The sequence below is a fragment of the Nocardia nepalensis genome, from assembly GCF_048910785.1.
GTDB classification, from domain to species: Bacteria; Actinomycetota; Actinomycetes; order Mycobacteriales; family Mycobacteriaceae; genus Nocardia; species Nocardia nepalensis.
On record NZ_JBKBET010000028.1, the window covers coordinates 407,263 to 637,948 of the forward strand.

At 66.7% G+C, this 230,686-nt stretch carries 212 protein-coding genes, 1 pseudogene and 1 riboswitch (2 of these 214 running past the window's edge); of the genes and pseudogenes, 115 read left to right on the forward strand and 98 right to left on the reverse strand.

The window, feature by feature from the left end; translation table 11 throughout:
• Positions 1 to 770 carry the 3' portion of a DUF2332 domain-containing protein gene (locus tag ACHQ4I_RS22630; protein ID WP_420773794.1) on the forward strand. It extends 208 nt beyond the left edge of the window, so 770 of the gene's 978 nt are visible here — the last part of the coding sequence; the start codon falls outside the window, past its left edge; it ends in the stop codon at positions 768 to 770.
• A gap of 8 nt (positions 771 to 778) precedes the next feature.
• Here ACHQ4I_RS22630 and ACHQ4I_RS22635 read toward each other — a convergent pair whose 3' ends face one another.
• The 4 genes from ACHQ4I_RS22635 to arc form a co-directional block, all read right to left on the reverse strand.
• A complete protein-coding gene (locus tag ACHQ4I_RS22635; protein WP_420773795.1) occupies positions 779 to 1,216 on the reverse strand; it encodes a VOC family protein in 438 nt (145 codons plus the stop codon).
• 113 nt (positions 1,217 to 1,329) lie between these two features.
• Positions 1,330 to 2,850: an ArnT family glycosyltransferase gene (locus ACHQ4I_RS22640; RefSeq protein WP_420773796.1), complete on the reverse strand. Its 1,521-nt coding sequence runs from the start codon at positions 2,848 to 2,850 to the stop codon at positions 1,330 to 1,332.
• Positions 2,843 to 3,478: a TetR/AcrR family transcriptional regulator gene (locus ACHQ4I_RS22645; protein ID WP_420773797.1), complete on the reverse strand. Its 636-nt coding sequence runs from the start codon at positions 3,476 to 3,478 to the stop codon at positions 2,843 to 2,845. The genes ACHQ4I_RS22640 and ACHQ4I_RS22645 overlap by 8 nt, the downstream gene beginning before the upstream one ends.
• A gap of 210 nt (positions 3,479 to 3,688) precedes the next feature.
• Entirely contained in the window at positions 3,689 to 5,449 is a 1,761-nt protein-coding gene (arc, locus tag ACHQ4I_RS22650; protein WP_420773798.1) for a proteasome ATPase, read from the reverse strand.
• 207 nt (positions 5,450 to 5,656) lie between these two features.
• Between arc and ACHQ4I_RS22655 the strand changes: the two genes are divergently transcribed.
• A complete protein-coding gene (locus ACHQ4I_RS22655; protein WP_420773799.1) occupies positions 5,657 to 6,151 on the forward strand; it encodes a WKL family lipoprotein in 495 nt (164 codons plus the stop codon).
• Here the strand turns inward: ACHQ4I_RS22655 and ACHQ4I_RS22660 are convergent.
• Entirely contained in the window at positions 6,148 to 6,981 is an 834-nt protein-coding gene (locus tag ACHQ4I_RS22660) for a tRNA (adenine-N1)-methyltransferase (protein WP_040691664.1), read from the reverse strand. The two genes, ACHQ4I_RS22655 and ACHQ4I_RS22660, sit on opposite strands and share 4 nt — an antisense overlap.
• 80 nt (positions 6,982 to 7,061) lie before the next feature.
• On the opposite strand from ACHQ4I_RS22660, the gene ACHQ4I_RS22665 reads away from it, so the two are divergent.
• Positions 7,062 to 7,961 (forward strand): RecB family exonuclease, encoded by a 900-nt coding sequence (locus ACHQ4I_RS22665; protein WP_420773800.1) that lies wholly within the window; start codon positions 7,062 to 7,064, stop codon positions 7,959 to 7,961.
• Between the two features lie 13 nt (positions 7,962 to 7,974).
• On the opposite strand, the gene ACHQ4I_RS22670 is transcribed toward ACHQ4I_RS22665, so the two are convergent.
• The 11 genes from ACHQ4I_RS22670 to metH all read right to left on the reverse strand — a co-directional run bounded on the left by ACHQ4I_RS22670 (position 7,975) and on the right by metH (position 21,535).
• Complete coding sequence (locus ACHQ4I_RS22670; protein ID WP_420773801.1) at positions 7,975 to 8,124, reverse strand: hypothetical protein; 150 nt, start codon at positions 8,122 to 8,124, stop codon at positions 7,975 to 7,977.
• A gap of 215 nt (positions 8,125 to 8,339) precedes the next feature.
• Entirely contained in the window at positions 8,340 to 9,566 is a 1,227-nt protein-coding gene (locus ACHQ4I_RS22675; protein WP_420773802.1) for a YeiH family protein, read from the reverse strand.
• A complete protein-coding gene (locus tag ACHQ4I_RS22680; RefSeq protein WP_420773803.1) occupies positions 9,566 to 9,700 on the reverse strand; it encodes a hypothetical protein in 135 nt (44 codons plus the stop codon). The genes ACHQ4I_RS22675 and ACHQ4I_RS22680 overlap by 1 nt, the downstream gene beginning before the upstream one ends.
• A 146-nt stretch (positions 9,701 to 9,846) precedes the next feature.
• Positions 9,847 to 10,698: an ATP phosphoribosyltransferase gene (hisG, locus tag ACHQ4I_RS22685; protein ID WP_420773804.1), complete on the reverse strand. Its 852-nt coding sequence runs from the start codon at positions 10,696 to 10,698 to the stop codon at positions 9,847 to 9,849.
• A 153-nt stretch (positions 10,699 to 10,851) separates the two neighbouring features.
• Positions 10,852 to 11,133, reverse strand: a complete 282-nt coding sequence (locus ACHQ4I_RS22690) for a phosphoribosyl-ATP diphosphatase (RefSeq protein ID WP_174415078.1) — start codon at positions 11,131 to 11,133, stop codon at positions 10,852 to 10,854.
• A 90-nt stretch (positions 11,134 to 11,223) separates the two neighbouring features.
• Complete coding sequence (locus tag ACHQ4I_RS22695; protein WP_420773805.1) at positions 11,224 to 13,035, reverse strand: choline/carnitine O-acyltransferase; 1,812 nt, start codon at positions 13,033 to 13,035, stop codon at positions 11,224 to 11,226.
• Positions 13,032 to 13,868 (reverse strand): class I SAM-dependent methyltransferase, encoded by an 837-nt coding sequence (locus ACHQ4I_RS22700; RefSeq protein ID WP_420773806.1) that lies wholly within the window; start codon positions 13,866 to 13,868, stop codon positions 13,032 to 13,034. Before ACHQ4I_RS22700 ends, ACHQ4I_RS22695 begins: the two co-directional genes overlap by 4 nt.
• A 10-nt stretch (positions 13,869 to 13,878) precedes the next feature.
• Positions 13,879 to 14,742 carry a HalD/BesD family halogenase gene (locus ACHQ4I_RS22705; protein WP_420773807.1) on the reverse strand — a complete coding sequence of 288 codons (864 nt, stop codon included), beginning with the start codon at positions 14,740 to 14,742 and terminating at the stop codon, positions 13,879 to 13,881.
• Between the two features lie 205 nt (positions 14,743 to 14,947).
• Positions 14,948 to 15,619 carry an HAD family hydrolase gene (locus ACHQ4I_RS22710; RefSeq protein ID WP_420773808.1) on the reverse strand — a complete coding sequence of 224 codons (672 nt, stop codon included), beginning with the start codon at positions 15,617 to 15,619 and terminating at the stop codon, positions 14,948 to 14,950.
• A gap of 20 nt (positions 15,620 to 15,639) precedes the next feature.
• A complete protein-coding gene (locus tag ACHQ4I_RS22715; RefSeq protein WP_420773809.1) occupies positions 15,640 to 17,361 on the reverse strand; it encodes a serine/threonine-protein kinase in 1,722 nt (573 codons plus the stop codon).
• 577 nt (positions 17,362 to 17,938) lie between these two features.
• The gene (gene metH, locus ACHQ4I_RS22720; protein ID WP_420773810.1) at positions 17,939 to 21,535 is read right to left on the reverse strand and encodes a methionine synthase; all 3,597 of its coding nucleotides are present in this window, start codon (positions 21,533 to 21,535) and stop codon (positions 17,939 to 17,941) included.
• Positions 21,536 to 21,680: 145 nt separating this feature from the next.
• On the opposite strand from metH, the gene ACHQ4I_RS22725 reads away from it, so the two are divergent.
• From ACHQ4I_RS22725 to ACHQ4I_RS22770, 10 genes are all read left to right on the forward strand, one after another.
• Positions 21,681 to 22,574 (forward strand): PAC2 family protein, encoded by an 894-nt coding sequence (locus ACHQ4I_RS22725; protein WP_420773811.1) that lies wholly within the window; start codon positions 21,681 to 21,683, stop codon positions 22,572 to 22,574.
• Positions 22,575 to 22,673: 99 nt separating this feature from the next.
• On the forward strand, positions 22,674 to 25,277 hold the full coding sequence (locus ACHQ4I_RS22730; protein WP_420773812.1) for an AMP-binding protein: 2,604 nt from the start codon (positions 22,674 to 22,676) through the stop codon (positions 25,275 to 25,277).
• 531 nt (positions 25,278 to 25,808) lie between these two features.
• Positions 25,809 to 26,948: an NsdA family TPR-like regulatory protein gene (locus ACHQ4I_RS22735; RefSeq protein WP_420773813.1), complete on the forward strand. Its 1,140-nt coding sequence runs from the start codon at positions 25,809 to 25,811 to the stop codon at positions 26,946 to 26,948.
• 68 nt (positions 26,949 to 27,016) lie between these two features.
• Positions 27,017 to 30,949 carry a CHAT domain-containing protein gene (locus ACHQ4I_RS22740; protein ID WP_420773814.1) on the forward strand — a complete coding sequence of 1,311 codons (3,933 nt, stop codon included), beginning with the start codon at positions 27,017 to 27,019 and terminating at the stop codon, positions 30,947 to 30,949.
• A gap of 61 nt (positions 30,950 to 31,010) precedes the next feature.
• Complete coding sequence (locus ACHQ4I_RS22745) at positions 31,011 to 31,223, forward strand: hypothetical protein (RefSeq protein WP_420773815.1); 213 nt, start codon at positions 31,011 to 31,013, stop codon at positions 31,221 to 31,223.
• Entirely contained in the window at positions 31,213 to 31,536 is a 324-nt protein-coding gene (locus ACHQ4I_RS22750) for a type II toxin-antitoxin system PemK/MazF family toxin (protein WP_420773816.1), read from the forward strand. Before ACHQ4I_RS22745 ends, ACHQ4I_RS22750 begins: the two co-directional genes overlap by 11 nt.
• A gap of 154 nt (positions 31,537 to 31,690) precedes the next feature.
• Positions 31,691 to 33,178 (forward strand): TIGR02677 family protein, encoded by a 1,488-nt coding sequence (locus tag ACHQ4I_RS22755; protein ID WP_420774180.1) that lies wholly within the window; start codon positions 31,691 to 31,693, stop codon positions 33,176 to 33,178.
• Complete coding sequence (locus ACHQ4I_RS22760; protein ID WP_420774181.1) at positions 33,178 to 34,593, forward strand: TIGR02678 family protein; 1,416 nt, start codon at positions 33,178 to 33,180, stop codon at positions 34,591 to 34,593. Before ACHQ4I_RS22755 ends, ACHQ4I_RS22760 begins: the two co-directional genes overlap by 1 nt.
• A gap of 3 nt (positions 34,594 to 34,596) precedes the next feature.
• Complete coding sequence (locus tag ACHQ4I_RS22765) at positions 34,597 to 38,808, forward strand: TIGR02680 family protein (protein ID WP_420773817.1); 4,212 nt, start codon at positions 34,597 to 34,599, stop codon at positions 38,806 to 38,808.
• Positions 38,809 to 38,825: 17 nt separating this feature from the next.
• Positions 38,826 to 40,145, forward strand: coding sequence for an MFS transporter (locus tag ACHQ4I_RS22770; protein ID WP_420773818.1), 1,320 nt, complete (start codon positions 38,826 to 38,828; stop codon positions 40,143 to 40,145).
• Between the two features lie 144 nt (positions 40,146 to 40,289).
• Here the strand turns inward: ACHQ4I_RS22770 and ACHQ4I_RS22775 are convergent, their stop codons facing one another.
• The 4 genes from ACHQ4I_RS22775 to ACHQ4I_RS22790 form a co-directional block, all read right to left on the reverse strand.
• Positions 40,290 to 40,901: a M15 family metallopeptidase gene (locus ACHQ4I_RS22775; RefSeq protein WP_420773819.1), complete on the reverse strand. Its 612-nt coding sequence runs from the start codon at positions 40,899 to 40,901 to the stop codon at positions 40,290 to 40,292.
• A gap of 293 nt (positions 40,902 to 41,194) precedes the next feature.
• On the reverse strand, positions 41,195 to 41,395 hold the full coding sequence (locus tag ACHQ4I_RS22780; protein WP_420773820.1) for a hypothetical protein: 201 nt from the start codon (positions 41,393 to 41,395) through the stop codon (positions 41,195 to 41,197).
• Between the two features lie 138 nt (positions 41,396 to 41,533).
• Positions 41,534 to 41,893, reverse strand: a complete 360-nt coding sequence (locus ACHQ4I_RS22785; RefSeq protein WP_420773821.1) for a hypothetical protein — start codon at positions 41,891 to 41,893, stop codon at positions 41,534 to 41,536.
• Between the two features lie 191 nt (positions 41,894 to 42,084).
• Positions 42,085 to 43,761, reverse strand: coding sequence for a fumarate hydratase (locus tag ACHQ4I_RS22790; protein WP_420773822.1), 1,677 nt, complete (start codon positions 43,759 to 43,761; stop codon positions 42,085 to 42,087).
• 230 nt (positions 43,762 to 43,991) lie between these two features.
• Here ACHQ4I_RS22790 and ACHQ4I_RS22795 point away from each other — a divergent pair, with 230 nt between their 5' ends.
• On the forward strand, positions 43,992 to 44,462 hold the full coding sequence (locus tag ACHQ4I_RS22795; protein WP_420773823.1) for a MarR family winged helix-turn-helix transcriptional regulator: 471 nt from the start codon (positions 43,992 to 43,994) through the stop codon (positions 44,460 to 44,462).
• A gap of 7 nt (positions 44,463 to 44,469) precedes the next feature.
• Here the strand turns inward: ACHQ4I_RS22795 and mftD are convergent, their stop codons facing one another.
• Both mftD and mftE read right to left on the reverse strand, forming a co-directional pair.
• The gene (gene mftD / locus ACHQ4I_RS22800) at positions 44,470 to 45,663 is read right to left on the reverse strand and encodes a pre-mycofactocin synthase MftD (protein WP_420773824.1); all 1,194 of its coding nucleotides are present in this window, start codon (positions 45,661 to 45,663) and stop codon (positions 44,470 to 44,472) included.
• Positions 45,660 to 46,388, reverse strand: a complete 729-nt coding sequence (gene mftE / locus ACHQ4I_RS22805) for a mycofactocin biosynthesis peptidyl-dipeptidase MftE (RefSeq protein WP_420773825.1) — start codon at positions 46,386 to 46,388, stop codon at positions 45,660 to 45,662. Before mftE ends, mftD begins: the two co-directional genes overlap by 4 nt.
• Before the next feature lie 40 nt (positions 46,389 to 46,428).
• On the opposite strand from mftE, the gene mftR reads away from it, so the two are divergent.
• From mftR to ACHQ4I_RS22840, 7 genes are all read left to right on the forward strand, one after another.
• Complete coding sequence (mftR, locus tag ACHQ4I_RS22810; RefSeq protein WP_420773826.1) at positions 46,429 to 47,013, forward strand: mycofactocin system transcriptional regulator; 585 nt, start codon at positions 46,429 to 46,431, stop codon at positions 47,011 to 47,013.
• A gap of 140 nt (positions 47,014 to 47,153) precedes the next feature.
• Positions 47,154 to 48,062, forward strand: coding sequence for an STAS domain-containing protein (locus ACHQ4I_RS22815; protein WP_364381271.1), 909 nt, complete (start codon positions 47,154 to 47,156; stop codon positions 48,060 to 48,062).
• A gap of 12 nt (positions 48,063 to 48,074) precedes the next feature.
• Complete coding sequence (locus ACHQ4I_RS22820) at positions 48,075 to 48,464, forward strand: STAS domain-containing protein (protein ID WP_420773827.1); 390 nt, start codon at positions 48,075 to 48,077, stop codon at positions 48,462 to 48,464.
• The gene (locus ACHQ4I_RS22825) at positions 48,442 to 48,867 is read left to right on the forward strand and encodes an ATP-binding protein (protein ID WP_420773828.1); all 426 of its coding nucleotides are present in this window, start codon (positions 48,442 to 48,444) and stop codon (positions 48,865 to 48,867) included. The genes ACHQ4I_RS22820 and ACHQ4I_RS22825 overlap by 23 nt, the downstream gene beginning before the upstream one ends.
• Positions 48,860 to 49,516, forward strand: a complete 657-nt coding sequence (locus ACHQ4I_RS22830) for a SpoIIE family protein phosphatase (RefSeq protein WP_420773829.1) — start codon at positions 48,860 to 48,862, stop codon at positions 49,514 to 49,516. Before ACHQ4I_RS22825 ends, ACHQ4I_RS22830 begins: the two co-directional genes overlap by 8 nt.
• Positions 49,513 to 51,855, forward strand: coding sequence for a SpoIIE family protein phosphatase (locus tag ACHQ4I_RS22835; protein WP_420773830.1), 2,343 nt, complete (start codon positions 49,513 to 49,515; stop codon positions 51,853 to 51,855). The genes ACHQ4I_RS22830 and ACHQ4I_RS22835 overlap by 4 nt, the downstream gene beginning before the upstream one ends.
• A 43-nt stretch (positions 51,856 to 51,898) precedes the next feature.
• Positions 51,899 to 52,273 carry an STAS domain-containing protein gene (locus ACHQ4I_RS22840; RefSeq protein WP_420773831.1) on the forward strand — a complete coding sequence of 125 codons (375 nt, stop codon included), beginning with the start codon at positions 51,899 to 51,901 and terminating at the stop codon, positions 52,271 to 52,273.
• A gap of 87 nt (positions 52,274 to 52,360) precedes the next feature.
• Here the strand turns inward: ACHQ4I_RS22840 and ACHQ4I_RS22845 are convergent, their stop codons facing one another.
• Positions 52,361 to 53,398, reverse strand: a complete 1,038-nt coding sequence (locus ACHQ4I_RS22845; protein WP_420773832.1) for an LLM class F420-dependent oxidoreductase — start codon at positions 53,396 to 53,398, stop codon at positions 52,361 to 52,363.
• Between the two features lie 116 nt (positions 53,399 to 53,514).
• Between ACHQ4I_RS22845 and ACHQ4I_RS22850 the strand changes: the two genes are divergently transcribed.
• The 3 genes from ACHQ4I_RS22850 to ACHQ4I_RS22860 all read left to right on the forward strand — a co-directional run bounded on the left by ACHQ4I_RS22850 (position 53,515) and on the right by ACHQ4I_RS22860 (position 57,535).
• A complete protein-coding gene (locus ACHQ4I_RS22850) occupies positions 53,515 to 54,147 on the forward strand; it encodes a cyclodeaminase/cyclohydrolase family protein (RefSeq protein WP_420773833.1) in 633 nt (210 codons plus the stop codon).
• A gap of 167 nt (positions 54,148 to 54,314) precedes the next feature.
• Positions 54,315 to 55,067 (forward strand): L,D-transpeptidase, encoded by a 753-nt coding sequence (locus ACHQ4I_RS22855; protein ID WP_420773834.1) that lies wholly within the window; start codon positions 54,315 to 54,317, stop codon positions 55,065 to 55,067.
• A 1,769-nt stretch (positions 55,068 to 56,836) separates the two neighbouring features.
• Positions 56,837 to 57,535: a DUF8176 domain-containing protein gene (locus tag ACHQ4I_RS22860; protein WP_420773835.1), complete on the forward strand. Its 699-nt coding sequence runs from the start codon at positions 56,837 to 56,839 to the stop codon at positions 57,533 to 57,535.
• On the opposite strand, the gene ACHQ4I_RS22865 is transcribed toward ACHQ4I_RS22860, so the two are convergent.
• Entirely contained in the window at positions 57,536 to 58,444 is a 909-nt protein-coding gene (locus ACHQ4I_RS22865; protein WP_420773836.1) for an NADP-dependent oxidoreductase, read from the reverse strand. It abuts the gene before it with no gap.
• Between the two features lie 67 nt (positions 58,445 to 58,511).
• Between ACHQ4I_RS22865 and ACHQ4I_RS22870 the strand changes: the two genes are divergently transcribed.
• On the forward strand, positions 58,512 to 58,928 hold the full coding sequence (locus ACHQ4I_RS22870; RefSeq protein ID WP_420773837.1) for a winged helix-turn-helix transcriptional regulator: 417 nt from the start codon (positions 58,512 to 58,514) through the stop codon (positions 58,926 to 58,928).
• 5 nt (positions 58,929 to 58,933) lie between these two features.
• On the opposite strand, the gene ACHQ4I_RS22875 is transcribed toward ACHQ4I_RS22870, so the two are convergent.
• A complete protein-coding gene (locus tag ACHQ4I_RS22875) occupies positions 58,934 to 60,694 on the reverse strand; it encodes an ABC transporter ATP-binding protein (protein ID WP_420773838.1) in 1,761 nt (586 codons plus the stop codon).
• 83 nt (positions 60,695 to 60,777) lie between these two features.
• Between ACHQ4I_RS22875 and ACHQ4I_RS22880 the strand changes: the two genes are divergently transcribed.
• Both ACHQ4I_RS22880 and ACHQ4I_RS22885 read left to right on the forward strand, forming a co-directional pair.
• Positions 60,778 to 61,257 (forward strand): MarR family winged helix-turn-helix transcriptional regulator, encoded by a 480-nt coding sequence (locus ACHQ4I_RS22880; RefSeq protein WP_420773839.1) that lies wholly within the window; start codon positions 60,778 to 60,780, stop codon positions 61,255 to 61,257.
• Positions 61,258 to 61,265: 8 nt separating this feature from the next.
• On the forward strand, positions 61,266 to 62,888 hold the full coding sequence (locus ACHQ4I_RS22885; protein ID WP_420773840.1) for a 2OG-Fe(II) oxygenase: 1,623 nt from the start codon (positions 61,266 to 61,268) through the stop codon (positions 62,886 to 62,888).
• Positions 62,889 to 63,118: 230 nt separating this feature from the next.
• Here the strand turns inward: ACHQ4I_RS22885 and ACHQ4I_RS22890 are convergent, their stop codons facing one another.
• A complete protein-coding gene (locus ACHQ4I_RS22890) occupies positions 63,119 to 63,973 on the reverse strand; it encodes a bifunctional 5,10-methylenetetrahydrofolate dehydrogenase/5,10-methenyltetrahydrofolate cyclohydrolase (RefSeq protein WP_420773841.1) in 855 nt (284 codons plus the stop codon).
• Between the two features lie 216 nt (positions 63,974 to 64,189).
• Between ACHQ4I_RS22890 and ACHQ4I_RS22895 the strand changes: the two genes are divergently transcribed.
• From ACHQ4I_RS22895 to ACHQ4I_RS22905, 3 genes are all read left to right on the forward strand, one after another.
• Positions 64,190 to 65,062, forward strand: coding sequence for a YdcF family protein (locus ACHQ4I_RS22895; protein WP_420773842.1), 873 nt, complete (start codon positions 64,190 to 64,192; stop codon positions 65,060 to 65,062).
• Between the two features lie 125 nt (positions 65,063 to 65,187).
• Entirely contained in the window at positions 65,188 to 65,994 is an 807-nt protein-coding gene (locus ACHQ4I_RS22900; RefSeq protein WP_420773843.1) for a putative protein N(5)-glutamine methyltransferase, read from the forward strand.
• 110 nt (positions 65,995 to 66,104) lie between these two features.
• Positions 66,105 to 66,737 carry a maleylpyruvate isomerase family mycothiol-dependent enzyme gene (locus ACHQ4I_RS22905; protein ID WP_420773844.1) on the forward strand — a complete coding sequence of 211 codons (633 nt, stop codon included), beginning with the start codon at positions 66,105 to 66,107 and terminating at the stop codon, positions 66,735 to 66,737.
• A gap of 9 nt (positions 66,738 to 66,746) precedes the next feature.
• Here the strand turns inward: ACHQ4I_RS22905 and ACHQ4I_RS22910 are convergent, their stop codons facing one another.
• Both ACHQ4I_RS22910 and ACHQ4I_RS22915 read right to left on the reverse strand, forming a co-directional pair.
• Positions 66,747 to 67,577 (reverse strand): SDR family oxidoreductase, encoded by an 831-nt coding sequence (locus tag ACHQ4I_RS22910; protein ID WP_420773845.1) that lies wholly within the window; start codon positions 67,575 to 67,577, stop codon positions 66,747 to 66,749.
• 42 nt (positions 67,578 to 67,619) lie between these two features.
• The gene (locus ACHQ4I_RS22915; protein WP_420773846.1) at positions 67,620 to 69,191 is read right to left on the reverse strand and encodes a succinic semialdehyde dehydrogenase; all 1,572 of its coding nucleotides are present in this window, start codon (positions 69,189 to 69,191) and stop codon (positions 67,620 to 67,622) included.
• A gap of 163 nt (positions 69,192 to 69,354) precedes the next feature.
• On the opposite strand from ACHQ4I_RS22915, the gene ACHQ4I_RS22920 reads away from it, so the two are divergent.
• The gene (locus tag ACHQ4I_RS22920; RefSeq protein ID WP_420773847.1) at positions 69,355 to 70,044 is read left to right on the forward strand and encodes a TetR/AcrR family transcriptional regulator; all 690 of its coding nucleotides are present in this window, start codon (positions 69,355 to 69,357) and stop codon (positions 70,042 to 70,044) included.
• A gap of 3 nt (positions 70,045 to 70,047) precedes the next feature.
• Here the strand turns inward: ACHQ4I_RS22920 and ACHQ4I_RS22925 are convergent, their stop codons facing one another.
• A complete protein-coding gene (locus ACHQ4I_RS22925) occupies positions 70,048 to 71,118 on the reverse strand; it encodes a PDR/VanB family oxidoreductase (protein WP_420773848.1) in 1,071 nt (356 codons plus the stop codon).
• Positions 71,115 to 71,984, reverse strand: a complete 870-nt coding sequence (locus ACHQ4I_RS22930) for a metal-dependent hydrolase (protein WP_420773849.1) — start codon at positions 71,982 to 71,984, stop codon at positions 71,115 to 71,117. The genes ACHQ4I_RS22925 and ACHQ4I_RS22930 overlap by 4 nt, the downstream gene beginning before the upstream one ends.
• A 107-nt stretch (positions 71,985 to 72,091) precedes the next feature.
• On the opposite strand from ACHQ4I_RS22930, the gene ACHQ4I_RS22935 reads away from it, so the two are divergent.
• Positions 72,092 to 72,763, forward strand: a complete 672-nt coding sequence (locus tag ACHQ4I_RS22935; protein ID WP_420773850.1) for a TetR/AcrR family transcriptional regulator — start codon at positions 72,092 to 72,094, stop codon at positions 72,761 to 72,763.
• A gap of 8 nt (positions 72,764 to 72,771) precedes the next feature.
• Here the strand turns inward: ACHQ4I_RS22935 and ACHQ4I_RS22940 are convergent, their stop codons facing one another.
• Entirely contained in the window at positions 72,772 to 74,265 is a 1,494-nt protein-coding gene (locus ACHQ4I_RS22940) for a flavin-containing monooxygenase (RefSeq protein WP_420773851.1), read from the reverse strand.
• Positions 74,266 to 74,604: 339 nt separating this feature from the next.
• On the opposite strand from ACHQ4I_RS22940, the gene ACHQ4I_RS22945 reads away from it, so the two are divergent.
• From ACHQ4I_RS22945 to ACHQ4I_RS22985, 9 genes are all read left to right on the forward strand, one after another.
• Positions 74,605 to 75,654 carry a 3-oxoacyl-ACP synthase III family protein gene (locus tag ACHQ4I_RS22945; protein WP_420773852.1) on the forward strand — a complete coding sequence of 350 codons (1,050 nt, stop codon included), beginning with the start codon at positions 74,605 to 74,607 and terminating at the stop codon, positions 75,652 to 75,654.
• Between the two features lie 8 nt (positions 75,655 to 75,662).
• A complete protein-coding gene (locus tag ACHQ4I_RS22950; RefSeq protein ID WP_420773853.1) occupies positions 75,663 to 76,577 on the forward strand; it encodes a hypothetical protein in 915 nt (304 codons plus the stop codon).
• Positions 76,574 to 78,247: a fatty acid CoA ligase family protein gene (locus ACHQ4I_RS22955; RefSeq protein ID WP_420773854.1), complete on the forward strand. Its 1,674-nt coding sequence runs from the start codon at positions 76,574 to 76,576 to the stop codon at positions 78,245 to 78,247. Before ACHQ4I_RS22950 ends, ACHQ4I_RS22955 begins: the two co-directional genes overlap by 4 nt.
• Complete coding sequence (locus ACHQ4I_RS22960) at positions 78,244 to 78,540, forward strand: hypothetical protein (protein WP_420773855.1); 297 nt, start codon at positions 78,244 to 78,246, stop codon at positions 78,538 to 78,540. Before ACHQ4I_RS22955 ends, ACHQ4I_RS22960 begins: the two co-directional genes overlap by 4 nt.
• A complete protein-coding gene (locus tag ACHQ4I_RS22965) occupies positions 78,537 to 79,583 on the forward strand; it encodes an NAD-dependent epimerase/dehydratase family protein (RefSeq protein ID WP_420773856.1) in 1,047 nt (348 codons plus the stop codon). The genes ACHQ4I_RS22960 and ACHQ4I_RS22965 overlap by 4 nt, the downstream gene beginning before the upstream one ends.
• A gap of 14 nt (positions 79,584 to 79,597) precedes the next feature.
• Complete coding sequence (locus ACHQ4I_RS22970; RefSeq protein ID WP_420773857.1) at positions 79,598 to 80,788, forward strand: peptide synthetase; 1,191 nt, start codon at positions 79,598 to 79,600, stop codon at positions 80,786 to 80,788.
• A complete protein-coding gene (locus ACHQ4I_RS22975) occupies positions 80,785 to 82,905 on the forward strand; it encodes an MMPL family transporter (RefSeq protein ID WP_420773858.1) in 2,121 nt (706 codons plus the stop codon). The genes ACHQ4I_RS22970 and ACHQ4I_RS22975 overlap by 4 nt, the downstream gene beginning before the upstream one ends.
• 114 nt (positions 82,906 to 83,019) lie before the next feature.
• The gene (locus tag ACHQ4I_RS22980; protein WP_420773859.1) at positions 83,020 to 83,409 is read left to right on the forward strand and encodes a hypothetical protein; all 390 of its coding nucleotides are present in this window, start codon (positions 83,020 to 83,022) and stop codon (positions 83,407 to 83,409) included.
• Positions 83,406 to 83,984, forward strand: coding sequence for a DUF3558 domain-containing protein (locus ACHQ4I_RS22985; RefSeq protein WP_420773860.1), 579 nt, complete (start codon positions 83,406 to 83,408; stop codon positions 83,982 to 83,984). Before ACHQ4I_RS22980 ends, ACHQ4I_RS22985 begins: the two co-directional genes overlap by 4 nt.
• Positions 83,985 to 84,269: 285 nt before the next feature.
• On the opposite strand, the gene ACHQ4I_RS22990 is transcribed toward ACHQ4I_RS22985, so the two are convergent.
• Together ACHQ4I_RS22990 and ACHQ4I_RS22995 are read right to left on the reverse strand one after the other, a co-directional pair.
• Positions 84,270 to 84,863 (reverse strand): DUF2867 domain-containing protein, encoded by a 594-nt coding sequence (locus tag ACHQ4I_RS22990; protein WP_420773861.1) that lies wholly within the window; start codon positions 84,861 to 84,863, stop codon positions 84,270 to 84,272.
• A gap of 33 nt (positions 84,864 to 84,896) precedes the next feature.
• Positions 84,897 to 85,184, reverse strand: a complete 288-nt coding sequence (locus ACHQ4I_RS22995; RefSeq protein ID WP_420773862.1) for an antibiotic biosynthesis monooxygenase — start codon at positions 85,182 to 85,184, stop codon at positions 84,897 to 84,899.
• Positions 85,185 to 85,324: 140 nt separating this feature from the next.
• Here ACHQ4I_RS22995 and ACHQ4I_RS23000 point away from each other — a divergent pair, with 140 nt between their 5' ends.
• A complete protein-coding gene (locus ACHQ4I_RS23000) occupies positions 85,325 to 85,891 on the forward strand; it encodes a TetR/AcrR family transcriptional regulator (protein ID WP_420773863.1) in 567 nt (188 codons plus the stop codon).
• A 2-nt stretch (positions 85,892 to 85,893) separates the two neighbouring features.
• Here ACHQ4I_RS23000 and ACHQ4I_RS23005 read toward each other — a convergent pair whose 3' ends face one another.
• The 9 genes from ACHQ4I_RS23005 to recC form a co-directional block, all read right to left on the reverse strand.
• Positions 85,894 to 86,406 (reverse strand): mycothiol transferase, encoded by a 513-nt coding sequence (locus ACHQ4I_RS23005; protein ID WP_420773864.1) that lies wholly within the window; start codon positions 86,404 to 86,406, stop codon positions 85,894 to 85,896.
• 54 nt (positions 86,407 to 86,460) lie between these two features.
• A complete protein-coding gene (locus ACHQ4I_RS23010; RefSeq protein WP_420773865.1) occupies positions 86,461 to 86,970 on the reverse strand; it encodes a methylated-DNA--[protein]-cysteine S-methyltransferase in 510 nt (169 codons plus the stop codon).
• 62 nt (positions 86,971 to 87,032) lie between these two features.
• A complete protein-coding gene (locus ACHQ4I_RS23015; RefSeq protein WP_420773866.1) occupies positions 87,033 to 87,287 on the reverse strand; it encodes an Ada metal-binding domain-containing protein in 255 nt (84 codons plus the stop codon).
• Position 87,288: 1 nt separating this feature from the next.
• The gene (locus ACHQ4I_RS23020; RefSeq protein WP_420774182.1) at positions 87,289 to 88,008 is read right to left on the reverse strand and encodes a 2OG-Fe(II) oxygenase; all 720 of its coding nucleotides are present in this window, start codon (positions 88,006 to 88,008) and stop codon (positions 87,289 to 87,291) included.
• Between the two features lie 11 nt (positions 88,009 to 88,019).
• On the reverse strand, positions 88,020 to 88,634 hold the full coding sequence (locus ACHQ4I_RS23025; protein ID WP_420773867.1) for a methylated-DNA--[protein]-cysteine S-methyltransferase: 615 nt from the start codon (positions 88,632 to 88,634) through the stop codon (positions 88,020 to 88,022).
• Entirely contained in the window at positions 88,634 to 89,113 is a 480-nt protein-coding gene (locus ACHQ4I_RS23030; RefSeq protein ID WP_420773868.1) for an RNA polymerase sigma factor, read from the reverse strand. The genes ACHQ4I_RS23025 and ACHQ4I_RS23030 overlap by 1 nt, the downstream gene beginning before the upstream one ends.
• A 136-nt stretch (positions 89,114 to 89,249) precedes the next feature.
• Positions 89,250 to 91,145: an exodeoxyribonuclease V subunit alpha gene (gene recD / locus ACHQ4I_RS23035; RefSeq protein ID WP_420773869.1), complete on the reverse strand. Its 1,896-nt coding sequence runs from the start codon at positions 91,143 to 91,145 to the stop codon at positions 89,250 to 89,252.
• Entirely contained in the window at positions 91,142 to 94,489 is a 3,348-nt protein-coding gene (locus ACHQ4I_RS23040; protein WP_420773870.1) for a UvrD-helicase domain-containing protein, read from the reverse strand. Before ACHQ4I_RS23040 ends, recD begins: the two co-directional genes overlap by 4 nt.
• Positions 94,490 to 94,805: 316 nt before the next feature.
• A complete protein-coding gene (gene recC / locus ACHQ4I_RS23045; RefSeq protein WP_420773871.1) occupies positions 94,806 to 98,306 on the reverse strand; it encodes an exodeoxyribonuclease V subunit gamma in 3,501 nt (1,166 codons plus the stop codon).
• Between the two features lie 265 nt (positions 98,307 to 98,571).
• On the opposite strand from recC, the gene ACHQ4I_RS23050 reads away from it, so the two are divergent.
• The gene (locus tag ACHQ4I_RS23050; protein WP_420773872.1) at positions 98,572 to 98,769 is read left to right on the forward strand and encodes a hypothetical protein; all 198 of its coding nucleotides are present in this window, start codon (positions 98,572 to 98,574) and stop codon (positions 98,767 to 98,769) included.
• 243 nt (positions 98,770 to 99,012) lie between these two features.
• Complete coding sequence (locus ACHQ4I_RS23055) at positions 99,013 to 99,729, forward strand: serine hydrolase (protein WP_420773873.1); 717 nt, start codon at positions 99,013 to 99,015, stop codon at positions 99,727 to 99,729.
• Here the strand turns inward: ACHQ4I_RS23055 and ACHQ4I_RS23060 are convergent.
• Positions 99,716 to 101,239, reverse strand: a complete 1,524-nt coding sequence (locus ACHQ4I_RS23060) for a cytochrome P450 (RefSeq protein ID WP_420773874.1) — start codon at positions 101,237 to 101,239, stop codon at positions 99,716 to 99,718. The two genes, ACHQ4I_RS23055 and ACHQ4I_RS23060, sit on opposite strands and share 14 nt — an antisense overlap.
• A gap of 177 nt (positions 101,240 to 101,416) precedes the next feature.
• Here ACHQ4I_RS23060 and ACHQ4I_RS23065 point away from each other — a divergent pair, with 177 nt between their 5' ends.
• Positions 101,417 to 102,856 carry an NAD(P)/FAD-dependent oxidoreductase gene (locus tag ACHQ4I_RS23065; protein WP_420773875.1) on the forward strand — a complete coding sequence of 480 codons (1,440 nt, stop codon included), beginning with the start codon at positions 101,417 to 101,419 and terminating at the stop codon, positions 102,854 to 102,856.
• A 150-nt stretch (positions 102,857 to 103,006) separates the two neighbouring features.
• The gene (locus ACHQ4I_RS23070) at positions 103,007 to 103,741 is read left to right on the forward strand and encodes a hypothetical protein (protein ID WP_420773876.1); all 735 of its coding nucleotides are present in this window, start codon (positions 103,007 to 103,009) and stop codon (positions 103,739 to 103,741) included.
• A 148-nt stretch (positions 103,742 to 103,889) separates the two neighbouring features.
• Here ACHQ4I_RS23070 and ACHQ4I_RS23075 read toward each other — a convergent pair whose 3' ends face one another.
• The 3 genes from ACHQ4I_RS23075 to ACHQ4I_RS23085 are packed head-to-tail and all read right to left on the reverse strand — an operon-like array spanning position 103,890 to position 105,938.
• On the reverse strand, positions 103,890 to 104,540 hold the full coding sequence (locus tag ACHQ4I_RS23075; protein WP_420773877.1) for an urease accessory protein UreD: 651 nt from the start codon (positions 104,538 to 104,540) through the stop codon (positions 103,890 to 103,892).
• Positions 104,530 to 105,246 (reverse strand): urease accessory protein UreG, encoded by a 717-nt coding sequence (gene ureG / locus ACHQ4I_RS23080; protein ID WP_420773878.1) that lies wholly within the window; start codon positions 105,244 to 105,246, stop codon positions 104,530 to 104,532. Before ureG ends, ACHQ4I_RS23075 begins: the two co-directional genes overlap by 11 nt.
• Before the next feature lie 41 nt (positions 105,247 to 105,287).
• Positions 105,288 to 105,938, reverse strand: a complete 651-nt coding sequence (locus tag ACHQ4I_RS23085; RefSeq protein WP_420773879.1) for an urease accessory protein UreF — start codon at positions 105,936 to 105,938, stop codon at positions 105,288 to 105,290.
• A gap of 205 nt (positions 105,939 to 106,143) precedes the next feature.
• On the opposite strand from ACHQ4I_RS23085, the gene ACHQ4I_RS23090 reads away from it, so the two are divergent.
• Positions 106,144 to 107,250 (forward strand): epoxyqueuosine reductase, encoded by a 1,107-nt coding sequence (locus tag ACHQ4I_RS23090; RefSeq protein WP_420773880.1) that lies wholly within the window; start codon positions 106,144 to 106,146, stop codon positions 107,248 to 107,250.
• A 10-nt stretch (positions 107,251 to 107,260) separates the two neighbouring features.
• Here ACHQ4I_RS23090 and ACHQ4I_RS23095 read toward each other — a convergent pair whose 3' ends face one another.
• From ACHQ4I_RS23095 to ACHQ4I_RS23105, 3 genes are all read right to left on the reverse strand, one after another.
• Positions 107,261 to 108,130: an SDR family NAD(P)-dependent oxidoreductase gene (locus ACHQ4I_RS23095; protein WP_420773881.1), complete on the reverse strand. Its 870-nt coding sequence runs from the start codon at positions 108,128 to 108,130 to the stop codon at positions 107,261 to 107,263.
• A gap of 39 nt (positions 108,131 to 108,169) precedes the next feature.
• Positions 108,170 to 108,421, reverse strand: coding sequence for a hypothetical protein (locus ACHQ4I_RS23100; protein WP_420773882.1), 252 nt, complete (start codon positions 108,419 to 108,421; stop codon positions 108,170 to 108,172).
• Positions 108,422 to 108,525: 104 nt separating this feature from the next.
• On the reverse strand, positions 108,526 to 109,992 hold the full coding sequence (locus ACHQ4I_RS23105; protein WP_420773883.1) for an MFS transporter: 1,467 nt from the start codon (positions 109,990 to 109,992) through the stop codon (positions 108,526 to 108,528).
• A 92-nt stretch (positions 109,993 to 110,084) separates the two neighbouring features.
• Here ACHQ4I_RS23105 and ACHQ4I_RS23110 point away from each other — a divergent pair, with 92 nt between their 5' ends.
• Together ACHQ4I_RS23110 and ACHQ4I_RS23115 are read left to right on the forward strand one after the other, a co-directional pair.
• The gene (locus tag ACHQ4I_RS23110) at positions 110,085 to 110,762 is read left to right on the forward strand and encodes a TetR/AcrR family transcriptional regulator (RefSeq protein ID WP_420773884.1); all 678 of its coding nucleotides are present in this window, start codon (positions 110,085 to 110,087) and stop codon (positions 110,760 to 110,762) included.
• A gap of 58 nt (positions 110,763 to 110,820) precedes the next feature.
• Positions 110,821 to 111,831, forward strand: coding sequence for a zinc-binding dehydrogenase (locus tag ACHQ4I_RS23115; protein WP_420773885.1), 1,011 nt, complete (start codon positions 110,821 to 110,823; stop codon positions 111,829 to 111,831).
• On the opposite strand, the gene ACHQ4I_RS23120 is transcribed toward ACHQ4I_RS23115, so the two are convergent.
• The 5 genes from ACHQ4I_RS23120 to ACHQ4I_RS23140 form a co-directional block, all read right to left on the reverse strand.
• The gene (locus ACHQ4I_RS23120) at positions 111,821 to 112,501 is read right to left on the reverse strand and encodes an O-methyltransferase (RefSeq protein WP_420773886.1); all 681 of its coding nucleotides are present in this window, start codon (positions 112,499 to 112,501) and stop codon (positions 111,821 to 111,823) included. The two genes, ACHQ4I_RS23115 and ACHQ4I_RS23120, sit on opposite strands and share 11 nt — an antisense overlap.
• A 135-nt stretch (positions 112,502 to 112,636) precedes the next feature.
• On the reverse strand, positions 112,637 to 114,358 hold the full coding sequence (locus ACHQ4I_RS23125; RefSeq protein ID WP_420773887.1) for an urease subunit alpha: 1,722 nt from the start codon (positions 114,356 to 114,358) through the stop codon (positions 112,637 to 112,639).
• Between the two features lie 30 nt (positions 114,359 to 114,388).
• A complete protein-coding gene (locus ACHQ4I_RS23130) occupies positions 114,389 to 114,700 on the reverse strand; it encodes an urease subunit beta (protein ID WP_420773888.1) in 312 nt (103 codons plus the stop codon).
• 8 nt (positions 114,701 to 114,708) lie between these two features.
• A complete protein-coding gene (locus ACHQ4I_RS23135) occupies positions 114,709 to 115,011 on the reverse strand; it encodes an urease subunit gamma (RefSeq protein ID WP_040689950.1) in 303 nt (100 codons plus the stop codon).
• Positions 115,012 to 115,078: 67 nt separating this feature from the next.
• The gene (locus tag ACHQ4I_RS23140; protein ID WP_420774183.1) at positions 115,079 to 115,477 is read right to left on the reverse strand and encodes a PaaI family thioesterase; all 399 of its coding nucleotides are present in this window, start codon (positions 115,475 to 115,477) and stop codon (positions 115,079 to 115,081) included.
• A 301-nt stretch (positions 115,478 to 115,778) separates the two neighbouring features.
• Here ACHQ4I_RS23140 and ACHQ4I_RS23145 point away from each other — a divergent pair, with 301 nt between their 5' ends.
• A complete protein-coding gene (locus ACHQ4I_RS23145) occupies positions 115,779 to 116,282 on the forward strand; it encodes a nitroreductase family protein (RefSeq protein WP_420773889.1) in 504 nt (167 codons plus the stop codon).
• Positions 116,283 to 116,288: 6 nt separating this feature from the next.
• Here ACHQ4I_RS23145 and ACHQ4I_RS23150 read toward each other — a convergent pair whose 3' ends face one another.
• Positions 116,289 to 116,993, reverse strand: coding sequence for a hypothetical protein (locus ACHQ4I_RS23150; RefSeq protein WP_420773890.1), 705 nt, complete (start codon positions 116,991 to 116,993; stop codon positions 116,289 to 116,291).
• Positions 116,994 to 117,101: 108 nt separating this feature from the next.
• Between ACHQ4I_RS23150 and ACHQ4I_RS23155 the strand changes: the two genes are divergently transcribed.
• The 14 genes and pseudogenes from ACHQ4I_RS23155 to ACHQ4I_RS23220 all read left to right on the forward strand — a co-directional run bounded on the left by ACHQ4I_RS23155 (position 117,102) and on the right by ACHQ4I_RS23220 (position 132,737).
• Entirely contained in the window at positions 117,102 to 118,175 is a 1,074-nt protein-coding gene (locus ACHQ4I_RS23155; protein ID WP_420773891.1) for a FecCD family ABC transporter permease, read from the forward strand.
• A 131-nt stretch (positions 118,176 to 118,306) separates the two neighbouring features.
• Entirely contained in the window at positions 118,307 to 119,320 is a 1,014-nt protein-coding gene (locus tag ACHQ4I_RS23160) for a FecCD family ABC transporter permease (RefSeq protein WP_420774184.1), read from the forward strand.
• Entirely contained in the window at positions 119,317 to 120,132 is an 816-nt protein-coding gene (locus ACHQ4I_RS23165) for an ABC transporter ATP-binding protein (RefSeq protein WP_420773892.1), read from the forward strand. The genes ACHQ4I_RS23160 and ACHQ4I_RS23165 overlap by 4 nt, the downstream gene beginning before the upstream one ends.
• A 71-nt stretch (positions 120,133 to 120,203) precedes the next feature.
• Positions 120,204 to 120,596, forward strand: coding sequence for a BlaI/MecI/CopY family transcriptional regulator (locus tag ACHQ4I_RS23170; protein WP_420773893.1), 393 nt, complete (start codon positions 120,204 to 120,206; stop codon positions 120,594 to 120,596).
• A gap of 64 nt (positions 120,597 to 120,660) precedes the next feature.
• Complete coding sequence (locus ACHQ4I_RS23175) at positions 120,661 to 121,599, forward strand: M56 family metallopeptidase (protein WP_420773894.1); 939 nt, start codon at positions 120,661 to 120,663, stop codon at positions 121,597 to 121,599.
• Between the two features lie 124 nt (positions 121,600 to 121,723).
• Positions 121,724 to 122,897 (forward strand): annotated as a pseudogene (locus ACHQ4I_RS23180) (DEAD/DEAH box helicase); the annotation flags it as partial.
• A gap of 630 nt (positions 122,898 to 123,527) precedes the next feature.
• Positions 123,528 to 124,388 carry a DMT family transporter gene (locus tag ACHQ4I_RS23185; protein ID WP_420773895.1) on the forward strand — a complete coding sequence of 287 codons (861 nt, stop codon included), beginning with the start codon at positions 123,528 to 123,530 and terminating at the stop codon, positions 124,386 to 124,388.
• A gap of 130 nt (positions 124,389 to 124,518) precedes the next feature.
• Positions 124,519 to 125,955, forward strand: a complete 1,437-nt coding sequence (locus ACHQ4I_RS23190; RefSeq protein WP_420773896.1) for a GuaB1 family IMP dehydrogenase-related protein — start codon at positions 124,519 to 124,521, stop codon at positions 125,953 to 125,955.
• 232 nt (positions 125,956 to 126,187) lie between these two features.
• Complete coding sequence (locus tag ACHQ4I_RS23195; protein ID WP_420773897.1) at positions 126,188 to 127,594, forward strand: hemolysin family protein; 1,407 nt, start codon at positions 126,188 to 126,190, stop codon at positions 127,592 to 127,594.
• The gene (locus ACHQ4I_RS23200; RefSeq protein WP_420773898.1) at positions 127,587 to 128,651 is read left to right on the forward strand and encodes a hemolysin family protein; all 1,065 of its coding nucleotides are present in this window, start codon (positions 127,587 to 127,589) and stop codon (positions 128,649 to 128,651) included. The genes ACHQ4I_RS23195 and ACHQ4I_RS23200 overlap by 8 nt, the downstream gene beginning before the upstream one ends.
• The gene (locus tag ACHQ4I_RS23205) at positions 128,648 to 129,571 is read left to right on the forward strand and encodes a 3-methyladenine DNA glycosylase (RefSeq protein WP_420773899.1); all 924 of its coding nucleotides are present in this window, start codon (positions 128,648 to 128,650) and stop codon (positions 129,569 to 129,571) included. The genes ACHQ4I_RS23200 and ACHQ4I_RS23205 overlap by 4 nt, the downstream gene beginning before the upstream one ends.
• Positions 129,572 to 129,715: 144 nt before the next feature.
• On the forward strand, positions 129,716 to 131,290 hold the full coding sequence (locus ACHQ4I_RS23210) for an LVIVD repeat-containing protein (protein ID WP_420773900.1): 1,575 nt from the start codon (positions 129,716 to 129,718) through the stop codon (positions 131,288 to 131,290).
• On the forward strand, positions 131,287 to 131,937 hold the full coding sequence (locus ACHQ4I_RS23215) for a DUF305 domain-containing protein (RefSeq protein WP_420773901.1): 651 nt from the start codon (positions 131,287 to 131,289) through the stop codon (positions 131,935 to 131,937). The genes ACHQ4I_RS23210 and ACHQ4I_RS23215 overlap by 4 nt, the downstream gene beginning before the upstream one ends.
• A gap of 83 nt (positions 131,938 to 132,020) precedes the next feature.
• Positions 132,021 to 132,737, forward strand: a complete 717-nt coding sequence (locus ACHQ4I_RS23220; RefSeq protein WP_420773902.1) for a PaaI family thioesterase — start codon at positions 132,021 to 132,023, stop codon at positions 132,735 to 132,737.
• A gap of 43 nt (positions 132,738 to 132,780) precedes the next feature.
• Here ACHQ4I_RS23220 and ACHQ4I_RS23225 read toward each other — a convergent pair whose 3' ends face one another.
• The 3 genes from ACHQ4I_RS23225 to ACHQ4I_RS23235 are packed head-to-tail and all read right to left on the reverse strand — an operon-like array spanning position 132,781 to position 135,689.
• The gene (locus ACHQ4I_RS23225; RefSeq protein WP_420773903.1) at positions 132,781 to 133,794 is read right to left on the reverse strand and encodes a hypothetical protein; all 1,014 of its coding nucleotides are present in this window, start codon (positions 133,792 to 133,794) and stop codon (positions 132,781 to 132,783) included.
• The gene (locus tag ACHQ4I_RS23230; protein ID WP_420773904.1) at positions 133,791 to 135,125 is read right to left on the reverse strand and encodes a Dyp-type peroxidase; all 1,335 of its coding nucleotides are present in this window, start codon (positions 135,123 to 135,125) and stop codon (positions 133,791 to 133,793) included. The genes ACHQ4I_RS23225 and ACHQ4I_RS23230 overlap by 4 nt, the downstream gene beginning before the upstream one ends.
• A 3-nt stretch (positions 135,126 to 135,128) precedes the next feature.
• Complete coding sequence (locus ACHQ4I_RS23235) at positions 135,129 to 135,689, reverse strand: hypothetical protein (protein WP_420773905.1); 561 nt, start codon at positions 135,687 to 135,689, stop codon at positions 135,129 to 135,131.
• Positions 135,690 to 135,982: 293 nt separating this feature from the next.
• Here ACHQ4I_RS23235 and ACHQ4I_RS23240 point away from each other — a divergent pair, with 293 nt between their 5' ends.
• Positions 135,983 to 136,468 carry a hypothetical protein gene (locus ACHQ4I_RS23240; protein WP_420773906.1) on the forward strand — a complete coding sequence of 162 codons (486 nt, stop codon included), beginning with the start codon at positions 135,983 to 135,985 and terminating at the stop codon, positions 136,466 to 136,468.
• Between the two features lie 95 nt (positions 136,469 to 136,563).
• Here ACHQ4I_RS23240 and ACHQ4I_RS23245 read toward each other — a convergent pair whose 3' ends face one another.
• Together ACHQ4I_RS23245 and ACHQ4I_RS23250 are read right to left on the reverse strand one after the other, a co-directional pair.
• A complete protein-coding gene (locus ACHQ4I_RS23245; RefSeq protein WP_420773907.1) occupies positions 136,564 to 137,121 on the reverse strand; it encodes a hypothetical protein in 558 nt (185 codons plus the stop codon).
• Between the two features lie 404 nt (positions 137,122 to 137,525).
• Positions 137,526 to 139,709: a malate synthase G gene (locus ACHQ4I_RS23250; protein ID WP_420773908.1), complete on the reverse strand. Its 2,184-nt coding sequence runs from the start codon at positions 139,707 to 139,709 to the stop codon at positions 137,526 to 137,528.
• Between the two features lie 267 nt (positions 139,710 to 139,976).
• Here ACHQ4I_RS23250 and ACHQ4I_RS23255 point away from each other — a divergent pair, with 267 nt between their 5' ends.
• The 11 genes from ACHQ4I_RS23255 (at position 139,977) to ACHQ4I_RS23305 (ending at position 149,172) form a co-directional block, all read left to right on the forward strand.
• Positions 139,977 to 140,732, forward strand: a complete 756-nt coding sequence (locus tag ACHQ4I_RS23255; protein WP_476445402.1) for a glucose 1-dehydrogenase — start codon at positions 139,977 to 139,979, stop codon at positions 140,730 to 140,732.
• Positions 140,729 to 141,778 (forward strand): alcohol dehydrogenase catalytic domain-containing protein, encoded by a 1,050-nt coding sequence (locus ACHQ4I_RS23260; protein ID WP_420773909.1) that lies wholly within the window; start codon positions 140,729 to 140,731, stop codon positions 141,776 to 141,778. The genes ACHQ4I_RS23255 and ACHQ4I_RS23260 overlap by 4 nt, the downstream gene beginning before the upstream one ends.
• Complete coding sequence (locus ACHQ4I_RS23265; RefSeq protein WP_420773910.1) at positions 141,775 to 142,464, forward strand: TetR/AcrR family transcriptional regulator; 690 nt, start codon at positions 141,775 to 141,777, stop codon at positions 142,462 to 142,464. The genes ACHQ4I_RS23260 and ACHQ4I_RS23265 overlap by 4 nt, the downstream gene beginning before the upstream one ends.
• 2 nt (positions 142,465 to 142,466) lie before the next feature.
• Positions 142,467 to 143,756, forward strand: coding sequence for an acyl-CoA dehydrogenase family protein (locus ACHQ4I_RS23270; protein WP_420773911.1), 1,290 nt, complete (start codon positions 142,467 to 142,469; stop codon positions 143,754 to 143,756).
• Positions 143,757 to 143,814: 58 nt separating this feature from the next.
• Positions 143,815 to 144,045, forward strand: a complete 231-nt coding sequence (locus tag ACHQ4I_RS23275; protein ID WP_420773912.1) for a hypothetical protein — start codon at positions 143,815 to 143,817, stop codon at positions 144,043 to 144,045.
• Positions 144,046 to 144,303: 258 nt separating this feature from the next.
• On the forward strand, positions 144,304 to 144,429 hold the full coding sequence (locus ACHQ4I_RS23280) for a hypothetical protein (protein WP_420773913.1): 126 nt from the start codon (positions 144,304 to 144,306) through the stop codon (positions 144,427 to 144,429).
• 166 nt (positions 144,430 to 144,595) lie between these two features.
• A complete protein-coding gene (locus ACHQ4I_RS23285) occupies positions 144,596 to 145,498 on the forward strand; it encodes a cutinase family protein (protein ID WP_420773914.1) in 903 nt (300 codons plus the stop codon).
• A 237-nt stretch (positions 145,499 to 145,735) separates the two neighbouring features.
• Positions 145,736 to 146,281, forward strand: coding sequence for an HNH endonuclease (locus tag ACHQ4I_RS23290; RefSeq protein ID WP_420773915.1), 546 nt, complete (start codon positions 145,736 to 145,738; stop codon positions 146,279 to 146,281).
• 27 nt (positions 146,282 to 146,308) lie between these two features.
• Entirely contained in the window at positions 146,309 to 146,578 is a 270-nt protein-coding gene (locus ACHQ4I_RS23295; RefSeq protein ID WP_420773916.1) for a WhiB family transcriptional regulator, read from the forward strand.
• Positions 146,579 to 146,722: 144 nt separating this feature from the next.
• Entirely contained in the window at positions 146,723 to 148,327 is a 1,605-nt protein-coding gene (locus ACHQ4I_RS23300; protein WP_420773917.1) for a VWA domain-containing protein, read from the forward strand.
• Between the two features lie 191 nt (positions 148,328 to 148,518).
• The gene (locus ACHQ4I_RS23305) at positions 148,519 to 149,172 is read left to right on the forward strand and encodes a hypothetical protein (RefSeq protein WP_420773918.1); all 654 of its coding nucleotides are present in this window, start codon (positions 148,519 to 148,521) and stop codon (positions 149,170 to 149,172) included.
• Between the two features lie 227 nt (positions 149,173 to 149,399).
• Here the strand turns inward: ACHQ4I_RS23305 and gcvP are convergent, their stop codons facing one another.
• The 7 genes from gcvP to ACHQ4I_RS23340 all read right to left on the reverse strand — a co-directional run bounded on the left by gcvP (position 149,400) and on the right by ACHQ4I_RS23340 (position 156,833).
• On the reverse strand, positions 149,400 to 152,204 hold the full coding sequence (gene gcvP, locus ACHQ4I_RS23310; protein ID WP_420773919.1) for an aminomethyl-transferring glycine dehydrogenase: 2,805 nt from the start codon (positions 152,202 to 152,204) through the stop codon (positions 149,400 to 149,402).
• Positions 152,205 to 152,377: 173 nt separating this feature from the next.
• A riboswitch (glycine riboswitch) is annotated at positions 152,378 to 152,478 on the reverse strand.
• A gap of 301 nt (positions 152,479 to 152,779) precedes the next feature.
• On the reverse strand, positions 152,780 to 153,343 hold the full coding sequence (locus tag ACHQ4I_RS23315) for a MerR family transcriptional regulator (RefSeq protein ID WP_364381510.1): 564 nt from the start codon (positions 153,341 to 153,343) through the stop codon (positions 152,780 to 152,782).
• Between the two features lie 232 nt (positions 153,344 to 153,575).
• The gene (locus tag ACHQ4I_RS23320; protein ID WP_420773920.1) at positions 153,576 to 154,049 is read right to left on the reverse strand and encodes a bifunctional nuclease family protein; all 474 of its coding nucleotides are present in this window, start codon (positions 154,047 to 154,049) and stop codon (positions 153,576 to 153,578) included.
• A 159-nt stretch (positions 154,050 to 154,208) separates the two neighbouring features.
• On the reverse strand, positions 154,209 to 155,045 hold the full coding sequence (ftsR, locus tag ACHQ4I_RS23325; RefSeq protein WP_420773921.1) for a transcriptional regulator FtsR: 837 nt from the start codon (positions 155,043 to 155,045) through the stop codon (positions 154,209 to 154,211).
• A 73-nt stretch (positions 155,046 to 155,118) separates the two neighbouring features.
• Positions 155,119 to 155,604, reverse strand: a complete 486-nt coding sequence (gene odhI / locus ACHQ4I_RS23330) for an oxoglutarate dehydrogenase inhibitor Odhl (protein ID WP_420773922.1) — start codon at positions 155,602 to 155,604, stop codon at positions 155,119 to 155,121.
• 170 nt (positions 155,605 to 155,774) lie between these two features.
• Positions 155,775 to 156,173 carry a glycine cleavage system protein GcvH gene (gene gcvH, locus ACHQ4I_RS23335; RefSeq protein WP_420773923.1) on the reverse strand — a complete coding sequence of 133 codons (399 nt, stop codon included), beginning with the start codon at positions 156,171 to 156,173 and terminating at the stop codon, positions 155,775 to 155,777.
• A gap of 75 nt (positions 156,174 to 156,248) precedes the next feature.
• A complete protein-coding gene (locus ACHQ4I_RS23340; RefSeq protein ID WP_420774186.1) occupies positions 156,249 to 156,833 on the reverse strand; it encodes a CDP-alcohol phosphatidyltransferase family protein in 585 nt (194 codons plus the stop codon).
• Positions 156,834 to 157,092: 259 nt separating this feature from the next.
• Here ACHQ4I_RS23340 and ACHQ4I_RS23345 point away from each other — a divergent pair, with 259 nt between their 5' ends.
• The 4 genes from ACHQ4I_RS23345 (at position 157,093) to ACHQ4I_RS23360 (ending at position 162,007) form a co-directional block, all read left to right on the forward strand.
• Entirely contained in the window at positions 157,093 to 158,787 is a 1,695-nt protein-coding gene (locus tag ACHQ4I_RS23345) for a GMC oxidoreductase (protein WP_420773924.1), read from the forward strand.
• Positions 158,788 to 158,836: 49 nt separating this feature from the next.
• The gene (locus tag ACHQ4I_RS23350; RefSeq protein ID WP_420773925.1) at positions 158,837 to 160,228 is read left to right on the forward strand and encodes a DUF2252 domain-containing protein; all 1,392 of its coding nucleotides are present in this window, start codon (positions 158,837 to 158,839) and stop codon (positions 160,226 to 160,228) included.
• Positions 160,229 to 160,318: 90 nt separating this feature from the next.
• Positions 160,319 to 161,218, forward strand: coding sequence for a nuclease-related domain-containing protein (locus ACHQ4I_RS23355; protein ID WP_420773926.1), 900 nt, complete (start codon positions 160,319 to 160,321; stop codon positions 161,216 to 161,218).
• A 132-nt stretch (positions 161,219 to 161,350) separates the two neighbouring features.
• Positions 161,351 to 162,007, forward strand: a complete 657-nt coding sequence (locus tag ACHQ4I_RS23360; RefSeq protein WP_420773927.1) for a phosphatase PAP2 family protein — start codon at positions 161,351 to 161,353, stop codon at positions 162,005 to 162,007.
• Positions 162,008 to 162,032: 25 nt separating this feature from the next.
• On the opposite strand, the gene ACHQ4I_RS23365 is transcribed toward ACHQ4I_RS23360, so the two are convergent.
• On the reverse strand, positions 162,033 to 163,985 hold the full coding sequence (locus ACHQ4I_RS23365) for an acyl-CoA dehydrogenase family protein (RefSeq protein ID WP_420773928.1): 1,953 nt from the start codon (positions 163,983 to 163,985) through the stop codon (positions 162,033 to 162,035).
• A 241-nt stretch (positions 163,986 to 164,226) separates the two neighbouring features.
• On the opposite strand from ACHQ4I_RS23365, the gene ACHQ4I_RS23370 reads away from it, so the two are divergent.
• From ACHQ4I_RS23370 to ACHQ4I_RS23380, 3 genes are read left to right on the forward strand one after another with little or no spacing between them, the layout of a single operon-like run.
• On the forward strand, positions 164,227 to 164,862 hold the full coding sequence (locus tag ACHQ4I_RS23370) for a TetR/AcrR family transcriptional regulator (RefSeq protein ID WP_420773929.1): 636 nt from the start codon (positions 164,227 to 164,229) through the stop codon (positions 164,860 to 164,862).
• A complete protein-coding gene (locus ACHQ4I_RS23375) occupies positions 164,862 to 165,794 on the forward strand; it encodes an ABC transporter ATP-binding protein (RefSeq protein WP_420773930.1) in 933 nt (310 codons plus the stop codon). Before ACHQ4I_RS23370 ends, ACHQ4I_RS23375 begins: the two co-directional genes overlap by 1 nt.
• Positions 165,791 to 167,428, forward strand: a complete 1,638-nt coding sequence (locus ACHQ4I_RS23380; protein ID WP_420773931.1) for an ABC transporter permease — start codon at positions 165,791 to 165,793, stop codon at positions 167,426 to 167,428. The genes ACHQ4I_RS23375 and ACHQ4I_RS23380 overlap by 4 nt, the downstream gene beginning before the upstream one ends.
• 54 nt (positions 167,429 to 167,482) lie before the next feature.
• Here ACHQ4I_RS23380 and ACHQ4I_RS23385 read toward each other — a convergent pair whose 3' ends face one another.
• Positions 167,483 to 168,334 (reverse strand): TIGR03619 family F420-dependent LLM class oxidoreductase, encoded by an 852-nt coding sequence (locus ACHQ4I_RS23385; RefSeq protein ID WP_420773932.1) that lies wholly within the window; start codon positions 168,332 to 168,334, stop codon positions 167,483 to 167,485.
• A 262-nt stretch (positions 168,335 to 168,596) separates the two neighbouring features.
• Between ACHQ4I_RS23385 and ACHQ4I_RS23390 the strand changes: the two genes are divergently transcribed.
• On the forward strand, positions 168,597 to 170,063 hold the full coding sequence (locus ACHQ4I_RS23390) for a threonine/serine exporter family protein (RefSeq protein ID WP_420774187.1): 1,467 nt from the start codon (positions 168,597 to 168,599) through the stop codon (positions 170,061 to 170,063).
• 65 nt (positions 170,064 to 170,128) lie between these two features.
• Positions 170,129 to 170,791, forward strand: coding sequence for a biliverdin-producing heme oxygenase (locus ACHQ4I_RS23395; protein ID WP_420773933.1), 663 nt, complete (start codon positions 170,129 to 170,131; stop codon positions 170,789 to 170,791).
• A gap of 49 nt (positions 170,792 to 170,840) precedes the next feature.
• On the opposite strand, the gene ACHQ4I_RS23400 is transcribed toward ACHQ4I_RS23395, so the two are convergent.
• Together ACHQ4I_RS23400 and ACHQ4I_RS23405 are read right to left on the reverse strand one after the other, a co-directional pair.
• The gene (locus tag ACHQ4I_RS23400; RefSeq protein ID WP_420773934.1) at positions 170,841 to 172,190 is read right to left on the reverse strand and encodes a polysaccharide pyruvyl transferase family protein; all 1,350 of its coding nucleotides are present in this window, start codon (positions 172,188 to 172,190) and stop codon (positions 170,841 to 170,843) included.
• Positions 172,191 to 172,305: 115 nt separating this feature from the next.
• On the reverse strand, positions 172,306 to 172,965 hold the full coding sequence (locus tag ACHQ4I_RS23405; protein ID WP_420773935.1) for a TetR/AcrR family transcriptional regulator: 660 nt from the start codon (positions 172,963 to 172,965) through the stop codon (positions 172,306 to 172,308).
• Positions 172,966 to 173,041: 76 nt separating this feature from the next.
• Between ACHQ4I_RS23405 and ACHQ4I_RS23410 the strand changes: the two genes are divergently transcribed.
• Complete coding sequence (locus tag ACHQ4I_RS23410) at positions 173,042 to 174,850, forward strand: hydroxysqualene dehydroxylase (RefSeq protein WP_420773936.1); 1,809 nt, start codon at positions 173,042 to 173,044, stop codon at positions 174,848 to 174,850.
• Between the two features lie 75 nt (positions 174,851 to 174,925).
• Here the strand turns inward: ACHQ4I_RS23410 and ACHQ4I_RS23415 are convergent, their stop codons facing one another.
• Positions 174,926 to 175,600, reverse strand: a complete 675-nt coding sequence (locus ACHQ4I_RS23415; protein WP_420773937.1) for a sigma-70 family RNA polymerase sigma factor — start codon at positions 175,598 to 175,600, stop codon at positions 174,926 to 174,928.
• A gap of 194 nt (positions 175,601 to 175,794) precedes the next feature.
• Positions 175,795 to 176,508, reverse strand: coding sequence for a GAF and ANTAR domain-containing protein (locus ACHQ4I_RS23420; RefSeq protein ID WP_420773938.1), 714 nt, complete (start codon positions 176,506 to 176,508; stop codon positions 175,795 to 175,797).
• Positions 176,509 to 176,846: 338 nt separating this feature from the next.
• Between ACHQ4I_RS23420 and ACHQ4I_RS23425 the strand changes: the two genes are divergently transcribed.
• Complete coding sequence (locus ACHQ4I_RS23425; protein WP_420773939.1) at positions 176,847 to 177,608, forward strand: GAF and ANTAR domain-containing protein; 762 nt, start codon at positions 176,847 to 176,849, stop codon at positions 177,606 to 177,608.
• A 1-nt stretch (position 177,609) separates the two neighbouring features.
• Here the strand turns inward: ACHQ4I_RS23425 and ACHQ4I_RS23430 are convergent, their stop codons facing one another.
• From ACHQ4I_RS23430 to ACHQ4I_RS23450, 5 genes are all read right to left on the reverse strand, one after another.
• Positions 177,610 to 178,317 (reverse strand): GAF and ANTAR domain-containing protein, encoded by a 708-nt coding sequence (locus ACHQ4I_RS23430; protein WP_420773940.1) that lies wholly within the window; start codon positions 178,315 to 178,317, stop codon positions 177,610 to 177,612.
• 403 nt (positions 178,318 to 178,720) lie between these two features.
• The gene (locus tag ACHQ4I_RS23435; RefSeq protein ID WP_420773941.1) at positions 178,721 to 180,754 is read right to left on the reverse strand and encodes an SDR family oxidoreductase; all 2,034 of its coding nucleotides are present in this window, start codon (positions 180,752 to 180,754) and stop codon (positions 178,721 to 178,723) included.
• Positions 180,755 to 181,434: 680 nt separating this feature from the next.
• Positions 181,435 to 183,138 carry a bifunctional metallophosphatase/5'-nucleotidase gene (locus tag ACHQ4I_RS23440; protein ID WP_420773942.1) on the reverse strand — a complete coding sequence of 568 codons (1,704 nt, stop codon included), beginning with the start codon at positions 183,136 to 183,138 and terminating at the stop codon, positions 181,435 to 181,437.
• A 99-nt stretch (positions 183,139 to 183,237) separates the two neighbouring features.
• A complete protein-coding gene (locus ACHQ4I_RS23445) occupies positions 183,238 to 183,897 on the reverse strand; it encodes a cutinase family protein (RefSeq protein WP_420773943.1) in 660 nt (219 codons plus the stop codon).
• A gap of 184 nt (positions 183,898 to 184,081) precedes the next feature.
• Positions 184,082 to 185,080, reverse strand: coding sequence for a zinc-binding alcohol dehydrogenase family protein (locus tag ACHQ4I_RS23450; RefSeq protein WP_420774188.1), 999 nt, complete (start codon positions 185,078 to 185,080; stop codon positions 184,082 to 184,084).
• 186 nt (positions 185,081 to 185,266) lie between these two features.
• Between ACHQ4I_RS23450 and ACHQ4I_RS23455 the strand changes: the two genes are divergently transcribed.
• Positions 185,267 to 185,908, forward strand: coding sequence for a TetR/AcrR family transcriptional regulator (locus ACHQ4I_RS23455; protein WP_420773944.1), 642 nt, complete (start codon positions 185,267 to 185,269; stop codon positions 185,906 to 185,908).
• A complete protein-coding gene (locus ACHQ4I_RS23460) occupies positions 185,905 to 187,596 on the forward strand; it encodes an FAD-binding dehydrogenase (RefSeq protein ID WP_420773945.1) in 1,692 nt (563 codons plus the stop codon). The genes ACHQ4I_RS23455 and ACHQ4I_RS23460 overlap by 4 nt, the downstream gene beginning before the upstream one ends.
• A 3-nt stretch (positions 187,597 to 187,599) precedes the next feature.
• On the opposite strand, the gene ACHQ4I_RS23465 is transcribed toward ACHQ4I_RS23460, so the two are convergent.
• The 3 genes from ACHQ4I_RS23465 to ACHQ4I_RS23475 form a co-directional block, all read right to left on the reverse strand.
• Entirely contained in the window at positions 187,600 to 188,445 is an 846-nt protein-coding gene (locus tag ACHQ4I_RS23465; protein WP_420773946.1) for an expansin EXLX1 family cellulose-binding protein, read from the reverse strand.
• A gap of 261 nt (positions 188,446 to 188,706) precedes the next feature.
• Positions 188,707 to 189,975: a bifunctional 3,4-dihydroxy-2-butanone-4-phosphate synthase/GTP cyclohydrolase II gene (locus tag ACHQ4I_RS23470; RefSeq protein ID WP_420773947.1), complete on the reverse strand. Its 1,269-nt coding sequence runs from the start codon at positions 189,973 to 189,975 to the stop codon at positions 188,707 to 188,709.
• Between the two features lie 76 nt (positions 189,976 to 190,051).
• A complete protein-coding gene (locus ACHQ4I_RS23475; RefSeq protein WP_420773948.1) occupies positions 190,052 to 190,684 on the reverse strand; it encodes a PadR family transcriptional regulator in 633 nt (210 codons plus the stop codon).
• 149 nt (positions 190,685 to 190,833) lie between these two features.
• Here ACHQ4I_RS23475 and ACHQ4I_RS23480 point away from each other — a divergent pair, with 149 nt between their 5' ends.
• The gene (locus ACHQ4I_RS23480; protein ID WP_420773949.1) at positions 190,834 to 192,465 is read left to right on the forward strand and encodes an MFS transporter; all 1,632 of its coding nucleotides are present in this window, start codon (positions 190,834 to 190,836) and stop codon (positions 192,463 to 192,465) included.
• A 58-nt stretch (positions 192,466 to 192,523) separates the two neighbouring features.
• Here the strand turns inward: ACHQ4I_RS23480 and ACHQ4I_RS23485 are convergent, their stop codons facing one another.
• Both ACHQ4I_RS23485 and ACHQ4I_RS23490 read right to left on the reverse strand, forming a co-directional pair.
• The gene (locus ACHQ4I_RS23485; protein ID WP_420773950.1) at positions 192,524 to 193,669 is read right to left on the reverse strand and encodes an acyl-CoA dehydrogenase family protein; all 1,146 of its coding nucleotides are present in this window, start codon (positions 193,667 to 193,669) and stop codon (positions 192,524 to 192,526) included.
• A 202-nt stretch (positions 193,670 to 193,871) separates the two neighbouring features.
• Positions 193,872 to 194,714 carry an IclR family transcriptional regulator gene (locus tag ACHQ4I_RS23490; RefSeq protein WP_420773951.1) on the reverse strand — a complete coding sequence of 281 codons (843 nt, stop codon included), beginning with the start codon at positions 194,712 to 194,714 and terminating at the stop codon, positions 193,872 to 193,874.
• A gap of 243 nt (positions 194,715 to 194,957) precedes the next feature.
• Here ACHQ4I_RS23490 and ACHQ4I_RS23495 point away from each other — a divergent pair, with 243 nt between their 5' ends.
• From ACHQ4I_RS23495 to ACHQ4I_RS23530, 8 genes are all read left to right on the forward strand, one after another.
• Positions 194,958 to 195,434, forward strand: coding sequence for a flavin reductase family protein (locus tag ACHQ4I_RS23495; protein WP_420773952.1), 477 nt, complete (start codon positions 194,958 to 194,960; stop codon positions 195,432 to 195,434).
• A gap of 178 nt (positions 195,435 to 195,612) precedes the next feature.
• Positions 195,613 to 196,758: a 3-ketosteroid-9-alpha-monooxygenase, oxygenase component gene (locus ACHQ4I_RS23500; RefSeq protein ID WP_420773953.1), complete on the forward strand. Its 1,146-nt coding sequence runs from the start codon at positions 195,613 to 195,615 to the stop codon at positions 196,756 to 196,758.
• Positions 196,759 to 196,769: 11 nt separating this feature from the next.
• Positions 196,770 to 196,997 (forward strand): hypothetical protein, encoded by a 228-nt coding sequence (locus tag ACHQ4I_RS23505; RefSeq protein WP_420773954.1) that lies wholly within the window; start codon positions 196,770 to 196,772, stop codon positions 196,995 to 196,997.
• A gap of 91 nt (positions 196,998 to 197,088) precedes the next feature.
• Positions 197,089 to 198,081: a 2Fe-2S iron-sulfur cluster-binding protein gene (locus ACHQ4I_RS23510; RefSeq protein WP_420774189.1), complete on the forward strand. Its 993-nt coding sequence runs from the start codon at positions 197,089 to 197,091 to the stop codon at positions 198,079 to 198,081.
• A 13-nt stretch (positions 198,082 to 198,094) separates the two neighbouring features.
• The gene (locus ACHQ4I_RS23515) at positions 198,095 to 198,982 is read left to right on the forward strand and encodes a VOC family protein (RefSeq protein ID WP_420773955.1); all 888 of its coding nucleotides are present in this window, start codon (positions 198,095 to 198,097) and stop codon (positions 198,980 to 198,982) included.
• Positions 198,983 to 199,009: 27 nt separating this feature from the next.
• The gene (locus ACHQ4I_RS23520; RefSeq protein WP_420773956.1) at positions 199,010 to 200,215 is read left to right on the forward strand and encodes an LLM class flavin-dependent oxidoreductase; all 1,206 of its coding nucleotides are present in this window, start codon (positions 199,010 to 199,012) and stop codon (positions 200,213 to 200,215) included.
• A complete protein-coding gene (locus tag ACHQ4I_RS23525; protein WP_420773957.1) occupies positions 200,215 to 201,246 on the forward strand; it encodes a zinc-binding dehydrogenase in 1,032 nt (343 codons plus the stop codon). Before ACHQ4I_RS23520 ends, ACHQ4I_RS23525 begins: the two co-directional genes overlap by 1 nt.
• A 64-nt stretch (positions 201,247 to 201,310) precedes the next feature.
• A complete protein-coding gene (locus tag ACHQ4I_RS23530; RefSeq protein WP_420773958.1) occupies positions 201,311 to 202,273 on the forward strand; it encodes an NAD(P)H-dependent flavin oxidoreductase in 963 nt (320 codons plus the stop codon).
• Positions 202,274 to 202,319: 46 nt separating this feature from the next.
• Here the strand turns inward: ACHQ4I_RS23530 and ACHQ4I_RS23535 are convergent, their stop codons facing one another.
• On the reverse strand, positions 202,320 to 203,135 hold the full coding sequence (locus ACHQ4I_RS23535; protein WP_420773959.1) for a class I SAM-dependent methyltransferase: 816 nt from the start codon (positions 203,133 to 203,135) through the stop codon (positions 202,320 to 202,322).
• 30 nt (positions 203,136 to 203,165) lie between these two features.
• On the reverse strand, positions 203,166 to 203,399 hold the full coding sequence (locus ACHQ4I_RS23540; RefSeq protein ID WP_420773960.1) for an NmrA family NAD(P)-binding protein: 234 nt from the start codon (positions 203,397 to 203,399) through the stop codon (positions 203,166 to 203,168).
• A gap of 111 nt (positions 203,400 to 203,510) precedes the next feature.
• On the opposite strand from ACHQ4I_RS23540, the gene ACHQ4I_RS23545 reads away from it, so the two are divergent.
• The 5 genes from ACHQ4I_RS23545 to ACHQ4I_RS23565 all read left to right on the forward strand — a co-directional run bounded on the left by ACHQ4I_RS23545 (position 203,511) and on the right by ACHQ4I_RS23565 (position 206,767).
• A complete protein-coding gene (locus ACHQ4I_RS23545) occupies positions 203,511 to 204,194 on the forward strand; it encodes a TetR/AcrR family transcriptional regulator (protein WP_420773961.1) in 684 nt (227 codons plus the stop codon).
• Positions 204,195 to 204,311: 117 nt separating this feature from the next.
• Positions 204,312 to 204,659 carry a hypothetical protein gene (locus ACHQ4I_RS23550; RefSeq protein WP_420773962.1) on the forward strand — a complete coding sequence of 116 codons (348 nt, stop codon included), beginning with the start codon at positions 204,312 to 204,314 and terminating at the stop codon, positions 204,657 to 204,659.
• A 44-nt stretch (positions 204,660 to 204,703) separates the two neighbouring features.
• Complete coding sequence (locus ACHQ4I_RS23555; RefSeq protein ID WP_420773963.1) at positions 204,704 to 205,186, forward strand: nuclear transport factor 2 family protein; 483 nt, start codon at positions 204,704 to 204,706, stop codon at positions 205,184 to 205,186.
• Between the two features lie 25 nt (positions 205,187 to 205,211).
• A complete protein-coding gene (locus ACHQ4I_RS23560; RefSeq protein ID WP_420773964.1) occupies positions 205,212 to 205,625 on the forward strand; it encodes an SRPBCC family protein in 414 nt (137 codons plus the stop codon).
• 92 nt (positions 205,626 to 205,717) lie between these two features.
• Positions 205,718 to 206,767: an aminotransferase class V-fold PLP-dependent enzyme gene (locus ACHQ4I_RS23565; RefSeq protein ID WP_420773965.1), complete on the forward strand. Its 1,050-nt coding sequence runs from the start codon at positions 205,718 to 205,720 to the stop codon at positions 206,765 to 206,767.
• A gap of 254 nt (positions 206,768 to 207,021) precedes the next feature.
• On the opposite strand, the gene ACHQ4I_RS23570 is transcribed toward ACHQ4I_RS23565, so the two are convergent.
• From ACHQ4I_RS23570 to ACHQ4I_RS23585, 4 genes are all read right to left on the reverse strand, one after another.
• Complete coding sequence (locus tag ACHQ4I_RS23570) at positions 207,022 to 207,306, reverse strand: hypothetical protein (protein ID WP_420773966.1); 285 nt, start codon at positions 207,304 to 207,306, stop codon at positions 207,022 to 207,024.
• Positions 207,307 to 207,317: 11 nt separating this feature from the next.
• Entirely contained in the window at positions 207,318 to 207,539 is a 222-nt protein-coding gene (locus ACHQ4I_RS23575) for a hypothetical protein (RefSeq protein WP_420773967.1), read from the reverse strand.
• 137 nt (positions 207,540 to 207,676) lie between these two features.
• Positions 207,677 to 208,753, reverse strand: coding sequence for an NAD(P)H-dependent amine dehydrogenase family protein (locus tag ACHQ4I_RS23580; RefSeq protein WP_420773968.1), 1,077 nt, complete (start codon positions 208,751 to 208,753; stop codon positions 207,677 to 207,679).
• On the reverse strand, positions 208,750 to 209,544 hold the full coding sequence (locus tag ACHQ4I_RS23585) for an SDR family oxidoreductase (RefSeq protein ID WP_420773969.1): 795 nt from the start codon (positions 209,542 to 209,544) through the stop codon (positions 208,750 to 208,752). The genes ACHQ4I_RS23580 and ACHQ4I_RS23585 overlap by 4 nt, the downstream gene beginning before the upstream one ends.
• 87 nt (positions 209,545 to 209,631) lie before the next feature.
• Between ACHQ4I_RS23585 and ACHQ4I_RS23590 the strand changes: the two genes are divergently transcribed.
• A complete protein-coding gene (locus ACHQ4I_RS23590; protein ID WP_420773970.1) occupies positions 209,632 to 210,498 on the forward strand; it encodes a helix-turn-helix domain-containing protein in 867 nt (288 codons plus the stop codon).
• A 27-nt stretch (positions 210,499 to 210,525) separates the two neighbouring features.
• Here ACHQ4I_RS23590 and ACHQ4I_RS23595 read toward each other — a convergent pair whose 3' ends face one another.
• The 3 genes from ACHQ4I_RS23595 to ACHQ4I_RS23605 form a co-directional block, all read right to left on the reverse strand.
• Positions 210,526 to 211,521, reverse strand: coding sequence for a TAXI family TRAP transporter solute-binding subunit (locus ACHQ4I_RS23595; protein WP_420773971.1), 996 nt, complete (start codon positions 211,519 to 211,521; stop codon positions 210,526 to 210,528).
• Complete coding sequence (locus ACHQ4I_RS23600; RefSeq protein WP_420773972.1) at positions 211,518 to 213,599, reverse strand: TRAP transporter permease; 2,082 nt, start codon at positions 213,597 to 213,599, stop codon at positions 211,518 to 211,520. Before ACHQ4I_RS23600 ends, ACHQ4I_RS23595 begins: the two co-directional genes overlap by 4 nt.
• Before the next feature lie 85 nt (positions 213,600 to 213,684).
• On the reverse strand, positions 213,685 to 214,101 hold the full coding sequence (locus tag ACHQ4I_RS23605; protein ID WP_420773973.1) for a nuclear transport factor 2 family protein: 417 nt from the start codon (positions 214,099 to 214,101) through the stop codon (positions 213,685 to 213,687).
• Between the two features lie 129 nt (positions 214,102 to 214,230).
• Between ACHQ4I_RS23605 and ACHQ4I_RS23610 the strand changes: the two genes are divergently transcribed.
• Positions 214,231 to 214,797: a TetR/AcrR family transcriptional regulator gene (locus ACHQ4I_RS23610; RefSeq protein WP_420773974.1), complete on the forward strand. Its 567-nt coding sequence runs from the start codon at positions 214,231 to 214,233 to the stop codon at positions 214,795 to 214,797.
• Positions 214,798 to 214,944: 147 nt separating this feature from the next.
• Here ACHQ4I_RS23610 and ACHQ4I_RS23615 read toward each other — a convergent pair whose 3' ends face one another.
• The 4 genes from ACHQ4I_RS23615 to ACHQ4I_RS23630 are packed head-to-tail and all read right to left on the reverse strand — an operon-like array spanning position 214,945 to position 218,257.
• Positions 214,945 to 215,358 (reverse strand): VOC family protein, encoded by a 414-nt coding sequence (locus ACHQ4I_RS23615; RefSeq protein WP_420773975.1) that lies wholly within the window; start codon positions 215,356 to 215,358, stop codon positions 214,945 to 214,947.
• Positions 215,355 to 216,308: an alpha/beta hydrolase gene (locus ACHQ4I_RS23620; protein WP_420773976.1), complete on the reverse strand. Its 954-nt coding sequence runs from the start codon at positions 216,306 to 216,308 to the stop codon at positions 215,355 to 215,357. The genes ACHQ4I_RS23615 and ACHQ4I_RS23620 overlap by 4 nt, the downstream gene beginning before the upstream one ends.
• Before the next feature lie 10 nt (positions 216,309 to 216,318).
• Positions 216,319 to 217,092, reverse strand: a complete 774-nt coding sequence (locus ACHQ4I_RS23625) for a glucose 1-dehydrogenase (protein ID WP_420773977.1) — start codon at positions 217,090 to 217,092, stop codon at positions 216,319 to 216,321.
• Between the two features lies 1 nt (position 217,093).
• Positions 217,094 to 218,257 (reverse strand): LLM class flavin-dependent oxidoreductase, encoded by a 1,164-nt coding sequence (locus ACHQ4I_RS23630; protein ID WP_420773978.1) that lies wholly within the window; start codon positions 218,255 to 218,257, stop codon positions 217,094 to 217,096.
• A 171-nt stretch (positions 218,258 to 218,428) separates the two neighbouring features.
• Here ACHQ4I_RS23630 and ACHQ4I_RS23635 point away from each other — a divergent pair, with 171 nt between their 5' ends.
• From ACHQ4I_RS23635 to ACHQ4I_RS23665, 7 genes are all read left to right on the forward strand, one after another.
• On the forward strand, positions 218,429 to 219,166 hold the full coding sequence (locus tag ACHQ4I_RS23635; RefSeq protein ID WP_420773979.1) for a glucose 1-dehydrogenase: 738 nt from the start codon (positions 218,429 to 218,431) through the stop codon (positions 219,164 to 219,166).
• A 14-nt stretch (positions 219,167 to 219,180) separates the two neighbouring features.
• Entirely contained in the window at positions 219,181 to 220,851 is a 1,671-nt protein-coding gene (kstD, locus tag ACHQ4I_RS23640; protein WP_420773980.1) for a 3-oxosteroid 1-dehydrogenase, read from the forward strand.
• Positions 220,852 to 220,861: 10 nt separating this feature from the next.
• Positions 220,862 to 221,593: a glucose 1-dehydrogenase gene (locus ACHQ4I_RS23645; RefSeq protein ID WP_420773981.1), complete on the forward strand. Its 732-nt coding sequence runs from the start codon at positions 220,862 to 220,864 to the stop codon at positions 221,591 to 221,593.
• Positions 221,594 to 221,608: 15 nt separating this feature from the next.
• Positions 221,609 to 222,424 (forward strand): SDR family NAD(P)-dependent oxidoreductase, encoded by an 816-nt coding sequence (locus ACHQ4I_RS23650; RefSeq protein WP_420773982.1) that lies wholly within the window; start codon positions 221,609 to 221,611, stop codon positions 222,422 to 222,424.
• 186 nt (positions 222,425 to 222,610) lie between these two features.
• Positions 222,611 to 222,868, forward strand: coding sequence for a hypothetical protein (locus ACHQ4I_RS23655; protein ID WP_420773983.1), 258 nt, complete (start codon positions 222,611 to 222,613; stop codon positions 222,866 to 222,868).
• A 128-nt stretch (positions 222,869 to 222,996) separates the two neighbouring features.
• Positions 222,997 to 223,848 (forward strand): hypothetical protein, encoded by an 852-nt coding sequence (locus tag ACHQ4I_RS23660; protein WP_420773984.1) that lies wholly within the window; start codon positions 222,997 to 222,999, stop codon positions 223,846 to 223,848.
• Positions 223,849 to 223,877: 29 nt separating this feature from the next.
• Positions 223,878 to 224,282, forward strand: a complete 405-nt coding sequence (locus tag ACHQ4I_RS23665) for a hypothetical protein (protein ID WP_420773985.1) — start codon at positions 223,878 to 223,880, stop codon at positions 224,280 to 224,282.
• A 65-nt stretch (positions 224,283 to 224,347) separates the two neighbouring features.
• Here ACHQ4I_RS23665 and ACHQ4I_RS23670 read toward each other — a convergent pair whose 3' ends face one another.
• The gene (locus ACHQ4I_RS23670) at positions 224,348 to 225,328 is read right to left on the reverse strand and encodes a helix-turn-helix transcriptional regulator (RefSeq protein WP_420773986.1); all 981 of its coding nucleotides are present in this window, start codon (positions 225,326 to 225,328) and stop codon (positions 224,348 to 224,350) included.
• A 63-nt stretch (positions 225,329 to 225,391) separates the two neighbouring features.
• On the opposite strand from ACHQ4I_RS23670, the gene ACHQ4I_RS23675 reads away from it, so the two are divergent.
• Positions 225,392 to 227,668: an ATP-binding cassette domain-containing protein gene (locus ACHQ4I_RS23675; RefSeq protein ID WP_420773987.1), complete on the forward strand. Its 2,277-nt coding sequence runs from the start codon at positions 225,392 to 225,394 to the stop codon at positions 227,666 to 227,668.
• A gap of 48 nt (positions 227,669 to 227,716) precedes the next feature.
• Here the strand turns inward: ACHQ4I_RS23675 and ACHQ4I_RS23680 are convergent, their stop codons facing one another.
• Entirely contained in the window at positions 227,717 to 228,358 is a 642-nt protein-coding gene (locus ACHQ4I_RS23680) for a maleylpyruvate isomerase family mycothiol-dependent enzyme (RefSeq protein ID WP_420773988.1), read from the reverse strand.
• 119 nt (positions 228,359 to 228,477) lie between these two features.
• Here ACHQ4I_RS23680 and ACHQ4I_RS23685 point away from each other — a divergent pair, with 119 nt between their 5' ends.
• A complete protein-coding gene (locus ACHQ4I_RS23685) occupies positions 228,478 to 228,882 on the forward strand; it encodes a MarR family winged helix-turn-helix transcriptional regulator (RefSeq protein ID WP_420774190.1) in 405 nt (134 codons plus the stop codon).
• 260 nt (positions 228,883 to 229,142) lie between these two features.
• A protein-coding gene (locus ACHQ4I_RS23690) for a pyruvate, phosphate dikinase (protein WP_420773989.1) crosses the window boundary here: on the forward strand, positions 229,143 to 230,686 show its 5' portion. The gene runs 706 nt beyond the window's last position; the window shows 1,544 of its 2,250 coding nt (coding positions 1–1,544); the start codon lies at positions 229,143 to 229,145; its stop codon lies beyond the right edge, outside the window.

Genomic DNA, 230,686 nt, shown 5'->3' on the forward strand with positions numbered 1-230,686 from the left:
AGCGGTGGCTCATCGCGCATTGGGATACCGTGCGCGAGGTCGCGTCGGCGCGGAACACGCAGACGAACGAGGCGGGTCGGACGGCGGTGTTGCTGCCCGTTCTTGCACAGCTACCGGGGCCATTGTCGCTGATCGAGGTCGGTGCGTCGGCTGGGCTGTGCCTGTATCCGGATCGGTACAGCTATCACTACGACGACCGACCGGCGCTAGATCCGCAGGACGGCCCGTCTCCCGTGGCGCTGACGTGCACGACCTCGGGCAATCCACTTGTGCCCGAACAACTTCCGTCAGTTTTGCACAGGGCGGGAGTCGACCTGAATCCGCTCGATGTCACCGATTCCGAGGCCATGCATTGGCTCGAATGTCTGGTTTGGCCAGGACGACCCGAGCGACTGGATCGACTGCGCGCGGCCATCGACATTGCCCAGCAGGATCCGCCCCGGCTGGTCGCGGGTGATATCAATGCGGAAATCACGGATCTCGTGCAGGCCGCGCCGCGCGATACGACTGTCGTCGTCTTCGGCAGTGCCGTGCTGGCATATCTGGACGCCGAGGCGCGCGCAGCATTCGAGGAGACCGTGCGCGGCTTGCCATGCCATTGGATCAGCAACGAAGGCGCTCACGTTATCCGGACCGTCGCCGATCAACTACCCGAACCGCTGACCGACAGGCGTGGGCAGTTCGTTGTCGCCCTCGATGGCAGGCCGTTGGCCTACGCCGGGCCGCATGGTCAGACGCTGGACTGGTTCGCCGCCGATATTCCGGCGTAAAGGGGGGATCAGCCGGGCGTGTTGTTCATGAAGTACACCGCTTCCCACAGGTGGCCGTCTGGATCGGCGAAGTAACCCGCGTAGATGCCCCAGGGGCGGGTCAGGGGTGGGCGGACGATGGTGCCGCCTGCTTGTTCGGCCCGGTGCAGGATCAGGTCGATGTCTTCTCGGCTGTCGAGGAAAAGGCCCAGGCTGATCGGGGATCCCGCGACGCGTTCGAGCGGGATCCCGGCGTCCAGCGCCAGGTCGGTGCGGGCGTACAGGGACAGGATGAGGCCGTTGTCCAGGGTGAACATGGCTACCGAGCCGCCCGGGTGCTGGTCGTCGCGGACGAATTCCGTGCCGATGATGCCCGGTGAGGACAGGCCGAGGCCGTCCCGGTAGAAGTGCAGGGACCGTTCCAGGTCGCTCACGGCCAAGGTGATCGCGTTGATATTCGCCTTCATACCGCTCCTCCTGATGCTCGAACAGTGGCCGGGGCAATCGCCCCGGCCACTGTTCAGTCAATGCGAGCGGTATCCGGAAGTCTTGAACGATCGGACGCGCCCGGCCCAGCGGTTCAGTCGAGGCGAAGCATATCCGGCCAGACCCGCGACCAGGCCTGGCGTGGGGTACAGCGCCAGATGGTTACGTTGCGGGTGACATCCGGATAGCCCAGGCGTGCGTCGACGCGTCCGACCGGAGTCAATTCGCCACAGGCCGTGTGCATTTCGTCCTCGGCATTGCCGACCCACAGCACTGTTGTGGCCGAATCCGGCGGGGTGCCGAAGTATCCGAAGCCACGGTTGGGGCTGTAGATGACGGGTAGTCCGTAGCGCTGCCTATCGACATCCAAGGCGCTTGCCTGCCAATAGGAATCGGCAATGATGACGGCATCGGGCCGTTGCGCTTCCGGCAGAGCCAGATAAGCATCGGCGGTCGCCTCGCGTAGTTCCGGCCAGCCGAACTTGCCGTACAAGCCGATTTCGAGGCCGGCCTCGGCCTGGCTGTCGACCGGATCGATGGACGACTCGGGCCGCCATGGCATCGAGAACACCGCGATCGCCACCGAAACCGCGACGAGCGCAACGGTCACGTACGTGCGCCACCGTGCCGTATTCGCGGTCCAGCGCACCGCGCCCGCCGCCATCACGGCCGCATAGCATCCGGCCGCATAGTAGGGGCGACCGTTCGTGGCGATGAACGCCACCGTCAGCAGCAGCGGGACCACCGCGAGGAATCGATACGGCCGCAACGATTCCCAACGCAACAGTGCCCAGATTCCGGTGATCAGCAGTACCCCACCGAATAATCCGGCCGCGACCAGCGCCAGCGGCAGCCAGGTGTACCGCCCGCCGATCGTCGACTGCTCCGCCGCGACCACCGCACCCAATCGCAGCTGCGGCCAGTCGTGCTCGGCCTGCCAGATCAGCGTCGGAACCGTCACCAGCACAACGAAACCCGCGCCGACCCACAGCGCGGGCCGCCGCAACAACTCCCGCGGACCATAGATCGCCACTCCGATGGCGACCGCTACCCAGAAGAACGGAATCAGCCATTTCACCTGGATATCGAGCGCGGTGACCAGCGCGGCCCACAGCAACAGACCGTCCCGACGCGTGCGCACCCACCGGATCAGCAGCCAGCTGATCAACACCCACAGCGCGGTATCAATCGTATTGGTGGCCAACTGAGTTCCCTGCACGAGCAGGAACGGCGAGGTCGCATACGCCGTCGCGCTCAACACCTGCGCGGTCTGCGACCCGCCGAACTCCCGCGCGATCTGCGCACTGATCAGCACCGCGACCACCGTCACCAGTGCGGCCGGAATGCGCAGTGCCACTAGTGATCCCGGCGATATCACATCCACCAGCCGGGCTATCGCGGGCAGCAGCGGACCCTGATCGGCATATCCGAACGCGAGTCTGCGCCCGGCCGACAGGAAGTACAGTTCGTCACCGAAGAACCCGTAGCGCCCGAGCGAGGCGAACAACATGATCGCCGCCACCAGCGCGATCGCCCCCACGCCGAGCCACGCGAACGGCGGCGTCGCCTCGGCGCGATCCTCCTGCCGCACTTCGCTTTCCATCACATCAGTCATCGTCTCCCCCCTTACGGGTCGCCAAATCGAATAACCGGCACACATGGGCCGAATAGGTCGTCATATCGAAGTCTTTCTCCCGAATGGCCCGTCCGGCCGCACCGTCGATCGCATCGCGGATCGACTTGGCCATCACCAGCGGATCGAATTCGCCGAACTCTCCGGATCGCTGCCCCTCCCGCATGATCTCGACGAGCGGCCGAATGATCTCGTGCTCGCCCTCCGCCGAGGCGAACCGCGGCTTACCGTCCGCATCACGCAGATTCAGCACCACATCGGTCAGCGCCGCGACGTACTTCTTGTTCGCGTCGATGAACCCCAGATTCGACCCGATATAGGCGAGCAACTGATTCCGCGCCCCCTCCGCCGCCATCACCGCGGGCGCGATGTGCTCGCCACCGGACACATACAGCTGGATCACCAGCTGCTCCATCAACTCGTCCTTCCCCGCGAAGTGATACGAGATGACGCCCTTGGAGATCCCCGCATGCTTGGCGATCCGCGCCAGCGAAGCACTCCCGTACCCCACCTCGGAGATCACCTCCACCGCCGAGGCGATGATCTGCCGCCGCCGCGCCTCCTCGATGAACGACCGTTGCCGACCGCTCGTCTCATTTTCTGGCCGCATGGCCAAATTTTAACCCGCCCGCCCAAATCCCCACATCAACCACAAGAATGACCCCACCTACCCCACAAGGATGAACCGCAATCACCGGGCGACGCCGCCAGTAGGGCGTGACCGGTGGACCGGCTGATCCACGACCACGCAGCGCAGAGCCGACCCGGAAACGCCGAAGGGCCGCGCTCCCAACGGAAGCGCGGCCCCTCGACTCGAAACCTACAGGTACTGACCCGTATTCGACTCGGTGTCGATGGCGCGGCTGGCCGAGGCGTTCTTGCCGGTGACCAGGGTACGGATGTAGACGATCCGCTCGCCCTTCTTACCCGAAATGCGAGCCCAGTCATCGGGATTCGTGGTGTTGGGCAGGTCCTCGTTCTCGGAGAACTCGTCCACGATCGAATCGTAGAGATGCTGGATGCGCAGGCCCGGGTTGCCGGTGTCGAGTACCGCCTTGATGGCGTACTTCTTGGAGCGGTCCACGATGTTCTGGATCATGGCGCCGGAGTTGAAGTCCTTGAAGTACAGGACTTCCTTGTCACCGTTGGCGTAGGTGACCTCCAGGAAGCGGTTGTCCTCGCTCTCGGCGTACATCCGGTCGACGACCCGTTCGATCATCGCGCGAATGCACAGACCCTTGTCGCCGCCGAACTCCTCGAGATCGTCGGCGTGCAGCGGCAGCTCCTCGGTCAGGTACTTCGAGAAGATGTCCTGTGCCGATTCGGCGTCCGGACGCTCGATCTTGATCTTCACATCGAGACGTCCCGGCCGCAGGATCGCGGGGTCGATCATGTCCTCGCGGTTGGACGCGCCGATCACGATGACATTCTCGAGGCCTTCGACGCCATCGATCTCGGAGAGCAACTGCGGCACGACGGTGGTCTCCACATCGGAGGACACGCCCGATCCGCGGGTGCGGAAGATCGAATCCATCTCGTCGAAGAACACGATCACCGGTGTACCTTCGGAGGCCTTCTCGCGCGCCCGCTGGAAGATGATCCGGATGTGGCGCTCGGTCTCACCCACGAACTTGTTCAACAGCTCGGGGCCCTTGATGTTCAGGAAGAACGACTTGGCTTCCTTGGCATCCTCACCGCGCGCCTCGGCGATCTTCTTCGCCAGCGAATTGGCAACGGCCTTGGCGATCAACGTCTTACCGCAACCGGGCGGACCATAGAGCAGCACACCCTTGGGCGGGCGCAGCGCGTACTCGCGGAACAGATCCTTGTGCAGGAACGGCAATTCCACCGCGTCGCGGATCTGCTCGATCTGCCGACCGAGACCACCGATATCGCTGTAGTCGACATCGGGCACTTCCTCGAGCACGAGATCCTCGACCTCGGCCTTGGGGATGCGCTCGAAGGCAAAGCCCGCCTTGGTATCCACCAGCAGCGAATCGCCCGGGCGCAGTTTGCGGATCGGCGAATCGGGATCGTCGAGATCGTCGACCTCGGCGACCTTGGCCAGCGGACCCGCCAGCCACACCACGCGCTCCTCGTCGGCATGTCCGACGACCAGTGCCCGGCGTCCATCGTCGAGTATCTCGCGCAAGGTGCCGATCTCACCGACGGCGTCGAAGATTCCGGCCTCGACGACCGTGAGCGCCTCGTTGAGGCGGACGGTCTGGCCGTATTCGAGGGTCGAGGTGTCGATATTGGGTGAACACGTCAGGCGCATCTTGCGGCCCGAAGTGAACACGTCGACCGTCTGATCCTCGTACACACCGATCAGGATCCCGTATCCGCTGGGTGGCTGACCCAGCCGATCGACCTCCTCGCGCAACGCGACCAGCTGCTGACGCGCTTCCTTGAGGGTGTCCATCAGCTTGGTGTTGCGAATGGTCAGCGAATCGATGCGGGCTTCCAATTCCCGTGCGCGATCCGGCGAATCGGCTAGTTGCCTCCGGAGTGCAGCCGCTTCGGCGCGTACCGCCTCGAGCTCTCTCCAGGCCGCCGAATCCGAATTCTCGATGGGGCTCATGTGCTGCTCCTCCCAGTCCCGGTCTATCAACGCTACCGGGCGCGAACCGTTCTCGCTTTCCGACATGGTTTCGTCGTGATCACATCTGGGCTGCGATCGGCGGCGGATCCACCATGTTAGCCTGCCCTAACCAGTCCCGCGGCGACCTGCTTCGCCGACCGAACCGAAAGGTTGCTGACGATGCTCCTTCCCGCCAGGACCCTGCGTATGTCCATGGCTATCGCTGCGGCGGCAATGGCCGCTACCGTCGGTATCGCCGCCTGTGGCTCCGACGATAAGTCCGATGCCAAGGCCACGAGTACCACTTCGGCCGTTGCGACGACCAGCGCCGCAGGTCACGGCGATCACGGCAGCGCCGCCGCGCCCACCGCCGAAACGCTCACCGGCGTTCTGGACGCCCTTTCCGACCCGGCAAAACCCACCGCCGAGAAGTCCAAGCTAATCGTCGGCGGCGAAAAGCGCACTGCCAATATCGACCAGATGAACAAGGCGCTGGGCGGCTACGGCAAGCTCACCTACGCGATCGCCGATATCACCGCCAACGGCAATACCGCGACCGCCCAGGTGACCATCACCTCACCGCACGGCACCGCCCCCGCCATGCCCATGACCTGGGAATATGTCGACGGAACCTGGAAGCTGTCGGATGCCAGCGGCTGTTTGATGCTCGGCTTCGCGCAGGCGCCCTGCGTGCCCGCCTAACCCTTCGACGGGCGGCGCTGCGGTTTCGGGGTGACCGTACCCTCGGCCAGCCGCCGCGCGCTGACCAGGAAGGCGGTGTGTCCCTGCATGCGATGTTCGGGACGCACCGCCAGACCGACCACATGCCAGCCGCGCACCATCGACTCCCAGGATCGCGGCTCGGTCCAGCACTCCTGCTCGCGCAGCGCCTCGACCACTTTCGACAATTGTGTGACGGTCGCCACATAGACGATGAGCACGCCGCCGGGGACCAGCGCCTTCGACACCGCGGGCAGCGCATCCCAGGGCGCGAGCATGTCCAGGACCACCCGATCGACCGGCGGGCCGTCATAGGCGGCGACATCGGCGACGGTGATCGACCAGTTGTCGGGGCGCTCGCCGAAGAAGGTCTCCACATTGCGGATCGCGTGCTCGGCGTGATCCTCGCGGATCTCGTAGGAGACCACCTGGCCCTGCGGGCCGACCGCGCGCAATAGCGAGCACGTCAACGCGCCGGAACCGGCACCTGCCTCCAGCACGCGCGCGCCAGGGAACATATCGCCCTCGTGCACGATCTGCGCGGCGTCCTTGGGGTAGATGACCGCCGCACCGCGCGGCATGGACAGCACGTAATCGATCAGCAACGGGCGCAGCGCCAAATACGGTGTGCCATTGGTGGACTGCACGACACTGCCCTCGTCGGCGCCGATGAGGTTGTCGTGTTTGATACCGCCGCGATGCGTGTGGAACTCCTTACCGGGTTCCAGCACCACGGTGTAGAGGCGCCCCTTGGCATCGGTCAGCTGTACCCGGTCCCCAATGGTGAATGGCCCGGTCCGTCTGGCCGTCATGTATCTCCGTTCGCTGGTCGGTCGGTGCTGTCTGGCTGTACGGCACTGGCGTGTCGGTGCCGCGGGATAGCCTGCCAGGTATGCATTCGCCGGTATCCACGCCCCCTGCCGACACCGCGCGGGGGCTAGCACCCGATCGCTCGCGCCCGGCGCTGTCGCCTTCTCGGGCAATGGATTTCAAGCAGTGCCCGCTGAAGTACCGTTACCGCGCGATCGATCGGATTCCGGAACCGCCGACGCGGATCGCGGTGCGGGGCACGGTGGTGCACGCGGTGCTGGAGGATCTGTACGGAATGCCCGCCGCGGACCGGGGGCTAGAGCGCGCGGCCACGCTCGTCGAGCCCGCCTGGGCACGGGTGCTGGCCGATCGGCCGGAGATCGCCGAGTTGGTCGCGCAGGACGGTCTGAACGGGTTTCTCGGCGAGGTGCGCGCCCTCGTCGAGACGTACTACCGGCTGGAGGATCCGACCCGCTTCGATCCGGAGTCGTGTGAGTCGCGGGTCGAGGTCGAACTCGACGACGGCGTGCCGTTGCGCGGATTCGTCGATCGCATCGATGTCGCGCCGACCGGCCAGCTGCGGGTGGTGGACTACAAGACCGGTCGCGCGCCCGGACTGGCCCAGGAGACCAAGGCGCTGTTCCAGCTGAAGTTCTACGCGCTGGTCGTGCTGCGCACCCGCGGCATCCTGCCCGCCCAACTGCGGCTGATCTACCTGGCCGACGAGCAGATCCTCACCTACGCCCCCGACGAGGACGAACTGCTGCGCTTCGAACGGACCCTCTCGGCGCTGTGGCAGGCCATTCTCGAGGCGGGTCGCACCGGTGAGTTCCAACCCAGCACCAGCTGGCTGTGCGGCCATTGCAGCTACAAGAATCTGTGCCCCGAATTCGGCGGCACCCCACCGGCCTATCCGGGCTGGCCGGACGGCGGTACCGGGGAATCGCCGGACGAAACCTTCGCCGACGCGGTCGCCGACTGAGCGGAATCCACACTCACTTGATGAACAGATCCAGATCGAAGCCGTGCGAGCCGACTACGGCGATCACGCCGATCAGGACGAGGACTCCGACGACATCACCTATCACGATGAGGGCATTGCGAATCCGCCACCACGAGCCGACCGGCTCGACACTCGGTTTCACTGGGTCCTCCGCTGTCGTTCGTCCCCCGAACGGCACGGCCGTCGGAGGTGTTCCATTGTTTATTTCGCCCAACACGCCCCAAGTGTTGACGGCGAATCATTAAGTTTTCGTGAGTTTCGTCCCGAACTAAATGCACACCGGAGCCCGAGGCACGCCGCTGCGATGCTCGCCGGGGTGACCGGCGAACATCGGAACGGCGGGTTACCGCTGCGGATCTACACGGTGAAGTTGTGGAACAACAGCACCGAAAGGCCCAAACCGACGGCCAGATTCACCACGGCCGCGGAGCCGAAGACCACCACCGGACGCCAGCCCGCCTCGCGCAGGCCACGCACGGAGAATTCCAGGCCGATCGAGACGAAGGCGAAGATCAGGAACCAGGTGCGCAGATCGTTGACGATCGCGATATGCGCCGCACCGGATTTCTTATCCGCCGACTGCAGGTAGAGGGTGCCGATCACGGAGGCGGCGACGAAGCCGATCACGAACTTCGGGAACCGCTCCCAGAACTGGCGCGCCGAGGGCCGGGCCGCACCGGGGACGCGTTCCACTCGGAGCGTGAAATAGGCGGTCAGTGCGATCGCGACGATACCGATCAGTGCGTTCTGCGTGGTCTTGACGATGGTGGCGATCTGCAGCGCCTTCTCCCCGGCGATCGCACCCGAGGCCGCGACGGCCGCGGTGGTGTCGATATTGCCGCCGATCCAGGCGCCGGCGACCGCATCGGAAAGGCCGAAAACATCGGCGAGCCAAGGCAATACGAAGATCGACGGCAGCGCGAAGATGATCACCAGTGACGCCGCGTACGCGATCTGCTCACGCTTGGCCTGCACCGCGCCCGCGGCCGCGATGGCGGCGCTGACACCGCAGATCGAGACGGCCGAGGCGAGCAGGGCGCGCAGCTTATCGTCGAGACCGAGTCGGCCGCCGAGCCACCAGGTGAAGCCGAAGACCGTGGTGATCAGCAGCAGTGCCTGCACGATCGACGGTCCCGCGGCGGTCACCAGGATCTTCAGGTTGATCGATGCGCCCAGCAGCACGACGCCGGTCTTGATGAAGAATTCGGTGCGGAAGCCGGCCGAAAGGCGTTCGCGCAGATCGAGTTTCGCGAGCACGACATTGCCGATCAGGCCGATCGCGATGGCGTATACCGGGAATTCGATCGATTTGGCGACCCGTCGGAACGGGGTGTCGACGGCCCAGCGCGGCACGTGGGTGTCGAAGTAGCGGGTCAGCGCGCCGAGCAGGATGACGACCGCGACCCCGGCCGCGATCTCCGCTCCGGTAGGACGCGAGATTGCTTGCAGTGCAGCGGTTTCGGATCGGACCGGGTCCTGCTCGACTGCCTCGGCACTGACATCGGCGGTATCCGACGTCGATGCCGCGTCCTCGGGCCCGGCGTCGACACTCACGGCGTCCGTCTCGGCTTCGGTCTCCGACATCACGGCACCAGCCAATCCGGGATCGCGCCGACCAGGACCAGGGCGATGAGAACCAGGCCGACGATTGCGGCCAACCAGTCCTCATTCCATGCGAATGTGCTGCCCGAACGTTCGGCGGGCGGTGTCTGTGACACGGCGGTACTCCTTGCGTTTCCTCATCGAGGCCGCAACGTACCAATCAATCGCAGGTCAGCACACCGATTGCAATCGCAGTGAATCGATCACGCGCACAAAGCGACTCGGCCCCGCCGATCGACGGGGCCGAGCGTCCGCGGACGTGTCAGAAGGCGCGGCAGGACCGAATATCGAAGGCCAGAATCGCCTTCGCGCCGAGCTCGGCGAGCTGGTCCATAACCTCGTTGCCCTGCTTGCGCGGCACCATGGCGCGGATGGCGACCCAGCCCGGATCGGCGAGCGGGGACACCGTCGGCGACTCGAGGCCGGGGGTGATCTTGACCGCCTCGTCCAGCAGTTCCTTCGGGCAATCGTAGTCCAGCATGATGTACTGCTGACCGAAGACGACACCCTGGATGCGGGCGATGAGCTGGTTGCGGGCCCGTTCCTTCTGGTCCGAGCCGGCGCGCTCGATCAGGACGCCCTCCGAATCACACAGCGTCTCACCGAAGGCGACCAGGTTGTGCTGGCGCAGGGTGCGGCCCGAGCCGACCACATCGGCGATGGCATCGGCGACACCGAGTTGGATGGAGATCTCGACCGCGCCGTCGAGGCGGATCACCTCGGCCTCGATGCCACGGCGCTGCAGGTCTGCCAGCACCAGGTTCGGGTAGGAGGTGGCGATGCGCTTGTCGTAGAGATCCTCGACCTTCCATTCGCGCCCGGCCGGTGCGGCGTAGCGGAAGGTGGAGCGGCCGAAGCCGAGCGCGAGCCGTTCCTGCACCGGCGCGCCGGAATCCAGCGCCAGATCGCGGCCGGTGATGCCGAGGTCGAGCTCGCCGGAGCCGACATAGATGGCGATGTCCTTGGGCCGCAGGAAGAAGAACTCGACCTGGTTGGCCGGATCCAGGACGGTCAGATCGCGGGCATCGGTGCGCTTGCGGTAACCGGCCTCGGCCAGGATCGAGGTGGCCGATTCGGAGAGTGCGCCTTTATTGGGGACTGCGACGCGCAGCATGGGGTGGGTCCTTTCGAGAAGAGAAACTACGGATCGACGCGGCGGCACGAGCGACGGCCCCGGAGGCACGCGGTGCGGGCCGTCAGAGCGGTCCCCCGCAAGGTGTACGCGCGCACGCAGGGGCCTTCGAGTGCCGCAAATTCAACACCGCCGTCACAGATGTCGGTACACGTCTTCCAGCTTCAGCCCGCGGCCCACCATCAGCACCTGGACCCAGTAGAGCAGTTGCGAAATCTCCTCGGCGAGCGCTTCGTCGCCCTCGTGCTCGGCGGCCAGCCAGATCTCCCCGGCCTCCTCGAGCACCTTCTTACCCTGGAAATGCACGCCCGCGTCCAATGCCGCCACGGTCCCGGACCCCTCAGGGCGGGTGACCGCACGATCTTGCAGCTCGGCGAACAGGGTTTCGAAGTTCTTCACGGTGAGCCATTGTTTCAGACCCGTGTGCGGGGCTGTTGCTCCGGCCCATAACGCCAGGCATCCCCGTCGGCCCGGGGGTCCGGAGCGACGGGGATGCGGTGTAGCGGGTCAGGCTCGGGCGAGCAGGGCCTCCAGGTCGGCGACGGCGGTGCGCAGGTGGTCGGCGAAGGCGTACATCTCGTCGGCCACGGCCTTCGGGGTGGCCAGGTAGAGGTTCCACCGGTCCGGCAGCAGCACGTAGGCGATGCCGATGCACTTCGGGCTGGTCGAGCCGAAGCCGAAGTAGCGGATATTGACCGACGGGGCCGAGCTGGTGCTCAGGTAGTCGTCGCGCATGATCGTCCAGCCGGGACTGGAGTACAGCGGGATCGGATCGGTGACGCCGAGTTCGGCACCGCGGCGCCGTTGGATCCACTCGAGTTCCCACAGATGCTGTTCGGGCGCGTCACCTGCTTGGCACTGTTTGGCGCGTTCCACGTGCGCGCTCGCGGCGGTCAGCGCGGCGCCGAGCCGGTCGGCCGGGGCGAGGGCCGGATCCTGCATCGCGTCGACGAAGGCCACCATCTCCGGCGTCACCACCCGCATGGCCTCGGTACGGCCGTTGCGGTACTGCCGGGTGGCGATCGATTCGTAGGTGGCCCCGGTCAGACCCTTGCTGCGTCGGTGCGCCAGTTGATAACTCAGCTGCGCGAAGGCATCCGGTGAGATGCCCAGTTGCTTGGCCCGCGTCGTGCCGAAATCGAAAGATACTGTCGCGGTGGCATTCTCGGCCGCGTAGCGGGCGAACGCCGCGCCCGCCGCCGCGATATCGGCGCGCTGGGTCGCGTCGAGGACGAATTCGATCGGCTCGACCGGGGGCAACCCCTGCGGCTGCGCCCCGGACCGGGTGGCGTGTTCGGCGGCGGGGGTCTGCAGGAGGGTGTCCACGAAGGACAGGATCGTGGTGCCGTCGAGCCCGCAGTGCTCGATGTTGATGCCCGCCTGCCCGTCTCCGAAGACGATGAACGATACCGACTTGTCGAACCAGCGGTTGGCGCTGTCACCGTGCAACAGCTGGTCACAGGCTTGCAGTTCGTCGCGTGGGCTGAAGTCCTCCAGGCACAGGCAGAACAGTGCGGTCTCGATGGTGTCCAGCGCCGCCAGATTGGCCGGTTGGGTGCGCAAAACCTCTCTGCTGGCGGCCCATTCGGCCCGCGCCTTGGTGGTCAGATGTCCCACGGCGGTATCGGTGCGGGCCGAGCGCGCACCGGCCTTGAGCACCGCGCGCAGCCCGTCGGCGAGATCGTCGAGCGAATACGGCGCGCCGTCCGGGCCGATCACATCCAGCCGGAACATGCTGCCGTGGAAGAACACCACGATATGCCGGGCATCGGAGGGGCCGGGCCACTCGTCGCTGTAGGGCACCCGCACGGAGTCCTGCGTCTCCCCCGGAATCCGGGTCTCGGAGAACAGGTACTTGTTCTGCCACATCGATAGCTGCTGCCCGCGCTGGGTGACCGGCGGGACGGCCTCGACATCGAGCGCCAACTTGTAATCCACCGCGGCCGCGATGATTCCGGCCGCCCGCTCCACCTGCGTCGCGCCGGTGGAGGCGGCCAGCGGGGTGTCGTCGCGGAAGAGGAAGAAGAAGTTGGCGTTCAACGCGATGCGATCGCGACGGCCCAGGTAGCGGGATGGCCAGAACAGATCCAGCCAGCTGCCGACGCCGGGCGTCGCGTCGTATTCGGCCAGTGCGGCGTGCAGTTTCCGGCCTGGTCCGTCGGCGCGCAGCAGGTCGGCGACCGCGGCCTCGGTGGTGGCGAATTCGTCGGCGGTCAGCAGTGGAGCACACCACTGCAGAAACCGCTCGCCGCTGTCCTCCAGCGTCGGCAGGGGCACCCGGGGTAGGGCGTCGTCGGCGGCGAAGGTGCGTTCGGTCAATGGGGGTCCTCGGGGTCGGCGTATTTCGGGAGCGGTCGCGAGATGTACAGGTTGGCCAGCAGCCAGCCTGTGCTTTCCTGGCCAGTGGTATCGATACCGTTGGCGGCCAAGGTATTCAACACCTGGGTGCGTTCACTATCGGAGGCGAACTTGCGTTGTTCGAACACCCCGGGGGCCTGCTCGGTGCGGTAGCCGAGCGCGGCCAGTTCCGCGGCGATCGGTTCGAAACTGAACATGCGTAACACGAAGTGTGCCATCCACGGCCGCCGACGCGGGTGTGCCATCGCGACACGCGCCAGCGTCTTCTCGGTGACATATCCGACACAGCCGGTCGAGATGACGATATCCGCGGCCGCCAGCGTACGGCGTTGCTCGTCGGTCGGGTCGGCGGACTCGAGATCGGCGTGCACCGTGTCGTGCAGGAATCCGGCGGCGTGCGCATAGGACAGCGCCGGGCGGGCGGCGTCCATACCGATGAAGCGGACGTCGGGGAGTTGGTCGCGGCTGCCCAGGCGGGCACGGTCGCGAGCGATGAGCGCGGCCTGATCGGCATCCTCGACGCCGCGGTAATGGTCGGCCAGATCGCTCATGGTGGTGTCGAAGCGCAGCAGGGCCGCGTTGACACCGTAGGAACAACCGATATCGAGCACGGTCGGGGAATCGACGCGCGCGGAGGCGCGGTATTCCCTGATCTGCTGCTGGAAGAACGGTTTCGCCAGTTCCGGTATGCGGTAATCCAATTCGGACATCCGTGCGTAGTACTCGCGCGGATCGGGACGGTCGTAGATGTCGTCGAAGGAAGCTTTCCCGGTCGTATGCAACGGCACTGGCATGTCGTCCCTCTCAGTCGAGCAACCGATCGCCACGGACGGCGTCGGCCGCGGCGGCTAGGTGATCGGGCAGCACCCGCCCGAACAGCTGGCGGGTGCGTTCCACGGTGCCGATGACACCGGGCCGATCGGTATAGGCGAAGATCGCCGAATGCCTTGCCGTGCCGCCCTCGACCGGTGATACGCGGTGCAGTGAGAAGCGGCCCTGGAACAGTTGCAGGTCGCCGGGTCGCAACTCGAGGCGCCGGACGAGTCGCGCACCGGAACCGGTGAGCACGTCACGCACGTCGTCGAGCTGCTCGGCGTGGGGTGAGCGAATATTCGGGCAGTATTCGAAGACGCCACCGGTCTCGGCGGGCTGGGTCAACATGCTGACGGTGAATTCGTTGGTGTCGAAATGCCACGGATGCGACATTCCGGGCGCCACCACATTGAGACACAATCCGGCCAGCGGATCAGCGAATTCGTGCAGTTCGGCCAGTCCGAAACAGTCCGCGACGAAGCGTTGGAACAGCTCACTGGTATAGAGCCGGTGGATCAGCGCCTCGGCCGGAATGCGGTCGCGCGGGACGAACGCATTGCCGCGTTCGAGCACGATGCGACCGGGATGATCTTCTGGCAGTTCGGTATCCAGCGGAATGTTGTAGGCGTTGACCCGCTCGACCCGATAGTGCGCATCCGGGGCCATTGCCTCGCCCTCGGCGCGCAAGGTCTCGATCAGCTCCGGACGGATGAACTCCCGAAGTACTGTGCAGCCGCCATCGGCCAGTTCCGCGCGCGCCCGCGCCACGGCCGCCTGCCGGGCTGCGCCATTCGGATCCGCCAGCGGATACCGTGCCGTATCGACGATCTCGTCCAGGACACCCGTCGCAGCCATGGCGTAATTTTGGTGCAGGGAACGACGACACGCCCGGGATTCGATAAAGTTGCCGGTGACTACGGTCACACCTACCATCAGCGCGCACTTGCGTTGCGGCACAGTAACTCTCGCTATGGCGAGCTCGGGAATGTCGGCCCACGATCGGCGGGCCGAACGATCATGATCGGCCCCGAACACGGCCCCGCCATCCAGATCCGGTCGTTCAACCCCGAACGCGCAGAGCGTCTTCCAGATGGTCGATGGTCAACCCCACCAACGAATCACGGAATACCCGCCCCGGCGCATCCGAAACCGGTATCTCGCACGGAATCACGATGACCGCACAGCCCGCCGCAGCGGCCGCGGCCGCGCCGGTCGGCGAATCCTCCAGTGCCACACAGTCTCGCGGACGCACACCGAGGAGTTCGGCGGCGCGCAGATAGATCTCGGGTGCGGGCTTGCCGTGCTCGACCTCGTCACCGCAGACCGATACGTCGAAGAAGTCGCGACCGAGAGTATCCAGGCCGAATTCGGTAAGCGACCGCTTGGTATTGGTGACCAGTGCGGTCGCCAGCCCCGCGGTGCGCACGAGCGAGAGCGCATCCTTCGCGCCCGGACGCCACGGAATCGGACCGGCCATCAGCTCGGTCACCCGTCGATCGATGAATTCACCGGCGGCGCGAACCGTCTCGGGCGTCGGCTCGATGCCGAGGCCGTCGAAGATCAGCCGCAGCGCGTTCGGCCCCGATGCGCCGATCAGCGAATGCCGCAGTTCCTCGCTCATCTCGTGGCCGTGGGCGCGCGCCAGTTCCCGCACGCCGATATCCCACAGCTTCTCCGAATCGAGCAGCGTGCCGTCCATATCCCACAGCACACCGGCAAGCCGTGCCGTCACCCGATCCGTCTCCCTTATGTCTACAAACCCGAAGCGGCGATCAGCAATCGCCCGTTATCCGACGTGACCTGGATCCACCGGTTCTCCGATGAGGTCGAGCCGTTCTTCAGGCTATAGGTCAGCGAAACGACCGCCCGGTTCTCACCGTTCGGCGTGACGCCACCCACACTCACCGAGCGGACGGTGGACCAGAACTGCGAGTAGGACCCGAAGCCACCGGTCTGGGCCTGATAGGAGGGCGTGAGCTGGGACCACGCGCCCTGCACATTGCCGGGCAGCATCCCGTAATAGCCGTAGATGAATTGGGAGATCCGGTCCGCGGTGGCCGGGCCGAACGGTGTGGTGGTGATGGCCGTCGGCGGCACGGTGGTCGACGGCTTGACCGATGGGGTGGGCGTCGGCTGGCCGGTTGTGCTCGGCTGGGTGGTCGGCGGCGCGGTGCTCGGCTGGTTCTGCGGTTCGGGCTGACCCGGTTGGATCGCGTTCGGCGACTCCGGCGCGGACTCCGGATTGCTCAGCGCGGGCGCGGACGTCGAGGAACCGACCGCGGTGCCGCCGCCCTGATCGTCGTTCTTCAGCGAGGACATGATCACCGCGACCAGCACCAGCACCGCGACCGCGGCGGCGGCCGCCACCGCGATCAGCCTGCCGCGACTCTGCTCCGCGCCACCGCCGCCCCCGCCGGGAACGGTGCCGCCGGATCTCGGTGGCGGGGGCGGCGGCGCGACGGTGACCGCCGGTGCGGCGGGTCCGGCCAGCGCCGCAGCGGCGACCATCTCCGCATCCGACGACTTGCCCGCACCCGACTTGCTCGCCCCTTGCTTGCTCAGCACCGTGGTCGCGCCCGCGTCGGAGTCGGTCACGGCGGCACCGGGCGCGGGCATGACCTTCGTCGCCGCGTGCGTGGTCGCCAGCGCGGGGGTGCGGCCCGCCGCTACGGCTTCCAGCGCCTCCTTGGCCTCGCGCATATTGGGCCTGGCATCTATCGAGGCGGCCAGCAATCGCATCAGCACCGGACCGAGTTCCCCGGCGTGCCGCGGCGGGGGCACCTGCGCCCTGGCCGCCGCGTGCAGCACGGCGAGCGCGTTATCGCCCTCGCCGAAGGGCGGGCTGCCCTCGACGGCCGCGTAGAGCGTGGAGCCGAGCGCGAAGACGTCGGAGGCCGGTTCCGGATTCTCGCCCCGCGCCACCTCCGGTGCGAGGTACGCCGGCGTGCCCGCCAGGAATCCGGTCGCGGTGACGGTCACGTCACCGACGGCGCGGGAGATGCCGAAATCGGTGATCTTCACCGTGCCGTCGTCGCCGACGAGCAGATTCGCCGGCTTCACATCCCGGTGCATGATGCCCGCGGCGTGCGCGGCGGCCAGCGCGCCCGCGGCCTGGGCGCCGATGCGCGCCACCTCGGTCGGCGCCAGCGTGCGCTTGCCCGACAGCTTCGCGGCCAGACTCGGCGCGTCCATGTACTCCATGACCAGCCAGGGCTGGCCGTCCTCCTCGGCGACATCGAAGACGGTGATCGCGTTGGGATGGTGTAGCCGCGCGGCGATGCGGCCCTCCCGCATGGCCCGCAGCTTGGCCTCCAGCGCCTGAGATCGGGACAGACCGGGTCCGAGCAGCAGCTGCTTCACCGCGACCGTGCGGCGCAGCCGGACGTCCGTGGCCCGCCACACGACACCCATGGCACCTGTGCCGATCGGATCCGTCAGCCGATACCGTCCAGCGATCAACCGGTCCGCTGTCATGGTGTTGAGCCCCTCCTGCTTGCCCGCCGAGCCATCTCGCACTCCGCGCGTAAGCGGAAATCGTCGAAAATGCTACGCGCCGAAGTACATTGCACCCGAATTGCAGCAGGACGTTCGCATCCGCCGACTGCCCCGGATGCAGTACCAACAGTTCCGACTTTGTCATACCGAACCGACATCTATCCACCGCCACGCCGACCCGAAGCCGATACCCCAGGTCAGGCGGTCGCGACCGCCCGAACACGCCCGCGCGTCGCGGCCCCACGTGTCGTTCCACGACCCCCTCCGCCGCAATCGATCTCACATATCACGAGGTAATCAAGGCCCTGGAAGCACCGAACGCGGCACCGGCGGGCAGGTTTCGATGCGGTGAGAATCACAACGCCGCGTCCGGTCGGATAATAAATTCAGCTCGAAAACAGACCGATCGGTATCACACGGCCGCGCCTCTCGGCGTCTACGGCGGCCACCCGTACTCGCGCACCCCCTCGGACCGAGCCGCGTGGGATCCACCGAAGCCTGTCGAGGGGCGCACTCCCACGACACTTGTATCGCCCACCCGGCCCGGCCGAATTCGTCAGGCGTTGAAGTACTTCGCCTCCGGATGCAGTAGTACGAAGGCGTCCGTCGACTGTTCCGGGTGCAGCTGCAGCTCTTCGGAGAGTACGACGCCGATTCGGTCGGCCTCCAGCAGCTCCACCAGCTTCGCGCGGTCCTCCAGGTCCGGGCAGGCGCCGTAGCCGAAGGAGTAGCGGGCGCCGCGGTAGCCGAGTTTGAAGTACTCGAGCACATCCGCGGGATCGGAGTCGGCGACCGCATGTCCTTCCAGCACCAGCTCCTCGCGGATGCGGCGGTGCCAGTATTCGGCAAGTGCCTCGGTGAGCTGGACGCCGATGCCGTGTACCTCGAGATAGTCGCGGTAGTTATCGGCCGCGAACAGCTCGTTGGCGAAGTCGGCGATCGGCTGGCCCATGGTGACCAGCTGGAACGGCAGCACATCGACCTGACCGGTTTCGCGGGCGTGTTCGCGAGACCGGATGAAGTCGGCGACGCACAGGAACCGATCGCGCTGCTGACGCGGGAAGGTGAACCGATACCGTTGCGGCGCATCCGGATTCGGCTCGGTCAGCACGATCACGTCATCGCCCTCGGAGACCGCGGGGAAGTACCCGTACACCAGCGCCGCATGCTGCAGCACGCTCTCGGTGGACAGCCGGTCCAGCCAGTACCGCAACCGCGGCCGCCCCTCGGTCTCCACCAACTCCTCGTAGCTCGGGCCCTCGCCGCCACGCTGCCCGCGCAGACCCCACTGGCCGAGGAATAGCGCACGCTCGTCGAGCAGTCCCGAATACTCCTGCAGCGAAACACCTTTCACCACCCGAGTACCCCAGAACGGCGGCACCGCGACCGGCAGATCGGCGGCCACATCGGAGCGCGCGGGCACCTCGATCGGCACCTCGGCCGCCTTGCGCTGTTCGGCGATCCGCTTGGAACGCTCATGGCGCGCCTTGCGCTCGGCCGCCTTCTCGCGTTCGGCGATCGCCTCCGGGCTGTCCGGGTCGAGGCCGCCGCCGCGCTTGCGGGTCATGATCTCGTCCATCAGCCGCAGACCCTCGAAGGCGTCGCGGGCGTAGTGCACATCGCCGTGGTAGACCTCGGTGAGGTCGTTCTCGACGTAGGCCCTGGTCAGCGCCGCACCGCCGAGGAGCACCGGGAACTGGTCGGCGACGCCCTTGGAATTGAGCTCCGCCAGGTTCTCCTTCATCACCACGGTCGACTTCACCAGCAGACCGGACATGCCGATCACATCGGCCTTCTTGTCCACGGCGGCGTCGAGGATGGTCGCGATCGGCTGTTTGATGCCGAGGTTGACGACTTCGTAGCCGTTATTGGACAGGATGATGTCGACCAGGTTCTTGCCGATATCGTGCACATCGCCCTTGACGGTGGCCAACACGATGCGGCCCTTACCGCTGTCGTCGGTGACCTCCATATGCGGCTCCAGATAGGCGACCGCGGCCTTCATCACCTCGGCCGACTGCAGCACGAACGGCAGCTGCATCTGGCCGGAGCCGAATAGTTCGCCGACCGTCTTCATGCCCGACAGCAGTGTTTCGTTGATGATCTGCAGCGGTGGCACCTCGGTCATGGCGGCATCGAGATCGGCCTCCATGCCCGCCTTCTCACCGTCGACGATCCGCCGTTCCAGCCGCTCGAACAGCGGCAGCGCCGCCAACTCCTCCGCGCGCGAGGCCCGCGACGACGAGGCCGACACACCCTCGAACAGCGACATCAGCTTCTGCAGCGGGTCGTAACCGTCGCTACGGCGGTCGTAGACCAGATCCAGTGCGGTCTCGCGCTGTTCCTCCGGAATGCGGGCGATCGGCAGGATCTTGGAGGCGTGCACGATCGCGGAATCCAGTCCGGCCTGGACGCATTCGTGCATGAACACCGAATTCAGCACCTGGCGCGCGGCGGGATTGAGGCCGAAGGAGATATTCGACAGGCCGAGGGTGGTCTGCACCTCCGGATGCTTCTGTTTCAGCAGCCGGATCGCCTCGATGGTCTCGACGCCGTCGCGCCGCGACTCCTCCTGGCCGGTGCCCAGGGTGAAGGTCAGCGTGTCGATGATGATGGCGCTTTCGCGCAGACCCCAGTTGCCGGTGATATCGGCGATCAGCCGTTCGGCGATCTCCACCTTCTTCTCGGCGGTACGGGCCTGCCCCTCCTCATCGATGGTCAGCGCGACCACCGCGGCGCCGTGCTCGGCGACCAGCTTCATCGTCTGCTGGAACCGGGATTCGGGCCCGTCGCCGTCCTCGTAGTTCACCGAGTTGACCGCGCAGCGACCGCCCAAATGCTCCAAACCGGCCTGCAGGACCGGGGTTTCGGTGGAGTCGAGCATGATCGGCAAGGTCGAGGCCGTCGCGAGCCGCGACGCCAGCGCCTGCATATCCTTGGTGCCGTCGCGCCCGACGTAGTCGACGCACAGGTCGAGCATGTGCGCGCCGTCACGGGTCTGGTCCTTGGCGATATCGAGGCATTTCTGCCAGTCCTCGGCGAGCATGGCCTCACGGAATGCCTTGGAGCCGTTGGCATTCGTGCGCTCGCCGATCATCAGGATCGAGGCGTCCTGTTCGAAGGGCACCGCGGTGTACATGCTCGAAACGCTCGGTTCGTGCACCGGTTCGCGGCGCGCGTCCAACGACGGCAGCGTCGGCTCCACCTCGCGCACCGCCGCGGTGACCTGGCGAATATGCTCCGGCGTCGTACCGCAGCAGCCGCCGACCAGGGCGAGCCCGAACTCGGAGACGAACCCGCGCAACGCGATCGCCAACTCTTCGGGGGTCAGCGGGTACTCCGCGCCGTTCGCGCCGAGCACCGGCAGACCGGCATTCGGCATGACCGAAACCGGAACCGTCGCGTGCCGGGACAGATGGCGCAGGTGCTCGCTCATCTCGTCCGGCCCGGTGGCGCAGTTCAGTCCGATCATGTCGATGCCGAGCGGTTCCAGCGCGGTGAGCGCCGCGCCGATCTCACTGCCGACGAGCATGGTTCCGGTGGTCTCCACGGTGACGTGGGTGATGATCGGAATCCGCCGACCCAGCTTGGCCATGGCGCGCTGACTGCCGGTGACCGCGGCCTTGACCTGCAGCAGGTCCTGGCAGGTTTCGATGAGTATGGCGTCCGCGCCCGCCTCGAGCATGCCGAGGGCGGCCTCGGTGTAGGCATCGCGCAGCGCGGTATAGGGGGCGTGACCCAGCGTCGGCAACTTGGTGCCCGGCCCCATCGAACCGAGCACATAGCGCGGGGTGCCGTCGGCGCTCGGGCCCATCTCGTCGGCGACCTCGCGGGCCAGCCGGGTGCCGCGCTCGGATAGATCGCGAATCCGGTCGGCGATGTCGTAGTCCGCGAGGTTGGGCAGATTGCAGCCGAAGGTATTGGTCTCGACCGCGTCCGCACCGGCCTCGAAGTAGGCGCGATGAATGCTGCGCAGCACGTCCGGGCGGGTGTCGTTGAGGATTTCGTTGCAGCCCTCGAGGCCGCGGAAGTCGTCCAGGGTCAGATCGGCCGCCTGCAACATCGTGCCCATCGCACCGTCGCCGATGACGACGCGCCGACGGAGCGTGTCGAGAAGCGTGGTATCGAACGCGGCGGTGCTGGACGCAGACATGTGATCAAGCGTAATGGGCCGCTACGACATGCCGAACCACCGTGCCGGTGTCGGACACCACACCTACCCAGACAGATGAACGGACAGTGCCGCGCCGACCGCGCAAATTCAACGCCAGCTCCTCACACGCCGTAGGCTGACCGGGGTGAACTCCAGTGAACCTCCGGTATCACCCGAGCCGGAACTGCCGACATTGCGCGATCCTGTGTTGGTCGCTGCCTTCGAAGGCTGGAACGACGCGGGTGATGCGGCAAGTGGCGCCGTCGAGCATCTGGAATTGATCTGGGATGCCGAGCCGCTGGCCGAACTCGACTCCGAGGACTACTACGACTACCAGGTCAATCGGCCGACGGTGCGTCAGGTCGACGGGGTGACCAGGGAAATCCAGTGGCCCGCCACCATGCTCTCGGTCTGCTCGCCTCCCGGCAGCGACCGCGACGTGGTGCTGCTGCGCGGTATCGAACCCAATATGCGCTGGCGCAGCTTCTGCGCGGATCTGCTCGAGTTCATCGAACAGCTGGGTGTGCAGACCGTCGTCATTCTCGGCGCACTGCTCGCCGATACCCCGCACACCCGCCCGGTGCCGGTCACCGGATCGGCCTATAGCAAGGAGGCCGCCGAGCGGTTCGCCCTGGAGCAGACCCGCTACGAGGGACCGACCGGTATCACCGGGGTGCTGCAGGATCAGTGTGTGAAGGCGGGCGTGCCCGCCGTATCGTTCTGGGCGGCCGTGCCGCATTACGTCTCCCAGCCGCCGAATCCGAAGGCGACCATCGCGCTGCTGCATCGCGTCGAGGATGTGCTCGATATCGAGGTGCCGCTCGGCGAGCTGCCCAAGCAGGCCGAGGACTGGGAGACCGCCGTCAACGAGATGACGGTGGGCGATGACGAAATCAGCGAGTACGTGCGCTCGCTCGAGGAACGCGGCGACGCGGCCGTCGATCTGAACGACGCGATGGCCAAGATCGATGGCGACGCGATCGCGGCCGAATTCGAAAAGTACCTGCGCAGGCGCGGTCCGGGCAGCTTCGGGCTGTAATCGATTCGGGCCGTTGCGGTTCGACTCCGGGCAATTCACCGAAAGTTCGCCAGGGGGCCACTGGCCGGTGTGGATAGGCTTACCATCTAGACTTCTCCGGTGACTATTCACCGGATCGTCGCGCACCTTCGCACTTTCGACGACCGGATCGCCGTCCTCTGTCCTCGATCTCCATCGGCGGCCGTCACAGCAGCGGAATCGGTGCCGGATGGTTTGGAGCGGATCACCTATGCGCAGCTGGCGGCGCTCGTCGAGGAGTTCGCACGGCAGCTCGGACCGAACCGGCGGCTCGTCGCGCTCGCGGCGCGCAACGATATCGATTCTCTCGTCGCGTACCTGGGCGCGCTGAGCGCCGGCTGTGTCGTCCTGCTCACCTCGGAGATCACCGGGGAATTGCTGGCCGCCTACGATCCCGATGTCGTGATCGATGGCGACGCCGATATTCGGCGCGAGGTCTCCGCGCACCGCCTGCATCCGGATCTCGCGCTGCTGCTGAGCACTTCGGGTTCGACGGGTTCGCCGAAGCTGGTGCGGCTCTGCGCCGCCAACCTGCTGTCCAATGCGGACGCCATCGCCGAATATCTGTCCATCGCCCCCGATGATCGCGCCGCGACGACTCTTCCGATGTTCTATTGCTACGGACTGTCGGTCGTGCACAGCCATCTGCTGCGCGGTGCGAGCCTGTTGCTCACCGACCGGTCGGTCGTCGACGACCAGTTCTGGGACGACGTCCGCGAGCACCGGGTGACCTCGTTCGCGGCCGTGCCGTACACCATCGATCTGCTCGACCGCATCGGCTTCGACCGCATGCGGCTGCCCGCGCTGCGCTATATCACCCAGGCCGGTGGCCGCCTCGCGCCCGAGCGGGTGCGCGCGTACGCCCGGCTCGGCAAGCGCGCCGGATGGGATTTCGTCGTGATGTACGGCCAGACCGAGGCCACGGCCCGGATGGCCTATCTGCCAGCGGAATTGGCGGGGAAGCATCCGGATTGCATCGGCGTGCCGATTCCCGGCGGCCGGTTCACCCTCGAGCCGGTGCCGGATGCCGAGGAGAAGGAGCTGGTCTATCACGGCCCCAACGTGATGATGGGCTATGCCCGTTGCCCGCGCGATCTCGCTCTCGGACGCACGGTCGAATCCCTGCGCACGGGCGATCTGGCCCGACGCACACCCGACGGCCTGTATCAGGTGGTCGGCAGGCGCAGCCGGTTCGCGAAGATCTTCGGCCTGCGCATCGACCTGCAATGGCTCGAATCCGGTTTGGCCGCCGCCGGTTTCACGGCCTGCTGCACCGATGGTGACGACCAATTGGTCGTCGCCTCCGAAAACCCGGCGGAATCGCTCGCCGCGACCGCCGCCGAACTGTCGGGTTTGCCGGCCACGGCCATCCGTGTCTGCGCGGTCGCGCATATGCCGCGCCTGCCCAACGGAAAGCCCGACTATCCCGCGATCCGACAACTGACCACGCCCGAACCCGACCTGCCGACCCGCGATATCCGCGCGCTCTACGCCGTCGCCCTCGGCATCGACCCCGCGCTGATCCGGCCCGACAGCACCTTCGTCGACCTCGGCGGCAACTCACTGACCTACATCACCACCTCGACCCGCCTCGAGCGGGCACTCGGCCGACTGCCCGCGAACTGGCCGGACCGCACTGTCGCCGAACTCGAACGGGTTCCTCACGGCCACACCGCATTCGGCCGCTCCGTGGACACCCCCACGCTGCTGCGCGCCGCGGGGATCGTGCTGATCGCGGGCTCGCATATCGGCATGTTCGTGCTCTGGGGCGCGGCCCATGTGCTGCTCGGCGTCGCCGGATTCAACTTCGCCCGCTTCGCCGTCACCACGACCCCGCGCGCCGAACGGCTGCGCAATGCGCTGCGCACGGTGGCACTGATCGCGATCCCGACCGCCGCCTGGGTCTCGATCACGCTGCTGTTCACCGACTATTACAGCTGGCAGAACGTGTTGCTGCTCAATAAGTTTCTCGGCCCACGCGATAGCGACACCGCCGGGCACCTGTGGTTCATCGAGGTGCTGGTGCTGTTCATGGTGGTGGCCGCGCTATTGGTGCGCGTGCCGTTCATCGATGCCGTCGCACGCCGCAATCCGTTCTGGTTCGCCATCGGATTGGCGGCGCTGACCATGGTGTTCCGGGTTTGGTCGTTCGGGCTCTACCCGGCCAAGGATGTGCCATTCTCGCCGCTGGCCTGCTGGTTCTTCGCCCTTGGCTGGGCGGCTGCGAAGGCTACCTCGATCTGGCAGCGGCTGCTGGTGAGCGCGGTGCTGCTGGTCTCGGTGCCCGGCTACTTCGGCGTTCCCGATCGGGAGCGGCTCGTGATGGCCGGCCTGCTGTTGTTGATCTGGCTGCCCGCGGTGCGGGTGCCCGCACTGGTGGCCGGGGTGGCCGCGCTACTGGCCGACAGCTCGTTATTCGTGTATCTGCTGCACTGGCAGGTCTATCCGCCATTCGGGCAACACCATGTGGCGGCGCTGCTCGCATCACTCGGGGCCGGTCTGGTCGCGACGTGGCTGGTGGCGAATCTGCGGCGCAGGTCAGTCCTCGTGAAGAACTGCCTCGCGAAGGCCCTCGTCCCGAAGAGCGCAGCTCTCGATGGTCCACACCTGGGCCGCCGCGTCCTGGGCCAGCTTCGCGATCAGAATGTCGCGCGGAATCGTCTGGCCGGCAAGATGATCGAGTGAGGGCACCACGACGTGGTGCGCATCAGCCCGCTTGAGCTCCTGGGTCAGCTCGGCGAATGCCGTGCCGTCACCGGAAGTCGATTCATGGAATGTTGCGGCGAAGCAGAGGCCTTCTTCGCGGGCGAGGCTGCTCATCGCATCCTCTAGCTCTGCACTGCGTCCATCGGCCAGATCGTCACGCAAGTATCCATAGATCAACGCTTCCACCCGAACCTCCGTTGGATTGGGGATCTCGCTGTTCTCTTGTGTGGATCACCCCCGTCGCCGAGGGGCACTGCGCACTTGCAAGAGCAGATGTACTTACATAGGGGCCTTGGCAAATCCTCCGCGCCCATATTCAGCATGTAGGACGCAAAACTGCGAGTGCAGATGTCAACCCAGTGACATCTGTATGCCCTATCCGGGCCACTGAGCGTTAACTGGTGCGATACTACAGATGTGGCCGCTGGAGACGATCGACCCGTCTGGGCTGTCCGAATGCGCTCCGAACGCGATGCGCGGGGGTGGTCACAAGCAGACGCCGTCCGTGTGATGCGCGCGAAGTCTTCGCACAACCTGCCGACGGACAGTACCCTGCTGCGTAACTGGCGCCGCTGGGAATCGGGCGAGTCGCGACCGGATGATTTCTATGCCCCTATCATCGCGGCCGCATTCGACACGGTGACGGCCGCGTTCTTCCCGAAAAATCGTCCCAACCGCGATGACGAACTGCTTTCGGCCACCGGCATGGACACCCTCGAATTCATCGGCAGACTGCGGATGTCCGATGTCTCCACCGCCACGCTGGACGCCATCCGGATCACCGCCGAGCGACTGTGTTGTGAGTATCCGTACACGGATCCGCACGATCTGCACGCCGAGGGCACCTCGTGGCTGCGCCGCATCACCTCACTGCTGGACGGTCGGCTGACCCTTTCGCAGCATCGGGAAATTCTCGTACTGGCCGGTTGGGTCGCACTGCTGGTCGGTTGCGTTGACTACGATCTCGGCCGCCGCACCACCGCCGAAGCCACCCGCCGCGCGGCCCATTCGCTCGGCCAGGAGGCGGAGAACGCCGAAATCACCGGCTGGAGTGCGGAAATGGCCGCTTGGTTCGCGTTGACCCAGGGTAACTATCGTGGCGCGATCGAGGCGGTCGACCCGGCGCTGGTGACCTGCGGAAAACTCGGTGTCGGAGTCCAATTGTCCGCGCAGCGGGCCAAGGCGTGGGCCCGGCTGGGTGATCGGCGCGAGGTCGAGGCGTCACTGGCTCAGGGCCGAGCTATTCTCGAGCGACTCGACCATCCGACGAATCTGGACAATCATTTCGTGGTCGACCCGCAGAAGTACGACTTCTACGCGATGGACTGCTGCCGGGTCGCCGGCGAGAATCCGCGCGCGGAATCCTATGCGCGCGAGGTGATCCGCAACTCGACCCGAGCCGACGGGACGATCCGCAATCCGATGCGGGTGTCCGAGGCACATCTGACCCTCGCGGTGGTCGCCGTGCGCGACCGCGACCTCGAACTCGCGGTGCACGAGGGTATGCGGGCCTTCGCCGGTAAACGCCGATCGCTGCCGTCGCTGATGTGGATCGCGGGCGAGGCCGCGCGCGAAATGGTCGAGCGGTTCCCCGGTGATCCGCGCACCATGGTGTATCTGGACCAGTTGCGGATGCTCTCGCCCGAGTGATCATTTGTCCGTCGGCATCGGCTGATTCGCGGTAGTTTTGGATCATCGCCGGCGGTTAGGGGTGGGCGATGAATCGAGTTCGTGTCATTGTGCGTCGCGATGCGGACGGATCGCTGCGAACCACCGTGCTGGAGGCGGATGCCCCGATCGGGGAAACGATTGCGCCCCTGCCCGATCAGGTGGCCCTCGCCTGGGGTGCGGTGGGCGGTCGACCGGATACCGTGCGCCGGACGGTCGCTCAGATCGGCGCGGCGTTGCGGGATGCGCTGTTCGAGCCGCGGACGATCTGGCATCTCACGCGGCTCGTCGATGGATCCGATACCGAAGTGGTCTTCGATGTCGACGACGACACGATGCTGTTGCCGTACGAGATGCTGATGCTGGCCGACGACGTACCGCTGGCCATGCGGCCGAATGTGGCCGTCTCGCGCCGGTACTCCGGTGCCGGGCAGCCCGCCCCCGTACTCCCGCCGGGACCGTTGAAGATCCTGGCCGCGGTGGCCGCGCCGACCGAAACCCGCACGGCGAATCTCGCATTGGATGTCGAGGCGGAGATGCAGGCGCTCCTCGACGCGGTATCGCAGGTACCGACCGAGGGTGGCGGCGGCGTGCGCATTCTGGAAGTCGCTTCGCTGCAGCAGATCACCGCGGCACTGCGGGCCGAGGAATTCCATGTGCTGCATCTGGGTGCGCACGGGTCGGCGACAGTTCTGGAATTGGAGGATGAGGACGGCGATCCGGACGTGGTCGAGGCCGCGGACCTCATTGCCGCACTGCGGGCGTCGGAACGGGCGCTGCCATTGGTGGTGTTGTCGAGTTGCGGCGGAGTCGATGGTGGGCCCGCGGGGCTGGCGCGCACGTTGATCAGTGGGGGTGTCGAGCGGGTGCTCGTCATGCAGACGCGGGTGTCCGACCGGTATGCCACGCTATTGGCGAAGTCGTTCTACGCGATGCTTTCCGGTGGGTCGGTCGCCTTCGCGCTGGGGCAGGCGCGCTATGCCCTCGAACAAGAACGCCTCGCCGACGGAGGTGTGATTGCGCCCGAGTGGTTCGTGCCGACGCTGCTCACCGGGGTGGCCGATCGGCCGCTGTGGAATCCGGCGGCGCCGCCGCGTCCACTGGGTCGACGCACCCGAGCGCCGAGCGGTGCCACGGTGCGCGAGTTGCCGGTCGGATATCTGATCGGCCGCCGGGGGCCGGTGCGCGATATCGTGCGGCTACTCGACGCCCCGACTGGCGGACCCGGTGCGGTGATCACCGGGATGGGCGGACTCGGCAAGACGGCGGTTGCCGGGCGAGTCGCCGCGCGCATGCGCGAGCGCGGCTGGCATATCGCCGAACATGTGGGGCAATGGAATCCGACGGCGCTGTGCCACGCGGTGCGCGCGGCCATCCAGGACGACGCGGCGTTGGGTGAGGTCGGCGATGCACTCGCCCGCGATGGCGACGGACAGGTGCTGAAGCACGTTCATCGGCTATTGGCCGGTAGCCGATTGCTGTTGTTGTTCGACGATTTCGAGCAGAATCTGACCCGGCCCGGTGGCGCCGAATTCCTCGATCCCGGTTTCGCCGAACAGTTTTCGCAGCTGTGCCGGGTCGCGATGACGGGACGGCTATTGGTCACCTGCCGGTATCCGATTCCCGGTGGTCTCACCGAGGTCGGGCTGACGCCGTTGAGTCCGGCCGAGTTGACGCGAATGTTCTTGCGGCTGCCCCAGATCAGCGGTCTGCGACCGGATGAGCGTCAGCTCGTCGCGCGCACCATCGGCGGTCATCCACGGCTCATCGAATTCGTCGACGCGCTATTGCGCAGTGGGGATGGCACATTGCGTCCGGTCGGTGACAAATTGCGCCGACTCGCCGATGGACACGCGGTCGATCTCGGCCAGGACCGGACGCTGGCCGAAAGTCTGGATACCGCGGTAGTGCTCGGCTCCCGGGATATCCTCGTGAACGCTCTGCTCGAGCTGCTCGATGCCGCCGAACGCGAACTGCTGCTGCAGATTTCGCTATCGCGGACACCACTGCGGGATCTGGATATCTGCCACGCCCGCTTCGGCGCCGACGCTACCCGCACTCAGCGCCGCGAAGTCATGGCGGGGATCGAAACCCTGATCAGGTTGACGCTGCTGACCACCGACGACGACCGATATGTGGTGCACCCGTGGGTCGCACAGGCACTCGACGCGCATCAGGACCCGGATCGCATACGCCGCCACAGTCGGGCCTATTCGATGCGGCTGGCCCGAATCTCGGCCGGTTTCCGGGATTTCGACGACTACAGCGAGGCCTGCGGACATCTGCTCGCCGCGGGGCGATACGCGGAACTCACCGAACTCGCCATCCCCTTCTGCCGGGAGTTGGATCAACTGCAGGTCGCCGCGCTGCTCGGCGAGATCATGCCCACACTGCCCGATGACACTCCCGGATATCTGGAGCTCGGCGACCGCGAGGTGCGCGCGCTACGCCGTACCGGAAACCTCGGTGCCGCAACCGATCGCCAGACCGCGCTGGTGAACGTGCTGCGGGTCCGCGTCCAATCCTCCTCCGGCAGCGCAGATTCCCGGCGTGCGCTCGTCGTCGGCCTGGACACCCTCGGCGAACTGGCCATGCTGGCAGGAGATCTCGGCACCGCCCGCGAGCATTACAGCCGATCCCTGCGCACCGCGAGGCATCTCACCCGCACCGAGCCGCACCACATCGAAATGCAGCAGGTCCTCAGCCGTGCCCTGGAGAGTCTGGGCGATATCGCCGTGCGCACCGGTGACCTCACCGCAGCCCTGGCCCACCACACCGAGGCACTGGCCATTCGCCGCACCCTCGCCGATAACGACCCACCCAGCATCGAACTGCGCCGCGACCTCGCCAATGCCTGCGCCCGACTCGGCGACCTGGCCGTACTGACCGCCGACCTCGACGGCGCACATCACCTCTACACCGAATCCCTCACCCTCCACCGCGATCTCACCGAATCCGGGCCCGACGCCGCCGAATCCCGTCGCGGCCTGGCCATCGCGCACGGCAAACTCGGCGACCTGGCCATGCGCGCGGGCCACGGCGACGCCGCCAGCCGCCACTACCTCGAAAAGCTCCTGATCAGCAACGAACTCTCCCAGGCCGACCCCGGCGATACCGAAATCGCCCGCGATGTCGCCATCGCCATGCAGCAGATCGGCGATACGGCCCTGCTCTTCGAAACCCCTGAGGAAGCGGTCAACTTCTTTACCGAATCCCTCGCCATCCATCGCGAACTCGCCGAAAAGGACCCTGGCAACGCCGAATACCAACGCGACCTCGCCATCGCCCTCAACCGCTGCGGCGATGTGACCCTGCAACTCGGCGAACTCCACACCGCCCGCACCCACTACACCCAATCGCTGGCCATCCACCGCAGATTCGCCGACGCCGATCCGGGTAACGCCCGCAACCAACGCGACCTCAGCATCTCCCACGACAAACTCGGCGACCTGGCCATGCGCACCGGCGACTACCTCTCCGCCGACCACCACTACACCCAATCCCTCACCCTCGCAGAACAACTCGCGGCCGCCGATCCGACCAATACCGAAAAGCAACGCGACCTCAGCATCTCCCACCACCAACTCGCCAAGGTCGCCGCCGCCACCGGCGCCTACACCCTGGCCTTCCGCCACAACACCGCGGCCCTGACCCTCGCCCGCCGCCTCGCCGAGGCCGACCCCGAAAACCTGCAACTGCACCGCGACGTCGGCCTGATCCTGTCCGCCATCGGCGACGCCGCCGAACGAGAGGACGATTACGACACCGCCGCCGAGGTCTACCGCGAGGCCCTCGCGATCGCCAAGGATCTCCTCGAAACCGATCCGGCCAGCCCGCGCGCACTGCGCGATATGGAATTCGCCATGACCAACCTGGGCCGAGTCCTCGATATCGTCGAGCCGAACCGGGCCACCCACACCGGCATCGACACCGTCGTCGAACAGGGCAGGGCCTGGCTCCGGCGACTCCTGCCCCCGGCGTAATTCCGCAGGTAGTGCGCATCTCTGTATCGCCATGTGTCATATCCGCTGTAAAGTTGGCTGTATGGCGGTGCGCATGAATATCTCGATGGATGACGACCTCGCCGCCCGCCTGCGTGCGGCCTCGGACGACAAGTTGAGCGACTACATCTCGAAGGCCGTGCGCCGGCAGTTGCTCGAGGATGAACTCAGGGCGCTGCCCGATAGCACCGGGACCGAATGGGCGAAGGACGCCGAGCAGTCTGCCGAGCACGTATTGTTCGGCCGTGCCAGCTGAACCCACCCGTCAAGGCCAGATTTGGAATCTCGTCAGCCGGATCTCCGGGCGTCGCGCGACCGTGGTGATCGTGGACTCCGATGTGGTGATTCGCCAGCGCCCCATGCTGGTCGCGGCGCCGGTGCGGGAGGCTCGCGAAGTGCCGTCACGCCATCAATTGCTCACCGTCGCGGTGCCCGAGGGCTCGCGGGTGATCGCGTTGTACGACATCGCGATCGTTGCGAAGGACAGCCTCACCGAGCAGGTCGGTGAGCTCGCACCGGAAGTGCTCGAGCAGGTCAAGATCGGGCTTCGGGCTCGATTCGACCTCTGACCCCGCGATGTGGCGAACCGGAGCAAACCGGACACAGCCACGCCGAATGGGGGTCGGTCTCGACGGCCGCGACCGACCCGCTACTACCCTGTTCCCGGTGACCGACTCCGTTGACGGCCTGCCGTACGCCGCACCCGCGCTGTGGGATGAGCGGTTGCGGCTGTTTTCCTTCGCTACGGCTGAGAAGCGGGCGGAGTACTTGTGGGTACTGCGGGCATTCGACAGTGCGCGCGCGGCGTATGTGGTGTTGTTGCATGCCGACGATGTGGCGGCCTGGATCGAACGCAGCGGGGTCGATGCGCCACCGTTGACGGGGGTGGAGATCGGGCCGCTGCTGGATCAGCTGCATCAGTGGGGTGTGGTCGAGCGCAGTTACGACGGGACGCGGGCGGCAACACTCGCGGAGTATCGGAATCGGCACTACGTCTATCAGCTGACTCAGGCCGGGTTCAAGGCGTATCGGGCGGTCGCGGGAGTCCTCGAGGCGCGGCTGGATGAGGCCGCGCTATCGCGACTGGTGCTGCCGGAGTTGCTGGCGGATCTGAACACCCTCGCAGATGCGAATAAGGCCGGTGATGCCGAGCGCGTCTATCGGACGCTGCGTCGTCTCGATGCCGCGCTTTCGGATATGGCGGCGCGGGCCGCTCATTTCTATCTCTCGCTAGGCGATATGGTTCGCACGACCGAGATCACCCCCGAGTCCTTCCTCGCGCACAAGGACGCGCTGCTCGCGCATATGCGCGAATTCAGCATGGATCTGGCCCGCTTCGCGCCGCGCTTGGCCGCCGCGATCGGCGAGATCGAGGAGACCGGAGTCGACGAACTCATCGCGCGGGCCGCGAGCTGCGACGAGCGAGTGCTGCTGAGTGTGGCGGAGCGACAAGCGGATTGGCGCGCACGCTGGCAGGGTCTGCGGACCTGGTTCGTCGCGACGGCCTCCGATATTCCCGGCGAATCGTCCGCGACCGAGGCGGATCGGCTGCGGGAGGCGACCATGAGCGCCATTGCCGCCGTCCTGTCGCTCTTGCGGCGCGTTACCGAGACGCGCAAGGGCGGGGTGAGTCGCGAATCGGCGCTGCGGCACCTCGCGGGCTGGTTCACCGCCGCGCCCACCGCCGATAGCGCACACGCACTCTTCGATGCCGTCTTCGGTCTCGGCAGGCCGCGCCACCTGTCGCTGGAACATCCGGATGCGGATCTCATCCCCGCGATCCGGTCCTGGTGGGAGGCGCCGCCACTGGAGATCTCGCGCACCCTCGCCGAAACCGGCAGACCGGCACAGGCCGGCGCCCCGGCCCGAATTCAGCGCAACGACGCCGGAATTCGCCGACTCCGCGAGGCCCAACTCGACGCACAGCGTGCCCGCGCCGAGGCCGCCAAATCCCTGGCCGCCGCGGATGTGCACGACCGCGTCCTCGACGAACGCGAGACCGAAGTGCTGTTGCGCCTGCTCGACGCCGCCTCCACCGCATGGGTCCCGGTCAGCGGCCGCGTCGACGGCACCACCGGCTCCGACAGCGGCGTAACCCTCACCGTCACCGCACATCCCGGCTCGACCGTGGTCCGCACCGCCCGCGGCCTGCTGCATTTGAACAACCGGCGACTAGATGTGAAGCAGACGACGCGCGGGCGGCGCGCATGATCCACGCCCGCCGCGTCAACCCACTCGCCCTTGACAACTACCAGCGCGCCGCCCGGGTGATCCTCGCCAATCACCTGGTCACCAGGACCTATCCGGACCGGATCGCGCTGCCGCTGATCCGGCGCTGGGCCACCGAACTCCGCGAAGACCTCGCCGAACTTTTCGGCTACCGACTCGAAGTCACCGAGACGACGGCCCGCGTGTTCCCGATCATCGATCGCCTGGATTCCGGCAAACCGGCCCGCGCCGTCACCGAACGCGTCTTCGACCGCCGCCGCTACGCCTACTTGGCCTTGGCCCTGGCCGCCCTCGGCCGCGCTGGCGATCAGATCACGTTGTCGGAGTTGGCCGAGCAGGTCGCCGCCTACACCGGCCGGGTCGACGGTCTCGAACTCGCACCCGACCGCGCCGCCGATCGCGACGCCTTCGTCGATGCCGTCGGCTGGCTCGCACACCGTGGTGCGCTCACCCTGGCCGACGGCGACGCGGGCGGCTGGGCGGCCGATCCGGAGGCGGGCGAAGCGCTCTATGACATCGACCGACCGGTGGTCTTCGCCCTGTTCCGCCCGCCACGCGCGCTGCAGCATCTGCACAGCGTCCGTGGTCTGCTCACCGAGGACGCCGTGGCGCACGGCCCGGCCGCCAATGCGGCGGCCGCCGATGCCGCGCGCCGGGTGCGCCGCAACCTCGTCGAACGTCCTGTCGTGTACGCGGAGGATTTGGCCTACGACGAACGACCGCTGCTGATGCAGGACCGGGTCATCGCGGATGTCGAACTGTTCACCGGGCTGCGCGCCGAACGCCGTGCCGAGGGCGTGGCGCTGATCGATGTCTCCGGCCGTCTGTCCGATGTCCGCTTTCCGGGCACCGGCACGCTGGCGCAGGTGGCGCTGCTGCTGGTCGGTGAGATCGCCGATCGCGTACTCGATATCGACAACCCGGTACCGGTCCGCCCCGGCGCGCCCGATCCGGCCGTCGCGCTGGCCGAACAGCTCGATGGCGCCATTCCGGAATCGACCGTCTTCGTCCCGCTCGCCGATCTCCCGTCGACCGATCCCGAAGTGGTGGAGCAGGATTCGGACGCCGATGCGCAGGCGTTGGCCGCTGTGCGCGCGAACTACCCGTTCGTCGAGGCCGGCTGGGTCAGCGAAACCGTGCAGGCACTCACCGACCGCTACGGTGTCACCTTCGCGGCGCAATGGCAGGCCGATGTGCCCGGGCTGACCAGGGAGGTGACCGCCCTGCTGGAGCGGCTGCGCCTGGTCCAGGTGGTCGAGGACGGACTGATCGTCCTGCCCGCCCTGGCTCGCTACCGTGGCGCGGTGGTCACCGTCCGCACGAAGCGGGCCGCCGAATTGTTCGTTACCGCCTCCGACACCCTCGGGGCCGACAGCGTTGGTACGGAAGGGATCTAAACCATGTCGCTCATCCACGGCGGAGTGCGGTTCGTCCCGACCCGCGCCGGGATCATCAACCTGTGGGACTACCGCGACCAGGAGTACTGCTTCGCCGACGGCAGGCTGGTGCTGCGCGGCCCCAATGGTTCCGGTAAGACCAAGGCCCTGGAGGTGCTGTTCCCGTTCGTGCTCGACGGCCGGATCGAACCGCGCAGGCTCAACCCGTTCGCCGGTGAAGAGCGCACCATGAAGTCGAACCTGTTGTACCGCAAGCAGGAATCCGCGTACTCGTATGTGTGGATGGAGTTCGCGCGCGGTAAGTGGGACGATCCGGAGGTCGTCACCATCGGCATCGGCATGCGCGCCACCCGCTCCTCCGATAAGGTCACCCGCTGGTACTTCGTCGCCGACGGCCGTGCGGGCGTCGACTTTTCGCTCATCGGTCCCGACGACCGCCCGCTCACCCGCAAGCAGCTTGCCGAGCAGATCGGCACCGACGCCATCGTCGACCGTCCGGTCGAGTACCGCAACGCGATCGACGCGCGCATGTTCGGCCTCGGCACCCAGCGCTATGACCAGCTGATCAACCTGATCCTCACACTGCGCCGCCCACAGCTCGCGAAGAACCTTGATCCGCGTGGACTTTCGCAGGCGCTGACCGACGGTCTGCGCCCGCTCGACGATCAGCTGATCCTGGACGCGGCCCGCTCGTTCAGCGATATGGAGGAGGTCGGGCGCACCCTCGAGGGACTGGTCCACGCCGACAACGCAACCAGGTCCTTCGTCGACGTGTACCGGAAATATCTTGCGGTACAGGCGAAGACCGATGTCGATCAGGTGCGCACCCGCCTGGACGCGGTGACCCATGCCAGCACCGCACTGTTCGCCGCCACCGCGCTGCGCGAACGTCGCGAGGCCGAGCGCACCGCCGCCGAGGCCCGCGCCGACGACGCCGACCGCGCCTACGAACAAGCCCTCTCCGACCGGGAAACCCTGCAGCGCTCCAGCGCCTACGAGGGCAAGCAGCAGCTCGACGATCTCGCCGACGCGGTGCGCCGCCTGGAGACCTCGGCAGGTGTACACAAAGACAAGGCATTGAAGGCCCGCCAGACCCTGGATCAGCGCAGCCAGGAGGCCGAACGCGCCAAGGCGGCCGTGCAGAACGCGGCTGCCGCATTGGCGCGCGGTGAGGACGAATTGCGCGCCGCCGCCGAAGAGGCCGGCATCACCTGGGCCGGACTAGCCGATCAGGCCCGTGGCGACCAGCTGACCGCGGCGGTCCGCGGACATGCCGAGGAGCGCGACGCCGACGTGCGGGCGGTTCGCAAGGTACTCGGTCTGATGGATTCCGCTACGGCCGAACGGACTCGAGCCGAACAACTGGCCGAACGGGCACGGGCGCTACGCGAATCGGCCGTCGCCGAGGTCTCCGCCGCCGAGGCCGCCGTCGTGCTCGCTCGCACCCGAGCCGCTGGCGCACTGCGCACGTGGTGGGACGCGCATCGGGAGGTCTACTCCCCCATTCAGAAAGGCCTGTTCGAAGCGCTCGACGCGGCATTGGCCACCGCGGGCTCCGACGAGGCCGCCGGTGTCGCCGAGGTCCTGACCGAACACTCCGAAACGCTGCTCGACGACATCCGGACGCGCCGTCAGGAGGCCCGCGCCACCGCCGCGCTGGTCGGTGACCGACTCATCGAGCTCGGAGCCGAACGCGATGAGGTCGCGGCCCAACGTGACGAGGCCCCACCGGTTTTCGCTGCCCGCGCGCGCAATGCCGAGGGTCGTGCGGGTGCTCCGCTGTGGCGGCTGGTCCGTTTCGCTGATGCTGTGACGCCACAGCAGGCCGCGGGCATCGAGGCCGCCCTGCACGCCGCCGATCTGCTCGACAGCTGGGTGTGCGCGGAATCCGAACGGCCGGAATACACCTCGGATCAGTTCCTGGTCCCGCTGCCGCTCGAGGCCAGGCCATCCGGTCGCACGCTCGCCGATGTGCTTGTCGTCGAGGATGATTCGGCCGACCTCACGGTGCCTGAGCAGGTTGTGGCCGATGTTCTCGCCTCCATCGCACTCTACGACAAGGACTCCGATCTCGGCCCCGAGGTCGCAGTGAGCACCACCGGCGGGTTCCGCCAAGGCGTCCAGGTCGGCCGCCATCACAAGCCCGACGCCGAATTCATCGGTGCCACCGCCCGCGCCAAGCGCCGCGAAATCCGGCTCGCCGAGCTCGCGGCCGCGATCGAAGCGGCCGAGGAAGCCCAGCGGCAGGCCCGGGCCGACGAAGCCGCGGCCACCGCCGAACTCACGCGAATCTCCGCGGCCGCCAAGGCATTACCGCGTCCCTCCGCCGTTACCACCGCCTTGCGCGCGGTATCGGAATCCGCGGGCATGATGCGCTCGCGCTCCGAGGCGGTCGCGCAGGCCGAGCGCGATCTCGACCAAGCGGTGGCCGAGGCGTCGGCCATCGAGAAGAAGTTGCGCTCCGTCGCCCAGACCCACCGCACCCCGCGCGACGCCCGTGAGATCGATGCGCTCGCCGCCGCCATCCGCCATTTCGAGAACACCGGAACCGGCCTGCTGCGGCTGCGCGCCGACCACGAACGGGAGCGTGAACGCGAACGCGAGGGTTCGGACCGGTTCGAGGAGGCCCGCGATCTGGCCGAGGCCTTCGCCGAGGAGGCCGAGGCCGCCAACGCGGGCTACCAGGAGCAACTGCGCAAACTCGAAACCCTGCGCGAGGCGCTCGGCGCGGGCGCCGCCGATATCGATCGCGAACTCGAACAGGCCCGCGCGAAGATCGAGGCGACCAGGGCGGAGCAGAAGGCCGCCCGCAAGGCGGCCAATGAGGCGATCGAGGCGATCGGTGACGCCGAGGCGGCCTACCGCACCGCACACGAATCCCTCGGCACCGCGCTTACCGAAGTCCTCGCCGATGTGAAAGCCCTTGCGCCCTACGCACAACCGGATCTGCTGACCTTGCTCGGCGCTCCCGCCGACAGCCGCTGGCCGAGCAGCGACGCCGCCTGGTCGACCTCCGAACAACTGCTCTACCGCATTTCGGCGGCCGGACCGCAGGTCGAACCCCAGGTGCTCCCGGACGAGGTCGCCGAACTCTTCGACAACCTCACCGCCGCAACCTCTTCGGTGCGCGCGGGCGAGGCCGCCCGCAAGTCCACCCGCAGCGCGGTGACCTCGGCACTGCAGGAATTCGACGCCGCGCTCGCCGGTTCCGGCCGTGACTACCGGCTGCAGTGGGATGCCGCGGACGGCCTGACGGTCGTGCAGGTCCAAGACGACAACGGCTTGTCCGCCCTCGCGGATTTCGCCACCCGCATAGCCGCCGCCCGCCGCGATCAGGAACTGCTGCTCACCGACGCCGAACGCCGGATCCTCGAGGACGCACTGCTCACCGGTCTTGCCCAGCAGATCTACGAACGCACCAGCGACGCACGCGATCTCATCGCCCGGATGGGCGCGGAGATGAAACAGCGCCGCATGTCTTCGGGCAATACGATCGGCGTGCACTGGGTGCTGTCTGACTCGCTCTCGGATGCGGCCCGCGCGATGTGCAAGCTGCTCGACCGCGACGCCTCCGCACTCGTCGCCGAGGATCTGGCGGCGATCCGCGCCCACTTCGCCGCCGAGATCCGCGCCGCCCGCGCCGCGCACCCGGAGCGTTCGTATCCCGAAATCCTCGCCGCGACATTGGATTACCGGACCTGGCGGGTGTTCTCCTTCACCCTCATCGCCGCCGACGGCAGCGAGGACAAGCTGACCGTGGCCCGGCACAGCGCGCTCTCGGGTGGTGAGCAGTCGGTGTCGCTGCATCTGCCGCTGTTCGCGGCCGCGCACGTCATGCTCGATTCCGCCGATCCGCAGGCCCCGCGCCTGCTCGCGCTGGACGAGGCCTTCGCGGGCGTCGACGACAACGGCCGCAGCGAATTGCTGGGCTTGAGTGTGCAATTCGACCTCGACCTGTTCATGACCGGTTATGACCTGTGGATCACCTATCCGCACGTCCCCGGATGCGCGCACTACGATCTCGCGCACTCTGCGGCCGAGAACACCGTCAGCGCAACGCTATTGGTGTGGGACAGCGGCGATCTGCTCGCCGAACACGACGGCACCGACCTCACCGCCGCCCTCGGCTCCCCCAACCGCCGCCGCGTCCCGAACGGGATCGAGGGCGGCCTCGCACTGGACAATATGCCGGGCGCTCCCGCTCCCGTTGGCTGAAACCCGAATGGATAGTAGTGTCTTCGAGCTCCACCCCGCCCCACCGCAAGGTCGCCCTCGCCACCCTGGTCGGCACCACCCTCGAGTGGTACGACTTCATGCTCTACGGCACGGCGTCCGCGCTGATCTTCAGTAAACAGTTCTTCCCCACGTTGAGCCCCGCCGCCGGAACCCTGGCGGCATTCAGCACCTTCGCCGTGGGGTTCGGGGCGCGACCGATAGGCGGGCTGCTCTTCGGCCACTTCGGCGACCGGATCGGTCGCAAGACCACCCTGGTGGTCTCGCTATTTCTGATGGGCCTCAGCACGCTGCTGATCGGCGTGATTCCGAGTTACGGGAGCATCGGATTCTGGGCTCCGGCACTGCTGGTCGTACTGCGGCTGCTGCAGGGCGTCGGACTCGGCGGCGAAGGTGCGGGCGCGGTGGTGCTGTCGATGGAGCATGCGCCGCCGGGACGGCTCAACCGGTACGCCAGCTTCCCGCAGATGGGCACACCGGCGGGGCTGATCCTGGCCAATGCGATCTTCCTCGGCACCAGCGCGCTGCTGTCGGAGTCGGCATTCCTGTCCTGGGGTTGGCGAATTCCGTTCCTGCTCAGCGCTGTTCTCGTCATTGTCGGGCTTTGGGTCCGGTTGGGGATCACCGAATCCGCGGCCTATGCCGAGCTCGTCCAACGCGGCGAGGTCGCGTCGTTCCCGCTCCGCGACGCCCTTCGGGTCGGACCGGCCCGGCTGCTGCTGATCCTGTCCGCTGCCATCGCGACCTCGGCGGTCGTCTATGTCTTCATGGTGTTCACGTTGACCTATGGCACCAAGGCGCTCGGGTTCAGCCGAGACTTCCTACTGCTCGGCGTCATCATTTCCGCCGTTTTCTGGTGTGCCGCCATGCCTTTCTGGGGCTCGCTCGCCGACCGCTACGGCACGCGCCGGATATTCCTCGCCGGTACCGCCGCACTGACGGTGTGGTGCGCGGTGTACTTCCCGCTGCTGAACACCGGAAACAAGGCAGTCGTCTTCCTCGCGCTGCTCGGCATGGGCGTGACGCTGCCCATCAGCCACAGCGTCGGCGGCATCATTGTCGCCGAACTCTTCCCGCCATCGGTTCGCTACTCCGGCACGTCGCTGATCGTGCAGGTCTCGGTCATCCTCGGTGGCGGCCTCGCCCCACTCATCGCGACCGCACTGTGGACCGTGGGCTCGTCCTCGGCGGCGGTCATCTGCTACATCGTCGCCATCTGCGCGTTGAGCACGATCAGCACCGCGATCCTGTCCTGGGCAATGCCGAACCGAGCATCCGAGGGTCACGCCGAGACCTCGACACCCATACCGGTCGGCTGAGCGGATCCAGCAGGAGCCGCTCATCAACCGAGCACCGATTCCGCGGGCCCAACCACCGCGGAATCGGGGCCGAGGGCGGCCCACCTGGTCCGGGAGTTCGACGATCCAGACCGAGATCGCGGACTCGTACCGGTCGGCTGACCGCTACAGCCCGAACGAACCGCTCAACCACGGCGGGAGCGGAATCGACGGCAGGACCGGGAGGACCGGCGGGATCGGTGACGACGGCGCCGGGGCGGTACCACCCTCGCTCGCATCCGCGCGTAGCGCCGGGCACGCTCCGCCCGGAGCTGTGGCGAGTTCGAAGTGCCACCATTCGTTCTGGTAGATCCGGCACAGGCCCCAGCGGTTTCCATTCGCCTCCAGCCACTGCGCCCCGGCCTGCGGCCCGACGTCGATCGCCCGGCCCTGCACATGCGGCGACTCGTTGGGCGGCAGCACCCATCGGCGCGCCTCGTCGGGGCTGCCGTAGGTTCGCACCCCGTCGTCCCACAGCGCCTGCTGCTCGGCGGGGGTGCGGTAGCCGGAGTTGATGTACAGCGCGACACCTTCGGCATGCGCCTGGTTCTCCGCCATCGTGTACGCCGCCGCGAGCCCCGGCTCCAGCCCCTCGGTCCCGCTCGCGTTCGCGGCCACCGCGCGCTGCTCGACCGGCGCGGCCGTGGCGGTGGGCATGGACAGCCCGGCAGCGACGATCACCGGGAGCAGGGCGGCAGGCACCCCCAGCAGGGTCCGGGCACGAAGCGTGAGCAGCATGTCAGCGATAGTAACGGCCCGGCGAACGAACACCCCGCATCTACTCCCTGGCGGCCCACACCGCAGCACCGATCAGCCTTAGCAACACACCGGCGAACGAACGGACACCACCTTGTCCGAACGGACGTCATTCACATAGCTTTCCACATACACACAGCACAATAAATCACCAATGTCCGAAACATCCTGTGCCACGCCCGATTTGTCGCAGCGGAAATCCCCCTGTCCACAATCTATTCCAGTGTTGTGGATCACGATCACCAATCCACAGCAAACCCCGAGAAAACCGGAATCTACAGCGCCTTCACAAGTTTCACGACCTCGCCCGAATCCCCGCCGTCGACGAATTCGAGCCACACGCGATCCCCCGTACGCAGTGGCGAATCGGACTCGATCACCGCATCCCGCACCGTGAACTGCTCGCAGGCCTCGGTCGTCACGACCCCGAAGCCGCCGTCTCGATCGGCAACCCAATGCCCCACGATCGCCCACATGAGACGCAACCCTATTGCACCGCAAGCACTTCCGCTCCGACACAGAGTGGTGCCAAAACATAGCGGGTGGCTATCGCGCACAGCATATGAGCCGTGCTTGATAGCCACCCGCTATGTGTAGCGCTGATCGGCGATGCGTCAGCGGCGCATGCAGTCCGAACCCCGGATCGCGTCGGCCGCTTCACGATTGCGATCGATCCGCTCGACGATCTCCGTCCCGTGCGTCCGGGCGTAGGCGATCGCGATCTTGATCTTGCGCGACTGCAGATCCGATTGCTGACTCAAGACGGCGATCCGGCGTTCCACCGGTCCGTCGAGTTCCTGCAGGCGCGCAACGACTTCCCACACATCCGGCCCGGCGGCCAGCGCCGCCCGGCGGTCGGAGATGGGCCCGCGAAAGACGATCCCGGGATGGTCGAGCTGATCGAAGCCCTCCCGGATGAGACGGTTGAGTAATGCGGTCGAACTGGTTCCCTCACGAGCGGCGCGCTCGGCCAACCGATGGCTGGCGAATTCCGAGATACGAAATGACGTATGCATTGCCCTCCTCGGACTCGATCGACACCAGTGCGGTGATGTACCCCCGATCAAGGGTGCCTCGCCTCGGCGGAAATGCCACCCGGCAACCGGGGTGACACTTCCGTGTCCGTGCCATGCCCTTGCGGTCGAACCCCAGGTCCGGGGGCGTTTCAGACGCGTTCGGCGGAACGGGTTCGCACGCGCAACGCAATCGGTTTCTGTGTTTCGGCGAAGAAGTCGTTGCCCTTGTCGTCTACAACGATGAATGCCGGAAAATTTTCGACCTCGATCTTCCAGACCGCCTCCATGCCCAGCTCCGGATACTCCAGGACCTCGACGGATTTGATGCAGTCCAGCGCCAGTCGCGCCGCGGGTCCACCGATGGAACCGAGGTAGAAACCGCCGTGTTCCTTACACGCCTTGGTCACCTGGGCCGAACGATTGCCCTTGGCCAGCATGACGAAGGATCCGCCGGCGGCCTGGAACTGGTCGACGTAGGAGTCCATCCGGCCCGCGGTGGTCGGACCGAAGGATCCCGAGGCGTAACCCTCGGGCGTCTTGGCCGGACCGGCGTAGTACACGGCCATCTCACGCAGGTATTCCGGCATCGGCTCACCGGCGTCGAGGCGTTCCTTGATCTTGGCGTGCGCGATATCGCGGGCGACGACCAGCGGGCCGGTCAGCGAAAGCCGGGTCTTGACCGGGTATTTCGACAGTTCGGCGCGGATCTCCGACATCGGCCGGTTGAGGTCGATCTCGACCACATCGCCGCCGAGGATGGAATCGGTCTGCTCGGGCAGATAGTGCGCGGGTTCGCGCTCGAGCTGTTCCAGGAACACACCCTCCGGCGTGATCTTGGCCAGTGCCTGCCGGTCGGCAGAGCAGGAGACCGCGATCGCGACCGGGCAGCTCGCGCCGTGGCGGGGCAGGCGAACCACGCGCACGTCGTGGCAGAAGTACTTGCCGCCGAACTGCGCGCCGATGCCGAAGGACTGGGTCAGCTTGAAGACCTCTTCCTCCAACTCCAGATCCCGGAAGGCATGCGCCGCGAGCGAACCCTCGGTGGGCAAGCTGTCCAGGTAGTGCGCCGAGGCGTATTTCGCCGTCTTCAACGCGAATTCCGCACTGGTGCCGCCGATTACGACCGCCAGGTGGTACGGCGGGCATGCGGCGGTGCCGAGGGAGCGGATCTTCTCGTCCAGGAACTCCAGCATGCGCGTGGGGTTCAGGACCGCCTTGGTCTCCTGGTACAGGAACGACTTGTTGGCCGAACCGCCACCCTTGGCCATGAACAGGAACTTGTAGGACGGATGCGCGGGATCGCCCGCGGTGGAGTACAACTCGATCTGCGCGGGCAGATTGGTGCCGGTGTTCTTCTCGTCCCACATGGTGATGGGCGCGAGCTGTGAGTAGCGCAGGTTCAGCTTGGTGTAGGCGTCGAAGACACCGCGGCTGATCCATTCGGCATCGTCGACGCCGGTCAGCACGCCCTCGGACTTCTTGCCCATGACGATCGCGGTGCCGGTGTCCTGACACATCGGCAGGATGCCGCCCGCGGAGATGTTCACGTTCTTGAGCAGATCGAGCGCGACGAAGCGGTCGTTGCCGCTGGCCTCGGGATCATCGATGATCCGGCGCAGCTGGGACAGGTGCGCCGGCCGCAGGTAGTGGCTGATGTCGTGCATCGCCTCGGCGGTGAGCAGGCGCAGCGCCTCGGGTTCGACCTGCAGGAAGGTGCGACCGTTGTGTTCGAAGGTGCTGACGCCCTCGGTGGTGATCAACCGGTACGGGGTGTCATCGGCGCCGATCGGCAGCAGATCTGAATAGCGGAAATCCGGCGCGGTCACGGACGCACTCCTTCGGGCGGGCCTGGATCGGTCTACGCAGGCTGGTCACGAGCACAACGAGGGTATCCACCGATCAGAGGCCGACCGTTGCTTAGGCAAGCCTCACTAGTGCATCGGTCCAAAAGGTTGCACGTTCAACCCCAGCAGTGCTACCTCTCAGGTCTGGCAGTTGTCGCACGACAAGCGCGGCACGACAATTCACTTGACATGTCAGAGTTTGGAGCGCTCTCGTGACCGATCCCCACTGGCTCGATGACGTCGAAATGCGTGCGTGGGTGGGATTTGTGCGCACCCGCGACCTCATCGCCGCCGCGGTCGGGCGCGACTCATCCCGCGAGTCGAACCTCACCTACGTCGAATACTCGGTGCTCGCCTATCTAGCCGACGCGCCCGATCACCGACTCACCTTCGCCGATCTCGCCGCCAAACTGGAATGGTCGCAGAGCAGGTTGTCCCATCAGATCACCCGCATGGAGAAGCGCGCGCTGGTCGCCAGGGAGCCGATCCCGGACGACGCCCGCCGCACCGCCGCGCGGCTCACCCCGCGCGGCGCCGAGGTGTTGGCGACGGCCGCGCCCGCACATGTGCAGAGCGTGCGCAGACATATGATCGACGTGCTCGACCGCAAGCAGCTGGCCGCCCTCGCCGATATCTACGACACGCTGCTCACCCATCATCGAAGAGCTGCGGCCACCGAATAACCCCCGGTCAAGCCGACTGCCCGGCGTCCGCTGGTACGCCAAGCGCCCGCTCGAACCCGTCCGGCACCACCAGATCGCCCCGATCGAGATCGCCGATGCTGGTCTTACGCAGTCCCAATAGCGCCGAATCAATACCGCCACGCAGGATGTCGAGCACATTCTCGACGCCCGCCTGCCCGTTCGCGGCCAGGCCCCACAGATAGGCCCGCCCGATCATCACGGCGCGAGCCCCCAGCGCCACCGCCTTCACCACATCACTGCCGCGCCGGATGCCGCCATCGAGCACCACCTCGACCTGCGACCCGACCGCCTCGGCCAGCACGGGCAGGGCCCGGATCGCCGCCGGAGTGCCGTCGAGATTATTGCCGCCGTGATTGGACACCGAGATCGCCGCGACACCGGCGTCGACCGCCCGCCGCGCATCGTCGACCCGCATCACCCCCTTGAGCATGACCGGACCGTCCCACTGCTCGCAGATCCAGTCCACATCCGCCCAATCGGGCGCGGGCGTGCCCATCCACTCGCCGTACGCACCGAAAAAGCCCGGTGCGGGTCCGTCGCCGACGGCCATATTCGGCGCGGTGAGATCCGGAATGTGCCCGGAGCGAACGTAGGTCGCCAGCCAGCGCGGCCGCGCCAGGGTCTGCGGCGCGAATTTCAGCATGGTCTTCAGGTCCAGCTTTTCCGGGATCACCGGGCTGCCCCAGTCGCGCCCGTGCGAGAAGGACCAGTCCAGGGTCAGGATCAGGCCGACCGCCCCCGCCGCCTTGGCCCGCGACATCCGTTGCAGGATCTCGTCTTTCGAGCCACACCAGTACAGCTGGAAGAACGTCGCCGGGTTCGCCGCGATGACCTCCTCGACGGGCTTGCTCGCGAAAGAACTGAGCCCCATTGCGATTCCACGGGCCGCCGCCGCGCGCGCAACGGCCACCTCACCATCCGGGTGCACCGCCTGCACACCGGTCGGCGAGATCAGCACCGGCATCGAAAGCTGCTGTCCCAGTACGGTTGTCGATTGATCGCGGTCGCCGATCGGGCCCGCGCAGTGCGGCGCGAAGCCGAGTTCGGTGAAGGCCTGCTGGTTTTCGTCGATGGTCTGGCCTCGCTCGGATCCGGCGATCAATGCGCCGTACACCGACCTCGGCAGTCGTTTCTTTGCCCGCCGCTGCGCCTCGGCAACGGTTTCGAACCAGGGGTTCACGACAGGGTTCCTTTCGGGGAAGCCACCGGCCACCACAGCCGGGTCTGTTCATTCAGGTCAGTGGTCAATTGATCGAGCAGGTCATCGCCCTCATCCGCGCTGGCGCCCGTCGGATCGCCGAGGACACCATTGGCGCTCACCGCGCGCACTCCCCCGGCGCGCAATAGCGGCAGGATCTCGGCCAGTGGCCTGGTATCGCCCGCGACGGCGCGCTCGGCCCGCACCACATCCGGGCGCAGCGCCAACTGCATCGATGTCTCGGCGCGACCCGCGTGCGGATCGCCCGGATAGCGCGGCATGAACACCCGCACGTCCCGGGATTCGGTGCGCAGCAACGTCTCCGCCGTGCGCAGCGGTTCGAGATTGCCGCCGTGCCCGTTGACGAGCACGATGCGGTCGAAAGTATCGGTCGCCGAACGGCACAACTCCACGATCAGCAACTCGAGAGCCGCCTGTCCGATCGACAAGGTCCCAGCGAAACCGGCGTGCTCACCGCTGGATCCATACGGAATCGCCGGTGCCACGAGCACATCGGGTCGCAGCCCGGCCAGCCGCGCGCACAGTGCCACCGCGATATCGGTATCGGTGGACAGCGGCAGATGCGGTCCGTGCTGTTCGGTCGCCCCCACCGGCACGGCCAGGATCGCGCCCGCCGCGGCGCGCGCACCCGCCTCCGGCCAGGTCAGCCGCGCGGCCACACTGTGGTCCGCGACACTTTCCAACATGCCGCGAGATTATCGTCAGTCACTGACATAATCAATAGCCGTGACAGATGCCAGGGTGCGGGGCCGGCCACGCGGCACAACCAAGCGCGAACTCGAACTGATCGCCATGCGACTGTTCACCGAACAGGGCTTCGACGAAACCACCGTCGACCAGATCGCCGCGGCCGCGGGCATCAGCGGGCGCACCTTCTTCCGCTACTTCCCCACCAAGGCAGAGGTGCTCTGGTACCAGTTCGACGACGAGGTCGCGGCCCTGCGCGCGGCCTTCGCCACCGTGCCCGACGAGGAACCGATGATGACCGCCGTGCGCCGAGTCGTGGTGAACGCCAACCGATATCGCGCCGAGGACGTCCCCGAACTGCGCGTTCGCATGCAGCTCGTCGGCGCCGTTCCGGCACTCGCCGCCACCGCGGGCGCGCACTACGACGCCTGGGAACGGGCCGTGAGCGCCTTCGCCGCGCGACGACTGGGCGAACCCGAGGACGGCCTGCTCGCGATGGCGGTCGGCCGCACCACGCTGGCCGCCGCGCGCGCCGCCTTCGACGCCTGGCTGACCCGCGCCGATGCCGACCTCACCGTCTATCTCGACGAGGCGCTGGCGGCACTGGCCCGTGGATTCGCATAGCCCGCCGGGAAGGCCGGATCTACCATCGAGCTAACGGCAGGTTTCACCGGCGACCGGGATGGGGTATGACTAGGCTCGGTATCGGCGCGGCCGAATGCACGACTATCCCGACAATCCCGTCGAAAGGGGCTGGAGTTTCCATGTCCGAGGTGTCCATGAGCCTTTCGGCGGATTCCCTGCCCGTAGGACCGGTCGACAACCTGCTTCCGCAGCTGGTCGAACACCTGCGGCAGAACCGAACCGGGCTGCGTGAAGAGTGGGCGAGGCGCATTACCGAGGCCCAGCTGCTGACCGCGATGACCCCGGAGGAAATCTTCTCCGAGGCGACCTCGATGTACGACAACTACGTCGAGGTACTCGTGACCGGTAGCGTCGAGGCGCTGCAGGCCTACGCCCGCGATCTGTCCGAGCGCATTATTCCGAGAGGAGTCGAGACCGACGAGGTCCTCGGCATCGTGCTGCTCCTGCGCGACGTGCTGGCCCGCTCGCTGTTCGAGAAATACCAGGCCGACTTCGAATTACTGAACGCGGTACTAGATGCCTACGAGCCGGCCGCGAACCGCATCGCGAGCACCGTCGCCATCTCGTTCGTGCAGGAGCGCGAGCGCGTCATCCGCCAGCAGCAGGAAGCCATTCGCGAGCTGTCCACCCCGGTGCTCCAGGTCCGTGAGCAGCTGCTCATTCTGCCGATCATCGGTGTGCTCGACTCGCAGCGCGCCCGTCAGCTCACCGAACAGCTGCTGCGCGCCATCCGCGCCAATCGCGCGAAAGTGGTCGTCATCGACATCACCGGTGTCCCCGCGATCGACTCCACGGTGGCCAACCACCTGGTGCAGACCGTTGACGCATCCGGCCTGATGGGCGCCAATGTCATCATCACCGGCCTGTCCTCCGAGATCGCGCTCACCCTGGTGACCATCGGCCTGGACCTGTCCAAGATGAACGCGGTCGGCGACCTCCAGGGCGGTATCGAAGAGGCCGAACGCCTACTCGGCTATGAGGTGACGCGCGTCACGGATCGCATGCTCACCGAGCGCGATGGGCGCTGATCGGGCCCACCTATGCCGGTTCCGATACTCAAACAAGGCACCTATCTGATCGCGTCGGTCCAGTCAGCCTTGACCGACGCGGATACCGAGCGCCTACAGGACGACCTGATGAAACAGGTCAGCAAGTACCGAGCACACGGAATCATCGTGGACGTCACCGCGATCGATGTCATGGATTCGTTCGCGGCCAGATCGCTGCGTACCATCGCGCACATGACGCAGCTCCGCGGTGCCGAAACGGTCATCGTGGGATTGCAGCCCGAAGTCGCGTTCGCCATGGTGCAACTGGGCCTCACCTTCGAGGGCATGCACACCGCCCTCGATCTCGAGGAGGGCCTGGCCTGGCTGAATCGCAAAGCGCCGGTTCGCCGCCCGCGAGATGGTCGTGACAGTGGCCGCTGAGAACTTGGTGATCGCGGTCAAGGTGTCGGGTGACATCGTGATCGCACGTCAAGCTGGGCGAGAGCTAGCGGCCAGGCTCGGTTTTTCTCTGACGGATATGACCATGATCTCGACGGCGATCTCCGAGATCGCCCGAAATATCACCAGTTACGCGGGCAGTGGTGAAATACGGTTGCTGGTCGATGACCGGGAGGGTCGCCAGGCTCTGGTCGTCCAGGCCGAGGACCAGGGACCCGGCATTCGCGATATCGCCCGCGCGCTCGACGACGGATACTCCACCGGCCGCGGTCTCGGACTCGGCCTGCCCGGTGCGCGCCGTCTGATGGACCGTCTCACCGTCGAATCCACACCTGGGCGCGGCACGTTGGTGGAGATGTGGAAGTGGGTACCCAACGGTGCATGAGGACGGGATCATCGGCCGGATCGAATGGGCGGTGGCCGGTCGCGCCCTTCCCGGTCAGCGGGTCTCCGGTGATCGCGGTGTCGTGCTGGACGCGGGCGGCGGTGCGGTGCTCTTCGCCGTCCTCGACGGACTCGGCCACGGTGCGGCGGCCGCGGACGCCGCCGATCGGGCAGCGCAGGTGCTCTCGGAGAACCGCGCCGAACCATTGGACGTCCTGATGGTGCTGTGTCATCGGGCGATGGCCGACACCCGCGGCGCCGCAGTGTCTTTGGCGCTGTTCGGTGCGGCCGATACGGTGCACTGGCTCGGCGTCGGCAATGTCGAATCCCGGATTCTGACCGCGGGTCCGGTGGGTCTCACCATGCGCGCTACGGTCCTGATGACCGGTGGCATCGTCGGCTATCGGCTACCCCAGAACCTACAGGCGCAGACCGTTCCGGTGCGCCCCGGCGATCTGCTGCTGATGTCGACCGACGGCATCGTCACCGAATCCGCCGACAGCGGCATCGATCTATCCAAATCCACCGCCGAGATCACCGCCGAAATCCTGGCCAGGCACGCCAAGGACACCGACGACGCACTGGTGCTCGCGGCCCGTCACCGGGGCGACGTTCTGGGGGGGAGCAGCGTGAACGGCGGGATGATATGAGCGCGGCACTGGCCGCATTCTTCGACGCCTACGCGAAAGCGCTGCGGCGGCACCTCGACTCACCCTCTCAGGCCAGTCTCTCCGAGGGTTACGAACTCGGCCGTCGCGCGCTCGTCGAGGGCATCAGTCTGCTGGACCTGACCGAAAACCATTACCGGGTAGTCCAGGCCACCGAATCGAGCACCGCCAGCGAGGGCGACACCGCCAAACACACCGAGACCGCACTGGAATTCCTGCTGCAGACCCTCGCCGCACTGGACATCGCCACCCGCGGCTATATCGACGGCACCCGCCGCGCCGAGCAACAGCGTTCCCGCATCGACGATCTCGCGGGCCGCGACGCCTTCCGCACGGCACTGGTGGAGTCACTGCAGGACGGCTTCTTCGTGGCCGACGCGCGCGGCACCATCATCGAGGTCAACTCCGCCTTCGGCGCGCTGACCGGATACGGCGCCGCCGAACTCCCGTTCCCGCTGCCGCACCCCTGGTCCACGCCCGAGGGCCCGCGATATCCCGATCTCGGTACCGAGGCACAGCGTTTCGTGATTCCGGTCAAGCATCGCGACGGGCGCACCGTCTGGCTCGCGGTGAGCACCAGCGCGATGGTCGAACCGGAGAAGTACGAGCAGATCTTCGTCGGCACCATCCGCGATGTCACCGCCGAACACGATGCGCAGGCCCGCGATCAGGCGGCCTCCCGGCTGGCCACCGCCGTCGGTGCGGCGACCAGCGTGGTGGAGGTGCTCGCCGTCGGACTCGACGAGTTGCGCCGCACCGTCGGAGCCGAGACCGCCGTGGTGATGGTGTGGCCCAACCGCAATACCGGGCCGGAGGTGTATGTCTCCGGGGCCGAAGGCATTCCCGAGGGCACGGTGCTCGACGCCCGCGCGCGGGCCCTGCTGGACCGGGCCCGGCGCCGACCGCCGCGCAGCCTGTTCGCGATTCCGGAGGGCAACGAGAGCTCCGAGGGGATCGTGGCCCCGCTCGGCGAGACCGGCGATGCGGCGCTCTGGCTGCGCTTCGCCGCGCCACGTGCCATCAGCGCGGCGGACTGGACGTTGTTCTCCCTGCTCATCGGCCATCTCAGCCTCGCGGTGCAGCGGGCGCGCAACTTCGATCAGGCGCGCTCGACCTCGCTGACACTGCAGCGGGCCATGCTCGGTCCGATCGAACTGCCGCCTCGGTTCTCGGTGCACTACGAGCCCGCACTACCGCCGTTGGAGATCGGCGGCGACTGGTATGACGTGGTCCCGTTGCGCGACGGCACCATTGGGGTCGTGGTCGGCGACTGTGTCGGACGTGGTCTGTCGGCGGCCGTCGTGATGGGTCAATTGCGTACCGCCGCACGGGCTTTGCTGCTGCGCGGCGCCGGTCCGGCACAGCTGCTCGCGGAACTCGATACCGTCGCGGGCCGGATTCCCGGCGCGATGTGCACGACCGTATGCGCCGCCGTCCTCGATCCGGTGCGCGGACTGGTCCGCTACAGCAGCGCGGGACATATGCCGCCGATTCTGGCCGATGTCGGCCAGCCGGGCCGACTGCTCGAGGGCGGCCGGGCGGTACCGCTGGCCACCTTCGACACGCCACGGCGGCCCGAGGCCACCACCGCGCTGACACCGGGTTCGACGCTGGTGCTGTTCACCGACGGCCTGGTCGAACAGCGCGGTGTCGATATCGATGACAGCTTCGCCAAGATCTCGGCGGTACTCGCGGATACCGGGGGCAAATTGCCGCGCGAGGTCGCCGACGCGGTGCTGTCGCGACTACGCCCGTCCGCGGGCTACGACGACGATGTCGCTATGGTGGTCTACCGGCAACCGCCCGCGCCGCTGCGGCTGGAGATTCCGGCCAATCCGGATCAGCTCTCGGCCATGCGCAAGCGGCTCAAGGCCTGGCTCGCCGCCGCCGCGGTACCGCACGATCTCGCCTCCGACCTCATCGCCGCGGCCAACGAGGCCTGTAGCAATAGCATCGAACACGCCTACCGCAACGGCGGCGGGCGCGCCACCCGCGCGATGAGCTCAACGGCCGAACTGCTCGGCCGGGCCACGAGCCCAGCCGCCGCGGCCACCACAGACCCCGGACTCGTCGAACTGCGCGCCGAATGCGATACCCAAAAGGTCGTCATTTTGGTCACCGACACCGGAACATGGAAACCACGCTCGGCCGATCCAGGTCCGCGCGGGCGCGGCATCGACATGATGCGCGCGCTGACGGAAGAATTGGAGATAGATCACAGCGGATTGGGCACCCGCGTCCGCATGTCCGTAACGTTGCCCGCGATCAAGTCCCCAGTAGCGAACCCGCTTCGCGGCACGAACCGCCAGGTTTCTGGATGACGAATGCAGCACAGCGGGCGGGTTCATGGCAGATTGTGATGATGTGACCACCAACTCCGGAGACGCGTATCCCCTCGCGGACACGATGACCACCACGGTCGAGGCACAAGAAGGCGCGACCGTGCTCACGGTGTCCGGCGAAGTCGATCTGGCGACCGCGCCAGCGCTCGAGAACACCATCGAGGCCATCCTCAATGGCAGACCAGCGGTTCTGATCATCGACCTCACCGGGGTCAGCTTCCTCGCCTCGGCGGGGATGGCGACCCTGGTCGCGGCGCATCAGCGGGCCGGGGACGCGACGACGATCGTCATCGTCGCCGACGGTCCGGCGACCAGTCGTCAGCTGAAGATGACGAGTCTGGATCAGGTATTCGCGCTGCACACCACGCTGGCCGAGGCGCTGGCCAGCCTGCGCTGAGTACGTCCAGCGGGCCGTTGCGGCGGCCCGGATAGACCACATCCCGGCCTCCGCGCGACGGCGGAGGCCGGGATGGTCGTATTCAGCTCAGCACAGCTCCCGCAGCTGTTCGATCAACTTGACCCGTTCGGCCGGGGTCGCCGCCATCGGCACCACATTCAGCACCGTGACACCCGCCTCGCGGAACGCGGCCACCCGCTCCTTCACGAATCCGGCCGGGCCGACCAGCGAGATGTCCCGAACCAGCGCATCCGGGACGACCTTCGCGGCCTCTTCCTTCTTGCCCGCCAGGTACAGCTCCTGGATCCGGTCCGCCTCGGCGCCGTAGCCGTAGTTGGTGGCCAGCGTGTGATAGAAGTTCTTGCCCTTGGCACCCATGCCGCCGATGTAGAGCGCGAGGTGCGGTTTCACGAATTCCAGTAGCGGCGTGACGTTCTCGCCGATGGCCAGCGCGGGACCGGCGTAGATATCCAGCTCACCCAGGATCGGATCGCGTTTGGCCAGACCGGCATCCAGCGATTCACCCCAGATCTCCTTGGCCTTCTCCGGTACGAAGAAGATCGGCTGCCAGCCCTCGGCGATCTCGGCGGCCAACTGCACATTCTTCGGGCCGAGCGCGGCGAGCAGCACCGGAATGCGTTCGCGCACCGGGTGATTGATCAGCTTGAGCGGCTTGCCCAGGCCGGTGCCCTTATCGGCGGGCAGCGGGATCTGGTAGTACTTGCCCTGGTACTCGAGCCGCTCCCGACGCCACACCTTGCGGCAGATCTCCACCAGCTCCCTGGTGCGGCCGATCGGCGCGTCATAGGGAACGCCGTGGAAGCCCTCGATCACCTGCGGGCCCGACGCGCCGAGGCCGAGCACGTACCGACCGTCGGAGACGAAGTCCAGGCCTGCGGCGGTCATCGCGGTCAGGCTGGGGGTTCGGGTGTAGATCTGCAGGATGCCCGAGGCCAGTTGCAACCGTGTCGTCTTGGCCGCGAGGTACCCGAGCGCGCTCACCGCGTCGAACGAGTAGGCCTCCGGCACGAACACGATGTCGAGTCCGGCCTGCTCGAGGTCGGCCACCTCGGCGGCCGCCTCTTTGAAGCCGCCCGAGTAGTTGATGCTCAATCCGATCCGCATAGCACTCAACATAACCGCAGCTACGGACCGGGCGCGCACCGGCCACCTCGGCAAGGCGGTAGCGTATTCGCGGTAGTTCTCCACTGTCGTCGCAGGAAAACGAAAGGCCACCCGCCGTGTCGCAGCCCTCCTTCGCTGAGGCCACACTCGCGCAGTACCTGACCGACCTGGCCGCGAAGGTGCCCGCACCCGGTGGCGGCGCCGTCGCCGCGCTACACGCCGCACAGGGCGCCGCACTGGTGGCGATGGTCGCGCGCTACACCACCCGGGCCAAAGATGCCGAGCATCGGCCGATCGTCGACCGCATCATCGAGGCCGCCGACGCCGCCCGGGAGCGCGCACTCGCCTTGGCCGACGCCGACGCGGCCGCGTTCACCGCCGTCGGCAACGCCTACAAGCTGCCGAAGGAGCCCCCGGAGCAGGCCGCCGCCCGTGCCGATGCCATTACCGCCGCGTTGATCGAGGCCGCCCGGGTGCCCGCCGCGGTCGTCGATGAGGCCGACGAGGTGCTCTCGCTCGCCGCCGAGCTGCTGCCGATCGGCAACCCGAATGTGGTCACCGATATCGGCGCCGCCGCCGACGCCGCCCGCGCCGCGGCCACCAGCTCGCAGCTCAATATCGAAATCAATGTCGGTTCGTTGAGCGCCGAAGAGGGCGATAAATTCGCGACGGTGCTGATCCGCATCGACGAGATCATCGCCCGCGCGGACGCGTTGCACGCCGACGTACTTCACGTCGTGCGCAGCTGATTCCTGTCTCGAGCGGCTGGGTCGTTTGTCCGACTCGATGCCGGGTATGTCGCCCCTATAACGAAAACTGTGGAACTGGACGGCCGTTACAGAAACGGTACGTCTAGTTGATCATGAAGTCCTAGAATGGATTTCTGCGTCCCACACCAGCGTGAAGGGGTGGAGCCATGAGGAGCGCACTCAGACATCTTTTCCTCGCGGCCGTAGTCGTGGCCTTGGCCGCGTTCGGGTCCGGAGCGGCCATCGCCACCACAATCCTGAAACCCACGGCCGACGCGGTAGCCGCGATTACTCCGTCGGCGGGCCAGGAAGTGGGCATCGCGGCTCCGGTGACGATTCGATTCGCCGCACCCGTCGCCAACCGCGAACGGGCCGAACGATCGGTCGATATTCGAGCCACCGCCGCACTGCCAGGCACCTTCTCCTGGGCAAGCGATCGCGAACTGACCTGGGCGCCAACGAGTTTCCTGCCCGCACGGGCTCCGATCTCGGTACAGGTCGGCAATGCGCGCACGGAGTTCCGCACCAATGCGGGCGTGGTCGCCGATGCCGATATGTCGGCGCACACGTTCACCGTGAGCATCGGCGGAGGGGTCGCCCGGCAGATGCCCGCATCGATGGGCAAGCCCGGCTGGGAGACGCCGACCGGAACTTTCCCGATACTGGAAAAGGACCGTACGGTCGTGTTCGACTCGCGCACCATCGGCATTCCGCTGAGCTCGCCCGAGGGATACGTCATCAACGGCGAGTACGCCGAACGCCTCACGTGGAGTGGTGTTTTCGTACACTCCGCACCGTGGTCGGTGGACTCACAGGGCTATGCCAATGTCAGCCACGGCTGCATCAACCTGGCTCCCGATGACGCCGCCTGGTATTACGAGACCGTCAGCGTCGGCGACCCGGTGACCGTGCACTGGTGAGTCGTAAACAATCCGTATTCCTCCGCGACACCGCCCCTCATTCTCACGTACGGCAAGCAGACCTGGCAGTATCCTGCCGGGGTTGATACAACTGCGGGACACACGTACGGGTATGACCTGATGAAGGTGGGGCGATGGATCGACCGGATATGACCTCGCGGCCGAATACCGGTCTGCAACCGAGCATTGCGTCGCAACAACCGCACGGTGACCCGAGGGCATACCAGGCTCCCAACGACCCCATCCGGCCACGCCGGGCGCCGATCCCACCGGTCCCAGCGGGGCAGACGCCTTCGGATCAGGTTCCGTCGCACCAAGATCCGGGCCCACGCGTTCCGGGCCGAGGCCCGGTCGGGCAAGCACCCGATCACCAAATGCCGATCCGGCAAGCCCCGATGCGCCCGGCTCCCCCGAACCGTCGCGGACCGGTCCAACCCGATCCCGCCGATCAAACCCCGATGCACGGCGGTCCACTCCGCCGTGTACCGGTCGACCCGGAGCAGACCGGACCGATCCCCGGTCTTCCTCTCGACCAAGCCTCAGCCGACACGGGACCATTCCGGCGAATTACGAACAGTCAAATCCCTACCGGCGCAGGGCCATTCCGCCAAGTTCCGATCGACCGAGCCAGCACCGGCACCGGCCCGTTCCGACGGGTTCCGGGGGATCAAGCCCCGACCGACACCGGACCGCGCCACCGGATTCCGACCGAACAGGCGACCAGTGCCGGACCAATCCACCGGGTTCCCCCCGAGCAGGCACCAGCCGATACCGATCCGCGCCACCGGATTCCGACCCAACAGGCACCGACCAATACCGGACCGATCCATAGGGTTCCGCCCCAGCAGGCACCGACCGACACCGATCCGCGCCACCGGATTCCCACTGGGCAGTCACCGGCCAATACCGGTCCGCGCCACTGGATTCCGACCGAACAGGCACCGACCGACACCGGACCAATCCGGCGAGTGCCGATCGAGCAGGCGCCCACGGACTCGGGTGCACTGCGGCATGTTCCGGTCGACCACGTGACGACGCAATCCGGGCCGCTGCACCAAGTTCCCGGCGCTCCGACGCCGATGACCACCGGCCCGTTCCGCCGCATCACCGGCCACGAAGGTCCGAGCCCCCAAAACCCGAATCCGCAGGGCCCCACGCAAACCGGCCCGATTCGGCGCGATCCGATCCTGGAACCCCCCGCCCGCCGAGCCCCGATTCCCCCGGTCTCGATGCGCGAGGCGCTCCCGCAGACTCCCGACCCGAACCAGCACGCATCCGCATCGCAGTACCCGGAGCACCTTGCGCCTGCCGCACAGGCTCCACAGCCGCACGCCCCGACCTCGCCAGATCCGAACCGGCACGCTCCGGCCTCGCGAGAGCCGATCCAGCACACACCTGCCGCTCACGCCTCGGGTTGGCCGGTTCAGGTGCAGCGAAATCCGATGCACCAGAACCACACTCACGTGGGCGCTGTCGACGGCGACCCGGCCCGATCGGAGTCGAACCGTCATATTCCTGCCTCGCAATACCCGGACCAGCGCACTCTCCGCTCACCGGACCCGGGCCAACAGACTCCCGATCAACACGCTCCGATGTTCCGGCATCCGATCCAGCGAGATCCCATACGCCAGAACCCGATTCACGCTGCCGATGGGAATCACGCCGAGCAGGGCCTGAATCGCGGCGCAACGGCCCTGGAGCGGCAGTCGCTCGCCCTGCCGGATCCCATCCGTCAACCGACCGCGCCGCAAGATCCGATGCGGCAGAGCGTGACTCGCGTTGATGCTATCGAGGGCGCTGATCCGCAGGGACCGGACTATCAGGCGGAGTGGTCCGATTGGGTTGATGAGGCTCCGGCGGAGGAGAGGCCGCCCGCGCCGGATTACTTCCGGCACGAGGAGGCGCTGGCGGCCATGATCGATCGGTCGGGGCGGAATCAGTCGACGCGGCGGTGGCTGCCCGTGCTGGTCGGGTCGGTGGCGGCGGCGGGTCTGCTGGTGGTGGCGTTCGTGCAGCTCGTGCCGAATCCGCAACCGGCGACGGTGGCATCGTCCAGCCCGAGCCAGGTGGCGGTCTCGGGCCCCGCGTCCGAGGCGCAGTGTCCGGCCGAGCGGGTCGGCAGTAGCATCCAGGGCAATGGGGCGGGCGGTATGGATTCCGGACCGGCCGTCATCTTCGCCTTCCAGTACGCGTATTACGTCACCCGATCCGGTACGGCGGCCCGAGAGTTCGTGGCTCCCAACGCATCCGTCTCCCCCGCCACGACGATCCAGCAGGGCATCGACGGGATTCCGGTGGGTACCACGCACTGCGTCACGGTCACGCCGGGCGCCTTCGTGGGCCAATACCTGGTGCAGGTGACCGAACATCGGCCGGATTCGAAATCGATCACCTACAAGCCCCAGGTCGTCGCGACCGGACGCGTCGGCAGCCAAACCCTGATCACCGGAATCAGCGCGGCGCAGTAGTCAGACGGGCGAATTCCACGGCACCAGAACGATTTTCCCGCGTACGCGCCCGGATTCACTGAGCTGGTGCGCCTTGACCACATCGGCCATCGGCAGCACCTGATCGATCTCGACACGCAACCGCCCGTCCTCGAACAAGGCGGCCAACTCCCGCAGATCGCTACCGGACGGTGTGACATACAGCCGCTCATAGCGCGGATCATCCTCGGCATCGTTGCCCTGCGCGTCGATCAAGCGTCCGCCCTCGGCGAGCACCGGCAACGACCGCGACCCGTACGCGCCGCCGACGAGATCGAACACCACATCGATATCGCGGACCGCGTCCGCGAAATCGGTGGTGGTGTAATCGATCACTTCGTCCGCACCCAGCTCACGAAGGAACTCGTGGTTGGCGGCCTGAGCCGTACCGATTACATAAGCGCCACGATGCTTGGCGATCTGCACCGCGAAATGCCCGACACCGCCCGCCGCCGCATGCACCAGCACGCGTTGCCCGGCAACGACTTCGGTGAGTCCCTGCCAGGCGGTCAGCACCGCGGTGGGCACTCCTGCGGCGTGGATGTGGTCGATGCTCGCCGGTTTCGGTGCGAGGATATCGGCCTGCGCCACAACGTATTCCGCATACGCACCGAAACGACTGAGCACCATGCCGTAGACCTCGTCCCCGACCTGGAACTGCTCGACGCCCGCACCGACCTCGTCCACGATCCCGGACACATCGAGACCCAGCGTGAACGGCGGATCCCCGAGTTTGCGCACCGCCCCGGAGCGCAACTTCCAGTCCGCCGCATTCATGCCGGTGGCGGCGACCCGCACCACCACCTCACCCGGCCCGGCACTCGGCCGATCGACCTCGACGATTTCCAGGACCTCGGGACCACCGAATGTTTGTTGCGTAATTGCGAGCATGCCAACGATTCTGCGTTCGCCTAGTGTCCAAAGGAAAGAAGGCACTTTGATGATCCCGAGGTTCCCGATGGATACCATCGTCGACTGGTCCGACTCCGACAACCTGGTCAAGGCCTATCTGACCAACTGTCCGGCCCGCGAAGTGCTCACCGTCCTCGCGGACAAATGGGTGCTCCTGGTTCTCGGAGTGCTGCGCATGGCGGGCAGTCCGGTGCGCTTCAACGACCTGCGCCGCCGGCTGGACGGCATTACCCAGAAGATGCTCACCCGCACCCTGCGCAATCTCGAGCGCGACGGCCTGGTCCGCCGCGCCGTCTACCCCACCGTCCCGCCACGCGTCGAGTACTCGCTCACCGAATTGGGTGCCAGCCTGGGCGAACTGAGCCATGCGATGGGCGTCTGGTCGGTGCGCCACCATAGCGAAATCCTCTCCGCCCGTAGCGATTTCGATACCAGGGCGGCGACGGATCCCGAACCCGTCTGAAGGCGTCAGGCGACCCTGAGGAGGTCGCCGCCGGAGGCGAGGGCGGCATAGCGGCCGTCGGCGTCCATGAGCTCGCGGTGGGTGCCGCGTTCGATGATCTGACCGTGGTCGAGGACGACGATCTGATCCGCGTCGCGGATGGTCGAGAGCCGGTGCGCGATGGTGATGGTGGTTCGACCTTCCGACAGTGCGTCGATGGCCGCCTGTACCTCCTGCTCGGTCCGGTTGTCCAGCGCACTGGTCGCCTCGTCGAGGACCAGAATCGGTGGGTTGCGGAGTATTACCCGCGCCACCGCCAAGCGCTGCTTCTCGCCGCCGGAGAACCGGTATCCGCGCTCACCGACCAGTGTGTCGTAGCCGTCCGGCAGGCTCGCGATGTGATCATGGATCTGCGCCGCCCGCGCGGCGGCATGCAACTCCTCTTCTGTCGCATCGGGTTTGGCGAAGCGCAGATTGTCCGCGACCGACGCGTGGAACAGGTAGGTCTCCTGCGACACCACGCCGACCGCGGCGGCGAGATCGGCAAAGGACAACTCCCGCACGTCGATTCCGTCGATTTCAACCGATCCCGAGGTCACGTCATAGAGCCGTGCCACCAAGTACCCGAGTGTGGTCTTGCCCGAACCGGTCGCACCCACTATGGCCAGACTGGACCCGGCGGGCACGGTGATGTCGATGTCCCGCAATACATCCCGGGTGCCCGATCCGTAGCCGAAGCCGACGTGAGCGAAGCGCACCGCGCCCTCGACTCCCGAATCCGGTACCGGAACAGGCTTTATCGGCTCCTCGATATCCGGCTTCAGATCCAGGTATTCGAAGATCCTGCCGAACAGCGACATCGAACTCTGCACCTCCACGCCGGTGTACAGCAGCTGCACCATCGGGCGCAGCAGACTCGTCTGCAGGGTCGTGAAGGCCACCAGCGTGCCGATCGAGACCAGCGGATGTCCTGCCGCGACAGTCAATCCCGCCGCCCAGTAGACGACTGCGGGCATGGCCGCCATGACGATCTGAATCGTCGACTGCCGCCACCGCCCGGCCATTCCGGACCGGATCTCCAGATCGACCAGCCCGCGCGACTCCTTCGCGAAATCGTCGACCAGCGCGGGTGAGCGGCCCATCGTGCGTCCGAGCAGAATGCCGCTCACCGATAGCGATTCCTCCACGATCGCCGACATGCCCGCCAACTTCTGCTGGCGCTGCGCGGTGATCTTCCTGCGCTCGTCGCCGACGCGCCGGCTGATCCAGACGAAGAACGGCAACATGATCAGCGATACCGCCGTGAGCCGCCAGTCCAAGGCGATCATCGCGATCACGGAGGCGATCACCGTGGTGAAGTTGGAGACCAGTGAGGTCGCGGTGGAGGTGACCGTCGACTGCATGCCGCCGATGTCGTTGGCGATGCGCGACTGCACCTCGCCGGTGCGGGTAGTCGTGAAGAACGACAACGGCATTCGCTGCAGCTGCGCATATACCGCCGAGCGCAGATCGTGCATGACCTCTTGGCCGACTGCCGTGGATATGTAGGTCTGCAGTACGCCGAAGACGCTGGTCAGTGCGGCGACCGCGACCATGCCCGCGGCCAGCGCGGTCAATAGTCCGGTGCGACCGTGCGGGAGGGCGTCGTCGAGGATGCCGCGCAACATGAACGGCGAGGCCAGCGCGACCAGGGAGGACAGTCCGACGAGCGCGGCGACCAGGGCCAGGCGCGCTCGGTACGGGCGAAACAGCCGGACGATCCGGCGAAGTTGATGTGGGGGCTGCATAGGCGCCTCCTTCCAGGGAACTAGGAGATGAAACTGAGCATGACTCATAATTGTTCCCAAAACAATGAGTTATGCTCAGCGTTATGGATGCCGCTCCCGATCCCGACCTCCCCGAGCTGTTCCTGCGCACCGCGAAACGCATCCGCCGCAATCAGGTTGCCCGGCTCGCCCCCCTGGGCATCACCCCAGGTCAGGCGCGTGCATTGCGCATTCTCGGGCACCACGACGAGCCGCTGCGGATGGCCGCCCTTGCCGATCACCTCGGCATTGTCCCGCGATCCGCCACCACCGTGGTCGATGCCCTCGAGTCCGCGGACCTGGTCTCGCGCGCGCCCGACCCCACCAACCGCCGCTCTACCCTGGTGACCCTGACCGACTCCGGCCGAGCCGCCCTCTCTCAGATGGCCACCGCCCGCCGCGAGGCCGCCGAGGAAGTCTTCGCCACCCTCACTGCCGAGCAGCGCGACACCCTGCGCGGGTTGCTCGCCGCACTCGATTCGGATGCGTCGTCGTCGATGGCTGCAAGACAGATCTCGTTGACATCGGCGTCGTCGCAGCGCTGAATGGGGTCATGTTGGACTCGTCCGCCGCTCCGATTGTCAAGGTAGAGACCGGTATTGCCGGGGCGGGGGCCACGTGTTTCCTGCTGCGGGGCGTACTCGACGCGACCGAATGCACCGAAATCATCGACGAGGCAACGCATTCGGGCTTCGCACCGACCGGTGCACACTATCCGCCGTCCTATCGGAACAACGACCGGCTGGTTCGCGACGATCCGGCGCTGGCCGACACACTGTTCACCCGGATCGCCGAACACCTTCCGGCACGGCTGCGCATCGATGGCGCCGACTGGCGGCTGATCGGCCTCAACGAGCGGTTCCGCTACTGCCGCTACCGCGGCGGCCAATCCTTCACCACCCACCGCGACGGCGCGCATGCCAGAACCGACACCGTCGTCTCCCGCCTGACCTGCATGATCTACCTCAACGACGGCACCGAATTCGACGGCGGCCAGACCCGGTTCTACGCGAGCGGCGAACCGGACGCCGCCTCGCTCGGAGTGGTCCGGCCCGAGACCGGCACGATCGTGGTCTTCGATCACGCGCTGTGGCACGACGGCGAGCCGGTCACCGGCGGAACGAAATGGGTGATGCGCACCGACGTGCTGTACGAACGGGAACAGCACGCCGTTTCATCACCGCAGATCCTGCGCGGGCACGATGGTTACGTCTGGAGTGTGGTGTCCCGCCCGGACGGCACCCTCGCAACAGCGTCCCGCGACCGCACCATCCGAATCTGGGAGCCGACCGCCGACGGCTACTCCCCGCGCTCCACCCTCCGCGGCCACGACAGTTCGGTGGTCACGCTGCTCGCGCATCCGAATGGCGATCTATGGAGCGGATCGCGTGACGGCGCTGTCTGCCGCTGGCGTTCGGGGCAGCCGGTGACCGCCGGACACCACGACGGCGCGGTCCTCTGCGCAACATCCCTGATCGACGGCCGTGTCGTCACCGGAGGCGCAGACGGCCACCTTCGATGGTGGCACGAGGACGGCAGCCCGGACGGCGCGCTCGCGGTAGGCGGCTGGGTGTGGAGTGTGGTTTCCTTTGGCACACAACTGATTTCCGGATCGGAAGACGGCACGATCAGAGTGTGTGACGCGAACCGGCTCGCCGCGACCGTTCAAGCGCCCGCGCCAGTCCGCGCGCTGGCCGTCACTGCATCGGGCACCGTGATCAGCGGTGACGCCGACGGATGGCTGCGTACATGGCAACTGACGCCTTCCCGTGCGCACGAGCAAGAAATCGACGGAGTATCCGAAGGTGCACTGAAATTCGCTGCCCCACAAGAGCAGCAGGGAGCCGCTGCACCGACCGCTCCACATGAGCAGACTGAACGGGCGACACCCACCGTTCCACCCAAACGGACAGCGCAGGCGATAGCGCCACGTGCGCAGACGGCTCGAAAGGCACACACGGGCGCGGTCTGCGCGGTGACACCTCTACCCGGTGGCCGAATAGCCAGCGGCGGCGAGGACGGTGCCGTACGGATATGGCGCGAAGCCGATCTCGCGGAAGTTGCGGCATTCCACCACGACGATTTCGTCCGCGGCCTCGCGGTTCTCTCCGACGGGCGTTTGGCGAGCGCCTCCTACGACGGAACCGTTCGACTGTGGTCGCCGCACCGGCAGTAACCCGAGGCGGAACCGCTCAGCCAATTTCCGCCGACCGCTTACGAACTCGGCCCGATCAGCATGGTCCCGAGATAGCCACACGCGCCGCCCCACCATGAGCAGGCGCTCCTCAGCGCCTTCCACCACCCGCTGCGAATCCGGCCATCGCCGGACCGCGAGGGAATGTTGCATCGGATCGGCGCGTCGTGTCCACCGCGTCGCGCCGTCCGGACCCGTTGGGCGCAGGTCGATTAGGCGGTGCGGGCGTTTTCGGCGGCGGTTACTACGTGGCGCATGAGGAGGGCGGTGGTTACCGGGCCGATGCCGCCGGGGACCGGGCTGAGGGCGGAGGCTTTGCCGCGGACGGAGTCTGCGTCTACGTCGCCGACGATTTTGCCGTCGGGGGATTCGTTGGTGCCTACATCGATGACGGTGGCGGATTCGCGGATGTGTTTGCCGGTGACCAGGCCGATGCGGCCCGCGGCGGCTACGACGATGTCGGCGGCGGAGGTTACGGCGGGCAGGTCGGTGGTGCGGGAATGGCAGATGGTGACGGTGGCGTTTTCGGCGAGCAGGAGCTGGGCCAGTGGCTTGCCGACGATGTTGGAGCGGCCGACGACGGCGACATGCCGGCCGGCGAGCGGGATTTCGTGATGCTTCAGTAGTTCGACGACGGCCTCGGAGGTGGCGGGGACGAACCCGTCCAGGTTGGAGGCGAGCAGGCCGAGGGACAGCGGGCTGACACCGTCGACGTCCTTGGTGGCGGCGATGGCGGAGCTGACGTCGTCGAGGGTGACACCGGCGGGCAGCGGGGTCTGCAGCATGATGGCGTCGATGGCGGGGTCCGCGCTGCGGGCGGTGAGTTCGTCGCGGATCCGCTGGATGCTCGCGTCGGCGCCGAGATCGATGGTGTCGCAGGCGATTCCGAGGCGTTCGGCGGCCTTGCGCAGCGAGTTCACGTACCAGGCGCTGGCCGGATCGTCATTGGCCACGACCAGAGCCAGGCGCGGCGCGGTTCCGCTCGCGGTGAGCGCGGCGGTGCGCTCCTTGGTGTCGGCGTTGATGGCGGCGGCGAGTTCCTTGCCGGACAGCGAAACGGTATCCACGTTGTCACACCTTATCGGCTGCACCGCGCGGCCGGTTCGAGCGGTCACCCCCGCGTCGCCCGGTCTGCCCGGATACCGGAAATAAACGGCGGATTATGCCCGGCAATTACCCGGCTGCGCCCTATACCGGCCGTATCGTGATGGCTGCTAGCACACAGCTAACTGTCAGCTGACCTACCGGAGCCCCGTTTCACGCGTGGAAAGGTGTCGACTGTCGTGAAGATCTCGAGACATTGGAAACTATCGGTCGCCACCGTATTCGCGGCCGCCACCATCACCGGACTGACCAGCGCACCCGCCATCGCGGCGCCGGAGACCGACGCCCTCTACAACTCCGCCCAGCGCGCCTTCATCGACGGCGACGACGCCACCGGACGCGCCGAACTCCGCCGACTGATCGCCGCGGACCCGGCCGATGCCGAGGCCCTGTCACTGCAGGCGATCTGGTCGCATTACGCCAACGACCTGCCCGCCATGGCCGATTCGCTGGCACGCCTCACCGCCGTCGACCCGGAGATGGCCCAGGGGACCAATAATGTGCTCGGCGCGATCGGCGCCGCGGTCGGCACGCTGCCGAACCCGCTGCCGGCGATCGTCGGGCCGCAGACCGGGATCGTGGTCCTGGGATACGGCTTGCTCCCGGATGGTTCGCTGCGCCCCGAGCTGGTGAGCCGGCTGGCCGCGGCCTGGCTGCAGGCGGTCGCCTCGCCGCTGTCCCCGGTCATCGTCACCGGCGGCAATCCACAGAACGGGATCACCGAGGCCGAGGCCATGCGGGCCTGGCTGGTCGGTAAGGGCCTGCCCGCCGCCAGGGTCAATGTCGAGAGCAGGGCCGGGTCGACGGTGCAGAACGCACTGTTCAGCACCGGGATGCTGCGCGAGTTGGGCGCGGACAGCGCGGTCGTGGTCACCTCGCCGAATCACATCCGGCGCGCGGTCGCCGACTTCATCGTCGCGGGCACGCGCGTGGTCGGGGCGACTACGTCGCTCGACCAGCTGGTCTCGCAGTTGCCGCCGCCCGCCAGGCAGTCACAGCGCGGCATCTACCTCGATGCGACGCGCACGTTCCAGCTCGCAACCTCCCGCTGATACCCCAAACAAAGTGGGTCTGAGCGGGCACTTTCGGCCCAAAAGCGGCAGATATCGGAGAAGGTGCACACTCGGACCCGAAACCGGGTTAGCCCGATCCCGCCCCCACCCGGCAGGATGTCCCGGTGACACCAACCGGAGATGTGGTCGCGCAACTGCGCGCGGCAGGCTGTGTATTCGCCGAGGACGAGGCGCGGCTGCTCACCGAGGCCGCGGCGGAGACCGGCGCCGATCTGACGGATCTGCTCGCGCAACGGGTGTCCGGAACCCCGCTGGAATACCTGCTCGGCTGGACCGAATTCCACGGTCTGCGAGTAGCGGTCGCGCCGGGTGTGTTCGTACCACGCCAACGCACCGCCTTCCTCGTCGACGAGGCCGCCGAACTCGCCCGCGCGCTCCGCACCGAAAACCCCATCGTCGTCGATATGTGCTGCGGCTCAGGCGCATTGGGTCTTGCCCTGGCGACAACGCTTGGGTCCGAAGGCCGCCGGATAAGCCTGGCCGCCGCCGATATCGAACCCGCCGCGGTCGAATGCGCGCGCCGCAACATCACTCCGATCGGCGCTGCCGTCTATCAGGGCGACCTCTTCGACCCGCTCCCCCGCGAGCTGCACGGCCGCATCGAGATCCTGCTCGCCAACACCCCGTACGTGCCATCCGAGATGATCGCCCAAATGCCGCCCGAGGCACGCGATCACGAGCCGCGCACCGCCCTCGACGGCGGACCCGACGGCCTGGACGTCTTCCGTCGCGTCGTCGGCGCCGCCCGCACCTGGCTCGCACCGGGTGGTCACCTCCTGGTCGAATCCAGCGAAGCCCAAGCCCCGCACGCGATCACCGTGCTGACCGAGCACGGCCTCACCGGCCGCATCGCCGAATCCGACGAGCTCTACGCCACCGTCGTCATCGGCACCAAAAGGGCCGCGCGATAGACACATTCGGCCCGGCGGTATCCGTGACGCAGATCACACCGCGACATCGATGGATGCGACACCCGAACGCCGTCGCTACGGATGACCCCATCCGAAAGGCGGAGCACACCATGACCTCTGACGAGATCCACGCGTGGACATACGCCGAGCGCCTCGCACTCGCCGGTTTCCTCGACGATCTCGAAGACCGCGAGTGGACAGTCCCTTCGCTGTGTCCCGATTGGACAGCGCACGAAGTCCTCGCCCACGTGACGCTGTCGAACCGCGTCACGCTGAAGCAGACGCTGCTCGGTGTCCTCCGGGCCCGCGGCGATTGGAACCGGATGACCGCCGACCTCGCCCGCGAACGCGCCGCCCGATACTCCCCGGCCGAACTCATCGCCCAACTCCGCGAATCGGCCGCTTCGACGCGCCGCGCCCCGGGGGCGGGCCCGCTCGATCCGCTGGTCGACACCATGATCCACGGCCAGGACATCGCACGCCCGCTTGGTCGGGCAAAGGCAGTCCCGACACAGCCGGGTATCGCCGCACTCGATTACATCATCGGCAGTCGCTTCTACGGCGCCCGCCAACGCCTGCGCGGCATCCGACTGACGGCCGTCGACGCCGACTGGTCAGCGGGCGACGGCCCGGATGAGGTCCGCGGCCCGCTGAGCGATCTGTTGCTGGTTTCGACGGGCCGCGCGGCGGGACTGGCCGGTCTGGCCGGATCAGGCCTCGCGCGGCTCACCAGCGTGCTGTAGCGCCGAGCGCTACTTCTTGTGTCCGGTGAATTCGTCCATCGAGTGATACACACCAACCGAATTCAGGAACAGATCGCGCAATTTGATCGGCAGCAGCCCGGAGATCGCCTTGTTGAGCCGCGACGTCCACGGCAGGATCACCAGCGGATTACCGGCCTTCATTTCCCGCCACGAGGTGTCGACGACATCGTCCTGCTCGAGGATCGGCGTGAACAAGAAACCCTTTGCGCCGTCGAACATCCCGGTATTGATGTAGGTCGGACACACCGTGGTGACCTTCACGTGGTCGTGGCCCGCCTGCTCCAGTTCGATACGCACCGAATCCGACCAGCCCAGCGCCGCCCACTTCGAGGCCGCGTACACGCTCATGCGCGGATTGGACACCAGGCCCGCCGAGGACGCGATGGTCATGACGCGCGCCTCGCCGGTGCCACGCACCATGGCGGGCAGGAATTCGAGCGCAATGTACATCGGCGCAAGGGAATTGATCGCCATCGTCTTGTCGATATCGGCGCGATCGGCCGTTTCCCAGAAATAGCTGTTGCCGCGCACGATGCCCGCATTGTTGACCAGGATGTCGATATCACCGACGTCGCCACGCACGGCAGCCGCGGCCTCGGCGATCGAGTCCCGCGAGGCGACGTCGACCACATAGTGGTGAATGGCCGCACCGCGTCCGGACAACTCGACCGCGGTCTCCTTCAGCGCGGATTCATTGATATCCCACAGCACCACCGCGGCCGCGCCCTCGCGCACCGCGCGTTCGGCGAACAGCTTGCCAAGGCCCATCGCGGCACCGGTGACCAGGACCTTCTTATCCGCTACCGTGTCCAGTTTCATTCGTCCCAATCCTGATTCTTCTTGAAATAGCCTCTGGCGCAGTTACTTTTGGCGCAACGTCTTCATGACCCCGAAGTACAGCGTCATCGTCCTCGCCCACAGTTCCTCGGACATCCCGGGCAGCGGCGCGATCGGCAGCACCCGCTGCACGGCGATCGTCTGGGTGTCGATGTACTTCAACAACCCCTCGGGACCGTGCCGACGCCCGGTGCCCGAAATTCCGAGCCCACCCGAGGGCGCGTCCGCACTGCCCCAGGCCGCGATGAAGCCCTCGTTCACATTCACCGAACCCGCATTGATGCGCGCGGCCACCTTGCGACCTCGATCGACATCCTTGGTCCAGACACTCGCGTTGAGTCCATAGGCGGTGTCATTGGCCTGTTCGACTGCCTCGTCGTCGCTGCCGACGCGGTAGATCGAGACCACCGGCCCGAAGGTCTCCTCGCGATACACCGTCATCCCGGGCCGCACCCCGGCCAGCACGGTCGGCTCGTAGAAGTACGGACCGAGGTCGGGGCGAGCCTTACCGCCCGCCAAAACCTGCGCCCCCTTGGCGACCGCGTCATCGACATGCGCGCGGACGGTGTCCAATTGGCGCTGGAACGTCAAAGACCCCATATCACTGGCGAAATCGAGCGCACCGCCCAATTCGATCGCGCGCACATGTTCGACGAATTCGCTGACGAACTGGTCATAGACCTTGTCGTGCACATAGATTCGCTCCATCGACTCGCACAGCTGTCCCGCCGAGGCGAAGCAGGCCCGGATCGCGATCCTGGCCGCCCGGGACACATCCGCATCGGCCAGCACCAGCAGCGGATTCTTACCGCCGAGCTCGAGCGAATACCCGATGAGCCGTTCCCCGGCCTGCTGGGCGATGGTCCGCCCGGTCGCGCTGGATCCGGTGTAGTCGACATAGTCGGCGCGCGCGATCACCTCGCCGCCGATCACCGACCCGCGACCGAGCACCGCCTGCCACAGCCCGCGCGGCAGTCCGGCGCGCTCGGCGGCATCGATCGCCCACAGCGCGGTCAACGCGGTCTGATTATCCGGCCGCGCGACCACGGCATTCCCGGCCACCAGGGCAGGGAGCGCATCGGAGGCGGCCAGGGCCAGCGGATAGTTCCACGGCGAGATCACCGCGACCACGCCCTTGGGCCGATGCCGCACGTCGACCTGGGTCAGGACCGGCAGCACACCCCGCGGCTTGCGCGTAGCCAGCAACTTCTCCGCGACCGACGCGTAGTACCTGGCATTGACCGCCACATCCCCGACCTCGTCGAAGGCGTGTGCCCGCGACTTGCCGGTCTCGGTCTGCACGATGTCGAGAATCGCGTCCTGCTCGGCGAGCACGATGTCGTGGAACTTGCGCAGCACCGCGACCCGCTCTCGGACCGAGCGCCGGGCCCACTCCCGCTGCGCGGTGCGTGCGGTCGCGAAGGCGGCATCGATATCGCCGGTCGAGGACTGCGGCAGATCCGCGATCTTGTGGCCGGTCGCGGGTGCGAATACCTCGACCGAGGACGCACCGCCCGCGATCGCGCGATCGAGCAGGGGTTGCACCAGGGATGCGGGCAAAGCGGTCGGTTCGGCCAGTTGGCGGGCGGTCGTCATTGTCGGCCCTCTCATGGGTCTGGTGGACGCGGCAGGAGCGACGGGCGCGCGGCCCCGACATTTCCTGAACACTAGTGTTAGATTAATACCAGGGCCGCACCGCGTGTCAAGCTGTCGGGTGTGGACCACAGACATGTCAGGCTTCGAGTTGTGAGGCATCACCATGTCCACTGACACACAGACCAAGGGCGCGCGGCGCGGCCGCCCGCCACAGACCCAGGAGCAGGCCGAGGAGGTCCGCGCCCGGATCGTGCTCGCGACCGCCGCGGTATTCACCCGCAATGGCTCGCGCGGACTCAGCGTCGCCCAGATCATCGAACAGGCGGGGCTGGCCAGGCCCACCTTCTATCGCTATTTCGGCAATGCCACCGAACCGCTGCACGTCGTGCTGGAGGCCTCGAATGCCGGGCTCGTCGACGGCATCCGCACGGCACTCACCGGCCCCGACGAACCCGTCGAACTCGGCATCCGGCTCATCGACGCCTACCTCGACTGGGCGCGCGGGCACGGCGCGATGCTGCGACCGCTCTTCGCCGAACTGCACGACCCGGCCTCACCGGTATCGGCCTATCGCGAACGGGCACTGGATGATATCCGCGCACTGGTGCGCGAAACCTTCACCGAACTCGGCCGCGCGATCCCCTCGCCGCTCGATCTCGATGCGGCGCTACATGTTTGCGAATACGTGGTCTACCGGATCTCCGCGGGCACCGCGCCCGGCGCCGAGCCGGACGCGGAAACCGTTGCCGCCGCTCGACTTACCATGATCCGCGTGCTGCTCACCACGCTCGGCACCCGCGCCGACCTCGAATACGCCATGACACTGCCGGGCATCTTCCCGGCCGCGGAGTGAAACCTACAGATCGAGTTCGAGTTCGCCACCGCGAGAACGCGATACGCACGTGAGCATCGCGTTGCCCCGCTCACCGGGCAACAGCGCCCGATCCCGGTGCTCGACCTCGCCGGAGAGCACACTCGCCCGGCAGGTTCCGCAGAATCCCTGCTGGCACGAATAGGCGACGCCCGGCACCGCGCGCCGGATGGCGGTCAACGCCGACTCGTCGGATGCGACATCCACCTCGGTCGCACTGCGGCGCAACCGAATACGGAACGGCGCACCATCGCGCACGGGCATCGCCGAGAATCGCTCGGTATGCAGTGAAGCGGTCGGATCGTGCAGCAACAGCACCTTGCGCGCGGCCTCGGCCAGCGCCGGTGGTCCACAGACGTACACCGCGGCACCGGTCGGCGTCTGCTCGAAGATCATGCGCGGATCCGGGACCCCGAACTCGTCGTCCGGACGTACCACCACATCACCGCCGGTGAAGCGGGCCAGCTCGTACAGGAACGGCATCCGGGACCGCGCGCGACCGAAATACATGAGCCGCCACGGTGTTCCGGCCCGCTCGGCCGCGGTGACCATGGGCAGGATCGGTGTTATCCCGATGCCGCCGGCCACGAACAGATATTCCGGCGCGGCGATGAACGGGAAGGCATTGCGCGGTCCACGCACCCGCAGCCGGTCGCCGACCCGCAGCCCCTCGTGGATCTCCCGCGAGCCGCCGTCGCCATCGGCTATGTACCGCACCGCGATTCGGTAGGAGCTGCGATCGTCCGGATCGCTGTTCAACGAGTACTGCCGCTGTCGTCCCGAGGGCAGGAACACATCGATATGGGCGCCCGGCGTCCAGGCGGGCAGATCCGCACCGTCGGGATCGCAGAGGGTCAGGCTGATCACCTCGTCGGCCTCGACCTCGATCCCCATGATCGCCAGCTCGAAATCGTAGCCGGTGTGGCGCACCGGCCGCGGGCGCGAAAGCAGCTGGGCCGCTTTGCCTTCCGTGAAGACGCGCTTGTAGGTGTCCACCGCCGACGCGATCATCCGCAGTCCGGCACCCGGCCGGAACTGCTCCTCCACCGCAGTCATGAGCTTGCCCGTGCCGCCGGTGACTGCGCGAGGTAGCGCAGCGCGTTATCCATCGGGCCGAGCTGCGAGGGATGGAATCCCGGCCGCAGGTAGCGCGGAATCTCGGTGAAGAAGGTGGTGAAATTCGGCACCACACCGCGCAGCGAGGCGCTCGCCATCTGCAGTGGCCACCACCGGCCCTTATTCGGCGACGGGTCCCGATGGAACAGGTAGGCACCCGAAATCACGAACAGCACGAGCAGTCCCGAACTCGCGATCAGCGCTTGCCGCGCCTTGCGGGCGTAGCCGCCGTCTAGATGCATGTACGCGTCGTAGACCACGCTGCGATGCTCGACCTCCTCGGCACCGTGCCAGCGAATGAGATCCAGCATCGCCGGATGCATCCCCTTCGCCGCCAATTTGTCATTGGTCAGCAGCCACTCGCCGATCACGGCGGTGTAGTGCTCCATACCGGCGAAAAGGGCCAGGCGCTCACACAGCCATTCGTGCCTGGCCCGGCCGGAGAGTCCGTGGTCGCCGAGCAGCCGGTCGATCAACCAGGCGACGCGATCCACCATCGGAGCGACCTCGAGGCCGAGCCGCTCCAATTGATGACGGGCCTTCTCATGCGAACCGGCGTGCATCGTCTCCTGACCGATGAAACCGCGGACCTCTTCGCGTAATCGCTCATCGTCGATCAGCGGCAGCGCCTCGGCCAGCGCCTGCGCCATGGCCCGCTCCCCCTCGGGCAGCACCAGATGCATCACATTGATGATGTGGGTGGCCATGACTTCGCCGGGGATGTAGTGCAGCGGCACCGAGTCGAAGTCGAAGCTGACGTCCCGCGCGTTGATTGCATGAGCCTGATCGGCGTATGTGGTGCCCATCTGATGGTCCTCACGTCTGGTCCCGTAGATCCGTCAATGTATTGCCGACATCAAATGCTGTCAACATCACATGATGTCAACTTCCCGGCTGTGGGAGGATCGAGGCCATGAACGACGCCGTTTCCGATGGATCGATACCGGGTATGCGCCGCTGGCGCGGCACGCCCCCGGCCGACCGGATCGCCGCGCGCCGCGAACAGCTGATCGAGGCCGCCATCGAGCTGATGGCCACGATCGGAGCGTCCGATATCTCGATGCGCGGGGTTTGCCGACAGGCCGGACTCACCGAGCGCTACTTCTACGAGAGCTTCCCGAGTCTCGACAAATTGCTCACCGCGGCGCTGGAGACGGTCGTCCTCGGCGCGCAGGAACGACTGCTCGCGGCGCTGGCCACCGCGCCGCCGGAACCCCAGAAGCTCTTCCGGCATGCCATTTCCGCGTTCACCGACTATTTGCTGGAGGATCGTCGGCGCGGCCAGATCATGTTCGTGGAATCACAGGCCAAGCGCGTGCTCGGCGATCGCGGCAATGAACTCATCGAACTGTTCACCACCCCGATCGCCTTGACGATCTCACTGGCCGACGGGCCGCAATCCATGCCGGACGAATTCGAGAACAGCCTCAACTCGAACGCCATCTTCGGCGCGATGGCCTATATGTACCGCCCGTGGCTGGACGGCACCATCGGCATCCCGCGGGAACGCTTCGACGACCACGCGACCAGCGTGCTACGCAATATCGCGAACGCGCGATCGTCCACGCCGCAACAGGCGCACTGACCGGGCTACTACCCCTGCGTGGATACCGGATCCCGATCCCGCGCCCGCTCGAACACCATCGCGCTGTCGGTGATCTTCCCGTGGCGCAGCGTCACCACATCCCGTAGATAGTTCATGCGCAGCCGCCAAGGCGCTTTGGTGCCCTGGATCGGGAATTGGCTGGCGGCGCGCTGGACATATCCCGGGTTGAAGTTCAGGAACAGCGATGTCGCGCCGACGGATGGATCGCGCACCGGCGTGCAGCGGACGTACCCATTGTCGTACATATGGCGTAGTAGCCGAACGACATACTCGCACACCAGATCCGCCTTCAACGTCCACGAGGCGTTCGTGTAGCCGATGATGTACGCGAAGTTCGGCACATCGGATAGCATCATCGCCTTGTAGGCCATATGCTCCGGGAGTTTCACCGGCTGCCCGTCGACCGCGAGATCCACGCCACCGAAGGCGAGCAGGTTCAAACCCGTTGCGGTGATGATGATGTCGGCGTCGAGGGTCGCGCCGGAGGCGAGGGCCAGGCCCGTCTCGGTGAACGTCTCGATCTTATCGGTCACGATGTCCAACTGGCCCTTGCGGATGGCACGGAAGAAATCTCCGTTGGGCGCCAGACACAGTCGCTGATCCCAGGGGTTGTAGACCGGGGTGAAGTGCGTGTCGATGTCGTAACCCTCGGGCAGCCAGCGCTGTTGCCAGCCCTTGATGCGCTTGCGCATGAATTGCGGATACCGTTGGGCCAGTTGGTATATCGCGGTGGACAGCAACACATACTTGGCCCTCGCCGCCGCATAGGCGACGCGGGCGGGCAGGAATTTGCGTGTCTTGACGGCGAGATCGTCGCGAGCGGGTGCGGAGATGATGTAGCTCGGCGAGCGTTGCAGCATCGTCACGTGCGCGCCCTGCTCGGTGAGCGCGGGCCCGAGCGTGACCGCGGTCGCACCGCTGCCGATGAGCACCACGCGCTTGCCGGCGACATCGAGCTCGCGCGGCCAGTGCTGCGGGTGGATTATCGGACCGGCGAACCGCTCGGTGCCCGCGAAATCCGGGGTGTAGCCCTGGTCGTAGCGGTAATAGCCGGAGCAGCAGAACAGGAACCCGGCAGTGAGCGTGACGGTTTCGCCAGTATCGGCGCGTTCGGCGCGCACGGTCCACCGGTTGTCCCGGGACGACCATTCGGCGCCGACCACCCGATGATGGAACCTGATATTCCGGTCGATTCCGCTCTCGGTCGCGGTGGCGCGCACATAGTCGAGGATGTCGTCACCATCGGCGATCGCCATCTCCCCCAGCCACGGCCGGAACCGGTAGCCGAGGGTGTACATATCGGAATCGGAGCGAATTCCCGGATAGCGGAACAGATCCCAGGTTCCGCCGATCGCGTCGCGACTCTCCAGAATCGTATAAGTCCGCCGCGGGAAGGCCCGCCGCAGGTGATACGCCGCACCTATCCCGGACAGTCCGGCACCGACGATCAGCACATCGACGTGCTCGCCAGCGGTCGCCATGGCTCTCGACCTCCGATATTCGGCGGTTGCTGCGTGACGCCGGATCGCCCGGCATCACCTCCAGCCTATCGGTGACCTGTTGTCTTCGGAGACGACAATCCTCGCCCAAGACTCGGACAAGCGACCAAAACCGACCGGTTCTCAAGCGGGCGGAGCACAGTGAGGTCACTCACATCGATCGCGCATCACCCCAGCTTAGCCGCGAAAGCCCGGCTGTCTCAGAAGGTTTCCCGCCAAATTGTGCATACCCATTACTGGTTACCGTCCGGTAGCGTTCGGTCGCACCGAAGATCAGAGACGATCCGGAACCGTATTCATCAACGATTTCCAGGAGCGCAAGTGTCGCATTCTCGGTTCGAATCCATCGGCGCGTATCTCCCCTCGAATATCGTCTCTACCGAGGAGCTGATCTCCAGGCTGGCCGAACCCCCGTCGTTCGATCTCGAACGGATCACGGGAGTTCGAGAACGCCGCGTCCACGACACCCGACCGGACACCTACGAGGACTCCTTCGCACTCGCCATCAAGGCGGCAGAGGACTGTCTTTCCAGGTCACAGTATGCCGCCGCGGATCTCGACGTGATCATCTCGACCTCCATCACGCGCAGCAGGAACGGCACCCGGATGTACATGGAGCCGTCGTTCGCCTCCTCGATCGGCAAACAACTCGGCGCCGATAAAGCCATTACCTTCGATATTTCCAATGCTTGCGCAGGAATGTTGACCGGCACTTATATTCTGGATCGGATGATCCGCTCCGGTGCGGTGCGCAATGGCATGGTGGTGAGCGGCGAGGCAATTACTCCCATTGCCGATACCGCGGTGAACGAGATTTCCGAGAAATACGATCTGCAATTCGCCTCACTTTCGGTCGGTGATTCCGGTTGCGCGATCGTGCTCGACCAGGCGGTCGACGATGCCGACAAGATCCACTACATCGAGTTGATGACCGCCTCGGAGCATTCGCACCTGTGCATCGGCATGCCGAGCGATAAATCCCAGGGCGTCGCGCTATACACCGATAACCGCAAGATGCACAACGAGGATCGGTTCGTGCTGTGGACCGACACCCAGCGCAACTATCTGGAGGCGCGCGGCAAGACCTTCGCCGACGAGAAGTTCGACTACGTCATTCACCACCAGTTCGGTGCGGCCGCGCTGCCGTGGCTGGCCGCGATCGGCGAGCGCGAGTTCGGTGTGCCGATGCCGCCGGATCTGCGGGTCATCGAGAAGTACGGAAATACCTCCACCACTTCGCATTTCATCGTGCTGCACGATCAGCTCAGCGATCAGAAACTGCCGTCCGGGACCAAGTTGCTGATGGTTCCGGCGGCCTCCGGCGTCGTGACCGGCTTCCTGTCCACCACCATCTCCTCCCTGAAGGTCTGAGGTCAGCCATGGGCGTGCGCATCAAATCCACCGGAACCAGCCGGGCGAAGGACACCCACAGCATTGTCGAGCACAGCGCTCGCGCGGCGCGCGAAAGCCTGGAGCGGGTGGGTGTGCGTCCCGACCAGGTCGGGGTGTTCATCAACGCCGGGATCTTCCGTGATTCCAATACCGTCGAACCGGCCGTCTCCGCATTGATCCAGAAGGCGGCGGGCATCGGGCTCGAGTACGGCAAGGACGATCCGCGGACCTTCTCCTTCGACCTGATGAACGGCGCGGTCGGCGTACTCAACGCGGTCCAGGTGGCCACGTCGGTATTGCAGACCGGCAGCGCCGAGCATGTGCTGATCGTGTCCGGGGATACCCATCCGTCACTCACCCGTTCGGCGGCCGATGACGAATTCCCTTATGCCACTTCGGGAGCCGCACTGCTGCTGGAGCACACCGACGAGCCCGTCGGATTCGGCCGGGTGCATATCGCCAGGGGCGCTGGTACGCCAGCGGTGGAGTCGTTCGTCGACACCACGACCATGGGTACGGTCGGGCGCGGTCTGATGACGGTGGTCCGCGAACCCGGCTTCGAGGACACACTGTTGGAAGTGGCCGCCGAAGCCGCGCGGGCCGCGCTCGCCGAGGCCGGGCACACCGACCTGTCGAGCACGGTGCTGATCGCCTCGACCCCGAGCGCCGAATTCCCGGTTCGGCTCGCGGAAACCCTTGGCATCGCGGCGAATTCGGTCCGCACCGCCGACCTGTCCGAGGGTGATCCGCATACCGCCGCCCTGCCACTGGCCTATGACCGGGCGATCAGCGAGTGTTCGTTCGGTGCGCACACCCACGTGCTGTTCGTGGCGGCGGGTGCCGGCCCATCGGCCGGGGCCGCGCTCTACCGATTGCCGGTTCTCGCGGGGACGCCCGCGTGACGACGCTGACCTACTGGCAGCCCATCGACCGGTTCCGCGCGTTCGCGCGCGCGGAACCGGATCGCGCGGCGGTGATCTTCCCGCAGGGGCGCAATCCCCAAGGCCTGCCCGACTACCGCACGATCACCTACCGCGAGCTCGACCGGTGGTCCGACACCATCGCCGAGCGGTTGACCGCCTCCGGTGTCGGAACCGGCACGCGCACCATCGTTCTCGTACTGCCGGGCCCGGAGCTGTACGCGGTGATGTTCGGGCTGTTGAAGATCGGTGCGGTGCCGGTGGTCATCGATCCCGGCATGGGTGTGCGAAAGATGTTGCGCTGCTTGCGGGCCGTGGAGGCCGAGGCGTTCATCGGGATACCGCAGGCGCATGCGCTACGAATGTTGTTCCGGCGCAGCTTCCGCCGGGTCCGCACCACCGTCACCGTCGGCAAGCGCTGGTTCTGGGGCGGTGCGAGACTGCGGGATTGGGGTACCACACCTGCCGGGGTCGCGCCCCTTCGCAAACCAGCCCCCGACGGCGATCTGCTGGTGATCGGGTTCACCACCGGAAGTACCGGTCCCGCCAAGGCGGTCGAGATGACCCACGGGAACCTCGCCGCCATGATCGAACAGGTCCACGCGGCGCGCGGGCATGTCGCACCGGAGACCTCGCTGATCACGCTGCCGCTGGTGGGCATTCTCGATCTGCTGCTCGGGGCGCGGTGTGTGCTGCCGCCGCTGATCCCGAGTCAGGTCGGGTCGACCGATCCCGCGGATATCGTGGATGCGGTCGAACGGTTCGAGGTGCGCACCATGTTCGCCTCGCCCGCCGTGCTGATCCCGCTGCTGCGCCGTCTCGAACAGCGGCCGACGGAGCTGAAGTCATTGAGCAGCATCTACTCCGGCGGCGCTCCGGTCCCCGACTGGTGTATCGCCGGGCTGCGCGCGGTGCTGCGCGAGGACGCCCAGGTTTATGCGGGGTACGGCTCCACCGAGGCGTTGCCGATGTCGACCATCGAATCGCGGGAACTGTTCGATGGTTTGGTCGAGCGCACCCACCGCGGTGCCGGTACCTGCATCGGGCGGCCCGCGGATCGGGTGCAGGCCAGGATCGTCGCCATTACCGACGAGCCGATTCCGACCTGGCAGCGCGCCGAGGAGATCGCTGGTGAACTCGAAGGCTCTCGTGGCATAGGCGAACTCGTGGTATCCGGGCCGAATGTCAGCACGCACTACTACTGGCCGGAGCAGGCGAACGCGCAGGGCAAGATCATCGATGGCGCGGTGATCTGGCATCGCACCGGCGATCTGGCCTGGATCGATGAGCAGGGGCGGATCTGGTTCTGCGGGCGCAAGAGTCAGCGGGTCGGCACCGCGCACGGGCCGATGTTCACCGTTCAGGTCGAGCAGATCTTCAATACCGTTGCGGGCGTTGCTCGCACGGCGCTGGTCGGAGTCGGTGAGCGGGGTGCTCAGCGGCCCGTCCTGTGTGTGGAATTGGACGCGGATGGGGATGCGGCGTCCGTCCGGACAGCACTGCGAGCCCGTGCGGCCGAGTCCGAATTGACCAGGACGATCACCGACTTCCTGGTGCACCCGAAGTTCCCGGTTGATATCCGACACAACGCCAAGATCGGGCGCGAGCAGTTGTCGGTTTGGGCGACCCGACAACTCGGAGCGGTCAGATGAAATCGACCGTGCTGCGGGCGATTCCCGTACTGGGTTGGCTCTATTTGGCGGCTGGCGTCGCCGCGGCCGCGACGGATCGGGTCCCGGAAAGCCGGGCCCTGCGTGGCATTTGGTGGATCGACGCATTTCTGAGCTTCGTGGTGCACGCGGCGCAGATCCCGGCGGCGTTGCGGGCGGCGCAGGGTTCGGGTCGATCCCCGGTCGAGACGGCGGTGCTGACCCAGATCTTCGGAATGACCTGGTGGCGCACCCAGCCCGGTCGGGAGCGCATCGGCGTAGAGGAGACGCTATGAGCAAGGTACTGGTAACCGGCGCTTCGGGGTTTCTCGGCGGTGCGCTGGTGCGCCGACTCGTCCGCGATGGCGAACACGATGTCGCAATCCTGGTGCGGCGCACCAGCAATCTGGCCGATCTCGGCGCGGCCGTCGACCAAGTCCAGGTGGTGCACGGCGATCTTGCCGACGGACTGTCGCTGGCACGAGCCACCAATGGTGTCGATGTCGTAGTCCACAGTGCCGCACGGGTCGACGAGCGCGGTACCCGAGAGCAGTTCTGGGACGAGAACGTCTGGGCCACCGAGCGACTGCTGGATTCCGCTCGGCGCGGCGGCGCTTCGCGTTTCGTCTTCATCTCCAGCCCCAGCGCACTGATGGACTACGACGGCGGCGATCAGCTCGATATCGACGAATCGGTGCCGTATCCGCGGCGCTACCTGAACCTCTACTCCGAGACCAAGGCGGCCGCCGAGCGTGTCGTACTCGCCGCGGACGCACCGGGATTCACCACGTGCGCACTGCGGCCGCGGGCGATCTGGGGAGCGGGTGATCGGTCCGGACCGATCGTGCGGCTGCTCGGCCGGACGGCCGTGGGCAAGCTGCCGGACCTCTCGTTCGGACGCGATGTCTTCGCCTCGCTATGCCATGTCGAGAATATCGTCGACGCCTGCGTCAAGGTGCTCGACTCCGACGCGGTGGGCGGCAAGGCGTATTTCATCGCCGATGCCGAGCAGACCGATGTGTGGCGGTTCCTCGGCGAGGTGGCAACGGATCTCGGCTATCGGCCCCCGACCAGGAAGCCGAATCCGCGCGTGGTGAACGGGTTGGTGCGCGTCATCGAAACGGTGTGGCAGGTCCCTGCCATCGCGACCCGGTGGTCGCCCCCGCTGTCGCGCTATGTCGTGGCGCTGATGACCCGCAGCGCCACCTATGACACCGGTGCGGCGGCACGCGATTTCGGCTACCTGCCCGTCGTCGATCGCGATACCGGCATCGCGGAATTCAAGGACTGGCTCGAAATACAGGGCGGCATTGTCGAACTCACCAAGGCATTGCGATGACTCCGGAGGCAATCATGAGCACCGAAACCGTCTTTCGTCGCCCGATCTCGCCGACCGAGCGCCTGTACTTCTCGACCCGCGAGTTGTCTCCCCCGTTCCTGATGCAACTCGCGATCCATGGCGCGGGCACGGTCGACGCGGCCGAATTGCAGCGGGCCGTGGATATCGCGTCGGCCGCGAATCCCGGGTCCCGGCTGGTCCGCGACGGCAAGGACTGGGTCGACAGCGGCAACCCGGCCGTGGTGCGGATCGTGGCCGGCGGTGCGCTGAATTATCCTGCGCTGGAGGATGATCCGATCCTCAACAGCCCGATCGGGCCGACTCCGGACCGCACCTGCGAGGTGCTGGTGCTGACGGGCGATCCGGTCACCATCGTGTTCCGCGTCTTCCACGGCGCGATGGACGGTATGGGCGTGCGCATGTGGGTCATGGATGTGTTCCGGGTGTTGCGCGGCGAGCAGCCTCTCGGCGCAACCGATCCCATCACCGACGCCGATGTCGTCGCGCGCATGGGTGCGCCGGGCAAGCCGACTCTCGTTCTCCCGGTGTTCCCATCGGCGGTCGGAGGCGGCCGCCAGGATCGCGCGGCATCGCCCTGGCTGCTGCGGAATCGGTCCATCCCCATGACCGGTAAGGGCACCGTCGCCCGGGTGGCAGCCATGCTGGCGACAAAGGCAGGAGCCAAGTCCCGATTCTTGATTCCCGTCGACATGCGACGGCACACACCGCATCTGCGCTCCACCGCGAACCTCGCACTGCCCTTGTTCCTCGATGTCGAGCCGGGTGACGATTGGCGGGTCATCAACGCGGAGAAGCGCCTCGGGCTGCAGCAGAACCGCGAGCTGAATCAGCTGGACAACGGCGGACTTTCACACTTCCCGCCGTTCGCCGTGCGGGCAGTGCTGCGCGCCGCCAACTGGGCCGGGTCGCGGTTGGACCGAAATATCGTGTCGGCCACCCTCTCACACACCGGCAGGTTCGAACTCAACGAGCTCAGCTGGCCGAATTTCACCGCCACCGCGGTTCGGGTGCTGCCGCAGCACACCGGGATCATGCCGCTGCTGTTCGGCATCGTGGAGTACGGCGGGACCACCGATATCACGGTGTCGTGCCGCAATGGCGAAGGGGTCGAGGCGCGGCTGGAGTCGCTGCTGGATCACATTGCCACCACACTCGAGCACGATCTGTCGAACGTGACGCTATGACGACCTGGGCACGTTTCGTCGGCGCACACCCACGCGCGGTGCTGGCCGTTGTCGTCGGTGCGATCCTGCTGCTCGGCCTGCTGAGCATGGGCACCGCCGACCGCGTCAGCGTCGGTGGGTACAGCGATCCACACAGCGAATCGACAATGGTCGATCGGCTGGTGCGACAGCACTTCGGGCCGCAGAACCCGGATGTGGTCGCGCTCTACACGGTGCCGGATGGGCAGACGCTGGACGAGCTCGGCCCGCGCGTGCGACAGGCGCTCGGCCGGATCGATCCGACGCTGCTGGCTCGCCCCATCGAGACCTACTGGAACAGTGTGCCGCCTCGCAAGGGCTTGCTGCACTCGGCCGATAACCGGCAGGCCCTCGCCGTGGTGTTCACCGCGGGCGACGATAACGCCCGCATGCACGCCTACCCGGAAATCGAAGCGGGACTGCGGGTTCCGGGAATCGACACCCAGTTATCCGGTTACAGTGCGCTGGCCGATGCCATCAACCACCAATCCGAGCACGATCTCATTGTCGCGGAATCGATTTCACTGCCGCTCACGCTGCTGATCCTGGTGTTGCTGTTCGGCGGAGCCGTCGCCGCCGCACTGCCGGTGGCCGTCGGACTGCTCGCCGTACTCGGTTCGATGGGCGCGATCCGGGTATTGACCGAATTCACCGAGGTGAGCACGTTCGCGCTGAATATCGCCTCACTGCTCGGGCTCGGGATGGCCATCGACTACGGCCTGTTCCTGGTGACTCGATTCCGCGAGGAGGTCGCCGAGGGGCGCGATATCGCGACGGCGATCGAACGGACCTGCGCCACCGCGGGGCGCACCGTCGCATTCTCCGCGCTATTGCTGATCTGCGCGTTCGCGGGGACGTTCGTATATCCGCAAGCGGTGCTGCGATCGTTGGGGTTCGGTGCGATCGCGGCGGTGGCATTGGCTGCCGCACTGTCGCTCACGGTGCTGCCCGCGATGCTGGCGCTGTTCGGCGCCCGCATCGGGCAGGCCGGGACAAAGGAACGGACCGAACGCTTCTGGGGCCGCGTGGTGGACGGGGTGCTACGTCGGCCGGGGATAGTGAGCGTGGTTGTCGCTGCCCTGCTACTCGCCCTCGCCACACCGCTTTTCGGACTGAAACTGGGCGATGTCGACCATCGCGCGCTGCCCGCTGGCAATGCGATGCGGACAACCGTCGAGGAGCTCACCGCACAGTTTCCCGCCGCGAGCAGCGGCATTACCGCGGTGCTGCGCGGTATCGACGGAACTGCGCCCAATGTGGCGGCGGTCGAAACCGCCACCCGAGAAATCGGCGCGGTCGCCGGAGTGCGCCAGGTGCTCCAGGTCGGGCGCGACGAGGATTTCGTTGTGCTGCACGCGTTTTTGACGGCACCGGATCGCAGCGCGACCGCCACGGCCGCGGTCGAGGCGATTCGCGATCTGCATCCTCCTGCGGCGACGGCACTTCAGGTCGGCGGGGATACCGCGGCGACCGTGGACAGTGTCGATTCGATCGTGTCGCGCATGCCGTGGATGGTGCTGGCCATGGTTGCCGCGACCGTGGTGCTGCTACTGGCGGCATTCCGCTCGATCGTATTGCCGCTCAAGGCCGTTGCCATGGCGTTTCTCAGTCTCGCCGCCACCTTCGGCATCCTGACCTGGGTCTTCTGTGACGGTCACCTGTCCGGGCCGCTCGGCATCAGCCCGGGTCCGCTCGCGGCGGGCATGGTGGTGCTGATCGTGTCGGTGGTCTTCGGATTGTCCACCGACTACGAGGTTTTCCTGCTCTCACGGATGGTCGAGGCGCACAACGCCGGCGCCGACACGGCCGGGGCGGTGCGTATCGGCACGGTGAAGACCGCGCGCGTGATCACCGCGGCCGCCACATTGCTCGTGCTGGTGACGGGCGCGTTCACGCTGTCACCGTTGACGCCGATGCGGTTCCTGGGCATCGGCATGATCATCGCCCTCGTGGTGGACGCGACGCTCGTTCGGATGCTGTTGGTGCCCGCGCTGGTCAAGCTGATGGGGCGGGCGAATTGGTGGCTGCCCGGTATTGGTCGGCCGTCACGGCCGGTTGTCACGGTTGTCGAGAAGGAGCGCGCGCCATCGGCTTCCTGAGTTTCGGTTGGTCGGGGAACACGCCCGGGTCGGTGGATCTGTGTTTCGATGGAACCGTCTCGTCGGCGCGTGCGTCTCTATGATCAGACGGGACTAGTGGAAGGGGTGACCGCTATGGCTGTTGACAGCCCGTTCGGCGGGTATATCGAGGATGCGAAGACCGGGGCGCTGAAGGTGCGGATGGAACCGCAGGCGTTCGTTGATATCGATGTGGCTTGTCAGAACTTGATCGATGAGCTGACGGTCGCGCAACTCGACGCCCGGTCGCTCGGCGAAAAGGAATCGTGGGGACTCGGCGAGAGCAACCCCCGGCTCACTTCCGCCATCGAGCTGGTGAAGTTGTTCCGGGAGAAGGCCTTCGGCGGCCCGAACAACGCCTACGACATCATCGGCGACTACATTACGGTCGCCGCGGAGATCCAGAGCCTGTTCAAGACCATTCGCGACGCCTACGAGCAGTCCGACGCCGAGTTCGCTCGTCAACTGCGCGAGATCCGCGTATGAACAACCGATCGCAGCACGAGCGAACGCTGCTCTGCGCGGCGGTGTCGGCGACCGCGCTGGCTCTGCTCGCCGCATGCACCAGCGACAAGGGTTCACCGACCCCACAGAGCACCACACCGGCGGCGTCGACGTCGGCCGCATCGCCCAGCGCCACCGCTACCGCGTTCGATCCCTGCACCGCGTTGACACCGCAATTCCTGGCCGAGCACCAGTGGGATGCCCGAGCTCCGGAGCACAAGCAGACCACCACCGGTGCGTTCACATGGAAAGGCTGCGCCTACCTTGCGCAGGCGCGCTACACGTTCGGCGTCCAAACGACCAATGGCACCCTCGCCCAGGTTCGCGAAAAGTTCCCCACCGCAACCGAATTCACCATCGGCGCCCGCAAGGCCCTGCGCTACGAGGCGCACCCGGACGTCCCTGGCGGCTGCACCGTCAATATCGACATGAAATCCGGCTCCCTCTACATCCTGGTAGACGACCCCCGCGGCCTGCACCCCCGCAAGCTCTCCCCCTGCGACAATGTCACCGAAATCGCCGAGGCCGTCGTCCCGCTCATACCGCAAAGCACCTGATCAGAGCCTTACCGTCATTGCCGCCTCCGCCAACCGGCCCGGCCGCCACCCTTGAGCACATCGCCGCCATGTGGACCAAGACCCACGCCAAGACCTGCTCCATCCGGACGGGGACCTGGACTGGATCATCACCGCCGCCAGCCTTCTCGGCGCGACCGAAACCTGTTTCCTGATGCGTAAGACACTCGCCCGGACGCCGACAGAGTACCGAAATCGGCTGCGGCACAGCTGGATCCAGTCCGCTATCAGCCACGCCCGGCGAGCGCCTAGTTCGGTCGAATCCGGTTATCCCGCAACCGGATCGCCGGTCCGCGTCTGCCACCTGCGCCCGATGCCACGCATCAGCGCCGGATACACCAGCAGGTACCGAAACGGCAGGATCGCCGCCATGTACAGCTTCCCGAGTGGACCATCGGGTTTCACCAGGACGGCCATTTGGCCGTGATAGCCACCGGTTTCGTCGCGCACCCAGCCGACATGCATCACCCCGTGCATCGTTCGGTTGGCGATCTCGGCCGCAAACTCGCTGTCGGTGCAGTAGACGGAGCGGAACGGCCCGCCGGCGGAGACCGGCCCAGGTAATGCCCGCAGATCTGCGGGCAGTCGATCACGCAGCGACGGAACTCGTCCGCCGATCCCCGCATCCGCCTTATCCCAGCCGAGTAGCGCACCGAGTTTCCAGCGGATCGCGAAAAGTGCGCGATAGACGACGGAGAATTCACTCGAGTCATTGCCCGAGGTCATCTGCCGCACCAGCCGCGGGAAGTCGTCGGGACCGCCCGGTGTCGGCAATGCCCACACATCCTCGACCCGGAAATCGGGCGCGATGTCGTGGATCCGCCAGGGCCGGGAGGTGTGCGCGGATTCCGGGAGCCGCATTGTTCTGCCTCCATCTCGATCATCCATCGCGCGCTACCGGGCGGCGAGTTTGTAGATCTGGCGGGGACGGTGTTCGCGCTCGTCGAAGGTGACATCTACCTCGGCCGCCGCGACCGCGGCGAACGATGCCGCGAACGCTTCCTCGGACTCCCACTGCCCCGTCGAAACCACCGCGTCGTCACCGTCGGTGGTGACCCAGGAGTCCGCGGACAGGCATCCGGGCACCGATCGCAGGACCGCCCCGACCTTGTGCACCCGCGCGACGAAGTCGTCGAAATGCTCGGGTCGCGGGTAGTGGAAGGCGACGAATCCGACCGTCATCACGGTCCCCTCTCATTGGCGAGGACACCATTGCCCTCGCAATTCACTGATGCAACAACGGCTTTCAAATATACGCTGCCGTATACTTCGATCGTAACCGGCGGCGCGGCGGTGTCAACACCGTCGGCGATACTGAAGGTATGGTTGCCGTCACTCGCACCCCACGAAGCAGCTGGATCGAGCAGGGTCTGCTGGCGCTGTCGACCGGCGGTCCGGATGCCGTCCGCGTCGAGAGCCTGGCGCAGGCGCTCGGAGTCACCAAGGGCGGCTTCTACGGACACTTCGCCGACCGCAACGCACTGCTGGCGGAAATGCTCGACACCTGGGAACGCGAATACACCGATGAGGTCCGCGCTCAGGTCGAGCGCGAGGGCGGCGACCCGCAGACCAAGATCCGGCGCGCGGGCCTGCTCACCTTCTCCGACGACCGCCTGCCCATCGACCTCGCCATCCGCGACTGGGCCCGCCGCGACCCGGCGGTCGCCGAACGGCTACGCCGGGTGGACAACCAGCGCATGGAGTACGCGCGCGAACTGTTCGGCAAAATCTGCTCGGATCCGGACGAAATCGAGGCCCGCGCCTTGCTCGCGTTCTGTTTGGCCGTCGGCAAACATTTCCTCGCCGCCGACCACAACGACCGCACCCGCCAGGAGGTGGTCGTGCGCGCCGCCGACCTGCTGTTCGGGCGGACGCCGGACGATCATTGAAACTACCTGCGGCGCAGTAGAACTCCGCGAATGAAGGCGGCCTGGCCGGAGTGCTGGATATCGTCGTCGACGACGCTGATCAGCCGGACGCCCAGGGTGACCGGCGGGTCCCAGCGGGTATCGACGACGCGGGGCAGGTCGGCATCGGTGAGTCCGGAGACATAGTCGACCGTCTGTGCGTGTACCGCGTCGTAGTAGCCCAACAGCAGATCGGCCGAAATCCGGCCGAGTTCGGCGACCTCCGCGGCGCCGTGCCCGTATCCGGTTTCCGCATCATCGAAGGGCAGTTCGAACCGCTTGACCCAGCCCGCCGCCGTCCACACCTGTTCGCGACCCGCGACATCCGCGACGTGATCATCTTGGACTCGCGTCAGGTGCCAGATCAGCCAGGCGATGGAGTTGGCGTCCGGATCGATCCGAGCCGCCAACTCGTCCTGCCGCAGTCCCTCGACCGCGCCGTGCACGTTCTCCCGCACCCGACCGAATGCATCGACCAACAACTCAGCGCTCGTCATGACCCCATGCAATCACACCGCGGGCGCTGATATTCCCAGATCCGCCTCGACGTGTCAGCCGAGCGGTAGCAGCAGGTCAGCCGATTCGAGGTCGAGCAGGGCCCGCTTGGCTGGCAGCCCCCCGGCATAGCCGGTCAGGGCTCCATCGGCGCCGAGGACGCGGTGGCATGGGAGCAGGATCAGCAGGCGATTGCGCGCGAGTGCGCCGCCGACCTTGCGGGCGTCGGCGGGGGTGCGGCCGAGTTGCCGGGTCAGGGCTCCGTAGGTGGTGGTCCGGCCGTATCCCGTGGTCGCCGCGAGCGTCCGCAGGACCTCGCGGTCGAATTCGCTCATACCCGTCAGATCCATTGCGACACAGAACTGTTGGCGTTCGCCGGTGAGGTATTCGTCGATTTGGTCTGCGGCAGCTTCGAGATGTTCACGCGCCGTATGGTTTTCGCCGATCGGTTCGGTGGGCGGCATGTCGGTGAACGCGACTCGCGTGACACCGGCCGGGTTCGCCTCGATCAGCAGGTTGCCCAGGGGCGAGCCGTGCACCAAGCGTGCGGTGGAGATGTCGGACATGATGTTGCTCCTTTCTGTCGAGCCTTCATCAGGTAGACGCTCCGCTGCGATGAAACGTGAGATCACTTGCCGCAGGCGGCTTTCCATATCGCATACGCGGCGGGGAGGCAGACAGCGCAGGGGCGGTAACCGGCGGCGATGGCGGTTTCTTCATCGGCGAAGAAGACTCGGTGGGCGCGGTAGTGGCCGCGGGCCAGGGCTCGCAGGGCGGAGGGGCAGTCGAGGCGGCCGTAGAGTTTGCCGCGCCGGTGGCCGCCGTATCGGCCCGGAGTGGGGCTCGGATACGGGCGGTCGTCGGCGTCGGTCAGGATGTACATCTCATTCGGCGTCGTGCAGGACCAGGCCGAGGGTGTGGCGTTGGCCGCTGCGAATTCGGCTGACGCCGTGGCGGATCGGTGCGCGCGACCAGCCGCGGGCGGACGGCGTCGGTCGGTCCCGGGTGGTGAAGACGAGGGCGTGGCCCTGCTCCAGGATGGTGACGGTGGGTTTCGATTGGGCGCGTGGGCGTTGTTCGACCAGCAGGAATTCGCCGCCGGTGTGATCGATGCCGGGGCGGTCCAGGCCGATGACGACCTGGAGCGGGAATACGAGCTCACCGTAGAGGTCGCGGTGCAGGGCGTTCCAGTCACCTTCGGTGTAGCGCAATAGAATTGGTGTCGGTTTGGTCTGGCCCGCGGCGTGGCAGGCGTCGAGCCAGTCGTCGAAATCGTCGGGCCACGGGGCCGGGTCGCCGAGTCGGTCGGCCCAGGTGCGGGCGATGGGCAGCAGTTTGCGATAGAAGGTCCTGCGCAGCCGCATGATCGGTGCAGGAACCGGATCGGCGAAGTAGCGGTAGGTGCCCTGGCCGAACCGGTAGCGGGCCATATCGATCGTCGACCGGAAGCGGGCCAGGTCGTCCCACATCGCGGTGAATTCGGCGCATTCGTCCGGGGTCAGCAGCGGCCCCGTCTGGGCGCAGCCGTAGGCGTCGATCTCCTCCAGCAGCTCGCTCCACGGTTGCTCGTCGACTCGTTCTTCCAGTGCGGCACGGGTTTTCATTGCGTCTCCGGTCATGCCGCCTCGAGTGTGAGCAGGATGTTCTTGGCGGCGATTCCGCCGACGTACTGGCCGATCGAACCGTCGCTGCGCACCACCCGATGGCACGGGATCACCACCGGTAGCGGGTTGTGCGCGCAGGCCGAGCCGACGGCGCGGACGGCGCGCGGATTGCCGACGGCCGCGGCGACATCGGCGTAGCTCTCGCGATGTCCGTAGCCGATTTCGCTCAGGTGCTCGATCACCTGGCGGCGGAATCCGACGGTGAGACGCAGGTCCAGCGGCAGGTCGAATTGTGTTCTGGCACCGGCGAAGTACTCGTCGATCTCGCGGGCGACGGCGTCCAGGCGCGGCGGGGCGGCGAGGACGCGGGGGCTGATCCGCTCGGCGAGTGTGGCGAGCACGGTGTCGTGGTTCTCGTTGGGGTAGGCGACCCGCACCAGGCCCGCGGCTGTGGCCGCGAGCAGCAGGGTGCCCACGGGGGTGTCCAGCGTGCGGTAAGCGACATCGAGCAGACCCGCGGCCTGCGCGTCGGCGGCCAGCCGCCGCTGCAATTGGGACAGGATCTCGGCGGAGTTCGCATTCAGGCCGTCGAAGAGGCCGTCCGGATTCCGGTCGATAGTGGCCATCATGTTCGATCCTTCGGGTAGAGCTTGCGTAAGGTCTTGAGCCCGTCCGCGGCGGCGCGGCGGGCGGCGTCGGTGGAATTGCCCAGCAGCTGGGCGATTTCGGCGTGTGGCAATCCGGCCAGGTAGTGGTAGGCGACCGCTTGGCGCTGTTTGGGCGGCAGCTCGGCGAGAGCGTCCCAGAGGTCGGGATCGTAACCGGCCGGGTCGGCGTTGGGGGCCGCGCGTTCGGGCAGGGTTTCGGCGGGGACGGGCGCGCGGGTCAGAGCGCGCCCCACATCGATCGCGCGCCGGTGCGCGATGGTGACCAGCCATGCCTCGAGATTCGTGGTCGGGTCGAGGTCGGGATAGGCCCGCAGAGCGGACAGGAAGGTCTCCGACCACGCGTCGGCCGCGTCGGTCGGACCGAGCACGGCACGGCAGACGCGCAACACCATCGGGCCGTACGCGGCCACCACTTCCTCGAACGGAGGCAATCTCACGCTGGGTAGACGTCCGGGACGCGGGAAACGTGAGATCCCCAGGTCACAGCGTCGCCGCTGCGCGCACCTCCGTGTTCGCCGCGCACGAATTCGGCAGGCGAAACCCTGCGCGGCGCGACAATATGTGCGCGGGAGATCATTGTGGCGCGGGGGTGCGGGACAGGCCGCTGGCGCGCAGGACGCGGCGGTCGATGGCGGCGCGGATCGAGTCGTCGGTACCGATGATGCGGACGTGGCGGCGGGCGCGGGTGATCGCCGTGTACAGCAGTTCCCTGGTGAGCAGGGTGGATTCGGGTTCGGGCAGGACGACCGAGACGGTGTCGTACTGGCTGCCCTGGCTGCGGTGGATGGTCATGGCGAAGACGGTGACCACGGCCGGAAATTGGGTGGGGTGCACCAGATATGGTTCGCTGCCGCGCTGCAGGGCCGCGCGCAGGGAGCCGTCCGGCATGCGCACGATCACCCCGGTGTCGCCGTTGTAGATGCGGGCCTCATGGTCGTTGGCGGTGACCAGCAGCGGTTGCCCCGGGTACCACGGGGCCTGGTGCGAGTCCGGGCCCGCGCCGCCGGCTGCCGCCCATTCGGCGGCCATGCGGTCCCAGCGTTCGACGCCGAAGGGGCCTTGGCGGTGGGCGCACAGCAGGCGATGGGATTCGAGGGCAGTGAGTGCGGCCGCGGCGTTTCCGTCGAGGGCCGCCGCGGTCACCTCGCGGGCGGCGCGCACCACATCGGCGCGGACCGGCGCGGTCGCGTCCGGGGTGCAGAGCGAGAGTTCTTCGCCTCCTGCCCGCAGTAATGCGAGCGCGGTGTCGGCGTCGCCCGCGCGGACCGCCACCGCGAGTTCGGCGATCTTGCCGCCGAATCGGCGACCGCGGGTCAATCGGACGATGCCGCCGCGCAGACGCGTGCGCTCTGCTTTCGTGAGAGCTTCCGGATTACCGTCGGCCGCAATCGATTCAGCACCCAGCACCTGCTCGAGGACCGGATTCGGTTCACCGACAACGGGTCCCGCGACGAGATCGGCGAGCACTGCGCCCGCGTCGACCGAGGCGAGCTGATCCGGGTCGCCGACCAGCACCAGGCGAGTATCGGGGCGCAGAGCGGCCAGCAGGCTGCTCATCATGGTCAGCGACACCATCGAGGTTTCGTCGACGACGATCACGTCATAGGGCAGCCGATTGAATTCGTGATACCGGAACCGCGTCGCCCGGCCACGCTGCCAGCCGAGCAGGCGGTGCAGGGTGGCGGCGGTGAGCTCCGGCAGTGCGAGGGCGTCGGCCTGTTCGCGCACCGCTTCCTGCAGTCGCGCGGCCGCCTTGCCGGTGGGCGCGGCCATGGCGATGCGCAGTGCGGGCAGCTTCGGATGCGCCTTCTGGTGCGCGTCGAGCAGGGCCAGGATGCGGGCGATGGTGTGGGTTTTACCGGTGCCGGGGCCGCCCGCGACCACAGTGGTCCAATGTGTGGCCGCGAGCGCGGCGGCGATGCGCTGGCGATCCGGGGCCGCACCGACCGGGGTGTCGAAGAGCCGGTCGAGCTCGCGGCGCACGATGGCGGGATCCACCTTGGGATGGTGTCCGGAGCGTTCGGTGAGTACGCGGCGGATCGTCTGCTCCTGCTGGTAGTACCGATCCAGATACAGCAGAGGGCCCTGGGTGGCCTGCGCATCGACCAGGCGCAAAGGCTGCAATGGACCAGCCGGTCCCCCGCACACCAACGGGCTCACGCGCAGCGCGGTGACGACGGCATCGATATCGGGCCACGGCAGCGTCGCCGGGTCGATACCCGCACCGGCATCCCAGGTTTCGTCGGCATCGACACCGATCTCGCGCATGCGGTGCAGTTCCAGGCACACCGAACCCGACCGCACCGCCCGCACCGCCAGCGCCGCCGCGAACAACACCTCCTCGGAGGCTTCCCGGCCCATGCGGCCCAATCGAAGTGCGACGTGCACATCGGCGGCGGAGAGCACTCCGGCCTCGTTGAACATGCGCAGCAGTCCGGTTCCCCGCTGCGCCAACTGAATCGAGGTCATCGGTCCTCCCCCGCGAGTAGGTCGGACAATGCGACGATCAGCACGGCAGGTGGATTCCAGTCGAAAACACCACAGCCCGTGGGTGTTTCGGGGCCGATCATGCCCCGGACGAAGAGGTAGCGGGCACCGCCGAGGTGCCGCGCGGGCTCGTATGCGGGTAGCCGCCACCGCAGGTAACGGTGCAGGGCGACCGCGTAGAGCAGTGCCTGCAGGGGGTAGTGGGAGCGCAGCATTTCGGCGGCCATGCGGTCATGGGTGTAGTGGTCGACGGTGAGGTCGCCGGTGCCGAGTCGGTTGGTTTTGTAGTCGACGATCACGAATCGTGGTTCGGCACCCGGATTTTCGATGATGCGCAGGACGGCGTCGATGCTGCCGGTGAGGTAACCGCGCAGTGGGGCGTCGTCCAGGGCCGCGAGTTGGTCGGCGTAGCTGGACAAGGAATCGTCGGCCGGGAGGTAGGTACGCAACAGGTCGGCGATGCGGCGCAGGGTGACCGTGTGCGCGCCCGGGACGTCGCCGCCCGCGAGTGGGAGTTCGAATTCGAGTTCGTTGAGTTTGTCGCGGCCGGAAATGTCGGCGAGACAGCCGAATCCGAGTGGGGTGCGCAGGACCGCGAGCAGGGCGTTGCCCAGGACCATCGGATCGGCCTCGGCCATCAGCTCTGCGGTCGCTTCTCGGCAGCGGGTGTGCACCTCGGTGGCGAGATCCGTTGCGTCCGTATCGATTCGCTCGAGCACCCCGTGTACGAGGGTGCCGAATTCCGCGCCGTAGGGCAGTGCGTTCATCAGTGACGGGGCCGCATCGGATACGGCAGGTTCGGCTTCGACCAGGAGCGGTGCGCCGGGTTCGTCGGACGGGCCGCGTTCATCCTCGGGCTCGACTTCCGGGATCGCCGCGTCATGCGCACCCGCGGTCAATGCCGAATAGGAGGTGCGCCGCCACTGCAGGTCCATGGTGCGCGCGAAGTGTGCCGCAGCGAGGGCCCCCGTTGGGAGTTCGGTGCGCACCCGGCGGATCTCGACCGCATCGGTGCCGTCGACGCCCTCGACCGAAATGGCCTCCGGCGCACCGGCCGCCCAGGCCGAAAGCATGGATACCGCAACGGCATCCGCGGGCACCGCCGCCTTGCTCGGCACGAGATCGCCGCCGTCCGGGCGGCCGAGGATCATCCGGTGCAGCGGCGCATTGGCCGTGGTGATGGCCGGTGCCCACCAGGCGATGATCTGACACATCGCGCGGGTGAGCGCGACGTAGAGGAGTCGCAGTTCCTCACCCGCCTCCTCGGTTTCGCTGCGCAGCTTGCGCTCGCCGTAGCCGGAGGCGTCCTGGCCGCCGACGTCGAGGACGCGCGCGCCGTCGTCGGTGTGGAAGAGCAGGGTCTGCGGATACGGGTTCTTCGCGTTGTCCCAGGCGAAAGGCAGGTAGACGACGGGGAATTCGAGACCCTTGCTGGCGTGCACGGTGGCGATCTGCACGGCGGCCGCATCGCGGTCCAGACGGCGGCTGCGGTCGGCGACCGATCCCGAGGCCGGATCGCGCACCCGGTCGGCGAGCCAGCGGGTCAGCGCGGTGAGGCCGAGACCTTCGGTCAGCGCGACCTGGTCCAGCAGCTGGGCGATATGCCGTAGATCGGTCAGCTCCCGTTCGCCGTTCTCGACCGAGAGCAGCCGCTGCGCCAGATTCGCTTCGGCGGAGATCTTTTCGAAGACCGCGGCGAAGCCAGCGCGGGCGAACAGCCGGGCCGCCTCCCGCAGTTGGGCGCTGATGCGCCCGACCAGATCGGCACCACCGCTATCGATTTCGGCGGCGGTTACGCCGAGCAGCGGCGTGCAGGCGGCCAGTCGTACTCGGTCGGAGCGATGCGGCTGTTCGAGTGCTCGCAACAGCCAGAGCCAGTCCGTCGCACTGCTGGTGCCGAAAACGCTGGTACCACCGGCGAGTACGGAGGCGACGCCGACCCGGTCCAAAGCCGTTCGCACCACGTCGATTTGGGAGCGCGTCCGCACCAGCACCGCGATATCGCCGGGTCCGATCGGCCTCGGTCCGGTCTTGGCCTCGAACAGCACCTCCGATTCCAGCAGGCGCACGATATCCGCCGCGAGATCGTCGGCGACCTTCGCGCGCATCCGACCGACCGCCGGGAATCCCGACTTGTTCAAGGGGCCGGCACCGGTGCGCGGCAGACACCGCATCCGCAGCGGTGTCGTCAGTTCCGCCGGGCCGGACAGCCGCGACCACCCGCGGGTCGCCGCGACCGGGTAAACGGTAATCTCCTTGTGTCCCAAGGCCGCACCGCCCTGGAGGTGATCCAGTGCGGCGAGCAGTCCCGCGTCGCTGCGCCAGTTCTCGGTGAGCTCCTTGCGGGTATCGGCGTGTGCGACGGCATCGAGATAGCTGAGCACCTCCGCGCCGCGAAATGCGTAGATGGCCTGCTTCGGATCGCCGACGAGGACCAGGGTCGAATGCCCGTGGAACGCCAGCCGCAGGATGTCCCACTGCAACGGGTCGGTGTCCTGGAATTCGTCCACCAGCGCGACCCGATACCGGTCACGGATGCGACGGCAGGCTCGCGGACCATGCTCCGGATCGGCCAGCACATCGTGCAACAGCACCAGCAGATCGTCGAAGTCGCGCAAACCGGCCAGGCGCTTGCGGCGCTCGGTCTCCGCTCGGACGGCGGCGGCGAACGCGACGCGCTCCCCCGCCGGTCCCTCGCCTTTCGGAACCAATACCGCATGCCGATCCTGCACCGCCGCCACTGCCAGGGTGTGCGCCTCCTTCAGTGAGAACGGCGGCTCGGCACGGGCATACCGGTTCAGGTAGAGGTCATCGGCGACGGTCCCGATCAGATCATCGATCGTCTCGACCAACCGGGACCCGGGATCATGCTCCCCCGCCAACCCGAGCTCATCGAGCATCCTCTGACAGAAACTGTGCGTCGTCGCGATGGTTCCCGCATCGAAATCCGAAAGCGCCGTGAGCAAACGCCGCCTGCGCTGCTGGACCTGCGCCGAATCCGCCCGCGCGACAAGACGAATCAACTCATCACCGTTGGCCCGAGCGGCCTCCGGATCGGCCAGTGCCGCCGCCACCGCGACGAACCGATCCCGCGTCCGCTCCCGCAACTCCTGCGTCGCGGCCCGACTGAACGTCACCAGCAAAAGCTGCGAAATATCGATCCCGATCTCGGCCACATACCGCACCGCCAACCCGACGATCGCATGCGTCTTACCGGTCCCCGCACTCGCCTCGAGCACGGTCGTCCCCGTCGGCAGCGCCCCATTCGGATCGAATCGGTCGGCATCCAATGACGGTGCGGTGACCGCGGTGTCCTCAATGGTCATGCCCGCCACCCCTTTCCGAGCATGGCGAATCCGGTGCGCGCACTGCTCATGAGCAACACCCTTTCTCCACGCCCGCCGACTGCTCCACCGTCCCCCTGCCACCCCCGACTGTCCGTTAGGCGCGCCGACGCGATGTCGCTCTCGGCGGCAGACAACTCGCCACGCCCGGCGAACCGGCCCGGATCGCTCTGGGTGACGCCGTCTCGATGCGGCTCATGATCATCCGAAAAGCCCACGCAGTCAGGCGAACCCGAGCCGCCGCAGGCCACCGCCCGGCGAGCGAGCCGCATCGACGAATCCGCCGACTCGAGGCCGGTCACGGCTGCCCCTGGTTCTCGGCCGCGAGCAGTGGGGCCCACATGCGCCGGGCCAGGGAGCCGAAGCGAGTGGTTTCGCCAGGCTCGCCCGCGGGAGCGGGGGTTGCCATGAGGTGTTCGAGGCGGGGGCCCGGGCCCCAGATGTAGCGGAGGTGGCGGTCGGTGTGGTCGCCGAAGGGGCCGGGGCCGTTGGGACCGCCGTTGAATTCGCGTTCGGCGGCGGTGACGGCCTCGTCGGCATTCGAGCCACGGAAGCGGCGTTCGGCGTAGACGGCGGTAGCGGAGGGGGCGATCGGCAGCGGTTCGGTCAGGCCGGCGTCACGCAACCGCACCAGCTCACGCAGGATCGCCAGTGCGGCAGGCGGTTCCGGCGCGATGAGCTCGGAACGCCATGCGGGGCGGCCGAATTGGCCACGTCCGGTGGTGACGGCCCGCCAGCTGCGATCCTCGGTGACTGCTAGGGCGAGCAGCGAAACCCATGCGGCGATGCGATGTTTCGGTGCCAGCCGGGAGAATGTGGTGCGAACCAGCGATTCCCCGCGCACCTCGGGCACCGTGCCGGTGAGTCGGCGGCCATTGCCAAGATCCACCGCGATATCGACCGCACGCGGCGCGGCCGCGTACTCCGGCAGCGCCGCTCGGACGAGCTTGTCCACCGTGGATTCGACCTCGTCGAGGACCGCGCCGCCGAATCCGAACGGCGGCAACGTCCCTCGCCGCCACTCCGCAGCCCGCAGCGTCGACGGGTCCGCGCCGGTCAGCCGCGCGGACAGAAGTCGTTCGCCCAGTTCCCATTTCGCGAGGCCGTCGAGCTCGATGGGCAACCGGTCGGCGATGTCCTCCTCGTGTTCGGGAACGCGCAGACCGAGCCGCTGCCACAGGAACGCCCGCACCGGATGCTCGACGAACGAAATCAGATCGGCCAGTGCGACATCGGTCGGTTCGGCCGCGGGCAACGGCTCGGGCAGGAATGCGGGTCGCGGCCGCGCGGGTTGTCCGGCGGCCTGCGCCCCGGCGAGCGCGACGGTGTCGAAGCTGAACGGGCGCTCGGCGCGGAAATTGCGGCGGTCGAAGCCCTGCAACGGATGTCGGGTCACCACCGCCTCCATGCCGTCCGCACCCACGTGCGCGCGCAGAGCGTCGAGCAATTCGGCGACCGGTATGGCCGGTGGGCGGTGCGCGCCGGTCACCGGATCGGCGCCGGTGTGGAAGATCAGCAGCTGTTCGGTGGCCGCGAGCACCGCGTCCAACAGCAGCTGACGGTCCTCGCTGCGCGCATCCCGTTCGCCCAGTAGCGGATTGCGCGCGAGCACATCGTCACCGTCGACACCGCTGATGCGCGGGAAGACCTCGTCGTCGAGTCCGAGCAGCACTACCACCCGGTGCGGGACCGAACGCATCGGCACCAACGTGCACACGGTCAGCTCGCCGGTCCGGAAATTCGCCCTGGTCGGTCGCGCCGCGAGCCGACTCGACAGCAGCACACCGACATCGGCAAGCCGCAGCAGCACATCGCCCGCATGGTCGGTGGCCGCGGCCAGCTCGCGGCGGGCCTCGGTGCGCACCCACGCCTGACTGTCGGGCACATCGGTGAGCAGATCGAGGCAGCGGCCGAGGATCTGGGCCCATTCATGTGCCGGACGCGGCCCGCGCAGGTCGCGCAGGCACACCGCGAGCCGGTCGATGAATTCGGCGAACCGACCGGCGAGGTCGACATCGTTGCTGTCCACATCGTCCAGCGGCAGCGCGAGATCCAGCCAGTCCTCGCGGGATTCGTCCGCGGTAACGCCGAGCAGGATCCGATCCACCGCGCTGTTCAGCGTATTCTGCGCGAAGTCGGCCAGCCCGAACGCCTGCCGCTGGCGCTGCCCGATCCCCCAGCGCGCCCCGGATTCGGCCGCCCACTCGCGCAATCGCTCGATATCGTCGTCATCGAAACCACAACGGCGCCGGACGGTTTCCGACGCCGCCAGATCCAAGACCTGGGTCACCGTCACCCGCCCGTCGGCGAGCTCGAGCAGCACCGCGATCACCGCGAGCATCGGATTGGTCACCCCGCGCCCGCGATCGGCGAGCCGCACCCGCAGCAGATGCGCCGGATGGGCCGAATCCCCCACCGACTCAACCGATCCCACCGTCTTCTGCCCGAACGCCGCCCGCACCAGCGGCGCATACGCCTCGACCTCGGGGCACATGATCAGCACATCCCGCGGTTCCAGCGTGTGGTCCGCCGCGAACAGCCCGAGCAGGCATTCCCGCAACACCTCCACCTGCCGCGCCGGTCCATGGCAGGAATGCACCTGCACGGTGCCATCGTCGAACCGCGCGGGCACCGGCGGCCAGATGTCGTCCCGAATCCCCGACTGCAGGGCAGCCAATAGCGTTCGGCCCGAAGCTCCCCGGCCAGCGTGTGTCGAGCCGTCATCAGACGCGACGCCGCCGATCACCCCATCGCTGGCGCGCGCCTCAGGTGGGCGGATTTCAGCGCCGATCGAAATACGTTCCCCCGCAGCGTGATCGGACGAAACGTTCGGACCGCCGATCGCCGGAGGAATCCGGTCCGCGCCGCCGACAGCCACATGGTGCTCGTCGACAGCGCCCGCGCCGATGAGCCGCTGCTGGAGCTCCCGCACGTCACGCCCGAGCCCCGCCAGCAGCGGATGCCGGACCACCGTCGCGCTGACATCCTCGCCCCGCGCCACCGCAGCAGCCAGCCCGCCCAACTCCGCCCACATCGCCGGACTCGGATGCGCCAGCCACAAATGCACCTCGCGCCGCTCGGCCAATGCCGTCAACACCGCCAGCTGATCGGTCGGCAACCGCGTCACCCCGAATAACGACACCCGCTCGGGCAGATCGATCAGCTCCGGCTCGGCCCGCAACCGCGCACAGGCCGCATCCAGCCGCTCGGCCGGGCTCGCCACCCCGACCTCGGCCCGCAACCGCCGCCACAGCTGCGGTTGCCACAGCAGGTCATCCGGCACCGCGCGCCCCGCGCCATCGGTGTCGGAACCGCCGGCCCAATCCATGATCAACCCGGGCCGCTGCGCCGCGTAGCTCTCGAACAACGCCGCCAGATGCGCGGCGGTGGCGTACCGGCGACCGACGCGATGCCCGGCCGGTTGCCCGACCCCGAGATGCCGCGCGAGCACCGCACTCCACGGTTCGGCCAACGACGCGTCGATAACCCGCAGCAATGTCCACACGACCTGCTCCGATGCCCACGGATCCGCCTCGGGCGCCACCCCGCTCGCCGCGGCAAGCACCTCGGCGACCAACGCACCGGGAGAGGGGAATTCGATATTCGCGGCAACGCCATCCGAACCCCCCGACACGCCGAGCACGGTCGACAGCCGTTGCGTCAGCCACCGCTCGACACCCTTCGCCGGCACGGCGACCACCTCGGCCGCGAAGGCGTCCGGCAACGGCTCGGCAAGCAGCGCGGCCAGCGACCCCGCCAACGCATCGGCGCGCTCGGCACGATGGATGTGCAGCGGCATGTGCGCCCTCTCGTCGGTTGGTCCGGTATGTCCGCACTGCGCGTCAAGTCACCTATCCGCACGCCTCGGCGCTCCCGCACGTTTATACGCCCAGCGACCAGCACGCAACCTTCCGGCCCCACTCTCGCGAGAGTGAAATAAGCCACACGCGAACGATTTACTTCGTCGTGTCACCTCGGATCGGCGTGCTCGATGTGCAACAGTGCTCATCCGGGGGAGGAACGGGATAGCTGCACGAAAGGCTGGTTCGCGTTCAATGATGGCGATGGTGATTCCCCTGGTTCCGAAAGGCGGGTTCACGGTCCGTCGCGTCGGCGACAGATGGGAGCTGGTCAACTCGCGCTCATACGGCCGTACTGTCGTGCTACACACCTGGCCCCGCGACCAACATGCCGAGGCCTTCGCCCATTGCTACCGCCTCAACGGGCGCACTGTCGAGGAACTACACGCGGCCTTTCACTAGGCGCTCCAGCGAAAGACGCTGTGGTGCAAGCGCGCAACGCGGGCAGTACCACAGCGCAGGGCAGAGCTCAAGACGTGCGTCGAGCCCGCCGATGTGCGATCGTGTTGCCTCGTGCGTCACGCCTCCGCCTCTGTCCTCGCCGTTGCGGCGATCTTGGTCCCGACTACCCCCGCGCTGATTCCGTCGGCCTTTGCCGCGCCCCCGGCGCATACACAGGGCTGCCTCGCCGGTTTCGATTGCGATATGAGCAGCCGAATCGCCGCTGTCGACGCGTATTTGAAGAATCGGCCCGGTGTAACGGGTTACGTCGTCCGAGATCGGGTCAGCGGCGGGGTGTACGCGAACGAGAACGCGGAGAATTCGGTCTGGACCGCCTCCACCATCAAACTGGCGATCGCCGTCGATCTGCTCAACCGCGCGCGGGCAGGCGCGATCGGCCTCGGCCCCGACGATCGGGCCCTGATGGAATCGATGCTCGCCACCTCCAATGACCAGGCCGCCGACATCCTCTGGAACAAGTACGCGGGCATCGATCGGATGGCCTACAACAATGCCTTCCGCGCCAATGGCATGGTGACGCTGGTTCCGCAGCCGACGAATACCGCGATGTTCCCGGACTGGTCGTTCCAGAAGTGCACCCCCGCCGATCTGGATCGGCTGATGGACTCGGTGTTCAACCATATGCATCCCGACGACCGGAACTATCTGCTCGACCGGATGCGCGCGGTCGACAGCAACCAGCACTGGGGCGTCTGGGGCGCGGGCGCGGCAATGCGGCCCGGCCTCAAGAACGGCTGGTCCGAGGAACAGGGCGGCTGGGTGGTCAATTCGGTCGGCTTCGCCGGTCCCGGTGAGCGCTACACCCTGGCCATCATGAGTTCGCTCGGTAGCGATGGCGGATACACCGAGGGCGCGGCCACCGACACCAAGGTCGCCGAACTGCTGTTCAGCGGACGCTGAGCCGCTTCGAGCGATCCGCTCGGGGACGCAATAACACGGGCGCACCATCCCGGGGGAACGGAATTGTCGTGAACCCCCACGGCATTCGGTAATCCTCCGGGAGCTCCCACTCGTAATCGCGGATCAGTGCCGCGATGATCGTCTTCACCTCGAGGGTCCCGAAGTGCATGCCGATGCATTTGTGCGCACCCGCCCCGAATGGCATCCAGGCGAGTCGATGCGATTTGTCCTCGCGCCGCGCTTCGCCGAAACGTTCGGGATCGAACACTTCCGGCCGGGTCCACAGCTCCGGCAGGAAGTGGTTGATGTGGTACACGCAATCGACGGGCGTGCCAGCCGGAATGTAATGGCCGAGAATTTCGGTGTCGCGCACCGCACGTCGCACCAGGCCCGGCACCGGTGGCATCAACCGCAGGCTCTCCCTGACGACCAGATCCAGGTCGTGCATCCGGTCCAGGTCGGCGATCGTCGGTGCCGCACTGCCGATTTCGGCATCGATGGTCAGCACTTCGGACCGCACCCGCCGCTGCCATTCGGGGTGTTTGCCGAGGTAGTAGGCCACGGCGGTGGCGGTGGTCGTGGTTGTGTCGTGCGCGGCCATGATCAGGAAGATCATGTGGTTCACCACATCCGCGTCGCTGAATTCGGCGCCGTCCTCGGTGCGCGCATGACACAGTCCGGAGAAGAAATCCGCCGATTCCATCCGCCGCTTCTGCGGCAGCATTTCGGTGAAGTACTGCTCGAGCACCTTGCGTCCGCGCAGCCCGGCGCGCCAATTACCACCGGGCACCGGATGGCGAATGATCGAGAGCCCGGCATGGGTGCAGTCGATGAACGCATCGATGAGCTTGCGGCGTTGCGCCCCGACATCGACGGCCATAAAGGCCTCGCCCGCGATTTCCAGGGTCAATTCCTTGATCGTCGGATAGAGCCGCACCGAGCGCCCCTGCTCCGGCACCAAACGGTCGATGGCCGCCCGCGCGACCGGCGTCAATGTCGCCAGATGCGCCTCCAGCCGCTCCCTGGTGAAGGCCTGCTGCATGATCCGGCGATGGAACATGTGCTCGTCGAATTCGAGCAGTAGTAGTCCACGCACGAAGAACGAGCCGATGAAGTAATCCCACCCCTGGCCGAAGTCGCGACGGCGCTTGCCGAGCACCTCATCGATCGCCTCCGGTCCGCAGACCAGCACCCGGTCCAATCCCAGCGATGAATTCAGCGTCACCGGGCCATATCGGCGATACCGCTGCATCATCTCGGCCGGGCCCCACCGCAGATAGTGCAGCCCCCGCCCGAAATAGGGAAGTCCGATATCGCCGCGCACCGCGGTCGCGGTACTACCGCGTGGCGGTGTGGCGAGCACACGAGGCCGCTCGGGAACCAGGCGCAGCAGTCGGTCGATCAGCTGGTCGTCCGGGACGTCGATCAGCGACGCATTCTCGGATTCGAGCCGCACGCTGGGCTTTCCATTCCCGCTGCGGATGCGGACGACACGGCCCCCAGCGACCATGACAAACCTCCCTGAACGACAGGATCTATCGTATTCTCTTTCTCACATTCGTTCGCTCGAAAAGATCGGCACATCAGCAACCGGGATCTCGCCGTGACGGCCAAGAGGGCGCCGACTACCGTAAGTCGGGTCAGCAACGTTCGAGGGGCCGCACCCCAGGTTTGAGGAGCACCGACGATGAGCACTCAGTCTGTCGAGGAGAATCATCGCCACCGGGTGGTGGTGATCGGGTCGGGCTTCGGCGGCTTGTTCGGAACCAAGCACCTCAAGCGGGCCGATGTCGATGTCACCTTGATCTCGAAGACCTCCACCCACCTGTTCCAGCCGCTGCTCTACCAGGTGGCCACCGGCATCCTCTCCGTCGGCGAGATCGCCCCCGCGACCCGGCTGGTGCTGCGCAAGCAGAAGAACGCACAGGTGCTGCTCGGCGACGTCATCGATATCAACCTCGAGCAGCAGACGGTCACCTCGCAGCTGCTGAACCAGAACACCGTCACCCATTTCGACAGCCTCATCGTGGCGACCGGCGCGCAGCAGTCCTACTTCGGCAACGACCAGTTCGCCACCTACGCCCCCGGCATGAAGACCATCGACGACGCGCTAGAGCTACGCGCGCGCATCCTGGGCGCATTCGAAGGGGCCGAACTGGCCACCACGCAGGAACTGCGGGACCGGCTGCTCACCTTCGTGGTGATCGGCGCCGGACCCACCGGTGTCGAATTGGCCGGTCAGATCGCCGAACTCGCCGACCGGACCCTGGAAGGCACGTTCCACAACATCGATCCGCGCGATGCCAGGGTGATCCTGGTCGAGGGCGCGGGCGCGGTACTCGGCCCGATGGGCCCGAAGCTGGGCGGTAAGGCGAAGCGGCGGCTGGAGAAGATGGGCGTGGAGATCCAGCTCAACGCCATGGTCACCGATGTCGACGCGCACGGCGTCACGGTGAAGGACGCCGACGGCACGGTGCGTCGCATCGAATCCTCGTGCAAGGTGTGGTCGGCCGGTGTGCAGGCCAGCCCGTTGGGCAAGATGCTCGCCGAACAGTCCGACGGCACCGAGGTCGATCGTGCCGGTCGCGTGATCGTCGAACCCGATCTCACGGTCAAGGGGCATCCGAACGTCTTCGTCGTCGGCGATCTGATGTCGGTGCCGAATGTGCCCGGTCAGGCACAGGGCGCGATCCAGGGCTCGACCTACGCGGCCAAGCAGATCAAGGCCGGGCTGAAGGGCCAAGCGCCGCAGGATCGCAAGCCGTTCAAGTACTTCAACAAGGGCAGTATGGCGACGGTGTCGCGGTTCAGCGCCGTCTGCCAGGTCGGCAAGCTGGAGTTCGGCGGGTTCATCGCGTGGCTGGCCTGGCTGGCGCTGCACCTCTACTACCTCGTCGGCTACCGCAGCCGGATCATCACCGTCATCCAGTGGTTCGTGACCTTCCTCGGCCGCACCCGCGGGCAGATGGCCGCCACCGAGCAGTGGGTGTTCGCCCGGCTCGCGGTGGAGGCGGTGCAGGCCGATCAACAAGAGGCCGACGAACTCGCGGCCGCGCTCGGTGCGCCGCCAGCGGAGAACGGGAAGGCCGCGCTCACCGAGAAGGCGGGCGACCGCAGGGTCGGCTGAGCCCGCATCAGCTACATCGAATTTCGCCGAGTCAGAAATTCCACCCATCCGGAGATCCCTCGGGTCCGAATGTGGATTGACATTTCTCCCGATGAAAGGCGATGTATGGGGACAGGTAAGCACCGAGCTCCTAACCCACAGCGGCAGAAGATGGGGACGATGGTCGCGGCGGGCGCGGTACCGCTGGTGCTGGCGCTGGTGGGGACGGGCACCGCGAATGCCGAACCCGCGCAGTCGAATACGGTGACTCAGCCCGAGCATAAGGTGCAATGGCCCGCGGCCGACGCGCCCAACGTGACGCCATATGAGGGCCTGAAGATTCCGGACGACACCAAGAGTTCGCTGCAGTGGTCACGGCCCGCACCGGAAAGTAGATACCTCGCGCCAGTCGGCGTACTGCATCCGCCGGTCCCGGTGGCTCCGGTGCCGCCGATCGCGCCGCCGCCGGGCATGTTCCGGTTCGGTGACGTCGTCGTCGACGCGCCGGACTGGATCAACCAGGATCAAGCGATCCAGATCAACGACAGCGCCGCCTTGGCCGAGGCCGATCTGGCGACGTTCTTCGATTCGATCGGGATGGAGCGCAGCCGCTCGGACCGGATCGCCGGGCAAGCCATCGGCACCGCCGCGATGGGTGCGCTGGCGGGGGCGGCGGCGTCGACCCCGTTCGCGGCGTCCTCCGCAATGACGGGCGCCGCAGTGGGATTGGTCGCCGGACTCACGCTCCTGCCGGTCGGCCTCTTCGCGGGCCCCCTACTCGGCGCGGGGGTCGGCGCGGCAGCGATAGCGGTCCCAGCAGCCGTCCTCGGGGCGGCGGCCGGTGCGGCCGTTGGCGCGGTCAATGGGTTCTTCGCGCCGTCGCGGGTCATGGTCGTGGGCGACTGACCGAGGTCCGGACCAGGGTGGGAACCTGACGACGCTGTCGGGTTCCCACCTTTCTCATTCCCCCACCCGGACCGCCGCTACACCCGTTGGGGTCCGAGCAACCACGCAGCTGTGACCGACGACACATTCCTGGTCGGCGATGGGGAAGCTATCGGTTAGCGTCGAGCAGCACGCCGGTTCGGGTGGACAGCGTCCCGCCGATGGCCAGCGGGAGGCGGGACACGGCCAGGTCGATCGTTTCCGCGGGCCGGTCGTCGGGGTAGACGAGTTCGCTGTCCAATGCCCTTGGCGCGGAGAGACTGTCGTCCGTCGGACCGCCCGCGCCGAGTTCCAGCCGGTGCCGCAGCAGCGGCAGGTCGCCGACATCGGCGATGAGATCGCCGCGCCAGCCGCCGCCGTCCTCACCAGTGCGGCCGATCTGCACCCGTTCGCGCAACCGTAGCCGCGCCTCGGATGACAACCGCACCTCGGTGACGGTGTGATGGTGCGCGCCGCCCGCCACGATCGTGGGCTCCGGCTCGAAATCCAGCTCGCCCGCGACGTCGAAACGCCAGTGCGCCAATGACAGTGGCGTCGCCGCGCTGGGCAGTGCGATGGTGGCCGCGACCGAGCGCACGATCAACCGTGCGCCCGCGCCGACCACGATCTCGATATCGAGTTCGTCACCACCGAGCGGAGTGGCCGCGGTGCCGATCAGATGGACGGTATCCGGGCCCGTGCGCCGCACCGCAAGCCCGCCGCTCGCGTGGATCTCGGGCAGCGTGTCGACGGCCGCGACAATGCGAACCTCAGTGCGCAACAGCGGATTCGGTGGCCGACTTATCCTGCTCGCCGATCGCCTGCAGTTGCTCGCGCACCCAGGCGAGCACGGGCGTGGCGGCCGGGTCCTCGGTCAGCGAGATCATCGCGGTCCGGCGGCCCTCGCGCACCTTCGCCGCGTCGCGCTCCATTACGGCGAGGTCGGCGCCGACCAGCGGGGCGAGGTCGGTCTTATTGATCACCAGCAGATCCGAGAAGGTCACGCCGGGGCCGCCCTTGCGCGGCACCTTGTCGCCGCCCGCCACATCGATGACGAAGATCTGCACATCGATCAGGCCGGAGGAGAAGGTGGCGGTGAGGTTGTCGCCGCCGGATTCCACCAGGATCAGGTCCAGTGGCGGGTTGGCCGCGATCAGATCGTCGATGGCGTCGAGGTTCGCGGTGATGTCGTCGCGAATCGCGGTGTGCGGGCAGCCGCCGGTCTGTACGGCGGTGATCCGCTCGTCCGGCAGCACCGCATGGCGGCGCAGGAAGTCGGCATCCTCGGTGGTGTAGATGTCATTGGTCAGCACCGCGAGTGAGCGTTCGTCGCGCAGCTGCCGGCACAGGGCTGCCACCAGGGCGGTCTTGCCCGAACCGACGGGTCCGCCGATGCCGATGCGCAGCGCCTCGCCGGGGGTGCGCGCACGCTTGGGACGGTCGTGGGAGTGATCGTGCGGTTCGCCGTCGATCAGATGGGGTGGCATATCGCGCTCCTTTCCGCCCTGCATCCTTCCCGATCGCGGGGCTAGGACGCGAACAGGGGCATATCACGCACGAGGTGTCGCTGTGCGAGCACGTCCTGCAGCGGGTCCGAGAGCGCGGCGAGTCCGGTCGCGGCCGCGGCGGCGGTTCGGTCGCACAGTTCGCCGAGCCGGATCGTGCACGCGGCGACCGCCGCGGGATCCAATGCCAGCAATCGCTGCGCCGCCGTCGCGGCTCCGGTCATGGTCGTATAGACGACCACTGCCGCGGCTTCTTCCGCAGTCGCCCCGCAGATTCGCCCGACTACGCCGAACGCCGTGGACAGATGCGGCCGCACACCGAGAACCGCCCAATCCTCGCCCGGCCAAACCTGTTTCGCCAACCGAACCAGCCCGCGCCCCTGCGCCCGCGACGCCGTCCGCGCGGCCGGAGCCGGAGTCCGCGCATCTGCCTCGGCTTCCGCGCGCACCGCATCCAACTTCCCCGCACATACCGCCGCCGCCAACGACGCCGCCACCAGCCCCGATGTCCGGATCCGCCGCCGTAAGTACGACTCGACGGTCGCGACGTCGCGCACGACCCCGGAAGCCACCGCCTCCTCCACACCCCCGGAGTGCACATGCCCCCCGATCGGCAGCCGCGAGTCGGCCAACGCGAACAACGTCGCCAACCCACTGCTCCCCGATCTGTCCATCAGTCGATCCTATGTGTGACACGGCCGGGCTCCCGCACCCCGGCCGGGCCACACCTGATCTTCGGACCGGTACGGGGTAGCGATCGGCACGCGGATGCGAATGGGGCTCTATCCTCACGACACGCCCGGAGTGCGATGAGTTCTGGTGTTCGGCGGGGTCTATCTTCCTGAGGCCGTGCCGGTCTCGCGCTAACGAGGAGGGCCGATGTCGGCAGTGAACCAGGAATCAACAGGGCAGGGTCGGCTCGCGGAGCATCCGACCGTCAAGCGGATGGCCGAACGGGCGCGTCCGACACCGGATCCGGTGCTGAGCGTGTCGCGGCTGCGCGAACTCTGTCTCGAGGCCGGAGCCGACGATGTGGGCTTCGTGCCGGTCGACGACCCGCGGGTGGCCGTCGAACTCGAGCATGCGCGCGAAATCCTGCCCTCCGCACGCACATTCGTGGCCTTCTGCGTCCGGATGAACCGGGACAACCTGCGCAGCACCATGCGCAGCCTCGCCAATACCGAGTTCAACCACGCCGACGACCAAACCAATGAGGTGTCGCGCCGCATCACCAGGGCGCTGCAGGACGCCGGATACCGTGCCGTCTACCCGGCTCCCGGATATCCGATGGAGGTCGACAAGTTTCCCGGTCGCATCTGGGTGATCGCACACAAGGTGGTGGCCGAGGCGGCCGGGTTGGGCGTTATGGGCATTCACCGCAACGTCATTCACCCGAAGTTCGGCAACTTCATTCTGCTCGGCACGGTGGTCACCGATGCGGTGATCGACGAGCCGAGCGCGTCGCTGGATTTCAATCCGTGTCTGGAATGCAAGCTCTGTGTCTCCGCATGTCCGGTCGGCGCGATCACCAATGACGGCGGCTTCGATTTCCAGGCCTGCTACACGCACAACTACCGAGAGTTCATGGGCGGCTTCACCGATTGGGCCGAAACCGTCGCCGATAGCGACAGCGCCGCCGAGTACCGGGAACGCGTCACCACCGGCGAATCGTTCTCGATGTGGCAGAGCCTGTCGTTCAAACCCAATTACAAGGCCGGTTACTGCATGGCCGTGTGCCCGGCTGGCGAGGACGTGATCGGCGCCTACCTCGACGATCGCAAGAGCCACCTCGACGAGGTCGTCCGTCCATTGCAGAACAAGCCCGAACCCGTCTACGTACTACCGGGATCCGCCGCAGAAGAGCACGTCACGCGCCGGTTCCCGAATAAGACACCGAAGGCCGTGACCAATGGGTTCCCGGACGAGGTCAATGTCCTGCTCGATCAGATCGGCCCGCGCCCGCGCCCGCGCAACCAATCGGACTGACCGCGGCTATCTAGCGGCGGAAGGCACGCTCCATCAAACGCTGCGCCTGTCCGCGAGTCAGATCGGACCAGGCTTGGATACCGGGCGACCACCAAGGCGCGATCTCCCGTGGCTTGGCGGCCACCGCATGACAGACCAGATCGGAGGCTTCGTCGACGGTCAGCCCGGGAATGCGACTGAAGTCGGTCGGGGCGCTCATCCTGGTGTGAACGAGGGGCATGTAGATGGAGGTGGTGGTGACCTTGTCGGCCGCGATTTCGGCTGCGGCACTGCGTAACCAGACGTCGAAGGCGGATTTCGACGCACCGTAGGCGGCCCACCGCGGGGCGGGTGGCATGAGCACGCCCCAGGTGGAGATATTGACGATATGGCCCTGTTTGCGTTCGCGCATGCTCGGCAGCAAGGTGAGCAACAGGCGGACCGGACCGAGATAGTTCACATCGATGGTGCGCGTGAAATCGTGGAAGCGCTCGTAGGACTCGTCGATCGAGCGGCGAATCGACTTGCCCGCGTTATTGATCAGCACATCAATGTGACCGTGCTCGGCCAGCAGATCGCGGCCGAGCTTTTCGACGGCATCCATATCGGTCATATCGGTCGGGTACACGTGCGCGGCGCCGCCCTCGGCGGTGATCTCGGCCGCGACCTGCTCGAGGTCGTCGGCCGAGCGCGCCACCAACAGCACCACTGCACCGGCCCCGGCCAGTTTGCGCGCGCTGGCCTTGCCGATGCCGTGCGAGGCGCCGGTCACCAGCACGATCCGGCCCGCGACCGCCTCGCGCAGGGATTTCTCGCGCGGCCGGGAGGTCGGATACAGCAGCCAACTCGCCACCCGCTCGGCGAGCGGGCGGCCATTGCCCGAAGCGGGAGTGTCGTTCACCTCCTCGACTGTATGCGCCATCCGGCGCGCGCACCTCCCCTATCCATGATCGACCGCGCGCAGCAGCTCCGGCAGATCCTGCCGGGCCAGATACGCCGCGATCCGCAGCCCGTCGTCCGCGCGACGGACCAGGAAGTCGCTGTAGATATCGAAGGACCGCTCGCCCAGCGACAGCGTCCATCGCGCCGAAGTCAGCCAGTAATGGCCGCCCAGCTCGAAGGTCGTCTGCTCGACCAGCCGAGTTCGCGGCCCTGAATCGAACTGACGGGCCCGCGCTTGCGCCGTCGCCACGAACTCCTCCCGGCCCACACAGCGACTCGATGTCGGTGTGGTGATCAGGATGGCGGGTTCGAACAGCTTCGGCAGTGCGTCGAAATCCCGGAGAGGCGCGCCGTTCAGCGCCGCGGTGCGAACGCGGCGACCGCCGCCATCACCACCAACAGCACCGCACCGACCGAGGTCGCCACATGCATTCCGGACACGAAGGATTCGCGCGCGGAATCGATCATCGCGGTGTTCCCGTCCGCATCCTGGATGGTCTCGCCGAGGGTGGACGAATAGTCACCGCCGGACCGGAAGACCAGTGCCGCAACCGAACCCAGCAGTGCGAGGCCGAGCGCGTTGCCCAGTTCGAAACTGGTCTCGGAAATCCCGACCGCGGAACCGGCCCGCTCGGGCGGCACCGAGGAGACCGCGACATCCGACACCAAGGTGAACGCCAGGCCGTAACCGATTCCGGCGATCGTGGATCCGGCCAGGTACCAGCCGATTCCGCCGTCCACGCCGACGCCGATCAGCATCACATTGCCGAGCGCCGATGCCAGCAACGCCAGCACGAAGGTGGAGCGCACCCCGAGCTTGTGCCCGACCCGCGCACCGCACATCGAGCATACGAACACCGCGATGGCCATCGGAATCCCGAGCAGCGCGGCCGCCAGCGGCTCGCGGCCGGTCACCGATTGCAGATAGACGCTGGTCAGATAGCTCATCGCCGCCAGCGACATCATGCCGACCAGACTCGACCCGATGGCGACCGTGAACTGCGCCCGCCGGAAGAGCCGCAGATCCAGCAGCGGTTCGGTCAGCTGCCGCTGCCGTCGCACGAAGACGGCCAGCAGCACGACGCCGATCAGTCCGATGACGATCGATTCGACGTCGAACCCTTCCGCCGCGATCCGCTTGACCGCGTAAACCACCGGCAGAATGCCGCCGATCGACAACACGACGCTCGGAATATCGAGCGGACCGACCACGCCCGAGCGATGTTCGGGCAGCACAAACGGCCCCAAGGCCAGCAGGATGAGCAACACCGGAATGTTGATGAGAAAGACCGAGCCCCACCAGAAGTGGTGCAGCAGTACCCCGCCGAGAATCGGACCGACCGCGGATCCGCCCGCGAAGAAGGCGGTCCACACACCGATCGCGGCGGCGCGTTCGCGGGCCTTCGGGAAGAGGCTCGAGATCAGCGCGAGACTCGACGGCAGCAGGGTCGCACCACCCATGCCCATCAGCGCCCGCGCGATGATCAGCACCACCGCACTCGGTGCGAAGGCCGCGATGATCGACGCGACGCCGAAGACCGAGGCACCGGCCAGCAGAATATTGCGCCGCCCGATCCGGTCGCCGAGATTGCCCATGGTGATGAGCAGGCCCGCGATGAGGAAGCCGTAGATATCGAGGATCCACAGCTGCTGGGCGGCCGACGGATCGAGATCGAGGGTCAGCGTCGGCATGGCCAGGAACAGCACCGAGATATCCATCGACACCAGCAACACCGGCAGCAGCAGCACCGCGAGGCCGAGCCATGCACGCCGCGAACCCGTCGGCGCGGTCACCACCCGCGCGGCGTCCACCTGAGTCATTCCGAACGTCCTCTCCCGTGTCGCGTACGGCGTACGCGTCAGTCCGGGTACAGTGTACGCATCCGGCCCGAAAACTGGAAGCGAGTCATGGGATGACTGAGCCGAAGCTCACCCGAGCCGCCATCGTCGACACCGCGATCACCCTCGCCGACGAGGAAGGTCTCGACGGGTTGTCCATGCGACATATCGCCGAGCGGATGGGTGTCGGCGCCATGTCGCTGTACCGGCACGTCGCGAATAAGGACGAACTGCTCGCCCTGATGACCGATGAGATCTCGGCCCGCAACCCGTATCCGTCGCCGGAGGGTAAGAACTGGACCTGGCGCGACCGGGTCCGCATTGCCGCCGAGATCGATTGGGCGCTCTACCAGCAGCATCCTTGGGTGCTGCTCACCTTCGCCATGCCCCGCTACAGTTTCGGCCCGCAGGGCCTGGCATGCTTCGCGTGGCTGGTCGAGGGCCTGCGCGAGTTGAATGTGTCGACTCGCGAGGCGGCCACCATGGCCTTCGCCGTGTGGAACTACATCTCCGGGGCCACCCTTCCGCATATCAGTGGTGCGCTGGTCGCGCGCAAGGGCATGAATCCAGAAGGCTCCAATGGACTGCGGGCGCTGCTGGAAGGAAAATCACAGCTGCCGATTCCGCCCGCGCTCGCCGATCTGGACGGCAGCGGCGTCAGCGATCTGACCTCGGAGGATCTGCTGTATCTCGGACTGTCCGCGCTCTGCGACGGTTTCGAGGCCCGTTGCGTGCAGACGAACGCGCCTTGACCTGAATGGCACTTCAGGTTGCAGGGTTGACTCGATCGCCAAACGAAAGAGAGTCGCCGTGCACGCCATCCGCCTTCATGCCTTCGGACCGGCCGAGAACCTGCGCTACGAAGTGGTTCCCGATCCGGTGCCGGGGCCGGGCCAAGTGCTGATCCGGGTCGCGGCGGCGGGCGTGCACGTCGTCGATACCGCGTTGCGCAGAGGCGAACCCGGCCCGTACCCGCTGCCGCAATTGCCCACCATCCCGGGCCGTGAGGTCGCCGGGACCGTGGACCGGATCGGGCCGGATGTCGACGCGTCCTGGCTCGGCAGGCGGGTCGTCGCGCATCTCGGGGCGGTCCCCGGTGGCTATGCGGAGTTGGCCGTGACGGAAACCGATCGGCTGCACGAGATTCCGGCCGATCTCGATGCGGCCGAAGCGGTCGCGATCATCGGCACCGGGCGCACCACCTTGGGCATCCTGCAGTTCACCGAGCTCGGACCCGATAGTGTCGCGGTGGTGACGGCCGCGGCGGGCGGAATCGGAACGCTACTGGTTCAGTACGCGAAGAGCGTCGGTGCCACGGTGGTGGGCCTGGCCGGTGGGGCCGCGAAGGTCGAACTGGTGCAACGCAATGGCGCGGATATCGCGATCGATTACCTACTCCCCGACTGGCCCGACCAGGTCCGGACGCGACTCGGCAACAGTCGCGCCACCGTACTGTTCGACGGCGTCGGCGGTGAGCTAAGCCGCGCCGCAATCGATCTGCTCGGCAAGGGTGGGCAGCACCTCAGCTACGGTGCGGCCAATGGTGCGCCGCTATCGCTTCCGGAGGAGGAACAGGCCGAACGCGGCATCACCTCCGCAGTGGTCGTCGGACCGCGCCTGCTCGAGCGCGTCGGCGGCGATCTGCGCCCGCTCGAGGACAAGGCCATGGCCGAGGCCGCAGCCGGTCGACTGCGACCCGCCCTCCAGCGTTTCCCACTCAACGACGCGGCAGGAGCGCACCGCGCACTGGAGACGCGCGGCACCGTCGGCAAGGTGGTACTTCAGGCACAACCGCCGGTGCCCGCACCGCTCAGTCGGTGAGCTCACCGTTGACGACGGCGTAGGCGAAGCCGTCCCAGCCTTTGCTGCCGACGGTTTGCAGGACGATGGCGTCGAGGCTGGGTTCGGCGGCGATCAGGTCGATCAGGTCGCGGCTGGCCTGCACGGCCGGGTCGTCCGAATGCTCATCGGCGACAGCGCCATCGCGCACGACATTGTCGACGATGATCACCGATCCGGGGCGGGTCAGCCGCAGCGCCCACAGCACATAGTTCGAGTTGTTGACCTTGTCGGCGTCGATGAATACCAGATCGAACGGCTCCGGATCCTCATCCGCCAGCACCGGCAGACTGTCCAGCGCCGCGCCCACCCGGATCTCGACCCGCTCCCCGACCCCGGCCCGATCCAGATTCTCGCGTGCCACCCGTGCGTGCCGCGGCTCGAATTCCAGGGTGACCACTTGGCCGTCCTTACCCACCGCCCGCGCCAACCAGATCGTGCTGTACCCACCGAGCGTCCCGATCTCCAGCACCCGCCGCGCACCCACGGATCGCGCGATCAGATGCAGGAACTTCCCTTGCGCCGGTGATACGTCGATGGCGGGCAGCCCGGCCGCCGCATTCGCGGCCACTGCCGTCGCGGTCGAATCCTCGCTCCCCACCAGAGAGTCCACGATGTAGCTGTCCACGTCGGCCCACTCGAACGTCGTCATAGTCGCAGTCTGCCACCGGATACCGGAATACCGGCCAAACCGGGCTCCAGCAATCGGGTGAAACCACGCCGAGCCCGATTCATCGAGAGGATGCCGCAGCGAGCGCCACCACCCCGGCCGGACCGGCACGTCGTTTCAGAACAGGAAATAGCGCTGCGCCATGGGCAGCTCGGTGGCGGGTTGCTCGGTCCACACCTCGCCATCGATGCGCACGGTGAAGGTGTCCGGGTCGACTTCGATGCGCGGCATCGCGTCGTTATTCGGCATATCCGCCTTGGTGACGCGGCGAACATTCTTGACGGGCACCAGTTTTCGGCGCAGGCCCAGGCGTTCGGCGAGACCGTCGTCGATGGCCTGTTCGGAGACGAAGTGCAGGGAAGTCGCCGCGGCGACCAGGGGTGCCGCGCCGAACATGGGGCGCGGCAATACTGGTTGCGGGGTGGGGATGGAGGCATTGGCGTCACCCATGGCGGCCCAGGCGATCGCGCCGCCCTTGAGGACGGCATGTGGGCGGACACCGAAGAACGCCGGATCCCAGAGAACGAGGTCGGCGAGTTTGCCGACCTCCACCGAACCGATTTCCTCGTCGAGGCCGTGCGCGATGGCCGGGCAGATGGTGTATTTCGCGATATAGCGGCGCACCCGAGCGTTATCCGCAGCGCCATCGCCCGGCAGCGCACCGCGGCGGCGCTTCATGACGTGGGCGGTCTGCCAGGTGCGCATGACCACCTCGCCGATGCGGCCCATGGCCTGGGAGTCGCTGCCGATCATGGAGATCGCGCCGAGATCGTGCAGCAGATCCTCGGCGGCGATGGTGGAGGGACGGATCCGGCTCTCCGCGAAGGCGAGATCCTCCGGGATGGACGCGCTGAGGTGGTGGCACACCATGAGCATGTCCAGGTGCTCGTCCAACGTATTGACCGTATGCGGGCGCGTCGGGTTGGTTGAACTGGGCAGCACATTGAGATGTGCGGCGACGGTGATGATGTCGGGCGCGTGCCCGCCGCCCGCACCTTCGGTGTGATAGGCGTGGATACCGCGGCCCGCGATGGCGGCGAGGGTGTCCTCGACGAATCCGGCCTCGTTCAACGTGTCCGAATGCAGCGCCACCTGCACGCCCGCCGCATCGGCGACGGTGAGGCAGGCGTCGATCGCGGCCGGGGTGGATCCCCAGTCCTCGTGCAGCTTGAAACCCGCTGCGCCGCCCCGCAATTGCTCCCACATGGATTCGCCGCTGACCGTATTACCCTTGCCCAGCAGCACGATATTCATCGGCCAGCCGTCGGTGGCCTCGAGCATCCGTGCCAGATGCCAGGATCCGGGCGTCACGGTGGTCGCCTTGCTGCCCTCGGCTGGTCCGGTGCCGCCGCCGATCAGCGTGGTGATGCCGCCGCCGAGTGCCTCGTCCATCAGCTGCGGACAGATGAAGTGCACGTGACAGTCGATCGCGCCCGCCGTGAGGATGCGGCCGTTGCCCGCGATGATCTCGGTGTTCGGGCCGACCACCAGATCGGGATGCACCCCGTTCATGGTGTCCGGATTGCCCGCCTTGCCGATCGCGCAGATGCGGCCGTCACGAATTCCGACGTCGGCCTTGATGATTCCCCAGTGGTCGATGATGACCACTCCGGTGATCACGGTGTCGGGGGTGCCCTCGGCACGGGTCGCGCGGGCCTGGCCCATCGATTCGCGCAACACCTTGCCGCCGCCGAAAACGGCCTCGTCACCCGCGAGACCCGGTCCGCCGCTGCGGTCTTCGGTGATCTCGACCAGTAGATCGGTGTCCGCCAAGCGAATTCGGTCGCCGGTGGTGGGGCCGAACAGTTCGGCATACCGTGCGCGGCTCAGCTCACTCATCGCGTCCTACCTCCCGGGATCCGCGCGCTGTCAGTCATCGAGGCGTCCGGGCGGCGTCGAGCTGATGCCGTGGACCTCGCGGGCGCCGCCGAGCGGGATCAGCGACACTCGTTGTCCGAGACCGGGTTCGAAGCGGACTGCGGTTCCGGCGGGGATATCGAGCCGACGCCCGTGCGCGGCCGCCCGATCGAAACGCAACGCGGCATTGGCCTGCGGGAAGTGCACGTGGCTGCCGACCTGGATCGGCCGATCGCCGGTGTTCATCACATCGAGTTCGATGCGGTCCGCACCCGCGTTCAGCTCGATAGCGCCCTCGGCACAGAGGTATTCACCCGGAATCATCGCCACCCCTAACCGATCGGATGGTGCACAGTGACCAGTTTGGTGCCGTCCGGGAAGGTGGCCTCGACCTGCACGTCGTGGATCATCTCCGGCACGCCCTCCATCACGTCGGCGCGCGTGAGAACTGTTCGCCCCGAAGACATCAGCTCCGCGACGGTGCGTCCGTCACGGGCGCCCTCTAGCACGTGATCGGTGATCAGCGCGACCGCCTCCGGATGGTTCAGCTTCAGCCCACGCGCCTGCCTGCGCCGGGCCAGTTCGGCCGCGTAGCTCAGCAGCAGCCGTTCCTGCTCGTGCGGTGACAGTCGCATCCGGGCTCCTCACCGGTCGTGGATCAGGGTGACGGTAATTCTGGCACGACCGTGTCGGAGGTGCCGGTCAATCCCTGGCGGGCAGGTTCTGCAACCGCACCTGGCCGCGCGCCACCGTGCGTCCCCGGTCGTCGGTGAGCACGACCTGCCACAGCTGCTGCAACCGGCCGCGGTGCAGCGGGGTCGCATCACCGAAGACCTTGCCCTCGCGCACCGAGCGCAGGAAGTCGGTGTTGTTGTTCACCCCGACCACGGTGCCCTTATTGCCCTGGGCGTTGTACCAGACGCCGCCGCCGACGCTGGCGAGGGATTCGATGATCGTGCAGTACACGCCACCGTTGACGATGCCGGCCAACTGCTGCAGCTGCGGCCCCGCGGTCAGCTCCCCGCGCACCCGATCCGGTGTGACCTCGGTGAATTCGAGGCCGATCACATCGGTGAAGGTATTCTTGCTGAGCTCGGTCATCAGCTCCGGCGTGATGTCGGCCAGCGATTGGATGCCGGCAACTTCCTGCTGTGTCATGCATTCACCTTGGCACAGCGTGTCCCGGCCCTCGCAGGATGCTCCCCGGTGGGCTACTTCCCGGGGTTCCGGACGCCCGATACAGAGCGACGGGCTCCACACCCGAGTGGAGCCCGTCGCGGCAATGGATCGGGGGTTCACGGCAGCCCTCCGGAACGCTCGGCCGATCCCAACGCCACCCATATCATAGGTCAGGCTTACCTAATAAGGCAACTCGTTGCGGTATCGCACTAGGCTCGCGACGGTGCATGCGATCAGAACCCTGCGGTCTACCAGACACTTTCTGCCAGAACCCGTCTCGCGCACGACCATCGAGGACATCATCGACACGGCCCGGTGGACCGGTTCGGCACGCAACCGCCAACCGTGGCGGTTCATCGCGGTGACCACCGACGCGCTGCGCAATGAGCTGAGCAGGCTCGGCCACTACGCGGTCCATCTCGCCGAGGCACCGTTGACCCTCGTATTGCTCTCCGCGGATAACGGTTTCACCGATACCGAATTCGATATGGGTCGCATCTGCCAGTCGCTGTGCTTGGCCGCCCACGACCACGGCCTCGGCAGCTGCGTGACCACATTTCACCCCAGCGAAAACGTCGCCCGGGTGGCCGCACTGCTCGACATCCAACCCGGCTGGCTGCCGCACCACGCGATTGCCATCGGCCGCCGAGACCCACACCGGCACCGGAGTCCGTCGGCCATCCCGACCGGACGACTGCCCGGATCAGCCCTGCTCACCTGGAAGTAGGCACACCTACCGAACCGAGCACCCCACGGCACGTCGCACCGGCAGACCACGCTCTTCCAGCGCCAGCAGCAACCCTTCACCACGCCGCGCGCCGACCACTGAATCCGTCCGTGCCAGATCCGGCACGTAAGTGGCCGCGCCGACAATGGATTCGCCCACGAGCGACCAGAACCGGCGTTCGCCGAGACCCGCACAACCCGCCAACGTGCCCTGGATCAACCGCAGCGACGGCTCGCACCGATGTGCGAGCCAGACGTACATCGCCTGCTCGCACGGCAATGTCACCACCCCGGACTCCCCCGCCAGCCGATCGCCGTCGAGTACGCGAATCGTGGTGTCGGCCAAGCCCGCCCAATCGATGCCGCCGTCATTGTCGGCGTGGATCCACAGGTTCTCGAGACCCGGATCCCACGCGCGACCCTCGGCAACCAGCAGGGCGACCACCCGGCCGATCACCGCGTGGATCAGCGCGGTCGCCACCACTTCGGCGGCGGTATCGGCACTGATCATCTCCGCGGCGTGGCGCCGATACATCAGCTCGATCCGGCCTTCGCGAAGCCCGTCGGCGAGCCGCCACCAGCGTCGCTTGCCCTGCTCGGACATCGCCGCCACCGCGTACACCCGGGGATGTTCGGGCTGTAGCGACCGCAGCCGGGCGCACGAGTTCCCGAACGCCACCTGGGACCGGCGCGGCATCACTGGCTCGGGCATCGAACCTCCTCGGGTCGGCTGCGTAATCGGGTCGCATCGAAAGATAGGTTAGGCTTACCAGACCTAGCAACCGGACACCACACATCGAGTCAGGAGTAGTTCGTCGCTGTGACGGCAACAGGCACCATCGCGCGGGGGGCGCGACGAACGAATCCAGCGCGTCGGCGTCGACTCGGGCTCATCCTGCTGATCGCGCTGCTCCTGCTCGCCACCGTGGCCAGCATCGCGATCGGCACCCGATCGCTTTCCCCCGGTACCGTGTTCGACGCCGTGCACAACGCCCTCACCTGCGCGGACGGACCGTTCCACTGCCCAGCCGCATCGACGGCGGAGGAAATCGTGCGCGGACTTCGCCTGCCGCGCACCGCACTTGGGCTGGTCACCGGACTCGCACTGGGTATCGCGGGTGCGCTCATCCAGGGCTATACCCGCAATCCGCTCGCCGACGCCGGACTGCTCGGGCTGAACGCGGGCGCGGCATTCCTTGCGGCGCTGAGCATTTACCTGTTCGCGCTCACCGCGCCCGAGCAGTACATCTGGTTCGCCTTCGCGGGGGCGATGATCGCGGGGCTGGTCGTGTTCGGGGTGTCGGCGATCGGCGGCGGCAAGGCCAGCCCGCTCAGTTTGGTGCTGGCCGGCGCCGCGGTGACCGCATTCCTGCAGGCGATGACGAATGCCATTGTGCTGCTGGACAATGCGGCGCTGGACAGCTACCGATTCTGGGTGGTCGGCACCGTGAACGGACGCGATGCCGAGGTGTTCTGGCAGGTATTGCCGTTCTTGGCGGTCGGTCTGGTGCTGGCCCTCGCGGCCTCGCCCGGTTTGAATCTGCTCAGCCTCGGCGACGAGGTCGCGCGCGGGTTAGGGGTGAATATCGGACGCAGTCGGGCACTCGGATCGACAGCGATCGTTTTGCTGTGTGGTGCGGCGACGGCGGCGGTCGGTCCGATCGCGTTCATCGGGCTGGTAGTGCCGCATATCGCAAGGGTTTTCACCGGTCCGGACTATCGCTGGCTGATCCCGTATTCCGGACTGCTCGGCGCCTTGCTACTGCTGGTCGCCGATGTGATCGGACGAATTGTGGCGCGTCCCGGTGAATTACAGGTCGGCGTGATGATCGCGGCCCTCGGCGCACCGTTCTTCATCCTGCTCGTCCGCCGCAGGCAGCTGGTGAGCCTGTGAGGGTCATGGCACAGCGGGGCAGCGTGGCTTCCCCACAGTCCTCGTCGTCGATAGCGGCCGCCCACGTACCGTTGCGCCGCGTCCGGCCAGCGCTGCGGATCGGTCCGGTCTCTCTGGTGCTCCGCCCGACCATGGCGCTCATGGCTCTCGCGCTCGCCGCGACGCTGCTCGCACTGTTCTGCCTCGATATCGCCTTCGGCGACACCCACATTCCGCTCGGCCGGGTATTGGATGTGCTCACCGGCGGCGGCACCCGATCGCAGCGCTTCATCGTGCTGGAGTCCCGATTACCGCGCGCGCTCACCTCATTGGTCGTCGGTGCGGCACTCGGCATCGCGGGTGCCATCACCCAGTCCATCCTGCACAACCCGCTCGCCGCGCCGGATATGCTCGGCATCACCACCGGATCCAGTCTCGGCGCGGTCGCGGTACTCGTCGGAACCGGGGGCGCGACAACGGGATTGGCCGCGAGCGTCGGCGCTCCGCTGGCCGCGCTCGCGGGTGGTCTGCTCACGGCGATCGCGATCTACCTACTCGCCTGGGGCCGCGGCCGGACCGGCGACCGCGGCGTCACGCCGATGCGGCTGGTGCTGATCGGTGTCGGCATGAACGCATTGTTGTTGTCCGGCATCAGCTTTCTGCTCACCCGCGCCAGCCTGCAGGACGCGGCCCGCGCGCAACTCTGGCTCAATGGCTCGCTCAATAGCGCGGACCAGACGAAGCTGATCCCGGCCGCCCTCGCACTGGCCGTTGTCGCGCTGGTGGCGGTGGGTTCCGCGAGAACCCTTGCGGCACTGCGTCTCGGCACCGATACCACGCGCGTACTCGGGGTGCGGATCCAGTCCCAGCAGACGCTGTTGATCGGCGCGGCCGTGGTCGCCGCATCCGTCGCGACCGCCTCGGTCGGTCCGGTCACATTTGTGGCGCTCGCCGCACCGCAGATCGCGCGCCGACTGCTGCGAACTCCCGGCGAACCGCTCATCGGTTCGGCATTGATCGGCGCCATCCTGGTGGTCGGCGCGGATCTGGCCGCGCGCTCGCTGTTCCCGGTCGATCTGCCGGTCGGCGTGGTGACCGCCGCCTTCGGCGGACCTTTCCTGCTCTACCTGCTCGTGCGCATGAATCGGAAGGCGACCCTGTCATGACCACCGACACGCGGCTCTCCGCACAGGAAGTCACCCTCGGCTACGGCGACCGCGTCATCGTCGACGGACTCACCATCGATATCGCCCCCGGCGTGATCACCACCGTCATCGGCCCCAATGGCTGCGGCAAGTCGACCATGTTGCGCTCACTGGGTCGGCTGCTGCGCCCGCGGCAGGGCCGAATCCTATTGGACGGCAAGGCGATTTCGTCGATGAAGACCAAGGATGTGGCGCGTATCGTGGGCATGCTCCCGCAGTCGCCGGTCGCGCCCGAGGGGCTTACCGTCGCGGATCTCGTCGCGCGCGGGCGTCATCCGCACCAGTCCTGGATCCGGCAGTGGTCGGCCACCGACGAAGACGAGGTCATGTCCGCGCTCGCGGCGACGGGCATCGCCGATCTGGCCGATCGCGCCCTCGACGAGTTGTCCGGCGGGCAGCGCCAACGCGCCTGGATCTCGATGGCACTGGCCCAGGGCACCGATATCCTGCTGCTCGACGAGCCGACCACCTATCTCGACCTCGCGCATTCGGTCGAGGTCCTGGACCTGGTCGACCGCCTGCACGACGATCTCGGCCGCACCGTGGTGATGGTGCTGCACGATCTGAACCTGGCCATTCGCTACAGCGACCAACTCATCGTCATGCGCGACGGGCGTATCGTCGCCCAGGGTGCGCCCGCCGACATCATCGATGTCGGCCTGTTGCGCGAGGTCTTCGATCTCGACGCGTCCGTACTCGAGGACCCGGTCTCCGGCCGACCGATGATCGTGCCGATCGGAACGCGGCATGTTTTGCCGGGGTATGAGAAATGACACACCAGCTATCAGGCAGTTACGACGGCGCGTAGTACGCAATTGTGTCGTTGAGTCCGTAAACTTGTGGGATGGCAGGACTTGGTGAACTCGAGAAAGCGGTCATGGACCAGCTGTGGTCCAGTGACGAGCCGCAGACCGTACGGCAGGTACACGAGGCTTTGGCCGCCCGCCGTGAGCTCGCGTACACCACGGTGATGACGGTGCTGCAACGGCTGGCGAAGAAGAATCTGGTGGTTCAGCGCCGCGACGACCGCGCGCACCGCTACGCCCCGGTGCATACCCGCGACGAACTGGTGGCCAGCTTGATGGTCGACGCACTGCAGCAGGCCGATGCGGCGGGCAGCCGCGCGGCGGCGCTCGTGCACTTCGTCGAACAGGTCGGCAGGGACGATACGGACGCGTTGCGCGAAGCACTCGCTAAGCTCGAAGGATCCGAAGATACTGCGCCGCCTAAGCAGTAGTCTTGGGATCCTGGCCTCACAATGAGGTGAGTGCCCTGGCCCCACAACGCAGTGAGCTGACTCGATGAACGCAACCGCGCCGGTATTCGCCGGTCTTGCATTGCTTCTCGCGGGGCCCGCCCCAGCGCTGTTGAGCCGCGCGACCTGGCCGTATCGGACGCCGCGCGCCGCGCTCGTGTTGTGGCAGGCCATCGCGCTCGCCGCCGTGCTCAGCGCATTCGGCTCGGGCCTGGCCATCGCCGCCCAATTGCTCGTTCCTGGTCCGGACGGTCGTCCGACCACCTCTCCGGCGCGCGAAATCGATGCGCTCGGACTACCGCTGTGGCTGGCCTATGTCTTCGTCTTCGCGTTGACCCTGCTGGTCGGCGCGCGACTGATCTACGCGATCGTGCGCGTCGGCGTGCACACCCGCAGGCGTCGGGCGCGCCATCGCATGCTCGTCGATCTGCTCGACCAGAGCGGACCACGGCGCCGCGCCTCCGATATCCGGGTGCTCGCCTCGAACGAGCCGATCGCCTACTGCCTGCCCGGCCTGCGCCAGCGGGTCGTATTGAGCGAAGGCACGCTGACCAGCCTGCAGGACGCCGAGGTCACGGCCATCGTCAGCCATGAGCGCTCGCATCTGCGCGCCCGTCACGATCTGGTGCTCGAGGCCTTCACCGCGGTGCACGAGGCCTTCCCCCGGGTGGTGCGCAGCAAGGCCGCGCTCGGCTCGGTGAAACTGCTCATCGAACTGCTCGCCGACGACTCCGCGGTAAAGGTGACCGGCCCCAAGCCGCTGGCCCGCGCGCTCGTCGCGTGCGCCAAATCCACCGCACCGCAGGGCGCGCTCGCCGCTGGCGGTCCGACCACCTTGATCCGCATCCAGCGACTGGGTGGACGGATCGGCGATATTCGGGTCGCCTCGGCGGCGTATCTGGGCTCGGCGGCCATCCTGGTGGTCCCGACCATGGCCGTCGCGGTACCCTGGCTGGTCGAACTGGATCGACTGCTGCGTAATTGATTCATCCGGTTCCACCTGACACACCCGGTCCTACCGCATCCCGATGACCGGGCCCAACCATCTCGGCGGCACCACCGCGTGCCCGGATCCGCCCGCGCCGAGACACGAAAGGCACACACACCCTTTGACCTCCTCGACCCCTGCCACCACCTTCGCGGATCTGGGCCTACCCGCCGTGCTCGTCCAGGCGTTGCGCCGCGACGGCATCGAGGCGCCGTTCCCGATCCAGGCCGCGACCGCGACCGATGCGCTGGCGGGCAAGGATGTGCTCGGGCGCGGACCGACCGGCTCCGGCAAGACCCTGGCCTTCGGGCTGCCGATGCTCGCGCTGCTCGCGGGCGCGCAGGCCAAGCCGGGTAGACCGCGCGGCCTGGTACTGGTGCCGACCAGGGAACTGGCGGCACAGATCGAGAAGGCGCTCGACAACGCGGCCCTGTCACTCGGGCTGCGGGTGGCCTCCGTGGTCGGCGGCGCACCGATCAAGCGGCAGGCCGATCGGCTCGCGCGCGGTGTGGACCTGCTCATCGCCACACCGGGTCGCCTCGAGGATCTGATCAACCAGCGCTCCGCCGATCTGTCCGACGTGCGGATCACCGCACTCGACGAGGCCGACCATATGGCCGATATGGGGTTCCTGCCCCAGGTCACCAAGCTGCTCGACCGGACGCCGAAAGACGGCCAGCGCCTGCTGTTCTCGGCCACCCTCGACGGTGAGGTCGACAAGCTGGTCAAGCGCTACCTGCGCTCCCCCGTCACACATTCGACCGCGCCGCCGTCGGCCTCGGTCGCGACCATGTCGCACCACCTGCTGTACCTGCGCAAGGCCGATAAGCGCGAGATCAGCGCGCAGATCGCCGCGCGCGACGGGCTGACCATCATGTTCGTGCGCACCAAGCACGGTGCGGACCGGCTTGCGAAGCAGTTGCGCGGGGCCGGCATCGCGGCGGGCGCGCTGCACGGCGGTAAGGCGCAGAACAACCGCGTGCGGACCCTCGCCGCATTCGCCGACGGTACGACGCCGGTGCTGGTGACCACCGACGTGGCCGCGCGCGGCATCCACGTCGACGGGATCTCCCTTGTCGTGCATGTGGATCCGCCCGCGGAGTCGAAGGCCTACCTGCATCGCGCCGGCCGCACCGCCCGGGCCGGTGAGGACGGCGTCGTCGTCACGCTGGTGACCGAGGAGGAACGCGCCGAGGTCGAGAAGATGACCCGCAAGGCGGGCGTCGATGTCGACGGCGTGCAGGTGCGTCCGGGTGATCGGCGCCTGATCCAGATCACCGGCGCGAAGCAGCCCTCAGGCGTGCCGATCGTCGCGGCGAACTCGGCGGTCACGGTGGGTGACGAAGGTGAGTTGAAGGTCGGCGCTGGTCGACGCGGTGGCTCGAACCGCAGGTCGGGCGGTGCCGGCTCCGCCGATACCGGTCGCGGCGGCCGTTCCGGTGGTTCCCGTCGCGGTACGGGTTCGGGCAGTACCGATGGTCGTGGTGCCAGTTCGGCTGGTCGCGCCGGTGGTGCGAAGAAGTCCCGGGACCGTTCGCCCAGTTCCGCTACCGCGGCGGGCGGGCGCGGACGCGGATCATCGGACCGGGCCACGGCAATGGCTGCCCCGGGCCGCGGCGCGGGATCGGCGAGGACGGCTCCAGGCCGCGCCGCGAGCGCGGCATCGGCCGCGCCCAGTCGTGCTGCCGGGTCGGCGAAGTCGGGCATGGTACGGGCTGGCGCTGGCCATGGCGCCGGATCGGGCGCTGCCGCACGCGCCGCGTCGGCCAACCATGGCGCCGGGGCGGCATCCGGTCGCGGCGTCGGTTCCACTGCGTCGGCTCGCACCGCCGCGACCAGCGGCGACACGCCCGGACGTGCACGTCGACGCGCCGGGCGAGCGCAGGGGGTGCCGGGCAGCGGCAATCGCGGGGCAAACTGATCGGGTGTCGAACCATGAGGTGGGCGCGGTTGTCTGCGCCTTGATCTCGGCGCTGCTCTTCGCGGTGGCCGCGGTCGCACAACAGCATGCTGCCGCCGCGATCCCCGAAGACGAGCCACTGCTGGGTTCACTGGTGCGCAATCCCCGCTGGTGGGCCGGAATCGTCGGGGACGCGGGCGGCTACGCGATGCAGGTCGCCGCGCTGACCTTGGGTGCGGTGCTGCTCGTGCAACCAATCCTGGTGAGCATGTTGGTCTTTGCGCTCCCGCTCTCCGCCCGGCTCAACCGCCGCCGCATCACCCCGCGCACCTGGGCGACCGCCATCGCCCTGGTAGCGGCCCTGGCCTGCTTCTTGATCGTCGGCGATCCGACCGAGGGCGATACGACTGCGCCCCTGCGTAATTGGATCCCGCCGCTGGCAGCCATGCTCGGTCTGCTTGCGATAGCTTCCGTCATCGGCATCAAGACCTCCGACCCGACCCGCCGCGCACTCCTCTTGGGCGCCGTCGGCGGTTCCTTATTCGGTCTGGCCGCCGCGCTCACCGATTACGTAACCGAACTCTTCGCAGGCGGCCTCACCCACGTGCTCGGCAGCTGGCAGACCTGGGCGCTGGTCGCATCCGGCCTGATCGGCCTCTATCTACAGCAACGCGCCTTCCAGTCCGGCCCCCTCGTCGCCTCCCTCCCCGCCGTCACCATCGCCGAACCCCTGGCCGCCGCCTTCATCGGCATCACCGTCCTCGACGAACGCCTCCGCACCGACCACCTGGGTCTACTCGTCATCGCCATCGCGGTAATCACCATGTGCGCGACCACAATCCAACTCTCCCGCGTCCAAGCCGAGCCCGACCTCCGGGAACCATGATCAGGTGGAAATCCGCCGCCGGTTCCCACTTGATCTCGAGCCCGACCTTGTGAGTTTCGTCTCGCGCACGGCCCGGACCGAATGCTGGTTGATTGCACGTGATCACGGCGCACCGGTTAGAATCGGTTAAGTGCAGTTTCTCCCTGGTCATCAGCCGCCGTACGACCTGACCTACGACGACCTCTTCCTCGTCCCGAATCGGACGGATGTCGCGTCACGGTTCGATGTGGATCTGTCGACCGCAGACGGGTCCGGCACCACCATTCCCATTGTCGTCGCGAATATGACCGCGGTCGCCGGACGCCGGATGGCCGAGACGGTAGCGCGCCGCGGCGGCATCGTCGTCCTGCCGCAGGATCTTCCGATCGCCGCGGCCGCCGACACCATCGCCTTCGTCAAGAGCCGCTCGCTCACCGCCGACACCCCGGTCACCCTGGATCCGCAGCGTTCGGTTTCCGAGGCCGTCGCCCTGATGCACAAGCGCGCCCACGGCGCGGTCGTCGTCGTCGACGGCGGTAAGCCGGTGGGCGTGGTCACCGAGGCGTCCTGCACCGATGTCGACCGCTTCGCCCGGGTGCGCGATGTCGCTGTCACCGATTTCGTGCAGGCACCGGCCAGTACTTCGCCGCGCGATATCTTCGACCTGCTCGAGGCCGAGCACGCGCAACTCGCCGTGCTCACCGCCGAGGACGGCGGCCTCGCTGGCGTGATGACCCGCACCGGAGCCATCCGCACCGGCATCTACCAGCCCAATGTCGACGCCGACAACAAGCTGCGGGTGGCCGCCGCGGTCGGCATCAACGGCGATGTGGCCGCCAAGGCCAAGGCGCTCGTCGACTCGGGTGCTGATCTGCTCGTCATCGACACCGCGCACGGCCACCAGGCCAAGATGCTCGAAACCCTCAGCGCCATCCGCGATCTCGGCCTCGGCGTGCCGCTGGTCGCGGGCAATGTGGTCTCCACGCAGGGCACCCGCGACCTGGCCGCGGCGGGTGCGGACATCATCAAGGTCGGCGTCGGCCCCGGCGCCATGTGCACCACCAGGATGATGACCGGCGTCGGCCGTCCGCAGTTCTCCGCGGTGGCCGAATGCTCCGCCGCCGCAAAGGAACTCGGCGTGCACATCTGGGCCGACGGCGGCGTCCGGCACCCGCGCGACGTCGCGCTGGCACTGGCCGCCGGCGCGTCCAACGTGATGATCGGCTCCTGGTTCGCCGGCACCTACGAATCCCCGGGCGACCTGCGCGTGGACCGTGACGGCAACGCCTATAAGGAGAGCTTCGGCATGGCCTCCAAGCGTGCCGTCGCCGCCCGTACGGCCACCGACAGCGGCTTCGACCGCGCCCGCAAGGCACTGTTCGAAGAGGGCATCTCCAGCTCCCGGATGCGCCTGGACCCGGAACGCCCCGGCGTCGAGGACCTGATCGACCACATCTGCTCCGGCGTCCGCAGCGCCTGCACCTACGCCGGCGCCCGCAGCCTGCTCGAGTTCCACGACAAGGCCGTGCTCGGCGTGCAGTCGGCGGCCGGGTTCGCCGAAGGCCGCCCGCTGCCCAGCGGCTGGTAGCAACACACGCGACACCGGCCCACGCGGGCACGCGCGTGGGCCGGTAGCATGGGGGTTGCCGGTTTCCGGTACGACAAACCCCATTTGCCGAGAGGAACAAGTTGTCACCCGCGTCCGAGGGCGCCGCACAGGAGGGCTCCTCTACCGAGCCGGGTGACAAACCCGGCGCTCTCCTTCCCACAGCAGCCCGATTCGATTCAGCTCATTGTGTGTCTCGCAGGTGGTGCTGACAATGACCGTCGTGCTCACCGTGCTCAGCCTGATCGGGTTCATCGCCCTGACGGTTGGCACCGCACTGTTCGTGGCCGCCGAATTCTCGCTCACCACATTGGAACGCAGCACCGTCGAATCGCATGTGCGCGCCGTCGGCGACGCCCGCTCGCGGATGGTCCGGCAGGCGCATACCACCCTGTCGTTCCAACTTTCCGGTGCCCAGCTCGGCATCACCATCACCACCCTGATCACCGGTTATATCGCCGAACCGGTGCTGGCCCGACTCCTATCGCCGCTGTTCACCGCGCTCGGCCTGACCCAGGGTGCGGCGCAGGGCATCTCGCTGACGCTGGCGCTGCTGCTGGCCACCTCGCTGTCGATGACCTACGGCGAACTCGTCCCGAAGAACATCGCGATCTCCAAGCCGCTGGGCACCGCGCGGATGACCGCGGGCCCGATGATCGCCTTCTCGGTGGTGTTCAAGTGGATGATCCGCTTCCTCAACGGCTCCGCCAACTGGGTGGTCCGCCGCCTGGGCGTGGAACCGGCCGAGGAATTGCGCTCTGCGCGCTCTCCGCAGGAACTCGGCTCGCTGGTGCGCACCTCCGCGCAGCGCGGCGCCCTGGACTACCGCACCGCGCAGCTGGTGGACCGCTCGCTGCAATTCGGTGAGCGCAGCGCCGAGGAACTGATGACACCCCGGGTCAAGATCGAATCCCTGGACAAGTCCGACACCATCGCCGACCTCATCGCGGCCACCAGCCGCACCGGATACTCGCGCTTCCCGGTGATCGACGGCGATCTGGACAACACCCTGGGCGTGGTGCACATCAAGCAGGTCTTCACCCATCCGGCGCATGTCCGCAACACCATCCCGCTGCATCTGCTCGCCCGCCCGGTGCCGATCGTGCCCGCCAGCCTCGACGGCGACGAGGTGCTCGAGCGGGTACGCGCCGACGGCATGCAGGTCGCGCTGGTGGTCGACGAATACGGCGGCACCGCGGGCATGGTCACCATGGAAGACCTCATCGAGGAGATCCTCGGCGATGTCCGCGACGAACACGACGAGGAAGAACGCGATGTCCGCCGGGTCGCCGACGGCTGGGACTGCTCGGGGCTGCTGCGCATCGACGAGGTCTCCCGCGCCACCGGATACGACGCGCCGGAGGGCGAATACGAAACCCTCGGTGGTCTGGTGCTCACCCGGCTCGGCCGCATCCCGGTCGCCGGCGATGAGGTGATCCTGCCGAATCCGCGCTCCTCGCACCGCTATCCGGACGACGAGGATCAGGGCGGCTGGATCGCCAAGGTCGAACGGATGGACGGGCGGCGCATCGACCGGATCCGGCTGGTCCCGGTCGCCGCCGCCGCGCTGAGTTCGCTGCACGCCGACTCGCACAATGCCAAGGAGAACAGCCATGGGTGATCTCCTCGGTGTCCTGCTCACGGTGGTGTTGCTGGGGTGCAACGCCTTCTTCGTCGCCGCCGAATTCGCGCTGATCTCGGCCCGTCGCGACCGTCTCGAAGCGCTCGCCGCACAGGGAAAGCGCCAGGCCGACACGGTGATCCGGGCCGGTGAGAACCTGTCGATGATGCTGGCGGCAGCACAGCTCGGCATCACCATCTGCTCGATCCTGCTCGGCCGGGTGGGCGAACCCGCGGTGGCGCATCTGCTGGAGGGGCCGTTCGAACTGGTCGGCATGCCCGATCAGCTGCTGCATCCGATCGCCTTCGCCGTCGCACTGGCGATCGTGGTTATCCTGCACATCCTGTTCGGCGAGATGATTCCGAAGAATATCGCGCTGGCCGGACCGGAACGCAGTGCGCTGCTGCTGGTTCCGGTGCATCTGATGTGGTTGCGGTTGGCGCGCCCGCTGATCGCGCTCTACAACTTGGCCGCGAACCTGTCGCTGCGGATGCTGCGGGTCGAACCCAAGGATGAGCTGGAGGCCACGGTTTCCAGTGTGGAGCTCGCCGAGATGATCGGTGAATCCCGTTCGGAGGGACTGCTGGACGAGGAGGAGCACCGCCGGCTCACCCAGGCGCTGGGCACCTCCGATCGCGTCGTCGGCGATGTGATGGTGCCGCTGGCAACGACACGTTCGGTTCCGTTGCGCGGCGGCGGAACCGAGCTCGGCGATATCGAAACCGCCGTCGCGGAGACCGGTTTCTCCCGGTACCCGGTGCGCGCGAGCGACGGTTCGCTGGTCGGTTATCTGCATGTCAAGGATGTGCTCGACAAGGTCGCCGACGAGAGCGCCGGGCCGCACACCCCCATTCCACGCACCGACATCCGCCCGTTGCCGACGGTGGGCTCCGGCACCACACTGTACGAGGCGCTGGCCAGGATGCGCCGCACCAACTCCCATCTGGGCCGGGTCGTCGACAATCGCGGCAATACCGTCGGCATTGTGGCGCTGGAGGATCTGGTGGAAGAGTTCGTCGGCACCGTGCGCGACGGGACGCACCGGGTGATCGAATGATTTTGCTGGCCGAGTCCGAGTGGCGGGCCAGGGCGGCCGCGCACCGGGCTCGGCTGGACGAACTCGTCGGACCGTATCTGCAACGGCGCGCGGCGGGTTCGTCGCATCCGGTGATCGATTTCCTGTTCACCTACTACGGGCATAAGCCGGCGCAGTTGCGGCGGTGGCATCCGGGGTTCGGCATCGCATTGGCCGGAGCGCGCGAATACGATGGGGGCCGCGGATATCACCGCATCGAGGTCGTCTCCAGCGAACTCGGAGCCGACGAAGGGCTCGGACCGGACGCGTCCGCATACACCGCGGATCCGGCCTACCTCGCACGACGCCGGGACACCATCGCCTACATCGCGAATCTGTTGCGCGCCACGGCATCCCGCCCGGCCCAGCTGTCCTGCTTCGGGCTGCACGAATGGGCGATGGTCTACAAGACCGACGACGTCCGCCACCAACAGGTCCCGCTACGCCTTGGCAGCACCGGCACCGACGCGGTCGTCGAATCAATGTCATTGCGCTGCACCCACTTCGACGCCTTCCGGTTCTTCACCCCCGACGCCGTCGACCGCAACGCCGAGCCGCTGACCCGTGCCGACCAGGTCGCCCGGGAGCAGCCCGGCTGTCTGCACGCCAATATGGACCTCTACAAGTGGGGTTTCAAACTCACCCCGCTCATCTCCTCCGACCTGCTCCTCGACTACTTCGAGTTCGCCTGCGCCGCACGCGAACTCGATATGCGAGCGAGTCCGTACGACCTCACCGATTACGGCTATGAGCCGGTCCGCATCGAAACCCCCTCCGGGCGAGCCGAATACGTCCGCGCGCAGTCGGCGCTGGCCGAGCAATCGATGAAACTCAGACAGTCCCTCCTCGATGTCTGTGCAACACTGCTGGCGCACGAGACCGTGGGACTCGCCGCCAACTGAGCGCCATCTCATATCGCGTCGCTACCTGCGATTTCCGCCAAATTCCTCCATCAAGTTTCGGCCTGTTACTACTATGCAGACAGTCATATTCCGTCTGAGTCGGCGCCGTTTGGCGCCCATGATGAGAAAAGTTGGGATGCAACGATGCACCCGAAGCTGACACTGCGCCGTGCCCGGCCATTGGCTCTGTTCGCCACAGCGGTCGTCGCCGCGACAATGCTGCCGAGCAGCGCGTCGGCCGATCTACAGTCCGATATGGCCACCGCAGTTCAGGAATTCCTCGATATCGGCCGCACCTCGGTGCCCCAGGCGGACTGTGGACCCGGATCGATGCCCGAAACCGGACAGCAGGGCGATGTTCCGGCCGCCGACCGCGACAGTCGGCGCAGCACCCAGGGCTACACCTGCAATATGTCGATGGTCGGCAACTTCGCCGGGCGCGGCGGCGGCATCACCTCCACCAGCTTCGACCACTGCGCCTATGTGGGTTCGTTCTTCCCCGGCGATCTGATCAGCGAGGGCCGCGGCGTCCAAGTACTCGATGTCTCCGACCCGGTGCATCCACGTCCGACGGTCACCCTGACCGAACCCGCGATGCTCGCAGGCACCTGGGAAAGCCTCAAGGTCAACACCGAGCGCAAACTGCTGGTCGGTACGGGTGTGCCGATCGCCGAGGGCGCCGGCTATCTGTCGGTCTACGACATCTCCGATTGCGCGTATCCGAAGCTGCTCAATCCGGGACCCGGCACGAATCTGCTGATGCCGCTGCCGATCACCACGCACGAGGGCGGCTGGTCCCCCGATGGCCGGACCTATTGGGCCTCGGGTATCGCACCCGGCTTCGTCAGCGCCGTCGATCTCACCGATCCGGCGAATCCACACGTCATCTGGCAGGGCCTGACCGGTATCGAGGCACACGGTTTCGGCATCAGCCCGGATGGCAACCGGATGTATCTGTCGGCACTGGGCGGCTTCACCGTGCTCGATATCAGCGCCGTACAGCGCCGCGACCCCGACCCGCAGGTCACCCATATCGGCCGCACCTTCTGGACCGACGGCTGGGCCACCCAGCACAGCATTCCGGTGACCTATGACGGCAAGCCGTACCTCTACACCATCGACGAAGGCGGTTCCGGCGGTGTGAAACTCATCGATGTCTCCGATGACACCGCGCCGAAGGTCGCGGGGAAGGTCAAGCTGGAGATCAACCTGCTGCAGAACATCGACAGCAGTATCGGCAGTGCCATGGGCGGTTCGGGGTTCGCCTACGAATCGCACTACTGTGCCGCCGACCGCCCGGTCGATCCCACCGCGCTTGCCTGCGGCTGGATCTCTTCCGGAATCAGGGTTTTCGATATCCGCGACCCGCACAATATCCACGAGATCGCCTACTTCAACCCGCCCGCACGCACCGGCCAGAACCTGAGCCTGTGGAACTCTCCGCATGCCCTCGTCTCGATCATCGGCCTGCCGTTCATGAGCACACCGTCGGTGGCACGCGCGGTGCTCGAGGGGCAATTCAATCCGTCGGACGCGCTCTCTGCGCGCACCGACATGCTCGCCTTCGGCGATATCTCCACCGACTGGTGCTTCTCGCCGCCGGAGTGGCGTGGCGACCAGCTGTATGTGGCCTGCTCCGATAACGGTTTCATGGTGCTGCAACTCGAGAACGACGTGTACACCGCACCCGCGGATCAGCGATCGACCGTCGGGTCGTGACCGTGTCCCGCTGGATTCGAGTCGCCGCATTCGCCTCCCTGGCCTTCGCCCTGGTGGTGATCGGTGCGGCGCTGCGGCCGCTGGTGCTGCCCGAATATCACACGGCCGCACCGGTTCTCAGCTCGGTGGAGATCGGGTTCGCGCAGGATATGACGGCGCATCATCAGCAGGCGCTGATCATGGTGCAGCGCTTGGATCGTGAGGTTGCCCCGACGGTTCTGCGTCTGGCCCAACAGCTCGCGGACGCACAGCGCATCGAGATCGGCAGCATGCTCGGATGGCTGCGGCTGGCCGATGCGTCGCCGTTATCGCCGCACCCGATGGCCTGGATGCATGCCGATGAGGCTGCGTCGCACCAGCATTCGACCGCAGCTACGCAGCCGACGCGCGCCACGATGCCTGGCATGGCGACCACCGGCGAACTCGACGCCCTCGCCGCCGCACGCGGGCATGATGCCGAAATCCTGTTCCTGCAACTGATGTTCCGCCACCATCAGGGTGGAGTCGCCATGGCTCGCGCCGCCGACGAACTGCTCAGCTCCGGACCCGTCAAGGAGACGGCGCGGTCGATATTCCAGACCCAGAGCCAGGAGGCGGGCGTCATCAGCGTGCTGCTCACCCAGCTCGGCGGACAACCGTTGCAATAGCGCTCGACCGCGGAGCCGACCCGCGCCCCCTCGCCGAGGTATGGTCGATCTAGATCCACGGCAGAGGAAGGCTCGAGCGACACGTGATCCGGACCGAGACAGTCACCGTTCCCGAACACGTGCACGGGTATCCCGACGTGGCCTTCGGCGGATATGTCGCGGGGCTGCTGGCCGGGCGCTGCGACGACGCGACGGTACGCGTCGACTTCCGCGCCAAAGTGCCGCTCGAGACCCAGATGTCATTGCACCCCACCAGATCCGGTGGACACGCGCTGACCGGCACGGACGGCGCACTGCTCGCCGAATCCACGCCCGCGGTGCTCAGCGCCGATCCCCCGCCCGCCCCGACCTGGGCCGAGGCCGAGGCCGTCACCGAAGCGGCCATGGTGTCGCGCCGCGTCACCGACTGCTACGGCTGCGGCGCCGCCTGCGCACCCGGACGCGGCCTGCGCCTACTGACCTGGGACACACCGGATCACGACCTCATCATCGCCGCCTGGATCCCCGACCCCGGACTCGCCGACGAATCCGGGTGTCTCCCACCAGAAGTCGTCTGGTCGGCGCTCGACTGCCCCGGTGGCTGGGCCGCCATGCGCAAACAAGGCATGCCCACCGGTGGGGTAACCGCGGCCCTCACCGCCACCCAACTCCGCCCCGTCCACGCCGACTCCCCCTACATCTCCTACGCCTGGCCCATCACCCATCAAGGCCGCAAACACACCGTTGGCATCGCCCTCGCCACCCCCTCCGGCGACCTCTGCGCCGTGGCCGAAGCCCTCTGGATCGGCCCCAAACCCTGAACCAGCTCGGTGGCCATGGGCACCGCTGCCGAAGCATTCGCGGTTACTTCATGGTGGCGAGGTTGTGCCAGAGGTTTCGGAGGCTGTCGGTGCCGCCGAACAGCGTGGTGAAGTTGGTGGAGTCGATGAGCACGATGTCGCCCGCCCGCCTGCCTGCGGGTGGCATCCAGATCAGCGTGTTGAATTCGGTGTTGCCGGCGGCAGTGAAGGGGTGGGGTCGGTCGGGGTCGACCCGCTGGCGGCCCAGGACACGGAGCGAATCGCTTTCCGGCGCGGTGAGCTCGTAATGCGGTAGATGGGGGTGGAAGTTGAATGTCGTGACGTTGTCCAACAGCCGCAGCGCATCCAGATCGCGGAACCCGGTCAAGGGTGCGATCTCGTCGGTGCCGTCGACGACCGCGGGCCGCAGGCCCCATTTGTTGTGCACAGGCACATCGAGAGCTTGCATGAGCGAGCGTGTGTACTGGCCGAATCGCTGCTGCCGCGGCACGAGTCGGTCGCCGTGGTGCTCGTATTCCATTTGTCGCTGCGCGTAGTCGTCGGTGTACCCGACGTCATGGTGCGGTGCCAGTAGCAGACAGGTGCCTTCGCGTTGCAGCCACTCGCGGATCGCGTCGATCTCCTCCGGTGCGGCTTGCTGCTCGGAGAGGACGTGATCGAGCCCGAACACCATCAGGGTGTCGGTGTCGGCCAGGATCCGCTCGTCGATCGGCAAGGTGTAACCAGCCTGGTCGATACGCTGGAACACCGCGACGGGGTGACCGGTGGCCTCCTCGGCCAGCTGCTGAAACGCCAGCGTCGAGCGATGGAACAGCTCCAATGTGCCCGCGATGCCCTGCAAGAAGTGCGCTTCGTCGTATTCCGCAGTCTCGTAGCTCGGCCACAGCACGTTGCGGACCTCGGTCATCGTCGAGAAGCGGTTGTACATCTCGGCGGGATCGCGCTGCGCCTCCCATGGATAGCTCCACGTCCAATAGATGCTCAGCCGCCGCCGCCCGTCGCGGCTGCGCGGTATGTGGTTCTGGTTGTAGGTGCGTGCCATCGGCAGGGGGCTCATGGTGTCACCTCTCGGCTGTCGAGCGTGGCCAGATATCGCAGAGCGCTGATACTCGGAAGGAAGAAGTACGCACCGCCTGTGAGCGTGGTGAAGGCCGGCAGTCCCGCGAGCATCTTGCGGATGGGCCGCTTGGGGATCGTGAAATCCAGGGTGCCGTCCTGGGTGCCGCAGATGGGGTCGTGTTCGTTGCCGAGTTCGTGGAATGTCTTGTCGTTGATCCAGACGTTCTGGGCGAACTCGAACTGGCGGACCAGGCTGGCGCAGATGATGAACGCGGCGATCCCGCGGTCCACCCCGTCGTCGGGGGCATCCTCGGGTAGCGCGGGACCGTAGGTGGCGCCGCGGCGAATCATCCTGCGGCGGTTCATGTTCACCGCGGTGTCGCGCGGGTTGAGTCGCCGGGCGTGCGCGCCCAGTGGTACCGCGTAGCCGTGCGGATCCATCTCCTTGTAGTTGAAGTCATTGTTGCGCATGGGATCCGCGCCAAGCGCTGGATCATCCCGGTCCGGGGCCAACACCAGGGGGGCGCCGCTGCGCCAGCGCCCCATGATCTTCGCGGCGAGCAACTCCTGCCCGTCCGGGGTGTCCGCGTGCTCGCGCAGATAGTTCCGAAACGCGCCGACGTGTTCTCGCAGCCGCCGGTAGGCCATATAGCTTCCGTTGCGGAACAACACCTCCGGCTGTGGCAGCGCCCGCGGTGGCCCCTCCTCGTCGGGGTAGCCCAGGATGAATTCACCGGGTTGCAGCGGTGCCCCCGAACCCGGGGTGGGTGCTTCGCCGGATCCGTCGATCACCGGCTGGGACAACCGATCTCGGAACCCGAAATGATCGTGGGCGTGATCGAAGGGCGGCGTCGCGTTCAGATCCAGGAACGACAACACCCGCACACCGGAGCAACGTGCCACCAGCTTGTGATGTTCGGTAGTGCAGCGCCGATGCTCGGCATCGGTGCGGGCGAACAGGATCGCGATGGCGTGCAGGTCGTCACCGGCCAGCCCGCCTACCCAGTTGTCGGGATGCGCGGCGCCCGTGTCGCCCAAGATGTCGGCGCGGGCGGCCATGCCTTCGCGGAACTCGTCCGGGAAGGCGGCGAGCACCTGCTCCGGCACGCCGAGTGCCCGCAGTCCGCGCCAGGTGAAGGCCAGCGTGACCCAGCGGTCGGAACTGTCCATCGTGGCGCGCACGTCCGCAGCCGATTGCACGCGATCCACCAGCGGCGTCAACCAGGCCCGCGCCCCCGCGGGATCATCGAAGGACAGGAACTCGTAGCGGCCGGTCATCGCCGGGGTCCGGGTCAGCAGAATGTGCTGAATATCGTCGAGTTCCAGCATTGGCTACTGCATCTGGTCGAGCATGTCGGAGAACGCCGCCTTCAGCCGCAGCGCTTTCTTGATCTCGTCGGCGGTGACGTAGGGGTACTCGCCGTATTCGAGGAAGCTCGGGAACTGGTGTTCACGAACGAATTTCACGAACGCCGCCGGATTTTCCTTCCAATCCTCCGGAAATCCCTCGAGATTGGTGAAAACCGTGGTGATACCGGTCTGGGAGAACAGGGTCACGGCGTCCTCGGTGTATTTGTCGAAATCGGTGTCGAAAATGCCTTGGTATTGGAAATGCAGTCCCGACCCGACATCGAACAATACCCACCGTAGATAGTGCAGCCGCAGCGGTGCCAGCGCCTCCGGGGCAGCCGCGATCGTATCCTCGATCTGCTTGCCATACGCGCGAATGGCCTCCTCCCGACCCGGTTTCACCTTGGCGATGATCGAGAACCCGTAGCAGGCGGGCGTGCGGGGATAGATCGGACCGTACCTGCCCCGCTCCAGATCGAAATAGCCCTCCGGCGGGATGGCCATTGCCGCCGGTTTACTCCAGTCACGCTCGGTTGTCGGCATATCTCCACCCATCTTCCGCACCGCAGTAAGCTGGACTTCGCTTATGCTATGCCTCGGCCCATCGCGCCGAAGCCCGAACAGCACCGGCAATCGGGAAAGAAGTAATCAACGACGTCGGTGCGTTGGAATATGCGCCGGGAACACGCTCGCTCCGGTCTCATCGAACAATCGCGCGCCGAGCGCAACTGAACTCGCAATTCCGCGATGCTGCCGACCACCGGGTCCGACGAAAAGCGCTGCCCAACGTCACAAACACCCACCAGGCCCGCGCGAGGTGTGCCACAGTACCCCTTGTGGACGAGCCAGCTCCCCGCCGTTCGGCCGATCTGGAGATGGTCTACCAGACCGTGGCGGACCGACGTCTTTCCTACGAAAATCTCCTCTGGCAGGTTCCCACTCTCAGTCTGACCGCCCAGGCATTCTTGTTCAGTATCTCGATGGGAGCCGGAAACGACCCCGTCGCGCGGATAGCCTCGTCGCTACTCGCGCTGATCGTGTCGATCATTTCGATCATGCTCATGGCGAGCCATCGCCTCGCCGAACGCAAGGACGCGATATGGCTGGAGCGGTTCGAACAGCAGCAGCTCGGCGCGGGCACCTGGGCCGCGCACGGCACCGTCTTCGAGACACAACAGCAGGGCGTCGTCCTCGACGTCGGCTGGCTGGACAAACTGATACCGATGCGGCAGATGTTCACGGTATGGGTCATCGGACTGGCCTGTTTCGGCGTGGCCGCCATCTTCATGATCATCCGGACACTGGTTGATCTCGGGCACTGAGCCGTAGCGAACCGGCACGGGCGCCCGCACTTCGAGGGGTGAGCCCGAATCCCGGGCAGAATCTGGTCATGGACCCAGCGTTGGCTCTGCGGCGCTCAGGTGTTCTCTACGAAGCGATACCAGGAGCCATGGAAGGGTTCGTAGCCGATGCCACCGGGTTCGGCGGGGCCGATGCTCGGCGCGCTGTCCGGGAAGTAGGCGAAGCCTTCGGAGTTGGTCGCTCCGCCACTGACGTAGAACAGGCAGGCGCCGTCGCGGCGGGTGATGTAGGTGACGGTGTAGACGCCGAGGTGGGTGCGGTGGCCCGGGTTGACGCAGGCGGCGGCCTGGTCTTCGAGGATGGGGCGGGACAGGCGCCAACCGGCGGCTTCGGGGACCTCGTACCAGACCAGGGCGGCGAGCGTGGCGAGGAGAATCGGGGCGGCCAGGCCGACCAGGACGGCGTGATAGCGGATCAGACCGAGAATGCCGAATACGACCGCGACCACACCGAGGACCGAAAGTCCCACCCACAGCAGCACTTTGCTCGGAAAGCTGCCCTGAGCAGCCAATTCCCAGCACAGCGCGGCACATAGCAGCGCGATGACCGCGGTGATGGCGCCCATCCAGAGTTCGAACCACAGCGGTGTCCGCCGGGGGCCGCCGCTGCTCATGTCAAGAAGATACGTCGATCCACCCTGTCCCCGAAGGGAATCGGCGCAGCGAGATGACGAAGAAAACCCCGGCCTCGCCCATCCCATCAGGGGGGCGAGGCCGGGGTCGTCGTATCAGACGTTCAGTTCGGCTGTCACAGCGGCGGGAAACCGGCCGAACCGGTGGCCATCCAGTTCCAGAACTGCGCCGCACGGTTCACAACCAGGGCGAACACATCAAGGACAACGCTTCCCATAAAACTTCCTCACATCGGACTATCTCGTGCAGCGCCCAGGGTAACGGATCGTTATGCAGGTCGAAACCGGTCATCCACCCCGCCGAGGGCCGCCGTGTGGTATGGGAATCCCCTGCCCGGCATGTTCCCGAGCAGGGGATTCACGAGTCGATCAGACCCACAGCTGACTTAGACGCAAGCCAGCGCCTTGGCCTCCCGCCGACGCCGGTGCAGGATCGGCTCGGTGTAGCCGTTGGGCTGCTTGGTACCTTCCAGCACCAGCTCCTTCGCGGCCTGGAATGCGATGCTGCCCGCGAAGTCCGGCGCCATCGGCCGGTAGTTCGGGTCGCCCGCGTTCTGCTTGTCGACCACCGGCGCCATCCGCTGCAGGCTGGCCACCACCTCATCGGCGGTAACCACGCCGTGGCGCAGCCAGTTCGCCATCAGCTGGCTCGAAATACGCAGGGTCGCACGGTCTTCCATGAGACCGATATCGCGGATGTCGGGCACCTTGGAGCAGCCGACGCCCTGGTCGATCCAGCGCACCACGTAGCCGAGGATGCCCTGGGAGTTGTTGTCCAGCTCCTGCTGCTTCTCCTCGGCGGACCAATTCGGGTTCGCCGCGAGCGGGATCTCCAGGATCTGGTCGACGGTGGCGCGACGGCCACCGGCGGCGATCTCCTGCTGGCGCTCGAACACATTGACCCGGTGGTAGTGCGTCGCGTGCAGGGTGGCGGCGGTCGGCGAGGGCACCCACGCGGTATTGGCGCCCGCGCGCGGGTGGCCGATCTTCTGCTCGAGCATGTCGTGCATCAGATCCGGCATGGCCCACATGCCCTTGCCGATCTGCGCCTTGCCGGGCAGGCCGGCGTCCAGACCGGTGTCGACGTTCCAGTCCTCGTAGGACAGGATCCACTGCTGGGTCTTCATTTCGGCCTTGCGGACCATCGGCCCGGCCTCCATGGAGGTGTGGATCTCGTCGCCGGTGCGGTCCAGGAAGCCGGTGTTGATGAACACGACACGCTCGGCGGCGGCCTGGATGCACGCCTTGAGGTTGACCGTGGTGCGGCGCTCCTCGTCCATGATGCCGACCTTGAGGGTGTTGCGGGTCAGGCCGAGGACATCCTCGATCCGGCCGAACAGCTCGTTGGTGAAGGCGACCTCATCGGGGCCGTGCATCTTCGGCTTCACGATGTAGACCGAACCGGTGCGGCTGTTCTTGAGTTCGGTGTCACCGAGCAGGCTGTGCTTGGCGATCAGCGAGGTGATCAGGCCGTCCATGATGCCCTCGGGCACCTCGTTGCCCTCGACATCGATGATCGCGTCGGAGGTCATCAGGTGACCGACGTTGCGCACGAACAGCAGCGAACGGCCGTGCAGCACCAGCTCGCCGCCGTCGAGCGCGGTGTACACGCGGTCCGGGTTCATGGTGCGGGTGAAGGTCTTGTCGCCCTTGGTCACCTTCTCGGCCAGCTCACCCTTCATCAGGCCGAGCCAGTTGTGGTAGCAGAGCACCTTGTCCTCGGCGTCCACCGCGGCGACCGAATCCTCGAAGTCCATGATCGTGGTGACCGCGGACTCCAGCACCACATCCTTGACGCCCGCCGGATCGGTCTTGCCGATCGGCGAGGCGGCATCGATCTGGATGTCGACGTGCAAACCGTTGTGCTTCAACAGGATCGAGGTCGGCGAGGCCGGATCGCCCAGGTAGCCGACCAGTTTCGCGCCGTCGGCGGCCAGGGTGGTGACCTCGTCGTTGTTCAGCGTGACGGCCAGCTTGCCGCTATCGATCGCGTAGCGCGTCGAGGCCAGGTGCGAGCCGTTGGCCAGCGGGGCGGCGCTATCGAGGAACTTGCGCGCGAATTCGATCACGCGGCCGCCGCGGACCGGGTTGTAGCCGGTGCCCTTCTCGGCGCCGTCGGCCTCGGAGATGGCATCGGTGCCGTACAGGGCGTCGTAGAGCGAGCCCCAGCGCGCGTTCGCGGCATTGATCGCGAAGCGGGCGTTCATCACGGGCACCACGAGCTGCGGGCCCGCGGTGGTGGCGATTTCGGCGTCCACGTTCTGGGTGGCGATCTTGAAATCGGCCGGTTCCGCGCGCAGGTAGCCGATGTCACCGAGGAAGCTCTTGTATGCGGCCTTGTCATAGTTCGCGCCGGGGTGCTCGGCGTGCCAGGCATCGAGCTTGCCCTGGATCTCGTCGCGTTCGGCCAGCAGGGCGCGGTTGCGCGGGGCGAGGTCATTGATGACCTGCTCGGCTCCGGCCCAGAACGCGGCGGAATCTACGCCGGTTCCGGGAAGCGCCTGGTTCTCGATGAACTCGTGGAGAACGCTGGCCACCTGGAGCCCGCCGACCTGAATCCGCTCTGTCATCTACTGCCTCACTTTTGAGAAAGCCGGGTGGGAAAAAATCGCAACCAATGTTACCCGTCGGTAGTGATGTGACGGTGCGTCGGGTCGATCGCCGCGCGGCGTTATTGGCTGCCGCCGCGCCGAACCTCGGATGCCGGTTCGTCAGCGAGTCGCGATGGATGTCTTGCGGGGATCGCCCAGGACCCCTTGATTGTATCGGTCCGCGGATTTAATGTACTGACTGGAACATTTAGTGCCGTTCCCGCATCGGAATCAATGGAGTGCAAGGTGGCATTGCCGGAACAGTCGTTAGCGGACAAGGTCGCGCTGGTCACCGGCGGTAGCCGGGGCCTCGGCCGCGAGATGGTGCTGGCCTTCGCGGCCGCCGGAGCGGATGTGGTGATCGCCAGCCGCAAACTCGACGGGTGCGTCGAACTCGCCGATGAGGTGAAGAACACACACGGTCGGCGCGCATTGCCGGTGGCGTGCAATGTCAGCGACTGGGCGCAGTGCGATGCGCTGGTCGAGGCGGCGTACGCGGAGTTCGGCCGAGTCGACGTGCTGGTCAACAATGCGGGGATGTCGCTGCTGTATCCGAGCCTGGATCAGGTGAGCGAGGCGATGTTCGACAAGGTGATCGGGGTGAATCTCAAGGGGCCGTTCCGCTTGTCGACCTTGATCGGCGCCCGAATGGCGGCCGCCGGTGGCGGCTCGATCATCAATATCTCCTCGATCGAGGCGGCGCGGCCGGAACCGCTCGCGGTCCCCTACGCGGCCGCCAAGGCCGGACTGTCCAATCTCACCGGCGGCCTCGCACAGAGCTTCGGACCGACGGTGCGGGTCAACACGATCCAGTGCGGTGCGTTCGCCACCGATATCTCCAAGGCGTGGCCCGATGAGTTGCGGGCCGAGCTGACCCGGCACATGGCGCTGGGGCGGGTCGGGCAGCCGGACGAGATCGTCGGCGCGGCCTTGTTCTTCGCGACGGAGGCCTCGGCTTACTGCACCGGCGCGACGCTGGCCCTGGACGGAGGCTGGCGATGAAGGCGCTGACCTATGCCGGCCCGCAACAGATCTCGTTCACCGAGGTACCCGATCCGGTGCTGCCCGGCCGCGACGGGGCGATCGTGCGGGTGACCGCGGCCGGTATCTGCGGTAGCGATCTGCATATCTACGCCGGGCACGGCTTCACCAATGGCATCGGGTACAGCGTCGGGCACGAGGCGGTCGGTGAGATCGTCGAATTGGGTCCGGATGTCCAGGGATTCGCGATCGGTGATCGGGTGCTGGTGTCCGCGTCGGTTGGCTGCAATCGCTGTGCGAAGTGCAAGGCCGGCATCGTGGCCGCCTGCGAACGGCATCCCCTGCCGGTCGATGCCTGCTACGGCCTCGGCGGATCGCTCGCGGGCGCGCAGGCCGAATTCCTGGCGGTCCCCCGCGCCGAGGGCAACCTCGTCCGGCTACCGGACACGGTCAGCGACGAGGCTGCGATCGTGCTCACCGACAATGCGCCGACCGCCTGGTACGGCGCCCGTCGGGCCCGGATCGCGCCCGGTGAGACGGTGGTGGTGATCGGGCTCGGACCGGTTGGGCTGATGGCCGTGCAGTCGGCATTCGCGATGGGTGCGTCGCGGGTGCTCGGCGTGGATCTGGTGGCCGAACGTCGCAAGCGCGCCGTCGAATTGGGTGCGGAGGTGGTCGAATCCGACGAACCCAAGACCGTCATTCGCGAAATGCTCAGCGGTGGTGCGGATGTCGCGATCGAGGCGGTCGGCGCGGATGCGACCATCAAGCTGGCCATCAGCGCCGTCGGGCATCGCGGGCGAGTGAGCGTGGTCGGCGTCAGCCAGAATCGCGCCTTCCCGTTCCATATGCAGCTGGCGCAGGTCAAAGAACTCGAATTCCATATCGGACTGTGTTCGATCCAATACGAACTGCCCGCGCTGCTGCGGCTCACCGCCGCCGGTCGGCTGCGGCCCGAAGCCGTTGTCACACATCGATTCCCGATGTCGCAGGGTGCGCACGCCTACCGCATGTTCGCCGATCGAGCCGACGGCGTGTCCAAAGTCGTCCTGGATCCGCGAAAATGACTGCGGCATCGCGAACCGATTCGGTGAGCGGTGGTGGCCGGGTTACCGGTGGACCCGAGATCGCGGCACCCCGACGCCGCGGCCGTCCACCGGCCGCGGAGACCACCGCCGAGGCGACCCGGGGGCGCATCGTGGCGGCCGCGGTGGAACTGTTCGCGGAGCAGGGTTTCCATGGCACGGGCGTCGCCGAAATCGGAGACCGGGCCGGGGTGCAACGTGGCGCGCTGTACTACCACATCGGCTCCAAGGAAGAGTTGCTGTGGCAGATCCTGCGCGATTACATCCAGTTGATGCTCACCGACGCGCAGCGGATCTCCCGTGGCACCGATGACCCGATCGGCAAGCTGCGCAAGCTGATCCGCAGCCACGTCGGGCTGATCATCGAGCACCGCAGGGAGGTCGCCATCCAATTGCGCGATGTCACCGCGCTGACCGGTGACCGCGGCGAGGAACTGCAGGAGATGCGCGACGAGGTACAGCAGTGTTGGCAACGCGTCATCGATGCGGGCCACGCGACGGGCCTGCTGCGCACGAACGACCACGTGGTCACCAACAGCGTGCTCGGCATGCTCAACATGGTGACCTTCTGGTACCGCCCGCACGGCGGCCGCTCCCCCGAGCAGATCGCTGACATCCTCGCATCCACCGTTCTCGACGGCATCGTCACCACGACAACGAAAGGCTGACCATGGCTTGGGATTTCGAAACCGACCCGGAATACCAGCGCAAGCTCGACTGGGCGGCGGAGTTCGTGCGCACCGAGGTGGAGCCACTCGACCTGCTGTACCCGAATCCCTACGACCGCACCAACACCGAGGCGATGGCGCTGATGCGCCCGCTGAAGGAGAAGGTCAAGGAGCAGGGGCTGTGGGCCTGCCACCTCGGACCCGAACTCGGCGGTCCCGGCTATGGGCAGCTCAAACTCGGACTGCTCAACGAGGTGCTCGGCACCTCGGTCTGGGCGCCGTCGGTATTCGGTTGCCAAGCACCGGACTCCGGTAATGCCGAGATCCTCGCGCACTACGGCACCCCGGAACAGAAGGCCAAGTATCTGGAGCCGCTGCTCGCCGGTGATATCGGCTCCTGTTATGTCATGACCGAACCGACCGGCGGCTCTGATCCGACGCTGTTCAAGACCCGCGCGGTGCGCGACGGCGACTCCTGGGTCATCAACGGCGAGAAGTGGTTCAACTCGAACGCGCAGTTCGCCAGCTTCCACATCGTCATGGTGGTCACCAATCCGGATGTCAGCCCGTACCAGGGCATGTCGATGTTCATCGTGCCCGCCGACACACCCGGACTGGAGATCGTCAAGAACTTCCACGTGCACGGGTTCAGCGAGCACGAGGGTCACCTGCGCTTCACCGACGTCCGGGTGCCCGCCGACCATCTGCTCGGCCAGGAAGGCTTGGGCTTCATCGTCGCGCAGACCCGCCTCGGCGGCGGTCGCGTGCACCACGCCATGCGCACAGTCGCGTTGGTGCGCAAGGCCTTCGACATGATGGCCGAACGCGCCGTCTCGCGGCCGATGCGCAAGGGAACGCTGGCGGGTCTGCAGATGACCCAGGAACGCATCGCGGACAGCTGGATCGAGATGGAGCAGTTCCGCCTGCTCGTGCTGCGCACCGCCTGGCGCATCGACAAGGAACAGGATTACCTGAAGGTGCGCAAGGACATCGCCGCCATCAAGGTCGCGATGCCGAAGGTGATGCACGATATCGCCCAGCGCGCACTGCATCTGCACGGCGCCATCGGCGTCAGCCAGGACCTCCCCTTCGTCGACATGATGAACTACGCCGAGGTCATGGCGATCGCCGACGGCCCCACCGAAGTCCACAAGATCACCCTGGCCAAGGAGGTCCTGAAGGACTACGCCCCCGGCGACCCGGTGTACCCCAGCGGCTACCGCCCCGCGCTCCGCGAACAAGCGCGCGAACTGGTCGCCCGCCGCCTGGAACATATCGTCGGCAACCTGTAGTCCGAACGCTGGATTCGGCGGGGCCCGGATGAACGTCCAGCTCCCGGAAGGCGACAGAGTGATCGCATACGAGGTGCGGCGGGTGCACAGTTGCGAGTTCTGCGGCACCGACGACCAAGCCCTCGGCACCCACGGTTCCTTGGACCGGGCCAAGTCGACCGCCGAACAAGACGCGGGCCTGGCCCTGGAATGGGAGGGGTTCACCGCCGACGGTGAGTGGCCGCTGTGCGCCGATCCCGGGGACGGCGTCTACCGCTACTACATCTACGCGCGGGAGGCCACAGCGTGACGGCAGCCAGCGATGCTCGCGTTGCCGGGTCCAGGGCATCGCTGCGATCCGCAGTATCCCGCAACGGGACTCAGTTGCGGGACCGACGGCATACGTCGGATGGGCGCGGACGGTGCGCTGAATTCCACTCGGCCCGTGGGCATTGCGCGCGACAGCGAGATGCGGCCCAGGGAACGGCAATTCCCGAACACGGGACGAATGCCGGTCAACAGGGTTCAATGGATGCTCACACGATGACGCACGGGGAGGGAATCGTTGGTGTCTGTCACCACCACAACCGTGGACGAGGCGGACGCCGCCTCGGACACGATGGAGGAGCCGCGCACCCTCGCCCGCGGCTCCTTCATCCCCGCACACCTGACGCGAAAGTCGCCGCAGCGCTGACCGAATAGCCGCCCATCGCGGCAAGTCGGCGAAAAATGTCCACCCTTTGTCATAGGATGTTCTCGCATAACCCCTGCTCAGACCATACGGTTGTCTCCGACGCGGCGGCAGGCAGTCGCGTACGGCCCTCGGCCGGTTCGGACCTAGCAAAACTGAGGTGTGGACCATGTTTATGCGCAAGATGATCGGCGCCGTGGCGGGAACCGTCATGGTTGGTGCGGCGGGCGCCGTCGGCGGTGCGGGTGCGGCCACGGCCGCGCCGGGTTGCCCCGACCTCTACGTCGTGGCGATACCCGGCACCTGGGAGACCTCCGATGCCAACCCCAGCGAGGGCATGCTCGGGAGCGTCACCGATAACCTGCCGCGGAACACCCGTACCGACTATGTCACTTACGCGGCGACCGCATTCCCCTGGGAGACCGATGTTTACGGGCGCTCCAAGAGGCAGGCCATCGATAACGCCCGCGGCCTGGTCCTCGCGATGGCCCAGCAGTGCGGCGCGACGAAGATCGCGCTGATCGGCTACAGCCAGGGCGCCGACGCGGCGGGCGATCTCGCCGCCGAAATCGGCACCGGGCTCAGTCCGATCCGGCCCGAACGTATTGTCGCGGTCGGTCTCATCTCCGATCCGCGCCGCGCCCCCACCGATGTACTGGTCGGTCCGCCCGTGGATGGTGCCGGTGCGGGCGGCCCGCGCATCGGCGGCTTCGGCTTCCTCACCCCGCAGACCCGGACCATCTGCGCCGTCGGCGACCTCTACTGCGCCGCGCCGCCCACCGACTTCGCCGCCCGCTTCGCCGGATTCCTGGCCCAGGCCTCCGATCCCGATCCGGCGCAGCTGTGGCGCTATCAGCAGGAGGCGTTCGCGATCATCAACGACCTGATGGCGGCCGGGGTGGTCCCGCTCGTCCAGCATCAGCTGGCCGATCCGGAAATGAAGGAACGCAAACAGGAATTCGAGCGCTTCTACAACTCGTTCGTACACCAGAACTATCCCGCTTACGTCGTGGATTCCAGCGGCGCGACCGCCACCTCGTGGATGCGGCAGTGGCTGGTGAGCCTGGCCTGAAAAACCCTTCGCCAGCGGTGGGCGCGCTGTGCCACCATGGATTTCGATGATGATCACCCGATACCGCGGGTGATCGAGGAGCTTCGGAGAGGAGGAGGCGGCCGTGACCATTGTCCTATCGAGCCCGCGTCGGTATGACGTGCGCGTCGAGCAGGTAACCCGCCGCCTCCTGGCCGGTCACTGACCGGCCAGCCGCCTCCCCCGACTCGCTCGTTCTCCCGAAACATGGTGATTCCCATGACGTTCCATCGTGCCGCCGATCCGGTGGTGTCAACTGTCGATAACTGGATACACACCCGAGTACTGGTACTCAACGCCAGCTACGAGGCGCTCACCGAGATCAGCGCCGAGCGGGCCGTCGTGCTGGTCATGGGCGGAGCCGCGGAATCGATCGCGGATCGGGAACCGCACTTCCCGATCCGGTCCAAGCACCTCGAGCTCGCACTGCCGGAGACGATCCGGCTGCTGCGCTACGTGTACCTCGACCACGTGACCCGGGTACACGACGGCAGCCGGGCGACGTTGGCCGGTGTGCTGCGCCGGGACAACCACCGGTGCGGTTACTGCGCGTCCTGGGCACGCACCGTCGACCACATCCGTCCGCGCAGCCGGGGTGGTCCGAACACCTGGAACAACCTGATCGCGGCCTGCGCACCGTGCAACTCGACCAAGGCCGACCGCACGCCGGAGGAGGCGGGCATGCGGTTGCTGTGGGAGCCGAAGGCGCCCAACGATATGGCCAAGCGCCAGCAACGGATCTGGAAGCAGCTGGCCGCCACCTGAGCCGAGAGAGAAAGGAGAAGGCTCGAAATGACCGTCGAATTGGAGATCAACGCAGTTGTCGACCTGACCGACCTGCTCCCGCTCTCGGATTCCCGGGAGTGGCATCGGGCGGCCTGCCGCGGCGACCCGAACCACGAGGCGTGGTTCCCGTACCCGTCGCAGGACTTCGCATACGCGCGTGAGGTTTGCGCTGGCTGCCCGATCCGGCATGCCTGCGGTGACTTCGCCGCGCGCACCGGACAGTCCGGGGTTTGGGGCGGACACGAGTTCGACCGGGGACGGATGATCCGGCCCTAGGTACCATGGCCCGCCACGCCGTGCCGATGCGCCGCACCGGGCGCACCGGCACGGCAAATCTCGCGTGACCATACACTGACGATCGTGGGCACACATCGCAGCGGAACCAGGTCCCGGGGCGTCAGCAAAGGTCCGGTTATCGCAGTGATTGCCGTTTTGCTGCTAGTCGCGGCGGTCTTCGCGTTCTTTCAACTCAGTAATCGCGCCGAGAGTCGCGACAAGTCGGCCGCGGCCGAGTGCAAACAAGGGCCGTCGACGCTGTTCGTCACCGTCGATCCGGAACTCGCCGACCCGGTGCGCGCCGCCGCCGAACGGTACAACGCGACCAACCCGAAGGTGCGCGACCATTGCGCGAAGGTGGTGGTTACCGCCCAGCCGTCCGCGGCGATCGTCGCCGGGTTCACCGCGGGCACGCCGTGGAACGGTGCGCTCGGTCCGCAGCCCGGACTGTGGATCGCCGATTCGATGCGCTCCATCGAATCCATGCGCGTGCCCGGCCTGATCGAGGGCACTCCAGCGCCCGTCGCGATGAGTCCGATCGTGGTCGCCGTACCCGAGGAGCTGCGGCGCGCGCTCGAGCAGGCGAAGATCACCTGGGCGGATCTGCCACGGCTGCAACAGGGTTCGCTCGACGAGCTGGGCCTGCCCGGCTGGGGTGGGCTGCGGATGGCGCTGCCCTCCGGTGACGCGACTCTCGCCGCGGCCGCCGCCGTCGGCTCGGCGGTGTCGGGCACCGATCCGCTCAGTGACGTGGCCGCACAATCCGGTCAGGTTGTCGCCGCGATATCCGGGCTCGCCGCCAAGGCTGCGCAGTCGGCGGATACGACAACGGCACTGGCCGGTCTCGATGGTTCCGATTCGCCCGTCCACGCGGTGGCCGCTACCGAGCAGCAACTCAAATCGCTTGGTGGCACATCAGCATTCCGGCCCGCCGGAAGCACACCGGTCGCCGATCACCCGGCCGCGCTGATGTCCGGAGCCTGGGTGGACAAGACGCAGAATCTGATCGCGTCGATATTCGCCGACTACCTGCGGGCGCCTCAGCAGTCCGCGGCCTTCACCGCGGCCGGATTCGCCGCCGCACCGGCGGCCGCCGCGCCCGCGCCGTCGCGGACCGCATTGGACAAGGTGCGTGCCACGCTCGCCAATCCCGTTCTCGGAGTGCAGGCTACGGTGCTGCTCGACGTGTCGTCCTCGATGGGGAATACCGACGGATCCGCCACCCGACTGTCCAATGCCCTCGGCGCCCTTCGCTCCACCATCAACGTGATGCCGCCGGACTTCGGCCTCGGCGTCTGGACCTTCGGCAAGAATCTCGACGGCACCAAGCCGTACAAGATCCAAACCCCCACCGCGCTCTTGAGCAACGAGCAGCGCACCACACTCGATACGGCTCTGGATACGGTGAAGCCCACCGATTCTCGCCCCGACCAGGCCTACCCGTCACTGCTGGCCGCCTACCACGCCGCCGTCCAGGCATACACCCCCGGACGCACCAATTCGGTCCTGCTGATCACCGACGGCCCCGACGACGACTCCACCGTCACCGGCGCCAAACTGCTCACCGAACTGACCGCCGCCACCGACCCCGCCCACCCGATCCGCATCGATGTGATCGTCATCGGCGGCACCGGCACCGAAACTCTGCAAACCGCCGCCAAACGCACCGGAGGCACCTACACCCGCCTGGCCACCTCGGACGACATCAGCTTCGGTACCGCAGTTGCGCACGCGTTGACGACGCCGTGAGGCTTGCGGGTCGACCTGTGCTGGCTCCTGTTGCCCGGAACGGACTCTCCACCACCGGGTGTTGATATCGCCTGGCCAACACGATGATTCATACCGAAACCGGGGCGGATCCAGAAGATTGGCCGTCCGGTTTAGGCGGTAGCGTGCCGATCGCCGGACAGCACACCGCCCCACAGTGCGATGATTTCCCGGTGACTTCCTGGCTTCCGCTCCTGAGCTCGCTGATCGTCGCCGTCGTAGCACTCGTCGGCGTCGTGATCAACAACCGAACCAACCGCGATGCGATCACCGCGGCCGACGCGCGCAACCAGACCACGCTCGACACCGCGCAGCGCAACATCGAGACGTCCAATGCCGCCGCCGAACGCCGCGAACAGGACAAATGGCGACGCGATTCCATCCTGACCGCGGTCTCCTCGACCCTGGAAACCGCCGCCGCCGTGCGCCAAGATCTGTGGGACACCCTCAACCTGAAGGCCGAAAGTGTCGAGGATGTGGACAGTTTCGGCAAACAGGTCCTCGAAAGCATCGCCACTCTCAACGGCTTCATCACCCGACTCCGCGTCCTGGCCAACCCCAAGATTCCGAGCCGCTGCGAAGATCTGGTCCGCACCCTCACCGCCGCCCAGAGCATCACCGTCCAACGCCTCAAGGTCGAGCTCGACGAAGAAGCCACCATGGACGACGTCAACGCGATCCGCGCCCTATGGCACAAGGCCATCTCCAACACCGTGGAAGAGGAACGCGGGGTCATCAACGCAACCCGCTCCGAACTCGGCATCGAAGCCCTCAGCATCCTCCCCGAACACGCCCCCGAACCCGCACCCGAACCCGAACCAGCCTGACCCTGCGTCCGGCAGCCGTCGGAAACACCGCACCACCCCAATAGCGAACCACCGTCGCCTCGCCCCCACTGCGATCGTCGCCCTCCGCCCATCACTCGATGCGGGACCGGACGTGGCGGCCTCAGTCCTGCCCGCACCCGAGCCATGGACAGAGCGAAAGCCCGAGCGCACCGCGGTGACCTTGGTGCACTCGGGCTTCGAGAAGCCGGGGGGCGACCCGATAACCGTCAGTACGCGTCGAGCGGCGGGCAGGAGCAGACGAGGTTCCGGTCACCGTACGCACCGTCGATGCGCCGCACAGCAGGCCACACCTTGCCCCGCGACGGATCCACACCATGCGGGTACACCGCGATCTCCCTGCTGTACGGGTGATTCCACTCCGCGACCAGGCAGGCCGCGGTATGCGGCGCACCACGCAGCGGGTTGTCCTCTACCGGCCACACACCGGCGCCGACCTGGTCGATCTCGGCCCGGATCGCCGTCATCGCGAGAATGAATTCGTCCAGCTCCGCGAGGTTTTCGCTCTCGGTGGGCTCCACCATCAGCGTGCCAGCGACCGGGAAGCTCATGGTCGGCGCGTGGAATCCATAGTCCGCCAAGCGCTTTGCCACATCATCGACGGTGACGCCGGTCTGCTTGGTGATATCACGCAGGTCGAGGATGCACTCGTGCGCGACCATCGAGTTCTCACCGGTGTAGAGCACCGGGAAGTGCTCGTTCAAACGACGGGCGATGTAGTTCGCCGACGCGATCGCGGTCAGCGTCGCCTCGCGCAGACCATCGGCACCCATCATCCGGATGTATGCCCAGGTGATCGGCAGAATCGAGGCCGAACCGTACCTGGCGGCGGACACCGCGTGCGAACCCGGCTGCAGCGGATCGCCGGGCAGGTACTGGGCCAGATGCGAGCGGACCGCGACCGGCCCGACACCGGGACCGCCGCCGCCGTGCGGAATGCAGAAGGTCTTGTGCAGATTCAGATGGCTGACATCGCCACCGAATCGGCCCGGACGGGCCAGGCCGACAAGCGCGTTCAGGTTCGCACCATCGACGTACACCTGACCGCCCGCATCGTGCACCAGCGCACACAACTCGGCGACCTCGTGCTCGTACACACCGTGCGTCGACGGGTAGGTGATCATGATGCAGGCCAGCCGCTCAGCGTGATCGGCGATCTTGGCGCGCAGATCGTCCAGATCCACGTCACCGTTCTCGCGGCACTTGACGACCTCCACCCGCATGCCCGCCATGGTCGCCGAGGCGGCGTTGGTGCCGTGCGCGCTGGAGGGAATCAGGCAGGTATCGCGGTGTGCGTCACCGCGATCGAGGTGGTAGCGGCGGATCGCCAGCAGTCCGGCGTATTCGCCCTGACTGCCCGCATTCGGCTGCAGGCTCACCGAATCGTAGCCGGTGATCGCGGACAGCCAGTTCTCCAGATCGGTGATCACCTTCAGCAGGCCGGGCGCATCCTCGACCGGAGCGTAGGGATGCACGCGGGCGAAGCCGGGCCAGGTGATGGCCTCCATCTCCGCGGTCGCGTTGAGCTTCATGGTGCAGGAGCCGAGCGGAATCATGCTGCGGTCCAGGGCGATGTCCTTATCGGAAAGCCGCCGCAGATAGCGCAACATCGCGGTTTCGGTGTGGTAGCTGGTGAATGCCGGATGGGTCAGGAATCCCGAGGTCCGGGTCTCGATCGAGGGCGCCGCCGCGGGCGCGCTGGCCTCGGAAGACAATGCGGTGCCGAAGGATTCGAGCACGGCGGCGACATGTGCGTCGGTGGTCGCCTCGTCACAGGCCACGCCCACGTGATCGGCGTCGACCAGCCGCAGGTTGATACCGCTCGACTTCGCCTTCGCCACAACGGCTTCCGCGCCCCCTGGCACCCGCACCAGCAGCGTGTCGAAGTAGTTCTCGTGCACGACGGCGCCGTCGAGTCCGGCCGCGATGGCCGTCGCGCGCCGATGCACGCGCCGGGCGATCTCGCGCAGCCCGTCGGGACCGTGGTAGCTGGCGTACATCGCGGCAACGATCGCCAAGAGCACCTGCGCCGTACAGATATTGGAGGTCGCCTTCTCCCGGCGAATATGCTGCTCACGGGTCTGCAGTGCGAGCCGGTACGCCTTGTGGCCATCGGCATCCACCGACACGCCGACCAAACGCCCCGGCAGCTGACGTGCGTGCTTGGCATGCACGGACAGATATCCGGCGTGCGGCCCACCGAAGCCCATCGGCACACCGAAACGCTGTGTGGTACCGAAACATACGTCCGCACCCTGCTCCCCCGGCGGCGTAATCAGCGTCAGCGCAAGCAGATCCGCGCCGACCGCGACCAGTGCGCCCCGCTCGTGCGCCGCCTCGATCACCGGTCGCCAGTCCACGATCCGGCCCGACGCACCCGGAAGCTGGACCAGCACACCGAAGAACTCGCCATCGGGCAGCTCACCGCCGGACAGATCCGCCTCGACGATCTCGATTCCCAGCGGCTCGGCCCGGGTGTAGAGCACGGTCTTGGTCTGCGGGAACAGATCGTCGGAGATCAGCAGCCGCGCGGACTTGGATTTGCCGGCCCGGCGCAGCAGTGTCATCGCCTCGGCGGCGGCGGTGGCCTCGTCCAGCATGGACGCGTTGGACACCTCCATTCCGGTCAGATCCGACACCATGGTCTGGAAGTTGAGCAGCGCCTCGAGCCGCCCCTGGCTGATCTCGGGCTGGTAGGGCGTATAGGCGGTGTACCAGGCCGGGTTCTCGAGCAGGCTGCGCACCAGCACCGGCGGGGTCAGCGTGTCGTAGTAGCCCAGCCCGATCATCGTGGTCGCGACGGTATTCGAATGGGCGAGCGCGGCCAGTTCGTCGAGCACCTCGTGCTCGGTCGCGGCGGGCGGCAGCGCCTCGAGTCCGGAGCCGTCCAGAATGCTGGCGGGCAGCGCCGCGGTGGCGAGCTCGTCCAGCGAGCCGACGCCGACGACGTCCAGGATCCGGGCGAGTTCATCCCGGTCGGGTCCGATGTGGCGGTCGGCGAATGATCGAGTCACGACAAGCTCCCAAGGTCGGGCGGGGTCGACCAGCAGCGGTCGACGAGTACCGGCCCTCCCCCTCTGTCGTGGAGCCTGAGAGATTCGGTCGTCACGACGTAGTTGCCGGGACCCCTTTCCCCATGGGCGGGCGACCCCCGCGTTGTGCGGAGTCACCACTTTCCAGAGACGTCGAAGCCCGTACGGTCCCTTTTGCCTGAGAGATTGACGGGGAGGTGCTGCTCCTTCGGCGCCCGAACTCTTGTGAAGTCCGGAACTCTCCCGCACGGCGGCGACGCATCGCTAGTTTATGCCGAGGACACGCCGAAGTTCGCCACAGGTGCCCACCGGGTCGTGTCGTCCTCGTCACTCTGCCCGCGCCACCCACGGCCACGTACGCGAGCGCTTCGGCGTCGAAACTCGAGGCATGCACCGTCGCGCTGCGCCATCGGAAAATGATGGTGGAACTCGAAGTGGCAGTCCCGCAGGGATTTTCACGACTCACCGAGACCGCTGACCGGCCACGACATCCGAGTGTCGGTGCCCACGTCGAGGGCCCGGTCGCATCGACCGCGCCCCCGACCGACGCGGACCGCCTAGCCGGTCTTCCGGTTCATCCGAGCCTTACGACGGAAGGACAACTCGTCCTCCGGCCGTTCGCTGGCACTTCCGCTCACGGCCCGCTCGGCCGGGAAGTTGGCGATGGCTCCGGTCAGTTCCCGCATGGCGCCGCTGACCGCGATTCCGAAGACGCCCTGCCCACCCTGCAGTAAATCGACTACCTCCTCGGGCGAGGTGCACTCGTACACCGAGGTGCCGTCCGAGAACAGCGTGATGCCCGCCAGATCCTGCACCCCGCGGCTGCGCAGATGGTCGACGGCGATGCGGATGTTCTGCAGCGAGATGCCCGCGTCCAATAGTCGCTTCACGATTTTCAGGACCAGAATGTCCTTGAACGAATACAGCCGCTGGCTGCCCGAGCCCGCTGCCCCGCGAATGGAGGGCACGACCAATCCGGTGCGAGCCCAGTAGTCGAGCTGCCGGTACGTGATCCCGGCCACCTGGCATGCGCTGGGTACGCGGTAGCCGACCAGATCGTCGGGCACCGAATCATCCGGGAACAGGCCTGGCTGTACCACATCCTGCGATTGCTCTGCCACTGACCACTCCCTTGCTCCGCCGACGCCTAGCCTCATCAAAGACCCAGCTCCGTCACGACCAACGACCGGCCATAACGGACGTGGCCCAACTATCGAGATTACTCCCCCTGATTCTCCCGGGAGCGCCATCGTCGGACCAAGCGCGACGCGCGGTCGGAGTCTAGACCTCTACTTTAGGGCCAGCAGAAATATGGGCACGTCGAACCGACAACACCGCTGCGCGCCCGTCAACTCAGCTATCGGTGGCCTTGAAGTCGTCCGGGGAGACCGATTCGAGGAACTCCTTGAACTTCTCCACCTCGTCCTCGCGCTCGTCCGGCATGACCAGCCCGGCCTCCTCGAGCACGGGCTCCTCGGCATAGATCGGGCAACCCACCCGCAAGGCGATCGCTACCGAATCCGACGGCCGCGCCGAGATCCGCAGATCGTTGTCGAAGACCAGATCCGCGTAGAAGGTGCCCTCCTGCAGATCGACGATCCGCACTTCCTTGAGGGTATGCCCGAGGTCGGCGATCAGGATCTTGATCAGATCGTGGGTCAGCGGACGGATCGGAGTCACCCCCTCTTGTTCCAGCACGATCGCGGTCGCCTCGGCCTGCCCGATCCAGATCGGCAAGTACCGGTCTCCGGACGCCTCGCGGAGCAACAGCACGGGCTGGTTCTGTGGCTGCTCGACACGAATGCCGATAACGCGCATCTCACTCATCGCACTGCCTCCCAATGACTCGCCGGCCGCCCGGCATGACCGCTGCAGAGCTCGCCGTACCACGAGTCTAAGCGAACCTCGAGGCGTGCAGCATTCGGTGTGCACAGCCGAAATCGGCGTGTTGTCCGTCTGGAACGCAAACCGGCCCCGCCGGAAATCTCAGCCGCCGAGCGAGGACCGCACCGATGCCTTCACCAGACAGGTGTGCAGCGTCAGCGACAGCGCCGCGAGTTCGCGCACTGTTTCCTCCGCGCGCGCCCGCGCACCGGCATCGCGACTCTTGGCGATCGGGGCGGCGATCTGCGCCACCAGCGCGGCCTCGCGATCCGCGGCCAGCTTGAAGGCGCGCAAATGCCTTGCCTCCAGCCCGAATTCGGCCATCGCCTTGGCGGTCTTGGCCAGCGTCACCGCGTCCGCGTCGAAGAAACCCGCGGCGCCCGGCGTGATCAGATTGGCCCGGATCAGATCGGCGAGGAATTTCTCGTCGATCTCGGCCTGGGCGAGCAGATCCGCGCGGGTGAGGCGGATTTCGTGATCGAATCGCAGCTCGTCGGGCGAGATCTCGCCCGGCACGACACCGAGTCTGCGTGGCGCCGAGGTACGGGCCGCATTGTGCGCCGAAGGTGTTGCGGTGGGCTCGGAGTCGGGCAGCACGTGCCCGGCCTCCGGCACACCGTTGCGGCCGGAGTGCGCCCGGGCGCGGGCTTCCCGCACACCGAGCGTCGCCGCACCGCTGTCGATCGCCTCGAGCTGTTCCTTGATCACCTTCAAGGGCAGGTACTGGTCGCGCTGTGCGGTCAGTACGAACCTGAGCCGTTCACAGTCCGCGATCGAGAACCTGCGATAACCCGACGGTGTGCGCTCGGGTCTGATCAACCCCTCGGCCTCGAGGAAGCGGATCTTCGAGATGGTGATGTCCGGAAAGTCCGGTCGCAGCAGGTCCAGCACGGAGCCGATCGACATGCCTCCGCGAGCCCACTGCGCCGCGCCCGTCATAGCATCGAGTCTTTCATGACACAGCGTTCTTCCCTGTCAACACCGCCGACACGCGAAATCCGTGCCGCAAGTGTCACAGGCTGCCCGCACCCGCCGACGGCTCGTTCACTTGGGCCTTCGGTCCGGTGAGGAACACGAGGCGGAACTTGCCGATCTGTACCTCGTCACCGTTCTGCAGCTCCGAGGAATCCACCGGCTCCCGGTTGACATAGGTGCCATTGAGGCTGCCCACATCGACCACCTGGAAGGAATCGTCGTCCTGCCGGAACTCGGCGTGCCGACGGCTGACGGTGACGTCATCGAGAAAGATGTCACTGTCCGGATGGCGGCCCGCCGACGTGGTCGGCTGATCGAGCAGGAACCGCGAGCCCGCGTTCGGGCCGCGCTTGACGACCAAGAGGGCAGCGCCAACAGGCAGACCCTCGACCCCTTGGACCGGCTGTTCGCCGGTCACCTCAGCGGAGCGCGACGCGTCGACCTCGTTCAGGAAATCCGCGCGGAAGACCGACGTCGTCTCGGCCGCGGTCTCCCCGTAACCCGGGTCTTTGTTCTCGCTCACCGTTTCTCTCCTCCTCGAACCTGATTATCCATGCAAGCAGGTGCTGCCTTCACCGCCACGACCTGGGGATCCTGGCGCTAGAACACCGGCTGCCAAGCACCGGCACATCTGTTGGCATTGACCGTACCCTGCCAGGGCGTACCCGTGCAGGTAGAACCGGGAAGGCTTGGTCAGCCCCCGATAACTCCTTGATAACCTGCGGCATCCAGCAGTTCACCCAGCGCCGCATCCACGCTGCCCTCCTCGCTCAACTCGAGCTCGAAGATCCACCCATCGCCATAGGGATCGGTGTTCAGCGTTTCCGGTGCCGTGGTCAGAACATCGTTCACCGCAACGACTTTCGCGGCCAGCGGAGCGTAGATATCGGACACGCTCTTGGTCGACTCCACCTCGGCGATGCCCTCCGCAGCGGCCACATCCTTGTCCAGGTCGGGCAGCTGCACGAACACAACGTCACCGAGTTGAGACTGTGCGTAATCGGTGATGCCCACGCGAACCCGGGTCGGGCCGATTCGCCGCACCCATTCGTGCTCCTCGGTGTAGCGCAGATCCTCGGGGGTCTGGGTCACAGGCCATCCTTTCATCTAGCTGACCTTCTCGAGCGACCTGCAAGCAGTCGCTACGTGCCGACGCAACTCTAATCGCTACTCACCGCGGTGTGGCACAGCCGGTATCGCTCGCGCGACAGCGAAAGCCTTCCAGATGTACAGCACGCCGGTCCACACATACACCGCCGTGCCCCAGACCAGGAATGCCCCACCGAAGGCACGGCCGAAACCTGCCAGCGCCCAGTCCATCTGACCGGCCAGCAGCCACGGCAGCGCCGACATCAGCGCGAAGGTGGCCGCTTTGCCCAGGTAGATGACCTCCGGGGGGTCCAGCTCACGGCGTTTGTACACCGAAAGGGTCAGCGCGAGGATCGCGTCGCGGCCGATCAGGATCACCGCGACCCACCAGGGCATCAGCCCGCGGATGACGAAGGCGGCCAGGGTGGTCACCAGGTACAGCCGATCCACGAACGGGTCCAGCAGAGCGCCGAGCCGCGAGGACTGGTCGAGCAGCCGGGCCAGCTTGCCGTCCAGGAAGTCGGTGACGCCGCTGGCCACCAGCAGCGCGAATGCCCAGCCGTCGGCCCGCAGCACCAGCAGCAACCACAGGAACAGTGGCACGCCCGCCAGTCGCAGCACGCTCAAGACGTTCGGGACGGTGAGGATGCGGTCGTCGAAGATGCCGCCAACGGCCGGGTCATCGGTATTGCCCGTGCCGGAGTCGGCGCGTTCGCCCGGTTCCGTCTTCCCCGATTCGGTTGTCACAGCCCGTGCATACCGCACCGACCCCGGTTCACGCCATCCGGGCACGCCGGTTGCGAACACTTTCGCGCACCTTCAAGCTGTGGATTACGCCGCACCAACCCGAGTGACAGAATGAGTGTGAAACCATCTCATATGGTTGGTCTACAGGCTGCCGCACGGTTCAGAAAGGGAAACCATGCCCGCATTCGACTACGACGTGGTAGTGATCGGCTCCGGATTCGGCGGGAGCGTGAGCGCGCTGCGCCTGACCGAGAAGGGCTATCGGGTCGGGGTGCTCGAGGCGGGACGCCGCTGGAACGCCGAGGATATTCCGAAGACGAATTGGAATGTGCGCAAATCGATCTGGGCGCCACGGCTCGGTTTGACCGGACCGCAACGGATCAGCGTCCTCGGCAAGTGCGCGGTGTTCTCCGGGGCCGGTGTGGGCGGCGGATCGCTCATCTACGGCAACACCCTCTACGAGCCGCTGCCGAACTTCTACACCGATAAGCAGTGGGCCCACATCACCGACTGGCAGGCCGAACTCGCGCCGTACTACGACCAGGCCCAGCGCATGCTGGGGGTGGCGCCGAACCCGCGGATGACACCGGCCGACGAGGTGATCAAGGAGATCGCCGACGATCTGGGGGTCGGCGACACCTTTCACCCCACCAATGTCGGCGTGTTCTTCAACGAGGACGATCCCGGCACCGAGGTCGAGGACCCGTACTTCGGCGGCGCGGGCCCGCGGCGGCGCGGCTGTGTGCACTGCGCGCAATGTTTCACCGGCTGTCCGAACAATGCGAAGAACACCACCACCACGAATTACCTCTACCTCGCCGAAAAGGCCGGGGCCGAAGTGCATCCGCTGACCACAGCGACCGCGGTTCGTCCGCTGTCCGGTGGCGGCTATGCGGTCGATACCGAGCGCTCGGATCGCTGGATCCGCAAGCAGCGCAAGACCTTTACCGCCGAGCAGGTGGTGTTCGCTGGTGCCGCGCTCGGAACCCAGAAGCTGCTGCACCGGATGCGCGACGAGGCCGTGCTGCCGAATCTGTCGCCGCGCCTCGGCGAACTGACCCGCAGCAACTCCGAGGCAATCCTCAATGTGGTGAGCCGCTCACGCCGCGATTTCGCCGAAGGCATCGCGATCACCTCCTCCATCCATCCGGAGGCCGATACCCATATCGAGGTCTGCCATTACGGCAAGGGACAGAATGCGCTGTTCCCGATGTCGGTGCCGATCGTGGACGGCGGCGCGTTCCGATTCCTGCGCTTCCTGTTGGCAATCGTCTTGCACCCGTTGGTATTCCTGCGCAGCCTCAACGCGCACCACGCCTCGGAGAAGTCGGTGATCCTGCTGATCATGCAGTCGCTGGACAATTCGTTGACCTCCTACCGCAAGCGCGGGCAGTTGAAGACCAAACAGGGCACCGGCGAACCGAATCCGACCTGGATTCCGCTGGCGCACGATATCGGCCGCCGGTTCGGCCGCAAGGTGAACGGCGATACCCATGGCCTGATCATGGACGTGTTCAACATCCCGGCCACCGCGCACTACATCGGCGGCTGCGTGATCGGCGAGGGCCCGGAGGCCGGTGTGGTGGATCCATATCAGCGGGTATTCGGACATCCCGGCCTGCATATCGCGGACGGTTCGGCGGTCACGGCGAACCTCGGGGTCAATCCGTCGCTGACCATCACCGCACAGGCCGAGCGCGCAATGGCGTTCTGGCCCAATAAGAACGATGCCGATCCGCGCCCGGAGCTGGGCGCTCGGTATCGGCGGATCTCCCCTGTCGCCCCGAAGCATCCGACGGTGCCAGCGGCCGCACCCGGTGCGTTGCGGTTGCCGATCACGCCTGCTGATCCGGTGGTGTCCGCGACCTGACACCAGGGGCCGCGAAGACGCAGCGCCGCAGGCGCTGCAAAATGTCACAGTGTCAGACGGTGGTATCGATCTTCGCTCCTACGTCCCCGCCGAGGAGGTTCGCGCCCGCGGGCGCGCACTGCGGCAGCGGGTTCCGGTCACCGCACGGGACCGGGCGGCCACCGGGCCTGCGCGGCCGGATGTGCTGGACTTCCTGGCCGCGAGCAATGCCGGCCGGTTGCCGCATCTGGTGCCGCTGCGGGTGGGCCGGATGATCGCCTCGCCGTTCACCTTCTATCGCGGCGCGGCCGGGCTGATGGCCGCCGACCTCGCGGGCAGTCCGGACAGTGGGCTGTCCGCACAGCTCTGCGGTGACGCGCACGCCGCCAATTTCGGCCTGTACGGCACGCCGCGCGGCGAAATCATCATGGACATCAATGATTTCGACGAAACCATCGCGGGTCCGTGGGAGTGGGATCTGGAGCGGCTGGCGGCCAGTCTGGTGCTCGCGGGCCGCGAAGGTGGTGCGGCCGAAGACGATTGCGTGCGAGCGGCCCATGATGCCGCGCGGTCCTATCGGCTCGCCATCGATCATCTCGCCGACCAGCCGTTCATGGAATCGTGGAGTGCGCTGCCGGATGAGTCGATCCTGAGCCGGGCCAAGGCCGATGATCTGCTCGACGACTTCAAGAAGGCCGCGAAGAAGGCCCGCAAGAACACCAGCGCCAAAGTGGTCGAGAAATGGACCGAACATCTCGAGGATCACGAAACCGGGATCAGCAAACACCGATTCGTAAGCGACCCACCGATTCTCACGCCCGTCGACCCCAAGGTCGCCGAAGAGGTCATCGACGGACTCGAGCGCTACAGCGATACCCTGCTCGAGTCCCGGCGCAATCTGCTGTCCCGATTCGCGGTGTCCGACATCGCCTTTCGCATCGTCGGCACCGGCAGCGTCGGACTGCACAGCTATCTGGCCCTGCTGCACGGCAACGACGGCGAGGCGCTGGTGCTGCAGCTGAAGCAGGCCAATCCCTGCGCCTTGCGACCGTACCTGCCGGTACCGCCGCCGCGACACGAGGGTGAGCGAATCGTGCAGGGCGCCAGGCTGGTTCAGTCCGAGACCGATATCCTGCTCGGGTGGACCACGCTGCGCTTGGAAACCGGTGAGCTGCCGTTCGTGGTGCGACAATTCCGCAATATGAAGGGCAGTATCGATCCCACGGAGCTGTCATCGCAGGAACTCGACGATTACGGCAGGCTGGCCGGTGCGCTGCTGGCCCGTGCGCATTCGCGCTCCCTCGATCCGCGCCTGCTCGCCGGGTACCTCGACGGCGACGAGGCCTTCGAGAATGCGATCGCGCGCTTCGCGGTCCGCTATGCCGATCGGACCGAGGCCGACCACACCGCATTGGCCGATGCGGTGCGGGCTGGAAAGATCGCGGTGGAACATCCGCGGTGACACGCCGCGTCTGGTTGTCGGCACGGCGAACCGGGCCGTGTTGTCCGTATCCTTGCCACCATCGAGTGACGACGTGAAGGGCGGTCGCGAATGCTCGTGCGAGTACAGAACCCGGCAGGCACCAATGCCGAGCGGGCGCTGATCGACTGGCTGCGCACCTGGAAGGATCCGGCAAGCCCGCACGGCGTCGCCACGGTCAATTGCAGTCTGTTCCACAATGATCGGCTGCACCAGTTCGACGCCGTGGTGTGGACCCCGACCAGCTGTGTGGTGATCGAGGCCGAGGCGCTGGTCGCGCGCCAGGACGGCGTGCTGGAGGTGCCGCTGAGCGGCCCGTGGACGATCTCCGGCGAACCGGTCGCCACGGAGGGCCGCGATCGCCGCACCCCATTGGACAAATCGCGCGAACACACACTCGCACTGCAGAACTGGCTGGCCGCACGCGGTCTCGGCCAGCGCGCGGTGCACGGTGTCGCGCTGATCGTCCCGCTGCGCGGCGCCGAGCTGTCGGTGAAGCAGGAGTGGAGCGATCCGAGTTTCGATGTGATCCTCGGCAACGATCCGGACCGGCTGCGGCACTATTTCGAGACGCTGGCCGAATCCGAGAAGAACATCCACCTGTGGACCGCCAACGATGTGGCGGTGGCCTTCCGCAGCCTCGGCATCCTGCCCTATCTGCCCGCCCCGCAGGATTTGATCACCGAGGGTTTCCTCGGCCCGATCGATATCACGCTGTGGCACGGCGGCCCGCAGCAGGCGCAGGCGGAGGCCTATGCCGAGGAACTGAAGCAGGCCGAAAAGGACGCGCAGACATCGGCCCTGGTCATCGAGGCGCCCTGGTACAGCCCGTGGAAGCTGTATCCGCGGCAGGCGGGCGATATGGATCTCGGGCGAGCGTTCATGCGCATCGCGTTGGCGGCGGGCATGGTAGTCGCCCTCGCGTGGGTGATCTGGTTCGTGATGACCGCGGTCTTGACCTACGGGCCGTGAGGTAGGCCGGGATGTTGTCGCCAACCGCACAGTATCCGACGGCTCGGTTGGCACCGTGCGCGATTCGTCCGCGAGTGCACGCGCGATAGGTCCACGGGCCTGGTGCGCTCCGGTGCTGACTATCGTCGACGCGTGATCGCACCACGGCAGCTGCTCGGTTCACTCGGTCCTTACCGGGCCGACGTCGTCGCGCTGTGCGTGGTGATGCTCGGCGTCTTCGCGACCGTCCTGCTGCCGCTGACGTTTCCGGACAATGGCGGCACGACCGGCCTGGACCGCGCGCTCGCCGACCCGATCCACGCGGCCGCGGACGGCCATCCAGGTGTGTATCAGGGACTGGTGATTCCGAGCAACGGCTACATCCTGATCCCGCTGCTACTCGCGGCCGCCGCTTGGTTCGGCTATCAGGGGCAGTGGCGGCGCGCCGCGGCGATGGTGGTGCTTCCGGAGGTCGCGGTCGGGATCAACAGCTGGATGCTCAAACCGCTCTGGGATCGACCGCTGCACGATTATCTCGCGTATCCGAGCGGACATACCGTGCACCTGGTCGCGATCGCCACCACGTTCGTGCTGCTGATCGACTCGACGCGCGCACGGGTGGTCACCACCGTCATCGCCGTCGTCGCCCTGCTCTGTGCCGCCGTCGGCATGATCGGACTCGGCTACCACCTGCCCACCGATATTCTCGGCGGCACGGCCGCGGCGATCGCACTGATCACTGTGTGCTGGAGAGCGGCCGACCGCTTGCTCGAGCCGGCCGGACGAATTCGCCCGGCCGCTCGCACCTAGCACCTACCGCGGTGCGCCGCACCCGCTATACGGTCGTCGGGCTGTTCGTCCGATCGAAGACGCTGGCATCCTCGAGCAGGGCCGCGCGCAGCATGCTCTCCGGCACACCCAGGCCCTCGACCAGCGTGAGCGCGTCCGGGCGCAGCCGGTCCACGAGTTCATTGACGCCACGGCGCACGGCCTTCGCGCGTTCGACCGACATGAACCGGTGCATGATGAACCAGGCCTGATCCTCCTCGAGCATCGAGTAGACGTACAGATCGCACACGGTTTCAGCGAGTTCACGCGCGGCCGGGTCCGCGATCGCGGCAATGCCCTCGATGAACTCCTCGAGGATCAGCCGGTCGATATGCGCGGTGCCCGCGGCCAGGATGTGGTCCTGCGCGTTATTGAACGCCTCGAACGGGGCGGTGTCCTTCGCGCGGGCGCGCAATCGGTATCCGGCGGTGCGGACCAGGTAGTCCTCGCGGTCGGCGAACAGTTGCAGCTGCACCGATCGGCGGGACAGGTCGCCATCGTCGACGGTGTCGTCGCTGCGGTCGCGCAGGGTCTGGATCAGTTGGCGCACACCGGAACGCTTGCGCACCACATCACCGGCCATGGTGGCGGCGAAGCGCACCCAGCCGAGCGCGTCCAGATCGCGGATCTCATCGGAATAGGCGGTGAGCAGTTCCTTGGCCACCAGTTGAGTGAGTACGACATTGTCGCCCTCGAAGGTGGTGAACACATCGGTGTCGGCCTTCAGCGTGACCAGCCGGTTCTCGGTGAGATAGCCGGCGCCGCCGCAGGCCTCGCGGCATTCCTGGATGGCGCGGGTCGCGAACCTGGTCTGGGCGACCTTGAGTCCGGCGGCCCGCTTCTCCAGTGCACGCTGCGCACCCGGATCGAGATCCTGACCGGTCTGCACCAGATGCATCCGGCGCACCAGATCGTTCTGCGCGAATGCGAGTGCGTAGGACCGGGCGATCAACGGCAGCAACCGCCGCTGATGACTGCGGTAGTCCAGCAGCAAGGTCTCCTGACCGCTGTCCGGATCGGCGAACTGGCGGCGCTTCAACGCGTACCGGGTGGCAATGCTCAACGCGACCCGCGCACCGGCGGCCGCCGCGCCACCGACGCTGACCCGCCCGCGCACCAAAGTGCCGAGCGTGGTGAAGAATCGGCGGCTCGGATTCTCGATATCGGATTCGTAGGTGCCATCCGGTGCGACATCGGCATACCGGTTGAGCAGGTTCTCGCGGGGAATGCGGACCTGATCGAAGACGATGCGTCCGTTGTCGACGCCGAGCAGACCGCCCTTGAGGCCGTCGTCGTAAGTGGTCACGCCCGGCAGATCGGCACCGTGCTCATCGCGGATCGGCACCAGGAAGCAGTGCACGCCCTGGCTGGTGCCCTGTGTGATCAGCTGCGCGAAAACCGCTGCCATCCCGGCATGTTCGGCCGCGCCGCCGATGTAGTCCTTGCGCGCCGACGGCGTCGGCGAATGCACCACGAACTCCTGGGTCGCCGGATCATAGGTCGCCGTCGTCTCCAGATTCGCGACATCGCTGCCGTGCCCGGACTCCGTCATCGCGAAACAGCCGAGCAGATCCAGCGATATCAGCCGCTTGACCACGTCCCGATGCCGCTCGGTCCCCAGGTTCTCCACGGCGCCGCCGAACAAACCCCACTGCACACCGGATTTCACCCATAGCGACAGGTCCGCATAGGCCAGCATCTCCAGCCCGACCACTGCCGCGCCCGGTTCCCCGGTTCCGCCGTGCTCGCGCCGGAAACCGCGCTCCGCGTAGCCCATCGAGGCGATCACCCGCATCTGCCCGAGCACCCGCGCTCGCGCCGCGTGGTAGTCGAGATAGGGGTCGCCGGCGAACTGATTACCGGCCAGCGCCACCCTGGCCTCGGCTCGAACCGCGCGCCATGGGCCGTCGAGTGCGTCGCGGAGGTGGTCCGATGTCGAGGGATTCTCGGTGTCAGCCATATCTCGACACTAGCGGTCCGCCGACGGCTGGCGACCTGCCCGTGCCGCTCGCCGGCCCGGACATCGTCCGCCTCAGCGACCACCGCTGGCGTCCTGACCAGCGGATTCAGCCGACACGAACATCGTGACGCGACAACTTCGCCAAACCCTTGCTTTGCGATTGAACAGGCGTTTAATATACTAAACATGTGTTCAACCAGAGAGCCGTACCGCAAGGATCCGCCGATGTAGGAGGCGACGCGTGACGTCCTCCACGAGCTCGGAACTCACCACCGCCGCCCGGATTCGCGATGCCGCGATCGTGGTGTTCGGTGAAAACGGATTCCAGGTCGGAGTGCGCGCGATCGCCGCGGCGGCCGGTGTCTCTCCCGGATTGGTCAACCATCACTTCGGCTCCAAAGACGGTCTGCGCGCCGTCTGCGACGAGCGCGTGCTGCAGTTGATCCGGGAACAGAAGTGGAAGACCGCAACCGAGACGAATGTCGCCAAGGGCATGCTCGCCGCCATGGCCGAGATCGAGGCCTACGGTCCGCTGGTCGCGTATATGGTGCGCAGCCTGCAGACGGGCGGACCGATGGCCGAATCCCTTCTCGAGCACATGATTTCCGATGCCGAGGAGTACATCCAGGCAGGTGTCGACGCGGGCACCATCAAGCCGAGCCGCAATCCGGCGGCTCGCGCCAGATATCTGACGACGGTCAATGTCGGCGCGACCGTCATGTATTTCACGCTGCTACAGCAGCGCGGGGAAAAGTTCGACTACGGCAAGGTCGTTCGGGAAATGACCGAGGAATTCGCCTTCCCCGCCGTCGAGCTCTACGCCCAGGGATTCCTCACAGACCCAACGATTTTGGACACACTCACCAAGGAGACCTGATGTCCGACATCATCGAAGTTCGCGACCTGCACAAGAACTTCGGCCACGTCGCCGCCCTCGATGGGCTGAATCTCGCGGTCCGCGAAGGCGAAATCCACGGCTTTCTCGGCCCGAACGGCGCGGGTAAGTCGACCACCATCCGTATCCTGCTCGGTATTCTGCGGGCCAGCTCCGGCGCGGCTCGGTTACTCGGCCGCGACCCGTGGACCGATGCGGTCGAACTGCATCGCGAACTCGCTTACGTACCAGGCGATGTCACGCTGTGGCCATCGCTGTCCGGCGGGGAGACCATCGATTTGCTCGCCAGAATGCGCGGGGAAATCAACCCGCAGCGCCGCGCCGAACTGATCGAGCGCTTCGATCTGGATCCACGCAAGAAGGCGCGCACATACTCGAAGGGCAACCGGCAGAAGGTCGCATTGATCTCCGCACTCGCCTCCGATGTCCGTCTGCTGCTGCTCGACGAACCGACCTCGGGCCTGGATCCGTTGATGGAGCAGGTCTTTCGCGAATGCGTCGAGGAGGCGAAACAGCGCGGTACCACCGTCCTGCTGTCGAGTCATATCTTGTCCGAGGTGGAGGTGCTGTGCGACCGGGTGACCATCATCCGGGCCGGGCGCACCGTGGAAAGCGGATCGCTCACGGATATGCGGCATCTGTCACGCACCTCGATCACCGCCGAATTGCTCGGCGACCCAGGCGATCTCAGCCGGATCGCCGGTGTCGAGGACATCGAACGCGACGGTTCCACGTTGCGTTGCCAGGTCGACAGTGAACATCTCGGCGAGTTGATCCGGATCCTCGGCGACACCGGGGTGCGCAGCCTCACCAGCGCACCGCCGACGCTCGAGGAGCTGTTCATGCGGCACTACCACGTCGACGGCGCGACGCCGGAGCAGGCCACCGCGTCCATGGAGAAGGTGGGATCATGACGACCGCAACCGTGGGTGGCAGGCATTACGCCACGCCCGTCGTGCGCGGGTCCGCCGACTTCGCCGGTACGACCCGATTGCTGCGGCTGTTCCTGCGTCGCGACCGAATTGTGCTGCCGCTGTGGGTATTCGCCTTCGGGCTGCTGCCCGCCGCCTATGTCGGCAGCGCCAAGGCCGTCTATGCCACGCAGGCCGACCTCGATCATGCGGCGAAGTCGGTCATGGAAAGCCCGGCGCTGGTGGCCATGTACGGGCCGGTGTTCAGCACCGACCTCGGCTCCGTCGGGCTGTGGAAGGCCGGGCCGTTCTACGCGATGATCGCGATCGCGACGATCCTCACCGTCATCCGGCACACTCGGGTCGAGGAGGAGACCGGTCGCGCGGAGTTGGTCGGCGCCACCAGCATCGGCCGCTATGCCGGGCTGACGGCCACCATGATCATGACGGTGACCGGCTGTCTGATCGTCGCCGTCCTGAGTGCCTTCGCGCTGTACGGCAGTGACCTGCCCGCCGCCGGTTCGCTGGCATATGGCGCGACGCTCGGCTGCTCCGGATTTGTCTGGGCCGGGGTCGCCGCCGTCGCGGCACAGGTGAGCGTGAGCGCACGGGTCGCGCGCGGGGTGGCGTTCGGCGCACTCGGCACGGCGTTCGCGCTGCGCGCGGTAGGCGACGCGGGAAACGGTGTGCTGTCGTGGTTTTCGCCGCTGGGCTGGTGTATCAATATGCGGCCGTATGCGGATGAGCGCTGGTGGGTGCTGATCCCGCTGGTCGCCGTCGCGGTTGTGACCACTGTCGCCGCGTATGTGCTACTGCGGCAACGTGATACCGGATCGGGCCTGCTCGCCGAGCGGCCCGGCGCACCGGTCGGGGCTCCCGCACTCTCGGGTCCGTCCGGACTGGCGTGGCGGCTGCAGCGCGGCTCGCTGCTGGCCTGGTCCATCGGCTTCCTGCTCTATGGATCGCTGATGGGCGGCGCCATCAACAGCGTCGGCGACATGCTCGAGAACAGTAAGCAGATCCGCGATGTGATCAACCGGATGGGCGGCACGGATGTGCTGCAGAATTCCTTCATCACCTTCGCCCTCAGCATGCTGGCCATCGCCGCCTCGGCCTACTCCATCTCGGCCGTGCTGCGGCTGCACGAGGAGGAGTCGAGCCAGCGCGCCGAGGCCACCCTGGCCGGATCGGTGAGCCGAGCACGCTACGCGCTCAGCCACATCGGCATCGCACTGCTCGGACCCGCGGTGCTGCTGTTCATCGCGGGTGCGGCGGTCGGGGTCATCTACGGGATATCGGACGGCGATCTCGCGGGCAAACTCGGTGACTGCCTCGGCGCGGCGGCAGTTCAAGTGCCCGCCGTGTGGGTGCTCACCGGCATTACCGTGGCGATCTATGGTCTGGCACCCCGCTACACCCCGGTCGCCTGGGGCGTGCTCAGCACGATGATCGCCATCTTCGTCATCGGCTCCCTCGACGGACTACCACAATGGGCCCGCGACCTGGTCCCCTTCGTGCATCCGCCGAAGCTGCCCGGCTCGTCCTTCGAAGCCACCCCCATCCTGTGGCTGCTCGGGATCGCGGTCGCATTGCTCGCAGTCGGAATCGTCGGCTTCCGCCGCCGCGACCTGCGCTGAATGTCGATAGCACCGTCGCCCCGTCGCGAGTTACATTCTCGTGGCGGGGCATTCTCATACCGCTTCGATACCGAGCTTCCCGGCCAGGCGGGTCAGGTATGCGCGCACGTCGTCCGCGTCGCGATCCGGCAATCCGAAAACCGCCTCGGTGACGCCCAATTCGGCCCATTGGGCGAGCTGCGCCGGATCGTGGCGTCCGGCCAGTGCGATGATCTCGGGACTGCCCTCGCGGTCGTGTTCGCGCCAAACCCGGTGCAGCAGTTCGATTTTCTCGCCGAGTCCGGCTTCGGTGGGTGTGGTGAGCCAGCCGTCGGCGTTCTTGGCCAGCCAGGTGAACGACTGCTCGGTTCCGGCCGCGCCGAGGATCACCGGAATTCGTTTCTGTACCGGCTTGGGCCAGGACCAGCTCGGTCCGAAACTCACGAATTGCCCTTCGAAGCTGGCCTCCTCATCGGACCAGAGGGCGCGCATGGCGTCGAGGTGTTCGCGTAGTACCGTCCTGCGCTTGTTCGCGGGCACGCCGTGATGCGCCATTTCATCGGTATTCCAGCCGAATCCGACGCCGAGGCTGACCCGGCCGCCGGACAGGTGATCCAGCGAGGCGAGGGTTTTGGCCAGGGTGATCGGATGGTGTTCGGCGGGCAGCGCGACCGCGGTGGACAGCGTTATGCGGCTGGTGACCGCCGCCGCGGTGGCCAGCGCGACCCATGGGTCAAGGGTGCGCAGATAGCGGTCGTCGGGCAGGCTGGCATCCCCGGTGCGCGGATGCGCCGCCGCCCGGACCACCGGGATATGGGTGTGTTCCGGTACATAGAACGCGTCGAATCCGGCCTGTTCGGCGGCTGCGGCCGCATCGGCGGGCGTGATGCCCCGGTCACTGGTGAACAACACAATTCCGTACCGCACCGTACCCGCTCCCAGTCGCTCGCGACCGCTTCCGGATCGCTCGAAGAATCAGCAAATTAGAACAAGTTCTACCACTTTTGGCTGATCCGACCAAGTGTTCGGACAGCCGTCTAGCCATCGAGACGGTCCGGGACCACCGCAGATGCGGCCCCGGCATCGGGTGACTACGGTCGCGCACATGGGTCCGGAATCATTCTCAGGAGGAGACGACACCACCGCGCTCGGCAAGCGGCCGCGACTGCGTTTCTTCCGCGCACCCCGCATCCCCGTCGTCAAACAGGCGGTCGATCTGCTGGTCGCCGACCGGCAGGCCACCGCCGACACCATCGTCGCCGCGCCGACACCGCTGCAGCCGATCGATCTCACCGACGACGCCCGGGTCGCGGAGGTGCTCGATCTGGCGGTGCGCGTCGGCGAGGTCGTGCTGGCCTCGGGTACCGGTGTCATCGATACGACCACCCAGGTGCGCTTCATCGCCGCCACCTACGGCCTGTCCCGCTGCGATATCGACGTCACCTACGACGCGATCAGGATCTGGGCCGACCGCGGCCCGCAGCTGCCACCCGCCAGCACCATGCGCGTGGTCAAGTATCGCTCGCTGGACTTCACCCGGCTCGCCGCGGTCGACCGGCTTACCCGCCGCATCCGCAACCAGGTCGTGCCGCCGGATGCCGCCCGTGCCCAATTGGACGCGATCACCTCCGCGCCGCACCCGTACCACCGCTGGACCGCCACCTTCGGCTGGTCACTGCTTGCCGCGTCGATCGCGGCGCTGCTCGGCGGCGGATGGCTCGTGGCCGCGGTCAGCTTCGGCACCACACTGGCGATCGACCGCGCCAATCGCGTCCTCAATCGATACGGCCTGCCATTCTTCTTCCAGCATGTGGTGGGCGGTGCGATCGCCGCGACACCGGCGCTGCTGCTGGCCACCCTGGCCGCGACAATCGATATCGATGTCGATCCGACGCTGATCATCGCCGCCGGAATCACCGTGCTGCTCAGTGGTTTGCAACTGGTCGGCGCGGTGGAGGACGCGATAACTGGCGCACCGATCACCGCGACCGCCCGCATGCTCGAGGTGCTCATGATGACCGGCGGCATTATCGCGGGCATCGCGATGGCATTGCGGATCGGCCAGCTCGCGGGCGCGACGGTGCCGCCGGTCTATCTGACCTCCGGCCGCGATATCACCGATCTGCCGATCAAGATCGCGGCCGGTGCGGTGGCCGCGCTTGCCTTCGCGCTCGCCTGCTACGCGGAGCGGCGCGCGCTCGCCGCGGCTGGGTTCGGCGGCGCGGCCGGCACGATCTGTTTTCTACTAGTGCAGCATCTCGGCTTCGGCCCGGTGATCTCCTCCGCGGTCGCGGCGACGCTGGTCGGCCTGGCCGGTGGTCTGATGGCGCGCCGGTCACTGACTCCCCCGCTGGTCGTCGCGGTCGCGGGCATCACTCCGCTGCTGCCCGGCCTCAAGGTGTATCGCGGGCTCTACGCACTGCTCAATGACGAGTTGCTGATCGGAGCCAATCAGGTGCTGGCGGCGGTCGGCGTCGGGTGTGCGCTGGCCGCGGGCGTGACCATCGGCGAATGGATCGACCGCACCGTGCGCAGGCCGCGGATCCTGAGCCGATTCGGCTCGATCCGCAGGCCGGTGATCGTGCGCCGGCGCCGCACGTCGCGCCATCCCGCACGTCGGGACTCCGGCCGACCTCGAGCGACGCACCAGGACTAGCCGGTATGGTTGTACCGGCTGGTTAGGGTGCCCAAAGCACAATGCGATAGTGAGGTGGTTCCGGAATGTCGGACACAGTCCCGTTCTCCACGGCGATCCGGACCGCCACCGCGCAACAGCACGAAGAGGCCGAGAACTCCTCGTTCATCAGTGACATGCTCGGCGGCTCGCTCGGCATCGACTCCTACCACCGCTACACCGCCCAGCTCTGGTTCATCTACCGCGCGCTGGAGGGCCGCTGGGAAACCCTCGCCGACGATCCGATCGCGGGCCCGTTCATCCGCCCCGAACTGGCCAGAACCGCCGAACTCGAACGCGACCTGGCCCACCTCATCGGCCCGGACTGGCGCGACGCACTCGAAGCGCTGCCCGCCACCGCCGCCTACGCCGAACGCATCGATGAATGCGCCCGCGACTGGCCCGCCGGATATATCGCCCACCACTACACCCGCTACCTCGGAGATCTGTCCGGCGGCCAGGTGATCCGCGGCACCGCCGAAAAGCTCTGGAACCTGCCGCATCGCGGCGACGGCGTCCGCTTCTATGTCTTCGACGGCGTCGGCAATCCGGCCGCCTTCAAACGCGAATACCGCGCACTGCTCGACCAATTGCCGCTCGACGACCTCGAACGCCGTCGCGTGCTCGACGAGGGACAGCAGGCCTTCGCACTCAATACCGCGGTCTTCGCCGAACTCGCCGCCGAATTCCCGGCCCGCCGCCCCTCCTGATCGGGACGCCGCACTCGAACACCTACCGACAGCGTCGTCACCACAGTCATCACCCTGATCGTCGGACCGGCCGAACCGGGCCGTTTTCCACCAATCCGAAGACTCGTTCCAAACCACTCCGGCCCGCGTCGATCTGTTCGACGGCCCCCTGTTGCAGCGGATCCCGCAGCGCAGGTGCGTCGTCCCACAGCTCGTCCACCGCCATGGTCAGTTCTTGTTCCAGTTCGGGATCATCGAGGTGCACCACCCGCAGACCTGTCCCGAACATCTGCGCCAAGCCGTGGAATTTATCGTCGTAATACTCCGATGCCGTTATCCCGACGGCCGGAATGCCCTGCGACAAAGCGAAAACCGCCAGATGGTAGGCACTGGTCACCAGCATCCGGCAGCGCCCGACCTGACGCACGACATCGGCCGGCGTACCGCCGCGACCTACCGGCGGCAGCGCCTTGGCCGCGCCCGCCAGCAGCGACAGCGTCCAGCGCCGGTCCTCGCAGGCGTATTCGGAGATGATCAGCGGCACCAACCCGGCGTCCAGTTCCGCAGAACGCGTGCGCACCACCTGTCGGACGATCTCATGAGCCTCCGGACCGACCTGCGCGCAGTCGCCGACGCGCAAGCACACCCCGATATCGGCGCCGATCCTGGCATCGCGGGTGCGATAGGCGAATTCGACCGAGTCGTCGCCGGTGACCAGCACCCGGTCGGCCGCGACGCCACATTTGCCGAGCAGGTCCGGGCCGCGCCGTCCCTCGCGCAAGGCCACGAAGTCGACCTTCGGCAGCACCTCGGCGGCCCGCTGTAATAAATACGGGTCATGCAGCGGTCCGATGCCCTGACCGAGCAGCGCCGTCGGAATGCCGAGCGCGGACGCCTGTTCGAGCAGATTCAGAGTGCGGTGCGCCTGGTAGCGGTCGACGTCGGTCAGATAGCCGCCGCCATTCGCGAGGACCAGCGACGCCTGTTCGACCGCCGCCGGAATCTCCACCGGAAATTCGAGTTCCGGTGCCGCCGAGCTCTCCTGCGCCTCGGTGCTCTCGCCGCGACCGCGCGAGCGGATCGCCCGCAGGCGATCCTTGGGTCCATCCGTGCTCGCCCGCCACCACAGCGCCGCCGGTCCGATCACTTTCGTTCCCGCCGTGCGGTTCAGCAGCCCCTGCCAGCCGTCCGAGCCCCAACGCCAGTCGGGACCGTAGATCGGTTCCGCCTCCGGCACCAAACCCCGCAATACGCTGGGTTGCTGGGTCAGCACGCCGATGCGCGCCCGCGGCCAGTGCTGGCGGATCCGCTCGACGGTGACGACCATCGTCGCGATATCGCCGCGATTGCGCAGCCAGTACTCGCCGTTCTCGACGAGCACGCGGATCTCGCGCTCGCCGATATCGATACGCTCACCCACAGACCCCGTGGTCCCCACTGCCCTAGTCCCTCCCGCCAGTCCCCCGCGGGTCGGTCCGTGCCGAACACGAACTCGGTGTGGAATCTACCGCACCCGAGGGATGTCGGCCACATCGCTAATCCAGTGGCCGCTTTGATATCTGGCCGCCATAGACCGCGCGCAACGACGCCGCGGCGAAGGCGGCGCAATAGTCGATCAGATCGTCGATCGGAACGTCGAGGCGGCCGCCTTGTTTCTCGACGATCACCCGTTCCAACATCCCGACCACCGAGAGCGCGAAGATATCGACGATCTCCGCGGGTGGCTGATCATCCGGGCGCGCCTCGGTGGCCGTGGCCGCCACCAAACGGGCGAAGCGCCACAATGCTTCCCGCATCCGAGGTTCGGCCCCGGCCGCGGTGGGTTCGACGAAGACGATGCGCAGTTTGCGCGGGTCCTGCGCCAGCGCAGTGAGATACGTGCCGATACCGGCCCGCAGCTTGCGGGTTCCGCGTGCCTGCGTCGCCTCGACCGCCGTGACCACCGCCGCGAACAATTCGTCGATCACCTGGTCGAAGACCGCGGCGAACAGCTCCTTGGTTCCCGTGAACGATTCGTAGAAGTACCGGTCGGTCAAACCGGCCGTGCGGCATAGATCTTTCACGCCGGTCGCCGAGTATCCGCGGGTGCCGAACAGCTTCATTCCGGCCTCGAGGAGTTTGCCGCGCCGCGCCGCGACTCGATCCTCCGCACCCACACCGCCATAGGTCCGCACCGGGCGTCGCTGCATCGTCATCTACGCATTGTCTCCCATCGCAACTCGCGATCTGATAAATATGACGATCGGAATCGTCAGATTTAGGGGACGCGCAGTGACAACACAGCATCGGGACAACCAGGTCAGCAGGCGCGCACTGCTGCGCGGCGCGGCCGCGGTGGCGGGCACCGCGGGTTGGGCGGCATCGACCGCGAGCGCGACAGCCCAGTCCGCACCGCGACGCCGAAACGGCCCGGCGCGCAATACCGTCGCGGTGCTCGGCGCGGGCATCGGCGGCCTGACCGCGGCCCACGAATTGGCCGAGCGCGGATTCGCGGTGACCGTCTTCGATCGCAAGGAACTCGGCGGCAAATCCCGCACGATTCCGCTGCCCGGCACCGGTGTCGGCGGCCGCGCGCCGCTACCCGGCGAACACGGCGCGCGCGGCTTCACCTCGTTCTATCACCACGTGCACGATACGATGCGCCGCATTCCACTGCCCGGCACCCGGAAGTCGGTGTACGACAACCTGATTCCGTTCTCGGTGAGCGATCCGCGCTATCCGCGCTCCGGCGATCTGCCCGATGGCTTCCCGCTCATGTTCGGGTTCTATTTCGACCCCGCGCAGGCACTCACCCCGGAGGGACTGCAGCGGATCCTGGTCGAGGTGTTCATGAAGAACAACCTCATTCCACTGCCCGAGGCGATGCATATGGCCGGGCGGGTCCTCACCTATCTGACCTCGAGCGAGGAGCGCCGCTTCGGTCAGTGGGAGCACGTCAGCTGGTGGGATTATGTGGGCGCGGCAAGTAGATCCGCGCAGTTCCAGGCGCTGGCCGCCACCGGTCTGACGCGCGCACTGGTGGCCGCCAAGGAGTACGTGGCCAGCACCAGGACCATGGGCAACATGATGGAGGGCTTCTTCATCGCACTGCTGCAGGAGCTCACCGGCGGCCCCAAGGTGTACGAGGTGCTCAACGGGCCGACCAATGAGGCCTGGCTCGATCCGTGGATCGCGCTGCTGGAGGGGATGGGCGTGCAATTGCGGCCCGGCCACGCACTAGAGGAGTTCGTGGTGTCCGACGGCCGCATCGGCGGCGCGCACATCCGCCGCCCGAATGGCGCGACAGAGGTGTTCGACGCGGATTGGTATGTGTGCGCGGTGCCGACCGATCGGGCCCGGCGGCTGTGGTCACCGGAGATCCGCGCGTTGGATCCCGGTCTGGGCCGGATGGACGCGCTCACCGTCGACTGGATGAACGGCATGCAGATGTTCGTCACCGAAAAGCTGGACCTCGGCAAGGGTTACAACATCTACCTCGACGCACCGTGGCGGCTGACCTCCTACACCCAGCGCGCGTTCTGGAATGTCGACTACGCCGCCAAGTACGGCGACGGTTCGATCGTCGACGGCCTCACGATCGATATCGCCGACTGGGATACCCCCGGCATCCTGTTCGGCAAAACCGCCAAAGAGTGCACACGCGAGGAGATCTACCAGGAGACCTGGGCCCAGATGACCGCGGCGCTCAACGACGACGGCAGGATTCAGTTGCCGGACGGGATCGTTCGCGAATGGATGCTCGATCCCGGCATCAAATGGGCGGACGGCCAGAATACGAATGATGAACCGCTGCTGGTGAATACGATTGGCTCCTGGGCCGACCGGCCGACCGCGCACACCAGGATCCCGAACCTCTTCCTCGCCGCCGACTACGTCCAGACCAACTTCGATCTGGCCACCATGGAGGGTGCGAACGAGGCGGGCCGCACCGCGGTGAACGCACTACTGGACGCATCCGGCTCCCCCGCCGCCCGCGCCCAGCTGTTCACCCGCGATTCGATACCGGCCTTCGAACCGTTCCGGCAAATGGACGCGGCGCGCTACCGCGCCGGGCAGCCGAATCTGTTCGACCTCGGATAGCGACTGGGGCGGCGATTGCGCCGGAGGGCTTCGCGAGAACATCGCCGTCACCGCCGCCGCAACGCTGGACAACTCTTAACCGGATCCACGCGGCCGGTCGATCTCGGTCGCGAAAGACTGCTCCGCGAGGTCGATCCTCAGGTGCTCGAGTCCGGCCCGGATCCGGGATTTGACCGTGGGCAGGCCGACGCCGAGGCGCGCGGCCACCTGTGGGTAGGTGAGGCCGCAATAGTAAGCGAGAGAGATGGATTCGTGCTGGAGTGCGGTCAGGTTGGTGAGACTTCTGCGCAGCGCGTCTCGCTCATCACGACGCAGCGCCTCCTCGGCCACCACATCGGTGGGCGGCTGATAATCGCGGCTGCCCCAGTGGTGGTTGTGGTCGAGGGCGGCGCGCTCATGCCGGACCCGGTCCACGGCCTGGCGGTGGGCCAGCATGCGCAGCCAGGTCGGCACCGAGCCGCGGTGCTCGTCGAAACCGACCGCGCAGCGCCACACCTCGAGATAGACGTCGTGACAGGTTTCCTCGGCGTAGCCGCGATCGCGCACGATCGACAGTACGCGCCGGTAGACCAGACCGCGGGTGCGACGGTACAGCTGGGCGAAGGCCTGCTGATCGCCGTCGCCGATGCGGTGTACCAGTTCGGCATCGTAGGCATCGGATTCGATATCGATGCGATTACGAACCGGGCCGGCGATGGGTCGCGCAGTGGCTGGAATTCGTTCGAACCGTTGCGGAACGAGCAAGAACACGATTGCCCCCTGACAAACCGATGATGCGATAAGCGAAGCGATTCGACGCTGAGTAATGCGTCGAAGCAGACCGTCGAGGGCATGGACGGAACTGTCGGAGAACGGGATCCGGCCGGGGGCTCGGGCCGGGAATCCACCGTCAGCCAGACTACCGTGCCGTGTGCATATGCCGATGCACTTTCACGATCAAATGATCAGATGCGCAGTCCGAGTTCGACGATCCCCTTCGCCACCGCCTGCACCGTGACCCGATTCTTGCGCGCATGGCTCCGGATCAGCTCGAACGCGACCTCGGGTGTGGTCCGCCTGGCATTGGCGATCACGCCCTTGGCCTGTTCGATGACGATCCGTGAATCCAGTGCGTGCTGCAGTTGCGCGGTCAAACGCTGTTGGCGGCGAAGGATATTCGCGTTGAGGATGTGCCCGGTCGCCATGCTGGCCAGCAGTGCGCCCACCGAGAGGTCGCGATCGGTCCAGACCCGCGGCGTCGGGCCGTACAAGCCGAGCGCGCCGACCGTGCTCCCGCCCACCCGCATCGGAATCTCGGCCAGCGACGACACCCCGTGCCGGACCGCCTCGGCGCAGAACTCCGGCCAGCATTCGCGGCGCCGACCGATATCGTCGACCACGATCGGTTCGCCGGTGCGGTACGCGTCCATGCTCGGGCCGCGTTCGCTGCGGTGCTGGCAGAGTTCGATATCCACGAAGTCTTCCGGCGCGGCGGCCGCGAAGCGGGTTTGTTCATCGGGGTTCGGCGGCTCGTCCGGCATCAGCATGACGGTGCAGCCCGCCAGGTCCAGCGCCGCGGTGGCGCTGCGCATCAGCTGTCGCACCATCTCAGCCGTGTCACCTATCGCGGGGAGCAGTTCGGCGAGCCGCGCCGCAACCAGCACCTCGTTGTCAGCCACCCGAATCACCCCGCACGCGCGAAAGCCGATCGTCCCCGTCAAGTCCCACGCCGCACTTGCTGACATTTCCATGGTATGGCTGAGCGAACTCGCACACCAGGAATTTGGGCGCGCGGCGGCATATCCGCGAAATGTCCAGCTACCCTGTGGATTCCGATGACGTGACCGCCGAACAGTGGTCGACATGACCACTATCAGGATGCCACCATGGACGAGGCTCGACCTGACCGAACACAATGTCGTGCGCGCTCAGGCCTATTTTCGCTGAATTCTCTCCGCGTAAATGTGTCGACAATGCGGCGAGCAGCAGGCACCGCGACCGACTCCGGGAGACCGCAATGGAGCGCGCATTCGATGATCGGCAGCACGACCGATCCACTGAGCCGCTACCGCATTCGACACAGCTATTGCGGTTACTCGTGCGCGCGATCGACTCACTCGCGAGCGATTTCGACGTGGTAGAGCTCTGCCAGCAGTTGCTGGAGGCCTGCGTCGAGGTCACCGATGCCGCCGATGCCGGACTACTGCTGGCCGACCAGCGCGGCGATCTGCAGGTGCTCGCCTCCACCACCGAAGCGCCGCGACTGCTGGAACTGCTGCAATTCGAGGGCCCCGGCCTGCGGGCCTATCGCAGCAGAAGTCCGGAAACCGTGCCCGATCTGCGTGCCGCCCAGGATCTTTGGCCGGAATTCGCGCCCGCCGCGCTGGCCGCCGGGTATCGCTGCGCCTATGCCGTGCCGTTGCGGCTGCACCGCGAGAGTATCGGCGCACTCACGATTCTCGCCGCTCCCGCCGCCGCGCACGGCCACCTAGGACTGCGCATCGGACAGCTTCTCGCCGATATCGCGGCGATCGGCATCGCCCATCATGTACTGCTCGCCCAGGGCGGAATCATCCACGCGCAGTTGCCCACCGCGCTGAATACGCGCGTCGCCATCGAGCAGGCGAAGGGCGTGCTCGCCGAACGCGGCAGCCGGGATATGGATCTCGCGTTCGGGCTCATGCGCACCCATGCCCGCGCCACCGGCGGACGTCTCGCCGATATCGCCGGTGACATCGTCGAGGGTCGCGTCGACCTGCGCGCCGACGTGGCGGACTGATTCAGGTATCGAAGCGAATCCGGTTGTCCACCACCAGTTGCGCGACCTCGGCCAGCGACAACCCGTGCGCGAACGCGTATGCGCGCAACCGGGCATAGGCATCCGGTGCGCGAATGCCCAATTGCGCGAGCACGATTCCGGCAGCCTGGTGGATGACGCGGCTGGTCAGCGGACGATCCCACCACTGCGCGGCGGCGGGCGCGGATTTCGCCGATCCGGCGATCAGCTGGGCGATGACGAGATCGGCGATGTGCAGCCCGGCCGAGATCATCAACGGTTCCGGCCGTCCCGGCTGCGCCCGATACAAATCGAGCACCCCGAAGCGCACCACACCCATCTGCAACGGCACCGCGACCATAGATCCGGCCGCCCGCATCCGATTCAACTCATCCGCGAAACCCGGCCACCGCTGCGCTGTCGCGCCCAGATCCGCCACCAGCACCGGGACTCCCGCGGCGACCGCATCCACCGCCGGCCCCTGACCGGCGGTGGCCTGCATGGCCTCCACCCGCGCCGCGACCGAATCACTTGCACACCACGGCTGCAGCCCGGCCTCGCGCTCCTGGATCAGGATCGCGGCACGCTGCACCGGCAGCACCCGGACACAGGCGCCGCACAGGGCGGCCATCCCGCCGCCATCGGCCGACAGCTCCGTCAGAAACTCGAGGGCCGACAAGAACTCATCGGTCAACTGATCGAACTGCCCCACACTAATCCTACGAACTCTCGAGACCGTTACCCATGCCACGAGTTCGACGGCCCCCTTGTCCCAGCATTCGTCACCGCTGCGGCACCGGACCGCCACTATGCCACGGGAATCCGGTGGGACGGCACCGCCAGAATACGAAACGCCCCCCGGCCTCACCAGGGCCGAATGTCCCACGCACCCAACCGGCCTGAGCGTGCACTTTCGCTCGAATCCGGCCGAAATCGCCAGATTTGGCACAAGCGCACGCTCAGGCCGGATGTTCACACGGGGCGGACCCAAGTGGCCCGGTGCCGAAAGCTGTCCTGGCGCAGTTCGTATCTGAACTCGACGCGCTCACCCTCGGCGTGCATCCGGAACCCCTCACCCTCGATGGGTCCTCGGCCATCAGCCCATCATGGCGCGATCACCAATGCAGGCCGGGGATCACGCGGGTGACGCGGGCGGCCGGGCTCGGCATTGTCATCAGGGGCAGCACGACCGGTGCGAGGTAGGACAGGGCGCTGCGGCTCGACTCCGATTCCTGATCCGCATCGTCGGCGGCGCTCGGCGCCACCGTCTGCTTTCCCTGTGCCGCATGCGATTCGCCGAACCACCGGAATCCCTGGTGCATGATCGTCCGCTTGACCGACGGCATCAGCAGTTCGACCGCCTGGGCGAAGGTGCCGACCGGGGTGTCGATGCGGTGCGGGCGATCCTCGATGGCGCGCACCACGATGGCGGCGGCGCGGTCGGGATCCGGAACCGGCAGCGAGCGGTAGAGGTCGGTGGGCGCGATCATCGGGGTGCGCACCAGCGGCATCCGGACCGAGGTGAAAGTGATTCCGGCATCACGATTTTCGACGGCGGCGATTTCACTGAAGTTGTCCAGTGCCGACTTGCTCGCCACATAGGCGGCAAAGCGCGGCACCTTCGTCTGCACGGCGATCGAGGAGATATTGACGATGTGCCCGAAACGCCGCTCCCGCATCGACGGCAGCAGCGCGAGAATGAGCCGCACCGCGCCGAAGTAATTCACCGCCATGGTCCGCTCGAAATCGTGCATGCGGTCGGTGGAATTCACCACCGAGCGGCGGATCGAACGGCCCGCATTGTTCACCAGATAATCGACATGACCGTGATCGGCGAGCACCGCGGCGACCAACTCGTCGACACCATCGGAATCGGTGATATCGCACGGATAAGCATGGGCGACACCGCCTTCGGCACGCACCGACTCCGCGGCGGCCGAAAGGTCCTCGACACCGCGCGCCACCATGAGCACGGTCGCGCCGCGCTGAGCGACGGCGTGCGCGGTGGCCAGGCCGATCCCGGAAGAGGCGCCGGTGATCAGGACGACGCGGCCGTCCAGCGGGTCACCATTGTCGCCGGGATGCTCCCGGTTCGGATCGAGGTTCTCGGCCCAGTACTGCCACAGCCGCTCGGCGTAACTGTCGAAGGACGGCACCGTCAAACCCGTCCCGCGCAACTGCGCTCGTGTGGAATCGGAGACGAACTCCGCCGAGAACGAGGCGTGCGGTGCGACGGCCGCCGGAATCCCCAACTGCTCCAACAGGAAATCGCGAACCGTCGCGACGCCGGGGATGTGTGAGAGCCCGCTGAGCGCGAGCCCGCTGCCCGGCACCGTGCCGATGCCGCTCGGGGCGCCCGCCGCGGTGGCGAGCGCGCCGTAGATCTCGCCGAACGGCTGCGGCTCGGGGTTGACCAGATGGAACGTACGTCCGTCCAGACCGGTGCGGCGCACCAGCTCGACCATCGCGCCCGCCACGTAGTCGACCGGCACGATATTGGTCGCGCCCAGTTCGGGCAGCAGCATCGGCAGTTCGGCCGGCAGGGCGCCGAGACGCGAAATGGCCGGGAAGAAGTAGTACGGACCGTCGATCTTGTCCATCTCGCCGGTGCGCGAATCGCCGACCACGATCGCGGGCCGGTACACCCGCCAGCGCACACCCTTAGATTCGCGAACGAGTTTCTCCGCGGCGAATTTGGTGCGGTGGTACGGGGAGGTCAGCCGCTGGCCGAGGTCGAAGTCCTCCTCGAAGAATTTGCCTTTGTGGTCACCGGCCACGGCCACCGACGAGACGTGATGCAGCACCGCGCCCAATTCGCGGGCCAGTTCGAGCACCGAGCGGGTGCCCGCGACATTGGCCGCGTGCGCGGTTTCCTCATCGGCGGTCATGTCGTAGACCGCGCCGAGGTGGATCACATGGTCGGCCTTCGGCGCATCCTCGATCAATCCGAGGCCGTCGGCGGTCAGATCACCGAGCATCGGAAAGGCGCGTTCGCCGCCCGTCCAGCCCGCGGTGAGTTCGCTGAATTTCGCCACCGACGCGGTGCGGACCAGCACATGCACAATGGCTTCGGAATCGGCCTCTAGAAGTCCCTGCACGACCCGTCGGCCCAAGAATCCGGTTCCGCCCGTCACGATGAAGGTCGTCATCGCAGTCCTCCTGCTGTCGCACTCGAATTGAGTTGTCACACATGCGCGCCCGGCATGCAGCAGTGAATGCGGACATCATTTTGATTCGGCCTCGGGACAACAATTGTCGGGCCGGAGTAGGAACGCCATTGCCCTACTGATCGGTAACTTTAATCGGCACAGCTAGTCGCGGGCAAGCGAATGGCGGTCCAGTGTGATGTGTGAATGGTCACCACTGGGAGCCGCGAATATTGTGTGTTACAACAGTTTTCATATAACGCCCGCGCGCGAATCCCCAATCGGGACACCGCGTTTGCCCATACGGCCGAACAGACGATGCCAAAGGTCACAGCGCTGGCGATACCGGCGATCGCGGTCGCCGGACGCGGATCCGGGCGCTTGGGCTCCTCGGTCGGCCCGACGCGGCCGAGGATGCGCGCCAGTGGCGTCGAGCGTCCGCAGCACACGCCGAGCAGACCGACTATGAGCGACGCGATGGCAACGGATCGGCCCGGTTGATCGGGCGAACTCGGGGCCGATAGACCGGCCGCGGTCAATGCGCGCTGAATCGGCGGCAGCCCTACATCGCCACGGCCGGATCGCCAAAGATCCTGGCGCACAAGGCCAGCCCGAACCGATCGCTCAGTTCGTCGGTGTCGAGACGACCTGCCTGAAAGTTGTATTGAATCCGGCACCCAGGCTCAGCGCTTCTCGGCGCGGGCGGGCGGTGATTCGAGCGGCGGGCGACCCTTCAGATAGGTCTCGAAGGCATCCAGATCGATGAGGCCGACCGTCTTGTCGGTGCCCTCGGTGAAGACGGTGAAGCCGTCGCCGCCGGAGGCCAGGAAGCTATTGGTGGAGATCCGGTAGGTCGCGACCGGGTTGAGCGGTTGGCCGGCGATGCGCACGCTGTCGGCGACGACCTTGCTGCCCTTCGGGCTCGCGTCGACATAGGTGTAGGTGAGCCCGGCGGGTGAGAGGACGGTCGGCTTGCCCGCGATATTCCACTGCTGTTCGAGCAGCCGCAGGATCTGACTGCCGGTCAGTGTGACGGTGACGACCTGATTGCCGAACGGCTGGACGCTGTAGATATCGCCATAGGTGATCTGACCGGACTTCAGGTCGGTTCGCACCCCACCCGGGTTCATGAAGGCCGCGACCGCCGACGCGGGCGCCGCCGCGGTCACCGAGAGCATCGAGTCGGCGATGACATCACCGAGCGGCGATTCACCGGAGCCCGTCGGTTCGTGCGGCAGTGACGCGGCCGCGATGCCGACCGGCCGATCGGCGCGCGGTTTGGCCTGCTCGGCATAGAAGTCGATCAGAGCGGTGGTGGCCGCGTCCGGGGTGACCTCACGGGTCACCACCCGATTGACCGCCGAGGCCTGCACGCCGTCGGCGCCGAAGCGCAGGGTGATATCGGTGATCAGCCGACCGTAGGAGGCGGCCTGGGTGACCACCTTGCCGTCGATGGTGCAGACATACGGCTGGTGCGAATGACCGGTGAGCAGGACCCGCACCGCCGGATCGACGCCGGTCGCCAAGGCGGTGACCTCGGCGGAGATATTCGCGCAACCGTTGTAGTCGACCGCGACGTTCTGGGCCGGTTTCTGCACTCCGCCGTCGTGCAGCAGCGCCACCACGGTCTCCGCGCCCGCCGATTTCACCTCGGGGACATACCGATTGATCGCCGTGACCTCGTCACCGAAGGTGTAGCCCCGAATGCCTTCGGGGAGAACGATACTCGCGGTTTCGGGGGTGACCGTGCCGATGACACCGACCTTGTGGCCGCCGACCTCGAGCATCGTCCACGGGCGCAGCGCCGGCGGCAGCTTGCCGTCGGCGTCGGTGACATTGGCGGCCAGATATAGGAACTTCGCACCGGTGAACGGTGCACCGGGCGAACATCCGGCGGGCGCGCAGCCGCCCTGTTGCAGACGCGCCAATTCGATGACGCCGTCATCGAATTCGTGATTGCCCACCGCGGAGGCGGCCAGTCCGATGGAGTTCAGAAAGGTAATTGTCGGCTCGTCGTGGAAGAGTCCGGAAACCAGCGGGCTGGCGCCGATATCGTCGCCCGCCGCCAGCACGGCACTGGCCGGATAGGCCTGCTTCAATCGCGTCAGATGGGTGGCCAGGTACGCCGCGCCGCCCGCGTCGTATCCGGCGATCTTGCCGGTCGAACCGGCCGGCGGCTGCAGATTGCCGTGGAAATCGTTGAGCCCGAACAGATGTATCTCGTTCGACTGCGCACCGCGCAGGTCGTCGGTCGAGATGAGGGGGATCACCCCGGACGCCGACGAGGCCGCCGGGCCGCTATTGTCCGATGCGGTGCCGCACCCCGCCACCAGGGTGATGCTCACCAGTCCCGCGATGATCATGCCGATGCGACGGTGCGCTGTCATGCTTCAGACTTTCCCACGCTTCGGTGGCATCGGCATGAATCCCGCCCGAACACACCGACGGCGGGGCCGAAATACGACCCCGCCGCGCGGATTCCCGGATTAAACCCGGCTTGCCGCGAAGTCCGCGGCCGGCCAGAACGCCCAGCCGTAGTTCCCGTGCTGGCTCGACTCGCGGCCGCCGCCGCAGACCGGGTCACCGCCGGTGCAGTAGTCGGCGGTCTTCCAGACGTAGCTGCCGGGGACGCCCCAACCGGTCAGGGGCATGGGGTCGCCGAACAACAGGACCGCGGATACCTTCCATTCGAGATCGCCGGGGAGCACGTAGATCCCGGGCAGCGCGGTCACGATGCCGGTGCCGACGACACCGTGCACGACGGCCGCGCCCTGCGAGTAGCCGACCAGGATGAACTCCTGATCCGGGCACATCTGCGACTGCCGAATGACGTGGTCGGTCAGGTCCTGGGTGCCGCGGCTGAGCGATGCGGGGTCGAGCAGGTCCGCGGGATAGTCCACCCGGTAGGCGCTGCTACTCACCGGAAGCGCTTGCAGCAGCGTGTCATACAGCGGGTCGCCGATAACGGAGCCGAGCCACCCGGGTTCCCCGGTGCCTCTGGCGACGACCACATCGACCGCGGCACAGTCCGCCCGTGCCTGCGCGCCGATACTGGTCAAGGCCCCCGCCGTGGCGACGAGCAATAGCACAGCGAATATCCGTGCCAGCCGCCACTTCTCAGAAATTCTTGCCTTCCGGATTTCCATCGTGATCACCTCTCACGCCGTTGTGAGAAGCCGGGCGACGCTTGTCAGCGACAAGTGTCACGCCAGCTATATCCGTGAAGGTAAGAACGATAGAGAGTTGCGTCAAGCAACTCAGCCGAAGCGAGACCGGTTCAGCACTGAATCGTGTCCTCGGAATCCACTCCCGCGCAAGGCGATTCGGGCGCTAAGGGATGAGAACCGCTGCGCCGGTGAAACGTCCGTGTGCAAGATCGGCAAGTGCGCGATCTGCCGTACCGAGGGAGTACCCAGTTGTGGTCACATGTATACGGTGTTCGCCCGCCAGCGCGAGGAATTCGCGCGCGTCGGCGCGGGTGTTGGCAGTCACCGAGCGAATCTCGCGCTCCTGGAACAGATGCCGCTGATAGTTCAGCGATGGGATATCGCTGAGATGAATGCCCGCGATGGCGAGCACGCCACCGCGATCGAGAGCCGCCAAAGCGGGCGGCACCAGCTCGCCGATCGGCGCGAACAAGATGGCCGAATCCAGTTGCACCGGAGGGCGATCCGCCGCACCCTGTACCGAGGCGGCGCCGAGGTCGCTGGCCAACTCGCGCGCCGCCGCATCCCTGGTCATCACGTGCACCTCGGCGCCGCGCGCCAACGCGACCTGCGCGGCGATATGCGCGCTGCCGCCGAAGCCGTAGATTCCCAACCGACCACCCTGCGGTAGCTCGGCGCGTTGCAGCGCGCGGTAGCCGATGATGCCAGCACAGAGCAGCGGCGCGGTCTCCACATCGGTGTAACCGGCGGGCAGTCGATGCGCGTAAGCCGCTGGGACAGTGGCGTATTCGGCATATCCGCCATCGGCGTCCCAGCCCGTGTACTCCGAATTCGGGCAGAGATTCTCCGCGCCACGCAGGCAGTACCGGCAACTGCCGCAGGTGTGGCGCAGCCAGGCGATGCCGACCCGATCGCCGACCGCGAACTCCGCCACCGTCGGCCCCCGCCGCACCACCTCCCCCACGACCTCGTGCCCCGGCACCACATCGGGTCGATGCACCGGCAGGTCCCCCTCGGCCACATGCAGATCGGTGCGGCAGACCCCGCACGCCAGCACCCGGACCAGAAGTTCACCGGCCGCGGGTTCGGGCACCGGTTCCCGGACGAAGTCCAGCGGTCGGCCATCGACCGGTCCCGGCCGCCGCACACGCCAGCCTGTCATGCCCGTGGTTGCCGCACTCGCAGTCATACCGATCACTCCTCGCCGACAGGGGAACGGTCTTTTCGGATTATCCATGCCGACCGCCCGCGTCCACCGGTTCCACCAAAGGTGAGTCGGACTTCTGATACATTTCTGTATTGGATACATTATTGTATCGAACGGACCGGACGCCCGAGGAGGTGCGCTTTGGCATCGACAACCGATGCGGATGTCCCGGTGCGCCGGGTGACCCGCCGCCGCACCGAAACCCGTAAGCGCCTGCTCACCGCCGCCTACCAGGTCTTCGCCGAGGAGGGTTTCGGCCGCACCTCGGTGGAGCGCGTCTGCGACCGGGCCGGGTTCACCCGGGGCGCCTTCTATTCGAACTTCAGCTCACTCGACGAGTTGTTCCTTGCCATGTGGGAGCAGCGTTCGGCCGCCATGATCGCCGGCGTGCGCGCGACGCTGGACGACTTCTCGGTCGAAGGCGTCGTCGATGTCCGCGCCGCGGTCGAGCGCCTGGACCGCGCCGTGCCGATCGACGAGGACTGGTACCGCATCACCGCGGAGTTCACCACGCATGCGCTGCGCACGCCCGGGCTGCGGCAGGTGATGGCCGAGCGCGAGGAGGCGATCGTCGCGGCGCTCATGCCGACCATCGTCACCGCACTGTCGCGGATCGGCCGCACCGTTGCGGACCCTGTCGCGCTCGGTCAGGCGCTGGTCGCCGTGCACGACGGCACCACCGTGCAGGTGCTGATGGAACCCCGCAGCCGCAAGGTGCGCGCCCGGCGCACCGATCTGTTCTGCCATATCGTGCTGGCCTACAGCACCGAAACCGAAGGATGACCATGACCGACCCCAGTCCCGAATTCGCGCAAGAGGCGGATGTCATCGTCGTCGGCGCGGGCCTGGCCGGGCTCGTGGCGACCCACGAACTGGTCAAGGCGGGCCGCAAGGTGCATGTGCTGGATCAGGAGAATCGCAATAACCTCGGCGGCCAGGCCTTCTGGTCGCTCGGTGGACTGTTCTTCGTGGACAGTCCGGAGCAGCGGCGCCTCGGCATCAAGGACTCCTATGAACTGGCCATGCAGGATTGGCTCGGCTCGGCGGGTTTCGATCGCGACGACGAGGACCACTGGGCCCGTCAGTGGGCGCAGGCCTATGTGCGCTTCGCGGCCACCGAGAAGCGGGATTACCTGCACGAGCTGGGTTTGCGGGTGACGCCCCTGGTCGGCTGGGCCGAGCGCGGTGGCGCGTTCGCCGACGGGCACGGCAATTCGGTGCCGCGCTTCCACCTGACCTGGGGCACCGGTCCCGAGGTGGTGCGGGTCTTCCAGGAGCCGGTGCTCGAGGGCGAGCGACGCGGACTGGTCGGCTTCAGCTTCAGGCACCGGGTAGACGAATTGATCGTCGAGGACGGCACGGTGGTCGGCGTGCGCGGCAGCGTGCTCGAGCAGGCCGATCTGGCACGCGGCCGGGCCTCGTCCCGAGATGTGGTCGGCGACTTCGAATTCCGCGCAAAGGCGGTCATCGTGACCTCGGGCGGCATCGGCCACAACCACGAGCTCATCCGCCGCAACTGGCCCACCGAACGGCTCGGCCCCGCGCCCGAGACCATGATCTCCGGCGTTCCCGCACATGTGGACGGACGGATGCTCGGCATTTCCGAAGCCGCGGGCGGCGCGATCGTCAACCGGGATCGCATGTGGCACTACACCGAGGGCATCAACAATTGGGATCCGATCTGGCCGGATCACGCCATCCGGATCATCCCCGGTCCGTCCTCGCTGTGGTTCGACGCCAACGGAAAGCGTCTGCCCGCACCGTGTTTTCCGGGTTTCGACACCAACTCCACGATGAAGGAAATCCTGGCCACCGGCCAGGACTACTCCTGGTTCGTGCTCACCCAGTCGATCATCGAGAAGGAGTTCGCGCTCTCGGGCTCCGAGCAGAATCCGGATATCACCGGCAAGGATCTCAAGCTGACCCTCAAGAGCCGATTGGCCAAGGGCGCACCGGGCCCGGTCGAGGCGTTCAAGCAGCACGGCGTGGACTTCGTCGTCGCGAATACCCTGCGCGAGTTGGTCGATGGCATGAACAAGATCGCGCGCGGGCCACAGCTCGACTTCGACGATCTGGAGCGGCAGATCCTCGCCCGCGATCGTGACGTCGCGAATAAGTACTCCAAGGACGCCCAGCTGATGGCGATCGCCAATGCGCGCCAGTACTTCGGCGATAAGGCGGGCCGGGTGGCCAAACCGCACCGCATCCTCGATCCGGCGCACGGTCCGCTGATCGCGGTGCGGCTCAATATCTTGACCCGCAAGACCCTCGGCGGCTTGCAGACCAATCTGGAATCGCAGGTAATGCGTCCGGACGGCACACCCCTGCCCGGGCTGTACGCCGCCGGCGAGGTCGCCGGTTTCGGCGGCGGCGGTGTGCACGGCTACAACGCGCTGGAAGGCACCTTCCTCGGTGGCTGCATATTCTCCGGCCGCGCCGCCGGGCGGGCCATCGCGGCGAAACTTGTTTGACCGCTACTTCTTCTTACCGCCCGTCGCCGCGACGCTCGACGAGGCCTGAGGCGTAGGAGTGGGGACCGTCGTCGATGCGGGTGGCGGTTTCGGGGCCTGATCGGTGTAGAGGCTCAGACCGGTGTCCCGCGGGCCCTGCTCCAGGTAGATCCCGGATATCTCCACCTGATGTCCGTGGATATCGGTCACCTGCGCCGAGAACGGCCCGGGTCCCGCACCGCTGATCGTCCAGTAGTTGTCCATGCCGCGGTTCAGTTCGCGCCAGGGTGCGTCCGATGCGGACCGCAATGCAACGCGCTGGATGGGATTTCCCGATCCGGTGAACAGCATGGCCAGCCAATGCGATGACGAGTCCGGCTTCAGCTCGTAGATCAGTTCGGGTGCCGGGTCGGGATCGCGAACCACCGTATAGCGGATCTGCGCGACGCCTACGGACGGGTCCGCGATCTCCTCGAATGCGGCGGTGCTCAAATCCAGTTGTCCCGGAGCACATCCCGGGCAGCGGTCGACAATGAGCGCCCGGACGTCACCGCGCGGGCCGTGCACGTCGAGGTAGCCGCCGCACAGATCGGCGCGGCGGTACTCCGCGGTGGAGATCCCGGCATAGAAGCCGTTCGTCGGCAGTCCGGCGAATGAGCAGGCGACGCCGGGACCGAAGGCGTAGTACCGCGCCTCCCCCGGCCGCGCGGGTGGAGACGTCACCGGATGCAGGTTCGCGACGCCGGCACTACTGGCACCCATCATCATTCGCGAGGTGGCCCCGGTGTCGGGGACCGGCTGCACCGCTTCACAGGACGGATGCTGCTGGGGTCTGGCCACCCACATCACCACCGCGACCACACCGAGCATCGCGCCAACGGACGACCAAAGCCATCCCGAACGAAAGTGCTGCTGTTTGATCGGCATTCGGTGCATCGCTGTCCCCGACTTCCGCTCACCCAACTCGCGCGCGGACTCTCGATCCTGACCCAACCAGGAAAGCAGGCCCACCCGCGTCGCATGACTCGAACGAAAAATCTCCGTAGTGAAACACTCACGAGTCGGCAATCTGATGGCAAATAGCCAGCATTCGACTCGGCCCGTTGCGAAAGATTCGGAAAAGATCCGTTCTTACGATGTGGCCCTTGCCGGTTCCGCGTCGACGCCCGAGAGTTGATGATCCATCCGATCGCGCTTGGCTCGCAGATAGCGGATGTTGTGTTCGGTCGGCGTCGCCTGCAGCGGCAGTCGCCGCACCACGGCGACCCCGTACTCTTCCAAACCCGCCTGTTTGGCCGGGTTGTTACTGAGCAGTCGCACCGAACGGATGCCGAGATCGGCGAGCACCTGCGCACCCGCCGCATACCTGCGGGCATCGACCGGCAACCCGAGCGCCAGATTCGCTTCGACGGTATCGGCGCCGCGATCCTGTAATTCATACGCACGCAATTTGTTCAACAATCCGATGCCCCGGCCCTCCTGGCCGCGCAGGTAGATCACCACCCCGCTGCCCTCTTCGGCGACCGCCCGCAATGCGGCGTCGAGCTGGTCGCCGCAGTCGCAGCGCAGCGAGCCGAGGCCGTCACCGGTGAGGCATTCCGAATGCAGCCGCGTCAGTACGGATTCGCGGCCCGGCTCGCCGAAAACCAGTGCGAGCGTTTCGGTTCCGGAGATCTCGTCGCGATATCCGACCACGCGGAATTCGCCGAATCGGGTCGGCAGGCGAGTCTCGACGACCCGGGTCAGGGTGTGCTCGACCCGACGGCGGTATTCGATCAGATCGGCGATCGAAATGATCGGCAGCGCATGGGTTTCGGCGAATTCGAGCAATTGGGGCAGGCGCGCCATCGATCCGTCGTCGTTCACGATTTCGGCGATGACACCGGCCGGTCGGAGTCCGGCCAGCCGGGTCAGGTCGACGGCGGCCTCGGTGTGACCCGCGCGGCCGAGCACGCCGCTGGGGTGCGCGCGCAGCGGGAAGACGTGACCCGGCCTGGTCAGATCGTCGGGTCCGGTGCGCGGATCGGCAAGCGCGCGCACGGTTTCGGCGCGGTCGGCGGCCGAAATCCCGGTCGTCACACCGGAAGCCGCGTCCACCGATACCGTGTACGCGGTGCCCTTGGGGTCCTCGTTGACCGCTGTCATGGGTGGCAGCCGGAGCCGATCCAGGTCCGCGCCCGCCAGCGGCGCGCACAGCACCCCACTGGTGTGGCGAACCATGAAGGCGATGGATTCCGGTGTCGCCAGGGCGGCGGCCAGCACCAGATCGCCCTCGTTCTCCCGATTCTCGTCGTCCACCACGACGACCATGCCGCCCGCCGCGATTGCGGCCAACGCTGTCTCGATGGCATCCAGCGCCGACTCTCTCGTGCGGCGTTGATCTGCGAATCCGGTACGCATGACCACCTCCTTATATGACTAGTAGATGTATTTCTATTAGTCATAGGAAGCGGCAGTCCCGCTGAGTGGACCGAGCTCAGGAAGCGCGGCGGCTCTTTCCTTTCGCGGCCTTCTTCGGCAAGGTCCGGTCGGCGAGTTTGTCCACGTCGGCCAGCAGTTCCCTGGCGAAATCGCGTTCGGCCTCGTAATGGCGCACACACCAGCGCAATACCGCACCCGGATAGGCCCAGTCCGGATTCTCGTCGGCGCCCTCGGCGTCGACCTCGGCCAGTTTGCGCATCTTCTCCGCGTACCCGATGTGCTCGGTGAGGATCTCGCGCAGCCGATCCGGTTCGGCGAGATGACCGAGCCACGCGCGCAGCATGACGCTGTGCTTGAGCACCGGCGCCTCCACCGGCGCGTCGTTCACCCACCGCGCGGCAGCGGCGCGGCCGCTCTCGGTGATCGCGTACATCCGCTTGCCGCGCACGCCGTCGTCCTGCAGCACCGTACGAGAGGTGGCGTAGCCGTGTTTCTCGAGCCGTTTGAGCTCGGCGTAGATCTGGCTGAACGACGGGCTCCAATAGAAGAATTGGAGGCTCCAGTCGGCCCACTTCTTCAGGTCGTAGCCGGAGAGCTCGTCGGCGTGCGAGAGCATGCCGAGCACGGCCCAGCTCGTCGTCGGCAATTCGGGGACCCCGGCGTCCACCGGGGACTTCGCTTCGGTCACGGTAGGACTATATCGCCTAGGCATATTTCGGGTGAAACATCCCGTTCAGTGAGATTCGAAAGATACGACCGGCACCGCTTTGTGACAGGTTTCACAAATAGTCACCCTCGAACACCACCAGGTAGTTCCCGAACAGCGGAGCCCCATTCATGTCGACCATTCCCAAAGATGCCGCAGCCGCCGAAAGACCCGGCGGCCCAACCGAATCCGCTGACACCGGCCGACTCGACGGTGTGTCGCCCGCCCGGATTTTCACCGTGCTCGCGGTCATCGTGCTGTTCACCGAGGTCGCGCCGATGCAGTACACGATCGTCGCGGCCGCACTGCAGAAGATCGCGCCGACCTTTCCCAGCCTCGGCGCCAACATCAACTGGGCCATCATCGTCTTCGGCCTCATCGGCGCCGCCGCGTCCCCGCTCATCGGCAAGATGAGCGATGTGTGGGGCAAGAAGCGGATGTTCCTGGTCTGCGGCCTGCTCTTCATGATCGGCTGCGCACTCGACGCGATCACCAGCAACTGGGCGCTGTTCCTGATCGGACGCGGGCTGCAGGCGACCGCAATCGCCACCGCCGTCATCGCCTACGGTTTGATCCGAGATCTCATGCCGCGCAAGTATGTTCCGCTCGGCCTCGGTGTCACCGCGACCGGACTCGGACTGTCCGCGATCGCCGGCCCACTGCTCGGCGGATACCTTGTCGACAACTACAGCTGGCGCGCGATCTTCTGGGTGCTGGCCGGATTCACGCTGCTGATGCTGCCCTTGGTGTGGATCGTGGTACCCGAATCGAAGCTGCGGGTCACCGAGCGCATCGATGTGCTCGGTGCGGTACTGCTGTCGACGGGGGCCGGGTTGACGCTGATCTACCTGGACAAGGGCCAGGATTGGGGTTGGAGCAAGCCGCTCACGCTGGCCTGGCTGTTCGGCGGCATCGCGCTGCTGGTGTTGTTCGTCGTGGTCGAGTTGCGCGTGGACCGACCGATCATGGATATGAAATTGCTGTTCCATCCGCGGGTGACGCTGGTCCTCGGCGGCGCGTTGTTCGCGTCGTTCCTCATCGGAGTCCAGTCCTACGCGCTCGGTTATATGACCCAGACTCCGGATGCCGATACCGTCGCCGCCGGTGTCCAGCAGGCCACCCTCGCCCAGATCCAGCAGCAGACCGGTCAGCCGATGCCTCCCGCGATGGTCCAGGTGCTGCTCGATCCCGGGTACAGCTACGGAAACGGTTTCACCCTTCTGCAATTCGCCGTCCGGGTCGCACTGCTGCAGGCGGTACTCGCCATGATCTGTGGCGCCCTGGCAGGTGCGCTGGCCCGTAAGATCGGTGCGCGACTGCCGTTGATCTTCGCGCTCATGCTGTTCGTCGGCGCGGGCGTCGGCTACGCCATCCTCCCGCACACCTGGGTCGTATTCCTTTGGGTGAGTGCGGTATTCGGCATCGGATTCGGCTTCTACTACGCATCCATGCCCATTCTGATGGTCGAGGCCGTGCCACAGGAACAGCAGGGCATCAGCCTCGGCATGCTCGGCGTCATGCAATCCATGGGCGTTGCCATCGGCCTGGCCATCGTGACCGCGTATCTCAATGCCAGCCCGATAACCGCTGAGGTGAGCGTCGCGGGTCAACCCGCGGGAGGATCGGTCATCCCGCAGGTTTTCGCCGACCACGGCTATGAAATGGGCTTCTGGTTCGCCGCCGGCGCGTCGGTGGTCGCCCTGCTCATCGCGCTGGTCATGCGCCATGGCCGCACACCCGCCACGGGCGGCACCGCCTACTGACCCGACCATGAAAGCGGGCCGGGACCATCGAGTTCCGGCCCGCTCATGTTCGCGCACGTCAGTCGGTGAAGCCGTCCATCATGGACAGCACGCGGAGCATGACCTCGTCGGCGCCGCCGCCGATACTCAGCAGGCGGCTGTCCCGGAAGGCTCGCGAGGTCCAGGTTTCATCCATATAGCCCATGCCGCCGTGGATTTGGAGGCACCAGTCCGCCACCTGGCGGCCGAGGCGGGCGGCCTCCAGTTTGCAGATCGTGGCCATCCGGGTGACATCGGTGCCCGCCATATAGGACTGGGCGGTGGCCTCGGTATAGACGCGGAGCATATCGACGCGGGCGGCGAGTTCGGCGTAGGTGTATTGCAGGTACTGGTTAGCGCTCAGCGGATGTCCGAACAGCTTTCGTTGCCGGGCGTAGTCGCGGGTGAGCTCCAGTTCGACCGCGCAGGTGATGGGCACGCTGTAGGAGGCGAACATCCGCTCCATGACGAACTGCGACATCTGCTGCTGAAAGCCGCGTCCGATCTCGCCGATGGTGTTGCGCACGGGAACTCGGACATTGTCGAAGGTGAGCAGGCCGGTGTCGGAGGCGCGCATGCCGAGCTTGTCGAGTTTGCGGTCGACGCGGAACCCGGGAGTTCTGGTGGGGATAATGATCTGGCTGATGCCGTGGTACCCGCCCTCGTCCGAAGTACGCACCAAAGTGCACAGCCAGTCGGCCTGAAGGGCATTGGTAATGAACATCTTCGAGCCATTGATCACCCAGTCGTCACCGTCGCGACGGGCGTGGGTACGGATCCCCGCCACATCCGACCCGGCCTCCGGCTCGGTAACCGCCACGCCACAGACCATTTCGCCGCGCATGGCAGGCGCCAGGTAGTCCTGCTTCAGTTCCGCACTGCCATGCGCATGTAGCGACGGCGTCGCCATCGCGACGTGCACGCCGAGCGCCATCGGAAACGATCCGTGCGCGACCCGGCCGAGCTCCTGACACAACACCACCGTGAACAAGTGGTCCGCGCCCTGCCCACCGTAGGCCGGCTCGTATTCCAGCCCCAACATCCCGAGCTTCGCCATATCCGCGAAGATCTCGTGCAGCGGCATCCACTCGGCGCGTTCCCAGTCGTCGACATGCGGATTGATCTTCTGCTCGACATACCGCCGAACCAGCGCCCGAAACTCCTGATGCTCATCGCTGTAGATCACGTCGCCCTCCTCACCGAGGTCCCCATCCCCGACGCTAGCCGAGCCGCACACCGAAGGCAGCCGAATCCACCGCGCGCACTTCTTCGCACGCCGCGTCCGAATTCGCCCGGCCAGTTCGTGCGCGGCGCGTCAAAAGATGCGCGGGAAAATCATCGCGAGCGATCCCTGGACGCCGGCACTGACCGCCGCAACCGGGCTCAGGTCACCGCCACCGCGCATGGCGCGGGAACAGCGCTCGGCCTGCCTCGTGCGCGACCTCGACGAGCACTCGCGCCAACCGCGCGGTGTCCAAGGCAGTCCGCTCCCCGCCGATTTGCGCGGACAACGACAGTGCGCCGACGGCCGCGCCCCGTCCCCGGATCGGCACGGCCACACAGGCGATGCCGGTAACCGACTCCTCGTTGTCCACGGCAACCCCCTGCCGATTCCGGATCCGGGTCAGCTCCCGGTGCAATTCCGCCCGGTCGCAAATGGTCCGCGGCGTCAACTGCGGCAGCCGGTTCCGGAAGGACGTCTCGATAATGCTCGGCTCCAGCGACGCCAGCAGCGCCTTGCCCAAAGCCGTAGTGTGCGCGGGCATCCGGCCGCCGAGGCGGGTCGGGATGTTCGCGGTGAGGCGGCCACCGGCCTTGTCCAGGTACAGCACCTCGCGCCCGTCGAGCACACCGAGATGGCCGACCATGCCGGTCCGCTGACAGAGATCGTGCAGCAGCGGACTCACCACATCGCGAATCTCGTTGTGGTCGGCGGCGAGTCCGCCGAGTTCGATCGGACGCAGGCCGAGCCGGTAGCCGCCGGGTGCGTGCGCCAGCCAGCGCAGCCGGATCATCTGGTCCAGGATGCGATGTACCGTGGACCGGGGCAGCCCGGTGCGCTCGGCGAGTCCGAGCAGCGTCAGGGTCGGCGTCGAACCGTCGAAAGCGTCTAGGATCAGCGTCATTCGCTCGATCATGGATACCGGCGGCTGCGCGGGCCGGGTGGTCGGACGACCCGAACCCGACAACAGCGCTTCGGACTGCGGGCCGGTCAGCACCTCGACCGTCATGGGCGAACCTCCATTGGTGTAGCTCATACAGCTTAGAAGTATTTCGATTAGGCATGCCCGTTTTCGGCATACCGGTTTGTGCTCCCCATCACAGTGCCGTCGCGCGGGCAAGCCGGAATCCCGAAAACTACGGAGATCGCTACGGATCTTCTCGGTAGGCGGAATCCGTTGTTGACAGCCGACCCGGCGCGGCGCTTACCTTCGTGACGAAACGGAATATTTCTAGTCGAAACTAGGAGCGCCATGGCCGTCGTGCTCGACTTCAAGGCCGTCCTCGGCCGGTTCGCCACCGGAGTCACCGCGATCACCGCCCTCGACGGCGACGAACCCGTCGGGTTCGCCTGCCAGTCCTTCTCCGCACTGTCCCTCGAACCGCCCGCGGTGGCCCTGTTCCCGGCCCGGACCTCCAGCACCTGGCCGCGGATCCGGACCGCGAGCAAGTTCTGCGTAAACGTGCTCGCCGCGGATCAAGAGGATGTGTGCCGACAGCTCGGCCGCAGCGGACCCGACAAATTCGACGGCCTGGATTGGCAGCTGTCGCCCAACGGCTCACCGCTGCTGGCCGGATCGATCGCGTGGATCGATTGCGAACTCGGCGGCGAACTCGACGGCGGCGATCACACCATCGTCATCGGCAATGTCATCGCGCTCGGCGCGGGCCGCGACGCCGATCCGCTGCTGTTCTACCGCTCCGGATTCGAGCGCCTTACCAGCGTCTGAGCAGGCTCCCGGCCAGTGGGACGTCGCCTTTCGGCGATGGCCGACAGCGCCGAACCATCGAAGTACAACGACACGGATGACGAACGTGGAGGAACAGCGTGAGCGAGCGCAGCGAGCGAACATTCAACACAGCCACCCCAGTGGTCATGACGGAGCCGAGCGCTAGCGAGGCGCAGTCATGAGCACGGCGAACACCGACGACCAGGTGCGCGTGATCGACACCGGCGCCCCGCCGACCCGATACGCCCGCGGCTGGCACTGCATCGGCCTTGCCGACAGCTTCCGCGACGGTAAACCGCACACCATCGAAATCTTCGGCACCGAACTGGTGGTGTTCGCGAGCGAGGACGGCACCCTCAATGTGCTCGACGCCTACTGCCGGCATATGGGTGGCAACCTCGGCGACGGCACCATCAAGGGCGATGCCATCGCCTGCCCGTTTCACGACTGGCGCTGGAAGGGCAATGGCCGTTGCGCCGCAATCCCCTACGCCCGCCGGGTGCCCCCGCTGGCCCGCACCAAGTCGTGGATCACGTTGGAGCAGAACAGGCAGCTGTTCGTCTGGAACGACCCGGAGGGCAACCCGCCGCCCGCCGATATCGCCATCCCCCGACTCGAGGGCGCGTTCAGCGACGAGTGGAGCGACTGGACCTGGAACCAGATCACCATCGAGGGCGCGAACTGCCGCGAGGTCATCGACAACGTGGTGGATATGGCGCACTTCTTCTACGTGCATTTCGCCTTTCCGACCTACTTCAAGAATGTCTTCGAGGGGCACGTCGCCAGTCAGTACATGACCTCGATCGGCCGTGCGGATGTGCAGGGCGAGCTGGCCAAGGAGGCGGGCGGCCAGAACACGCTGCATTCGGAGGCCCATTACTACGGTCCCTCCTACATGATCGATCACCTGGTCAACGAATCCAACGGGCAGACAGTCGAATCCGTGCTGATCAACTGCCACTACCCGGTGTCGCCGACCAAGTTCGTGCTGCAGTACGGCGCGATCGTGAAGAAGCTGCCGGGGCTCGCACCGGAAGAGGCCGACGCGATGGCGGTGCGCTTCGCCAACGGACTCGGCCGCGGTTTCGAACAGGATGTGGCCATCTGGGAACGCAAGACCCGCATCGATAACCCGCTGCTGTGCGAGGAGGACGGACCGGTCTACCAGCTGCGGCGCTGGTACGAACAGTTCTATACCGATGTGGCCGAGGTGGAGGCGAAGATGACCGACCGCTTCGAATTCGAAGTCGACACCACCCGCGCGGTCACCGCATGGGAGGCCGAGGTCGCCGAGAACCTGGCCGCCCAGCGGGCGGACGCCTGAACGGATCTGTGATGGATTGCGTCACCTGCCACGCCTGCCGAAACCAGGTGTCCGTGGTCAAATTCAGCCCGGCGCATACGAGTGTGCAGTGGAGTTCGGCCGCTCGCGCGCACTGTGCCGAGTTCGCGCGCAATGGCGGCGGCCCGGTGCGCGGCTGCGCGGCATTGCGCGACAGCATCGAAAAGGCCGTCACCGCAGGCGAAGTCGGGCTGAGCACTCGTGATCGGGACCTGCTGTGAGCGAGCGTCAGCGAGTGAACCATCAGCACAGTGCGCGATCGCGCACGACGGAGCCGAGCGTCAGCGAGGCGAAGTCGTGAGCGGGGCGGTAATGCTGCGGGTGGTTCGCGTGGTCGCCGAAACCCAGGACGCGGTCTCGCTGGAGCTGGTCGCCGAATCGGGGCAGCAACTGTCCTATCGGCCCGGCCAGTTCCTGACCCTGCGGATACCGAGTGCGCAGACCGGTTCGGTGGCGCGCTCGTACTCCCTGTCCAGCGCACCGCACGAGGGCGGACCGCTCAAGGTCACCGTCAAACGGACCCAAGGCGGCTACGGTTCGAACTGGTTGTGCGATAACGCCGTCGCGGGCATGACCATCGACACGCTGCCGCCCGCAGGCATTTTCACCCCCGACTCGTTCGACACCGATCTGCTGCTGCTCGCGGCGGGCAGCGGGATCACCCCGGTGCTGTCCATCCTGAAATCGGCGCTGGCGCAGGGCCGCGGACGCTGCACCCTGATCTACGCCAACCGCGACGAGAACTCGGTGATCTTCGCCGACGAGCTGAAGTCGCTGGCCGCCGCATACCCGGATCGCCTCGTTGTACTGCATTGGCTCGAGTCCGTACAGGGCTTGCCGTCGGTGCGGGCGCTGAGCACCCTGATCGCCCCGTGGACCGATCGCGAGATATTCGTCTGCGGCCCTGCGCCTTTCATGGATGCTGTCGTCGCGGCGTCCGGCAACCTCGGTATGGACCGCACCCGAGTGCACGTCGAGAAGTTCGTGTCGCTATCCGGTGACCCCTTCGCCGAGGTCGAGGACACCGGCGATACCGCGCGCGTCGAGGTCGAACTCGACGGCACCACAAACGAATTCGCCTGGCCGCGCAATACCGTGCTGCTCGATCTGCTGCTGGCCCGCGGCATCGAGGCACCGTACTCCTGCCGCGAGGGCGCGTGCAGCGCCTGCGTCTGCCGGGTCGTCGACGGCGAAGTCAAGCTGCTGCGCAACGAAGTACTGGAACGCGAAGACCTGGCCGACGGCTATGTGCTGGCCTGCCAGGCGGTGCCGGTCACCGACACGGTCCGGATCACCTATGAATGAGGAGAACACCCCTATGGCCATCATCAGTTCGCTCGGTTATGTGAAGGTCGCGGTCAGCGACCCGCAGGCCTGGCGCACCTTCGCCTTCGACGTGATCGGCTTCGCCGAGGGCACCGGCCCGGACCAGGACGCCATCTATCTGCGCATGGACGAGCACGTCGCCCGCCTGGTCCTGGTGCCGGGCGAGACGGACAAGGTGCTCGCCATCGGCTGGGAGGTGCGCGACCACCGCGCACTCGCCGAGGCGCGCGAGGCGGTGGCGAAGGCCGGAATCGAAGTAACCGCGCTGACCGTCGCCGAGGCGGATGCGCGCAGCGTGGAGGAGGCGATCACCTTCGTCGATCCCTCCGGCACCACCGTCGAGATCTTCCACGGCCCGGTCCTCGACCACAGTCCCGTCGTCGGCAAGCACGGAAACCGTTTCGTCACCGAAGGTCTCGGTCTCGGCCACGTGGTGCTGCCGGTTCCCGATCTGGACGGCGCATTCCGCTTCTACACCGACGTCCTCGGCTTCCTGCCGCGCGGCGCGTTCCGGTTGCCGACGCCACCGGAATACGGTCCGGTGCGCATCCGGTTCCTCGGTGTGAACCAGCGCCACCACAGCTTGGCGCTGATCCCCTCCGGCGGTAAAGAGGGTTCGGGCCTGGTGCACGTCATGGTCGAGGTCGACCGCCTCGACGATGTCGGCCGCGCCCTGGATCGGGTGAACAAGGCCGGATACCACCTGTCCTCGACGCTGGGCCGCCACACCAACGACAAGATGATCTCCTTCTACGTCCGCACCCCGGGCGGCTGGGATCTGGAATTCGGCACCGAGGGCGTGCTGGTGGACGAAACCACCTACACCGCGGAGGAAATGACCGCCGATAGCTATTGGGGTCACGACTGGGACCGCAGCTGAACCACCACCGCACGTAAGGACAATTGAATGAGCGACAACCAGTTCGGCCCCACCAGGTTCGGATTCTTCATCGCCCCATACCATCCGCTCACCGGTAACCCGACCCTGCAACTCCAGCGCGATCTCGCGCTGGTGGAGCTGGCCGACCGACTCGGCTTCGCCGAGGCCTGGGTCGGCGAACATCATTCGGCCGGACTGGAGATCATCGCCGCCCCCGAGGTCTTCCTCGCCGCCGCGGCCCAGCGGACCAGCCGCATCCGCCTGGGCACCGGCGTGAATTCCCTGCCCTACCACCAGCCGATGATGCTCGCCGACCGCATCTGCCTGCTGGATCACCTGACCATGGGCCGGGCCATGATGGGTGTCGGCCCGGGCCAGCTGGCCACCGATGCCGCCATGATGGGCATCGATCCGGTCCGCCAGCGCGACATGATGCACGAATCCATGGATGTGCTGGTGCGCCTGCTACGCGGTGAGACGGTGACCGCCGAAAGCGACTGGTACCGCCTGATCGAGGCTCGACTGCAACTGCTGCCCTATCAGGTCGACGGCCTGGAAATGGCTGTGGCCTCGACGATTTCGCCGTCGGGTGCGGTGCTGGCGGGACGGCACGGCGCCGGGCTGCTCTCCCTGGCGGCCTCCGATCCCAGTGGATACGATGCGCTGCTGCCGAATTGGCAGGTCTACCAGAAGACCATGGCCGACCATGGCCACACCGTCGATCGCGCCAAGTGGCGGCTGGTCGCGCCGATGCATATCGCCGAGACCCGCGAGCAGGCGATGCGCGAGGCCGAATGGGGCGTCGGACATCTCGTCGACTACATCGAAAAGCTCAGCGGCCGTAACGCACCGTGGAACTCCTCCGCCCGCGCCGCCGTCGAACAGTGGACCGGCGAAGGCTTCCCGGCCTTCGGCCGCGCCACCATCGGCACCCCCGACGATGCCATCGCGACCATCGAGAAACTGGCCGAACAGTCCGGCGGCTTCGGCACCTTCCTGCTGCTCGGGCTGAATGTCGCGGATTGGGACGCCACCCAGCGCTCGGCCCGGCTCTTCGCCGAACAGGTGATCCCGCACTTCACCCGCGCCAACCGCAATCGCACCGCCTCACTCGAATGGGCGAACGCCAATAGCGAGCGAATGATCGGCGGACTGACCGCGGGAATCCAGAGCGCCTTCGAAAAGTACGGCCAGACACTGGCTTCCGCCATGGGCACCGAGGAGGCCAACTGATGCGCGCGGTGGTGATGCGGGCCGGTGGTCTGGTCGTCGACGAGGTGCCAGAGCCGGTGCCCGGACCCGGTCAGGTCCTGGTCGAGACGATTGCCTGCGGTATCTGCGGGTCCGATAAGCAGGCACTGGACTACACCGACGAATTCCTACAGGCCTCGCGCGACAGTGGTGTCCCCACTTTCCAATTCGATCCGCACCGCGATGTCGTCATGGGCCACGAAATCGCCGCCCGGGTGATCTCGGCCGGACCGGATACCCCGCATACCGAGGGTCAGCTGGTGGTGGCTTTGCCATGGGCCATCGATCATGCGGGCCAGATCCACGGCGTCGGCTTCTCGAATGAATTCCCGGGCGGCTACGGCGAGCGAATGGTGTTGCAGGCCATGGCCTTGGAACCCATTCCGGACACGGTCGCGCCGCATGTCGCCGCACTCACCGAACCGCTCGCCGTCGGCTTCGGCAATGTCGCGCGCACCGGCATCGGCCCCGACGGCTCGGGCGTCGTGATCGGTTGCGGCCCGGTGGGTTTGGGTGCGGTCGCCGCGCTGGTGGAACGCGGGGTCGCGCCGATCATCGCCTCCGACCCCTCGAAGCTGCGGCGCGACACGGCATTACGCCTCGGTGCGCACCGCGTCGTCGACCCGGCCGTCGAAGATCCGATCGAGGTGTGGCAGGAGGCGGCCTCGCCCGGCCAACTGCTGCATGTCTGGGTCTGCGCGGCGGTCCCGGGCATGATCAACGAGTTGATGTACAAGGTCCCGCGCCAGACCACGATTCTGCAGATCGGCTCGGTGATGACCGACGATGTCATCCGCCCGATCGTCGGCATCTACAAGGACATCTCGCTGCAGATGTGCATGGTCTACCCGCACGAGGAGTACGCGAAGACCCTGCACCGGATCGCCGAGGGCAGTATCGATGCCGCCTCGCTGATCACCGATCAGGTCGGACTCACCGGTGTCGCGGGCGCGATCGACACATTGCGGCATCCGGACGACCATATTCAGATCCTGGTCCGTCCGGATCTCTGACCGGTCACCACGGCCGCGCGACTATCGTCGAGGACGGCAGTCGAATGCGACGAAGGGGCTGGTCATGGCATTGCGCACCGATCTCACCGAGATGTTCGGCATCGACCACCCCGTCATGCTGGCACCGATGGGCGGGGTGGCGGGCGGCGAGTTGGCCGCCGCGGTATCCGAGGGCGGCGGACTCGGCCTGATCGGCGCCGGAGGTGGCGATGCGGACCTGCTCGATCGGGAATGCGAATTGCTCGCGGCCCGTACCGAAAAGCCCTGGGGCATAGGATTATTGAGCTGGGCGACCGATCTCGATGCCGTACTGCGGAGCGTCGAGCGCCGCCCGGCGGCGATCATGCTGTCCTTCGGCGACCCGACGCCGTACGCGGACGCGGTGCTGGCGGCGGACATTCGCCTGCTCGTACAGGTGACCACCACGGACGAGGCGGCGCGGGCCCTCGACGCGGGCGCGCACGTCCTGGTCGCACAGGGCGGTGAGGCGGGCGGACACGGCGGCACGCGCGCCACGCTGCCCTTCGTCCCCGCGGTCGTGGACCTGGCCGGACCGGTGCCGGTGCTCGCCGCGGGCGGCATCGCCGACGGCCGCGGGCTCGCCGCCGCACTCGCGCTCGGCGCGGCGGGCGCGCTGATCGGCACTCGCTTCGAGGCGACGCACGAATCCTTGATCTCCGCCGAAGAAGCCAAGGCCATCGTCGAGGCGCGCGGCGGCGACACCGAACGCAGCCGCACCATTGATATCGCCCGCGAATCCCCCTGGCCCGCCGAGTACACCGCGCGCACACTGCGCAACCGATTCCTCGACGAATGGTCCGGACGCGATGCCGAATTGGCGGCCGATCCCCTTGCCCGGCAACGGTATCGGGATGCGACCGAGCGGGGTGATCTCGACTGCGCACCGGTCTGGGCGGGTGAGGGCGTCGACCTCATCAACGGTCTCGAACCCGCGGCAGACCTGGTGCGCCGCATCAGCGGTGACGCCGAACGCGCATTGCGGCGCGCCGCGGCGTACTGCGACTAGGCCGTGTTTCGAACGCCTCGCGTCATATTTGCAACGGCACGCGGCGTCAGGCGCTGGTTGCTCTCGCGACGACCTGGATCGCTCGAAGTCGCCCGTCGGCCAGGGCATCGGTGAGATGCTCGGCTCTTTCGGCGAAGCGTGGCACGAAGGCATGCAAACCGAGTGGATCGGGCGGCCAGGACAGCACCATTTTCATCGTTGTCGCCGCGTCTTCGGTGCGGTCATTCCAGTGCTCGATGGTGAAGCCCGCGGACTCGATGGCGGCTCGCAGCCGATCGGGGGCGGCCAAATGGCTGTGCTCCGGCAGGTCGGCCCATGGCAGTGGGTAGTCGGGCGGGCCGGACACGCCGGCGGCGATATCCCAGATCGCGAGCTGCCCACCGTCGGCCAACACCCGGCGGGCCTCCCGGTAGAGCCCCACCTTGTCGGCGACATTCATCTGCACGTGCTGGCTGAAGGCGACCTGGAAAGCGCCATCCGCGAAGGGCAGTTCCGTGACGTCGGCTCGGCGAACCGCGATCAGGTCGTCAAGTCCGACAAGCTGATTCAGCCACTGGGCCACCGCGCAGTATTCCTCGGTGAGGTCGACCGCGGCGATCTTGCATCCGAAGCGCTGGGCGAGATACCGGGCCGTACCTCCAATTCCGGTACCGGCGTCGAGCACTGCGGTGTCGGGCCCGATATCGACGAGATCGACCAGTTGGCCGGTAGCGATGCGGCCCATGGTGTGGAAATCCTCCAGCATTCCCAGGTCGGTGGGCTCGAGATGGTCGAGATTCTTCTCCGCGGCGATGAGCGCCTGTTCGATGCGGGAGCGGGAGACTCCGGTCTCGTAGGGCGAACTGGTTTGTGAGCTGGTCATGTCTGCGCCTTCCATCTGATCGAGCAGGGCTCAGACCGACACCGACGGGGAATCGGCCGCGGTGACCAGAGCGGACCGGATCTGCATGAAATCGAACATGTCGGCGACCACGATCTCGGCGCCCTTGGCTGCCGAGCGCGCACTGCGTTCGTCGCGGCGATGCACCATCGCCCTGGTCGGGATGCCCTTTTCCAGCAGTTGGGTCGTCACGGCGGTGCCGATCCTGCCCGTGGCACCGGTGACGAGTACGCGTTCCTTTGCCATCGGATTCCCTTTCAGCTCTGGGTCATTCGCAGTGTTACCACTGGTCACTTCGCAGTATGCGACTGGATGTGACCGTTGTCAACATCCAGGTTTCCGTGCGATCCTGACCCCATGAATGCCGCCACCGCCGACTCCGAACGCAGAAGGCCCTATCACCACGGCGCGCTGCACACAGCCCTGATCGAGGCCAGCGTCGAATTGGCCAGGGCGGGAGGTCCCGACCGTGTGGTTCTGCGCGAGGCCGCCCGGGTGGCAGGTGTGTCACATTCCGCTGCCTATCGACACTTCGCCGACCGCGAGGCGCTGCTTGCCGAGGTGTCTCGGCAAGCGCGCGCCGAACTCGCCGCCGAGATGCGTCGGCATATCGATATGGCCAGCGGCCCGGGTGAGTCGCTGCAGGCGGTTGGCGTCGCCTACATCGACTTTGCGCTCACACAACCCGGATTGTTCCGCGCCGCCTTCACATCACACCCGGCAGCCAACGGCAATGATGTTCAGGCACAAGACAATCCGTCTGCCGTCGCACGATCCGACGGCGCATCGCGGTTCGGCGCCGGTGCCGAGCCGTTCGACATCCTGGGTCAGGTACTGGACGAAACAATGGCCGCGGGGCTTTTGGCTCCAGACCGCAGGCCGGGCGCCGAGATAGCCGTGTGGTCAGCGGTCCATGGCCTGGCCAGTCTGTTGCTCGACGGACCCCTGCCCGTCGGCGCCGCGGATATCGAATACGCGTCGAATCGCGTTTTCGAACTGATCGGACGCGGCCTGTTCGCCGCGCCCGATCAGGCGGAGTGAACGGCAATTCCGCGACGGCACCGAGCGCCCCGGTCAGGTGGCAAAAGACCGGTGACTGCTCAGCGGTCGTGCGCTACCCTTTCGGCATATGTCAATAGCCTCCTGGAGGTGGTCGAGATGACCGACGTGGGTGCGAATCTGCTGTGGACCGTCCCGGATGCCTGCACACTGCCCACCGAACAGCAGCCGCTGCGAGTCGCCGAATTCGCGACCCTGTTCGCCACGGCGCTGCGCAAGATCGAGCGGCCGGCACCGACGCTGCTGCGACTCGAACTCGATGCCGCCGCCGAGGCCACCGCGCAACACCTGGTCGCGCGGGAGGCGAGCTGCTGCGCGTTCTTCGCCTTCACCTTCACCCCCGCCGGGCCGCGCGCGACGTACTTGAATATCGAGGTGCCCGCCGCCCATATCGCCGTGCTCGACGGCCTCGCCGCCCAGGCCGCCGCGGCCGCGCCGACCACCTAGAACACGTTCTTGTTTAACCACCCGCGGCATGCCACGCTGAACGGATGGATCTCGACGCCATCGAAGCCGTCCGGCAGCTCAAATACCGCTACTTCCGGACCTTGGATCTCAAACAATGGGACGATTTCGCGGACACCCTCGCCGTCGACATCGCCGGTCGCTACGGCACCCACGCGCTCGGTGAACCGCTGACCCTGGACGGCCGCGACGCCGTCACCGCATTCATGCGCGAGAACCTCGGCCCCGCCGTCGTCACCACCCACATCGCCAACCATCCGGAGATCACCGTCGACGGCGATACCGCAACGGGCTCTTGGGCTTTCGAGGACACCGTGATCGCCACCGAATACGGCGTCCTCATCCGTGGCGCGGGCTATTACACCGACTCCTACCGCCGCGACCCCGACGGCCAGTGGCGCATCACCGCGACGAGCTATCAGCGCATCTACGAGTCGATGCAGTCGCTCGCCGACACCCCGAGCTACCAACTGCTTTCCAATATGTGGGCGGCCGAGACCCCGAAATAGGGGCTACCGATATGGTGGATCCGATATGGCCACCATCCAGCATGAAATTCTGATCGACGTCGGTCCGGAGCACGTGTGGGCCGCCCTGCGCGATGTCGGTGCCGTGCACGAACGTCTGCTGCCCGACTATGTCGTCGATACCCGCATCGATGGCGACGTCAGATTTTTGACCATGCCCGGCGGCAATGTGATTCGCGAACTGATCGTCACCATCGATGACGATGTGCGCAGGCTGGCCTACTCGGCTGTCGAGGGTTTCCAGTTGCCGCTCACCCACCACCATGCCTCGTTTCAAGTGCTCGATGCCGAGGACGGTCGCAGCACGTTGGTTTGGGTCACCGATGTGCTGCCTCATGATGCCGCCGACCAGGTCCGGCCGCGAGTCGAGCGCGGTGCTCAGGTGATGAAGGCGACCATCGAACAACGCCATTCGGGCTGAGCGGTAGTCGGTCGAGTCGCACAAGAGATTTGGGTCCAGTATTTTCCTGGTGGCACTCGACGGCGGCTGGTCGCGAGCGGAGTGTTGCGAGTATGTCTTCGCTTGCGCCCGATGAGTTCACGCCCGAGACCGCCTATCTGAACACCGCTTCGCACGGATTGCCGTCCGCGCGCTCATTGGCGGCGCTGCAGGAGATCAACGCCTTCTGGGCGGCGGGTCGTGGCGCACCGGCGACGCGGGATGACCTGGTACCCGAATTGCGGGCCGGGTTCGCGCGATTGCTGGCGGGCGCTTCGGTCGACGATATCGCGCTGGGCGCGACCGTGGCCGGGCTGATGGCGCCCGTAGTCGACGCATTGCCGCCGGGTGCGGAAGTATTGCTCGCCGAAGGCGAATTCTCTTCCGTCTCCATGCCTTTCGTGCATCGCGGTGATCTGGCCGTCCGGTTCGTGCCGTTGGCGCGCATTGCCGAAGAGGTCCGACCCGAGACGGCATTGGTCGCGGTCAGCGTCGTGCAGTCCAAGGACGGGCGGACCACGGATATGCCGCTGCTGCGCGCGGCCACCCGGGCACACAATGCCCGCCTGCTGGCCGATGCCACCCAGGCCGCCGGATGGGTGCCGCTACGTTTCGACGATGCCGACTACTGGGTGTGCGCGACATTCAAATGGCTGATCGGCGCGCGCAGCGTCGCATTCTTCGCCGCCGCACCAGAAGCCGCCGCCAGGCTGCGCCCGATCAGCCCCGGCTGGTACGCGGCGGCCGACCGCTGGGCCGAACTGTACGACCCGATCGCACTGCCCAGCAGCGCCCGGCGGTTCGACTCCACTCCGGACTGGCTCGGCGTCATCGCAGCGCTCTCGGGTCTGTCATTGCTCGAAGAGCTGACCATCGACAAGATCGGCGCCCACAACCGCGAACTCGCCACCCGATTCCGAACCGGCTTGGCGGAGTTGGGTTTCCAGTCGGTACCGGCCGATTCGGCGATCGTCTCGGTACTCGGCGCGGGCGATGCGGCAGACCGCCTGGAAGCGGCGGGCGTCATCGCATCCGCCCGCGGCGGCGGCCTGCGCTTCTCCTTCCACCTCTACAACAGCGCCGAAGACGTCGACCGCGCCCTGGCGGCCCTCTCCACCCACTAAAAGCCGCACTCTTGTCGGGATCCGAGGTAGGGATGACCTTGTCAAGATCTTGGCAGGATCTTACGGTCCACGATCTGGGTGTCAGGCGGATGGACTGAACTAGGTCTCCCTCACTGATCGCCACGCGCGCAGACTGACCGGTCTGTCCGACACGCAGAGCGCCCCGCCTCCGTTTGGAGGCGAGGCGCATCCGGACCTCGCACACGGGGTGGCCCCCACCCGTAAGAAGACCGAGTGGGGCCGCTGTTACCGCCTTACTTTTCCAGCTTCTCCAGCATCCAGCTGCCGACGGCGTACATGTCGTCAGCGGGGATGGCGCGCGTGTAGTGCAGGGGTGGGGTTATCCAGCGGATCCGACGCCAGCCACTGCACGGACGGATGACCCAGCCGCCGTACTCGCGGTGAGGGCTCCACTGGTTCTCCCCGGTGTAGCCGGGCTCGCGGGGGACACGCCGAAACCGGTAGTACAGGTTGCGGCGCAGCCGAAACCAGCGGCCCTGCCACGTAGTCGGGCCGCTGCTGATATGGAGCAGCTTCATCGGGGCCAAACCTAGCACTGGATGAAGGTGGGTGTGGTCTCGTTGCGGCCCTCATCGGTCCCGGTGTCCCAGGTAGCGCGCATGACGATCCGGCCCTGCCACACGCCGGGTACGCAGTCCAACGCCATCGCGGCGACATTGAGGCGCGGGTTGGGGATCTGCGTGACAACGGCGGGCTCCCCCTTCGGCTGCGGGTTGCTGATACCCGACCGATGCCATAGCCGCGTCAGCACCTGAGCCTAACGTGGTGGCCGTCAGCAGCGCCGAAACAGCTCGAAATACAGCGAATTCGACCGAAGAATCGGTTGACCTGGGGTTTCGGGTTGGTTCGCGCCCCTATGGGGCCCTATTTAGGATGCGAAGGTTCGGGTTACGTGGGTGGGCGGGTTGCGGGGGCGGTGATGAGCGGCAGGTCCAGTGCGGTGAGGATGCCTGCTGGGGCTTGGACGACCGCCGGGACTGCGTTGACGATGCGCATTGCGGTGGCAAGCAGCGTCGCATGGTTGTGGTCACCATTGCGGCTGGAGGTGACCAGGTCCATGGCATAGCTGGGTTCGCCGGTGATCTCGACGCGGTAGGAGCCCTCGTGGTGGGCGGGTTGCGGCCAGTCGGGGCACAGGTCGGGGCGTAGCCGCGTGACGTGTTCGAGCACCGTCACCACCTCGTCCCCGACCATGCCGCGCACCTCGAAACGCAGTGCGGCCGCGGTCCCTTCGGCGATATGACCGGTGGCGATGTCGAAGGATTCGGGGGCGGGGATGCGTTCGTAGGTCTGGGTGACGGCATCGAGGGTGACGCCGATGCCCGCCGCCAACTGGCGCACGGTGCCGCCCCATGCGAGCGATAACACCCCGGGCTGCAACAACATCGGGATCTCGTCGAGCGGCTTGCCGAAACCCATGATGTCGAACATGACCTCACGGTTGTCATAGCTGGCGTAGTCGACGATTTCCAGACACCGCAACTGGTCGATGCGCAGACAGGTGCCCGCGAGCGCCAGCGGCAGCAGATCATTGGCGAAGCCGGGATCGATGCCATTGACCCAGAGCGACGAATTGCCTTGCGCCGCAGCCTCTTGGATCGGCTTCAGCAGCTCATCCGGCAGCACACCGTAGGGATACTGGAAGAACACCGGCGCGCACGCGACCACATTGATGCCGGCACTGAGCAGTCTGCGCAGATCCTCGACCGCCTCCAGCAGGCGATTGTCGGTCATCGAGCAGTACACGACACAGTCGGGTTTCGCGGCCAGAATCGCCTCGGTATCCGTCGTCGCGGCCACGCCGACCGGATGATCGAGTCCGGCAATGGTTCCCGCGTCGAGCCCGTCCTTCTTCGGACCCGACACCCACACCCCGACCAATTCCAGATCCGGATTCGCGATCACCCCGGCCAGCGCATGCGCGCCGACATTGCCAGTGCCCCATTGGACTACGCGGTAGGTCATGACAGATCCGGAAGCGGCAGGTCGAGATTGGGCGCGATCAGACCGCCGTCGGGTTCGAGCACCTTACCGGTGACGTACTTTCCGGCTGGGGACACCAAATACAGTGCCGCGGCGGCGATATCCTCGGGCTCGCCGATGCTGTGCAGCGGCGTCTTCGACTCCAGTTCGGTGCGCATCGCGTCATTGCTCGCCACGATCTCCAGCGCGGAGGTCAGAATCGATCCCGGCGCAATGGCATTGACCCGGATGCGCGGATTCAGATCCATCGCCGCCAGCCGTGTGTAGTGCGCCAGTGCAGCTTTCGCCGTACCGTACGCCGCAAAGGCGCGACCGGGCAGTCGACCCATGGTCGAGGTGATATTGAGAATCGAACCGCCACCGGCGGTTTCGAGGATCTTCGGCACGGCGGCACGCACCAGCGCATGCGCGTTGGTCACATTGAAGTTGAACGCCTGCACCAGCGCGTCCGGCGTGGTGTCGAGCAATGGGCACGGCAGCGCGCCGCCGACATTGTTGACCACGATATCGAGCCGCCCGAAGCGTTCGACGGCCGCGGCGGCCAACCCGGCCGTCGCCTCGATATCACTGAGATCCGCGGGCACCACATGGGCCTGGCGGCCGGTTGCCGCCACCTGCTCGGCGACCTCGTCGAGCTGACTCTTGGTGCGGGACGCGATGACGACATCCGCGCCCGCCTCCGCGAAGGCCACCGCGATCGCCGCGCCGAGGCCGCGCCCCGCGCCGGTGACGACGGCGACCTGTCCATCGATTCGGAATCTGTCCAGGATCATGCGGCGCTCCATCTGTCGAATATTCGACACCATTTAACGTATATTCGTCATCGTAGAGCCGTACCGCCGAACCACACAAGAGGCTGCATGTCCGACCGGTCCCCGTCCCCGCCGACCCGCCGGGTCATCGAAATCGTGTCGCTGCTCGCCGCCACCCCGGAGCCGATCAGTGTCGCGGGCATCGCCGATCGCCTCGATATCGCCCGCGCGACCGCGACCGCGATTCTCGCCGAACTGGATTCGGCGGGCTGGGTGCTACGCGATCCGAACCGCGGTTACGGTCTCGGTCCGGCGCTGGCGAATCTGCACGGCCCCGCCCTGCCGCGCGCACTCGGCGATATCCTCACCGAACTGACCGTCCGCACCGGCTACGGCGCAACCCTCAGTCGCATCGAGCCCGACCACCTCACGGTCCTGGACGTGCGCCACGGACCCGAACGCGTCGTCCCCGGCATCCCCGTCGGCCATCGCATCCCGCTGCAGTTCCCGGCCGGCGCCAGCGTGATGCCATCGCGCTCGGCCGCCGAACAGAACACCTGGCTGGCCACCGCGCCCGAGTCGGACCGCCGCATCGCGAGCAGCCTGCTCACGCTCGTTCGCGATCGCGGCGTTGCCCTGTTCCGCCCGCGCACCGACGACGCGGGCACGGTCGAACTGCTCGCCGACCTGCTCGGCGCCATGGGCACCGAACTCGTGCAGCCCCACCTGCGCACCCGGGCCCTGGGTCGCCTCGCGTTTCTCACTTCGCGTCCGTTCACCAAGGCCGAGCTCGATTCCGAGGCCGTGCTTCCGCTGAGCTATCTCGCCGCGCCGGTATTCGACGCTGTGGGCGTCGCGGCGTACGAAGTCCAGTTGGGGCCGCTGCGCGCATCGACCACCAAACCCGAACGCGATGAATTCATCGCCGCGACCGTCGACGCGGCCCGGGCGATGACGGGCGCGCTGGGGTCGTGAGCGACCGCAGCGCTGCAAGGCCTTTCACTACTTCGTCAACGCATGCGCCGACCCACGATGCAACGGCACCGGTGCGGTAATCGTCGCGGTATCGCGACTGATCCCCTTCGCGGCCGAATTCGCCTGTTCCAGTTGGGGTTTGCGCTCGAAGAGCGTCTTGGTTAGCACGCACGCCAGATTCGCGTCGAGATCGTCGCGAACCAGCAGCAGGTTCGGCACGACGATCGTCTTCACATCGGCGGTCAGGCCGTACACGGTGGCGGGAATGGTGCCCTCCTCATAGACCGGATTCACCGCGTGCATGCTGCCGGTCAGATCGGAGATATCGAGGAAGCGCACCTTCGCCTTGCTGGAGGTCAACAGATCGGTGATGCCGGGCGTGGGCAGGCCGCCGGAGAAGAACATGGCATCGATCGAGCCGTCCTTCATACCGTCCACCGTTTTGGTGAGATCCAAACGCTGGGCCGAGATGTCGCTGTCCGGGTTGAGCCCAGCCGCCTGCAGCACGCGCTGGGCGATGACCTCGGTACCCGACTTCGGCGAGCCGGTGGAGACCCGCTTACCGCGCAGATCGGCGACCGTTTCGATCTCGGCTCCGGTGCGCACGATCACCTGGGTGTAGTTCGGATAGAGCCGCGAAAGCGCCTGCACCGGTTGCTTTTTGCCATCGAAGCCGGCATTGCCCATGACCGCGTCGGCGGCGGTATCGGCGAGTGCGAAAGCGACCTGATAGGTGCCAGCCACCAGCTGCTGGATATTCTGCACCGACGCACCGGTTTCGGCCGCGGTTGCCTTCACCTTGCCGCCGGTGGCCTGCGCGACCTGTTCGGCATAGGCGTTGCCGAGCGCGAAGTAGACGCCGGTCGAATTGCCCGTCGCGATGCCGACCCGGGTCTCGTTGCGCACCTCGCAGGTGACCGCGCCGCCGGTATCGGACTGCGGTGTGTCGCGCCGTCCCCCACATCCGGCCAACAATCCGGCCGACACCACAACGACGGCGAAACCTATTGCAACTCTTCTCAAGTCGTCCTCCTTCGGGCGAGCAGAGTGACCCCGACGGCCGCGGTCAGCGCGACCAGACCGACGACGAGTGCGCCGGGCTCCAGGTACAGCAGGGCCAGTCCGGCCACCGCGGCGAGCAGCCGGGCCGGCACACCGGCCGGGCCGATGCCGAGCATCCAGCCACCGGTCGCCACGGCCAGTGCCGCCACCCCGATACCGGCCACGATCGAGGTCCACAGCACGCCGAGCACCGGCCCGTGCCCCAGCAGGTACTCACCGGGACCGCTGAGTACGAACACGATCGGCACCAGGAAGGCGGGTAGCGCGTACTTCAGCGCCTGCCACATCGTCGGCACCGCACGCGCCCCGGTTATCGCCGCCGCGCCCACCGCCGCCAGTGCGGTCGGGGGCGTCACCTCGGAGAGCACCGAGTAGTAGAAGACGAACATCGCCGAGGCGGGCGCGGAAACGTCCAATGCCAGCAGAGCCGGACCGATGATCGCCCAGCCGATGATGAACGATGCGGTCACCGGCACCGCGAGCCCGAGCAGCGCCAGTGCGATCGCGGCGAGCACCACGGTGGCGGCCAGCACCACGGTGTGGTTGTCCGACAACGCGTTTCCCGCACTCACCAGCACCGAGGCCAGTTGTGCGCCCAGTCCGGTCTTGGTGGCGATCGCGGTGATCACCCCCGCCGAGGTGCACACCGCGACCACCGGCAGCGCCGATCGCACACCGCTGCCGAGCATGTGGAAGATCCGGCGCGGTGAGCGTGCCCGGGCGCGGATGCGCGAGTCGAGGAAGGCGAGTACGAAAGCCAGTGCGGTGGCGTATACGACGGCCCGGGCGGCACTCACGCCGATCAGCAGCAGCGCCACGATCGCGATCAAAGACAGGAAGTGGTAACCGAATCGGGCCAGCAGTCGCCACACCGAGGTCGCGCTGATCTCGACCGGCCGGGTGCCGAGCCGACGCGCATCGATCTCGACCGCGAGCAGAATTCCCAAGTAGTACAGCAGCGTTGGGATCATCGCCCAACCCAGCACCGTGACATAGGAGACGTCGAGGTATTCGGCGACGATGAAGGCGGCGACCCCCAGGGTCGGCGGTGACAGGATCGCGCCGACACCCGCCGCGGCGAGCACGCCCGCCGCCTGCTCCGGCGGATATCCGGCACGACGCAGGATCGGCCAGGTGACCGCACCGACCGTCACGGCGGTCGCGGTGCCCGAGCCGGAAACGGTGCCGAGCAGGAATCCCGAGGCGACCGTGGTGCGTCCGGCCGCGCCGCGCGAGCGCCGGAATGCCGCGACCGACAGATCGACGAAGAACTGTGCCGCGCCGGAGAATTCGAGTACCGCGCCGTAGAGGGTGAACAGCACGATATAGGTGGCCGCGACATCCAGTGGCGTGCCGTAGAACCCGCTGCCCGAGTTGTACAGCGCGTCGACGATCTGACCGAAGTCGAGTCCGGCATGCGCGACGGTCCACTGCTGCGGTAGGTACCCGCCGTAATAGCCGTAGGCGATGAACGCGAGGCACACCGCGGGCAGCACCCACCCGGTGGTGCGCCGACAAGCCTCCAGCACCAGCACCAAAAGCACCGTGCCCATGGCGATATCGACCGGATCGAGTAAGCCCTGTCGATCCAGGAATGCGTTGTACCCGCCCCCGCCGGACCCGATCGTCATCGGCAGCACCGGATACAGGCACACCACCAGCGCGACCAGGGCCAGCAGCCAATCGACCAGCCCCGGCCCGTCCCGGCGATCGAGCCACCGCAGACCGGACCGGTAGGCCAGAAAGACCACTGGCAGCGTCCCGGCCAGGAAGATCACCAGGTAGTACTGGCTCCCCTGCGCCAATGGCCGAAACACCTGCCACAGCACCAGTAGCGCGACCGCGAAAGCGGCCGTGGCCACCACCCACTCGACCCGGCCGCGCAATACCCGCGCGGGCCGTTCCTCGTCGTCGACCTCGATCTTGTCCGGCGGTTCCCGGCGGTCCGGATCCGGTCCGGGCAGCACGGTATCCGCCGTCCGCACCTGGTGGTCGGCGGGAGGCTCGGCTCCGCGATGAGCGTCCCGCGTGTCCGACATTGCGCGACCCTATCAACGCGCGACCGGCTGCATACGGCTAACAAATATGTAGCCGAGAAAACAGGACCAGCGGTATGTTCTATGCCTAGGCCGACCTGGTCGCGCGCCCACCCAGCGGCGTCCCGTGCAGGATCACCCGGCGATACGAGATACGCCAGCCGGCCGCCTCGCGCACGACCCGATCGTCGTATTCGACGCTGCGACAGCTCCCATCGGCATGGATCGCAATCCCCTTCGATCGCACCCGAACCCCGCCGTCCGCATCCGCGATGACGACATTCGTAATGTGATGCCCGACCGGATTCCCGTCGCCGAGCGCGACCGCCGCATCCCGCAACGCCGGAATCCCGCGCAGCTCCCCCCTTCCGAAATCGTTGAGGTCGTAGGTGATTCCGGCGGTGAACAGCTCATCCATTCGATCGAGTTCACCCGCATCCATCAGATGCCCGTGCAGCGCTATCAGTTCACCGATATCGATCCGGTCCTGCGCCGACAATGTCATGACGACCTCCTGCCCGTGCCATAAGATGAGGCATAGTCCGGTTATCCGGAGACAGTAACGGACCATGTCCCCGGTTAGCAATAGGAGAAGCCGCTGACGCGCGAAAGATCCACCGACACAACGCGGCCCATGCGCGCTGATGCCCGTCGCAACTACGCCCGCCTGCTCGACCAGGCCCGCATCGCATTCGCCGAGCACGGCGTCGACGCCTCCCTGGACGACATCGCCCGCCGCGCCGGTGTCGCCAGCGGAACCCTCTATCGGCATTTCCCGACCCGCCGCGATCTCATCGAGGCGGTGCTCGGTGAGCGCGTGGCGGAACTCGCCGAGCTGGGCCGCGACCTGATGGGCGAGCCGGACAGCTACCAGGCGCTGACCAGCTGGCTGCGGGCGGCGATCGCGCACGCGCTGACCTTCCGCGGACTCTCCGCCGCGATCCTGAATTCCGCCATCGACGGCAGCGCGGAATTGATATCCGCTTGGCACGCAGAGACTTTCGCGATCGGCACGGCATTGCTGCACCGCGCCCAAGAATTCGGGACCGTCACGGCGACGGCCGATGCGGCCGATGTGCTGCGCATGGTGGGCGCCATCGCCTGGGCCGCCCAGGACACACCGGACCCGACCGCTCAGGCGGACCGACTGCTGGCCCTGCTGCTGAACGGACTGCGCCCGCCTATGCGGCCGAATCGGTGAGTGTTTCGGTCGGCGTGGACCGGCGGCGGGCTGAGACGAATGAGCCCGTGGCCACTGTCCGCCCCGACGCCGAGTGGCCGGTCGAGCACCGGGGCGGGCCAGCCGGCCGGCCACATCGGATTGTCCGGTCTGAGCCACACGGCCCCGTTATCCACCGGGACGATGTGCCGGCGCGGCCTCGTACAGGACTATCGCCCAGGGCGATTCGAGAGACGGGCGGACCGAAGTGCGACGTTCATGCGGTCCGGTCACCGGATCGTCGGCCGCGAATCCGGCGGTCCGGAGGCGGGCCAGTGTGGCATCGAGGTCGCCGACTTTTACCGCCAGGGACGGAATGTCGCGTTCGTCGGCACCGGCGAGCATGATCCGGGTGGGGCCAATATCGAATTGCGCCCAGCGATCGCCGTCGACGAATGTCGGGGTGGCGCCCAATACGGCGACGAGCAGATCTATTGCGGCGGTGAGGTTGTCGGCGGGGAAAATGGTGCCGAGTCGTTCTATTGGCCCGGCCGTCACCCGACCACCGCCTTTCATCGAATCGTTGCGCGATGCTGCACTCACAGTTTGTTCTCCAGGGCTCGGCGCACGACCGAAAAGGCTTGGTCGGCCGCGACTTTCGCATCGAGCAGGTTCTCGGCCATGCTGAAGAAGCCATGGAATTGGCCGTCGTAGCGGATCACCACGGTGTCGACGCCCGCATCCCGAAGCCGTCGCCCGTACTCCTCCCCCTCGTCGCGAAGCGGGTCGAATTCGGCGGTGATGATGTAGGCGGGTGGGAGGCCGGACAGGTCCTGCGCGCGCGGCGGTGCGGCGTACGGGTTCTGCGCGTCGGCGTCCGATGCGAGGTATTGCTCCCAGTACCAGCGCAAATGGTCGTCGGTGACGAAGTAGCCGTGCGCGTTCTCCCGGTAGGACACGCTGTCACGGGCCGGATCGAGCATGGGGTAGATCAGCAGCTGATGGGCGATGGCCGGGCCGTTGCGGTCCCGGGCCATCAGTGCCGTCACCGCGGCCAGGTTGCCACCCGAGCTGTCACCGGCGACCGCGATTCTGGCGGGATCACCACCGAACGACGACGCCTGGGCCGCAACCCATTTCAGCACGGCATAGGCATCCTCGGCCGCGGCAGGGAACCGATGTTCGGGCGCCTGCCGGTAATCCACCGACACCACAATCGCACCGACACCATTGCTCATCGAGCGGCACACCTGATCGTGACTGTCCAGACCACAGATGACGAAGCCGCCGCCGTGGCAGAAAACCACCACCGGCAGGTCGTCGGCATCGGCATCAGCGGGCCAGTACATACGGACCCGAACCTGCTGCGCCCCAACAGGTCCGGGGACCGAACGCTGCTCGACCCGCCCGACCGGGATGGGTTCCCCGGGCGCCGCCGGGCGCGCGGCAAGCATGCGACGCGCCTCGGCGGCATCGAGGACTTCGGTGCCGAGCCGGGGAAACGACGCGGCGGCGAGATCGACGATCACCTGAGCTTCTGGCTTCAGCGGCATCCGCGGAACCTCACGCCTGGCCAGGTGCGATCGCATCGGGTGGAATGAACTGTCCCGCGGACAGTCCGCCATCGATGGCCAGTTCCGCGCCGGTAATGAACGCCGCGGCGTCCGAGGCGAGGAATGCCACCAATTCGGCCACCTCCGAGGGCAATCCGACCCGGCCGAGCGGCAGCGACGGGAAGCTACCCGGGCCGGTACTCAACCCGAGGTGACCGATCATCGGCGTCGCGATCGGTCCCGGATGCACCGAGTTGACCCGGATGCCGAGCGGGCCCAACTCGAGCGCGGCCGTCTTCGTCAACCCGCGCAGCCCCCATTTGGACGCGCCGTACGCGGAATGCCCCATCAGACCCTGCAATCCGGCCTGCGAGGAGATGTTCACGATCGAACCACCGGCCGCCCGCATCGGCTCGACAGCGGCCTGAATGCCGAGGAACGAGCCGATCAGGTTGATGCGCAGGATGCGTTCGAGCTCCTCGGCGGAGGTTTCGACCAGCGGTTTGGCGGTGTAGATGGCCGCATTGTTCACCAGCACATCGAGGGAGCCGAATTCGGCGATCGCGGTGTCGACGGCCGCGGCCCAGTCGGCGGCCCTGCTGACGTCGTGACGAACGAAACGGGCGGCGTCACCGATGGATTCGGCGACGGCCTTGCCGTCGGATTCGAGCACGTCGGTGATGACGACGCGTGCGCCCGCCGCGGCGAACAAACGCGCTTCCTGCTCGCCCTGCCCGCGAGCCGCGCCGGTGATGAGGGCGACTTTGCCGGTAAGGTCGATCATCTCAGGCTCCCTGGAATTCAGTTGTGGGCACGGCCCGCTCGGCGCTGCGGAAATGCGGAATGACCTTCTCGCCCCAATGGCGAATGGTCTCCAGGCATGCCTCCTGCGGCACGGTGCCCATCTGGATCAGGCACAGGATCTCGTCGGCACCGGCCGCCTGCAGCCGCTCGACGTAGGCGATGGCGTCCTCCGGACTGCCGTAGGCGTGTTCGGCATTGAAAACCGAAGTGGCCCCGGCCTTCACCGGAATCTTCGCCTCGTGCAGGTAGGCCACGTGCTCATCGGCGGCCGCACGAATCCTGGCCATCTCGTCCACGTTCGGGTCGACGGCCTCATCCGGCACCGGGCCCGCGCCATACCAGTGCTTGATGGACTGGGCGAAGAACCGCTGGCCGCGCGCACCGATCTGCTGCGCCTTCTCCCGGTCGTCGAGCACGATCGTCGGGCACAGCGCCGCGAAGTGGTCGTTGACCACGGTGGAGACGAACTTCTCCCCCGTCCGCTCGGCAATGGCCGCGTCGTAGGTGCGGCGCAGTTCGGCGATCTCCTCCACACCCGCGAAACCCAGTACCAGCGCACCGATTCCGTAGTCGGCCGCCAGCTTCAGGGTGTCCTTCTTGGTGCACGCCATGAACAGCGGCGGGTGCGGCAGCTGCACCGGGCGCGGCAGCATCGGATGCGGATCGATGTCGAGCAGATCACCGTGCCACTCGAATTCGCCCTCCGGATCCTGCCAGGCCTTGCCGATGATGCGCAGCGACTCCTCCACCTCCTGGTAGGTGCGGTCGGGGTCGACACCGCACATGGAGGTCTCCTGCGGGGTCGCGCCGCGGCCCGCGCCGAGGTTGACCCGCCCGTTGGAGAGCACGTCGAGCATGGCCGCGCGTTCGGCGGCACGCACCGGGTGGTTGAAGTTGAACGGCATGCACACCACGCCGTGGCCGATGCGGATCCGCTCGGTGCGCGCGGCCACCCAGGTCAGGAAGATCTCCGGCGCACTCATATGCGCGTACCACTTCAAGCCGTGATGCTCGACCGCCCAGACGGTGTCGAAACCCATCTCCTCGGCCAGCACCGCCTGCTCGACACAGTCGCGCAATACCTGCCGTTCGTGATCGGCCGACGGGTTGGTCATCTGCGCCTCGAAGATCATCGAGAACTTCATGCATTGCCTCCATTTCTCAATATGCCTAGTAGAAATATTTCCGATGCTCTCGTTGAGGTCAGGTGTATGTCTCGGTGGATGAGACTGGCTCCGGTCGGGTGGCGGTCGCGCCCATAGCGTCGAATTCGCACACGGCGTTCAAACCGACGCCGCAGAAAGGACGGACCTGCAGTGGGTCGACTCGATGACAAGGTCGCGCTGATCACCGGCGGAGCGCGCGGAATGGGCGCCGAACACGTCCGCCGCTTCGTCGCCGAGGGCGCGCGGGTGGTGTTCGGTGATGTCCTCGACGAGGAGGGCAAACAACTCGCGGCCGAGACCGGCGCGCGCTATCTGCACCACGATGTGACCAGCGAGGCCGACTGGGCCGCCGCGGTCCGGACCGCGGTGGACGAGTTCGGCGGACTCGATGTGCTCGTCAACAATGCGGGCATGCTGCGCTTCCAGCGCATCGCCGAGATGAGCCTGGCCGACTTCACCACCATCATGACCGTGAACGTCACCGGCACCTGGCTCGGCATCAAGACCGCCGCACCCGCCATGACCGGCGGCGGCGCCATCGTGAACATCTCCTCGGTCGAGGGATTCATCGGCGCGGCGGGCCTATCCGCCTACAGCGCAAGCAAATTCGCCATTCGCGGACTGACGAAATCGGCGGCCCGCGAACTCGGCAAGGACGGAATCCGGGTCAACTCCATCCATCCCGGCGGCATCGCGACCCCGATGACGGCCGCGGCGGGCTCGGGCGTCGACGGCAACAGCTTCTTCGCGGGATTGCCGATTCCGCGGTGGGGGCAGTCCGGCGAGGTCTCCGAGGCGGTGATCTTCCTGGCCTCCGATGCCGCGAGCTACTGCACCGGAACCGAGGTCGTCGTCGACGGCGGCATGCTCACCGGCGCCGGCTACTAGTGAAGGAGAGCCAGATGTCCCAGGAATACACCTATGACGTGGTGGTCGTCGGGTCCGGCGCCGCGGGCATGACCGCCGCGCTCACCGCCGCCTACCGCGGGCTTTCGGTGGTGCTGATCGAGAAGGGCGCCAGCTTCGGCGGTTCCACCGCGCGCTCCGGCGGCGGTGTCTGGATTCCGAATAATCCGGTGCTGGTGCGCGAGGGCGTCCCCGATAGTCCGGATCTGGCCCGGATCTACCTGAAATCCGTTGTCGGCGACCGGGTTCCGCAGGAGAAGCAGGATGCCTTCCTGGACAACGGTCCCCGGATGTTCTCCTACCTGTCCGCGCGCACCGACCACCTCCAATTCGTCTACGACCGCGGCTATTCCGACTACCACCCCGAACTGCCCGGCGGACTCGCACAGGGCCGCAGTATCGAACCCGCGATCGTCGACGGCCGCCTGCTCGGCAAGGATATGGAGCTGATCAATCGGCCGACCATGTCCGGTCCGAAGGGAATCGCGTTCACCGTCAGCGACTTCCACGATCTGAATATGATCGCGCGGACCTGGAAGGGTAAGCGCACCGCGATGAAGGTCGGCGCCAAGGCGGTACTGAACCGGATCCGCGGGCGGCAGCCGCTGAGTCTGGGCAAGGCGCTGGTGGCGCGGCTGTGGCTGGCACTGCGCGACGCGGGTGTGCCGGTCTGGCTGAATACGCCGCTCACCGACCTGATCACCGATGACGACATGGTGGTCGGGGTCCGTGCCGAGCGTAACGGTGCCCCGATCCTCATCCGGGCGCGCCGCGGTGTGGTGCTCGCCGCCGGCGGTTTCGAGCACAACCTGGAAATGCGCAAACAATTCTTCGCCGAACCGGTCAGCACGGATTGGACCGTCGGCGCGACCGAGAATGTCGGCGATGGCATCCGCGCCGGTGAAAAGCTCGGCGCCGCACTGGATCTGATGGACGACGCCTGGTGGGGTCCGTCGGTGCGCAATCCCGACGGACCGCCGTTCTTCTGCCTGGCCGAACGCTCCCAGCCCGGCGCCATCATGGTCAACGATGCGGGCGAGCGGTTCACCAACGAATCGGCCAGCTATGTCGACGTGGTGCACACCATGTACGAGCGGAACGCGACCGGCGTCGGCCATGTGCCCGCGCATTTCATCATGGACCAGCGCTTCCGCGACCGGTACCTGTTCCTCGGCACCTTCCCGAAACAGGCCATCCCCCAGAAGTACTTCGACGCCGGGATCATCAAGAAGGCCGATACGCTCGCCGAACTCGCCACCAAGATCGGCGTGCCGGCCGACGCGTTGGTCGCAACGGTCGACCGCTTCAACGGTTTCGCGCGAGCCGGGCGCGACGAGGACTTCCTTCGCGGTGAATCCGCCTACGACCGCTACTACGGCGACCCCACCGTCACACCGAATCCGTGCCTGGCCCCGATCGATCAGGGACCGTTCTACGCGGTCGAGATGGTGCCCGGCGATCTGGGCACCAAGGGTGGTCTGGTCACCGACGAACACTCCCGTGTGCTACGCGCGGACGGTGCGCCGATCGCCGGACTCTATGCGGCGGGCAACAATTCGGCCGCCGTCATGGGCAATAGCTATGCCGGCGCGGGCGCGACCATCGGTCCCGCAATGGTGTTCGGCTTTATCGCCGCCAATCACATCGCCGATCTCGAGAACCGCTGAGGAGTGCGTCATGGGCAGAGTTAACGGCAAGAACGTGATCGTTACCGGCGGCGCGCGCGGCATGGGCGCCGCGTTCGCCCGGCGATTGGCCGCCGAAGGGGCCTCGGTCGTCATCACGGACGTACTCGTCGATGAGGGCAAGGCGTTGGCCGCCGAACTCGGGGACAACGCGCTGTTCGTCCCGCTCGACGTCACCGACGAATCGGCTTGGACGGCAGTGGTTGCCGAGGCCGAGCGCACCTTCGGACCGGTCTGCGGACTGGTGAACAATGCGGGCATCGTGCACGTGGACCCGATAGAACGACTCGCCGAGGCGGACTACCGCAGGGTCATCGATGTGAACCAGGTCGGGGTATTCCTCGGCATGAAAGCCGTTGTGCCGTCGATGCGCCGGGCGGGCGGCGGTTCGATCGTCAATATCTCCTCGATCGGCGGCATCATCGCCTTCAGCAATATCCTCGGCTATGTCGCCTCCAAGTGGGCGGTGCGCGGTATGACCAAGGCCGCCGCCCAGGAGTTCGGCGCCGACGGAATCCGGGTCAACTCGGTCCATCCCGGTGTCGTGGCCACCGAGATGACCGCCGACTCCGACCGCTCGCACTCGATGGTGCACGACCAGCCGCTCCCCCGCGCCGCGGCGCCGGGCGAGCTGGCCAACCTCGTGCTGTTCCTCATCTCCGATGAGGCCAGTTTCTGTACGGGCTCCGAATTCGTCGCCGACGGCGGCTACACCACCAAGTAACCAAGGACACCTGCTGTGAAGAACTTTGAGGACAAGGTCGTCGTCATCACCGGCGCGGGCGCGGGCATCGGCCGCGCGCTCGCGCTGGAACTGGCGCGCAATGGCGCGAAATTGGCGTTGTCCGGCCGGAACCTGGCCAATGTCAGCGAAACCGCCGCCCTCTGCGAAGGCGAGAGGGCGAAGGCGCGGGCCTATAAGCTCGACGTCACCGACCGCGCCGCCGTCTACGCGCATGCCGATGAGGTCCGATCCGACTTCGGCCCGGCCAATCTCGTGGTCAACAATGCGGGCGTCTCGCTGACGGCCAATATCGAGGAGTTGAGCTGGGAAGACTTCGAGTGGATCGTCGGCATCAACTTCTGGGGCGTCATGTACGGCACGAAAGCCTTTCTGCCGCAGGTCATCGCCTCCGGTGACGGCCATATCGCCAATGTCTCCAGCATGTTCGGCCTCGCCGCCTGCCCGAGCCAAGGCGCCTACAACGCAACCAAATTCGGCATTCGCGGATTCACCGACGCACTGCGCCAGGAAATGAAGATCGCGGGCTACCCCGTCGGAGTCAGCAGCGTCCACCCCGGCATGATCAAGACCGAAATCGCCTGGAAGGCCCGTGCGGGCGGCGACCGCGACCGCGACGCCCTCGCCGCCAACTTCGACAGGCTGGCCAAGACGACCCCCGAGTCCGCCGCGAAGACCATCCTGCGCGGCATCCGAAAGGACAAGGCCAAGATCCTCATCGGTGCCGATGCCCGCGTGATCGATTTGCTGCCAAGGATTTTCGGTTCGGGATACCAACGGATCCTCACCGCCCAGATGAAGAACGAGGTATAAGGACCGGTCGGCATTCGGCGATTGGTGAACCCGGCTTGACGGGCCGGTCTTGCCAATTTGCCGGAATCGGTTGCTCTAAAACTGCTGTGCTGTCAGGATATTTCCCACGCGACGACTCCGGCTCGGGGGGAGCCGCCGTTTCAACGCGAATCAGGTTGTGTTTCAACTACTTCAAGGGAACACCTTGTGAAATATCGGCAGCAACCTCGCCCGCCACGTTTCGGGCATTCACCACAGTTCCGGACCAGCTCCACCCAGGGAGCCTTCCCCTCGTGGGTGCAGATCGCCCTCGCCCTCAGCGGCTTATTCGTCCTGGCCACCATTGTCGCCGTGCTATACCGCACCCCGAGCCCATTTGCCGAAACACCGCGCGCCGTCACGGTTGCCACCACGAATCCCGCTGACGCGCTCGGCTTCGATAGCGAGTCCGCGCTACCTCGCTGATTCCTGCCGGCGTCATTTCCGTTCGGATAATTCCCGTCATAGACGCACTCATGTCCAGTGCATCGTCTATATGGAAAAGATGGGTCTCCAACTGGTTGCCACGCACGCGATGGCGAGGTGGAAATGGTATGACGACAGACCCTTTCACCGATTCCGGGAGACTGCCCGCGCACAGTCGGAAAGCTACTCGGGCGGTGGTTCGGGAGTTGACGAGCGCGGCGGCGAATTCGCGCACCGGTGTCCTGCGCGTCGCGGGCGACCCGGGCGGCGACCTCCACCTCAGACACGGGAAGGTCGTCGCCGTCCGATCGCCGGGTGCGCCCGGCGTTCCCGAGTTGCTCGCCCGTCCGGGGCGTGGCAGCACCGGCGAGGCCGAACTGCGGCTGTTGGAAATGATGACGGCCTTGGATGGGGCCTTCGCGATCGCCGCCGGTTGGATCGACAACTGCTTTTGGAAGGAGATCTGGCACGACCCGAGTTCCGAGATCGCGGCAGAGACCACCGCGGCGGATGACGATCGGACTCGCGGCGTCGAACCGGACCGGCTGATCGCCGAAACCGAGCGACGACTGCGAGCGCTCGCCAGGGTGCGTGTATCCCCGCATCGGAACATTCTGGTCCTCACCGACCAGGGCCGGGCCGTGCTGAATGCGCATCCGAACGGCGCGCGGGCGCAGATCCTGCGGGAGGTAAACGGCCGAAACTGCTGTCGCGACATCGCATTCTCGCTCCGGCGCGGCCTCTTCGCGATCGCCGTCGAGGTCTCCCGGCTCTTGGAAGAGGGCATTCTCGCGGTCCCCGGACCGCAGCGCACCGACGATCGGGCCGCCCAGGGCAACCCTGCTGATCGGGCCGTACTGCCGCGCCGTCGTCGCGGCGCCAGCGGCATCAACGACATGCTCCCGCCGCGGTCCCCACAACCGACCTCGATCGAGGTCACCACACCGCCCGCGAGGCGGAGATCAGAAAGGATGCGATGAATACATCGAGCGGTAAAGGTCCAGGGAATATGACCGACCGGGTCGGCCTCCTTGTGAAGACACTCCGCGGTGAAGTACCGGAATGCCTGGCCGCGGGCGCCATCGATATGTCTACCGGCATGCTATTGGCCGTCGAAACGGTCGACACCCATCCACCGGAGGTCCTCGACCTACTCGCGGCCGCGACCCTCGATTTGTTCCAGGGCCGCAATGTGGTGATGATCGAGGACATCTTCAAGGAACGCCGCGGTATCCGCACCGACCGCCACTACTTCCAGGAAATCCTGGTCAATAGCGACAACCTGACCCACCTTTTCATCCGAGCCGAAGGCCGCGACGATTTCGTCGTGGTGGTCGTCTGCCGCAAATCAGTGAACGTGGGCATGCTTTTCGCCCAGGCCCGACGCGTCATGAAAGAGGCCGGTCGGTTCTGAGGAATCCGCGGGTGCGGGCCGTCCAGCACCGCTCGCACCTGTGTTCAGCGATATCGCTGATCCCCTTACGCATTTCGTGTTCCGCGCGCCCCGGCCGCACGTAGCAATTTCGCGCCGAGGTCGGCTAGCATATCGGCCATCTCCGGCGGTTCGGTGACCTCGAATTCCAGTCCGAGGTGGGCGATTCGGACGGCGGTCCATTCCAATGAATCGGCGGTGGTGCGCAGCAGGCAGGTGTTGTCGTCGATGGGTTCGATTTCCTCGGGACGGACGCGGAAGCTTTCGATCAGGTCCGGGGCGGCGGCGTGTACGAGGAAGGTCACCCGGCGCAGAGGGCGGGACTGGGCCAAGGATCGGGTGACGAAGGCGGCGGCGTCCTCGGTGGGCAATTCCCTTGGCGTGCTGCGTATTCCGGTCCGTTGCGGCGCTTCGATGCGGTCTACGCGGAAGGTACGCCAGTCGGCGCGGTCGATATCCCAGGCGACCAGGTACCAGCGGCGTCCCGCGGAGACGAGGTTGTGCGGTTCGGCCAGTCTGCGCGTTTCGGTATCGCTTTTGTCGCGGTAGCGGAACCGGATTCGTTCGCCGTCGCGGCAGGCGGCGGCCAAGACGACCAACGTCTCCGGATCGACGAACGGTCCGGCGGCCGGTCCGCCGAGCGAGAGCGTGGCGGTCCGCACCGCCTCGACCCGGCGGCGCAGCCGCGCGGGTAGCACCTGTTGGAGTTTGGCCAGCGCCCGCGCCGACGACTCGTCGATCCCCTCGATCGCGCCCAGCGCGGCATTGCGCAGCCCGAGGGTGATCGCGACCGCCTCCTCGTCATCGAGCAGCAGCGGTGGTAGCGCGGTTCCCGCCGCCAAGCGGTAGCCGCCGATCGAACCGAGGCTGGCATGCACCGGATACTCCAGCTCGCGCAGCCGCTCGATATCTCGGCGCACCGTCCGCACGGTCACGCCGAGCCGTTCGGCCAGCTCCGGCCCGGTCCAATCGCGGCGCGTCTGCAGCAGCGACAGCAATTGGAGCAGGCGGGCGGCGGTTTCGGTCACAGCTCCCAGTATCGCCCGAAATGAGGACCGATCCTGACCTCATTCGCCCCTACCGTGGCGGTTGTGAACGCAGACCGAGACACCATCCAGATAATCGGGGCACGTGCCAACAACCTGCGCAATATCTCCCTGGCCATCCCCAAAGGCAAGATCGTCGTCTTCACCGGCGTGTCCGGATCGGGCAAGTCGTCGGTGGTCTTCGGCACCGTGGCCGTCGAATCGCAGCGCCAGCTCAACGAGACCTTCACCTGGTTCATCCGCAACCGACTGCCGAAATATGAGCGGCCAGAGGCCGATGTGATCGACAATCTGGCGCCCGCGGTGGTGGTCGACCAGAAGCCGATCGGCGGCAATTCCCGCTCCACCGTCGGCACGATGACCGATATCCAGTCGATCGTCCGGGTGCTGTTCTCGCGCTATAGCGAGCCGAGTGCCGGTGCGGCAACCCACTATTCGTTCAACGACCCGCTGGGCATGTGCCCGGAGTGCGGCGGGCTCGGGCAGGTCGTGCGACCGGATTCGGCCAAGCTGCTCGATACCGATAAGTCGCTGAACGAGGGCGCCATCAACTTCGCGCCGTTCGCGGTTGGCACTTTTCAGTGGCAGATCTACGCGGAGTCGGGACTCTTCGATCCGGACAAGCCATTACGGGATTTCACCGCTGAGGAGTGGCAGCTGTTCCTGCGCGGCAATGGCTTTCGGGTGCCGCGGGTCAACAAGACCGGTTCGGTGGGCAGCAATGCCTACGAGGGACTGTTGGAGCGCTTCGACCGGCTCTACATCAAACGCGACCTCGGCGCGCTGAGCGATAAGAATCGCGCCGCGGCGATGGCGGTGGTCAGTGAGACGAGCTGTCCGGAATGCGGTGGTGCGCGGTTGAATTCGGCCGCCTTGGCGAGCCGGATCAATGGCCTCGGCATCGCCGACTACGGCCACATGGAGGTGTCCGACCTCATCGAGGTGCTGGGCGCACTCGCGCATACACCCGCCGCGCCGATCGCCGATGCCGCCATCACTCGGTTGCGGCGAATCGAGGAGGTGGGCCTGGGCTACCTGTCACTGGATCGCGAGACTTCCACCCTGTCCGGCGGTGAAGCGCAGCGGCTCAAGGTCGTTCGGCATCTCGGGTCCAGTCTCACCGGGATGACGTATATCTTCGACGAACCCAGCGTCGGCATGCACCCGCGCGATGTCGGTCGGCTCAATCACCTGCTGATCCAGTTGCGCGATAAGGGCAATACGGTGCTGGTGGTCGAGCACTCCCCCGATGTCATCGCCGTCGCAGACCACATCGTCGATATGGGGCCGGGTGCGGGCGGGCACGGCGGTCAGGTCGTATTCGAGGGCACCGTCGAAAAGCTGCGCACCTCGGGCACTTCGACCGGTGACCGGTTGCGCCGGGTGCAGCCGGTCAAGAGTGCCAGCCGCACTCCGACCGGCTGGCTCACCGTCACCGACGTCGACTCCTACAACCTGAAGAATCTCACCGCACGATTCCCCACCGGCGTACTCACCGCGGTCACCGGCGTGGCGGGTTCGGGCAAGAGCACCTTGGTATCGGGCGCATTCGTCACCGCCTATCCGCAGACGATCGCGGTCGATCAGTCGGCCATCGCCGCCTCCCGACGCTCCAGCCCCGCAACCTATATCGGGATCATGGATCCGATGCGGCATTTGTTCGCCAGGGAGCACGGCGTCAAACCCGGGCTCTTCAGCTTCAATTCCGACGGCGCGTGCGCCGAATGTGGCGGCGCGGGTGTCATTTTCACCGATCTGGCGTACATGGATCCGATCACCACCGTCTGCCAGACGTGCCACGGTCGCCGCTACCGGCCCGAGGTGCTGGGCTATACCGTGCGTGGTGCGTCCATCGCCGACATCCTGGATATGACGACGGAGCAGGCACTCGACTTCTGGAATGGCCACGCGGGCACCAAGATTCGCACGCCGCTGCGCGCACTGAACGAGGTCGGCCTCGGCTACCTGACGCTCGGCCGCTCGCTCAGTTCGCTGTCCGGCGGCGAGCGCCAGCGCATCAAACTCGCCGACCACCTGCACCGCAGCGGCGGCATCTACGTGCTCGACGAGCCGACGACCGGATTGCATATGGCCGACGTCGACGCTTTGATCGCATTGCTGGACCGACTGGTCGACGCGGGCAATACGGTGATCGTCATCGAACACGATCTGCAGGTGGTAAAGCGGGCCGACTGGGTGATCGATCTCGAACCGGATGGCGGCAAGCACGGCGGCGAAATCGTCTTCACCGGAACACCTTCGGCACTGCTCGACGACGAGCGGTCGATCACCGCCGACTATCTGCGGCGCAGCGTGGCATGAACGTGCACTATTCGACCGCGCCCCTCGACCAGGCCGAATAGTGCCCGATCAGAACGGGTTTCGACTCCCGGTCGGCAGCGCGGCGACACCGTCACCGGTCAATCGCGGCACCACAACCGGTCGACCTGTCATCAGCAACAGCAGGTCGGCGATGCGGCCCCGCACCTCGTGCCCGGCGCCGACCGCCCAGTCGGTGTCGGTGGCGACGAGCCGAAATCCCTTCAGCCGGTGCTTCGCCCAGAACGGCCAGCCCATCGTCCACACCCGAGTGGCCGCCGTCGCCGCGGCCTCGATCGGGAGGCCGATCTGCCTGTCGGTCGGGATCGCGATGTCCTGACCGTGCACCATGATGTCGAACAGGATATTGCGATAGCTGGTGACCACCGGCAACTTTCGCGAGGCCGCGTGCGCGCGGATCTCGGCAACGAGATCATTGCCCGCATCGGCGTAACGCACCGACACATCGTGATTCAGCCGATGGAACCGCCCGCGCGCCCGTAGCCCTTCGCGAACCATGCCCACCGGACCGGGCGGCTGCGGCGCCAGCGCGATATGCGCGGCCACATCCCGGATCCGCCAGCCCGCGCACAGCGACGGCAACTCCCACTCGCTCGGCGCGAGATCGTCGAGCACATCGGCGATAGCGCGCCGCTGCTGCTCGATGACCCGCCACTGCGCATCACGGTCCACACTCGACCTCCGATACAATTTGGTCAGCCCCGCTGACTACTATAGTCAGATAGGCTGACCAACTACAAGGAGTGGCCGTGGCCGACGACTCGAACGACGACCTCAACGTCGGAGTCCTGATGTTCATCCCGTATCGAGCCATGGAGCGCCGCATTTTCGACGCGCTGGCCGCGGCGGGCTACGCCGACTTCACCGTCGCCCAGGCCCGCATCCTGCAGCGCATCGCCCCTGACGGCACGCGCCTCACCAACCTGGCGGAACAGGCCCAGGTCACCAAGCAGACCGCCGGATTCCTGGTCGACCAACTGGAACGCGCGGGCTACGTGGAACGCGTGCCCGATCCGGCCGACGGCCGCGCCCGCCTGATCCGCATCGCCGCCCGCGGCGCCACCGCCACCGCCCTCGCCAACCAAACCGCCGCCGAGATCGAGGCCGAATGGGCCGCCCACCTCGGCGCACGCACCATGACTCAACTCCGCAAAGCGCTGACCCAACTGCGCGCCATTACCGACCCCTACGCGTAGCCTCCACGCAGTCGGCGGCCTCGATCTGCCGCACTCCACCTGCCTGATGACGCCTCGAACACCAGGTCCAGCCATCCTGCTGACCGGGACGTCCAGTACGCCCGGGCACGGCGGGGCGGCAGGCTGAAAGCCACGCTGCCCGCGACGTGAGCGCTGCGCGGCTGCGGTATTCGCCAGGGCGATCCGAGGGCCGCGCGCCCGGTGATCGGCCTTTGTCATGCGCTGGGTGCGCGGTGGCCGTCGACGACCGAAGGAGTGTTATGACGATCGGAGTGGAGCCGGTGGAGCGACCGGGGGCCGCCTTCGGGAGGCTCGATCCCGATCGGCAGAGCGCGAACTCGTCGGTTGTGGAACTCGATGGAGCGTGCGGACTTTCGCGGGAACGGATCGGGGGGAAGGCGTGGAGTGTCGATCATATGCGGGCGCTGGGGCTGCCGGTGCCGCCGGCGTTCGCGCTGACGACCGAGGCCTGGGCGGAATTCGGGGCCGATGGCGGGGTGCTCGACGCGCGGATCTGGGCGGGTGTGCGGGCGGGTATCGCCGCGCTGGAGCGTGGCACGGGCCGGCGGTTCGGGGCGACGGAGCGTCCGTTGCTGGTTTCGGTGCGTTCCGGCGCGGCCGTGAGCATGCCGGGGATGATGGATACCGTCCTGAATCTCGGTATGAATGACGCCGTCGAGCGGGCATTGACTGCCGAGACCCGAAATCCGGACTACGCCAGCGATACTCGGCGACGGTTCGTCACCCAGTATCGAGAGATCGTGCTCGACGATCCGAATGGTGTTGTGCCCGAGGATCCTTGGGAGCAGCTGCGCGGCGCGATCAGCGCGGTGTTCCGGTCGTGGGATTCCGCGCGCGCCAAGACCTATCGGCGCACCCGGGGAGTTTCGGACACTCTCGGCACGGCGGTAACGGTGCAGGCCATGGTGTTCGGCAATCTGGACGCACAGTCGGGGACGGGCGTGCTGTTCAGCCGGAATCCGAATACCGGTGCGCATCCGGTCTTCGGTGAGTGGCTGGTCGGCGGGCAGGGTGAGGACGTCGTCTCCGGACGCACCACCCCGCGCCCACTGGACGAACTCGCGGCGACGCTGCCCGACCTGCACCGCCAATTGATCGCCGCCGCCGAACTGCTCGAGCGCGACGGCCGCGATATCCAGGACATCGAGTTCACCGTCGAATCCGGCCGCTTGTGGCTATTGCAGGCACGGCCCGCGAAACGCTCGGCACGCGCGGCCGTTCGCGCCGCCGTCGCGATGGTCGACGAAGGCCTCATCGACGCGGATGAAGCGTTGCGCCGAGTCGGGGCCGACCAACTGCGCACGGTCCTGCGCCCCGAATCCGGCGACGATACCGGGCTGCAGCCGCTCGCCCGCGGCGAATCGGCCTGCCCCGGACTCGCCTCCGGCATCGTGGTCACCGATCCCGACGAGGCCGAAACCCGTTCCGCCGCCGGCGAGCACGTGATCTTGGCGCGCGCCACCACCAGTCCGGACGATCTGCACGGCATGATCGCGGCGCAGGCGATCGTCACCGAACTCGGCGGCGCGACCTCGCATGCCGCGCTGGTGAGCCGGGAATTGGGCCGCCCGTGCGTAGTCGGCTGCGGCCCGGGGGTCGTCGAGGCGCTGGCCGGTCTCGTCGTCACCGTCGACGGTGGAGCCGGCACCGTCTGGCCGGGACAGGTCGCCGGCAAGGCGGTGGCGGCCTCGGTCATCGAGGACGTCGATCGCCTCGCGCAATGGGCCGGAGTCGATTCCGCCGAGCTGCCCGCCTTCCTGTCGAACCGCGAGCGGATCGAAGA

Bases quoted from the DNA above. Each gene is read 5' to 3' on its own strand.
- ACHQ4I_RS23090 (WP_420773880.1), top strand. From the start codon at position 106,144: ATGTCGGCAGTGAACCAGGAATCAACAGGGCAGGGTCGGCTCGCGGAG.
- ACHQ4I_RS23380 (WP_420773931.1), top strand. From the start codon at position 165,791: ATGACGACCGCAACCGTGGGTGGCAGGCATTACGCCACGCCCGTCGTG.
- ACHQ4I_RS22985 (WP_420773860.1), top strand. From the start codon at position 83,406: ATGAACAACCGATCGCAGCACGAGCGAACGCTGCTCTGCGCGGCGGTG.
- ACHQ4I_RS23580 (WP_420773968.1), bottom strand. From the start codon at position 208,753: ATGACCTACCGCGTAGTCCAATGGGGCACTGGCAATGTCGGCGCGCAT.
- ACHQ4I_RS23065 (WP_420773875.1), top strand. From the start codon at position 101,417: ATGAGCACTCAGTCTGTCGAGGAGAATCATCGCCACCGGGTGGTGGTG.
- ACHQ4I_RS23590 (WP_420773970.1), top strand. From the start codon at position 209,632: ATGTCCGACCGGTCCCCGTCCCCGCCGACCCGCCGGGTCATCGAAATC.
- ACHQ4I_RS23200 (WP_420773898.1), top strand. From the start codon at position 127,587: ATGGGTGATCTCCTCGGTGTCCTGCTCACGGTGGTGTTGCTGGGGTGC.
- ACHQ4I_RS23440 (WP_420773942.1), bottom strand. From the start codon at position 183,138: ATGACAGCGCACCGTCGCATCGGCATGATCATCGCGGGACTGGTGAGC.
- ACHQ4I_RS23250 (WP_420773908.1), bottom strand. From the start codon at position 139,709: ATGACAGAGCGGATTCAGGTCGGCGGGCTCCAGGTGGCCAGCGTTCTC.
- ACHQ4I_RS23510 (WP_420774189.1), top strand. From the start codon at position 197,089: ATGCTGCGGGTGGTTCGCGTGGTCGCCGAAACCCAGGACGCGGTCTCG.
- ACHQ4I_RS23210 (WP_420773900.1), top strand. From the start codon at position 129,716: ATGCACCCGAAGCTGACACTGCGCCGTGCCCGGCCATTGGCTCTGTTC.
- ACHQ4I_RS23260 (WP_420773909.1), top strand. From the start codon at position 140,729: ATGAAGGCGCTGACCTATGCCGGCCCGCAACAGATCTCGTTCACCGAG.
- ACHQ4I_RS22820 (WP_420773827.1), top strand. From the start codon at position 48,075: ATGCCGGTTCCGATACTCAAACAAGGCACCTATCTGATCGCGTCGGTC.
- kstD (WP_420773980.1), top strand. From the start codon at position 219,181: ATGTCCCAGGAATACACCTATGACGTGGTGGTCGTCGGGTCCGGCGCC.
- ACHQ4I_RS22935 (WP_420773850.1), top strand. From the start codon at position 72,092: ATGAACGACGCCGTTTCCGATGGATCGATACCGGGTATGCGCCGCTGG.
- ACHQ4I_RS22835 (WP_420773830.1), top strand. From the start codon at position 49,513: ATGAGCGCGGCACTGGCCGCATTCTTCGACGCCTACGCGAAAGCGCTG.
- ACHQ4I_RS22740 (WP_420773814.1), top strand. From the start codon at position 27,017: ATGAATCGAGTTCGTGTCATTGTGCGTCGCGATGCGGACGGATCGCTG.
- ACHQ4I_RS23005 (WP_420773864.1), bottom strand. From the start codon at position 86,406: ATGACGAGCGCTGAGTTGTTGGTCGATGCATTCGGTCGGGTGCGGGAG.
- ACHQ4I_RS23435 (WP_420773941.1), bottom strand. From the start codon at position 180,754: ATGACGACCTTCATCGTGACGGGCGGAACCGGATTCTTGGGCCGACGG.
- ACHQ4I_RS22870 (WP_420773837.1), top strand. From the start codon at position 58,512: ATGGATACCATCGTCGACTGGTCCGACTCCGACAACCTGGTCAAGGCC.
- ACHQ4I_RS23160 (WP_420774184.1), top strand. From the start codon at position 118,307: ATGGCGCTCATGGCTCTCGCGCTCGCCGCGACGCTGCTCGCACTGTTC.
- ACHQ4I_RS23555 (WP_420773963.1), top strand. From the start codon at position 204,704: ATGGATCTCGACGCCATCGAAGCCGTCCGGCAGCTCAAATACCGCTAC.
- ACHQ4I_RS23010 (WP_420773865.1), bottom strand. From the start codon at position 86,970: ATGTCCGACATCTCCACCGCACGCTTGGTGCACGGCTCGCCCCTGGGC.
- ACHQ4I_RS23445 (WP_420773943.1), bottom strand. From the start codon at position 183,897: ATGGAAATCCGGAAGGCAAGAATTTCTGAGAAGTGGCGGCTGGCACGG.
- ACHQ4I_RS22675 (WP_420773802.1), bottom strand. From the start codon at position 9,566: ATGTCGGAGACCGAAGCCGAGACGGACGCCGTGAGTGTCGACGCCGGG.
- ACHQ4I_RS23165 (WP_420773892.1), top strand. From the start codon at position 119,317: ATGACCACCGACACGCGGCTCTCCGCACAGGAAGTCACCCTCGGCTAC.
- ACHQ4I_RS22905 (WP_420773844.1), top strand. From the start codon at position 66,105: ATGACCTCTGACGAGATCCACGCGTGGACATACGCCGAGCGCCTCGCA.
- ACHQ4I_RS22980 (WP_420773859.1), top strand. From the start codon at position 83,020: ATGGCTGTTGACAGCCCGTTCGGCGGGTATATCGAGGATGCGAAGACC.
- ACHQ4I_RS22780 (WP_420773820.1), bottom strand. From the start codon at position 41,395: ATGTGGGCGATCGTGGGGCATTGGGTTGCCGATCGAGACGGCGGCTTC.
- ACHQ4I_RS23465 (WP_420773946.1), bottom strand. From the start codon at position 188,445: ATGCTCGGTGTGGTCGCGGTGGTGATGTGGGTGGCCAGACCCCAGCAG.
- ACHQ4I_RS23560 (WP_420773964.1), top strand. From the start codon at position 205,212: ATGGCCACCATCCAGCATGAAATTCTGATCGACGTCGGTCCGGAGCAC.
- ACHQ4I_RS23170 (WP_420773893.1), top strand. From the start codon at position 120,204: ATGGCAGGACTTGGTGAACTCGAGAAAGCGGTCATGGACCAGCTGTGG.
- ACHQ4I_RS23515 (WP_420773955.1), top strand. From the start codon at position 198,095: ATGGCCATCATCAGTTCGCTCGGTTATGTGAAGGTCGCGGTCAGCGAC.
- ACHQ4I_RS22660 (WP_040691664.1), bottom strand. From the start codon at position 6,981: ATGACGGCCAGACGGACCGGGCCATTCACCATTGGGGACCGGGTACAG.
- ACHQ4I_RS22930 (WP_420773849.1), bottom strand. From the start codon at position 71,984: ATGGGCACCACATACGCCGATCAGGCTCATGCAATCAACGCGCGGGAC.
- ACHQ4I_RS23520 (WP_420773956.1), top strand. From the start codon at position 199,010: ATGAGCGACAACCAGTTCGGCCCCACCAGGTTCGGATTCTTCATCGCC.
- ACHQ4I_RS23545 (WP_420773961.1), top strand. From the start codon at position 203,511: ATGAATGCCGCCACCGCCGACTCCGAACGCAGAAGGCCCTATCACCAC.
- ACHQ4I_RS22920 (WP_420773847.1), top strand. From the start codon at position 69,355: ATGTCCACTGACACACAGACCAAGGGCGCGCGGCGCGGCCGCCCGCCA.
- ACHQ4I_RS23365 (WP_420773928.1), bottom strand. From the start codon at position 163,985: ATGGCTGACACCGAGAATCCCTCGACATCGGACCACCTCCGCGACGCA.
- ACHQ4I_RS22845 (WP_420773832.1), bottom strand. From the start codon at position 53,398: ATGCGGATCGGATTGAGCATCAACTACTCGGGCGGCTTCAAAGAGGCG.
- ACHQ4I_RS22700 (WP_420773806.1), bottom strand. From the start codon at position 13,868: ATGCCAGTGCCGTTGCATACGACCGGGAAAGCTTCCTTCGACGACATC.
- ACHQ4I_RS23175 (WP_420773894.1), top strand. From the start codon at position 120,661: ATGAACGCAACCGCGCCGGTATTCGCCGGTCTTGCATTGCTTCTCGCG.
- ACHQ4I_RS23530 (WP_420773958.1), top strand. From the start codon at position 201,311: ATGGCATTGCGCACCGATCTCACCGAGATGTTCGGCATCGACCACCCC.
- metH (WP_420773810.1), bottom strand. From the start codon at position 21,535: ATGTCTGCGTCCAGCACCGCCGCGTTCGATACCACGCTTCTCGACACG.
- ACHQ4I_RS22975 (WP_420773858.1), top strand. From the start codon at position 80,785: ATGACGACCTGGGCACGTTTCGTCGGCGCACACCCACGCGCGGTGCTG.
- ACHQ4I_RS23140 (WP_420774183.1), bottom strand. From the start codon at position 115,477: ATGACCGAGCTCAGCAAGAATACCTTCACCGATGTGATCGGCCTCGAA.
- ftsR (WP_420773921.1), bottom strand. From the start codon at position 155,045: ATGACGGGCGCGGCGCAGTGGGCTCGCGGAGGCATGTCGATCGGCTCC.
- ACHQ4I_RS22655 (WP_420773799.1), top strand. From the start codon at position 5,657: ATGTCCATGGCTATCGCTGCGGCGGCAATGGCCGCTACCGTCGGTATC.
- ACHQ4I_RS22875 (WP_420773838.1), bottom strand. From the start codon at position 60,694: ATGCAGCCCCCACATCAACTTCGCCGGATCGTCCGGCTGTTTCGCCCG.
- ACHQ4I_RS23060 (WP_420773874.1), bottom strand. From the start codon at position 101,239: ATGGTCGCTGGGGGCCGTGTCGTCCGCATCCGCAGCGGGAATGGAAAG.
- ACHQ4I_RS23265 (WP_420773910.1), top strand. From the start codon at position 141,775: ATGACTGCGGCATCGCGAACCGATTCGGTGAGCGGTGGTGGCCGGGTT.
- ACHQ4I_RS23135 (WP_040689950.1), bottom strand. From the start codon at position 115,011: ATGCGACTGTCACCGCACGAGCAGGAACGGCTGCTGCTGAGCTACGCG.
- ACHQ4I_RS23535 (WP_420773959.1), bottom strand. From the start codon at position 203,135: ATGACCAGCTCACAAACCAGTTCGCCCTACGAGACCGGAGTCTCCCGC.
- ACHQ4I_RS23130 (WP_420773888.1), bottom strand. From the start codon at position 114,700: ATGATTCCGGGTGAATACCTCTGTGCCGAGGGCGCTATCGAGCTGAAC.
- ACHQ4I_RS23450 (WP_420774188.1), bottom strand. From the start codon at position 185,080: ATGACAGGCTGGCGTGTGCGGCGGCCGGGACCGGTCGATGGCCGACCG.
- ACHQ4I_RS22965 (WP_420773856.1), top strand. From the start codon at position 78,537: ATGAGCAAGGTACTGGTAACCGGCGCTTCGGGGTTTCTCGGCGGTGCG.
- ACHQ4I_RS23570 (WP_420773966.1), bottom strand. From the start codon at position 207,306: ATGAAGCTGCTCCATATCAGCAGCGGCCCGACTACGTGGCAGGGCCGC.
- ACHQ4I_RS23550 (WP_420773962.1), top strand. From the start codon at position 204,312: ATGACCGACGTGGGTGCGAATCTGCTGTGGACCGTCCCGGATGCCTGC.
- ACHQ4I_RS22745 (WP_420773815.1), top strand. From the start codon at position 31,011: ATGGCGGTGCGCATGAATATCTCGATGGATGACGACCTCGCCGCCCGC.
- ACHQ4I_RS23225 (WP_420773903.1), bottom strand. From the start codon at position 133,794: ATGAGCCCCCTGCCGATGGCACGCACCTACAACCAGAACCACATACCG.
- ACHQ4I_RS23235 (WP_420773905.1), bottom strand. From the start codon at position 135,689: ATGCCGACAACCGAGCGTGACTGGAGTAAACCGGCGGCAATGGCCATC.
- ACHQ4I_RS23605 (WP_420773973.1), bottom strand. From the start codon at position 214,101: ATGACATTGTCGGCGCAGGACCGGATCGATATCGGTGAACTGATAGCG.
- hisG (WP_420773804.1), bottom strand. From the start codon at position 10,698: ATGCTGCGCGTCGCAGTCCCCAATAAAGGCGCACTCTCCGAATCGGCC.
- ACHQ4I_RS23345 (WP_420773924.1), top strand. From the start codon at position 157,093: ATGCCCGCATTCGACTACGACGTGGTAGTGATCGGCTCCGGATTCGGC.
- ureG (WP_420773878.1), bottom strand. From the start codon at position 105,246: ATGCCACCCCATCTGATCGACGGCGAACCGCACGATCACTCCCACGAC.
- ACHQ4I_RS23565 (WP_420773965.1), top strand. From the start codon at position 205,718: ATGTCTTCGCTTGCGCCCGATGAGTTCACGCCCGAGACCGCCTATCTG.
- ACHQ4I_RS22775 (WP_420773819.1), bottom strand. From the start codon at position 40,901: ATGCTGCTCACGCTTCGTGCCCGGACCCTGCTGGGGGTGCCTGCCGCC.
- ACHQ4I_RS23505 (WP_420773954.1), top strand. From the start codon at position 196,770: ATGGATTGCGTCACCTGCCACGCCTGCCGAAACCAGGTGTCCGTGGTC.
- ACHQ4I_RS23610 (WP_420773974.1), top strand. From the start codon at position 214,231: ATGCGCGCTGATGCCCGTCGCAACTACGCCCGCCTGCTCGACCAGGCC.
- ACHQ4I_RS22765 (WP_420773817.1), top strand. From the start codon at position 34,597: ATGTCGCTCATCCACGGCGGAGTGCGGTTCGTCCCGACCCGCGCCGGG.
- ACHQ4I_RS23645 (WP_420773981.1), top strand. From the start codon at position 220,862: ATGGGCAGAGTTAACGGCAAGAACGTGATCGTTACCGGCGGCGCGCGC.
- ACHQ4I_RS23620 (WP_420773976.1), bottom strand. From the start codon at position 216,308: ATGCCGCTGAAGCCAGAAGCTCAGGTGATCGTCGATCTCGCCGCCGCG.
- ACHQ4I_RS22885 (WP_420773840.1), top strand. From the start codon at position 61,266: ATGTTGGACTCGTCCGCCGCTCCGATTGTCAAGGTAGAGACCGGTATT.
- ACHQ4I_RS23525 (WP_420773957.1), top strand. From the start codon at position 200,215: ATGCGCGCGGTGGTGATGCGGGCCGGTGGTCTGGTCGTCGACGAGGTG.
- ACHQ4I_RS23460 (WP_420773945.1), top strand. From the start codon at position 185,905: ATGACCATGACCGACCCCAGTCCCGAATTCGCGCAAGAGGCGGATGTC.
- ACHQ4I_RS23105 (WP_420773883.1), bottom strand. From the start codon at position 109,992: ATGACTCAGGTGGACGCCGCGCGGGTGGTGACCGCGCCGACGGGTTCG.
- ACHQ4I_RS22910 (WP_420773845.1), bottom strand. From the start codon at position 67,577: ATGAAACTGGACACGGTAGCGGATAAGAAGGTCCTGGTCACCGGTGCC.
- ACHQ4I_RS22880 (WP_420773839.1), top strand. From the start codon at position 60,778: ATGGATGCCGCTCCCGATCCCGACCTCCCCGAGCTGTTCCTGCGCACC.
- ACHQ4I_RS22960 (WP_420773855.1), top strand. From the start codon at position 78,244: ATGAAATCGACCGTGCTGCGGGCGATTCCCGTACTGGGTTGGCTCTAT.
- ACHQ4I_RS23355 (WP_420773926.1), top strand. From the start codon at position 160,319: ATGCTCGTGCGAGTACAGAACCCGGCAGGCACCAATGCCGAGCGGGCG.
- ACHQ4I_RS22715 (WP_420773809.1), bottom strand. From the start codon at position 17,361: ATGACAGCGGACCGGTTGATCGCTGGACGGTATCGGCTGACGGATCCG.
- ACHQ4I_RS22995 (WP_420773862.1), bottom strand. From the start codon at position 85,184: ATGACGGTCGGATTCGTCGCCTTCCACTACCCGCGACCCGAGCATTTC.
- ACHQ4I_RS22705 (WP_420773807.1), bottom strand. From the start codon at position 14,742: ATGGCTGCGACGGGTGTCCTGGACGAGATCGTCGATACGGCACGGTAT.
- ACHQ4I_RS22665 (WP_420773800.1), top strand. From the start codon at position 7,062: ATGCATTCGCCGGTATCCACGCCCCCTGCCGACACCGCGCGGGGGCTA.
- ACHQ4I_RS23000 (WP_420773863.1), top strand. From the start codon at position 85,325: ATGGTTGCCGTCACTCGCACCCCACGAAGCAGCTGGATCGAGCAGGGT.
- ACHQ4I_RS23405 (WP_420773935.1), bottom strand. From the start codon at position 172,965: ATGACGATGCAGCGACGCCCGGTGCGGACCTATGGCGGTGTGGGTGCG.
- ACHQ4I_RS23230 (WP_420773904.1), bottom strand. From the start codon at position 135,125: ATGCTGGAACTCGACGATATTCAGCACATTCTGCTGACCCGGACCCCG.
- ACHQ4I_RS23500 (WP_420773953.1), top strand. From the start codon at position 195,613: ATGAGCACGGCGAACACCGACGACCAGGTGCGCGTGATCGACACCGGC.
- ACHQ4I_RS23040 (WP_420773870.1), bottom strand. From the start codon at position 94,489: ATGACCATTGAGGACACCGCGGTCACCGCACCGTCATTGGATGCCGAC.
- ACHQ4I_RS23470 (WP_420773947.1), bottom strand. From the start codon at position 189,975: ATGCGTACCGGATTCGCAGATCAACGCCGCACGAGAGAGTCGGCGCTG.
- ACHQ4I_RS23205 (WP_420773899.1), top strand. From the start codon at position 128,648: ATGATTTTGCTGGCCGAGTCCGAGTGGCGGGCCAGGGCGGCCGCGCAC.
- ACHQ4I_RS23585 (WP_420773969.1), bottom strand. From the start codon at position 209,544: ATGATCCTGGACAGATTCCGAATCGATGGACAGGTCGCCGTCGTCACC.
- ACHQ4I_RS23600 (WP_420773972.1), bottom strand. From the start codon at position 213,599: ATGTCGGACACGCGGGACGCTCATCGCGGAGCCGAGCCTCCCGCCGAC.
- ACHQ4I_RS23625 (WP_420773977.1), bottom strand. From the start codon at position 217,092: ATGATCGACCTTACCGGCAAAGTCGCCCTCATCACCGGCGCGGCTCGC.
- ACHQ4I_RS23150 (WP_420773890.1), bottom strand. From the start codon at position 116,993: ATGCCCGAGCCAGTGATGCCGCGCCGGTCCCAGGTGGCGTTCGGGAAC.
- recD (WP_420773869.1), bottom strand. From the start codon at position 91,145: ATGACCTCGATTCAGTTGGCGCAGCGGGGAACCGGACTGCTGCGCATG.
- ACHQ4I_RS22990 (WP_420773861.1), bottom strand. From the start codon at position 84,863: ATGCGGCTCCCGGAATCCGCGCACACCTCCCGGCCCTGGCGGATCCAC.
- ACHQ4I_RS23425 (WP_420773939.1), top strand. From the start codon at position 176,847: ATGGAGCGCGCATTCGATGATCGGCAGCACGACCGATCCACTGAGCCG.
- ACHQ4I_RS22640 (WP_420773796.1), bottom strand. From the start codon at position 2,850: ATGACTGATGTGATGGAAAGCGAAGTGCGGCAGGAGGATCGCGCCGAG.
- ACHQ4I_RS23070 (WP_420773876.1), top strand. From the start codon at position 103,007: ATGGGGACGATGGTCGCGGCGGGCGCGGTACCGCTGGTGCTGGCGCTG.
- ACHQ4I_RS22635 (WP_420773795.1), bottom strand. From the start codon at position 1,216: ATGAAGGCGAATATCAACGCGATCACCTTGGCCGTGAGCGACCTGGAA.
- ACHQ4I_RS23290 (WP_420773915.1), top strand. From the start codon at position 145,736: ATGACGTTCCATCGTGCCGCCGATCCGGTGGTGTCAACTGTCGATAAC.
- ACHQ4I_RS23395 (WP_420773933.1), top strand. From the start codon at position 170,129: ATGTCGGACACAGTCCCGTTCTCCACGGCGATCCGGACCGCCACCGCG.
- ACHQ4I_RS23015 (WP_420773866.1), bottom strand. From the start codon at position 87,287: ATGTACATCCTGACCGACGCCGACGACCGCCCGTATCCGAGCCCCACT.
- ACHQ4I_RS23125 (WP_420773887.1), bottom strand. From the start codon at position 114,358: ATGAGTGAGCTGAGCCGCGCACGGTATGCCGAACTGTTCGGCCCCACC.
- arc (WP_420773798.1), bottom strand. From the start codon at position 5,449: ATGAGCCCCATCGAGAATTCGGATTCGGCGGCCTGGAGAGAGCTCGAG.
- ACHQ4I_RS22855 (WP_420773834.1), top strand. From the start codon at position 54,315: ATGAGGAGCGCACTCAGACATCTTTTCCTCGCGGCCGTAGTCGTGGCC.
- ACHQ4I_RS22815 (WP_364381271.1), top strand. From the start codon at position 47,154: ATGTCCGAGGTGTCCATGAGCCTTTCGGCGGATTCCCTGCCCGTAGGA.
- ACHQ4I_RS23285 (WP_420773914.1), top strand. From the start codon at position 144,596: ATGTTTATGCGCAAGATGATCGGCGCCGTGGCGGGAACCGTCATGGTT.
- ACHQ4I_RS23480 (WP_420773949.1), top strand. From the start codon at position 190,834: ATGTCGACCATTCCCAAAGATGCCGCAGCCGCCGAAAGACCCGGCGGC.
- ACHQ4I_RS22925 (WP_420773848.1), bottom strand. From the start codon at position 71,118: ATGACTGCGGTGGAGGAGCAGTTCCGGCCGGGTGCCGGACTGCGGATG.
- ACHQ4I_RS23195 (WP_420773897.1), top strand. From the start codon at position 126,188: ATGACCGTCGTGCTCACCGTGCTCAGCCTGATCGGGTTCATCGCCCTG.
- ACHQ4I_RS22970 (WP_420773857.1), top strand. From the start codon at position 79,598: ATGAGCACCGAAACCGTCTTTCGTCGCCCGATCTCGCCGACCGAGCGC.
- ACHQ4I_RS23685 (WP_420774190.1), top strand. From the start codon at position 228,478: ATGTTCATCCCGTATCGAGCCATGGAGCGCCGCATTTTCGACGCGCTG.
- ACHQ4I_RS23050 (WP_420773872.1), top strand. From the start codon at position 98,572: ATGGTGATTCCCCTGGTTCCGAAAGGCGGGTTCACGGTCCGTCGCGTC.
- ACHQ4I_RS23120 (WP_420773886.1), bottom strand. From the start codon at position 112,501: ATGACGACGTTCGAGTGGGCCGACGTGGACAGCTACATCGTGGACTCT.
- ACHQ4I_RS23245 (WP_420773907.1), bottom strand. From the start codon at position 137,121: ATGAGCAGCGGCGGCCCCCGGCGGACACCGCTGTGGTTCGAACTCTGG.
- ACHQ4I_RS22940 (WP_420773851.1), bottom strand. From the start codon at position 74,265: ATGGCGACCGCTGGCGAGCACGTCGATGTGCTGATCGTCGGTGCCGGA.
- ACHQ4I_RS22735 (WP_420773813.1), top strand. From the start codon at position 25,809: ATGCGCGCGAAGTCTTCGCACAACCTGCCGACGGACAGTACCCTGCTG.
- ACHQ4I_RS22825 (WP_420773828.1), top strand. From the start codon at position 48,442: ATGGTCGTGACAGTGGCCGCTGAGAACTTGGTGATCGCGGTCAAGGTG.
- ACHQ4I_RS23085 (WP_420773879.1), bottom strand. From the start codon at position 105,938: ATGGACAGATCGGGGAGCAGTGGGTTGGCGACGTTGTTCGCGTTGGCC.
- ACHQ4I_RS23320 (WP_420773920.1), bottom strand. From the start codon at position 154,049: ATGAGTGAGATGCGCGTTATCGGCATTCGTGTCGAGCAGCCACAGAAC.
- ACHQ4I_RS22915 (WP_420773846.1), bottom strand. From the start codon at position 69,191: ATGACGACCGCCCGCCAACTGGCCGAACCGACCGCTTTGCCCGCATCC.
- ACHQ4I_RS22950 (WP_420773853.1), top strand. From the start codon at position 75,663: ATGGGCGTGCGCATCAAATCCACCGGAACCAGCCGGGCGAAGGACACC.
- ACHQ4I_RS23110 (WP_420773884.1), top strand. From the start codon at position 110,085: ATGACTGAGCCGAAGCTCACCCGAGCCGCCATCGTCGACACCGCGATC.
- ACHQ4I_RS23540 (WP_420773960.1), bottom strand. From the start codon at position 203,399: ATGGCAAAGGAACGCGTACTCGTCACCGGTGCCACGGGCAGGATCGGC.
- ACHQ4I_RS22645 (WP_420773797.1), bottom strand. From the start codon at position 3,478: ATGCGGCCAGAAAATGAGACGAGCGGTCGGCAACGGTCGTTCATCGAG.
- ACHQ4I_RS23375 (WP_420773930.1), top strand. From the start codon at position 164,862: ATGTCCGACATCATCGAAGTTCGCGACCTGCACAAGAACTTCGGCCAC.
- ACHQ4I_RS23665 (WP_420773985.1), top strand. From the start codon at position 223,878: ATGACCGACCGGGTCGGCCTCCTTGTGAAGACACTCCGCGGTGAAGTA.
- ACHQ4I_RS23055 (WP_420773873.1), top strand. From the start codon at position 99,013: ATGAGCAGCCGAATCGCCGCTGTCGACGCGTATTTGAAGAATCGGCCC.
- ACHQ4I_RS23270 (WP_420773911.1), top strand. From the start codon at position 142,467: ATGGCTTGGGATTTCGAAACCGACCCGGAATACCAGCGCAAGCTCGAC.
- ACHQ4I_RS23025 (WP_420773867.1), bottom strand. From the start codon at position 88,634: ATGGCCACTATCGACCGGAATCCGGACGGCCTCTTCGACGGCCTGAAT.
- ACHQ4I_RS23020 (WP_420774182.1), bottom strand. From the start codon at position 88,008: ATGAAAACCCGTGCCGCACTGGAAGAACGAGTCGACGAGCAACCGTGG.
- ACHQ4I_RS22865 (WP_420773836.1), bottom strand. From the start codon at position 58,444: ATGCTCGCAATTACGCAACAAACATTCGGTGGTCCCGAGGTCCTGGAA.
- ACHQ4I_RS23295 (WP_420773916.1), top strand. From the start codon at position 146,309: ATGACCGTCGAATTGGAGATCAACGCAGTTGTCGACCTGACCGACCTG.
- ACHQ4I_RS23495 (WP_420773952.1), top strand. From the start codon at position 194,958: ATGGCCGTCGTGCTCGACTTCAAGGCCGTCCTCGGCCGGTTCGCCACC.
- ACHQ4I_RS23630 (WP_420773978.1), bottom strand. From the start codon at position 218,257: ATGAAGTTCTCGATGATCTTCGAGGCGCAGATGACCAACCCGTCGGCC.
- mftE (WP_420773825.1), bottom strand. From the start codon at position 46,388: ATGTTGGAAAGTGTCGCGGACCACAGTGTGGCCGCGCGGCTGACCTGG.
- ACHQ4I_RS23660 (WP_420773984.1), top strand. From the start codon at position 222,997: ATGACGACAGACCCTTTCACCGATTCCGGGAGACTGCCCGCGCACAGT.
- ACHQ4I_RS23490 (WP_420773951.1), bottom strand. From the start codon at position 194,714: ATGACGGTCGAGGTGCTGACCGGCCCGCAGTCCGAAGCGCTGTTGTCG.
- recC (WP_420773871.1), bottom strand. From the start codon at position 98,306: ATGCCGCTGCACATCCATCGTGCCGAGCGCGCCGATGCGTTGGCGGGG.